Origin of the sequence: Rubrivivax gelatinosus IL144 (assembly GCF_000284255.1) — a bacterium.
In the GTDB taxonomy this organism is placed as follows: Bacteria; Pseudomonadota; Gammaproteobacteria; order Burkholderiales; family Burkholderiaceae_C; genus Rubrivivax; species Rubrivivax gelatinosus_A.
On the sequence record NC_017075.1, the window covers coordinates 3462188 to 3687964 of the forward strand.

Genomic DNA, 225777 nt, shown 5'->3' on the forward strand with positions numbered 1-225777 from the left:
ATCCACAACCACAACGAGAACGCCGTGTTCGAGGCCGTGCTGGCCGCGGCCCCGGCCCACCCGGGGCTGGCCGGCGACGGCGAACTGCTCGCCGACGTCGCTTGCTTCGCGCTGAACCGGCTGCAGCCGCGCTACATCCGCCACGCGGTCGACTTCTCGTTCTACCTCAGCGAGCGCGAACGCGAGGAGAGCGCCCGGCAGATCGCCGAGGCGGTGGACTTCGCCTTCGGCTTCGTCCAGGCCCGGGTGGCGATGCGCGCCCGCGGTTGATCTGACGCAGGCAGCGGCGCCGAAACGCCGCAAGCGCGCTTCAGTCGCGCAGCACTCGGTCGATATGAGGGTTAACCCGAAGTCCGACGGACTCTCCCTCATTCCGGACCGATGAAGTACCTTCGATCGGCCTCGCTGCGTGCGCGCCTCGTCGCGACGACGGCGGGCCTTGTCCTGGCCGGCCTGGCCGGCCTCACCGTCGTCAATGCGATCGGCGCCCGCCACGAGGCGCTGCAGCAGCTGGGCAGCCAGACCACGGCGCTGGCCCGCGCCCACGCCGCCGACATCGGCGGCTGGGTCGCCCAGCACCAGCAAGTCGTGCATTCGATGGCCGCCGGCGCCGCGGCCGCCGACCCGCTGCCGGCGCTGCGCCAGGCCGAAGCCGCCGGCGGCTTCGACACCACCTACGTCGGCCACGCCGACCGGCGCATCGAGTTCTCCAAACCGCAGGACCTGCCGCCGGGCTACGACCCGACCGCACGCCCCTGGTACCAACAGGCCGCGGCCGCCTCCGGCCAGCCGGTGCTGACCGCGCCCTATCTCGACGCGGCGACGAAGAAGCTGGTCGTCACCTTCGCCCAGGCCCTGGACGGCGGCCAGGCGGTCGTCGCCGGCGACGTCTTCATGGACGGCGTCGTCAAGGTCGTCGGCTCGATCCGGCCGACGCCGGGCACCAGCGCCTTCATCGTCTCGCGCGCCGGCCAGGTGGTCGTGCACGAAGACGCGGCGCGTGTGCTGAAGCCGGCGGCAGAGCTGTCGCCGGGGCTGGCGCCCGAGGCGCTGGCGGCGCTGGGCGGCCGCGAAGGCCTGGCCGAACTGGAGATCGCCGGCCAGCCGCGCCTGCTGCGCGCCGAGCCGATCGCCGGCACCGACTGGCTGCTGGTGCTGGCGCTGGACCGCGGCGAAGCGCTGGCCGGCGTCATGGCGATGGTCTGGCAGTCGGTCGCCGCCAGCCTGGTGGTGACCGTCGTCGCGGTGCTGCTGCTGGCCTGGACGCTGGGCCGCCAGCTGCGCCGCCTGAAGGCGCTGGACCACGCGATGGCCGAAGCCGCCTCGGGTGACGGCGACCTGGGCCAGCGCCTGCCCAGCGAGGGCGGCGACGAACTCGCCAGCATCGCGCGCCACTTCAACGCCTTCGTCGCCAAGATCGAGCTGGCGGTGCGCCAGATCCGCGACGCCAGCGACTCGGTGCACGTCGCCGCGGGCGAGATCGCCGGCGGCAACGCCGACCTGTCGGCACGCACCGAGCAGACCGCCGCCAGCCTGCAGCGCGCCGCCAGCGCGATGCAGCAGATCACCGGCACCGGCCGCGAGAGCGCCGACTCGGCGCGCATCGCGCACGACCTGGCGACCAGCGCCGCCGAGGTCGCCTCCCGCGGCGGCGAGGTGGTGCAGCGCGTCGTGACGACGATGGACGAGATCAACCAGGCCTCGCACCGCATCGCCGACATCACCGGCGTCATCGACGGCATCGCCTTCCAGACCAACATCCTGGCGCTCAACGCGGCAGTGGAAGCGGCGCGTGCCGGCGAGGAAGGCCGCGGCTTCGCCGTCGTCGCCAGCGAGGTGCGCGCGCTGGCACAGCGTTCGGCAGCGGCGGCACGCGAGATCAAGGGCCTGATCGGCGCCTCGGTCGACAAGGTCGAGAACGGCGCCGCACTGGTGGCCGAAGCCGGCCGCACGATGGAGGAACTGGTCGCCGGCGTGCAGCGTGTCAACGACACGATCGGCGAGATCACCGCCGCCGCGGCGGCCCAGCACGAGGAGATCGTGCAGGCCGACGCCGCCGTCGGCGAACTCGACCGCGCGACGCAGCAGAACGCGGCGCTGGTCGAGCAGTCGGCGGCCGCCGCGCAGTCGCTGCACGAGCAGGCCGAGCGCCTGGCCGGCGTCGTGCGGGGCTTTCGCCTCGGCTGATCAGCGCTTCGGGCTCTTGGCCGGGCGGATCAGCACGGTCGGGAAGCTGACCGGCAGCGTGTCCGGGAAGTCGCGGCTGAAGTGCAGGCCGCGGCTCTCGTGGCGGCGCAGCGCCGAGCGCACGATCAGCTCGGCGCAGCCGACGAGGTTGCGCAGCTCCAGCAGGTCGCGCGTGACGCGGAAGTTGGCGTAGTAGTCGTCGATCTCGTCGCGCAGCAGCTTGATGCGGTGCAGCGCGCGCTCCAGCCGGCGCGTGGTGCGCACGATGCCGACGTAGTTCCACATCAGCAGGCGCAGCTCGTCCCAGTTGTGGGCGATGACGACCTCCTCGTCGGCGTCCTCGACCTGGCTCTCGTCCCAGGGCGGCGGCAGCGCCGGCAGGTCGCCGGCGGTGGCCAGGATGCGTTCGGCGCAGGTGCGGCCCAGCACCGCGCACTCCAGCAGCGAGTTGCTCGCCAGACGGTTGGCGCCGTGCAGGCCGGTATAGGCGGTCTCGCCGATCGCGTACAGGCCCGGCAGGTCGCTGCGGCCGTCGAGGTCGGTGACGACGCCGCCGCAGCTGTAGTGCGCCGCCGGCACCACCGGGATCGGCTGGCGCGCGATGTCGATGCCGAGCTCCAGGCAGCGCGCGTGGATCGTCGGGAAGTGCGACTTCAGGAAGTCCTCGCCCAGGTGCGTGGCGTCCAGCCACACGTGGTCCAGGCCGTGTTTCTTCATCTCGAAGTCGATCGCGCGGGCGACGATGTCGCGCGGCGCGAGTTCGGCACGCTCGTCGTGCGCCGGCATGAAGCGCGTGCCGTCGGGCAGGCGCAGCAGGCCGCCTTCGCCGCGCAGCGCCTCGGTGATCAGGAAGCTGCGCTCCTGCGGGTGGTACAGGCAGGTCGGGTGGAACTGCACGAACTCCATGTTCGCGACGCGGCAGCCGGCGCGCCAGGCCATCGCGACGCCGTCGCCGGTGGCGGTGTCGGGGTTGCTGGTGTAGCGGTAGACCTTGCCCAGGCCGCCGGTGGCCAGCACCACGGCCGACGCGGCCAGCGTCTCGACGCGGCGCTTGTCCATGTCCAGCGCGTAGACGCCGTAGCAGCGCGGCGTCTCGTCGCGCTTGAGGTGGCGCGAGGTGATCAGGTCCACCGCCATCCAGCGCTCGCGCAGGCTGATGTTCGGGTGCGCGGCGGCGCGCGCCAGCAGCGCGTCGTGGATCGCGCGGCCGGTGGCGTCGGCGGCGTGGGCGATGCGGCGCACCGCGTGGCCACCTTCGCGCGTCAGATGCAGGCCCAGCGGGCCGTCTGGGTCGACCGAGAACGGCACGCCGGCGTCGACCAGCCAGGCGATCGCCGCGGCGCTGCGCTCGGCGATGAAACGTGCGGTGTTCTCGTCGACCAGGCCGGCGCCGGCCTCCTGCGTGTCGCGCACGTGCGACTCGATGCTGTCGTCCTGGCCCAGCACGCCGACGATGCCGCCTTGCGCCCAGGCGGTGGCGCCTTCGCCCAGCGCGCGCTTGGCGAGCACGATGACCGGCCGCGTGTCGGCGATGTTCAGCGCGACGACGAGTCCGGCCAGGCCGGCCCCGACGACGACGACGGGCGCGGTGCCCGGAGCAGTGGAATCCGTGGACATGGTGGCGCGGCGCGAGAGGCCGCTGGTTCCCGTGAGGAGAGGGGCATTCTACGAACGCGCCCTCCCCCGGCCCGCGCGCGATGTCAGCGCCCGCCGCGCAGCTTCTGCAGCTCGTGCTGGGTCTCGTTCCAGAGGTCCTGGCCGACCTGGGCGGCGACCGCGGCGTTGATCGCGCCCAGCTTGGAGCGCATGCGCGCCGTCTCCGCCGGCGGCAGCTCGACGACCTGCATGCCCTTGGCCTTGAGCTCGGCCAGCGCCTTGGCGGCTTCTGCGCGCGTGTCCTGGCGCTCGAAGTCGCGGCTCTTCACCGCGGCGTCCATCAGGATCTTCTTCTCGGTGGCCGAGAGCGAGTCCCACCAGCGCTTGCTGACGGTGACGATCCACGGGCTGTAGACGTGGTTGGTCACCGTGAGGTACTTCTGCACCTCGTAGAACTTGCTCGACAGGATGGTGTTGTACGGGTTCTCCTGGCCGTCGACGGCGCGCGTCTCCAGCGCGCTGAACAGCTCCGAGAACGGCAGCGGGATCGCGTTGGCGCCCAGGGTCTTGAAGGTGTCGAGGAACACCGGGTTCTGCATCACGCGCAGCTTGATGCCGGCGAGGTCCTCGAGCTTGGCCACCGGCCGCGTGCCGTTGGTCAGGTTGCGAAAGCCGTTCTCCCAGTAGACGAGGCCGACCAGTCCCTTGGGCTGCAGCGTCGCAATCACCTTCTGGCCCACCGGGCCGTCGAGCAGCGCGTCGGCTTCCTTGGCGTCGTTGACGAGGAAGGGCGTGTCCCACAGCGCCATCTCCTTGGAGATGCCGACCAGCGTCGCCGTCGAGCCGACCATCATCTCCTGCGCGCCGCCGATCAGCGCCTGCTGCATCTGCGTGTCCGGGCCCAGCGCGGCGGCGCCGATGGCACGCACCTTCATCTTGCCGCCGCTGGCCTTCTCGACCTCCTTGGCGAAGAGCATCACCGCGCGGCCCTGGTTGCTCTGCTCGTTGAGGCCGTAGCCGAAACGGATCAGGCGCGGCTTGATGTCCTGCGCGAACGCGGGGGCGACGGCGGCCGCGGCGAGCGCGGCGATGACGGTGCGGCGGAAGAGCTTCACTTCGTTGTCTCCTGTCTGGACGTGGGAGGGATCAGCGCAGCCACGCCAGCGGCGCGGTGACGATCTGCGGGAAGGCGACGAACAGCGCGAGGATCACGAGGTAGGTCGCGAGGAAGGGCGAGACGCCGCGCACCACCTGGTCCAGGCGCATGCGGCCGACGCCGGCGACGACGTTGAGCACCGTGCCCACCGGCGGCGTGATGAGCCCGATGGCGCCGTTGAGCACGAACATCAGGCCGAAGTAGACCGGGTCGATGCCGGCCTTGACGGCCACCGGCAGCATCACCGGCGCCAGGATCAGGATCGACGGCGTCAGGTCCAGCGCGGTGCCGACGGCGATCAGCGTGATCATCATCACCGCCATCAGCAGCTTGGGATGCTCGATCAGCGGCCCCAGCATGCCGGCCAGCGCCGCCGGCAGGTCGGCCAGCGTCACCATGTAGCTGGCCACCGAGGCGCCGGCGCAGAGGAACATCACGATGGCCGTGGTGCGCGCGGCGCGCACCAGCACGCCGTGCAGCTCGCGCCAGGACATCTCGCGGTGCACGAAGACCGCGACGACCAGCGCGTAGAAGGCGGCCACGACCGCGGCCTCGGTCGACGTGAACAGGCCGCTCTTCATGCCGCCGATGATGATCACCGGCATCAGCAAGGCCCAGAACGCGTCGACGGTGGCACGCCCGCGCGCGGCCAGCGGCAGCTTCTCGTCGCGCTGCACGTCGATGCCGCGCAGCACCAGCTTCCAGGCGATGACCAGGCCGACGCCCATGATGATCCCGGGCACGATGCCGGCCAGGAACAGCTGCGAGATCGAGGTGTTGGTCGTGACGCCGTAGATCACGAAGGGCATCGACGGCGGGATGATCGGCGCAATGATGCCGCCCGAGGCGATCAGCCCGGCCGAGGTGTTGGCCGGGTAGCCGTGGGCGCGCATCATCGGCAGCAGGATCGTCGCCAGCGCCGCGGTGTCGGCCAGCGCCGAGCCGCTCATGCTGGCCATCAGCACCGCCGCGCCGATCGTCACGAAGCCCAGCCCGCCGCGCACGTGGCCGACCCAGGCCTGGGCCATCGCGATGATGCGGCGGCTGATGCCGCCGGCGTTCATCAGCTCGCCGGCGAGGATGAAGAACGGCACCGCCAGCAGCGGGAAGCTGTCGATGCCGGCGACGAGGTTCTGCGCCAGCAGCTGGGTGTCGAAGAAGTCCAGCGCCCAGGCCATCGAGGCGCCGGTGAGCACGAGGGCGAAGGCCATCGGCATGCCCAGCGCCATCAGGCCGAGCATGGAACCGATGAAGAGCAGCGCGATGAGGGCGGTGTCCACGGGCGCTTCCTTCAGACGGCGTCGGCTTCGTCGGCGCCATGGCCGAGGTCCAGCAGCGTGCCGCGCACGAGCTGCGCCGCGGCCATCAGCGCGATCGCGCCGCAGGCCAGCAGCGCCGGCAGCGGCAGCAGCGCCGTCGGATAGCCGAGCACGACGCTGACGCTGTCCAGGCCGACTAAGACCTGCTGCCAGGCGCCCCAGCCGACCATGCCGGCGGCCAGCACCACCAGCGCGTGCACCAGCCGCGACAGCAGCGCGAACGCCAGCGGCCGGCCGCGCAGCAGGCGAACCAGCCCGGTGAAGGCCATGTGCTGGCCCGCCGGATAGGCGGCGGTGGCGCCGATGCACACCATCCAGACGAAGAGCAGGCGCGACAGCTCCTCGCTGGCCGCGATGCCGCTGCCGAAGCCGTAGCGCAGCACGACGTTGACGAAGACGGCGGCGGCCATCACCGCCAGGCACAAGGCCATCGCGGCTTCGGCGGCGCGCTGGAAGGATGCGGATTTCATGCGGTCTTCTCCTCGTCGCCGGCGGCCAGCCATTCGAGCGTCGTCGCGCGCAGCGCGGCCAGCGGCTGCATCGCGTCCAGGCTCAGCACGCCGGGCTCGTTTTCGGGCGACTCCAGCGCCGCGAACTGGCTGTCGACCAGGCTGGGCGGGAACGGGTGGCCGGGGCGGGCGGCGACACGCAGCCGCGCCGCCTCGGGCGTCAGCACCAGGTGGGCGAAGCGCAGGCCCGGGGCCGCGGCGCGCAGCGTGTCGCGGTAACGGCGCTTGAGCGCCGAGCAGGTCAGCACCGCGCCGCCCGGATGGCGCTGCAGCTGTTCGCCGAGCGCCGCCAGCCAGCAGGCGCGGTCGTCGTCGTCCAGCGGCCGGCCGGCGCGCATCTTCTCGATGTTGGCCGGCGGGTGGAAGTCGTCGCCCTCGATCAGCGGCCAGCCCAGCGCGTCGGCCAGCGCTGCGCCCAGGCTGGACTTGCCGCAGCCCCCGACACCCATGACGACGATCGATTGCATATTGGACAGCGCTATCTTTCGAGTTCGAGAACTGCAGCCGCAGGCGTCGAATCGACAGACCGACGGGGCCGCATTAAACGAGGGGAAAATCGGGAGGAAAGAAAGAGGAAGAAAAGCCGGACAGCGCTATCCTACTGTCACTCGCCCGAGCTTCCGACCTGGGGATTACCCGCAATGCCGCACGACGAAGAACGCCAACGCCGCTCCCGTGCCACCGGCCGCCTGACGCTGGCCGACGTCGCGCGCGAAGCCGGCGTGAGCCCGATCACCGCCTCTCGCGCGCTGCGCGGCACACGCGGCGTCGACCCGGCGCTGGTGCTGCGCGTGCAGGAAGCCGCCGCCCGGCTGCACTACGTGCCCGACCCGGCGGCACGGGCGCTGGCCTCGGCGCGCAGCGCGCACGTCGCGGTGCTGATCCCGCTGCTGTCCAACGCGCTGTTCGTCGACCTGCTCGACGCCGTGCAGCGCACGCTGATGCCGGCCGGCTACGTGACGCTGATCGGCGTCACCCACTACGACGCCGCCGAGGAGGAGGCGCTGCTGCGCAACTACCTCGCGCATCGCCCGTCGGGGCTGCTCGTCACCGGGCTGGACCGCACGCCGGACGCCGCGGCGCTGATCGCCGCCAGCGGCGTGCCCTGCGTGCATCTGATGGAGACCTCGGCCAGCGCCGGCCAGTACAGCGTCGGCCTGTCGCAGCAGGCCGCCGGCCGTGCGATCACCGAGCACCTGCTGGCCGCCAGCCGGCGCCGCATCGCCTTCGTCGGTGCCCAGCTGGACCCGCGCGTGCTGCAGCGCCTGGAGGGCTACCGCGAGGCGCTGCGCGCCGCCGGCGCACACGACCCCGGGCTGGAACTGCTGGAGCCCGCGCCGTCGAGCCTGGCGCTGGGCGCGCGCCTGCTCGAGCGGCTGCTGGCGCGCCGGCCCGACGTCGAGGCGGTGTTCTTCTGCAACGACGACCTCGCGCAAGGCGGCCTGCTCGCCGCGCTGCGCCTGGGCGTCGCGGTGCCCGGCCGCCTGGCGGTGGCCGGCTTCAACGACCTCGCCGGCAGCGATCAGATGCTGCCGCCGCTGACCACGGTGCGCACGCCGCGCGCCGAGATCGGCCGCGCCGCGGCGACGATGCTGCTGCGCCTGATGCGCGGCGAGGCCGTCGAGCCGGCGTCGCTGGATCTGGGCTACGAGCTCGTCGTGCGCGGCAGCACCTGAGCGCCCCCCTAGAGCCGATATCCTTGATCGGCCGGGGGAGTCGCTTTACCTATGATGACGCGAGCCGTCCGCCGGGCGGCCCCAGCCCCGCGCCATGCCCCGCTCCCAAGACGACCTGCCCTGGCCACCGCCGGCCTACCGCCCCAGCCGCAACGCCGAGCTGCTCGCGCCTGCGACGCAGATCGTGCGCGACCGCGAGGACTACCTGGGCCAGGGCCTGCGCGACGTCGGCCGGCGCATCGCCGACGACCAGGTCGAACTCTTCGTCAGCACCGACCCGGCGAGCGCGCTGCAGCAGCAGTTCGAGCGCCAGGCACCGCAGTTCATCACGCTGCACGACGTCGGCACCAAGGCCTCGCTGCACCTGCTGGGCGCGCTGGCCGGGGCCGCCGGTGCACGCGTGCAGCGGCTGACGATCCGCCGCCAGGGCCACGGCGTCGCGCTCGCCGTCGTGCAGTTTGTCGAGGTGCCGCTGGCCGACGGCAACCACGTGCGCATCTACTCGACCGACCTCACGGCCGATACCCAGACGCGCCAGGCGCTGGCGCTGGTGCTGCTGGGCCGCAGCCGGCTGGGCGTGCTGATGATCGGCGAGCTGCCGGCGCATGCGCTGCAGTCGCTGCTGCAGCCGCTGCAGGACGCGATCGCGCGTGCGCCCTGGCCCAACCGCGACCTGCTGCTGCTGCCGCTGGCCTCGGCCGGCACGCTGGCCGCGCAGGCCGCGCGCCTGGTGGGCACCAGCGGCATCGCGGTGCGCGTGACGCCACTGGCGGCACGGCCCAACGACGCCTGGTCCTTCATCAGCGGCACCTGGAACCGCATGAGCGGCCACGGCGCCGCGCAAACCGCGCTGAACACCGACATCGAACAGGCGCTGCCGACGCCTCCGGTGCCGCTGCCCGAGGCGCCGACGATGGCGATGGACCTGATGCCGGCCAGCAGCGCGATGTCGGGCTCGCGGCTGGCGGCGCCGTCGGCGCCGGCCCGGCCGGTGGCCGCGCCGGTGGCGGCGCTGTGGGCCGACTACGTGCAGCGCTGCGTCGGCGTGAAGAGCGCCGTCAGCGGCTGCATCTTCGACCTCGGATCGCAGCGCGCGCTGGCCCATGCCGGCAGCACGCCACCGCCCGAGCGCCTGGCCAGCCAGGGTGCGCTGCTGCTCGACGCGATGGCCGGCGCGGCGCGCACGCTGGGCCTGGCTTCGGCACCGCCGCAGGCGGCGATCAGCTACGACCAGCAGCACCTGCTGCTGTACCCGGTGCGTGGCCACCCCGGCGTCGTGCTGCACCTGGTGCTGCAAGGCACGGCCAACGCGCTGACGCTGGCGCGCATGCAGCTCGAGCGCATCACGCCGCCGCCCAGCGGGGCGGTCTGACGAAACAAAACGCCGCCCGAAGGCGGCGTCGTGTGCAGCGGCCCGTGATCAGTGCACGGTGCGCTCGAAGCCGAACTGCCCGTCGACCACGTCCACCGGGATCACGTCCTTGGGCCCGAAGCGGCCTTGCAGGATCAGCTTGCTGACCGGGTTCTCGATGCGCTGCTGGATCGCGCGCTTGAGCGGGCGTGCGCCGAACACCGGGTCGAAGCCGACCTTGGCCAGCTCGGCCAGCGCCGCCGGCGAGACCTCGAGCTTCATCTCCAGCTTCTCCAGCCGCGCTTCGAGCGCCTTCAGCTGGATGCGGGCGATGTTCTCGATGTGCTTTTCGTCGAGCGCATGGAAAACCACCGTCTCGTCGATGCGGTTCAGGAACTCGGGCCGGAAGTGGCTCTTCACCTCGGCCCAGACCGCCTCGCGCACGACCTCGTTGGGCTGGCCGCTCATCTGCATGATGAGGTGCGAACCCAGGTTGCTGGTCATCACGATGACGGTGTTCTTGAAGTCCACCGTGCGGCCCTGGCCGTCGGTCAGCCGGCCGTCGTCGAGCACCTGCAGCAGCACGTTGAAGACGTCCGGGTGAGCCTTCTCGACCTCGTCGAGCAGCAGCACGCTGTAGGGCTTGCGGCGCACGGCCTCGGTCAGCGCCCCGCCTTCGTCGTAGCCGACGTAGCCCGGGGGCGCGCCGATCAGCCGCGACACCGAGTGCTTCTCCATGTACTCGCTCATGTCGACGCGGATCATGTGGTCCTCGCTGTCGAACAGGAACGAGGCCAGCGCCTTGCACAGTTCGGTCTTGCCGACGCCGGTGGGGCCGAGGAACAGGAAGCTGCCCAGCGGCCGGTTCGGATCCGAGAGGCCGGCACGGCTGCGGCGGATCGCGTCGGCGACGGCCGAGATCGCCTCGTCCTGGCCGACGACACGCTCGTGCAGCTTGGCCTCCATCTGCAGCAGCTTGTCGCGCTCGCCCTGCATCAGCTTGCTGACCGGGATGCCGGTGGCGCGCGAGACGACCTCGGCGATCTCCTCGGCGCCGACCATCGTGCGCAGCAGCTGCGGGCCCTGGCCGCCCTTGGCCTTGCCGGCCTCCTTGGCCTGGGCTTCCTTCAGGCGCTTGTCCAGCTCCGGCAGCTTGCCGTACTGCAGCTCGGCGACGCGGTTGAAGTCGCCCTTGCGCTTGAGTTCCTCGATCTGGAACTTGATGCGGTCGATCTCTTCCTTGACCTGGGCGCTGCCCTGGGCCTGGGCCTTCTCGGCGGTCCAGATCTCCTCGAGGTCGTTGTACTCGCGCTGCAGCTTCAGCAGCTCGTCCTCGATCAGGCCGAGGCGGCGCTGAGAGGCTTCGTCCTGCTCCTTCTTGACCGCTTCGCGCTCGATCTTCAGCTGGATCATGCGGCGGTCCAGCCGGTCCATCGCCTCGGGCTTGGAGTCGATCTCGATCTTGATCTTGGCCGCGGCTTCGTCGATCAGGTCGATCGCCTTGTCGGGCAGGAAACGGTCGGTGATGTAGCGGTGGCTCAGCTCGGCCGCGGCGACGATCGCCGGGTCGGTGATCTCGACGCCGTGGTGCACCTCGTACTTCTCCTGCAACCCGCGCAGGATGGCGACGGTGGCCTCGACGCTGGGTTCGTCGACCAGCACCTTCTGGAAGCGGCGTTCGAGCGCGGCGTCCTTCTCGACGTACTTGCGGTACTCGTCGAGCGTGGTCGCGCCGATGCAGTGCAGCTCGCCGCGCGCCAGCGCGGGCTTCAACATGTTGCCGGCGTCGATCGCGCCTTCGGCCTTGCCGGCACCGACCATCGTGTGCAACTCGTCGATGAACAGGATGATGCGGCCCTCGTCGGCCGACACTTCCTTCAGCACCGCCTTCAGCCGCTCCTCGAACTCGCCACGGTACTTGGCACCGGCCAGCAGGCCGGCCATGTCCAGCGACAGCACGCGCTTGTCCTTCAGCGACTCGGGCACCTCGCCGTTGACGATGCGCTGCGCCAGACCCTCGACGATGGCCGTCTTGCCGACGCCCGGCTCGCCGATCAGCACCGGGTTGTTCTTGCTGCGCCGCTGCAGCACCTGGATCGCGCGGCGGATCTCGTCGTCGCGGCCGATGACCGGGTCGAGCTTGCCCTGGCGGGCGCGCTCGGTGAGGTCCAGCGTGTACTTCTTCAGCGCCTCGCGCTGGCCTTCGGCCTCGGGCGAGTCGACCTTCTGGCCGCCGCGCACGGCCTCGATGGCCGCTTCCAGCGACTTGCGCGTCAGGCCGTGGCCACGAACGATGCCGCCGAGGTCGGTCTTCGCGTCGGCCAGCGCCAGCAGGAACATCTCGCTGGCGATGAACTGGTCGCCGCGCTTGGTGGCTTCCTTGTCGGCGGTCTGCAGCAGCGCCATCAGGTCGCGCCCGGGCTGGACCGGCTGGCCGCCACCCTGCACCTGAGGCAGGTTGCGGATCGCGGTCTCCATCGCTGTGGTCAGCGCGCCGGTGTTGGCGCCGGCGCGTTCGAGCAGCGCCCGCGGCCCGTCGGGCTGCTGCAGCATCGCCGCGAGCAGGTGCGAGGGTTCGATGTAGGGGTTGTCGCGCGCCACGGCCAGGCTTTGCGCGTCGCCGAGCGCCTGCTGGAACGCCGTCGTCAGTTTGTCAGCACGCATGGAAATCCTCCGTTGCCCCGCAGTTCGGGCTGGACGGCGGCTTTTCAAGCCCGCCGCCGCGTGCCGACGCACGCGTCAGAGGGGGTCGCCGAGCCGGCGGTAGTGTCCGCCCTGGTAGAGCAGCGGCGCCACCGGGTCATCCGCCAGACGGCAGACCCGGCCGATGAAGAGCACGTGGTCGCCCGCGGCCTGGGAGGACACCGTCTCGCATTCGAAGACCGCGGCGCAGCCGGCCAGCACCGGGGCGCCGCCCTCGCCTTCGTGCCAGTCGCCTTCGCCGAACTTGTCGGGCACCGGCGAGGCGAAACGCCGCGACAGCCCGAGCTGGGCTTCGGACAGCACGTTGACGGCGAAGTGACCGGCCTGGCGGAAGGCCGGCAGGCTGGGGCTGGCCTCGCGCAGCGACCACAGCACCAGCGGCGGGTCCAGCGAGACGGCCTGGAAGGAGCTGACGGTCAGGCCGACCCGCTGGCCGTCGGCGTCGGTGCAGGTGACCAGCGTGACGCCGGTGGCGAAGTGGCCCAGCGCGCGGCGCAGCTGCTTGGGGTCGGAGGGGTCCAGGGCGTGCATCAGGCGTTCGCGGCGTTGTCCGAGTCCAGGCCCCAGCGGGCCAGCGCCGCGTCGTCGGCAGCACGTGCGTCGACCCAGCGCGAGCCCTCGGGCGTCGTTTCCTTCTTCCAGAAAGGCGCCTGGGTCTTCAGATAGTCCATCAGGAACTCGCAGCCTTCGAAGGCGGCCCGCCGGTGCGGGGCGGCGACGCCGACGAAGACGATGTTCTCGCCGGCCGCCAGGCGGCCGACACGGTGCACGACCCGCGCCGCGCGCAGCCCGAAGCGGCCTAGGGCCGCGTCGATCATGGCCTCGATGGCCCGCTCGGTCATGCCCGGGTAGTGTTCCAGTTCCAGCGCCTGCACGGCGTGACCGTCGTCACGGCCGCGCACGGTTCCGACGAAACCGACCACCGCACCGGTGCCGGCATCGGCCGCGTGCAGCGCCTGGAACAGGGAGCCGACGTCGAAGTCTTCGTGCTGGATCGCGACGCGCGACACGGTCAACCGCCGGTCACCGGCGGGAAGAACGCCACTTCGGCGCCGTCGCGCACGACCGCCGCCTCGTCGCTCATCACCTGGTTGAGTGCGCAACGCACCGCGCGGCCGCGGGCCAGCACGTCGGCATAGGCCCCGCCGCGCGCGACCAGGTCGTCGCGCAGCAGGCCGAGCGTCGAGACCTCGGGCAGCTCGACCGTCTCGCCGGGGCCGAGCGCCTCGCGCAGCGAGGCGAAGTAGCGCACTTGGATCTTCATCGGGCGATCAGTTCGGATAACGGCAGATAGCGTACCGTTTCGCCGGAAACGATGCGCTGGCCCGCCGGGATATCCACGAGGCCGTCTGCCCAGGCGGCAGAGGTCAGCACGCCCGATCCCTGGTTGGGGAAGAGGTCCAGCCCGCCCTGCTCGTTCAGGCGCACGCGCAGGAACTCGCGCCGTCGGTCGGGGCGCGGCCAGCCGAAATCGGCACGCAGCGGCAGCCCGGCCGGCAGCGTCGCCGGCGCGCCCTGCATCGCGCGCAGCACCGTCGTCACGCAGAGCAGGTAGGTGACGAAGCTCGACACCGGGTTGCCCGGCAGGCCGACGACCAGCGCCGAAGTGCCGTCGTCGCGGCGCACCGTGCCGAAGGCCAGCGGCCGGCCCGGCTTGATCGCCATCTGGAAGTGCTCCAGCGTGCCCCGGGCCTGGATCGCCGCCTTCAGGTGGTCTTCCTCGCCGACCGAGACGCCGCCGCTGGTGAGGATCAGGTCGTGGAAACGCGCCGCACGCTCCAGCGCCGTGCAGGTGGCGTCCAGGCGGTCGGGCACGATGCCCAGGTCGGTGACCTCGCAGCCGCCGGCCTGCAGCAAACCGCGCAGCGTGTAGCGGTTGGAGTTGTAGATCGCGCCGGGCTTCAGCGGCTCGCCGGGCATCACCAGCTCGTCGCCGGTGGAGAACAGCGCGACGCGCGGGCGGCGGCAGACGGCCAGCGTCGCCGCGCCGACCGAGGCCGCCAGGCCCAGGCCCTGCGGCGTCAGCCGGCTGCCCTTGTGCAGCACGATGGCGCCGTGCAGCACGTCCTCGCCGCGGCGGCGGATCCACTGGCCGAAGGCCGGCAGTTCGTCGATGCGCACCGCGCCCAGACCTTCGCCGGGGATCGCTTCGCAGCGCTCCTGCATGACGACGGCGTCGGCGCCGGCGGGGATCTGCGCGCCGGTGAAGATGCGCGCCGCGGTGCCGCGGCGCAGCGGCTGGCCGACGACGCCGGCCGGGATGCGCTGCGAGACCGGCAGCACGGTGCCGGCGGCCGGCACGTCGGCGGTGTTGACCGCCCAGCCGTCCATCGAGCTGTTGTCGCCCGGCGGCACGTCGAGCATCGACAGCACGTTGACCGCCAGCACGCGGCCCAGCGCGTCGACGGTGGGCACCGACTCGGTCTCGACGATGCGGTGCGGCGCGACGCCGGCCACGAGGCGCGCCAGCGCCTCGTCCAGCGAGATCAGCGGCTGCGGCGCGTTCATCCGGCGTGGGCCTCGATGAAGGCCTTGACCGCCGCCGCGTCGGGCGGCACGACGGTGAAGCGGCGCGGCAGCGCCTCGAGCCCGGCCAGCGCCGCCGGGCGCGGCGGCACCGGTGCGTCGGCGCCCAGCGCCTCGGTGATCGTCGCGGCGAACTTGGCCGGCAGCGCGGTCTCCAGCACGATCATCGGCACGCCGGCGTCGCGGTGCTCGCGTGCGACCTTCAGGCCGTCGGCGGTGTGGGTGTCGACGAGCACGCCGGTTTCGCGCCAGGTGGCGGCGATCGTCGCCAGGCGGTCGGCATGCGTGCTGCGGCCCGAGACGAAGCCGAAGCCGGCGCAGCGCGCGTGCTCCTCGGCAGTCAGCGTGAAGCCGCCCTGCTGCGAGACGCCGGCACCGAACAGTTCGCGCGTGCGCGCCGCGTCGCGGCCCAGCAGGTCGAAGACAAAACGCTCGAAGTTGCTCGCCTTGCTGATGTCCATCGACGGCGACGAGGTCTCGAAGGTCTCGGCGCTGCCACGCACGCGATAAGTCCCCGTGCGGAAGAACTCGTCGAGCACGTCGTTCTCGTTGGTCGCCAGCACCAGGCGGTGAATCGGCAGGCCCATCGAACGCGCGACGTGGCCGGCGCAGATATTGCCGAAGTTGCCCGAGGGCACGGCGAAGGACACGCGCTCGTCGTTCGTCTTCGTCGCCTGGAAATAACCGGCGAAGTAGTAGACGACCTGGGCCAGCAGCCGCGCCCAGTTGATCGAGTTGACGGTGCCGATCTTGTGGCGGCGCTTGAACTCGAGGTCGTTGCTGACGGCCTTGACGATGTCCTGGCAGTCGTCGAACACGCCTTCGACGGCCAAGTTGTGGATGTTGGCGTCCTGCAGGCTGAACATCTGCGCCTGCTGGAACGGGCTCATGCGGCCGTGGGGGCTCAGCATGAAGACGTTGACGCCCGTCTTGCCGCGCATCGCGTATTCGGCGGCGCTGCCGGTGTCGCCGGAGGTGGCGCCGAGGATGTTCAGCGTCTCGCCGCGGCGGCCCAGTTCGTACTCGAACAGGTTGCCCAGCAGCTGCATCGCCATGTCCTTGAAGGCCAGCGTCGGGCCGTTGGACAGGGCTTGCAGGGCGAGGCCATCGCCCAGCGGCTTCAGCGGCGTGATCTCGGGCGTGCCGAAGACGGCCTCGGTGTAGGTGGCGTGCACCAGCCGCTTCAGGTCGGCGGCCGGGATGTCGTCGATATAGAGCGACAGGATCTCGAACGCCAGGTCGGCATAGGACAGCCCGCGCCAGCGCGCGAGCGTCGCGGCGTCGACCTGCGGGTAGTGCGTCGGCAGGTACAGGCCGCCGTCGGGCGCCAGGCCTTCGAGCAGGATGTCGGAGAAGCCGCGCAGCGTGGCGTCGCCGCGGGTGCTGAGGTACTTCACTTCAGCTCCTCCTTGCGGATGCGCACGATGGGTGCGAGCACGGTGGGCAGCGCCTGCATCTGCGCGAGCGCGGCGCGCATGCGGCCTTCGACGGTGTCGTGCGTCAGGATGATCAGCTCGGTCTGCTTCTCGCCTTCCGCACTCTCGCGCTGCAGCACGGCGTCGATCGAGATCTCGTGCTCGGCCAGGATGCCGGTGATCTTGGCCAGCACGCCGGCCTGGTCGGCGACCTGTAGGCGCAGGTAGAACGAGGTGACGACCTCGTCGATCGGCAGGATCGGCGTGTCCTGCAGCGAACCCGGCTGGAAAGCCAGGTGCGGCACGCGGTGGTCGGGATCGGCGGTGTGCAGCCGGGTGATGTCCACCAGGTCGGCGACGACGGCGCTGGCCGTCGGCTCGGCGCCGGCGCCCTTGCCGTAGTACAGCGTGCTGCCGACCGCGTCGCCCTGCACGACGACGGCGTTCATCGCGCCTTCGACGTTGGCGATCAGGCGCTGCGAAGGCACCAGCGTCGGGTGCACACGCAGCTCGATGCCGTGCTGGCGGCGCTTGGTGATGCCCAGCAGCTTGATGCGGTAGCCGAGCTGCTCGGCGTAGCGGATGTCGGCCGCCTGCAGCGCGGTGATGCCCTCGACATAGGCCTTGTCGAACTGCACCGGCACGCCGAAGGCGATGGCGCTCATGATCGTCGCCTTGTGCGCGGCGTCGACGCCTTCGATGTCGAAGGTCGGGTCGGCCTCGGCGTAGCCCAGCGCCTGCGCCTGCTTGAGCACGGCGGCGAAGTCCAGCCCCTTGGAGCGCATCTCCGAGAGGATGAAGTTGGTCGTGCCGTTGATGATGCCGGCCACCCACTCGATGCGGTTGGCCGTCAGCCCTTCGCGCAGCGCCTTGATGATCGGGATGCCGCCGGCCACCGCAGCCTCGAAGGCGACCATCACGCCCCTCAGGCGCGCGGCCTCGAAGATCTCGGTGCCGTGCACCGCGAGCAGCGCCTTGTTCGCGGTGACGACGTGCTTGCCGGCGGCAATCGCTTCGAGCACCAGCGTCTTGGCGATGCCGTAGCCGCCGATCAGCTCGACGACGATGTCGATCTCGGGATTGGCGATGACCTCGCGGGCATCGGCGACGACGCGGGCACGGTCGCCGACGATGCCGCGTGCACGTTCGACGTCGAGGTCGGCGACCATCGAAATCTCGATGCCGCGTCCGGCACGGCGCCGGATCTCCTCCTGGTTGCGGTTGAGCACCGTGAAGGTGCCGCTGCCGACGGTGCCGATGCCGAGCAGGCCGACCTGGATGGGTTTCATGCGGGGTCTCTCCGGGAACGGGGGCCGACGCGGCGGCCCGGGTGGCTTAAAGGGAGTGGCGTTTGCGATAGCCGGCGAGGAAGCGCTCGATGCGCCCGATGGCCTCGGTCAGGTCGTCGAGGTTGGGCAGGAAGACGAGGCGGAAGTGGTCGGGGTCGGGCCAGTTGAAGCCGGTGCCCTGCACGATCAGCACACGCTCCTGCTCCAGCAGCTCGTAGGCGAACTGCTGGTCGTCGGCGATCGGGTAGACCTTGGGGTCCAGCCGCGGGAACATGTACAGCGCCGCCTTCGGCTTGACGACGCTGACGCCGGGGATCGCGTTCATCATCTCCCAGGCGAGGTCGCGCTGCTTGAGCAGCCGGCCGCCCGGGGCGACGAGGTCCTTGATGCTCTGGTAGCCGCCGAGCGCGGTCTGGATCGCCATCTGGCCGGGCGTGTTGGCGCACAGCCGCATCGAGGCCAGCATGTTCAGGCCCTCGATGTAGTCCTTGGCGTAGCGCTTCTCGCCGGAGACCACCATCCAGCCCGAGCGGTAGCCGCAGGAGCGGTAGTTCTTGGACAGGCCGTTGAAGGTGACGAAGAGCACGTCGTCGGCCAGCGAGGCGATGCTGGTGTGCTCGTTGCCGTCGTACAGCGTCTTGTCGTAGATCTCGTCGGCGAAGACGATCAGCTGGTGCTGGCGCGCGATCTCGACGATGTCCTTCAGCAGGTCCACCGGATAGAGCGCGCCCGTCGGGTTGTTCGGGTTGATGACGACGATGGCCTTGGTGTTGGCGCTCACCTTGGCGCGGATGTCGTCGAGGTCGGGCAGCCAGCCCGAGCCTTCGTCGCAGCGGTAGTGCACCGGCGTGCCGCCCGACAGCGACACCACCGCGGTGTGCAGCGGGTAGTCGGGCGAGGGAATCAGCACCTCGTCACCGGCGTCGAGCAAGGCGTTCATGCTCATCGCGATCAGCTCGGAGGCGCCGTTGCCCAGGTAGACATCGTCGACGGTCACGCCGGAGATGCGCTTTTCCTGGGTGTAGTGCACGACCGCCTTGCGCGGCGCGAACAGGCCCTTGCTGTCGGTGTAGCCGGCGGCCACCTGCGACGGCAGGTTGTGGATCATGTCCCGGACGATCTCGTCGGGGGGCATCAGGCCGAAGGCGGCGACGTTGCCGATGTTCAGCTTGATGATGCGCTGGCCCTCCTCCTCCATCTGCCGGGCCTTGTCGAGCACCGGACCGCGGATGTCGTAACCGACGTTGGCGAGCTTGCTGGACTTGGCGATGGGCTTCAAGGCAGGCGGCTTTCGTGAGGGAACCTAGAATTATCCACGCATGAAATTCCAGCCGGACAGCTTCAGCGGCAGCAACGTGATCACGCGTCACGACGCCGGCCAGGTGTGGGTGGGCACGACGGCCCATGTCCACAGCATCGTCGTGCCCTGGAAGGGCGCCGTGCTGCCCTGGGGCGCGCCGTCGCTGGACGCGCTGACCGCCGAGCACTTCGAGCGCATCGCCGCGCTGCGCCCCGAACTGGTGATCTTCGGCTCCGGCCGGCGCCTGCGCTTCATCTCGCCGGCGCTGCTGCGCCCGCTGATCGAGCGCCGCATCGGCGTCGAGACCATGGACACCGTCGCCGCGTGCCGTACCTACAACGTCCTGGCCGCGGAAGAACGCGAAGTCGTCGCGGCCCTCGTTTTGGAGGGCGATGGGGCGTAATGCCGGCGTTTTATAATCACGTGTTGAGCCGGCGACGGCTGCCTACGTTCCGAGAACACCATCCATGACGCCCGTTGTCAACAAGACCCTTCCGGAATTCGAAGCCTTCGCGACCGGCGGCGTGAAGTTCACGCCTTCTGCGAATCTCGGCCACGCCGTGGTCCTGTACTTCTACCCCAAGGACGCGACGCCCGGTTGCACGACCGAGGCTATGCAATTCCGTGACCACCACCAGGACTTCCTGGCGGCCGGCGCGGTGGTCTTCGGGGTCTCGCGCGACAACCTCGCGTCGCACGAGAAGTTCAAGCAGGCCCTGGAGTTGCCCTTCGAACTGATCGCGGACACCGAAGAGAAGCTCTGCCACATGTTCGGCGTGGTCAAGAACAAGATCATGTACGGCAAGAAGGTCAAGGGCATCGAGCGCAGCACCTTCCTCATCGACGCCGACGGCGTGATGCGTGCCGAGTGGCGCGGCATCAAGGTCGCGGGCCACGTCGACGAGGTCCTCAAGGCCGTGCAGGCCCTCAAGCAGGCTGCCTGAGATCGCCCGCCCGCGTGTCCGGCGCCGCCAACGCGGTGCCCTCCTCCCTCTCCCGCCGAAAGCCGCCCGGTCCGCCGTGCGGCTTTTTGCTTTTTGCTGAGCCCACCATGCCCCTGCCCAAGCCTCCGACGAAGAAAGCCGACCTGCTCGCCGCCGCCGACTACGAGTCGCAGGCCGCGCCGAAACCGCGCAAGCGAACGCTGAAAGCCGCCGCGCCCGAGGCGGCGCCGGCGGAAGCCCCGCTGGAACTGCACGACGGCGGCGCGGTGGTCTCCGCGCGCCGGCCGGCGCCGCAGCCCGCACCAGCCCCTGCCGCCCCGACGCCGGCTCCGGCGCCCGCGCCGCGCGCCCGCATGCGCTCGCCGCGCGGCACCGGCCCGGTCAAGCTCTTCGTGCTCGACACCAACGTGCTGATGCACGACCCGACCTGCCTGTTCCGCTTCGACGAGCACGACGTCTTCTTGCCGATGATCACGCTGGAGGAACTCGACGGTCACAAGAAGGGCATGAGCGAGGTCGCGCGCAACGCGCGCCAGGTCAGCCGCGAGCTCGACGCGCTGGCCACCTTCACCGGCGAGAACGGCGCCGTCGACTCGACCGCCGGCATCCCGCTGGCCAAGACCGGCCACCGTGAGGCCGGCGGCAAGCTGTTCTTCCAGACCATGCTGCTGGACGTGAAGCTGCCGGCCGGGCTGCCGCAGGGCAAGGCCGACAACCAGATCCTCGGCGTCGTGCAGGCGCTGCGCGAGCAGCGCAAGGACCGCGAGGTCGTGCTGGTGTCCAAGGACATCAACATGCGCGTCAAGGCGCGTGCGCTGGGGCTGCCGGCCGAGGACTACTTCAACGACAAGACGCTCGAAGACGGCGACCTGCTCTACACCGGCGTGCTGCCGCTGCCGTCCGACTTCTGGGAGCGCCACGGCAAGACGATGGAGAGCTGGCAGCAGGGTGGCAACACCTTCTACCGCATCAGCGGCCCGCTGGTGCCGGCGCTGCTGATCAACCAGTTCGTCTACCTCGAGACCCCGGGCGCGACGCCGCTGTACGCGCGAGTCTCCGAGATCACCGGCAAGACCGCGGTGCTGCGCACGCTGCGCGACTACACCCACGGCAAGAACGCCGTCTGGGGCGTCACCGCGCGCAACCGCGAGCAGAACTTCGCGCTGAACCTGCTGATGGATCCGGACTGCGACTTCGTCACGCTGACCGGCACCGCCGGCACCGGCAAGACGCTGATGACGCTGGCCGCGGGCCTGGCCCAGGTGCTCGACGAGCGCCGCTACAGCGAGATCATCGTCACCCGCGTGACGGTGCCGGTGGGCGACGACATCGGCTTCCTGCCCGGCAACGAGGAAGAGAAGATGGGCCCGTGGATGGGCGCGCTCGACGACAACCTCGAGGTGCTGGCGCGCAGCGATGCCAGCGCCGGCGAATGGGGCCGGGCGGCGACCAACGACCTGGTGCGCGCGAAGATCAAGATCAAGAGCCTGAACTTCATGCGCGGGCGCACCTTCCTGAACAAGTACGTGATCATCGACGAGGCGCAGAACCTGACGCCCAAGCAGATGAAGACGCTGATCACGCGTGCCGGCCCGGGCACCAAGATCGTCTGCCTGGGCAACCTGGCGCAGATCGACACGCCTTACCTGACCGAAGGCTCCAGCGGCCTGACCTACGCCGTCGACCGCTTCAAGGGCTGGCCGCACGGCGGCCACCTGACGCTGGCACGCGGCGAACGTTCGCGCCTGGCCGACTTCGCCAGCGAGGTGCTTTGAGGCCCGGGCTCAGAACTCGCGCACGCGCAGGAAGCTGGCGAACCGCGGCACACCGGCCGCGGTGCGGCCGCGGTAGCGGTAGCTGACGACCGTGCCGACGGGCGGCGGCGCCGCGCGTTCGGCGTCGCTGAAGCCGGTGCCGAGCAGGAACTCGGTGCCGTCGTCGGCGCGCACGCGCAAGGCGCCCATCCGGCCTTCGAGGCGGCCCTGGCCGCCGACGTGGCCGACGACCACCGCCTCGGCGTCCTGCTGCGGCTTGAGCTTGAGCAACGCGTCGCTGCGGCCGGGCTGCCATAGCGCGTCGGCGCGGTGCAGCACCAGGCCTTCGCCGCCACCGGTCACGACCTCGTCGAGCCAGACGTTCAGCGCGCCGGCCGACGCGACGCGGCGCTGCTCGACGGCGACGAAGGCGTTCGTGCCGCGCGCCAGGTCGGCCAGGCGGCGCGCCCGCTCGGCGAACGGCCCCGGAGCGCCGGGCAGGTCGAAGACGCAGTAACGCAGCGCGCGCCAGCGGCCATCGTCGGGCGACTCGCGCCGCACCAGGCCCGAGACGGCCTCGAAGGCGCCGCGCCCCAGCCAGAGTTCGCCGTCCAGCGCCACCGGCGGCAGCCGGGCGACGAAACCCGGCGGCGCGACGACGTCGCGGCCGCTGCGAAAGCGCAGGCGTCGCCCGTCCCAGAGCGCACGCACGCCGTCGAGCTTCTCGCTGACGAGAAAACCCGCCGGGTCCACGCCGAGCCGCGCTTCGCGCGCCAGCATCACGGCCGGCGGCGACCCGGCTTCGGCCGGGCGGCCCGGCAGGCTGCAGCAGGCGAGCGCGGCGGCCCAGAAATCGCGTCGAGTCAACAGCATTCGGCCCCCGTTGCGTCAGCGTCGGGGGCCGAGTCTGGCGGCGCGCACGCCGCCTTTCCATCGCTCCGCGGGGCGCCCTCCGCGGAGGGCGCAGCGGCTCAGGCGGCGGGCGTGATCAGGTCGCGGATCTGCTGCAGCGCGGTCGGGTCCTCGATCGTCGTCAGGTCGCCCGGGTCGCGGGCCTCGCAGACGGCCTGGATCGCCCGGCGCAGCAGCTTGCCCGAACGCGTCTTGGGCAGCGTGGCGACGAAGCGCACACGCGCCGGCCGCGCGACGGCGCCGAGCTGCTCGTCGACGAGCTTCATCACCTCGCCTTCGAGCTTCAGCGCATCGGCCTCGGTGGCGATCACCGACGGGTCCTTCAGCACCGCGAAAGCCATCGCGACCTGGCCCTTCAGGTTGTCGGCGACACCGACGACGGCGACTTCGGCGACCTTCGGGTGGCTGGAGATGCTTTCCTCGATCTCGCGCGTGCCCAGGCGGTGGCCGGCGACGTTGATGACGTCGTCGGTGCGGCCGAGGATGAAGAAGTAGCCGTCCTCGTCGCGGATGCCCCAGTCGAAGGTGCTGTAGACCAGCCGGCTGGGCACGCTGCTCCAGTAGGTGTTGACGAAGCGTTTGTCGTCACGCCAGACGGTCTGCATGCAGCCCGGCGGCAGCGGCCCTTCGATCGCGACGACGCCCTTCTGGCCGGCGCCCTTGAGCTCCTCGCCGCTGTGCTCGTCGAGCAGCTTGACGTCGTAGCCGTAGACCGCCTTGCCCGGCGAGCCGAACTTGCTCTTCGCGGCCTCGACGCCGTTGCACAGGCTGAGGATCGGCCAGCCGGTCTCGGTCTGCCAGTAGTTGTCGATGATCGGCTTGCCCAGGGCCTCGGCGATCCAGGTCGCCGTCGGTTCGTCCAGCGGCTCGCCGGCGAGGAACAGCGCGCGCAGGCTGGACAGGTCGTGTTTCTTCAGCGCCGCCGGGTCCTGCTTCTTCAGCACACGCACCGCGGTCGGCGCGCTGAACATCGAGGTCACCTTGTACTTCTCGACCAGGCTCCACCAGACGGCGGCGTCGGGGCGGATCGGCAGGCCTTCGTACATGATCGTCGCGCAGCCGCCGAGCAGCGGCGCGTAGATGATGTAGCTGTGGCCGACGACCCAGCCGATGTCGCTGGTCGAGAAGAAGGTCTCGCCCGGCTTGCAGAGGTAGATCTTCTCCATGCTGGCGGCCAGCGCCACGGCGTAGCCGCCGGTGTCGCGCTGCACGCCCTTGGGCTTGCCGGTGGTGCCGCTGGTGTAGAGCGTGTAGCTCGGATGCGTGGCCTCCACCCACTCGCAAGGCACCTCGGTCTTGAAGTGGCACTCGCGCCAGCTGGCGTAGTCTTCGTCGCGGCCTTCGACGCGGTCGAAGGCGACAAGGCCGCGGTCGACCATCAGCACCTTCTGCGGCTTGTGGTCGGCGAGGCGGATGGCCTCGTCGAGCAACGGCTTGTAAGGCACGACCTTGCCGCCGCGGCTGCCGGCGTCGGCGCTGACGATGACCGTCGGTTCGGCGTCGTCGATGCGCGTGGCCAGGCTGACGCTGGCGAAACCGCCGAAGACCACCGAGTGCAGCGCGCCGATGCGCGTGCAAGCGAGCATCGCGAACGCCGCCTCGGGGACCATCGGCATGTAGACCAGCACCCGGTCGCCCTTCTTCACGCCCAGGCTCTGCAGCGTCGCCGCCATGCGCTGCACTTCGGCGTGCAGCTCGCGGTAGCTGTAGATGCGCTCCTGGTTCGTCTCGGTGGAGACGTAGATCAGCGCGTTCTGGTCGGCGCGCGTCGCGAGGTGGCGGTCGACGGCGTTGTGGCAGAGATTGGTCTCGCCACCGACGAACCACTTCGCGAACGGCGGCCGGCTGTAGTCGCAGACCTGCTCGAAGGGCTTGTGCCAGTCGATCAGCTTGGCCTGTTCGGCCCAGAACGCGTCGCGATCCTGCAGCGATCGACGATGAAACTCGGCGTAATCGGTCATCGTTGTCTCCTCGTTATGGGCGCGGATTAAGAGACCGGGCGCTGACGAGCCGCTGACTCAGGAAGCGATGCGCACCACCACCCGCCCGGTCACCTTGCCTTCCATCAATTCGGCGGCCTTGGCGATCGCGAAATCCAGTGAAACCTCGCTCGCGATGCGCTCCAGCAGCGTCGCATCGAGGTCACGCGCCAGGCGCTGCCAAGCGGCTTCGCGGCGCGCTTTCGGCGCCATCACGCTGTCGATGCCGGCGAGCGTGACGCCGCGCAGGATGAAGGGCGCGACGCTGGCCGGCAGGTCCAGGCCTTGCGCCAGGCCGCAGGCCGCGACGACGCCGCCGTAGCGCGTCTGCGCCAGCGCATTGGCCAGCGTGTGGCTGCCGACGGCGTCGACGACGGCCGCCCAGCGCTCCTTCTGCAGCGGCTTGCCGGGCGCGGTGAACGCGGCGCGGTCGAGCACCTCGGCGGCGCCGAGCGACTTCAGGTAGTCGGCCGCATCGGGCTTGCCGCTGACGGCGACGACGCGGTGGCCCAGCTTGGCCAGCAGCGCGATCGCGACGCTGCCGACGCCGCCGCTGGCGCCGGTGACCAGCACCTCGCCGTCACCGGGCACGACGCCGTGCGATTCGAGCGCCAGCACACAGAGCATCGCCGTGTAGCCGGCGGTGCCGATGGCCATCGCCTGGCGCGGCGTGAAGGCCGCGGGCAGCTTGACCAGCCAGTCGCCCTTCAGGCGCGCACGTTCGGCCAGACAGCCCCAGTGCGTCTCGCCGACGCCCCAGCCGTTGAGCACGAAGCGGTCGCCGGGCTTCCAGTCCGGGTGCGCGCTCTCCAGCACGGTGCCGGCGCCGTCGATGCCCGGCACCATGGGCCAGGCACGCACGACCGGCGCACGGTTCGTGATCGCCAGCGCGTCCTTGTAGTTCAGCGTCGAGTACTCGGGCTGCACCAGCACGTCGGCCAGGTCGGCGCCCGGCAGTCGCGATTCGTCGATCTCCGCGAGGCGCGCGCCGAAGCCGCCCTCGCCCTTTTCCAACAGCAATCCACGGAACATCAGTTCCCTCCAAGACAGTGCGCCGGTTTGCGCGACCGCAACTTCGCGGCGTGCATCCGGCACGGCGAAGCATAGTGCCCATGTCGCCGACATTGACACTGCTCGGGTTGCCCCCTATCCTCGCCGGCCGATGCCCTTCCGTCCCCGCCTCCTCCGACTCTGCGTCGCCGGTCTTGCCGCTGCCGCAGTCTTCGGCGCCTCGGCGGCACCGGAAACACCCGCCAACCCGCCGCAAGCCGGCGACGCGGTGATGCAGCTGCTGCAGCAAAAAGGCTTCGTGCCTTCCGCCGCTTCGGTCTCGGGCACCACCCAAGGCATCGTCCAGCAGGTTCGCGACACCGCGTCCGAACTCGTGATGTCGGCGATGAACTTCCTCGGCGTGCCCTACCGCCGCGGCGGCAACAGCGCCGAAGAAGGCTTCGACTGCAGCGGCTTCACCCGCCACGTCTTCGAAAGCAGCTTGGGCATGGTGCTGCCGCGCCGTGCCGACCAGCAGGCCAAGGACGGCGCGCTGACCAAGGTCTCGCGCGACGAGCTGAAGCCCGGCGACCTCGTCTTCTTCAACACGATGCGGCGCGCTTTCTCGCACGTCGGCATCTACATCGGCGACGGCAAGTTCATCCACGCGCCGCGCACCGGCAGCGAAGTCCGCATCGAGGACATGCGCCAGTCCTACTGGATGAAGCGTTTCAACGGCGCGCGCCGCGCCGACCTCGACGACGCGGCCCAGGCCGAAAACGTCCAGCCCCGGAACTGACCGGGAGACCCCCGACACGCTTGCCGGACGTCAAACCGGCACAATCGCGGGATGGGCGAAAGCGTCATCCCTCTGGCCGATCTGCGTGTGGCTGCGGTACCGCTGGCGGTGCCTGCCGACCCGGCAGCGCCGAGCGGGCATCTCGTCGACCGCCTCGACCGCCCGCTGCGTGATCTGCGCATCTCGGTCACCGACCGCTGCAACTTCCGCTGCGGCTACTGCATGCCGCGCGAAGTCTTCGACACGCGCTACCGCTTCCTGCCGCACGAGGCGCTGCTGAGCTTCGAGGAGATCACGCGCGTCGCGCGGCTGTTCCTGGCCCATGGCGTGCGCAAGATCCGCCTGACCGGTGGCGAGCCGCTGCTGCGCAAGCAGCTGCCGACGCTGGTGGCGCAGCTCGCCGAGCTGCGCACCGTCGACGGCCGGCCGCCCGAGCTGACGCTGACGACCAACGGCACGCTGCTGACCCGCCTGGCACGGCCGCTGCGCGACGCCGGTCTGACGCGCGTGACGGTCAGCCTGGACGCGCTCGACGACGCCGTCTTCCGGCGCATGAACGACGTCGACTTCCCGGTCGCCGACGTGCTGCGCGGCGTCGACGCGGCGCTCGAAGCAGGCCTGGCGCCGGTCAAGCTGAACATGGTCGTGCGCCGCGGCATGAACGACGGCGAGATCCTGCCGCTGGCGCGCCACGTGCGCGACACCTGGGGGCCGGCGGTGCGGCTGCGTTTCATCGAGTACATGGACGTCGGTTCGAGCAACGGCTGGCGCCTGGACGAGGTGCTGCCGTCGGAGCAGTTGCGCCAGCGCCTGGACGCCGCCTTCGGCCTGGAACCGCTGCTGCCGGCTTCGGCCGACGAGACCGCCGAACGCTGGCGCTACCGCGACGGGCGCGGCGAGATCGGCCTGATCTCCAGCGTCACCAAGGCCTTCTGCGGCGACTGCAGCCGCGCCCGGCTGTCGACCGAAGGCAAGCTCTTCACCTGCCTGTTCGCCACGCGCGGCCACGACCTGCGCTCTCTGCTGCGCAGCGGCGCCAGCGACGCGCAGATCGCCGGCGCGATCGGCCTCGTCTGGGCGGCACGCGGCGACCGCTACTCCGAGCTGCGCGGTGAACAGACCGCCGCGCCCGGCGAGCGCCGCATCGAGATGCACTACATCGGCGGCTGATGGCGCCCGGGGCGATCTCGCGCGACGAGCTGACCGGCCTCGTGCTCGCCGGCGGCCTTGGCCGGCGCATGGGCGGCGCCGACAAGGGCCTCGTCGCCTGGCAAGGCCGGCCGCTGGCCCTGCACGCGCTCGAACGGCTGGCGCCGCAGGTCGGCGCGCTGGCCGTCAGCGCCAACCGCCATCTCGATACCTACGCCGGCTTCGGCGTGCCGGTGCTGGCCGACACGCTGCCCGGTTCGCTGGGGCCGCTGGCCGGGCTGCTGGCCGGCCTGCGCCATGCACGCACGCGCTGGCTGGCCGCCGTGCCCTGCGACGCGCCCTTCTTCCCCGTCGACCTCGTCGCGCGCCTGGCCGGCGGCCGCGGCGACGCGAAGATCGTCTACGCTCGCGCGGCGCGCACGCATCCGGTGTTCTGCCTCGTCGACACGGCGCTGGCCGATGCGCTGGAAGCCTCGCTCGCCGGCGGCGAACGCCGCGTCGAGCACTGGCTGCGCACGATGGGCGGTGTCGCCGTCGACTTCGACGACGAGACCGCGTTCGCCAACTTCAACACCCCGGAGACGCTGAACGATGGCTGAGGCCACGACGCCGATCGCCGCCATCGCCCAGGACCTGGCCTGCCACGGCGACGCCGACCTGCCGCTGGCCGCGGTGCAAGCCGCCCTCGCCCGCCTGGCGCTACCGGTCGCCGGCACCGAGACGCTGCCGCTGAAGGACGCGCTGGGCCGCGTGCTCGCCGCCGACCTGGTCTCGCCGCTGGACGTGCCGGCGCAGGACAACTCGGCGATGGACGGTTATTCGTTCGCCGGCGCCGCGCTGGCCGCCGACGGCGCGACGGTGCTGCCGGTCGCGGGCAAGGCGCTCGCCGGCCACGGCTTCGACGGCCCGGCGCCGGCCGACGCCTGCATCCGCATCATGACCGGCGCACCGCTGCCGGCCGGCCACGACAGCGTCGTGCCGCAGGAACTGGTGACCGTGGCCGAGGGCCGCGTGACGATCCCCGCCGGCGCGGTGCGTGCCGGCCAGCACTGCCGCCGCCGCGGCGAGGACCTGCGCCAGGGCGGCGTCGCCGTGCCGGCCGGGCGCCGGCTGCGCGCCTCGGACCTGGGCCTCGCCGCCTCGCTGGGCCAGCCCGTGCTCACCGTGCGCCGGCGGCCTCGCATCGCCTTCTTCAGCACCGGCGACGAACTGACGGCACCCGGCGAGCCGCTGCCGCCCGGCGGCATCTACGACAGCAACCACACGACGCTGGGCGCGCTGCTCGCCGGCCTGGGCGTCGACGCCGTCGACCTGGGCCGCGTGCGCGACGACCCGCAGGCCCTGGCCGCGGCGCTGCAGGCCGGCTCCGATTGCGACGCGCTGGTCAGCACCGGCGGCGTCAGCGTCGGCGACGCCGACCACACGCGGCGTGTGCTCGCCGCCGCCGGCGAGGTGCTGTTCTGGCGCATGGCGCTGCGCCCGGGGCGGCCGATGGCGATCGGCCGGCTGCACGGCGGCGCGCTGTACTTCGGCCTGCCGGGCAACCCGGTGGCGGCGGTGGTGTGTTTCCAGGTGCTGGTGCGCGACGCGCTGCTGCGCCTGGCCGGCGCGACGCCGCGGCCGCTGCCGACCGTCGTCGCACGCGCCGCGGTGGCGCTGAAGAAACGCCCGGGCCGCAGCGAGTTCCAGCGCGGCGTGCTCTCGCGCGCCGCCGACGGCGACTGGGAGGTCGCGCCGACCGGCGACCAGGGCTCGGGCATGCTCAGCAGCATGAGCCGCGCCGACGGCCTGATCGTGCTCGCGCACGAGCGTGGGCCGGTGGCCGCAGGCGAGCGGGTCGAGGTCCTGCCCTTCGACTCGCTCGGCTGACGGCGCTCAGGCCGCCGGCGCCGCCTCGGCTTCGGTGATCTCGCCCGGCACGCGTTCGCGCGCCAGCAGCGTGTAGACCGTCGGCACGACGAAGATCGTCAGCAGCGTACCCAGCGACATGCCACCGACGATGACCCAGCCGATCTGGTGCCGGCTCTCGGCGCCGGCACCGCTGGCCAGCGCCAGCGGCAGCGCGCCCAGCACCATCGCGCCGGTGGTCATCAGGATCGGCCGCAGGCGCAGGCTGGCCGCCTCGACGACCGCCTCGCGCATCGCCTTGCCCTGGCGGCGCAGCTGGTTGGAGAACTCGACGATCAGGATGCCGTGTTTGGTGATCAGCCCGACCAGCGTCACCAGCCCGATCTGCGAATAGACGTTCAGCGTGCCGCCCGAGAGCTTGAGCGCCAGCAGCGCGCCGACCATCGACAGCGGCACCGACAGCAGGATCACGAAGGGGTCGACGAAGCTCTCGAACTGCGCCGACAGCACGAGGAAGATGAACAGCAGCGCGAGCACGAAGACCAGCGCCAGCGCGCCCGAGGACGCGCGGAACTCGCGGCTGACGCCGTTGAGCTCGGTCGCGTAGCCGGCCGGCAGCGTGCGCGCCGCGGCCTCGTCCATGAAGGCCAGCGCCTCGCCGAGCGAATAACCCGGCGCCAGCGAGGCGGTGATGCTGACCGAACGCCGCTGGTTGAAGTGGTTCAGCTCGCGCGGGCTGACCGACTCGCGCAAGCTCACCAGCGAGGACAGCGGCACCATCGCGCCGCCGGCGCTGCGCACGAAGAGCTTCTCGATGTCCTGCGGCGTCGCCCGGCCGGTATCGCCGGTCTGCAGGATGACGTCGTACTGCTCGGCGTCGCGCTTGTAGCGCGTGACGTTGCGGCTGCCCAGCATCGTCTCGACGGTGCGCGCGACGGCGCCGACCGAGACGCCCATGTCGGCGGCGCGCTGGCGGTCGACGTCGAGGTAGATCTCGGGCTTGTTCAGCTCCAGGTCGCTGTCGACCTGCACCAACTGCGGGTTCTTCGCCATCTCGGCCATCAGCGCGCGTGTCGCGCGGGCCATGTTGTCGTAGGAGTCGCTGCTGACGACGACGAAGTTCAGCGGCCGCTCGCGGAAGCCCTGGCCCAGGCTGGGCGGCGTGATCGGGAAGACGTTGACGCCGGGCAGCTGGCGCACCTGGGGCAGCAGCGCCTGCGCCAGCTGCTGCGTCGTGCGCTCGCGTTCGGCCCAGTCGACGGTGCGCATCACCGCCGAGGCGGTGGAGACCTGGCCGCCGCCGACGAACATGAAGCGCCGGTCGAACTCGGGGAAGGTCGCGGCGATCGCGTCGAGCTCGTCGAGGTAGCGCGCGGTGTACTCCAGCGTCGAGCCGTCGGGCGCACGCACCGGCATGATGATGACGCCGCGGTCCTCGATCGGCGCCAGTTCGCTCTTGGCCGTCATGAACAGCCAGACGCTGGCCGTGCCGCAGGCCAGCATCACCGCGACGACCGCCCAGCGCAGGTTCAGCGCCGCGGCCAGCGCCCGGCCGTAGGCCGCCGACAGGCGCTCCAGGCCACGCTCCATCCAGCGGTCGAAGCGCGTCGGTTTCGTCTCGTGGCGCAGCAGCTTGCTGCACAGCATCGGAGTCAGCGTCAGCGCGACGAAGCCTGAGACCAGCACCGCGCCGGCCAGCGTCAGCGCGAACTCGCCGAACAGCCGCCCGGTGCGCCCCGGCGTGAAGGCCAGCGGCGCGAACACCGCGGCCAGCGTCAGCGTCATCGCGACCACGGCAAAGCTGATCTCGCGCACGCCCTTCAAGGCCGCCTGGAAGGGTTTCAACCCGTCCTCGATGTGGCGGAAGATGTTCTCGAGCACGACGATCGCGTCGTCGACGACGAGGCCGATCGCCAGCACCAGCGCCAGCAGCGTCAGCGTGTTGATCGAGAAGCCCGCCGCGGCGATCAGCGCGAAGCTGCCGATCAGGCTGACGGGAATCGTCACCAGCGGAATGAAGGACGCACGCAGCGTGCGCAGGAAGACGAAGACCACCAGCGCCACCAGCACCACCGCCTCGGCGATCGTGTGGTAGACGGCCTTGATCGAGCGGTCGATGAAGACCGAGTTGTCGTTGGCCAGCGTCGCGGTGACACCCGGCGGCAGCTCGCGCTGCAGCTCGGGCAGCAGCGCACGCACGCCGGCGGCGACGTCCAGCGGGTTGGCGGTGGCGTTGCGGATCACGCCGGTGCTGATCGACGGCACGCCGTTCAGGCGCACGCGCGAACGTTCGCTGGCAGCGCCTTCCTCGATGCGCGCGACGTCGCGCAGCCGCACCGTGTAGCCGGCGACGGTCTTCAGCGCCACCTGCTCGAACTGGGCGACGGTGTTCAGGTCGGTGCGCGCGGTGACGTTGAACTCGCGCTGGCGGCTCTCGATGCGGCCGGCCGGCACCTCCAGGTTCTGCGCCCGCAGCGCGTCCTCGACGTCCTGCACCGTCAGGCGGTAGGCGGCGAGGCGGTCGGGGTCCAGCCAGACGCGCATCGAGTACGAACGGTCGCCGCCGATCTGCACGTCGGCGACGCCGGGCACGGTCTGCAGCCGCGGCTTGATGACGCGGGTGATGACCTCGGTGAGCTGCAGCGGGTCGACGGCCTCGCCCGAGTAGGCGATCCAGATCGTCGGCGTGGCGTCGGCCTCGACCTTGGCGATCACCGGCTCGTCGACCGCGTCGGGCAGCCGGCCGCGCACGCGCGAGACGCGGTCGCGCACCTCGGCGGCGGCGGTGTCCGGGTCCTTCTCGAGCTTGAAGCGCACCGTGATCTGGCTGCGTTCGGTGCGCGAGATCGAGGTCATGATGTCGACGCCGTCGATGCCGGCGATCGAGTCCTCGAGCGGCTTGGTCACCTGGGTCTCGATGACCTCGGAGGCGGCGCCGACCAGCGTCGTCGACACCGTGACCACCGGCTCGTCGATCTTCGGGTACTCGCGCACCGTCAGCGCGCGGAACGACACCAGGCCGACCAGGATCAGCAGCAGCGACATCACCGTCGCCAGCACCGGGCGACGGATCGAGGTTTCCGACAGGCGCACGCGCGGCTCCCGTCAGGCCGCGGCCGATGCGGCGGCTGCCGGTACCGCGCCCGAGCGCAGTTGCACGACGCGCACCACCGGCTTGTCGCCGCGCAGCCTGGCGTGGCCGGCGGTCACCACCGCGTCGCCCTCGGCGACACCGCCGAGCAGCTCGACGACGCCCGGCCGGCGCAGGCCGATGCGCGCCTCGACGCGCTCCGCACGCGGCGTCGCGCCCTCGGCGCCGACGACCTTCCAGACGTACTGGCGGCCGCCGTCGGGCACCAGCGCCTCCTCGGGCACGACGAGCGCGTCCTCGCGCACCGCGAAGACGACCCGCGGCCGCGCGAACATGCCGGGCTTCAAGCGCGCCGCGGCGTTGGCCACGCGGGCACGCACCAGCACCGCACGGCCTTCGGCCTCGACCTGGGTGTCCAGCGCCTCGATGCGGCCTTCGAAAGACTGGCCGGGCAGCGCGTCCAGGTCCAGCGCCACCGCCTGGCCGGGCGCCAGCCGCGGCAGGTAGCGTTCGGGCAGCGTGAAGTCGACCGACAGCGCCGACAGGTCGTCCAGCGTGACGATGTCGGCGCCGGCCTGCACGAAGCCGCCGAGGTCGACGCGGCGGATGCCGGCGGTGCCGTCGAAGGGCGCGACCAGGCGCATGCGCTGCACCTCGGCGCGCGCCAGCGCGACCTGGGCCTCGGCGACGTCCAGCGTCGCGGCGTTCTGGTCGACCGCGCTCTGGCTGATGAAGCTCTGCGCCAGCAGCTCGCGGCTGCGGGCGAGGTTGGTGCGCGCGATCTGCGCCTGGGCCTGGGCTTCGCGCAGCCGCGCCTGCTGCAGCGTGTCGTCCAGCTGCACCAGCAACTGGCCCTGGCGCACGCGCTCGCCGTTGCGGAAACCGAAGCCGGCGATGCGGCCGGCGACCTCGGGGCGCAGCACGACGGTCTGCACGGCGCGCAGCGAGCCCACGGCCTGGGCCTCGTCGGCCAGGCGCGCACGGCGCACGCGGCCGATCTCGACGGCGACCGCGTCGGACGATGCGGCGGCCGGGCCGGGCGCCGCCGCCGCCGCCGTCGGCGCACGCTGCTGCCACCACCAGGCCAGGCCTCCGGCCAACGCGATGCCCAGCACCGCCACGATCGTGTGAACCCGCTTCAAGACCCCTGCACTCCGTCGAAAGGCGAACCGTCGAATGTAGCTTTACGTTGCGACAGGTGGGCAAGCGTTGCGCTCACGCCCGCCGGCAACGGGACATTCAGCGCCGTGCGGACTCGCAGCCGCGGTTGGCCAGCGCGTCGGCGCGTTCGTTGCCGGGGTCGCCGGCATGGCCCTTCACCCAGTGCCAGGAGGTGTCGTGGGACGAGGCGAGCGCTTCCAGCTGCTGCCAGAGCTCGGCGTTCTTCACCGGCTTCTTGTCGGCGGTGCGCCAGCCGCGCTGCTTCCAGCCGTGGATCCAGCTCGTGATGCCGTTGCGCACGTATTCGCTGTCGGTGTAGATCGCGACCTTGCAGCGGCGCTTGAGCGAGCCCAGCGCCTGGATCACCGCCATCAGCTCCATGCGGTTGTTGGTCGTCAGCGGCTCGCCGCCCCAGAGTTCCTTCTCGTGCTCGCCGCTGCGCAGCCAGGCGCCCCAGCCGCCCGGTCCCGGATTGCCCTTGCAGGCACCATCGGTGTAGATCACCACCTCGTTCATTCAGATATCCGCTTCCACCGGCTCGCGGTTCGCGACCGCAGCCGTCGCCGCCTTGACCCGGCGGCGTTCGTTCTTCAACAGGCCGACCAGGCGCATGCCACGCACGCGCTTGACGGCCACCAGGAAATACGCCGCGCCCAGCACCGGCCACCAGCGGTCGCCCACCGGGTCCATCCAGGCGAAGCGCTCCAGCCAGCGTTCCGACGCCAGCGGCGGACGGTAACAGCCGAAGCGCCCGCTCTCGATGTGAAAGCCGAGCAGGCGCAGCCAGTCGCGCAGCCGCCAGTAGCCGATGAACTCGCCGGCGCGCGGCAGGTAGCTCGGCTTGCCGCGGCCCAGGCCGATGCCGCGGCGCGCGTTGCCGGCGCGCTGGCGCAACGCCCACAGGCTCGCCGGGTTCAGCCCCGAGATCACGACGCGGCCTTCGGGTACCAGGATGCGCTCGACCTCACGCAGCAGCTGGTGCGGGTCGCTCGCCAACTCCAGCGCGTGCGGCAGCACGACCAGGTCGACGCTGTGCTGCGGAAACGGCAGCGCGTCGAACTCGCAGTACAGCGCCACCGGCGCCGGCTGGGTCGTGATCAGAGCGTCGCGCGGCGGCGGCAGGACGATGGGCTCGGGCGTGACCAGCGAGTCGCAGGCCACCCAGCGGTGCGGCATGCGGTTGGCCCGCAGGCCCTGGATCTCGGGCAGACCGAGTTGCAGCGCGTGAAAGCCGAAAGCGTCGGTCACCGCGCGATCGAGGCGATCCTGCTCCCACTCCAGCAGGTAGCGGCCGGCCGGGGATTGCAGCCAAACCCCCAACTCTATAATCGACTGGTCGCGCGTCATATGAATCTCGTCGCCATCCCCGCCTTTGCCGACAATGTCATCTGGATGCTGCACGACGGCCGCGACGCCGCGGTGGTCGATCCGGGGGACGCGGCGCCGGTGGCGTCCGAACTGGACGCCCGGGGCTTGCGCCTCGCCGCGATTCTAGTGACGCACCACCACCCGGATCACGTCGGCGGCATAGCCGCGCTGCGGCCCCGGCTGCAAGGCCCCGTGTGGGGACCGGCACGCGAGGCCATCCCGGCACCGTTCGTGCCGGTGAACGACGGCGACAGCGTCGAGGTGCTGGGCCACCGCTTCGAGGTTCTCGACGTGCCGGGCCACACCGCCGGCCACGTCGCCTACGCCGAACGCGGCGCCAGCCACGAGCCGCTGCTCTTCTGCGGCGACACGCTGTTCTCGGCCGGCTGCGGCCGGCTCTTCGAAGGCACGCCGGCGCAGATGGCGGCCTCGCTGGCCCGGCTGGCGGCGCTGCCCGACGACACGCGCATCTGCTGCGCGCACGAGTACACCCTCTCCAACCTGGCCTTCGCGGCCGCAGTCGAACCTGGCAACCCGCGGATCACGGCCTACACTGCGCTGTGTCAGGGTCTGCGCACGGCAGGCCGGCTCACACTCCCGGCGGTGCTCGGTACCGAGCGGGAGATCAATCCGTTCCTGCGTTGCCGCGTGGCCGCCGTCGTGGCCGCCGCACGTGCGCAGGGCGCCGCCTCCGAGCACGAAGTCGACGTGTTCGCCGCACTGCGAGACTGGAAGAACCGATACCGATGACTCCCCCGACGACTTCATTGCGGCGCTGCAGCGCCATCGCTGCCGCCGCATTGGCCGCCGTGCTCGCCGGCTGTGCCGGCACCCCCGTCGCCCAGAACGGCGAGGCCGGCCCGACCGTCGGCACGCCAGTGGCGACCGCTTCTTCCACGCTCGCCGCCACGCGCCGCGCCGCCGAAGGGCCGGTGCCCGGAGCGGTGATCCTGTCGCGCGACGGCAGCGCCCAGCCCGAGCTGGTGCCGGCGCCGCCGCTCGAGTCCGACCCGGCCACCGCGTCCGACGTGACCCACGCCGACGCCGCGGCTGCCGCCCAGGCCGACCTCTGGGCCCGCGTGCGCGGCGGCTTCTCGATGGCCGAGCTCGACGACGACTACGTGCACAAGTGGGAGCAGTGGTACGCCACGCGGCCCGACTACGTCGCCCGCATGACCGAACGCGGCGGCCGCTACCTGTTCCACGTGATGGAGGAAGTCGAGCGCCGCGGCCTGCCGACCGAACTCGCGCTGCTGCCCTTCGTCGAGAGCGCGTTCAACCCGCAGGCGCTGTCGACGGCGCGCGCCGCCGGCATGTGGCAGTTCATGCCGACCACCGGGCGCGACTTCGAGCTCAAGCAGAACCTCTTCCGCGACGACCGCCGCGACGTGCTGGCCTCGACGCGCGCCGCGCTCGACTACCTGCAGCGCCTGTACAGCCAGTTCGGCGACTGGCACCTGGCGCTGGCGGCCTACAACTGGGGCCAGGGCAACGTGCAGCGCGCCATCGCGCGCAACATGAAGGCCGGGCTGCCGACCGACTACGCCTCGCTGCGCATGCCGGTGGAGACGCGCAACTACGTGCCCAAGCTCCAGGCGGTCAAGAACCTGATCACGCATCCGGAAGCGTTCTCGATCTCGCTGCCGGCGCTGCAGAACCACCCGTTCTTCCTCAGCGTGCCGATCGACCGCGACCGCGACATCGACGTCGCGCTCGCCGCGCGCCTGGCGGGACTGAGCCTGGAGGAGTTCCAGGCGCTGAACCCGCAGATGAACAAGCCGGTGATCCTGGCTGCGGCGACGCCGCGTGTGCTGCTGCCCTACGACAACGCCAACGAGTTCGTGCAGCGCCTGAAGGAGCACCGCGGCCCGCTGGCCTCGTGGACGGCCTGGGTCGCGCCGCGCACGCTCAAGCCCGCCGAGGCCGCCAAGCAGGTCGGCATGCCCGAGGCGCAGCTGCGCGAAGTCAACCGCATCCCGCCGCGCATGCTGGTCAAGGTCGGCTCGACGCTGCTGGTGCTGCGCGCCGCGCACGCCACGCGCGACGTCGACGAACACGTCGCCGAGAACGCGATGATGGTGCTGGCCCCCGAAGCCAAGCCGATGCGCAAGCTGACGCTGAAGGCCGGCCGCGGCGACACCGTCGCCTCGGTGGCCAAGCGCTACAAGGTCAGCGCGGCCCAGGTCGCGCAGTGGAACGACGTCGGCCCGCGCGCGAGCTTCAAGCCGGGGCAGAAGGTCGTCGTGATGGTCGCTGCGGCGTCGCCGTCGTCGCGCAGCGCCAAGCCGGCGCCGTCCAAGCGGCCCGCGGCCAAGGCTGCGGCACCGGCCAAGGGCAAGACGGTGAGCGCCAAGGGCAAGGCCAGCGCGCCGAAGGCCCAGGCCACGGCCAAGAGCTCGAAGAAGACGGTCCGCTGAGCTCCCGCCCGCCCGGCCTCCCCAGGTCGGGCGAGCCCTCGCGCCGCAGGGATCGCCACGCCGCGTGCCGTCCGCCGCGACAATGCGGCCAATGCCCATGAACATCATCATCCTCGACGACTATCAGGACGCGGTCCGCAAGCTCAGGTGCGCGACGCGGCTCGAGCCGCTCAACGCGAAGGTGTTCACCAACACGGTCAAGGGCACCGGCCAGCTCTCGGTGCGGCTGCGCGACGCCGACGTGCTGGTGCTGATCCGCGAGCGCACGCACTTCCCGCGCGCGCTGCTGGAGAAGCTGCCGCGGCTGAAGCTGATCTCGCAGACCGGGCGCGTGGGCCCGCACATCGACGTCGAGGCCTGCACGCGGCTGGGCATCGCGGTGGCCGAAGGCGTGGGCTCGCCGGTGGCGCCGGCCGAGCTGACCTGGGCGCTGATCATGGCCTCGATGCGCCGCCTGCCGCAGTACATCGGCAACCTCAAGCACGGCGCCTGGCAGCAGGCGGGGCTGAAGTCGGCCTCGATGCCGCCCAACTTCGGCCTGGGCATGGTGCTGCACGGCAAGACGCTGGGCGTCTGGGGCTACGGTCGCATCGGCCGCATGGTCGCCGGCTACGGCCGCGCCTTCGGCATGAAGGTGCTGGTCTGGGGCAGCGAGGAGTCGCGCGAGCACGCCGTCGCCGACGGCTACGTCGCCGCCGAGAGCCGCGAGGCCTTCTTCGAGGAATGCGACGTGCTCAGCATGCACCTGCGGCTGGGCGAGACGACCCGCGGCATGGTCAAGCTCGACGACCTGGCGCGCATGAAGCCGACGGCGCTGTTCGTCAACACCTCGCGCGCCGAGATCGTCGAGGAGAACGCGCTGGTCTCCGCGCTCAACAAGGGCCGCCCCGGCATGGCCGCGGTGGACGTCTTCGAGAGCGAACCCATCCTCCAGGGCCACCCCCTGCTGCGCCTGGAAAACGCCGTCTGCACGCCGCACATCGGCTACGTCGAACAGGACAGCTACGAGATCTACTTCGGCGCCGCGTTCGACAACGTCATCAACTTCGTCAACAACACCCCGACGAATATCGTCAACCCGGACGCCTTGAAGGTGCTGCGCTAACGCGAACAGCGAGCAGGCTCGGAATTCGTCCCCTCGGGGACAGACCGCCGAAGGCGGTCAGGGGCAGCCAACAGCGAGCCCGCCTTCCCCTCGGGGACAGACCGCCGAAGGCGGTCAGGGGGAGCGGCGGTGTTAACGCGCCTGACCGGATCCGGGTCTCCCGGTCCGGTCAGGTTGCCCCCCTCGGGGGGGCGGCCGCCAGGCGGCCGGGGGCACCATCACTTCGTGCCGAAGATCTTGTCGCCGGCGTCGCCGAGGCCGGGGATGATGTAGCCGTTCTCGTCCAGGTGGCTGTCGATCGCCGCCGTCCAGCAGCGCACGTCGGGGTGGGCGGTGTCCAGCGCCTTGATGCCCTCGGGCGCCGCCACCAGCACCAGCGCGCGGATGTCGGTGCAGCCGCGGCGCTTGAGCAGGTCGACGGTGGCGATCATCGAGCCGGCCGTGGCCAGCATCGGGTCGACGATCAGCGCGGTACGTTCGTCAAGGTGGCCGACGAAACGCTCGAAGTAGTGCTCGGGCTGCAGCGTCTCGTGGTTGCGCGACAGGCCGACGACGCTGACCTTGGCGTTGGGCACCATGTCGAGCACACCGTCGAGCATGCCGATGCCGGCACGCAGGATCGGCACCACCGTCACCTTGCGCCCGGCGATCTGCTCGATCGTCGCCGGGCCGCTCCAGCAGTCGATCTGGATCGGCTCCAGCGGGAAGTCGGCCGTCGCCTCATAGGCCAGCAGGCGCGCGATCTCGTTGGTCAGCTCGCGGAACTTCTTCGTCGAGATGTCTTTCTCGCGCAGCAGGCCGACCTTGTGGCGCACCAGCGGATGACGGACTTCGATGACAGGCATGTTGAAACTCGGAATTCGGTGATCCTGCCAGTGTAGCCAGTGGCCGCCGCCGCGAGCTTGCGGCAGGTGCAGGTGCTCAGCGGGTGCTGGTGCGCTGGCGCAGCGCCTCGTACAGGCAGATGCCGGCGGCGACCGAGACGTTCAGGCTCTCGACCGCACCCTGCATCGGGATGCTCACCAACTCGTCGCAGGTCTTGCGCGTCAGCTGGCGCATGCCGTGGCCCTCGGCGCCCAGCACCAGCGCCACCGGGCCGGCGAGGTCGACGTCGTAGATCGTCTTCGTCGCGTCGTCGGAGGTGCCGATGATGCGCAGGTCGCGCTCCTTCATCTCGCCCAGCGAGCGCGCGAGGTTGGTCACCATCAGGTAGGGCACGGTCTCGGCGGCGCCGCTGGCGACCTTGGCCACCGTCGCGTTCAGGCCCACCGCGTGGTCCTTGGGCGCGACGACGGCGCAGGCGCCGGCACCGTCGGCCACGCGCAGGCAGGCGCCCAGGTTGTGCGGGTCGGTGACGCCGTCGAGCACCAGCACCAGCGGCGCGCCGGCGGCGGCGTCGAGCGCGTCGTCCAGCGAGTGGGTCGGCGCCAGCGGCGTCACGCGCGCCACGACGCCCTGGTGGCGGCCGCTGCCGGCGAGCTGGGTCAGGCGCTCGCCGTCGCTGTCGACCAGCTTGGCACCGGCGGCTTCGGCCCGTTCGACGAACTGGCGCATGCGCGCGTCGCGGCGCGTCGCATCGACGTGGATTTCCTTGACCGACTGCGGCGCGGTCTTCAGCCGCACCGTCACGGCGTGGAAGCCGAACAGGACCTTGTTGCTCACGGGGTTCACCTGGGAAAGCGCCCGCCGAAGGGACGGCGGGACGAAGGCGCGCATCGTAGCCGCTCGCCCGCCGGCGAACCCCCATCGGCCTCAGTTCGACGCGTCGGGGAAACGTGTCAGCGTCTTCACGCCCGGCACCGGCGCCGTGCGTACGGTGTTCATGATGCCGGCCAGGAAGGTGTAGTAGCCGACGACGCCGGCGGTGTCGAGCACACCCTGCTCGCCGAAGCGCTTGAGCGTCGCTTCGTAGGTCTTGTCGGAGACGCGGCGGTTGCGCAGCAGCTCGTCGGTGAAGTCGTAGATGATGGCCTGGTCAGGCGTCAGCTCGGTCGGGCGGCGGCCTTCGGCAATCGCGTCGATGACCTCGGGCTTGATGCCCTGCTTGGCGGCGATCGTCACGTGGTAGGTCCACTCGTAGTCCTGGCTCCACGAGCGCGCGACCATCAGGATCACCATCTCCGACAGCGGCATGCCGATCGAGGCGTTGTAACGCAGGTAGCTGCCCATCGTGTGGGCGTTGGTCATCAGCTTCGGGCTGCGGATCAGCACCGAGAACGGGCCGAAGACCGGGTACTTGCGCGTCGCGAGGAACTCCTCGGCGGCGGCACGCTGGGCGTCGTTGTAGTCCTCCACCTTCACCGGCGGCATGCGTTCGGCGGCCACGGCCGGCACGGCGAAGGACAGCGCCGTGCCGGCGACAAGAGCGGCGCCGGCGATGGCGGCGAGCTGGGTGGTGTTCTTCTTCATGGGGGTGACTCCAGGTCCTCAGACAGCCGAACAGTCGGCGCACCCCAAGCGCAAAGCTCGTGCCACGCAAGAACATCGTCTTCGGCGACGAAATCCTGCGTTTTTCGCTGCAAAGCGCGCAACACGCTTCGCGCTGCGCAAACCGCTGCGCAGCGGGACGCTCAGCGCCCGATCAGCCCCAGCGACAGCAGCGCCGTCAGCGCGCCGATGAACACCGGCTGGTGGACCATGTAGAACGACAGCGACCAGCGCCCCAGCAGCGCCAGCGGTGCCAGCACGCGCGGCAGTGCGCCGGTCAGCCAGCCGCGGCGGCGGGCGAGCGCCCACTGCCCCGCCGCCAGCCCCCAGAGCATCACGCCCCACCAGGGCAGCAGCGGCACGTAGTCCTCGGTGACCGGCTTGTGCGTCACCAGGCCGACCCAGTTCGTCCAGCGCGTGTCGAAGAACGCGTGCTGCCAGACGAAAGGCAGCACGATGGCCACGGCACCCAGCGGCCACAACCAGCGCCCGAGCGGTGCGGCCAGCCGGGAGAGGATCAGCATCAGCGCGATGCCGTGCAGCACGCCGAAGCTGATCCAGCTGTGCGGGAACATCGTCGCCGAGCCGGCGCTGACCAGCAGCGCGCAGCCCGCCACCTGCGCCCAGCGGCGCCAGAAACGCGGCCAGCCCTGGCCGGCGTCGAGTGCCGCGGCCTGGCCGAGCCCGGCGCAGAACAGGAACAGGCTGACGATCGCCGTGCGCTGCAGCGTCCAGAACGCATCGCCGTAGAAGTCCTGGCGCGGGTCGAGCAGCCGGAAGTGGTTCAGGTCGAACGAGAAGTGGTAGGCCGCCATCCAGACGATGGCCAGGCCGCGCAGCGCGTCCAGGCGGTCGAAGCGTTCAGCACCCCGGCTCATGCCGTCTTCTCGTAAACGTCGGCGAAGCCCTGCCCGTCCCAGGCGTACAGCAGGTGCGCGGCGTGCAGGCAGGGCCCGGCACCGCGCGGGCGGAACAGGCCGACGCACTCGCCGCCGGCGTGGCGCACGCTGCGGTAGACGACGCCGTGCGAGCCGGCGGCGCGCAGCGCGGCGGCCAGCGCGCGCGAGGCGCCGTAGTCGCTGGCGGCGTAGACCGCGTCGTCGACGGCGCCGGGCGGGCGCAGGTCGTGCAGCCGGGCGTCGATCGGCACGTGGTACAGCCGCATCGGCAAATGCATCGCCGGCTGGCGCGTCGCGGCGAGGAAACGGGCGTGGTGGTAACGCGTCTCGGCGATCGCGGTCTCGCGTTCGCGCGCGGCGTAGAACACGCCCCAGCGGCCGTCGGAGAAGCGGCTGCCGTCCGGGTTGACGTGGGTGAAGGCGGCCATCACCGGCCCGCTGCCCGGACCGAAGACACGCTCGGCGCGCGGCACGCGTTCGACGTGGCCCAGTTCCTCGCGCAGGCGTTCGTTGGTCAGCGCCTCCAGCGCGTACAGCGCGTCGAAGTCCTCGGCGTCGGCGACGCGGTCGAACAGCGTCACCGACGGATAACGCGTCGGCACGATGCGACAGGCCTGCGTCCAGCGGACGCGGCGGACGTCGGGTGTGTTCAGGACCAGCCGCCGCCGCGCACGCCGTCGAGGTAGCGGCGCACGAAGTTGAGGTCGCCGACGTTGCCGGCCAGCATGCGCTGCAGCGCGCTGCGGCCGCCGAAGGCCTCGGCGCTGTTGGGCCGGCGAACCCAGGCGTCGGCCGCGGCCGGCTCGGGCAGCAGGATCTGCAGCGACTTGTAGATGCCGAGCAGGTTGGACAGCCGCTCCAGCGTGTCGCGCGACAGCCGCGCCTTCTCGGGGTGCTGGCGCCAGGCGAAGAAGGTGGAGCGCGCCGGCTGGCCCAGCAGCACGAGCTGCTCGTCGACGCTCAGCCCCCAGGCCTCGGCGATGCGGGCAAACGCCCGCAGGCCGGCCGCGGCCATGCGTTCGTCGGAGACGTCGGCAAAAGCGGGAGCGGTTTCGGTGGCAACGAGGCGCATGACATCCAATCTCAGACCACGACCTCATCGTAGTCCAAAAATGGACACCGCGCCAGCACGCGGCCGGCGTTCAGCCGCCGTCGAGCTGCCGGCGCGCGGTCTCGTTGATCAGCCGCAGCTCGGCCAGCGTCGCATCCAGGCCGGCGCGTTTGGCTTCCAGCTCGCGGATCGCCAGGTCGGTGCGTTCGACGACGTAGGCCAGCTGCTGCGTGCGGCCCTCGCCGTTGTCGCCGTAGAGGTCCAGGTAGTGCTTGATCTCGGCCAGCGAGGCGCCGATGGCCTTGCTGCGCAGGATCAGCGCCAGCCGCGCGCGGTCGCGCCGGGTGTAGACGCGGGCGCCGTTGACGCGGCGCGGCGCCAGCAGGCCCTTGTCCTCGTAGAAGCGGATCGTGCGCAGCGTGATGCCGAACTCGCGGCACAGCTCGGTGATGCCGAACAGCTCGCCGGTGTCCGGATCCCGGTGCGACGCCACCACCGCCTGGGCGGCGGCGTCATCGGGTCGATCCGGGGTGTCGAGCATCGGCGGATGCTAGACGATGCGCTGAAGCTTCAGCGCGACGCTCATGTCGCCGCTGACCTTGATCTTGCCGGTCATGAACGCGGTCGCCGGCTGCAGTTCGCCCTTGATCATCGCGACCAGGTTGTCGTGCGTGATGCCGACGGTGCAGTCGGTGTCGCGGTCGACGTTGTCGACGGTGTTGGGCACGGCGCGGCCGTCGATGACGACGACGCCGTCGGCGCCGCAGTCGAACTTCAGCGTCGCGTTCAGGCCGCTGGCCTCGCCGACCTTGCGGCGCAGTTCTTCGGTGCAGGCTTGAAGGTCCATCGGATCGGGGCTCCTGTGTGCTGCGGCGCATCGTAGCCAGCGCACATGCCGCTGAGATCATGGAAATTACCAACCCGTCACCCTGTTGACGTTAACGTCACCCACCGCGCCTAATGCCGCCGCATCCACCCGAAGGCGAGGCGCGATGAACGAGTCCGGCTACCGCAGCGTGTTCCGTCCCGGCCTGTTCGCCGGGCAGCTGCACTGGGTCACCGGCGGCGGCAGCGGCATCGGCCGCTGCGTCGCGCACGAGCTGGCGGCGCTGGGCGCGACGGTCGTCATCAGCGGCCGCCAGGCCGACAATCTGGCACGTGTGGCCGCCGAGATCGCCGAGGACGGCGGACGCTGCGAAACCGTGGTGCTCGACATCCGCGACGAAGACGCGGTGAAGGCCGCCGTCGCCCGCGTCGTCGCCGAACACGGCGCCATCGCCGGCCTCGTCAACAACGCCGGCGGCCAGTTCCCGGCGCCGCTGATGGCGATCTCGAAGAAGGGCTTCGATGCCGTCGTCGCCAACAACCTGACCGGCGGCTTCCTGATGATGCGCGAGGTCTTCCTGCAGAGCATGCAGGACAGCGGCGGCGCCATCGTCAACATGACCGCCGACTTCCGCAACGGCATGCCTGGCATGGGCCACAGCGGCGCGGCGCGCGCCGGCATGGCCAACCTGACGATGACGGCGGCCTTCGAATGGGCGCACGCCGGCGTGCGCGTCAACGCCGTCGCGCCGGGCTGGATCGCCTCCAGTGGCCTGGACCGCTACGGCCCGGAGATGAAGCCGATCATCGCCTCGCTCGCCGGCCAGGTGCCGCTGCGCCGGCTGGGTGTCGAGGCCGAAGTGAGCGCGGCCATCGTCTTCCTGCTGTCGCCGGCGGCGGCCTTCGTCACCGGCGTCACCTTGCCGATCGACGGCGGCGCGCCGCTGGGCAACCAGAGCTTCCCAATGGGCCGGACGGCGCGGTCGACTCCGTTCGACGGCTTCCACCGCGCGACGACGCCCGAGGTGCTGCGCTGATGCCCGCGCTGGTCTCGCGGTTGGACCCGCGTTCGGCGGCTTTCGCCGCCAACGCGGCTCGCATGCACGAGCGCCTGGCCGAGGTGCGCGCGCTCGAAGCCAAGGTCGTCGCCGAATCGGCGAGCAAGGCCGAGAAGTTCGCCGCGCGCGGCCAGCTGCTGCCGCGGGAACGTGTCGCGCGCCTGCTCGACCGCGGCAGCGACTTCCTCGAGCTCTCGCCGCTGGCCGGCCTCGGGATGCACGACGACGACGGCCGCAAGAGCGTGCTCGGCGGCGGCTCCATCGTCGGCATCGGCAGCGTCGCCGGGCGGCGCGTGCTGGTCACCGCCAGCGACAGCGCCGTCAAGGGCGGCACCGTCGCGCCGATGGGGCTGAAGAAGGCGCTGCGGGCGCAGGAGCTGGCGCGCGAGAACAAGCTGCCGCTGGTGGCGCTGGTCGAGTCGGGTGGCGCCAACCTGATGTACCAGGCGGAGATCTTCGTCGACGGCGGGCGCAGCTTCGCCAACCAGGCGCGGCTGTCTGCTGCCGGCATTCCGCAGATCGCCGTCGTGCACGGCTCGTCCACCGCTGGCGGCGCCTACCTGCCGGGGCTGTCGGACTACGTCGTGCTGGTGCGCGGGCGTTCCAGCATCTACCTCGCCGGACCGCCGCTGGTGAAGGCCGCGATCGGCGAGGACGCCACCGACGAAGAGCTGGGCGGCGCCGAACTGCACGCCCAGGTCACCGGCCTGGGCGAGTACCTGGCCGAGGACGACGCGCACGCGATCGAACTCACGCGCGAACTGCTGGCCCGCCTGCCCTGGGACACGGTCTCTGCGCTGCCGCCCGCGCCCGAGCCGCTGTACCCGGCCGAGGAGCTGATGGGCGTCGTGCCGGCCGACGAACGCACACCCTACGACGTGCGCGAGGTGCTGGCGCGCCTCGTCGACGGCTCGGAGTTCCTCGAGTTCAAGGCCGGCTACGCGCCCGACACCGTCTGCGGCCACGCGCGGCTGATGGGCCACGACGTCGGCCTCGTCGGCAACAACGGCCCGATCCAGCCCGCCGGATCGACCAAGGCCGCGCAGTTCATGCAGCTGTGCGACCAGTCGGGCACGCCGCTGGTCTTCCTGCAGAACACCACCGGCTACATGGTCGGCCGCGAGGCCGAACGCGCCGGCGCGATCAAACACGGCAGCAAGATGATCCAGGCGGTGGCCAACGTGCGCGTGCCGAAGTTCACCGTCGTGCTCGGCGGCAGCTACGGCGCCGGCAACTACGGCATGTGCGGTCGCGGTTTCGACCCGCGTTTCATCTTCGCCTGGCCCAGCGCGCGCACCGCGGTGATGGGCGGCGCCCAGGCGGCGCAGGTGATGGATTTGCTGAACCGCCAGAAGCTGGAACGTTTGGGCCTGCCGGCCGACGAAGCGGCGCTGGCGGCGATGAGCGACGCGCTGCGCCGGCGCCTGGACGCCGAGAGCACGGCGCTGTTCGGCACCGCGCGGCTCTGGGACGACGGCATCGTCGACCCGCGCGACACGCGCCGCGTGCTGGGCCTGTGCCTGTCGATTGCCGAAGAGGCCGGGCGCCGCCAGCTGCGTCCGAACAGCTACGGCGTCGCCCGCTTCTGAGCCCACGAGAAACGAGGAGTCATCCGATGCAGTTCACGCCCGAACACCGCCAGATCGAGGACATCGTCACCCGCTTCGTCGACAAGGAGCTGAACCCGCATGTCGCCGCCTGGGAGGCGGCCGAGGAGTTCCCCAGCCACGAGGTCTTCAAGAAGCTCGGCGACCTGGGGCTGCTGGGCCTGAAGTACCCGACCGAGTACGGCGGCGCCGGGCTGGACTTCAGCTACTCGATGGTGATGGCCGAGGCGCTGGGCGCCTGCCACTGCGGCGGCGTGCCGATGGCCATCGGCGTGCACACCGACATGGCGACGCCGGCGCTGGCGCGTTTCGGCAGCGAGGAGCTCAAGCGCGAATTCCTCGTGCCGACGATCGCCGGCGACTACGTCGCCTGCCTGGGCGTCAGCGAGCCCGGCGGCGGCAGCGACGTCGCCGCGGTCAAGACGACGGCGCGCACCGAAGGCGGCGACTACGTCGTCAACGGCACGAAGATGTGGATCACCAACGGCCTGAAAGCCGACTGGTGCTGCCTGCTGGCCAACACCAGCGAAGGCCCGCCGCACCGCAACAAGAGCCTGATCGTCGTGCCGATGGACGCGCCCGGCATCACGCGGCAGAAGATCCGCAAGATCGGAATGCACGCCAGCGACACCGCGCAGCTCTTCTTCGACAACGTGCGCGTGCCGCGCCGGAACCTGATCGGCCAGGAAGGCATGGGCTTCACCTTCCAGATGCTGCAGTTCCAGGAGGAGCGGCTGTGGGGCGCGGCCTCGTCGCTGAAGAGCCTGGACCGGCTGATCGACCTGACGATCGACTACACCCGCCAGCGCCAGGCTTTCGGCAAGCCCATCCTCGACAACCAGGTCGTGCACTACCGCCTGGCCGAGCTGCGCACCGAGGTCGAGGCGCTGCGCGCGCTGACCTACCGCGCCGTCGAGCTCTATGTCGCCGGCCAGGACGTCACGCGGCTGGCGAGCATGGCCAAGCTCAAGTGCGGGCGGCTCTCGCGCGAAGTCACCGACAGCTGCCTGCAGTACTGGGGCGGCATGGGCTACACGCCGGAGAACCCGATCTCGCAGGCCTGGCGCGACTCGCGCCTGGTGTCGATCGGCGGCGGTGCCGACGAGGTGATGCTGGGCATCATCTGCAAGCTCGAGAACACGCTGCCGGGGCGTCGATGAGCACGCCGGTCGTCGTCCAGGAGGACACGCGCGGCGTGCTGACGCTGACGCTGTCGCGCCCCGAGGTGCGCAACGCGATGTCGCTGGAGATGGTGCTGGCGCTGCGCACCGCGCTGGCCGAGGCCGAAGCCGGCGGCCGCGTGCGTGTCGTCGTGCTGCGCGGCGCCGGCGGCCACTTCTGCGCCGGCGCCGACATCGCCGACATGGCCGCGGCGCGCGCCCGGCTGGCCGAGGACCCGAAGGCGATCGAGAAGGTGAGTGCCGCCTTCGGCGAGCTCTGCGCCGCTTTCGCCGCCACGGGGCTGGCCACGGTCGCCTTGCTCGAAGGCAGCGTGATGGGCGGCGGCCTCGGCCTGGCCTGCGTCGCCGACGTCGCCATCGCCGCCACCAGCGCGGTCTTCCGCCTGCCCGAGACCTCGCTCGGGCTGGTGCCGGCACAGATCGCGCCCTTCCTCGTCGAGCGCCTGGGGCCGTCGCAGGCGCGGCGGCTGGTGGTCTGCGGCGGCAAGCTCGACGCGCACGCGGCGCTGGCCGTCGGCCTGGTGCACGAGCTGCACGCCACCGGCGCGCTGGACCACGCGCTGGAGAAGGTGCTGCTGGACATCCTGCGCTGCGCGCCGGGCGCGGTGGCCGCCAGCAAGGCGCTGGTCGGCCAGGCGCGCTGGCAGCCCGCGGCAGGGCTGGTGGCGCACGCGGCGGAAGTGTTCTCGCGCGCCGCGCTGGGCCCCGAAGGCGTCGAGGGCACGACCGCCTTCCTCGAACGCCGCGCGGCGGCCTGGGCGCCCCGATGAGCCGGCGCTTCGAAACCGTGCTCGTCGCCAACCGCGGCGAGATCGCCTGCCGCGTGATGCGCACGGCGCGCCGCCTGGGTTACCGCACGGTGGCCGTCTACAGCGACGCCGACGCGGCGGCGCCGCACGTGCGCCAGGCCGACCTCGCCGTGCGCCTGGGGCCGGGGCCGGCGTCGGAGTCCTATCTGAACGTCGCCGCGGTGCTGGACGCCGCGGCGCGTGCCGGCGCCGACGCCGTGCACCCCGGCTACGGGTTCCTGTCCGAACGCGCCGATTTCGCCGCCGCGGTCGAGGCCGCCGGCTTGGTGTTCATCGGCCCGCCGGCCGAAGCCATCCGCGCGATGGGCGACAAGGCCGGCGCCAAGCGCCGCATGCTCGCCGCCGGCGTGCCCTGCGCGCCGGGTTACCTGGGCGACGAGCAGGACGAGGGGCGTCTGGCCGCCGAAGCCGAAGCCCTGGGCGTGCCGCTGCTGGTGAAAGCCGTGGCCGGCGGCGGCGGGCGCGGCATGCGCCTGGTGCGCCGCGCCGACGAGCTGGCCACGGCGCTGGCAGGCGCACGCCGCGAAGCCGAGAGCGCTTTCGGCGACGGCCGGCTGATGCTGGAACGGCTCATAGCCGGCGCACGCCACGTCGAGGTCCAGGTCTTCGCCGACGCGCACGGCCACGCCGTCCACCTGGGTGAACGCGACTGCACGGCGCAGCGGCGGCGGCAGAAGGTCGTCGAAGAGGCGCCGTCGCCGATCGTCGGCCCCGAGATGCGCGCCACGATGGGCCGCGACGCGGTGGCCGCGGCGCTGGCCGTCGGCTACCGCGGCGCCGGCACCGTCGAGTTCGTCGTCGACGCCGGGGGCCGGCATTTCTTCCTCGAGATGAACACGCGGCTGCAGGTCGAACATCCGGTCACCGAGGCGATCACCGGGCTGGACCTGGTCGAATGGCAGCTGCGCATCGCCGCCGGCGAGCCGCTGCCGCTGACGCAGGATCAGATCCGCTTCGACGGCCACGCGGTCGAAGCCCGGCTCTACACCGAAGACCCGTATGCCGGCTGGACGCCGCAGACCGGCCGTGTGCTGCACTGGCGGCCCGAAGACGCCGGGCTGCGCGTCGACCACGGCCTGGCCGAAGGCGGCGAAGTGCCGCCGTATTACGACGCGATGGTCGCCAAGTTCGTCGCCCACGGCCGCGACCGCACCGACGCCTTGCGCCGGCTGCGCCGCGCGCTGGCCGATGCGCCGCTGTTAGGCTTGCGCAGCAACGCCGGTTTCCTGCGTGCGCTGCTGGCGCACCCGGACTTCGTCGCCGCGCGTTTGACGACGACACGCCTGGACGAATGGGCCGAACACGGCGAGCCGCTGCTGCAGCGCCCTTGCCCGCCCGAGGCCGCGTGGGCGCTGGCCGCAGCGCTGCTCGCCACCGGCGCCGGCTGGCGGCCCGCCGGCCTGGCCACCAGCGAACTGACGCTGGCCCACGACGGCGAGCGCCGCACGCTGCGCGCGCCGCCGCCTGGCCTTCAGGTGCTCGAATGGGCCGCCGACGGCCGCGTGCGCTGGCAAGCCGACGGCCTGCAGCGCCACGCGCTGGCACGCCGCGACGGCGCCACGCTGCACCTGGCGCTGGACGGCGAGGTCTTCGTCTTCAGCGAGCCCATGGCCGGCGCACGCGACGTGGCCGAAGACGCCTCGCGCGCCTGCGCGCCGGTGGCCGGCGTCGTCGCCCAGGTGCTGGTGGCGCCGGGCGATCGGGTCGAAACCGGCCAGCGCCTGGCCTGCGTCGAGGCGATGAAGATGGAGATGTGGCTGCAAGCCGGCGCCGCCGGCGTCGTGCGCGCGGTGCACGCCGCTGCCAAGGACCCGGTGGCCGCCGGGGCGCTGCTGGTCGAACTGGAGCTGGATTCATGAGCCTGGAACCCGCGATCCTGACCTGCGCGCTGACCGGCGTGCTGACCAACCCCGACCAGCACCCGGTGCCGGTGACACCCGAGCAGATGGCGCGCGAGGCGCGCGCCGCCTTCGACGCCGGCGCCAGCGTGATGCACGTGCACCTGCGCGACCAGACGCCGGGCCGCGGTTTCATGCCGACGTGGGACCCGGAGGTCGCCGCCGCCGTCTGCGACGCGATCCGCGAGGCCTGCCCCGGCGTCATCCTCAACCTGACGACCGGCGTGCTCGGCCCCGACATAGCAGGCCCGGAGGCCTGCATCCGCCGCGTGCGCCCCGAGATCGCCGCCTGCAACGCCGGCAGCCTGAACTACCTGAAGCTGCGCGAGGACGGCCGCTGGGCCTGGCCGCCGATGGTCTTCGACAACCCGGTCGACAAGATCGAGCGTTTCGTCGCCGTGATGCGCGAATGCGGCACGCATCCGGAGTTCGAGTGTTTCGACGTCGGCATCGTGCGCAGCGTCGGCCTGTTCGCCAAGGCCGGCCTGGTCGACGGCACGCCCGAGCTGAACTTCGTGATGGGCGTGGCCAGCGGCATGCCTTGCGACGCCGCGCTGCTGGCGCTGCTGCCGGGTTACGCGCCGCCGGGCGCGGTGTGGCAGGCGACGCTGATCGGCCGCGCCGAGATCTGGCCGGTGCACCAGCGCGCCGCCGAGCTGGGCGGCATGCTGCGCACCGGGCTCGAAGACACCTTCTACCTGCCCGACGGCCGGCGCGCACGCGGCAACGGCGAGCTGATCGAGGCGCTGGCCGACTGCGCACGGCGCGCCGGGCGCGCCATCGCGACGCCGGCGCAGGCCCGCGCCCGGCTGGGGCTGGCGCCGTGACGACGCCCGCAGCACGCCGCAGCGCCGCCGAGCAGCAGCGGCTGGAAGCGGCCTTCACCGAGATGTTCGAGCAGCAGATCGTCTTCAACCGCGTGCTCGGGCTGAAGGTCGAGTCGCTGGCGCCCGGCGACGTGCGCCTGTCCTTCGAGATGCGGCCCGAGCTGATCGGCCACTTCCTGCACCAGCGCCTGCACGGCGGCGCGATCTCGGCGACGCTGGACGCCACCGGCGCGCTGGCGCTGATGGTCGCGATCGCCGAACGCCACCCGGCCGACGACGCCCAGCAGGTGCTGCAGCGTTTCGCGCGCATGGGCACGATCGACCTGCGCACCGACTTCCTGCGCCCCGGGCTGGCGCCGCGCTACGTCGCGCAGGCCGAGGTCACGCGCCTGGGCGGGCGTGTCGGCTCGACGCAGATGCGGCTGATCGACGACAGCGGCCAGCTGATCGCCACGGGTTCGGGCTCGTACATCGTCAGCTGAGAAAATCGGCGCCGACAAGGCCACGTGGGGGCCGCTTGGCCCCGCATCAACGATGAGACACACGCCGATCGCCCTCGCCTTCCTCCTCACCAGCCTGGCGCTGCCGCTGCAGGCGCGCACCGAAGCCGGCCCGCGGCCGATCACGCCGCGCGGCGCGCTGTCGGCCGAGGAGACGGCCAACATCGAACTCTTCCGCAAGGCCTCGCCGTCGGTCGTGCACATCACGACGCTGGCCGCGCGGCGCGACTTCTTCTCGCTCAACGTGCAGCAGGTGCCGGCCGGCACCGGCACCGGCTTCGTCTGGGACGAGGCCGGCCACATCGTCACCAACTTCCACGTCATCCAGGGCGGCAGCGGCGCGCAGGTGACGCTGGCCGACCAGACCAGCTACGAAGCCGAACTGGTCGGCGCCTTCCCCGACCGCGACCTCGCGGTGCTGCGCATCAAGGCGCCGCGCGAAAAGCTGCCGCCGATCGCCATCGGCGCCAGCCGCGAGCTGCGGGTCGGCCAGCGCGTCTACGCGATCGGCAACCCCTTCGGGCTGGACCAGACGCTGACCACCGGCATCGTCAGCGCGCTGGGCCGCGAGATCGAGTCCTTCAACAACCGCACGATCCGCGGCGTGATCCAGACCGACGCGGCGATCAACCCCGGCAACTCCGGCGGCCCGCTGCTCGACAGCGCCGGCCGGCTGATCGGCGTGAACACGCAGATCGCCAGCCCCAGCGGCGCCAGCGCCGGCATCGGCTTCGCGATCCCGGTCGACGAGGTCAACCGCATCGTGCCGCGGCTGATCCGCGACGGGCGTTTCCTGCGCCCGGCGATCGGCGTCACCGCGGGGCCCGAGAACCTCACGCGGGCCCTGGGCCTGCCACGCGGCGTGCCGCTGGTGCAGGTGCAGCCGGGCGGCCCGGCGGCCAAGGCGGGCCTCAAACCCTTCCAGCGCGGGCGCGGCTCGCAGATCGTCGCCGGCGACGTCATCACCGCGGTGGCTGGCGAGGCGGTCGACAGCCTGGACGACATCCTGTCGCTGCTGGAAACACGCCAGCCCGGCGACCGCGTGAACCTGACCGTCTGGCGCTCCGGCCAATCGCGCAGCGTGACGGTGACGCTGGGCAGCGCCGAATAGCTCAGGTCGGCAGGACGATCTCGACGTCGTCGTCGGGGCCGGACTTGGCGGACGGCGGCGAGGTGGCCTCGCCGGTCTGCGACAGCATGGTCTGCGGCAGCGGCTCGGCCGGTGCCGCCTCGGCGGGCGGCGCACCGAGCACCGGCAGCACCGGGGGTGGTTTCGGCGGCTCCGGCGGATGCGAGCGCGCCAGCGCTGCCGGCACGCTGCCAAAGGTCGGTTTCGGTTTGGGCGGCTTGGGCCGCGGCAGCGGCGGCAGCGGCAGGTCGCGCCAGCCGTCCCAGCCGGGCGGCAGCACGCCGGGTGGCGGCGGCGAGATCTCCTCGAGCACGTTGCCGGCGCTGTCGGTCACGGTGACCTGCTGGGCGACCGAGTTGGCCGCCAGCGCGCGGCCGAAACGCCGCGCCACCGACAGGTCGCTGTGCCAGATCTGGGCGTGCTTGACGAGCCGCCCGTCGCTGTCGCGCCCGACCTCGACGACACGGTACAGCGGACCCTCGGCGCGCCCTTGCTGGCGCGAGAGTTCGCGGCGTACCTTGTCCAGCAGTTCGGCGCCGGCCGGCTCCTGGCCGTCGGCCTTGCCCTCGGCCATCACGTTTCCATTGGTTGGTCCAGCCGGAAAGCATAGCGGCGGCGCGCCGCGCCACGCGCATCCGACATCCGCTGGGGGCTTGACGACCCTCCGGTCGTGGAGAAATCACGCTTGATGCGGCGGCGACGGCACGAGGCAGCGCTGCGCTAGCATCGCGCCCCATGCAAGTCGTCTGCCTCGACCTCGAAGGGGTGCTGGTCCCCGAGATCTGGATCGCGTTCTCGCAACGCACCGGCATCGCCGCCTTCTCGCGCACGACGCGCGACGAGCCCGACTACGACAAGCTGATGCGCTGGCGTCTGGCGATGCTGCGCGAGCACGGCCTGAAGCTGGCCGACATCCAGGAGGTCATCGCCGGCATGGCGCCGCTGCCCGGCGCGCGCGAGTTCCTTGACGACCTGCGCTCGCGCTACCAGGTGATCATCCTGTCGGACACCTTCTACGAGTTCGCCGACCCGCTGATGCGCCAGCTCGGCCGGCCGACGCTGTTCTGCCACCGGCTGGAGATCGAAGCCGAAGGCTACGTCGCCGACTACAAGCTGCGCCAGCCCGACCAGAAGCGCCACGCGGTCAACGCGCTGAAGTCGCTGAACTTCCAGGTCATCGCCGCCGGCGACTCTTACAACGACACCGGCATGCTCGGCGCCGCCGACGCCGGCTTCTTCATCCACCCGCCCGAGAGCATCGTCGCGCAGTTCCCGCAGTTCCCGGTGAACCGCCACTACGACGAGCTGAAGGCGTCGATCGACGGCGCTGCAGCGCGCCTGCGCGGCTGAACGGCCGCCGTCCCGCCGTGCGCGACACACTTGAACTGCTCGCGCCGGCGCGCGACGCCGACGTTGGCATCGAAGCCGTCAACCACGGCGCCGACGCCGTCTACATCGGCGGCCCGAGCTTCGGCGCGCGCGACAAGGCCGGCAATGCGCTGGCCGACATCGAACGCCTGGCGCGCCACGCGCACCGCTGGAACGCGCGCGTCTTCGTCACGCTGAACACCATCCTGCGCGACGACGAACTGGAAGACGCACGCCGCCTGGCCTGGGACGTCTGGCGCGCCGGAGCCGACGCGCTGATCGTCCAGGACATGGGCCTGCTGGAGCTGGACCTGCCGCCGATCCAGCTGCACGCCAGCACGCAGACCGACATCCGCACGCCGGAGAAAGCGCGTTTCCTGCAGGACGCCGGCTTCTCGCAGCTGGTGCTGGCGCGCGAGCTGACGCTGGCCGAGATCGAGGCCGTGGCCGCCGCGGCGCCCGGCGTCGTGCTGGAGTTCTTCGTGCACGGCGCGCTGTGCGTCGCCTACAGCGGCCAGTGCTACATCAGCCACGCGCACACCGGGCGCAGCGCCAACCGCGGTTCGTGCTCGCAGGAGTGCCGGCTGCCGTACACGGTGACCGACGCCCAGGGCCGCATCGTCGCGCACGAGAAGCACGTGCTCTCGCTGAAGGACAACGACCAGGGCGCCAACCTGCCGGCGCTGGTGGCCGCCGGCGTGCGCAGCTTCAAGATCGAGGGCCGCTACAAGGACATGGGCACGGTGAAGAACGTCACCGCGCACTACCGCCAGCTGCTGGACCGGCTGCTCGACGAGCGCCCCGAGCTGCGCGCCGCCTCCAGCGGCCGCTGCCGCTATACCTTCACGCCCGACCCGGCGCGCAGCTTCAACCGCGGCGCGACCGACTACTTCGTCAACGGCCGCCAGAGCGACATCGGCGCCTTCGACACGCCCAAACACGCCGGCATCGAGATCGGCCACGTCACGCGGGTCGGCAAGGACCACTTCGACCTCGTGCTCGCCGACGCCTCGGCGGCGCTGAACAACGGCGACGCGCTGACTTGGTGGGACCGCCAGGGCGAGCTGCAGGGCGTGCCGGTCAACGTCGCCACGCCGCTGGGCGGCCGCGCCTGGCGCGTGCAGCCCAACGCGGCTATCGAGACCCTGAAGGACCTGCGCCGCGACGCCGCCATCAGCCGCAACCGCGACATGGCCTGGGACCGGCTGCTGGAGAAGAAGTCGGCCGAGCGCCTGATCCCGGTCGACCTGCGTTTCGAGGCCACCGGCCAAGGCTTCGCGCTGCAGCTCGTCGACGCCGACGGCCATTACGCGCATGCCGAGGTCGTGCACGCGCACCAGCTGCCGAAGGACGCGGCGCGCAACGAATCGACGCTGCGCGAGAACCTGGCGCGCCTGGGCGGCACGATCTTCGAGGCACGCGGCGTCGACATCGTGGCGCCGTGGTTCGTGCCGGCGTCGGTCGCCAACGCCCTGCGCCGCGACGCCGTCGCGGCCCTGGAAGCGGCCCGCGCCGCAGCTTTCGAGCCGCTGCCGCGTGCGACGCCGAAAGACCCGCCGGCGCCGTACCCCGAGGACACGCTGAGCTATCTGGCCAACGTGCACAACACCAAGGCCGCGGCGTTCTACGCGCGCCACGGCGTCAAGGTCATCGAAGCGGCCTACGAGAGCCACGAGCGCAGCGACGAGGTCAGCCTGATGATCACGCGCCACTGCGTGCGCTGGTCGCTGTCGCTGTGCCCCAAGCAGGCCAAGGGCGTCATCGGCGTGCAGGGCACGGTGCGCGCCGAGCCGCTGACGCTGGTCTCCGGCGGCGAACGCCTGACGCTGCGCTTCGACTGCAAGCCCTGCGAGATGCACGTCGTCGGCCGCATCAGGAAGAGCGTGCTGCGCGAGGCGGCAGCGGTGCCGATGCAGTTCTACCGGACGAAACCGGCGGGCAAGCCGGCACGGCGGGCCGGCTGAGGCCGGTCAGCGTTCGCCGTCGGCGGCGGGCAGCGCGGTGGCCTGCGACCAGACGGCCTGCCAGACGTCGCCGCGCAACTCGTAGCTGTCGGTGTGCCAGCAGCGGAGCGTGCGGCCGGACGGAAAACCGAGTTCGGCTACGTAGCGCACCACCGCCATCGTCGTAGAACGCCGGACCCGCATCGGGCCGTGGTGCCAGGCGGCGTAAAACGGGCCGGCGGCGATCTCGGCCAGATAGCGCTCTCGCGAGAAGGCGCGGCCCGCAGGCGTGAGCAGTTCGTAATCCGGCGCGTGCAGGCGCTCGATCAACACGAGGTCGCGGTCGACGAGGGCGCGTGTGCGCCGCTGCTCGAGTCCCCGGAAAAAGTCGTCGTCGGGCTCGGACACGGCCTTGGCCCGTTCAGCGCCGGTCGACCAAGGCGTGGGCGATCGTGCCCAGGTCGACGTACTCGATTTCGCTGCCCGCCGGCACGCCGCGCGCCAGGCGCGTGACCTTCAGGCCGCGGGAACGCAGCGCCTGGGCCAGCGCGTGCGCGGTGACCTCGCCTTCGGCAGTGAAGCTGGTGGCGAGGATGACTTCCTGCACGGTGCCGTCGCTCGCGCGTTCGATCAGCTCGGCGGCGCCGATGTCGCCGGCGCCGATGCCGTCCAGCGGCGACAGCCGGCCCATCAGCACGAAGTACAGGCCGCGGTAGCCGCCGCTGCGTTCCAGCGCGTGCTGGTCGGCCGGCGTCTCGACGACGCACAGCAGCCGGGCGTCGCGCTCGGGGTCGCGGCAGACCGGGCAGACCTCGTCTTCGGTGAAGGTGTGGCAGCGCGCGCAGTGGTGCACACGCTCGGCCGCGACGTCCAGCGCGTGCGCCAGGCGGCGCGCGCCATCGCGGTCGTGCTGCAGCAGGTGGAAGGCGACGCGCTGCGCCGACTTCTGGCCGACGCCCGGCAGCCGCCGCAGCGCCTCGATCAGCGCGTCGAGCGCGGTGTCGGCCATCGGCAAGGCGTCAGAACGGGAACTTCATGCCCGGCGGCATCGGCATGCCGGCCGTCAGCTTGCCCATCTTCTCGGCGCTGATCTCGTCGGCACGGCGCACGGCATCGTTGAACGCGGCGGCGACCAGGTCTTCGAGCATGTCCTTGTCGTCGGCCAGCAGGCTGGGGTCGATGCTCAGGCGGCGCACGTCGTGCTTGCAGGTCATCACGACCTTCACCAGGCCGGCGCCCGACTGGCCCTCGACCTCCAGCTGCGCCAGCTCTTCCTGGGCGCGCTTCATGTTTTCCTGCATCGCCTGGGCCTGCTTCATCAGCCCGGCGAGTTGGCCCTTCATCATCGTCGTGTCCTTTCGTGGCGGCCTCGGGGCCGCCGAAAACGCGGGATTATCGTCGTGCGGCAGCGCCGCTCAGACCGGCTTGATCGAGTTCGGCACCAGGCGTGCCGTGGGGAACTGACGCATCAGCTCCAGCACCACCGGGTCGTGGCGGATCGTGTGCTCGGCCTCCTGCTGGCGGCGCGTGCGCTCCCAGGCGTCACGCTTGGCCGGCGTGTCCTCGGGCGAACCGGGTTCGAGCACCAGATCGACCGGCGCGCCGAGCTCCGCGGCCATCGCGGCCGCCAGCTTCTCGCGCAGCGCATTGGTGCGCAGCGACTCGCGTTCGACCTGCAGCCGCCAGCGCTGCGGCGCGGCGGCCTCGTCGACCTCGACCAGCCCGCCCTGCCAGGCGAGTTCACGCAGCAGCGCCGAGACGGCACCGCGCTCGGCCATCGCCTGGCACAGCGCATACCAGCGGTCGCCCAGCGGCGTGCGCGGCGGCGGCGCGGGCGGCTCGTCGCGGCGCACCGGGCGCGGGCGGCGTTCGACGGGAGGCGGTTCGTCGGGCACGGCGTCGACCGGAGCGGGCTCGAAGCGCTCGGGCTCCGGATCCGGCACTGCAGCCGGCCTGCGCGACGGCGCCGGAACGGCGTGTCGGTACTCGCCTTCGGGCGGCGGCTCGTCGTCACGGCCCCAGGGCGGCTCGTCGTCAGGCGGTGCCGAGCGCGTTTCGATGCGTTCAGGAGCCGCCTGCGGCGCCGGCGCAGGAGGTTCGCGGCGGCGTTCGGCAACAGGCGCGGACGCGGGTGCCGCAGGCTGCGGCGCGACCACCGGCGCCACCGGCACAGGCCGCGGCGGCGGCGAGGCCGGGACGACCGGCGCAGCAGCCTTGGCCACCGGCATCGTCATCGCCGGCGGCGATGGCGCGCGCAGCGGCGCCGAACGCGGCGCTTCGCGCGGCGGCACCGGCGCGGCACCGGCCGGCGGGAAGGCCAGCAGGCGCAGCAGCACCATCGTCAGCGCGCCGTACTCGTCGCTCATCAGCGCCAGCTCGGCGCGGCCGTGCAGCGCGATGCTGTAGAGCAGCTGCGTCTCGTCGGGTGGCAGCACGCTGGCCAGCGCACGCGCGTCCTCGGTGTCGGGGTCCTGCGCATCCAGCGCGCCGGGAACGGCCTGCTCGACGGCCATCTGCTGCAGCAGCGAGGCCAGTTCCTCCAGCGTCGCCGAGGCCGACAGGCCCATCGCGCGCAGCGCGTCGACGGTGGCCAGCACCGCGGCGCCGTCGCGTGCGGCCAGCGCCTCGACGAGCCGGCGTGCATGGCCGCGGTCGACGCTGCCCAGCATGCCGCGCACGACGGCCTCGTCGACCCGGCCGCCACCGTAGGCGATGGCCTGGTCGGTCAGCGACAGCGCGTCGCGCATCGATCCGCGCGCGGCACGCGAGAGCAGGCGCAGCGAGGCCTCGTCGTGCGGCACGTGCTCGGCGGCCAGCACCTCCTGCAGGTGCTCGTGCACCGTCTGCGGCGCCATCGGCCGCAGGTTGAACTGCAGGCAGCGCGACAGCACCGTCGGCAGCATCTTCTCCGGGTCGGTCGTCGCGAGCACGAACTTCAGGTACTCGGGCGGCTCCTCCAGCGTCTTCAGCAGCGCGTTGAAGGCGTCCTTGGTCAGCTGATGCGCCTCGTCGATCATGAAGACCTTGAAGCGGCCGATGCCGGGCTTGTAGGCGGCACGCTCGATCAGGTCGCGGATCTCGTCGATGCTGCGGTTGCTGGCCGCGTCGAGCTCGATGTAGTCGATGTAGCGGTCGCCGTCGATCTCGGTACAGGCGCTGCAGACGCCGCAGGGATGCGCGGTGATGCCGCCGGTGCCATCGGGCCCGGTGCAGTTCAGGCTCTTGGCCAGGATGCGCGAGACGGTGGTCTTGCCAATCCCGCGCGTGCCGGTGAAGAGGTAGGCGTGGTGCAGCCGCTGCTGCTCCAGCGCGTTGCTCAGCGCACGGACGACGTGCTCCTGGCCGACCATCTGGTCGAAGCTGCGGGGACGGTATTTGCGCGCGAGGACGACGTAGCTCACCGGGCCATTCTACGGGCGGGGGGCGATAATCCCGGCCCATGCAAGCACCCGCCAACACTCCGCTGAGCTACGAGCAGTCCGGCGTCGTCTACGACCTGATCGACCCGCTCAAAGTGGCCGCGCAGCGCGCCGCCGCCGCCACCGCCCCGCATCTCGCGGGCCACGGCTTCACCGAGGTGAAGGCCTCGCGCGGCGAATCCGCCTACGTCGTCGACGTCGGCCCGTTCTACCTCGCCAGCATCGTCGAATGCCTGGGCAGCAAGGCCCTGGTCGCCGACGAGATGCAAAAGCTCACCGGCCGCAGCTACTACTCGGCAATAGCGCAGGACACGATCGCGATGGCGGTCAACGACCTGATCACCGTCGGCGCCACGCCGCTGGTCGTGCAGGCCTACTGGGCCGCCGGCGGCAGCGACTGGTTCGGCGACGCCGAGCGCGCGCAGGCGCTGGTGGCCGGCTGGAAGGCCGCCTGCGACACCTGCCGCGTCGCCTGGGGCGGCGGCGAGACGCCGGCGCTGGCCGGCATCGTCGAGAGCGGCCGCATCGACCTGGCCGCCTCGTGCACTGGCATCGTCAACCCGAAGCAGCGCCTGTCGCTGGGCGACGAGCTCGCCGCCGGCGACGCGATCGTGCTGCTGGCCTCCAGCGGCATCCACGCCAACGGCCTGAGCCTGGCGCGCAAGCTGGTCGAGCGCCTGCCCGAGGGCTACCTGACCGAGGTCGAGCCGGGCCTCGCCTACGGCGACGCGCTGCTCGCGCCGACGACGCTGTATTCGCCGGTCACCGAGGCGCTGGCCGCCGCCGGCGTGCGCGTGCACTACGCCGCCAACGTCACCGGCCACGGCTGGCGCAAGCTGCTGCGCCACCCGGGCACCTTCACCTACCGCATCACCGCGGTGCCCAAGGTGCCGCCGGTGCTGGCCTTCATCCAGCGCCACGCCGGCCAGGACGACGCCGAGGCCTACGGCACGCTGAACATGGGCGCCGGCTTCGCGCTCTACGTCGCCGCCGCGGACGCCGAGCGCACCGTCGAGATCGCGCGCGCCCAGGGCATCGAGGCCATCGTCGCCGGCCGCGTCGAAGCCGGTCCCAAGCGCCTCGTCGTCGAGCCGCTGGGCATCGAGTGGGGCGACGACGCGCTGCAGCTGCGCTGAGAGCCGATGGCCCGCGGTGCCACCTGGGCACCGGCGGGCCCGCCGCGCACTGCGGCTAGAATGCGCCGTGACGGGCCTCCCCGCATGGAAGCGCGCCCAACCGGGTCAGGTGGGGAACCAAGCAGCCCTAAGCGTTGCAACCAGTGCCGGGGGTAAGGCTCGTCACCCTCCCCTCCCCCTCTTCCCCACGCCGTCCGGCAAGCCTTCGGGCAAACGCGACCGGATCCGGCATCACGAACTCCATTGCCTCTGATCCGGCGCAAACCGCGCTGAACCGCATGTCGGCATTCGCCGACTCCGCGTTGACGGTCATTGCACGCATCGGCAATTCTGTCGCCCGCATGCCATTCGGCCATGCGATGACCAACCGACAGGGAAACGATGAAGAAGATCGCAATGATCGCCGCCGCCGTTCTGGCCTGCGGCGCCGCCCAAGCGCAAACGAATGCCTCGCCGATTTACGCCGAGATCGGTTATTCACTGCTGCACGCCGACGTCGGCTCCAATGGCCTCGACATCGGGGCCGTGCGCGGCATCGTCGGTTACGAGCTGCACCCGTACCTCGCCCTCGAAGCGATGCTCGCCGTCGGCGTAACCGACGACAGGACCAAGGCGCTCTTCCTCGAGCGCGTCAAGCTGAAGATGGAACACGCCTACGGGCTGTACATCAAGCCGAAACTCCAGGTCACCGACAGCCTGCAACTGTTCGGCCGCGTCGGTTATGCCGAGAGCAAGTTCAAGGCGACTCGCGAAGGCTACGGCAGCGACAGCGACAGCGACCACGACGTCTCGTTCGGCATCGGTCTGAACTACGCTTTCTCGAAGGCCATGTACGGCACCCTCGATTACACGCGCTATTACGACAAGGACGACTTCAAGGTGAACGGCTTGACCTTCGGCGTCGGCTACAAGTTCTGATCAGAGATCCATATCGATAGCAATGGCCCGCCTCGGCGGGCCATTTTTCTGAGGCCATCGACAAATACCGGCACGCGGGCCGCAGTGCAGCATAATAGCCAGAACCCGAAACGACTGACCGATGATTCGCATCGCCATTTGCGACGACCAACCGGACGACCTGCAGCGCCTCGTCGCACAGGCCGATCGATACTTCAGCCACCAGGGAATCGACGCCGAAGTCACCGGTTTCGCCGACGCCGCCCCCTTGCTCGGCGCGATGGCGACGAAGAACTTCCATCTCTACCTGCTGGACATCGTCATGCCGATGGTCAGCGGCCTGGAACTCGGCCAGGAGATCCGGCGCCTCGACCGCGAGGCCCAGATCGTCTACACGACGACCGAACCGCAGTTCGCGCTGCGCGCCTATGCCGTGCAGCCGCTGGCTTACCTCGTCAAGCCGGTCGTCGAAACGCAGCTATTCGACACGCTGGCGCTGGCGGTCGCCAAGGCCGACGTCGACGACGAGAGAACCTTCGCGGTGAAGACCGCCGACGGCCTGCGCGTGATCCGGCTGGCCGACATCGCCTGCTGCGAATACCACAAGCACGCCGCCGTCTTCGACCTGAGGGGCGGCGAGAAGATCACCAGCCGCAGCTTCCGCGAGAGCTTCGCCGACTACTGCGCGCCGGCCTTGCACGAGCCGCGTTTCGTGCAGTGCCATGCCGCCTTCGTCGTCAACATGCGGCACGTCGAGCGCTTCGGCAAGGACAGCTTCACGCTGTGCAGCGGCAAGGTGGTGCCGATCGCCGAGAAACGCTATGCGGCGGTGCGCGACGCCTACCTCGATTACCTGGTGGCGCGGCCGTGAGCGGACACTTCCCCGACCTGCTGCGGGCGTTCATCAGCGACGTCATGCTGATACTTCTGCTGTGCACGATGGCCATGCCGAAGTATCGCGACAAACGGATCTACGTCGCCGCGACGGCCATCATCCTGGCGGCGAATCTCGGCGCGAACTATTATTTCTATCGCCTCGAGGACTATACCTCGGTCTTTTACGTCGACCTCGCGATGCTGCTCGTGATCGGCATCGCGCTGAAGCCGTTATTTGCCGACAGCGTCATGCAGTGGTGTTTCAGCTACATCACCATGATAAATATCTACGCGGCCGTCGTCTTCCTCAGTTATTACCTCCGGCCGCTGTTTCCCGACCCGCACTACGGCAACATCTTCCTGCGCCTGATCCTGTTCACGGCCGTCATCCTGGCTTTCCGCCGCTGGGTCTCGCGGCTGTATCGCCAGGTACTCGACTACTGGCACATCTACATCCTGCCGGCGTCGGCGCTGCTGCTGTGTTTTCTCGGCCACTTCTTCGGCGGCGACATCCAGCAGATGCTGACGGCGCACGACTCGCCGCTGCTGTCGCTGACGCTGCTCGGCCTGTCGATCTACGTCGCCATCGTGCACTCGCTGCGCACGCTCACCCGGCAGTACCGCTTGCGCGAACAGAACCTCGTCATCGGGGCCGAGCGCGAATACCTGCAGCTGGCGACGACCGGCATGGCCGCACGGCTGCAGTTGATGGAGACGGTGGCGACGCAGAACAGCCGCGCCGCGCACGACCGGCGGCACTTCAACCACGTCCTGCTCGGGCTGCTCGAACGTGGCCAGACCGCCGAGGCGGCCAGCCTGCTGCGCCGCGACGACGGCGCCAGCCCCGGAGTCGCCAGAACCTACTGCGAGAACCCGGCGCTCAATGCGGCGGTGAGCCATTACGCCGGGCTCGCGCAGCAGGCCGGCATCCACACCGAGATCTCGCTGGACGTTCCGGCCGAGCTGAAGATCGACGCGCTGGAACTGTCGATGGTGGTGTCGAACCTGCTGGAAAACGCAGTGCAGGCCTGCACCCGTCTGCCCGAAGGACGGAAGCCCTCCCTGCGCTTCGTCTGCCGCAACGCCGGGCGGCTGCTGCTCGAGATGGAGAACGCCTGCGGCGACGAGACCGCGCTCGACGCGGACGGCCAGCCGGTCGTGCAGGCCGAGGGGCACGGCATCGGCAGCAAGAGCGTCGCGGCCTTCGCCAAGAAGCACGACGCGGAGCTGATGTACCGCGTCGAGAACGGTTCGTTCCGGGTGCGGCTGCTGATCTAGCGAGCGCCACCGCGATTTGCCCCAGCGCAAATCGACACGACTTGCGGACCCAGCCGCGGGAGCGGCGCGAATTATTCCCGGGGAGAAACTCGGCAGCGGCGAGGCGACGAGATAAGCACCGCCGCGGAAACTCATCCGCCGGACGACACTCCGACGTTTCCGAGCGCAAAAACGCGGCGATTGAGTGCAATGTAAAATTCGATGACGTCGGGAGATAGCATTCGGAGCAAATCTTTACAAGACGACAAGCCAGTTGTCGGAGGCCCGAATGTCCATCTCCCGCAGAAACTTCATGAGAACCCTGGGCGCCGGCGCCGGCGCCTGTTTCGCGACACTGAATCTCTCCGGCTGCGGGGGCGACGGCTCGGACCCCGCACCCGACGCCGCGCCGCTGTGGGCCGCCAACGGCAACCGCAACAAGATCGTCGTCATCAGCGACCTGCACCTGGGCATCGACGACCGGTATACCGAGACGCTGGCCAACCGGCCGCTGCTGATCAAGTTCCTGCAATGCCTGCGCAACACCAGCGACGTGCGCGAACTGGTCATCGCCGGCGACTTCCTCGACGAGTGGTTCCTGCCGGTCCACTACCCCGTCTACACCGACCAGGCCCAGTTCTACCGGGGCGTCATCGCGAACAACCTGGAGGTCTTCCAGGAACTCAACCGCGTCGTCTCGCGCGGCATCAAGCTGGTCTACGTGCCGGGCAACCACGACCTGACGCTCGAAGCCGAGGTCCTGCAGGCGGCCATTCCGGGCCTGGTGCAGGTGCGCGACGTCCGCGGGCTGGGCGCCTACTACACCGGCGACCGCAAAGAGATCGTCATCGAGCACGGCCATCGCTACGACCTGTTCTCGGCACCGGACACGCTGACCAATGCCGCGCTCTGCGGCAACGGCGACAGCTTCCTGCCCGCCGGCTATTTCTATGCCCGTTACGCCGCGACCTGGGTGCTGGAAGGCAAGCCGAGCGTGCCGAAGAACCTGCCGCCGGTGACCAACGTTCCCGACCCGTCGAACGTGGACCAGTACGGGGCCTACCTCTATCACTCGGTCCTGAAGAAGATCTCCACGCGCATGACGCCCTACGAGGGCCTCGAGGACAAGATCTTCGACATGCACATCTGCGGCTTCAACGACAGCTACAGCTACCTGGACTTCTATCCGACGCAGCAGGCCGACGGCACGATCAGCGCGCCGGTGCTGTTCCGCAACATCCAGCGCACCTGGGCCGATCGCCAGGCGCTCAACCGGGTGAAAGTGCCCAGCAGCTTCGCCACCGCGGTGACCGGCGACTACGAGTCCTTCTATACCCAGGCGCGGGCGCAGTATCTCGAGAACCCGGACGAGAACGTCGACGTCGTCGTCTTCGGCCACACCCACGTGCCTTCGTACCGCAGCCTGGGCAACGGCAAGCGCTACCTCAACTCGGGCACCTGGATCGACGACAACGTCGACTACGAGGACGCGCCCCGGACCTTTGCCGTGCTCACCACCGGCGCCGGCACGACGGGCGCGGTCTACACCTTCATCGGCGAAGGCATGGCCAACGACATCACCCACAAGGTCAGCCAGGGCGCCTAGCCGACGACGGCGCCGCCCGCAGCGGCGGCGCCCTCAGCTGCGCTGGCGGAAGGCCATCACCGCCTGGTTGCGCAGCGTGCGCAGCAGCGACAGCTCCTTCTCGCCCAGCCCCGGCGTGCCGGGCTGGGCCTTGTCGGCGTAGATCAGCGCGAAGGTGGCGCTCTTCAGCGTCATCGGCAGCAGCAGGAACGACGGCGCGGCCACCTGCTCGCGATACCAGGCCGGCAGCCGGGCGACGATGTTCGCCGCGGTGGCGTCGGCGATCAGCGTGTCCATGCCCTTGGCGCAGACGGCGGCGAACAGGTCCGGCGCGCCGGTGGGCTTCAGCGGCACGCGGAAGGCGCGGCTGACGGCCTCGACCCCGTCGCCCAGGCCGAAGCGGCCGGTCAGCGTCTCGGTCTTCGGGTCGCGCAGGCAGAAGACGACGCGGCGGAACTCCAGCGCGCGGTACATCGTCTCCAGCACCATGCGCAGCACCTCGTTGAGCCGGAAGTCGTCGGCCACCATCGAGTTCGTGATGTCCTGGATGCCGGCGGCGAGCACGTCGGCCATCGCCGGCGGCGGCGGCGCGATGCGGCCGTTGGTGTCCTGGGCGACGGCCACGGTCTGGTTGTCGAGCTGCAGCGCGGTCAGCGTGTCGACCTCGGCGGCGGGCGTCTGCGCATGCAGCAGGCGGCGCACGCGGGCGCCGCGCGCGGTCTGCACGCCCATCGCCGGCGCCAGCTCGGCCAGGCGCTGGCGCGCCGCTTCGGCGGCCTTGGCGATCTCGCGCGGCGCGACGCCCAGCGTCGGCGCGTAGCGCGCGCCCAGTTCGGCCAGGCGCTCGGGCAGCGCCTCGGGCTCGAGGAACAGCATCGCGTCGGCCATCTCGTTGCCCAGCCGCCCCACCCAGCGCTGGCGCTCGACGCCGCGTTCGACGGCACGCCCGGGCGCGTCGCCGGTCGGCGAACGCATCGTGCGCAGCAGCGTGTCGGGCAGGCCCCAGGAGCGCGCGATGCCGATGCCCAGCTCCTCGAAGCCGATGCCGAGCACGCGCGCGGCGGCGGCCTCGTGCGCCGCGGCCGGCGCGTCGGGGCCGTCGAGCAGGCCGCGGATCTGCTCGGCCTCCTCGGGGAAGTAGTACTCGGTCAGCAGGCGGCCGAGGTTCTGGAACATCGAGCCGAGAAAGGTCTCCTCGCCGTCGCGCGAGCCCGCGCTCAGCTCGTCGGCCAGCGTGCCGGCCATCAGCGCGCGCAGGAACTCTTCCTTCAGCTGGTTGGCGTGCGCCTTGTCGCGCATGTGCTCCAGCAGCACCAGCGACAGCGCCATGTCGCGCACGGTGGCGAAGCCGACCAGCGCGACGGCACGCGAGACCGTGCTGACGGCGCCACCGGCGGAGCTGAAGTGCGCCGTGTTGACGACGCGCAGCAGCTTGTTGGTCAGCGCGACGTCCTTCAGGATCTCCGAGGACAGGCGGTTCAGGCTCTCGGTCTCGGAGGTGGCGACCCGCTGGATGCGCACCACCGACTCCGACAGCGCCGGGAAGTCGCCCTTGTGGCGCATGCGGCGCAGCAGGAAGTCCAGCGTGCCGTGGCCGGCGGGCGCGGCCGGCTCGGCCTCGACCTCGGGGTCGAGCCAGCGCGTCAGCGCCGCGTGCAGCTCCTGCACCGAGGGGTAGCGCAGGCTGGCGTCGCGCGCCAGCGCCCGCTGCACGACGGTGCGCAGCGTCTCCTCGACGGTGGCCTCGGCCGGGATCGCCAGGTCTTCGCGCTGCACGCGCTCGATCGCGCGGCGCACGTCGCGCTCGGGCAGCAGCCGGGTGCCGCCCAGCATCTCGCCGAGCACGACGCCGGCGGAGAACACGTCCAGCGCCGGCGTCGGCGGCTCGCCGCGCGCCGCCTCGGGCGACAGGTAGCCGGGCGTGCCGACGATGACGCCGCGGTGGGCGCTGCCGGCGTCGACGCGGGTGGCGATGCCGAAGTCCATCACGCGCGGCCGGCCGTCGGCACCGAGCAGCACGTTGGACGGCTTCAGGTCGCGGTGCACGATGCCCTGGGCGTGGGCGGCGGCCAGCGCGTCCAGGATGCCCAGCATCAGCGTCACCGCCTCGCGCGCCGGCAGCGCACCGCGCTCGCGCAGCGTCTCGGCCAGCGTGCGCCCGGGCACGTACTCGAAGACGAAATAGGGCTGGCCGCCGTGGCGGTCGGCCTCGAAGACCGGGACGACGTTCGGATGCGTCAGCCGGGCGACGCTGCGCGCCTCGTGCAGCCAGGCGTCGACGTCGGAGCTGCCGACGCTGTCGTTGAGCAGCTTGAGCGCGACGTCGCGGTCCAACCGCGGGTCGTGCGCCAGCCAGACGCTGGCCTGGGCACCGCGACCGAGTTCGCGGCGCAGTTCGAAGCGGCCGACCTGGCCGCCGGCACCCAGGCTCACGACATCGCTCCCGAGGCTCCGGCGACGCTGGCGCGGCGCTCCGCGGGCTCGGCGGCGCCGGCGGGCCGCATCGAGGCCGCGACGGCCTCCTGCAGCTCCTTGACCGACAGGCCCAGCGCGCGGCCGTAGCGCTGCGCGATGCGCTGCAGCGCCGGCCCGGGCGCGGCGCCGGTCGTCGCATAGGCATCGACGATCTCGTTGCCGGCGCTGGCCACCTGGCGCAGCAGCTCGGTGTCGCCGTCGGCATGGCGCACCGGTGTCTCCAGCGGCAGGCGGCGGATCATGTGCAGCACGCCGTCGTCCAGACCCCAGTGGCGCGCGACGGCGTGTCCCAACGCCTCGACGTCGATGCCGAGCACGGCAAAGGACGCGGCCTGCTCGCCCATGCCGGGGTCTTCGCGCTCGCTGCCGGGGGCCGGCTGCATCAGGCGGCGGATCTGCTGCGCCTCGTCGGGGAAGTGGTACTGCAGCACCAGGCGGCCGAGGTTCTGCAGCATCGCGAGCAAGGTCACGACCTCGGCGTCGTAGCCGGCGGGCCGCAAGGCCGCGGCCACGCGACCGGCACGCTTGACGCGCGCGATGAGCTGCAGCAGCTCGGCCGCGGCGTCCTCGGACAAGGGGCCGGGCCAGGGCCGCAGCGCGGTGGCGGCGCGGCGCACGCCGTCGATGCCGAGCATCGCGATCGCGCGGCGCAGCGTCAGGATCGGGCCGCTACCCGAGACCTGTGCACCGCGCACCTGGGCGGTGTTGACGGCGCGCAGCAGCTCGAAAGCCAGCGCCAGGTCCTGCAGCGCGACCTCGGCGATCTCGTTGGTGCGCTGGCGCTCCATCGCGCCCAGGCGGTTCAGGCGCCCGGCGGCGCCGGGCTGGGCGGGCAGCACGCCGGCGGCGCGCAGCCGGTCGGACAGCAGCGACAGCGCGCCGTTGCCGCCGGACTCGGCCTGGATCCAGCCTTCGAGCGCACGTGCCAGCGTGCGCGCGCTGCGGTAGCGCTGGCGCTCCTGGCGGTCGGTGGCGCGGTTGACGATGGCGCGCAGCGGCTCGGGCACGAGGTGGGCCGTCGCCCAGGGCAGGCGCACGATCTCGCGGCCCAGCGGCGGCATGCGCTCGACGACGCGCCCGGTGTCGGGCTCGTCCAGCGCGTGCTGGCCGGCCAGCGCGTGGTGCAGCAGCAGGCCGGCAGCCATCACGTCGCGCTGCGCGGCAGCCCGCTGCGCGGCCAGCGACGGCGCCTCGCCCTGCGGCGTGGCGACTTCCAGGCCGGCCAGACGCAGCCGGCCGTGGTCGTCGACGAGCACGACGAAACCTTGCAGGTCCTGGTGCGCGACGCCGGACTGGTGCGCGAACGCGAGGCCGGCGAGCAGCTGCACGAAGATCCCGGCGCACTCGGGCGGCGCCAGGCCTTGCGAGCCGACCCGCTCGGCCAGCGGCGCGGCGTCGTCCAGGTCGTAGGCGACGTAGGGCCAGCCGTCCTGCACGCCGATGTCCACGGCGACGGCGAGGTTCGGGTGCTGCAGCCGCGCGGCGCGCTGCACGGTCTCGGTCCAGCGCTCGAGCGCGGCGAGCTCGGCCGGCTGCACGCGCGGCAGCACGAGCAGCAGGTCGCGGCCGGCGCGCGCGTCGGCCACCAGCCAGGCCATCGTGCGCTCGCTCTTGCCGACGAGCCGCAGCAGCTGATAGGCGCCGAAGTGGCGCACCGCAGCGGAACGCGGCGCAGCCTCCGTGGCGGTTACGGGGTTGGACATGGTCCAGATTGGAAACCGGCGGGGCACATGCCGAAACCCCGATCTGGCGTCGTTTTCGGTTGCAGTTCGCGCGCCCGGCGCTATCGCGGTGATAGCCGCAGCCCAATCAGCCGAACAGGCCCTTTGTGCAAGAATCCGCCCGACGCATTCGCGTACCCTTCCCGGTTTACCGACCCATCCTGCGCCCGCCCGTGACGGCGACCGCGGCGCCCGGAGTTCACCCCCATGAGCAGCGAACTGATCAAGCACGTGACCGACGCGTCGTTCCAAAGCGACGTCCTGCAGGCCGACAAGCCCGTCCTCGTCGACTACTGGGCCGAGTGGTGCGGCCCCTGCAAGATGATCGCGCCGGTGCTCGACGAACTCGCGCCGGCCTACGACGGCCGTCTGCAGATCGCCAAGATGAACGTCGACGAGAACCGCGAAGTGCCGGCCAAGTTCGGCATCCGCGGCATCCCGACGCTGATGATCTTCAAGGGCGGCCAGCTCGCCGCGACCAAGGTCGGCGCGCTTTCCAAGGCACAACTGTCGGCCTTCATCGACAGCCATCTATAATGCGGCCGATCGGCGCCTGAGCATCACGCTCGCGGCGCCGACGGTACGCCCCCGCCCCGCTGCCCGCCGGCCTCCTCGCCGGCACACGAACAGGCAGCGGCACGCGGACCAGGCTCCCCTCCCACAGCCTCTCTCTACGCCTCGGCGGGCACCCTTGACGGGCGCTGGCCCGGCGTGACCAGGGTCTCGACCCATGCATCTGTCCGAACTGAAAGCGCAGCACGTCTCCGAGCTCATCAAGATGGGCGAAGCGCTGGAAATCGAGAACGTCGCCCGCCTGCGCAAGCAGGAGCTGATGTTCGCGATCATGAAAAAGCGCGCGAAGGCCGGTGAACAGGTCTTCGGCGACGGCGTGCTCGAAGTCCTGCCCGACGGCTTCGGCTTCCTGCGCTCGATCGAAGCCAGCTACATGGCTTCGACCGACGACATCTACCTGTCGCCGAGCCAGATCCGCCGCTTCAACCTGCACACCGGCGACATGGTCGAAGGCGAAGTGCGGGTGCCCAAGGACGGCGAGCGCTACTTCGCCCTCGTGAAGGTCGACCGTGTGAACGGCGTGACCCCGGAGGAGAGCAAGCACAAGATCATGTTCGAGAACTTGACGCCGCTCTTCCCGAAAGAGCAGTTCAAGCTCGAGCGCGACAACCTCAAGGCCGAGGAGAACATCACCGGCCGCATCATCGACCTCATCGCCCCGATCGGCAAAGGCCAGCGCGCGCTGCTCGTCGCCCAGCCCAAGACCGGCAAGACGGTGATGATGCAGCACCTGGCGCACGCGATCGTCGCCAACCACCCCGAGGTGCACCTGATCGTGCTGCTCGTCGACGAGCGACCCGAGGAAGTGACCGAGATGCTGCGCACCGTGCGCGGCGAGGTCATCAGCTCGACCTTCGACGAGCCCGCCGCGCGCCACGTGCAGGTCGCCGAGATGGTGATCGAGCGCGCCAAGCGCCTGGTCGAGCTGAAGAAGGACGTCGTGATCCTGCTCGACTCGATCACCCGCCTGGCCCGCGCCTACAACAACGTCCTGCCCTCGTCGGGCAAGGTGCTGACCGGCGGCGTCGACGCCAACGCGCTGCAGCGCCCGAAGCGCTTCTTCGGCGCCGCGCGCAACGTCGAGGAAGGCGGCTCGCTGACGATCATCGGCACCGCGCTGATCGACACCGGCAGCCGCATGGACGAGGTGATCTACGAAGAGTTCAAGGGCACCGGCAACTGCGAGATCCACCTGGATCGCCGCATGGCCGAGAAGCGCGTCTACCCGTCGATCCTGATCAACAAGTCGGGCACCCGCCGCGAGGAGTTGCTGCTCAAGCCGGAGATCCTGCAAAAGACCTGGATCCTGCGCAAGCTGCTCTATCCGATGGACGAGATCGAGGCGATGGAGTTCATCCTCGACAAGATGAAGGCGACGAAGAACAACCTGGACTTCTTCGACATGATGCGACGCGGCGGGTGATTCCGCGGTCGATCACGCCTTGCGCGCACTCGATGCGCGCACACGGGGCCCTACGGGGCCCCGTTTCACGCTAGAATCAGCGGTTTTTCCGCCACCGGGCAAGTGCGCCGACGTTTCGGCGTGGCTGCCACACCTGCACTCGAGAGGCACCATGAAAGAAGGCATCCACCCGAACTACCGCGAGGTCTGCTTCCAGGACCTGTCCAACGGCTTCAAGTTCGTGACGCGTTCGTGCGTTCAGACCAAGGAAACGATCAAGCTGGACGATGGCCGCGAGCTGCCGCTGGTGAAGCTCGAAACCACGAGCGAGACGCACCCGTTCTACACCGGTACGCAAAAGAGCGTGGACAACCTGGGCGGCCGCGTCGAGAAGTTCCGCAACAAGTTCGCGCGGGTCGGCCTCAAGAAGTGAGGCGTGCCCGCCGGGGCCCGCGCGCGGCCCCCGCTGGACAAGGCAGCCTCGGCTGCCTTTTCTTTTTTCCGCCGTCTTCACGCATCATCGTCCTCCGGTGAGCAGTCCCAATCCCGCCCTCGTCACCCAGCGCGGCGCGCGCTCCCTGCCGCGGCTGGCGCTGCTGGTGTTCTGTGCCGCGTACGTGCTGCCCGGCGTCTTCCACCGCGACCCCTGGCGCAACGCCGACCTCGTCGCCTACGGGCTGATGTCGGCGATCGCCGAAGGCCGGACGTCCTGGCTGTCGCCGACGCTGGGCGGGGTGCCGGCCGACGCCGCGCTGCTGCCGCACTGGCTGGGCGCGCTGGCGATCCAGTGGCTGGGCCCGCTGTTCGGCGACGGCGCCTTCGCCGCGCGCGTCCCGTTCGCGCTGCTGCTGGCGCTGGCGATGGTGCTGGTCTGGTACACGACCTACTACCTCGCGCGCACCCAGGCCGCGCAGCCGGTGGCCTTCGCCTTCGGCGGCGAGGCCGACCCCGTGGACTACGCGCGAGCGATCGCCGACGGCGCGCTGCTGGCGCTGATCGCGACGCTGGGCCTGCTGCAGCTGGGCCACGAGACGACGCCCGAACTCGGCCAGCTGGTCGGCGTGGGCCTGTTCATGCTGGCGCTGGCGATCGCGCCGTTTCGCCGCTGGCAGCCGCGCGTGGCCATCGTCGCCGCACTGCTGGTGCTGGCCGGCAGCGGCGCGCCGGCCACGGCGCTGGGCATCGGCCTGGGCGGCGTGCTGGTCTGCATGCGCTCGGCCTACGACACGGTGCGCCGCTTCGCGCCCTGGGTGGCCGCGGCGACGCTGGCCTCGGCGGCGCTGGCCGCCTGGCTGGGCGCCTGGCAGTGGCGCGCCTCCTGGCCCGACGCCGACGACGCCGTGACGCTGGCGCGCCAGTGGGCCTGGTTCCTGTGGCCGGCCTGGCCGCTGGTGCTGTGGACGCTGTGGCAGTGGCGCCGCCATCTGACGCACCGGCACATCTCGGTGCCGCTGGTGACCGTCGTCGTGGCGATGGTCGGGGCGATCGCGACAAACATGAACGAGCGCCTGCTGATGCTCGCCATCCCCGGGCTGGCGGTGCTGGCGGCGTTCGCGCTGCCGACGCTCAAGCGCACCAGTTCGGCGGCGATCGACTGGTTCTCGATGTTCTTCTTCACCTTCGGCGCGATCGCGATCTGGTTCTTCTACGTCGCGATGCAGACCGGGGTGCCGGCCAAGCCGGCGGCCAACGCGCTGCGCCTGGTGCCGGGCTACGTCGTGCGCTTCGAGCCGGTGGAACTGGCCTTCGCGCTGGCCGGCACGCTGGCCTGGTTATGGCTGCTGCGCTGGCGCACCGGGCGCCACCGCGAGGCGCTGTGGAAGAGCATGGTGATCCCGGCCGGCGGCGTCGCGCTGTGCTGGCTGCTGCTGATGACGCTGTGGCGCGCGCCGCTGGACTACGCGCGCAGCTCGCGCCCTGAAGTCGAACATCTGCGCGCCTATGTCGCCAGCGGCGGCTGCATCGCCGCGCCGGGCGCACCGTCGGTCGCGGTGGCGGCGCTCGAGGTCTTCGGCCGCTACCAGATCGACGCCAGCCCCGATGCCGTGAACGGCCGCTGCGACAACCTGCTGTACCGGGTGCGCGGCGTGAAGCCGCCGCCGGCGCCGCCGGGCTGGGTGCACGTGGCGACGCTGCAGCGCATGCAGGACCGCGGCGAGCGCTTCGCGCTCTACCGCCGTCAGGCCGCGCCGGCGGCCGCCGTCGAAGCGCCCGAGGCCGCGGCGCGCTGACGCAGCCGCGCCGCCGGGAACACGAGGCGGAAACGCGAGCCCCGGCCGGGCTCGCTGGCGACGTCGATCTCGCCGCCGTGGCGCTGCACGACGTGCTTGACGATCGACAGCCCCAGCCCGGTGCCGCCGGTCTCGCGCGAGCGGCTGCTGTCGACGCGGTAGAAACGTTCGGTCAGCCGCGGCAGGTGCTCGCGCGCGATGCCGACGCCGGTGTCGGCGACCTCGATCTCGGCGCTGCCGTCGTCGCGGGTACGGAAACGCAGGTCGATGCGCCCGCCTTCGGGCGTGTAGCGCACGGCGTTGCCGACGAGGTTGCCGATGGCGCTGAGCAGTTCGGTGTCGCTGCCGGCGATCTCGCAGTCCTCGCCCCCGGCGGCGCTGATCTCGTGGCGCCCGGCCGACAGCGCGCGGCCGTCGGCTTCGGCGCGGCGCAGCAGCGTCGCCACCGGCCACCAGCGGTCCGGCGGCGGCCGCGGGCTGCCTTCGAGCTGCGCCAGCGTCAGCAGGTCGGCGACCAGCGCCTGCATGCGGTTGGTCTGCTGCTCCATCAGTTTGAGCACACGCTCGCGCTCGACCGGCGTCAGCGGCAGCGAGGCCATGGTCTCGACGAAGCCGGCGAGCACCGTCAGCGGCGTGCGGATCTCGTGCGAGACGTTGGCGACGAAGTCGCGGCGCATCGCGTCGGCGCGCTCGCGCTCGGTGACGTCCAGCGACAGCACCAGGCGCAGGCCTTCGCCGTACTCGCGCACGATGACCGAGAAGCTGCGCCGGCCCAGCGGGTCGACCAGCATCAGCGGCTGGCTGAAGTCGCCGACCTGCAGGAACTGCACGAAAGCCGGCTGGCGCACGAGGTTGGTCACGCGCTGGCGACGGTCGCGCACCGGGTCCAGGCCGAAGTGGTCGGCGGCCTCCGAGTTGCACCACTCGATCTGGCCGCTGGCGTCGAGCATCATGACGCCGTTGGGCGAAGCCTCGATGGCCGACAGGAACTGCTCCAGGCGCTGGCGCTCGCGTTCGATCTGCGTCTCGCGCTGGCGAAAGCCCCGCTCCACGCGGTAGCCGAGTTCGCCCCAGAAGCCGGTGTCGCGCGGCGCGCCACGCGTCTGGTCGCCACGCAGCCAGTTCAACAGCCGGCGCGCGCGCCAGCCTTCGACGGCGGCCGCCAGCGCGGCGAAGAAGGCGGCGCCCAGCGGCGCGCCGATGCCGGGCTGGCCGACGGAGCGGCCGACGACGTCGCCGACCAGCGCGCCGAGCGCGCCGGCCAGCATCGCCCAGATGGCGCGCGACAGCAGTGCACCCATGAGGGGATCAGGCGGCGACGCTGCCCAGTTGCTGCGTCATGCGGTAGCCGGCGCCGCGCACGGTCTCGATCAGCGCCGAGCACTGCACCGGCGCCAGCGCCTCGCGCAGGCGCTTGACGTGCACGTCGACCGTGCGTTCCTCGATGAACACATGGTCGCCCCAGACGCGGTCGAGCAGCTGGGCGCGGCTGTGCACGCGCTCGGGGTGCGTCATCAGGAAGTGCAGCAGGCGGAACTCGGTGGGCCCCATCTTCACTTCGCGCAGCTCGTCGTCGACGCGGCGCGTGACGCGGCGCGTCGCCGGGTCAAGCTTGAGCCCGGCGACCTCGACCGGGCTGTCCAGCGCCTCGGGCGCCTTGCGGCGCAGCACGGCGCGCATGCGCGCCAGCAGTTCCTTCGGCGAGAACGGCTTGGTCAGGTAGTCGTCGGCGCCGGCGTCGAGGCCGGCGATCTTGTCGGCCTCCTCGTTGCGCGCCGTCAGCATGATGATCGGGATCTCGCGCGTGCGCGCCTCGCCACGCCAGCGGCGCGCGAGCTGCAGGCCGCTCTGGCCGGGCAGCATCCAGTCGACCAGCACCAGATCGGGCAGCACGCGGTCGACGGCGGCCTGGGCCTGGTCGGCCGTGGCGGCGATCGTCACCTCGTAGCCGGCGTGGCGCAGGTTGATCGAGATGAGTTCGGCGATCGCCGACTCGTCTTCGACGACGAGGACATGGCTCATCGTGCCTCCTGTTTCCTCAGCGCACGACGTTCTCGACCGCCTCGACCGAGGCGTGCCGCACGTCCGTGCCCTTGACGACGTAGATGATGGCCTCGGCGAGGTTCTTGGCGTGGTCGCCCACCCGCTCGATGGCCTTGGCGACGAAGACCAGGTCGATGCTCGAGGAGATCGTGCGCGGGTCTTCCATCATGTAGGTGATCAGCTTGCGCAGCAGGCCGTCGAACTCCTGGTCGATCTGGTCGTCCTGCTTGAGCACCTCGAGCGCACGCGCGGTGTCCAGCCGGGCGAAGGCGTCGAGCGCCTTGCGCAGCTGGGCCAGCGCCAGGTTGGCCTCGAAGTCCAGGTCGGCCACCGGCAGGCGCAGGCGGCTGGAGACGCCGGTGTTGATCAGGCGCTGCACGGTGCGCGCGATGCGTGCCGCCTCGTCGCCGACGCGCTCGAGGTTGCCGATCGTGCGGCTGACGGCGATCAGCAGGCGCAGGTCGCGCGCGGTGGGCTGGCGGCGGGCGATGATGGCCGACAGGTCGCGGTCGATCTCGACCTCGAACTGGTTGACGCGCTCCTCCTGCTGCAGCACTTGCGAGGCGGTCTCGCCGCTGAACTGGGTCAGCGCGTACAGCGCCTGCGCAACCTGGGCCTCGACGAGGCCGCCCATCTCCAGCACGCGGTTGGAGATGCCGCTCAGCTCGGCGTCGAATTGCGTCGAAAGGTGTTTGTCGGTCATGGGTGGGTCCTCGACGCGAAGGGCATCAACCGAAGCGGCCGGTGATGTAGTCCTCGGTGTCCTTCTTCTTCGGCTTCATGAAGATGTCGGTCGTGGCGCCGAACTCGACCAGGTCGCCCAGGTACATGTAGGCGGTGTAGTCGGAGCAGCGCGCCGCCTGCTGCATGTTGTGGGTGACGATCAGCACCGTGTAGTCGCTCTTGAGCTCGTGGATCAGCTCCTCGATCTTGCCGGTGGAGATCGGATCCAGCGCCGAGCAGGGTTCGTCGAGCAGCAGCACCTCGGGCTTGATGGCGATGCCGCGCGCGATGCACAGGCGCTGCTGCTGGCCGCCGGACAGGCCCGCGCCGCTCTGGCCCAGCTTGTCCTTGACCTCGTTCCACAGCGCCGCCTTCTTCAGCGCCCACTCGACACGCTCGTCCATCTCGACGCGCGGCAGCGACTCGAACAGCCGCACGCCGAAGGCGATGTTGTCGTAGATCGACATCGGGAACGGCGTCGGCTTCTGGAAGACCATGCCGACCTTGGCCCGGATCAGCGAGACGTCGGTGCGGCTGTTCAGGATGTTCTCGCCGTCGAGCAGGATCTCGCCTTCGGCGCGCTGCTCCGGGTAGAGCTCGAACATGCGGTTGAAGGTGCGCAGCAGCGTGCTCTTGCCGCAGCCCGACGGGCCGATGAAGGCCGTGACCTTGCGCTCGGGGATGTCGAGGTTGATGCGCTTCAACGCATGGAAGCTGCCGTAATAGAAGTTCAGGTCTCGGACCGAGATCTTGACCTTCTCGGTCGTCGGAATGTCCACGGGACGATCCATCGCGAGTCGCCTTATTGCTTGTTGCGGAACAGCACGCGGGCGAGGATGTTCAGCCCGAGCACGCCCAGCGTGATGAGGAAGACGCCGGCCCACGCGAGCTTCTGCCAGTTCTCGTAGGGGCTCATCGCGAACTTGAAGATCGTCACCGGCAGGCTGGCCATCGGCTGGCTGATGTCCAGCGTGAAGAACTGGTTGGACAGCGCGGTGAACAGCAGCGGCGCGGTCTCGCCCGAGATGCGCGCCAGCGCCAGCAGCACGCCGGTGATGACGCCGGCCAGCGAGGCCTTGAGCGTCACCGCCGAGATGACCTTCCACTTCGGCGTGCCCAGCGCGTAGGCCGCCTCGCGCAGCGAGTTCGGGATCAGGCCGAGCATCGTCGCCGTCGTACGGACGACGACCGGGATGACGATCAGCGCCAGCGCCAGCACGCCGGCGAAGGCGGAGAAGCTCTTCGTGTGTGCCACCACCGCCGAGTAGACGAACAGGCCGACGACGATCGACGGCGCCGACAGCAGGATGTCGTTGATGAACTCGGTGGTGCGGCCCAGCCAGGTGCGCTGGCCGTATTCGGCGAGGTAGATGCCGGCGAGCACGCCGATCGGCGTGCCGACGAAGGTCGCCAGGCCGACCATCACCAGCGAGCCGACGATGGCGTTGGCCAGGCCGCCGATCTCGGCCTGCGGCGGCGGCGTCGACGCGGTGAAGACCTGCAGCGTCAGCCCGGCGTAGCCCAGGCGCACGGTCTCGACGAGGATCCAGACCAGCCAGAAGACGCCGAAGGCCATCGCGCCCAGGGCCAGCGTCAGCGCGATGACGTTGACGCGCTTGCGCCGCGAATGCATCGCCAGGCGGGCGGCGCCGAAGGAGTCGGTGAGGCTCACGCGCGGCTCCCTTCGCCCTTGCGCAGGCGAACCAGCAGCAGACGCGACAGCGCGAGGACGACGAAGGTGATGAGGAAGAGCACGAGGCCCAGATAGATCAGCGAGGCCTGGTGCAGGCCGGCCTCGGCCTCGGCGAACTCGTTGGCCAGCGCCGAGGTGATGCTGTTGGCGGCTTCGAACAGCGACAGCGAGTCGAGCTGGTTGAAGTTGCCGATGACGAAGGTGACGGCCATCGTCTCGCCGAGCGCGCGGCCCAGGCCGAGCATGATGCCGCCGACGACACCGGTCTTGGTGTAGGGCAGCACGACCTTCCAGACGACCTCCCAGGTCGTCGCGCCGAGGCCGTAGGCCGATTCCTTCAACATCGGCGGCGTGACGTCGAAGACGTCGCGCATCGTCGCGGCGATGAAGGGGATGACCATGATCGCGAGGATGATCCCCGCCGACAGGATGCCGATGCCCACCGGCGGGCCGCTGAACAGCGCGCCGAGCACCGGCACCTCGCCGAACACGGTCTGCAGCGGCGCCTGCACGAAGCTGGCAAGGATGGGGCCGAAGACCAGCAGGCCCCACATGCCGTAGACGATGGACGGCACCGCGGCGAGCAGCTCGATGGCGATGCCCAGCGGCCGCTTCAGCCACTTGGGCGCCAGCTCGGTGAGAAACAGCGCGATGCCGAAGCTCACCGGCACCGCGATCAGCAGCGCGATCAGCGAGGTCGCGACCGTGCCGTAGATCATCACCAGGCCGCCGAACTTCTGCTGCACCGGATCCCAGTCCTTGGACCAGAGGAAGCCGATGCCGAATTCGTGGATCGCCGGTGCGGCGCCGATCAGCAGCGAGATGATGATGCCGGCCAGCAGGGCCAGCGTGAGAAGCGCGGCGCCGTGGGCCAGCGCCGAGAACAGCGCGTCGGCCCAGGGACCGTCCCGCCGCTTGCGCGGCGGCTGGCCCTTCGGGGCCGCTCGTGCCATGTCGCGATCCTGCTCGTAAGGGGTCGCGGGGAGTGTAGCGGCCAAGAGGAGCTCCGGTTCCCTGGTGACGTGTCGATCGGATGGCCGATTACTTGAAGGCGATCGCCTTGCCGGCGCCGTCCTTCAGTTCAGCCGCCCACTGCTTGCGGATCAGATCCTTGACCGCGGCCGGCAGCGGCACGTAGTCCAGCTCTTCGGCCATCTTGTCGCCGTTGCCGTAGGCCCAGTCGAAGAACTTCAGCGAGGCCGAGGCGCTGGCCGGCTTGTCCTGCGCCTTGTGCATCATGATGAAGGTGGCGCCGGTGATCGGCCAGCTGTCCTTGCCGGGCTGCTCGGTCAGCACCTGGTAGAAGCTCTTGGCCCACTCGGCACCGGCGGCGGCGGCCTTGAAGGCACTGTCGTCCGGCGCGACGAAGTTGCCGGCATGGTTCTTCAGCAGCACGTAGGCCATCTTGTTCTGCTTGGCGTAGGCGTACTCGACGTAGCCGATCGAGTTCGGCAGGCGCTGCACGAAGGCCGAGACGCCTTCGTTGCCCTTGCCGCCGGCGCCGGTCGGCCAGTTGACGGCCGTGCCTTCACCGACCTTGGCCTTCCACTCGGCGTTCACCTTCGACAGGTAGTTGGTGAACAAGAAGCTGGTGCCGGAGCCGTCGGCGCGGCGCACCGGGGCGATCTTCGAGTCGGGCAGTGCGACGCCCGGGTTCAGCGCGGCGATCGCCGGGTCGTTCCACTTCTGGACCTTGCCCAGGTAGATGTCGCCCAGCACCTGGCCGGTGAGCTTGAGCTGGCCCGGCTTGATGCCCGGCACGTTGACCACCGGCACGACGCCGCCAATCACCGTCGGGAACTGGATCAGGCCGTCCTTGGCCAGTTCGGCATCGGTCAGCGGCGCGTCGCTGGCGCCGAAGTCGACCGTCTTGCCGCGGATCTGGCGCAGGCCGGCACCCGAACCGACCGACTGGTAGTTGATGCGCACGCCGCTGGCCTTGTTGTAGGCATCGGCCCACTTGGCATAGATGGGAGCGGGGAAAGAGGCGCCGGCACCGGTCACGTCCTGGGCCCAGGCCAGGGAGCTGCCGAGCGCCATCGTGGCGGCCAGCGCGATACCGCGGGAGAGATTCAAAGTCATCGAATGCACCTTGGGGTGGATGAACGAAGGGGTCCTCGTGCTTCGGGTTGCACTCTAGAAAGCCTTCGTGACGGCCATGTGACACCCCGGGGCCCGGCTGTCATCGACGCACAGCCGTCATGCCGCGGTCACGGGAACGTCACGAACGCTGCCTAGCCTTGCGCCCGACGATTTCCCTTCAGACCGGAGACCCTTAGATGACCCGCACTCCCCGCCTCTTCCTCGGCGCCCTGGCCGTCACGGCCGCGGCCTGGCTCGCCGGCTGCGCGACGACGCCGGCCCCGGCGTCGATCGCCGACACGGCCGCGCGCACGCCCGAACTGTCGACGCTGAACCGCCTGATCCAGGAAGCCGGCATGGCCGACACGCTGCGCGCCGCCGGTCCGTACACCGTCTTCGCGCCCAGCAACGAAGCCTTCAAGGCCGTGCCTGCCAAGACGATGGCCGAACTGGAAGGCAACAAGGAGCTGCTGAAGTCGGTGCTCGGCTACCACGTGCTGCAAGGCAAGGTCGCGTCGGCCGACGTCAAGGACGGCCAGGTCGCGACGCTGCAAGGCGCCAAGGTCGCGGTGTCGCACGCCGGCGACTTCGTCACCGTCGACGACGCGCTGGTGCAGAAGGCCGACGTGCCGGCGACCAACGGCGTGATCCACGTCGTCGACCGCGTGCTGATGCCGCCGAAGAAGTAATTGAAAAGGCCGCTCGCGGCGGCCTTTGGCGTGAAGACGAGCCGCCCGGCCTCCCGGCCCGCGGCTCGTCGGCGTTTTCAGCCGCGCGCGGCGGCCGCCGCCAGGCGCTCGGCGCAGCGGCGGCCGAGTTCGCCGTCGCGGGCCTCGACCATCACGCGCAGCACCGGCTCGGTGCCCGACGCGCGGATCAGCACCCGGCCGCCGTCGCCCAGTTCGCGCTCGACGGTCTCGCGCGCATCCTGCAGCGCGGTGTTGCGCGTCCAGTCGCTGCCGTCGGGCAGGCGCACGTTGAGCAGCGTCTGCGGGAAGAGCTGCACGCCTTCGAGCAGCGCGGCCAGCGGCTGGCCGGCGCGGCGCACCGCCTGCAGCACCTGCAGCGCGCTGACGATGCCGTCGCCGGTGGTGTGGCGGTCCAGCGCCAGCAGATGACCCGAGCCTTCGCCGCCGAGCTGCCAGCCGCGCGCCACCAGCTCCTCGAGCACGTAGCGGTCGCCGACCTTGGCACGCACCATCTGCACGCCGCGGCGCTGCAGCGCCTGCTCGACGGCGATGTTGGTCATCAGCGTGCCGACGACGCCCGGCACCGGCCGGCCCTGGGCCAGGCGGTCGTGGGCCAGCACGTACAGCAGCTCGTCGCCGTTGTAGAGCCGACCCTCGGCGTCGACGATCAGCAAGCGGTCGGCGTCGCCGTCGAGCGCGATGCCGTAGTCGGCGCGGTGCTGGGCCACCGCCGCCACCAGCGCCTTCGGCGCCGTCGCGCCGACACCGGCGTTGATGTTCAGGCCGTCGGGCTCGCAGCCGATCTTCACCACCGTGGCGCCGAGCTCGTGGAAGACGTCCGGCGCGACGTGGTAGGCGGCGCCGTGGGCGGCGTCGACGACGATCTTCAGGCCGCGCAGCGACAGGTTGTGCGGCACCGTGCTCTTGCAGAACTCGATGTAGCGGCCACTGGCGTCAGCGAGGCGGCGGGCCTTGCCCAGGCCCGCGGAGTCGACCCACTGCGCCGGCTCCTCCAGCACCGCCTCGACGTCGCGCTCCCATTCGTCGGGCAGCTTCTCGCCGGCAGCGGAGAAGAACTTGACGCCGTTGTCGGCGAACGGGTTGTGCGAGGCGCTGATGACGACACCCAGGTCCAGCCGCAGCGCGCGCGTCAGGTAGGCGACGCCCGGCGTCGGCAGCGGGCCGCTCAGCAGCACGTCGACGCCTGCCGAGGCGAAGCCGGCTTCGAGCGCCGACTCGATCATGTAGCCCGAGATGCGTGTGTCCTTGCCGACCAGCACGGTCGGGCGGGCGCTGCTGCGGCGCAGCACGCGGCCGACGGCGTGGCCCAGCCGCAGCATGAAGTCCGGCGTGATCGGGGCGCGGCCGACGGTGCCACGGATGCCGTCGGTGCCGAAGTGGTTTCTGCTCATGGAGGGATTGTCGCGTTTGGCGGCGCCGTCCGGCGCCCCCGAGACCGTGGAGTTGAGCCGCCTCAGACGGACGGGCGGGAAGCGGCGACCGCCGCCCAGAGCTTGAGCGCGTCGACGGTGGCGCCGACGTCGTGCACGCGCACGATGCGCGCACCGCGTTCGACGGCCATCAGCGCCGCCGCGACGCTGGCGACCAGGCGCTCGTCGACCGGACGGCCGGTGACCTTGCCCAGCGTCGACTTGCGCGACCAGCCCAGCAGCAGCGGCAGGCCTTCGGCAAGCAACTCGTGCTGGCGCGCCATCAGCTCGAGGTTCTGCTCGGAGGTCTTGGCGAAACCGATGCCCGGGTCTAGCGTGATGCGCTCGCGCGCGACGCCGGCGGCTTCGAGCACGGCGACCCGCTCGCGCAGGAAGGCGGCGACCTCGGCGACGACGTCGCCGTACTCGGTCAGGGCCTGCATCGTGCCGGGCTCGCCGCGCATGTGCATCAGGCAGACGCCGGCCGTCGTATGCGCGGCCAGCGCGTCGACGGCGCCGGGCCGGGCGAGCGAGCGCACGTCGTTGACGATGTCGGCACCGGCGTCGAGCACGGCGCGCATCAGCTCCGGCGTGCTGGTGTCCACCGACACCGGCACACCCAGCGTCACCGCGTGGCGCACCAGCGGCAGCACACGCGCCGTCTCCTCGGCGAGCTCGGGCGTGCGCGAGCCCGGGCGTGTCGACTCGCCGCCGATGTCCAGGATGTCGACGCCCTCTTCCAGCAGCCGCTCGCAGCGCGCCTTGGCGGCGTCGAGCTCGGCGTAGCGGCCGCCGTCGGAGAACGAGTCGGGCGTGACGTTGACGATGCCCATGACCTGCGGACGCGACAGGTCGATGCGGAAACGGGCGGTCTGCCAGACGGCAGCGGGGCGGTCGTTCATCGGAACCTCGGTTTCAGGGCCACCAACGAAAACGCGGGGCCGAAGCCCCGCGCGTGATGCGATGCCGGTCGTCAGACCGTGGCCGGCGTGCCGTCCGGACGCGCCGGCGGCGTGTTGCCGCCACCGCTCTTGTTGGCCGACGGCGTCCAGTCCTTGGGCGGCCGCGGCGGCTTGCCGGACATGATGTCGTCGATCTGCTCGCTGTCGATCGTCTCCCACTCGAGCAGCGCTTGCGCCATCGAGTGCATCTTGTCCTTGTGGTCCTCGATCAGCTTGCGCGCGACGACGTAGCGTTCGTCGATGATGCGGCGGATGACCTCGTCGACCTTGCGCATGGTCTCCTCGGACATCGTCGTCGTCTTCGTCACCGAGCGGCCGAGGAAGACCTCGCCCTCGTTCTCGGCATAGACCATCGGGCCCAGCTCGTCGGTCATGCCATAGCGCGTGACCATGTCGCGGGCGATCTGGGTCGCACGCTCGAAGTCGTTGCTGGCGCCGGTGGTCATCTGGTTCATGAACACCTCTTCGGCGATGCGGCCGCCGAACAGCACCGAGATCGTCGACAGCATGCGCTCCTTGTCCATGCTGTAGCGGTCGCCTTCGGGCAGCTGCATCGTCACGCCCAGCGCACGGCCGCGCGGGATGATCGTCACCTTGTGCACCGGGTCGGTCTTGGGCAGCAGGCGCGCCACTAGCGCGTGGCCGGCCTCGTGGTAGGCCGTGTTCTTGCGCTCTTCCTCGGGCATGACCATGGACTTGCGCTCGGGGCCCATCATGATCTTGTCCTTGGCGCGCTCGAAATCGACCATCTCGACGACGCGGCCGTTGCGGCGAGCGGCGAACAGGGCAGCCTCGTTGACGAGGTTGGCCAGATCGGCACCCGAGAAGCCCGGCGTGCCGCGTGCCAGGATGTCGGCGCGGATGTCCTGACCGACCGGCACCTTGCGCATGTGCACGTTCAGGATCTGCTCGCGGCCGCGCACGTCGGGCAGCGTCACGTAGACCTGGCGGTCGAAGCGGCCCGGACGCAGCAGCGCCGGGTCGAGGATGTCGGGCCGGTTGGTGGCCGCCATCACGATGACGCCGAGGTTGGTCTCGAAGCCGTCCATCTCGACGAGCATCTGGTTGAGCGTCTGCTCGCGCTCGTCGTTGCCGCCGCCCAGGCCGGCACCGCGGTGGCGGCCGACGGCGTCGATTTCGTCGATGAAGATGATGCAGGGCGCGCTCTTCTTCGCCTGCTCGAACATGTCGCGCACACGCGCCGCGCCGACGCCGACGAACATCTCGACGAAGTCGGAACCCGAGATGCTGAAGAACGGCACCTTGGCCTCGCCGGCGATGGCCTTGGCCAGCAGCGTCTTGCCGGTGCCCGGAGGGCCGACCAGCAGCACGCCGCGCGGGATGCGGCCGCCCAGCTTCTGGAACTTCTGCGGGTCCTTCAGGAAGTCGACGAGTTCCTTGACCTCCTCCTTGGCCTCGTCGCAACCGGCGACGTCGGCGAAGGTGGTCGAGTTGTTGGCCTCGTCGAGCATGCGCGCCTTGCTCTTGCCGAAGCTGAAGGCGCCGCCCTTGCCGCCGCCCTGCATCTGGCGCATGAAGTACACCCAGACGCCGATCAGCAGCAGCATCGGGCCCCAGCTGACGAGGATGCTCATCAGCACCGAGGGCTCCTCGCGCGGCTTGACGTCGAACTTGATGCCGTTGTTGATCAGGTCGCCGACGAGGCCACGGTCGAGGTAGGTCGCCGTGCTGCGCAGGCGCTTGTCGTCCGTCGTCGTCGCGATGATCTCGGTGCCACCGCCGGGGTTCTCCTGCAGCGTGACCGACTTGATGCGCTTGCTGCGGACCTCCTCGAGGAAGTCGGAGTAGCCGATCTGGTTACCCGCCGTCGCACCTCTGTCGAACTGCTTGAAGACGGTGAAGAGCACGAGGGCGATCACCAGCCAGACAGCGACCTTGGAAAACCACTGATTGTTCACCGCGGCTCCTTCTCCAGTTCAACGGCGCGGAAGGCCACCACGCGGGCCAACCGAATTCCACGGTAGGTGGGGATCATTCTATTCGACACAAGGGTATGGGCCGGGGCGAGAAAAGCTGGGTGAAACGGACGGATTGATGTCATTTTCCGCTCTCGGCGACGCCCTTGCCGCTCTTGGGGCCGATGCCGACCAGAAAAGTCTCGGCCGACTTGTCGCGCGAAGCCTTGGGCTTGATCGGCTTGACGATGCGAAAGCTGTCCTTGAAGAGCTTGACGAGCTGGCTGTAGCCGCTGCCGTGGAAGGCCTTGCAGACCAGCGCGCCCTCGGGCTTGAGGTGCTGGAGCGCGAACTCGACGGCGAGTTCCACCAGGTGCGCGACACGCGCCGCGTCGGACACCGGGATGCCCGACAGGTTGGGTGCCATGTCCGAGACGACGATGTCGACCGGCCGGCCGGCCAGTTCGGCCGCCAGGCGGGCGGCGACCTCGTCTTCGCGGAAGTCGCCCTGCAGGAAGGTGACGCCTTCGATCGGCTCGAAGTCGAGGATGTCCAGCGCGATGATCGTGCCGTCGAGCGCGCCCGCCGCGGCGCCTTCGGGCGCGAAGCGGCGACGCAGGTACTGGCTCCAGGCGCCGGGCGTGGCGCCGAGGTCGACGGCGACCTGGCCGGGCCTGATCAGCGCGAAGGCCTCGTCGATCTCCTTGAGCTTGTAGGCGGCACGCGAGCGATAGCCCTCGCGCTGCGCCGCTTTCACGTACGGATCGGTCAGGTGATCGTGCAGCCAGGCGCGATTGACGCGTTTGCTCTTCGATGATTTCATTCGTCAGTCGATAATACGGCGATGCCCGCCATTGAACTCACGCCTGCCGAGCGCAAGCAACACCGCGCCGATGCCCACCACCTCGACCCCGTCGTCCTGATCGGGGCCGACGGCCTGACCCCTGCGGTGGTCAAGGAGACCGACGCGGCGCTCAAGGCCCACGGGCTGATCAAGGTCCGCATCTTCTCCGACGACCGCAACGCGCGCGCGGCGATGATGGCCCAGTTGGCCGGCGAGCTGAACGCCGCGCCGGTGCAGCAGATCGGCAAGCTGCTGGTGCTGTGGCGCCCGATCCCGGCCAAGGAGAAGACCGAACGCGAGGACCGCAAGCCGGGGCCGCGCGTCGTCAAGCTGGTCAAGTTCTCCAAGAGCGGCAACCACCGCGCGACCGTCACCAAGGTCAAGGTCTACGGCAACCAGCGCGTCACCGCCGGCGGCCAGATCAAGCGCGTGAAGCCGCGCGCCACCAGCGTCAAGAAGAAGGCGAGCGACTGAACGTCGCGCGCCAGGCCAAGGTCAGCACCAGCACGCACTTCAGCGCATAGATCGAGCTGCTGATCGCGTGCAGGGCGCCGAAGGACAGCGCCCCCTGCCCCAGGCGCGCCGCCGGCATCATCGGCTGGATGACGAAGTAGCCGAAGACGGTGCAGAAGATTGCACCCAGGGCCAGGCCCAAACCCCAGGAGAACTGCGGGCCGCCGTCGCGCCGTGCGGCAGCGCGTTCGAGCAGCACCATCACGATGCCCAGCGCCAAGCTGGTGTAGGCCTCCTGGGCCAGCATGCGCGCGGCCAGGCGGCCGGCGTCGGCCTGCGGCAGCAGCGCGAAGCCGGCCGGCGTCGCCAGCAGCGCGACACACAGCAACCAGCCGGCCCACAAGCCGGGCAGCAGGCGGCGCCAGCGCTCCTGCGCCATCGTCAGAGGTACTTCACCTCGACGATTTCCCAGTGCTTGAGGCCGCCCGGCGCCTGCACTTCGGCGACGTCGCCGGCTTCCTTGCCGATCAGCGCACGCGCGATCGGGCTGCTGATCGAGATGCGGCCTTCCTTCAGGTCGGCTTCGTCGTCGCCGACGATCTGGTAGGTGACTTCGGCCCCGGTGTCCTCGTCGGCGAGATCGACCGTGGCACCGAAGACGACCTTGCCGCCGGCGTCCAGCGCCGACGGGTCGATGACCTGGGCCGCCGCGAGCTTGCCCTCGAGTTCCTTGATCCGGCCTTCGATGAAGCCCTGCTTGTCCTTGGCCGCGTCGTACTCGGCGTTCTCGGACAGGTCGCCCTGGGCGCGCGCCTCGGCGATCGCCTGGATGACCGCATGGCGCTCGACGGTCTTCAGGCGTTGCAGTTCTTCCTTCAGCTTTTCGGCGCCGCGCCGGGTCAGGGGGATGGTGGCCATGGTGAGCGTCTTGTGTGCGGACAAAGTGAATCCGCCGCAGGGGCCCCCTCGGGCGCCTGCGGCGGATCAGCGAAGGCCCGGAGTCTAATTCAGTTCCGCGTGCAATTCCTGGAGCGAAACCACTTCGAGGTCATCCTGATGCTTCAATGCCTCGGTGGCGGCCTCGCTGCCGGCCATGGTCGTGTAATAGGTGACCCGATTGGCCAGCGCCGCGGTACGGATATAGCGTGAATCGGCAATCGCCGTACGCGTTTCGTCCACCGTAGTGAAGACCAGCTGCACTTCGCCGGCCTTCACCTTGTCGGCGATGTGCGGGCGCCCGTCCTTGACCTTGTTGACCAGCTTGACCGGCACGCCGGCATCGGCAATCGCCTGCGCCGTGCCCTTGGTGGCGAGCACCTCGTAGCCCAGCGCGACGAGTTCGGCGGCCACCTTCACGGCGCGCGGCTTGTCGCTGTTCTTCACGGTGATCACGACCGTGCCCTTCTCGGGCAGGCGCGAGCCGGCGCCGAGCTGGCTCTTCAGCATCGCCTCGCCGAAGGTCTTGCCGACGCCCATCACCTCGCCGGTGGAGCGCATCTCGGGGCCCAGGATCGGGTCGACGCCAGGGAACTTGTTGAACGGGAAGACCGCCTCCTTGACGCTGAAGAACGGCGGCACGATCTCGGCGCCGATGCCCTGCTGCTTCAGCGACTGCCCGGCCATGCAGCGCGCAGCGATCTTGGCCAGCGGGCGGCCGGTGGCCTTGCTGACGAAAGGCACGGTGCGCGAGGCACGCGGATTCACTTCGAGCACGTAGACGACGGCGTCCTCGCCTTCGCCCTGGACGGCGAACTGGGTGTTCATCAGCCCGACGACGCCCAGCGCCTTGGCCATCGCCGCAGCCTGGCGGCGCATCTCGTCCTGCAGCGCGGCCGACAGCGTGTACGGCGGCAGCGAGCAGGCCGAGTCGCCGCTGTGGATGCCGGCGGCCTCGACGTGTTCCATGATGCCGCCGATCAGCACCTCGCCGGCGGCGTCGGCGATGCAGTCGACGTCGACCTCGACGGCGTCGTCGAGGAAGCGGTCCAGCAGCACCGGGCTCTTGTCGCTGACCTTGACCGCCTCGCGCATGTAGCGCTCGAGGTCCTTGTCGCCGTGCACGATCTCCATCGCGCGGCCGCCGAGCACGTAGCTCGGGCGCACGACCAGCGGATAGCCGATCTCGTGCGCCAGCGCCAGGGCCTGTTCCTCGGTGCGCGCGGTGCGGTTGGGCGGCTGCTTCAGGCCGAGTTCGTGCAGCAGCTTCTGGAAGCGCTCCCGGTCCTCGGCGATGTCGATCGAGTCGGGCGTCGTGCCGATGATCGGCACGCCGGCGCGCTCGAGGTCCAGCGCCAGCTTCAGCGGCGTCTGGCCGCCGTACTGGACGATGACGCCGACCGGCTTTTCCTTGTCGACGATCTCGAGCACGTCTTCCAGCGTCACCGGCTCGAAATACAGACGGTCGCTGGTGTCGTAGTCGGTCGACACGGTTTCCGGGTTGCAGTTGACCATGATGGTCTCGTACCCGTCCTCGCGCATCGCCAGCGCCGCGTGCACGCAGCAGTAGTCGAACTCGATGCCCTGGCCGATGCGGTTGGGGCCGCCGCCGAGCACCATGATCTTCTTCTTGTCGGTCGGCTCGGCCTCGCACTCCTCGTCGTACGTGGAGTACATGTAGGCCGTCTGCGTCGCGAACTCGGCGGCGCAGGTGTCCACGCGCTTATAGACCGGGCGCACGCCCAGCTCGTGGCGGCGCGCGCGCACCGCGTGCTGGTTGGTGCCCAGCAGCTTGGCCAGACGCTTGTCGGAGAAGCCCTTGGCCTTCAGCCAGCGCAGTTCGGCGGCCGACAGCGCGGCCAGATTGGCACGCGCGGCGACCTGCTGCTCGGTGGCGACGAGGTCCTGGATCTGGGCCAGGAACCAGGGGTCGACCGCGGTCTCCTCGAAAACCTCGTCGAGCGTCATGCCGATGCGGAAGGCGTCGGCCAGGAACAGGATGCGCTCGGGGCCGACGTTGCCGATCTCGTCGACGATCTCGTCGCGGTCGGTGCTGCGTTCGGTCAGGCCGTCGATGCCGGTCTCCAGGCCGCGCAGCGCCTTCTGGAAGCTTTCCTGGAAGCTGCGGCCCATCGCCATCACCTCGCCGACGGACTTCATCTGCGTCGTCAGGTGCGGGTCGGCGGCCGGGAACTTCTCGAACGCGAAGCGCGGGATCTTGGTGACGACGTAGTCGATCGAGGGCTCGAAGCTCGCCGGCGTCGCGCCGCCGGTGATGTCGTTGCGCAGCTCGTCGAGCGTGTAGCCGACGGCCAGCTTGGCCGCGACCTTGGCGATCGGGAAGCCGGTGGCCTTGGACGCCAGCGCCGACGAACGCGACACGCGCGGGTTCATCTCGATGACGATCAGGCGGCCGTTGTCCGGGTTCACCGAGAACTGGACGTTGGAGCCGCCGGTGTCGACGCCGATCTCGCGCAGGATCGCGATCGACGCGTTGCGCATCAGCTGGTATTCCTTGTCGGTCAGCGTCTGCGCGGGCGCCACGGTGATCGAGTCACCGGTGTGGATGCCCATCGGGTCGAGGTTCTCGATGGAGCAGACGATGATGCAGTTGTCCGCGCGGTCGCGGACGACTTCCATCTCGTACTCCTTCCAGCCGATCAGCGACTCCTCGATCAGCAGTTCCTTGGTCGGCGACAGGTCGAGGCCGCGCTTGCAGATCTCCTCGAACTCCTCCGGGTTGTAGGCGATGCCGCCGCCGGTGCCGCCCATCGTGAAGCTCGGGCGGATGACCATCGGGAAGCCCGTGCCGCCGATCTCGGACTGGATGCGCCGCTGCACCGCGAGCGCTTCTTCCATGCTGTGCGCGATGCCGCTCTTGGCCGATTCCAGCCCGATGGCCGTCATCGCGTCCTTGAACTTCATGCGGTCTTCGGCCTTCTCGATCGCGTGCTCGTTGGCGCCGATCATCTCGACGCCGTACTTGGCGAGCACGCCGTGGCGGTGCAGGTCCAGCGCGCAGTTCAGCGCTGTCTGGCCGCCCATCGTCGGCAGGATCGCGTCGGGGCGCTCCTTGGCGATGATCTTCTCGACGACCTGCCAGGTGATGGGCTCGATGTAGGTGACATCGGCCATCTCCGGGTCGGTCATGATCGTCGCCGGGTTGCTGTTGACGAGGATGACCTTGTAGCCCTCCTCGCGCAGCGCCTTGCAGGCCTGGGCGCCGGAATAGTCGAACTCGCAGGCCTGGCCGATGATGATCGGGCCGGCGCCGATGATGAGGATCTTGTGGATGTCGGTGCGCTTGGGCATGGGTCAGGCTCTCTCTTGCATCAGCGCCACGAAGCGGTCGAACAGGTAGCCGATGTCGTGCGGGCCGGGGCTGGCCTCGGGGTGTCCCTGGAAGCAGAAGGCCGGGCGGTCGGTGCGCGCCAGGCCCTGCAGCGTGCCGTCGAACAGGCTGACGTGGGTGGGGCGCAGGTTGGCGCCGAGCGTCTTCTCGTCGACCGCGAAGCCGTGGTTCTGGCTGGTGATGCTGACGCGGCCGCTGTCCAGGTCCTTCACCGGGTGGTTGGCACCGTGGTGGCCGAACTTCATCTTGAAGGTCTTCGCGCCCGAGGCCAGGGCCATGATCTGGTGGCCCAGGCAGATGCCGAAGGTCGGCACGCCGGCGTCGATGATCTCGCGGGCGGCGGCGATGGCGTAGTCGCAGGGTTCCGGGTCACCCGGGCCGTTGCTGAGGAAGACGCCGTCGGGTTTCAGCTTGAACACCTCGGCGGCCGGCGTCCTGGCCGGCACGACGGTGACGCGGCAGCCGCGGTCGGCCAGCAGGCGAAGGATGTTGCGCTTGACGCCGAAGTCGTAGGCGACGACGTGGAACTCCGCGTCGGCCAGCGTGCCGTGGCCGCGGCCGAGCTGCCAGGAGGTCTCGGTCCACTCGTAGGGCGCGTCGGCCGACACGACCTGGGCCAGGTCCAGCCCGGCCATCGACGGCGCGGCCTTGGCGGCGGCGACGGCCGCGGCGATCTCGGCTTCACCGACGACGGTGCCAGGCGCGAAGCTGACGATGCAGCCGTTCTGCGCGCCGGTGGTGCGCAGCACGCGCGTCAGGCGGCGGGTGTCGATGCCGGCGATGGCCACCGTGCCCTCGCGCTCGAGGTACTGCGACAGCGGCATCGCAGCACGGAAGTTGGAGACGCGCAGCGGCAGGTCTTTGATGACCAGGCCGGCGGCATGGACCTTCGCGGCCTCGACGTCTTCCTCGTTGACCCCGACGTTGCCGATGTGCGGATACGTCAGCGTGACGATCTGCCGGCAATAGCTGGGGTCGGTGAGGATTTCCTGGTAGCCGGTGAGCGCGGTGTTGAACACCACCTCGCCAACGGTCCGACCGGGCGCGCCGATCGAGGTACCGAGGAAGGTCGTGCCGTCTGCGAGTGCGAGGAGTGCGGGGGGCAGGACGGGCAGCAAGAGAAAAGCTCCGGGATTCGCGCGCCCAGCGCCACCCGGTGAGGGGTGGATCCGAGGGGAAACCGACGACGGAGTTTCGCTAGGGCTGCGGTGATGGCGGGTAAACCTACGGAGTATAGCGCGGAACAAGCGCCACCCCTGAAAAAGGCGCTTGCCGTGCCGACGCCAATGCGGCGATGAAGTGCCGCAGCGCCATGTCAACCGCGAGCCAGAACCCGGGATGGCGCAGGGCCATTCGGCGATTCACGGAACCTACAATCGGTTTCCGACTCCAAGAGTCGTCTTTGTCACAACCCCCTTCGGAGGTCTGATGGATCGCACTTCGCCCACCTACGGCGGTTTCGCAGGCGGCGGCGTTCTGACCGCGCAGCGCAACCGCGTCCTGCGCAACACGTATGCGCTGCTCGCGCTGTCTCTCGTCCCGACCGTGCTCGGCGCCTGGATCGGCGTCGCCACCGGCATCACCGCCAGCCTCGGCATGGGGATGAGTGCGCTGGTGTTTCTCGGCGGCGCGTTCGCATTCATGTTCGCGATCGAGAAGACCAAGAACTCGGCGGCCGGCGTCGGCGTGCTGCTCGGCTTCACGTTCTTCATGGGCCTGATGCTGTCGCGCATGCTGGCGGCCATCCTCGGCTTCTCGAACGGCGCCTCCCTGATCATGATCGCCTTCGGCGGCACTGCGGCGGTCTTCGCCTCGATGGCCACGCTGGCGACCGTCGTCAAGCGCGACCTGTCGGGCCTGTCGAAGTTCCTGTTCGTCGGCGCGATCCTGCTGCTGGTGGTCGGGGTCATCAACATCTTCGTGCAGTCCAGCGCGCTGATGCTGACGATGTCGGTCGCCGCGATCGGCATCTTCTCGGCCTTCATGCTGGTCGACGTCAAGCGCGTCATCGACGGCGGCGAGACCAACTACATCACGGCCACGCTGGCGATCTACCTGGACCTGTACAACGTGTTCCAGAGCCTGCTGATGCTGCTGGGCGTGTTCGGCGGCGAACGCGACTGACGCTCGATCGCACAACGAAAACGGGGCCCTCGGGCCCCGTTTTTCTTGGTGCACGCGGTTTCAGGCCACAGCGTCCGGCGCCGGCTCAGCGGCGAGTTCCGGCGCCGCCTCGCCTACGGGACGTGGGCTCAGTGCCGCCTCGCTGCGCTCGAACACCGCGATGCTCTCGACGTGCGCGGTGTGCGGGAACATGTTGACGACGCCCGCCGCGACGCAGCGGAAGCCCGCCAGGTGCACGATCAGCCCGGCGTCACGCGCCAGCGTCGCCGGGTTGCAGCTGACGTAGACGATGCGCCGCGGCGGCGTCCAGCCTTCGCGGCCGCGCAGCTCAGCCAGCGACTTGGCGAGCGCGAACGCACCCTCGCGCGGCGGGTCGACGAGCCAGGCGTCGGCCGCGCCGCTGGTCATCAGCTCGTCGGCGCTCATCTCGAACAGGTTGCGCGCCGCGAAGCTGGTGTTGGCCGCAAGGCCGTTGGCGGCGGCGTTCTCGCGTGCGCGCTGCACCAGCGTCTCGCTGCCTTCGATGCCGTGCACCGCGGCCGCGCGCCGCGCCAGCGGCAGCGTGAAGTTGCCCAGGCCGCAGAACCAGTCGACGATGCGCTCGTGCGGCTGGGGCGCCAGCAGCCGTACGGCGCGGTCGACCAGCACGCGATTGATCTGCGGGTTCACCTGGGTGAAGTCGGTCGGCTTGAACGGCATCGTCACGCCGTACTCGGGCAGCGAGTAGGCGAGCTGCGGCCCGCCCTCGTCGAGGCGGTGCACGGTCTCCGGCCCCTTGGGCTGCAGCCACCACTGCACGCCGTGCTCGGCACCGAAGGCGCGCAGCCTGGCCGCGTCGCCCGCCGACAGCGGCTCCAGGTGGCGCAGCACCAGCGCGATGACCTCGTCGCCGGCCGCCAGCTCGATCTGCGGCAGGCGGTCGCGCTGCTCCATCGCGCCGATCAGCTCACGCAGCGCCGGCAGCATCGCGCTGACCTTCGCCGGCAGCACCGGGCACTCCAGCATGTCGGCGACGTAGCGCGACTTGCGTTCGTGGAAGCCGACGAGGACGACGCCCTTCTTCGGCACGTAGCGCACCGACAGCCGCGCGCGCCAGCGGTAGCCCCAGGCCGGGCCGTGGATCGGCCGCAGCAGCCGCTCGGGCTTGACCTTGCCGAGGTGCCAGAGGTTGTCCTCCAGCACGCGCTGCTTGACGGCCACCTGGGCCGCCGGATGCAGGTGCTGCATCTTGCAGCCGCCGCAGGCGCCGGCGTGCAGCCCGAAATGCGGGCAGCCCGGACGCACGCGCTGCGAGCTTTCGCGCGCCAGCGCCGACAGCACGCCCTGCTCCCACTGGTTCTTGCGCCGCGAGACCTGCACCTGCACGGTCTCGCCCGGCAGCGCGCCCTCGATGAACACCACCTTGCCGTCGGCGCGGTGCGCGACGCCCTGGGCCTCGAGGTCGAGCGACTCGACCTGCAGCCAATCCATACCTGAACTCATGCCCGGATTATCCCGGGCCGGCGCACCCGTTCAGAACAGCGCGTCGCGATCGACGCCACGCCGCACCATGCGGCGCTTGAGCTTGAGCAGCGCTTCCTGCTGGATCTGGCGGATGCGCTCGCGCGTCAGACCCAGGCGCGCGGCCAGTTCCTCCAGCGTCTCGGGCTCGCGGTCGCGCAGGCCGAAGCGGCCGGCGAGCACCTCGCGCTCGCGCTCGTTGAGTTCGGCCAGGCCGTTGTCCAGCAGGTGCACGGCCTCGCGGCTGAGCGTCAGGCCGAGCGGGTCGATGGCGTCTTCGTCGGCCACCGTGTCGAGCATCGACTCGCCGCTCTCGCGCTCCAGCGGCATGTCCAGCGAGGTCGGCTGCTCGGCCAGCTTCAGCAGCTCGGCGACCTCCTCGACCGGGCGCTGCAGCGCCGCGGCGACCTCGTCGACCGAGACCGGCCGCTCGGCCTCGCCGCGGCGCGCGGACTCCAGCGCGCGGCGCGCCTTGAGCACCTGGTTGAGCTCGCGCACGACGTGCACCGGCAGCCGGATCAGCCGCGCCTGATGCATGATCGCCCGCTCGATGCTCTGGCGGATCCACCACGAGGCGTAGGTCGAGAAGCGGAAGCCGCGTTCGGGCTCGAACTTGCCCGTGGCGTGCATCAGGCCCAGGTTGCCTTCCTCGATCAGGTCGATCATCGGCATGCCGCGGCCGACGTAGTGCTTGGCGATGCTGACGACGAGGCGCAGGTTGCGCTCGATCATCGCCTGGCGGGCGGCGAAGTCGCCGGCACGGGCACGCACCGCGGTCGCATGCTCTTCCTCGGCGCTCATCAGCGGCGCGCGGCGGATGTCGCGCAGATAGCTCTGCAGCGTGTTGCCGTGCTCGCCTTCGCCGTCGGCCGGCACCTGGGCCGGCGCCTCGGCGGCCTCGGGCACCTCAGGCGAGGCCCCGGGCTCGAACGTGTCGGAGCCTTCGGCGGGGCCGTCGTGCGCATCGCGCCTCGTGACCATCCGCCGGGCTCCGTCGCCGCTACCGCGAGGGCAGCAGTTTCGCCGGATCGACCGGCTTGCCCTGACGCCGGATCTCGAAGTGCAGCTGCACCCTGTCGGCGTCGCTGGCGCCCATCTCGGCGATCTTCTGGCCGCGGCGGACCGCCTGGTCCTCCTTGACCAGCAGGGTCTGGTTGTGCGCGTACGCCGACAGGAAGGTGGCGTTGTGCTTGACGATGATGAGGTTGCCGTAGCCGCGCAGGCCGGAGCCGGCGTAGACCACGCGGCCGTCGGCCGCGGCGTAGACCGGATCACCGGCCTTGCCGGCGATCGACAGGCCCTTGCTGCGCACCTCGTCGAAGCCGGCGACGACGCTGCCGGCGGCCGGCCAGGTCCAGTTGACGTCGTCGTCGCCGTCGCGCGCGGCAGGTACCGACGACGAGGACGAGGAGCCCGAAGCCGGGCTGGCGCTGGCGGTGCTGGCCGCTGCGGGCGCGGTGGCCGCGGGTGCCGGAGCGGATGCACCGGAGGCCGAGCCGCTCGCCGGACGGGACTCGGCGCGCGCGGCCGGTGCCACCGGGCGCACGACGACGCCGTTGGGGTCGGCACCGGGCGGCACGACGCGCACGACCTGGCCGACTTCGATGCGGTCCGGGTTCTCGAGGTTGTTCCAGCGCGCGATGTCGCGCCAGTTCTGGCCGTTCTCCAGGCCGATGCGGATCAGCGTGTCGCCGGGCTTGACGGCGTAGTAGCCGGGCTTGCCCAGGTTTTCCTGGCCGGGCGGCGGCTTGGGCGCGGTCTCCGGCGCGGCCGAGGCCGGGCTGGAAGCGACCGGACGGCCGCTGCGGTCTTCGACCGGGGCGCGGTGCGAGGGGTTGGCGCAGCCAGCCAGCACCGCGGCGGCCACCGCCATCAGCAGCAGGGAAGGCGCCGGGCGAAGCCGGGTGCCGGGACGGGAGTTCTCGAACGTTGCGTCGTATGTCATGCCGTGCCGGATTTTAGGGGGACGAAATGGACGGCATCGTGAACCTGACGGCGCAGGCCTTCGGGACGCCGGTCGATGACGACGAGCACCTGCCCGCCGGCGGCCGGGTCGTGCATCGGCGCGACCAGGCGCCCGCCTTCGGCGAGCTGGTCCAGCCAGGCTTGCGGGATGTCTTCGCCGCCGGCGGCGGCGACGATGCTGTCGTACGGCGCCAGCGGCGCATGGCCCAGGCGTCCGTCGCCATAGAGCAGGCGCAGGTCGCCGGGATGGCGCGACGCGGCCAGGTTGTCGCGCGCCTTGTCGTGCAGCGGCTTGAGCCGTTCGATCGAGACGACGCGCTTGGAGATCTGCGCCAGCAGCGCCGCCTGGTAGCCGCAGCCGGTGCCGATCTCGAGCACGCGGCCGAGGTGGCCGGCAGCCGCGGCACGTTCGCCGCCGAACAGCAGCGCCAGCATGCGGCCGACGACCGAGGGCTTGGAGATCGTCTGGCCGAGACCGATCGGCAGGCTGGTGTCCTCGTAGGCCTGGGTCGCCAGCGCGCTGTCGACGAAATGGTGGCGCGGCACCGCGGCGAAGGCGCGCAGCACCGGCTCGCAGCGCAGGCCGTCGGCGTGCAGCCGGGCGACCATGCGCTCGCGCACCGCGGGCGAGTCCAGCCCCAGGCCGCTGGGCGCGACGCGGCGCGCGGCGTCGCGTGCGGCTTCGTGCAGCGGCCGCTGCGGGCGCAGGACGTCGGTGGCCGGGCGCGCCGGCGAGCGCGGCTGCACGTGCTGCAGCCCGAGCGGGAACCGCGGCGGCTTACCGCTCATGCGAGCGGAACGCCCAGCCGCGACGCCCAGGCGCCGCGCATCGCGTGGTCGGTGAGGTCCACCTGCAGCGGCGTGATCGACACCGCGCCGTGCGCGACGGCGTGGAAGTCGGTGCCTTCGCCGGCGTCGCGCGCGTCGCCGGCCGGGCCGATCCAGTAGATCGGCTCGCCGCGCGGGTTGGTCTGGCGGATCACCGGCTCGCTGGCGTGGCGGCGGCCCAGGCGCGTCACCAGGCGCGGCAGCGACGCGGCATCGGCCCGGTTGGGGATGTTCACGTTGAGCAGCCAGGGCCCGGTGGGCGGGCCGCCGGCGAGCACCTGCTCGACGATGGCGCGCGCCGTGGCCGCGGCGGCGTCCAGGTGCGTCCAGCCCTTCTCGGCCTGCGAGAAGGCGATCGCCGGGACGCCGAACAGATAGCCTTCCATCGCCGCGGCGACGGTGCCCGAGTACAGCGTGTCGTCGCCCATGTTCGCGCCCTGGTTGATGCCCGAGAGCACCAGGTCGGGCTTGTGCGGCAAGAGGCCGGTCAGCGCGACGTGCACCGAGTCGGACGGCGTGCCGTTGACGACGCGGAAGCCCTGCACCGGCTCGCCACGCGCCTCGAAGACCGACAGCGGCCGGTTCAGCGTCAGCGCGTTGGAGGTGCCGCTGGCGTTCTGCTCCGGGGCGATGACGTCGATCGTGCCCAGGCCCTCGCAGGCCTTGACCAGCGCGGCGATGCCGGGGGCGAGGTAACCGTCGTCGTTGGCGATCAGGATGCGCATCGGGGCATTGTAGGGAGTCGGCCGGGCGTCGCCTGCGCGACGGCCGTGGCCCGCGGCGCTGCCTAAGATGCCGCCCACCCCCGAGAGGAGAAGACGATGAAGGCCTGGCTCTGCGAATCGCTGGACGGCGTCGCCGGCATGCACTGGCGCGAGCTGCCGACGCCCGAGCCGGCGCCCGGCGAGGTGCGTGTGGCGATCCGCGCCGCGAGCCTGAACTTCCCCGACCTGCTGATCGTCGAGGGCAAGTACCAGGCGCGCCCGCCGCTGCCCTTCGTGCCCGGCGCCGAGTTCGCCGGCGTCGTCGAGGCGCTGGGCGAAGGCGTGACGACGCTGGCCGTCGGCCAGCCGGTGGCGGTCATCGGCACCCACGGCGGCTTCGCCACCCACGCCTGCGTCGATGCCGGCCGCGCGATCGCGTTGCCGCCGGGCTTCGCGCTCGAGGACGCGGCGGCCTTCGCCTTCACCTACGGCACCTCGCAGCATGCGCTGCTCGACCGCGGCGCGCTGCGCCCCGGCGAGACGGTGCTGGTGCTGGGCGCCGCGGGCGGCGTCGGCACCGCGGCGCTGCAGATCGCCAAGGCGGTCGGAGCGCATGTCATCGCCGCGGCCTCCGGCGCCGAGAAGTGCGCGCTGTGCCGCGAGCTGGGCGCCGATGCCGTCATCGACTATTCGGTGGAGAACCTGCGCGATGCGCTGAAGGCCTTGACCGGCGGCCGCGGGCCCGACCTCGTCTACGACCCCGTCGGCGGCGAGCTGGCCGAGCCGGCGCTGCGCTCGATCGCCTGGCGCGGGCGCTACCTGGTCGTCGGCTTCGCCAGCGGGGCGATCCCGGCCCTGCCCTGGAACCTGGCGCTGCTCAAGGGCGCGTCCATCGTCGGCGTCTTCTGGGGCGAGTTCGTGCGCCGCGAGCCGCAGGCCAGCGCTGCGGCCATCGGCCAGCTCGCGCGCTGGTACGCCGAAGGCCGCATCAAGCCCGTCGTCGGCGCCCGTTTCGCGCTCGAAGACTTGCCCCAGGCTTACGAGCGCATGGCCTCGCGCCGCGCCCTGGGCAAGCTGATCGTCGTTTGTGGCAACTGAGGCAGGGGGTCCACCTTTCCGGGCGCGAAACGAACGCGCTAGGATGGCGCACGATCGAATACGGGGAGGTCGGCTATGGCCGTAAAGGTGCTGATCCTGGAAGACAACCCGGTGGCGCGAAGTTTCCTCTGCCGGGTCGTTCGTGAGAGCTTCAGCGACGCGAATCACATCACCGAGGCCGGGGACCTCGAAACGGCGCGCCGCCACATCACGCTGGCGGGCGGCGCGACCGGCCTGCACGGTGTCGACCCCTTCAAGCTGATCCTGATCGACCTGGAGCTGCCGGACGGCAACGGCATGGAGCTGCTGGCCGAACTCGCGCACTACCCGGCGACGAAGATCGTCACGACGCTGTACTCAGACGACGAGCACCTGAGCCCTGCAGCACGGTGCCGACGGCTACCTGCTGAAGGAGGACCGCTTCGAGGTCCTCGTCGAGGAGTTGCAGAAGATCGTGCGCGGCCAGCCGCCGCTGTCGCCGGCGATCGCACGCCGGCTGCTGACCCACTTCCGTCAGGGCGCCGGCCCCGACGTCGCGCCCGACAGCGGCTTCGTCAACACCACCGGCTTCACGACCAGCCGGCCGGTGCCGATGGAGAAGGCGCTGCCCGAGCACGAACGCCTGACGCCGCGCGAGAGCGAGGTGCTCACCTACCTCAGCAAGGGCTTCACGATCAAGGAGATCGCGAGCCTGATGGGCATCAAGTGGTTCACCGTCAACGACCACATCAAGTCCATCTACAAGAAGCTGAACGTCTCGAGCCGGGCCGAGGCCGCGGTGCTCGCGAGCAAGCAAGGACTGGTCTGAGCGCCCGGCGGCCCGCCGCCGCCCCCATCATCGCCATGACGGAACGCCCCGCCGTCCCCGGCGATTCGAGCTTCGCGAACTCGGCGCTGGAGCCCACGCTCGGCACCGACCTGCCCCAGCACTGGACCGGCTGGCGACGCCAGCTCCTCGTCGTGCTGACGGTGCTCGGCTGCCTCGGGCTGCTGGCGCTGACACGCTGGCTGGCGGCCAGCCCGGCGCTCGACGTGGTGCTGCTCGGCGCCACCGGCGCTCCGCCGACGGTGTTGTCGACCTCGGTCCCGGCGCTGGAGCCCATGGTCGGGCGGGCCCCGATCGCGCTGCGCAACGCCGACGGCCGCGAGGTCCGGGTCGACGCGCTGCTCAACGAACACTCGCCGCGCTGGCAGGTCGACGACGCGGTGCGCGAGCGCGTCGTCGCGCAGCAGGAGGCGCTGGCCGAGGTGCTGGAAGGCCGGGAGGTCTTCGTCGAGTTCCGCAACGGCATCGAGCTCCCGGTGCTGGCGCGGCCGCGCGGATTCGACGGCCTGGGCCTGCTGTACTGGCCGCTGACGGCGCTGGCGCTGGCGGTCTACCTCGTCGGCGCGATCGTGCTGCTGGCACGCCCGCAGGGCCGCAACGTCGTCTACCTGTTCGTGATGCTGAGCCAGGCGGCGACGCTGCTGTTCATCGCCGTCGGCTCGATGCGCGGCCTGGGGCTGCCCGCCGGCTTCGCGACCGTCGAGCCGCTGGCGCGCATGGTGCTGGACCTGGCCGTCGGTGCCGCCGTGCTGCACGCCTTCACGCAGCACCCGCGGCTGCTGCCGCACCGCCAGGCGATCGCCGCGGCCGGCTGGCTGCCGGTCTTCGTGCTGCCGGTGCTGGCGCACAGCGGCGCGCTGAGCCACGTCTGGTGGTGGACGCAGGGCGCGCTGCTGGCCCAGGGCGCGGCGGCGCTGGCGACGATCTCCTGGTCCTACCGCATCGAGGCCAACCCCTTCGCCGCGGTGCTGCGCCGCCTGGGCGTCTTCACCCTGGCTGCATTCGCGCTGGTGACGCTGGGCATGGCCGCCGCCGCCGGGACGACGGGCAGGCCGGGCACCGTGGCCGCCGCCGGCTCGCTGGTCTGGACGCTGTTCTTCACCTCGCTGCTGCTGCTGGTGCCCTTTCTGTCGCGCTCGCGCATGGCGCTGCGCGAACTGGCGATGCTGGCCGGCATCAGCACGATCGCGGTCTCGCTGGACCTGCTGTTCGTCGCCCTCTTCTCGCTCGGCCCGTTCACATCGCTGACGCTGGCGGTGTTCCTGGCGCTGGGCGCCTACGCCGGGGCGCGGCAGTGGATCCTCAACCAGACGATAGGCTCGGAGGTGCTGACCACCGAGCGCACCTTCGAGCAGCTCTACCGCGTCGCCCGCGAGTTGCAGAAGCAGCCCTCGCGCTATTCGACGCTGGTCGCCGAACTGCTGCGCGAGCTGTTCGAGCCGCTTGAGGTGCTGCGGCTGGAGCGCGACTCGCCGCGCGCCTCGGTGGTCGGCGGCGGCGCGGCGCTGGTCGTGCCGGTGCGCAGCAGCCGCGGCGGTGGCCGGCCGCTGTCGCTGGTGCTGCGTTTCGCGCGCCGCGGCCAGCGCCTGTTCTCGCGCGACGACGCCCGGCTGGCCGAGCGTGTCGTCGACCAGCTCAAGCGCGCCGTCGCCTACGACCAGGCGGTCGAGCGCGGGCGCAACGAGGAGCGGCTGCGCATCGCCCAGGACCTGCACGACGACATCGGCGCCCGCCTGCTGACGCTGATGTACCAGGCGCAGACCCCTGAGATGGAGGACTACATCCGCCACACGCTGCTCGACCTGAAGACGCTGACGCGCGGGCTGGCGGCGGCCAACCACCGCCTGTCGCACGCTTCGGCCGAGTGGAAGGCCGACCTGACCCAGCGCCTGACGGCCGCCCAGGTGCAGCTCGGCTGGTCGGTCGAGTTCGACCGCGACGTGCGGCTGACGGTGGTGCAGTGGTCGGCGCTGACGCGCGTGATCCGCGAGTTGGTGACGAACTCGCTCTACCACGGCCACGCGTCGCGCGTGGACCTGCAGATGGCGCTGCACGGCACGCGGCTGACGCTGGCGGTCAGCGACGACGGCGACGGCCGCGCACCCGAGGGCTGGGCCCACGGCCTGGGGCTGGGCGGCGTGCGCAAGCGCGTCAAGCTGCTGGGCGGCGAGGTGCGCTGGCGCGAGAACGGCCCGCGCGGCATCGTCTGCGAGGTGCTGGTGCCCGACTTCCAGACGCCGGACGAGGACGGCTGAGCCGCCGCAGCGTGATCGGCGTGAACGGCGTCAGCGGCGCCAGCGCCGCCGCAGGTCCAGCAGGTGGGCGACACCCGCGGCCGCCAGCCCGGCGGCCACCCAGGTCCAGGCGGCGCCGGCCAGCGCCGCACGCACCGCCAGCATCAGCGCCAGGCCGGCGCAGAGGTTGGCGACGAAGTCACGCGGCGCCAGGCCGCGCCCGGTGCGCGCGTGCCAGATCCAGAGGACCAGGGCCTCCAGCAGCGTGACGGCGATGACGAGGTCGACGAGCGCCACGCGCCGTGTCAGACCCGCGCCAGGCCCAGCAGGTGCGCGATGTCCTTGAAGAAGATGCGCACGTGGGCCATCGGCTTGCGCCGCGTCAGCCGCTTGTTCATGTACGAGTCGAAGGTCAGCTGCTGCACGTCCTTGTCCTTGCAGATGCTGACGAAACGCTCGCGGCGCTTGTCGCTGGAGTACCAGAAGCGCTGCAGGATGCCGAGGATCCAGAACACGCGGCCGTGCTCGCGCATGAAGTTGCGGCGCGCGCCGGCCAGCGCCTTGGCGTCGCCGGTGCGCAGCATCTCCAGCACCGCCTCGGCGGCGAAGCGGCCGCCGGCCAGCGCGTAGTAGATGCCCTCGCCCGAGGCCGGCGCGACGACGCCCGAGGCGTCGCCGGCGAGCACGACGTCGCGGCCGTTGTCCCAGCAGCGCAGCGGCTTCAGCGGGATCGGCGCGCCTTCGCGGCGGATCGTCTTGCAGTTCGCCAGGCCGGCGTCCTCGCGCAGCTTGGCCGTCGCGTTGCGCAGCGAGAAGCCCTTGTCGGCGCTGCCGGTGCCCACGCTCATCGTCTTGCCGTGCGGGAAGACCCAGCCGTAGAAGTCCGGCGAGATCGTGCCGCGGTAGTAGACGTCGCAACGCGAGGGGTCGTAGTCGGGGTGGCCGGGTTCCGGCGCCTCGATGATCTCGTGGTAGGCGAAGACGTACTCGACCTCGTGCGCGCACGAGATCTGCTGGCGTGCCACCTCGGAGCGTGCGCCGTCGGCGCCGATGATCGCCCGGGCGCGCACCGCGGCCTCCTGGCCTTCGCCGCGTTCGCCCTTCTCGTGCGGGCGGTAGCGCACGATGGCGCAGCCGTCGGCGTCGCGGTCGATGCGCTCGAAGGTGCCGGTGCGGCGCACCGCGCCGCACTGGCGCGCACGCTCGCGCAGCCATTCGTCGAACTGCTCGCGGTCGACGAGGCCGACGTAGCCGTTCTCGATGTGGATGTCGACCTTGACGTCGGTCGGCGAGATCATCCGGGCGCACAGCGCCTTGGCGACGATCAGCTCGTCGGGAATGCCGAAGTCGCGGATCGCACGCGGCGGGATCGCGCCGCCGCAGGGTTTGATGCGGCCGGCACGGTCGAGCAGCAGCACGCTGCGGCCCTGCCGCGCGATCTCCGTGGCCGCCGTGGCGCCAGCCGGACCGCCGCCGACGACGACGACATCGAAGGTCTCCAGTTGCATCTCACTCCACCTTTGCCACCGCGGGTTCGACAAACAGGCGCGGCGTCGCGGTGGCGCGGGGCCGGGCATCGATCTTGGCCGCCAGGAAGGCGGACACCACGAAAAGCAGCGCCTCGGCTGCGAAGACGCTGGAATAGGCGACCGAGGACTCGCCCAGCAGCCAGTGAGCGAGGTCGCTGGCGCCGGTGCCGACGACACCGCCCAGGCCGAAGGCCACGGCCTGCGCCGCGCCCCACAAGCCCATGCGCACGCCTTCGCGGCCCTGCCGGCCTTCGCCGGCCAGACGCATCATCGAGCCGACGGCGGCGATCGAGAACGCGCCGTTGGCGACACCGAGCAGGAACACCGTCGCCTTGAACGGCCAGCCCGGGCCGACGATGCCGGCGCCGACCAGCGAGGCCAGGCACAGCGCCGACGCGAGGCAGCCACCCACCGACCAGGCGCGCAGCGAACCCAGGCGCTGGCCGGCCAGCGCGACCAGGATCATCCCGGTCAGCACGCCGCCGTGCTGCATGCCCGACAGCGAGGTCGACTCGCCCGGCGTGAAGCCGAAGACGGTGCCGGCGAAAGGCTCGAGGATCAGGTCCTGCGCGCTGAAGGCGAGCATCGAGACGAAGATGAAGACCGTGAAGCGGCGCGCGTCGCCGTCGGCCCAGACCTCGGCCAGCGCCTGACGGAAGTCGGGCTTGGCTTCGCTGTCGGCCGCCGGCGGCCGGCCCGCGCCTTCGACGCGGTACAGCGCGAGGTTCGCCAGCACGAAGGCCAGCACGGCGACGCCGGTCATCACCGTCATCAGTCGCGCCGGCGAATACGGGTCCAGCAGCTTGCCGGCGACGCCGGCGGTCACCGCCAGGCCGAGGATCATCATCATCCAGACGATGGTCGCGGCCGGCGCGCGGCGCTGTTCGGCCACACGCTGCGCCAGCAGCACCAGCAGCGAGGTGCCGGCGGCACCGACGCCCAGGCCGATGACGACGAAGGACACGAAGGCCGCGACGATGCCCGGCACGCGCGCCACCGGGATCAGCGCCACCGAGGCCGCGGCGCCGATGGCGCCGAGGCCCAGCACCGCCAGCCCGCCGATGATCCAGGGCGTGCGCCGGCCGCCGACGTCGGAGCCGAAGCCCATGCGCGGGCGCAGCATCTGCACCATGTAGTGCACCGCCACCAGCAGCCCGGGCAGCAGCGCCGGCAGCGCCAGCTCGACGACCATGATGCGGTTCAGCGTCGAGGTCGTCAGCACGACCATCGCGCCGATGCAGGCCTGCACCAGGCCCAGGCGGAAGACGGTGAACCAGCCGAAGTGCGCGAGCGGCGCACTCATGCCACGCCCCCGGTGGCGCGCAGCGCGAAGGCGCTGACCATCATGCCGCTGACGAACAGCGGCACGCCGAAGCCGCTGTAGAACAGCGCGCGCTTGACCGGGTCCTTCATGAACCAGACCATCAGCACGCCTTGCGCGACGAGCAGCGCGCCGATCGCCGTGGCGTGCCAGACGGCGCCCCACTGCACCAGCATGCCGATGACGATGATCTGCGGCACGGCCATCACGAGGCAGGCGGTGCGCGCGGCGCCGTCGACGCCCAGACGCACCGGCAGCGAGCCGACGCCCATCTTCTTGTCGCCTTCGATGGCCTTGAAGTCGTTGAGCGTCATGATCCCGTGCGCGCCCAGGCTGTAGAGCAGCGCCAGCGCCAGCGAGTGCGAGGCCGGCATCGCGCCGCCGGCCATCACCGCCGCACCGGTCACCCAGGCCAGGCCTTCGTAGGAGATGCCGCAGGCGGCGTTGCCCCACCAGCCGTTCTGCTTCAGGCGCACCGGCGGCGCGCTGTAGGCCCAGGCCAGGATCAGGCCCAGCACCGCGGCGCCGAAGCCCCAGGGGCCGAGCTGCGTGGCGACGAGCAGCGACAGCGCCGTCCAGCCGATCGCGATGTACAGGCCCCAGCGGCCGGGGATGCGGCCCGAGGGGATCGGACGGTTGGGTTCGTTGATCGCGTCGACGTGGCGGTCGAACCAGTCGTTGACCGCCTGGCTGGTCGCGCAGACCAGCGGCCCGGCGAGCAGCACGCCGAGGAAGACGAGAAACCAGTTCGCCGTGATCGGCTGTCCCGATGCGACGACGCCGCACGAGAAGGCCCACATCGGAGGGAACCAGGTGATCGGTTTGAGCAACTCCGCTACAGCGGACAACGCGGGCCTTGCCATGGGGCTGAATCTTGCGCTTGACAAAACAGAGCGTCAATTGTCGTTGACACAATCCCTGCCTTAGGACAAGCTCGACGGATGCTGATGAAGTCGGATGCCGCAGCCCCGCGCGCGGCCGGAAAGCAGGATCCCCAGGCGCCGGTGGCGCTGGTCGTGGGAAGCGGGTTCGGCGGCATGGCCGCTGCGGTGCGGCTGGCCGCCAAGGGCTACCGCGTCACGGTTCTCGAGAAGCTCGACGCCCCCGGTGGCCGGGCCTACGTGCACCGCCGCGAAGGCCACGTCTTCGACGCCGGGCCCACCATCGTCACCGTACCCTATCTCTTCGACGAGCTGTGGGCGCTGGCCGGGCGCAAGTTCAGCGACGACATCGAACTGAAGTCGCTCGACCCGTTCTACCGCATCCGTTTCGACGACGGCGACCATTTCGATTACAGCGGCGACCCGGCGCGCATGCGTGCCGAGGTGCGGCGCATCAGCCCGTCGGACGCCGAGGGCTTCGAGCGCTTCATGCGCGAGGCCGACCAGTGCTACGAGCTGGGCTTCCGCACGCTGGGCGACAAGGCTTTCGACACCGTCGGCGACCTGATCAAGGCCGCGCCGCTGATCGTCAAGCTGCGCGGCTGGCGCAGCCTTCACCAGATGGTGTCCAGCCATCTGAAGCACCCGAAGCTGCGCATCGCGATGAGCCTGCAGTCGCTGCTCATCGGCGGCAACCCGTTCTCGGTGACGAGCATGTACGCGCTCGTCAACGCGCTCGAGCGCCAATGGGGCGTGCACTGGGCGATGGGCGGCACCGGCGAGCTGATCCGCGGCCTGGTCGACGTCTTCGAGGGCATGGGCGGCACGATGCGGCTGAAGGCCGAGGTCAAGCGCATCGAGGTCGACAACGGCGTCGCCACCGGCGTCACGCTGGCCGACGGCGAGCGCATCCCGGCGGACATCGTCGTCTGCAACGGCGACACCGGCTACCTCTACAAGAACCTCGTCGACGCCCGCTGGCGCAAGCACTGGACCGACGCCCGCATCGAACGCGGCCACTATTCGATGGGCCTGTTCGTCTGGTACTTCGGCACCGACCGCCGCTACGAGGACGTGCCGCACCACATGATGGTGCTGGGCCCGCGCTACCGCGAACTGCTGGACGACATCTTCCGCAAGAAGAAGCTGGCCAGCGACTTCAGCATCTACCTGCACCGCCCGACCGCCACCGACCCGTCGATGGCGCCGGCCGGCTGCGACACCTTCTACGCGCTGATGCCGGTGCCGCACCTGGGCAGCGGCACCGACTGGACGACGCAGGCCGAGCCCTATCGCCAGTCGGTCCAGGAGGCGCTGGAGCGCACCGTGCTGCCCGGCCTGGGCCAGCACCTGCGCGTGTCGTTCTGCACCACGCCGCTGGACTTCCAGCACCGCCTGCTGTCGTACAAGGGCGCCGGCTTCGGCCTGGAGCCGCTGCTGCTGCAGAGCGCCTACTTCCGCCCGCACAACCGCAGCGAGGACGTGAAGAACCTGTTCATGGTCGGCGCGAGCACGCACCCCGGCGCCGGCGTGCCCGGCGTCATCATGTCGGCCAAGGCGCTGGAGTCGGTGCTGCCCGACCCGGCGACGTTCCGCCGCTGAAGCGATCGAAGACGGCCGGCCTTGCCGGCCGCTCTACTTCTCGGCTTCGGCCGGCGTGCCGCTGCCCAGGTCGCCCAGGCCGTAGCGGCGCAGCTTGACGTACAGGCTCTGGCGCGACAGGCCGAGCATTTCGGCCGCCGACGCGCGGTTGTCGCGCGTCAGCTCGAGCGCGGCCTCGATGCACAACTGCTCGATCAGATCGGTGGTCTCGCCGACGATGTCCTTCAGCGGCACGCGGCCGACCAGCTCGGTGAGCTGACCGACCGAACGCGGCAGTTCACGCGTCGTGCGCGCGTCGTGGCCCGCCAGGCGGCGGCCGACGTCGCGGATCGTGAAGCCGAGGAAGGGCCGATCGCCCTGCGCGACCATCGTCGCCGAGATCTCGACGTCGGTGACGGCGCCGTACTCGCCGCGCAGCGTCGTCGCGAACAGCCGCACCTGGCCACGCTGGCGCAGGTTGGAGATCATCACGCTCAGGTCGACGCCGGTGCGGCCGAGCCAGCGGTCCAGCGTCTCGCCCCGCACCTGCTCCTCGGTCGTCAGCTGGGCCAGCTCGACGAAAGCCGAGTTGGCCGAGATCACGCGCCCTTCGAGGTCGGTGACGACCAGGCAGTCGGGCGCGTTCTGCACCAGCTTGAGCAGCATCGAGCCGCTCGTCGGCGTCATCTCGGCGGCGGCCTGGGCCTGCACGCGCGACAGCCGCACGAGGAAGTGCGAGACGAGGTCCTGGCGATAGGTCGACACCGCGACCGTGACCTCGCCGCGGCCGTCGGCCAGTTCGGCCCGACCCTCGTCGGCGCGGCCCGTGGCGCGCACGCCGGCCAGCAGCAGGTTCAGCTGCTCGGCGCCGCGCGCCTCGACGCCGGTCGGGAAGGTCAGGCCGACGAGGCTGCCGGAGCCGCCGTCGGCCAGCAGCCGCGCGGCGGCCGGGTTGGCCTCGAGGATCTTCTGCGTCGTCGCGTCGACGACCAGCACGGCCTCCGACGCGACCTGGAACAGGTGGCGATAGCGCGTCTCGGCGTGGCGGAACTTCCAGTAGTCGCGCTCCATCGCCTGCTGCGCCTCGACCAGGCGCTGCTGCAGCGCGGCGACGGCGCGCAGGTCGCGGCCGAAAGCGAGCACGTGGCCGGGCTTGCCGTCGCCGCCGCCCAGCCGCACGGCGACGAACAGCAGCGGCACCTCGCGGTCGCCGGGCAGCACGAAGTTCAGGTGGCGCCAGCGGATCGCACCGACGGCGTCGGGCGCAGCCTCGCGCAGCAGGGCCTCCACCTTGTCGCGGCTCTCGGGCGTGACGATGTCCACCCAGCGCTTGTCGATCCATTCGGCGCCGGCCTCGCGGGCGAAGTCGTCACCGCCGCAGGCGAGGTCGCGCACGACGCCGTGGGCGTCGATGACCAACGTAATGTCGTTCGCAACCGACAGCAGCGACCCGGCCGTCGCGGCGGTCACGCCGCCGAACGTCTTCTCCGGTGCTCCAAACGGTCTCATTCGGAGACCCGCCTTTCAGCTCATAAAAACTGCGTTGATCGAAACAGCAGCACTTTGTTCATGCGGCAGCTTCCCGAAATCCGGACATCGGCGTCGTGTCTTCATCGCCGTCCCGCTTTCGCTGCCACCAGCCGCGAAGCCAGCTCCGGCGCCTCGCGCGCGTCGCGCGCGGTGCCGTCGGCGCCCGCTTCGGCGGCGCGTTCGGGATGGAGGGCAAAGACCGGGCCCCCGACCAGCACCGCCAGCCCGCGGTTGCGGGAAGCGCGGCGCATCATCGTGACGCCCTCACGAAGCCAATCCAGGCGCGCGTCGACACCGACGGACACCCCGACGACGTCGAACCATTCCCGGCGCACCCGGCGCACGGGATCTATCGATCGGCTGTCAAGTTCGCAGACCACCTCCCAGCCGGCGTGACGGAAGAATTCCGCCACCATCGACAGACCGAAGGTGTGCTGCTCACCGGGGGCCGGCAGCAGCAGTGCGCGGCGGCCCTCGACCGGGACATGCAGGTCATGGCCCAGCGAGGGACTCAGCCCTCGCATGATACGGTGCAGGCGTCCGAGCGCGACCGTCACGTCGCTGAACATCACGAGGTCTTGTTCCCACATCTCGCCCAGACGGCGCGCCGCCGGGGCCAGCAGATCTAGATAGATAAGCTCGACGGGAACGCCGCGCTCGCGCAACTGGCCGACCATCTCGAGCCAGCCGGCATCGCCGGGCGCGAGCGTGAACTCGATGAAGCGGTCGAGGTCGTCGGGCTGCAGCGCGGCGTCGGGATCGACACGGGTTCCGCGCGCCAGCAACGGCACGACCTCGCCTTCGATGCTGCGCACCAGGCGGGCCAGGTGCTGCGGCAGATGACTTTCGCAGAGGGCGACCTGATCGCCTTCGACGGTCGACAGCCGATCGACCCTCGCGGCGCAGGCAGCCGGACTCACGACCGGACTCCGGGAGACGGCGCGCAGGCTTCGCGGCGACCTTCGCGCACGCCCGACGCCCCGCGCGCGCAGCGCGTCAGCGAACCGGGTGTTCCGGCGTCGGTCATGCGTACAACTCCCAAGCGCGGGCGAACGGTACCCGCACGACTCAAGGGTAGTGTCAGGTTCGCATGACGTCAACCCCTGTTGACATCAGGGGTGTCCCCGTCTAGATTCTGTGCCATGGGTCACAAGACCAACCTCGATCGCGGACCCACGGCGCCGCGCGTGCCTCCGCTGTACACGCCCGAAGAGCGCATTCGGCGCGACCGCTCGCCCTGGACCATCGTGCAGGGTGTGCTGGCGCCGCTGCAGTTCCTCGTCTTCCTCGTCAGCCTCGTGCTCGTCGTGCGCTACCTGATGACAGGTCAAGGCCACGACGCCGCGACGATCTCGATCGTCGTCAAGACGGTGGTGCTCTACACCATCATGATCACCGGCGCGATCTGGGAGAAGGACGTCTTCGGCGTCTACCTCTTCGCCCCCGCCTTCTACTGGGAAGACGTGTTCAGCATGCTCGTACTGGCACTGCACACGGCCTACCTCGTCGCGCTTACGACTGGCTGGCTTGATGACCGTCAACAAATGTGGCTGGCACTCGCAGCCTACGCGACCTACGTCATTAACGCCGGACAGTTCATCCTTAAGCTGCGGGCCGCGCGATTGAGCGCCCAGTCGGAAGCCTACGCATGAATGCCGTCATCGACATCGCCCCTGCCCCGATGCAGCAGGGCTGTGGCGACGCCCCTGTCCTGCACGAACGCGGGCAGCGTGAGGTGTTCTGCGGTCTCGCGGGCATCGTCTGGCTGCACCGCAAGATCCAGGACGCCTTTTTCCTCGTCGTCGGGTCGCGCACCTGCGCCCACCTGCTGCAGTCGGCTGCCGGCGTGATGATCTTCGCCGAGCCGCGTTTCGCGACGGCGATCATCGACGACCGCGACCTCGCCGGCCTGGCCGACGCCAACGCCGAGCTCGACCGCGTCGTCACGCGCCTGCTCGAACGCCGCCCCGACATCAAGATGCTGTTCCTGGTGGGCTCGTGCCCGTCGGAAGTCATCAAGCTCGACCTGTCGCGTGCCGCCGAGCGCCTGTCGCGCAACTTCTCGCCGCGCGTGCGCATCCTGTCCTATACCGGCAGCGGCATCGACACCACCTTCACGCAAGGCGAGGACACCTGCCTGGCCGCGCTGGTGCCCGAGCTGCCGGCCAGCGAGCAGCGCGCGCTGATGGTCGTCGGCTCGATCGCCGACATCGTCGAGGACCAGTTCCGCCGCGTCTTCGACGGCCTGGGCATCGGCCCGGTGCATTTCTTCCCCGCACGCCACGCCGGCGACATGCCGCCGGTCGGCCCGGGCACGCGCTTCGTGCTCGCCCAGCCCTTCCTGGCCGACACCGCACGGGCGCTCGAGGCGCGCGGCGCACGACGCCTGGCTGCGCCCTTCCCGTTCGGCGCCGAAGGCACCACGCTGTGGCTGCAAGCCATCGCGCGCGAGTTCAACGTCGAGGCGACGAAGTTCGTCTCGGTCGTCGGCCCGCGCCGCGAGCGCGCGGCACGCGCGCTGGCCCGCCACCGCACGCAGCTCGAAGGCCGCAAGGTCTTCTTCTTCCCCGATTCGCAGCTTGAGGTGCCGCTGGCCCGCTTCCTCGCGCGCGAAATGGGCATGGTGCCAGTCGAGGTCGGCACGCCCTACCTGCACCGCCAGCTGGTGGCGTCCGAACTGGCGCTGCTGCCCGCGGGCACCCCGCTGTCCGAAGGCCAGGACCTGGAGCGCCAGCTCGACCGCTGCCGCGCCGCGCGCCCGGACATCGTCGTCTGCGGCCTGGGCCTGGCCAATCCGCTGGAAGCCGAAGGGCTCACGACCAAGTGGTCGATCGAGCTCGTGTTCACGCCGGTGCACGGCTTCGACCAGGCCGCCGACCTGGCCGAACTGTTCACGCGCCCGCTGGAACGGCGCACGAGACTGGTCGCTTGACATGCAGTTGACGCTCTGGACCTACGAAGGCCCGCCGCACGTCGGCGCGATGCGCGTCGCCACCGCGCTGGACGACGTGCACTACGTGCTGCACGCGCCGCAGGGCGACACCTACGCCGACCTGCTGTTCACGATGATCGAGCGGCTGCCGCGCCGCCCGCCGGTCACCTACACCACCTTCCAGGCCCGTGACCTCGGCGGCGACACCGCGGAGCTGTTCAAGACCGCCTGCTCCCAGGCCTTCGAGCGTTTCCGCCCGAACGCGATGCTGGTCGGCGCTTCGTGCACGGCCGAGCTGATCCAGGACGACCCGGGCGGCCTGGCGCGCGCGCTGGCGCTGCCGATTCCGGTCGTGCCGCTCGAGCTGCCCTCGTACCAGCGCAAGGAGAACTGGGGCGCGTCGGAGACCTTCTATCAGGTCGTGCGCACGCTGGCCGGCCCGCGTGCGCCGGCCCCCGGCACGCCGCGTCCGGCGCGCGAGCCCGGTGCCAAGCCCTGCTGCAACCTGCTCGGCCCGACGGCGCTCGGCTTCCGCCACCGCGACGACGTGCGCGAGATCACCGGCCTGCTGAACGAGCTCGGCATCGAGGTGCGCACCGTCGCGCCGCTGGGTGCCTCGGCCGACGACATCGCGCGCCTGGGCGAAGCCGATTTCAACGTCGTGCTCTACCCCGAGACCGCGCAGCAGGCCGCCGGCTGGCTGCAGCGTTTCTTCGGCCAGCCGTTCACGAAGACGATCCCGATCGGCGTCAAGGCGACCAAGGCCTTCATCGCCGAGGTGCTGCAACTCGCCGGCCTGCCGGCGGACACGCCGCTGCCCGACGCGCTGTCGCGCTCGCCCTGGTACTCGCGTTCGGTCGACTCTACCTATCTCACCGGCAAGCGTGTCTTCATCTTCGGCGACGCCACGCACGCCATCGCCGCGGCGCGTGTCGCGACCGAGGAGATGGGTTTCACCGTCGTCGGCCTGGGCACCTACAGCCGCGAGTTCGCACGCGACGTGCGCGACGCGGCCAAGCACTACGGCGTCGAGGCGCTGATCACCGACGACTATCTGGAAGTCGAGGCCAAGGTCGCCGAACTGCACCCCGAGCTGGTGCTGGGCACGCAGATGGAACGCCACATCGCCAAGCGCCTGGGCGTGCCCTGCGCGGTGATCTCGGCGCCGGTGCACGTGCAGGACTTCCCGGCGCGCTACTCGCCCCAGATGGGCTTCGAGGGCGCCAACGTGCTGTTCGACAGCTGGGTCCACCCGTTGATGATGGGCCTGGAAGAGCACCTGCTGACGATGTTCCGCGGCGACTTCGAGTTCCACGATGGCGCCGCCGCCTCTCATCTGGGACGCGCCGCCGTGCCGCCGCCGGCCGCTGCGCCTGCGCCCGCCGCCGAATCGTCGGACGTCCCCGCGGTCGCCGAGACCGCAACCGCTGCGGCCACCGTGGCCGCGCCTGCCGCCTCCGCTCCGATCACCGTCGCCCAGTGGGCACCCGACGCGCAGAAGGAGCTGCAGAAGATCCCCTTCTTCGTGCGCGGCAAGGCCCGTCGCAACACCGAGCGATTCGCCGCCGAGCGCGGCCTCGCGACCATCACCGTGGAAACGTTGTATGACGCCAAGGCGCACTTCGGGCGTTGACGCGACGCCCATCCGGGTCGTCATCGTCACGATGGACACCCACCTCGCGAGCGCTGCAGAGCGCGCGCGGGTGAACCTCCGCCGCGAACTTCCGGGGCTGGAGCTGACGCTGCACGCCGCTTCCGAGTGGGCCAACGAGCCCGAGGGACTGCAGCGCTGCATCGAGGACATCAAGCACGGCGACATCATCGTCGTGACGATGCTCTTCCTCGAGGACCACTTCATGCCGCTGATGCCGGTGCTCCAGGAGCGCCGCATGCAGTGCGACGCGATGGTCTGCGCGATGTCGGCCGCCGAAGTCGTCAAGCTGACGCGCCTGGGCGGCTTCGACATGGACAAGCCGGCCTCGGGGCCGCTGGCGCTGTTGAAGCGCCTGCGCGGCAACAAGGACAAGGCCGCCACCGGCGGCGCCGCGCAGATGAAGATGCTGCGCCGCGTGCCGCAGCTGCTGCGCTTCATCCCCGGCACGGCGCAGGACGTGCGCGCCTATTTCCTGTCGCTGCAGTACTGGCTGGGCGGCTCGGAAGAGAACGTCTTCAACATGGTGCGTTTCCTCGTCGACCGCTACGCGGCCGGCGAACGCGCCGCGCTGCGCGGCCGCGGCAAACCCGCGGCGCCGGTCGAGTACCCGGACATCGGCGTCTACCACCCGCGCATGAAGGGCCGCATCGGCGAGGACGCCGCGGCGCTGCCCAAGGTCGTCAAGGACGGCGAGAGCCAGGGCCGTGTCGGCCTGCTGCTGCTGCGCTCGTACCTGCTGGCCGGCAACTCGGCGCACTACGACGGCGTCATCGCGGCGCTCGAGGTCCAGGGCTTGCAGGTCGTGCCGGCCTTCGCCTCGGGCCTGGACTCGCGCCCGGCGATCGAACGCTTCTTCATGAAGGACGGCAAGCCGACGGTCGACGCCGTCGTCTCGCTGTCGGGCTTCTCGCTGGTCGGCGGCCCGGCCTACAACGACGCGCGTGCCGCCGAGGAGATCCTCGCCCAGCTCGACGTGCCCTACATCGCCGCGCATCCGGTCGAGTTCCAGACGCTGGGCGACTGGGGCGCCTCCGACCGCGGCCTGCTGCCGGTGGAAAGCACCATCATGGTGGCGATCCCCGAGCTCGACGGCGCGACCAGCCCGACGATCTTCGGCGGCCGCTGCGGCGCAGCCGGCACGACCTGCGCCGGCTGCGACAAGGGCTGCCAGTTCAGCAGCAGCGACAACTCGCAGGACATGCGCAGCTGCTCGGAACGCACCGCGACGCTGGCCGCGCGTGTCGCCCGCCTCGTGTCGCTGCGCCGCGCCCAGCGCGCCGAGCGCAAGGTCGCGGTCGTCATCTTCAACTTCCCGCCCAACGCCGGGAACATCGGCACCGCGGCCTACCTGTCGGTCTTCGAGAGCCTGTACGAGACGCTCAAGGGCATGAAGGCCCAGGGCTACAGCGTCGAGCTGCCGGAAAGCGTCGACGCGCTGCGTGACGCGGTGCTGAAGGGCAACGCGCAGACCTACGGCGCCGACGCCAACGTGCACGCCTTCATCCCGGTCGACGACCACGTCCGCCGCGAGCGCTGGCTGAAGCAGATCGAAGCCCAGTGGGGCCCGGCGCCGGGCCGCCAGCTGACCGACGGCCGCTCGATCTTCGTGCTCGGCGCGCAGTTCGGCAACGCGCTGGTCGCGATCCAGCCGAGCATGGGCTACGAAGGCGACCCGATGCGCCTGCTGTTCGAGCACGGCTTCGCGCCGACGCACGCGTTCTCGGCCTTCTACCGCTACCTGCGCGACGACTTCAAGGCCGACGCGGTGCTGCACTTCGGCACCCACGGCTCGCTGGAGTTCATGCCCGGCAAGCAGACCGGCATGTCGGGCATGTGCTGGCCCGACCGCCTGATCTCGGACCTGCCGAACTTCTACCTCTACGCCTCGAACAACCCGTCCGAAGGCGCGATCGCCAAGCGCCGCGCCGCCGCGACGCTGATCAGCTACCTGACGCCGCCGGTGGCCCAGGCCGGCCTGTACCGCGGCCTGCTCGAGCTGAAGGCGTCGCTGGAACGTTGGCGCGCGCTCGATCCGGCAGCCGCCGAACGCGCCGAGTACGTGTCGGTGATCCAGGCCCAGGCCGCCGAGCTCGAACTCGCCACCGCCGAACCCGACTGGACGCAGGATCAGGCCGAAGCCGAGGTCCAGCGCCTGACGGCGGCCGTGCTCGAACTCGAGTACACGCTGATCCCGCACGGCCTGCACGTCGTCGGCAAGCCGCTGACCGAAAGCCAGCGTGTCGACATGCTGATGTCGATGGCCGGCGACACGCCGCCGGAGCGTTCGGTGGTCGAGGCCATCGTCGCCGGCAAGGCCGTCAGCGGCCACGACGATCTGGTGCGCGCCAACAAGCTGCTGGCCCAGGACACCGAGGTGCCGGGCATTCTGCGTGCGCTCGACGGCCGCTTCGTGCCGCCGGCGCCGGGTGGCGACCTGCTGCGCACGCCGGAAGTGCTGCCGACCGGGCGCAACCTGCACGGTTTCGATCCGTTCCGCATTCCCAGCGCCTTCGCCGTCAAGGACGGCACGCGCCTGGCGCAACTGCTGCTGGACCGCCACGTCGCCGACGGCAACGCGCTGCCCGAATCGGTCGCGCTCGTGCTCTGGGGCACCGACAACCTGAAGACCGAAGGCGGCCCGATCGGCCAGGCCCTGGCGCTGATGGGCGCGACGCCGCGCTTCGACAGCTACGGCCGCCTCGCCGGCGCGACGCTGATCCCGCTGGAGCAGCTCGGCCGTCCGCGTGTCGACGTCGTCATCACGCTGTCGGGCATCTTCCGCGACCTGCTGCCGCTGCAGATCAAGCTGCTGGCCGAAGCCGCCTACCTGGCCGCCACCGCCGACGAGCCGGTCGAGCAGAACTTCGTGCGCAAGCACGCCCTGGCCTACCAGCAGCAGCACGGCTGCGACATGGAGACCGCGGCGCTGCGCGTCTTCGGCAACGCCGACGGCACCTACGGCTCCAACGTCAACAACCTGGTCGAGAACGGCCGCTGGGACGACGAGGACGAGCTCGCCGAGACCTACAGCCGCCGCAAGGGCTTCGCCTACGGCCGCGCCGGCAAGCCGATGCAGAAGGCCGAGCTGCTGCAGAGCGTGCTCGCCGACGTCGACCTCGCCTACCAGAACCTCGACTCGGTCGAGCTGGGCGTGACGACGATCGACACCTACTTCGACACGCTGGGCGGCATCAGCCGCGCGGTGCGCCGCGCCAAGGGCGGCACCGCGACGCCGGTCTACATCGGTGACCAGACCAAGGGTGACGGCACCGTGCGCACGCTGTCCGAGCAGGTCGCGCTGGAGACCCGCACGCGCATGCTCAACCCGAAGTGGTACGAAGGCATGCTGGAGCACGGCTACGAAGGCGTGCGCCAGATCGAGGTCCACGTGACGAACACGATGGGCTGGTCGGCGACGACCGGCCAGGTGCAGCCCTGGGTCTACCAGCAGCTCACCGAGACCTTCATGCTCGACCCCGAGATGCGCGAGCGCCTCGCGCGTCTGAACCCGGCCGCCTCCGCCAAGGTGGCCAACCGCCTGATCGAAGCGTCCGAGCGCCAGTACTGGAGCCCGGACCCTGAAGTGCTCGAAGCCCTGCGCCGCGCCGGCGAAGAGCTGGAAGACCGCCTCGAAGGTGTATACGAAGGAACTCCAGCATGACGATGACCCGGGGGCAGTACGCCCGGATGACGGAGACGCAGGCATGAGCACGGCCACGATCTCCCCCAGCCAGATCGGCCGCGGCGCACGCCCGGACGGCGAAGGCAGCGTTCAGGTGCAGATGGAAACCGGAGCCAAGATCGGCAACGCCAAGGTGTTCGCGATCTACGGCAAGGGCGGCATCGGCAAAAGCACGACGTCGAGCAACCTGTCGGTGGCCTTCAGCAAGCTCGGCAAGCGCGTGCTGCAGATCGGCTGCGACCCTAAGCACGACTCCACCTTCACGCTGACCAAGCGCATGGTGCCCACCGTCATCGACGTGCTCGAGACGGTGAACTTCCACCCCGAGGAACTGCGTGTCGAGGACTTCGTCTTCGAAGGCACCAACGGCGTGATGTGTGTCGAGGCCGGCGGCCCGCCCGCGGGCACCGGCTGCGGCGGCTACGTCGTCGGCCAGACCGTCAAGCTGCTCAAGGAGCACCACCTGCTCGAGGAAACCGACGTCGTCGTCTTCGACGTGCTCGGCGACGTGGTCTGCGGCGGTTTCGCCGCCCCGCTGCAGCACGCCGACCGCGCGCTGATCGTCACCGCCAACGACTTCGACTCGATCTTCGCCGCCAACCGCATCGTCCAGGCGATCGGCGCCAAGGCGAAGAACTACAACGTGCGCCTGGGCGGCATCATCGCCAACCGCTCCGACGCCACCGACCAGATCGACAAGTTCAACGAGCGCATCGGCATGCGCTCGCTGGCGCGCATCCCGGCGCTGGACGTCATCCGCAAGAGCCGGCTGAAGAAGGCCACGCTGTTCGAGATGGAAGAAAGCCCCGAGGTGCTGGCGGTGCAGGCCGAGTACCTGCAGCTCGCCCAGCGCCTGTGGGACGGCGTCGACCCGCTGTACTGCGAGCCGCTGAAGGATCGCGACATCTTCGACCTGCTGGGCTACGACTGATCGCCATGGAGAACACCAGCTATCAGAACCGCCGCGGCGAGGTCGAGCACTACTTCGACCGCACCGCCGCCCAGACCTGGGCGCGGCTGACTTCCGACGCCCCGGTCAGCGGCGTGCGCGCCACCGTGCGCGCCGGCCGCGACCGCATGCGCACCACGCTGCTGTCGTGGCTGCCGCAGGACCTGCGCGGCCGGCGCGTGCTCGACGCCGGCTGCGGCACCGGCGCGGCCTCGATCGAACTCGCGCGCCGCGGCGCCGAGGTCGTCGCGATCGACCTGTCGCCGACGCTCGTCGGCTACGCCCGCGAGCGCCTGCCCGAGTCGCTGGGCCCGGGCTCGATCGACTTCCGCAGCGGCGACATGCTCGACCCGGCGCTCGGCCGCTTCGACCACGTCATCGCGATGGACTCGGTGATCCACTACGACGCACCCGACGCCGTCGCCGCGCTGTCCCGGCTCGCCGAGCGCACCTCGACCTCGATGGTCTTCACCTTCGCGCCGCGCACCGCGCTGCTGTCGCTGATGTGGACCGTCGGCAAGCTGTTCCCGCGTGGCGACCGTTCGCCGGCCATCGTGCCGGTGGCGCCCGAGCAGCTGCGTTCGCTGATGGCGGCGCACCCCGGCCTGCAAGGCTGGCAGTGGGGCCGCAGCGAACGCATCTCCAGCGGCTTCTACACCTCGCAGGCCACGGAGTGGAAACGCACGTGAAGGCCGCCCCGGCCCTGCCCGAACCGCTGCGCGAATGGCTGCGGCGCGTCGTGCCGCGCCTGATGCCGTTCGCCGACGCGGCCAGCCCCGGGCTGCCGCTGCCGCGCCTGCTGCGCCTGGCCCTGTTCCAGGTCTCGGTCGGTCTGGCCAGCGCGCTGCTGGTCGGCACGCTCAACCGCGTGATGATCGTCGAGCTCGGCGTGCACGCCTGGGTGGTGTCGATGATGGTCGCGCTGCCGATGCTGGCCGCCCCGTTCCGCGCCTTCATCGGCTTTCGCTCCGACGTCCACGCCTCGGTGATCGGCTGGCGCCGCGTGCCCTACATCTGGCTGGGCACGCTGATGCAGTTCGGCGGCCTGGCGATCATGCCGTTCGCGCTGCTGGTGCTCACCGGCCAGGGCCAGCTCGGCCTGGGCTGGGTCGGCCAGATCTTCGCCGGCATCTCGTTCCTGCTGGTCGGTGCCGGCCTTCAGACGACGCAGACCACCGGCCTGGCGCTGGCCACCGACCTGGCGAGCGAGGAATCGCGCCCGCGCGTCGTGGCGCTGATGTACGTGATGCTGCTCGTCGGCCTGGTCGGCGGCGGCATGACCTGCTCGGCGCTGCTGTCGGACTTCTCCGAGCAGCGTCTGGTGCAGGTGGTGCAGGGCGCAGCGGTGCTGACGATCGCGCTGAACCTCTTCGCCGTCTGGAAGCAGGAAGCGCGCGACCCGAACCGCCGCCGCAGCAAGGACGAACCGGCGCCGGAGTTCCGCACGATGTGGCGCGGCTTCATCGAGCAGCCGCAGGCGCGGCGCTTCCTCTGGATGGTCGGCCTGGGCACGGCGGCCTTCAACATGCAGGACATCGTGCTCGAGCCCTACGGCGGCGAGATCCTGAAGCTGAGTGTCGCGGCCACCAGCACGCTGACCGCGCTGCTGGCCGGTGGCGCGCTGGTCGCGTTCGCGCTGGCTGCGCGCATGCTGGCGCGCGGCTGGGATCCGCTGCGGGTCGCCGCGCTGGGCGCGGTCTGCGGCCTGCCGGCGTTCGCGCTGGTCGTCTTCGCCGCACCGCTCGACTCACCGGCGATGTTCCGCATCGGCACGGTGATGATCGGTTTCGGCGGCGGTCTGTTCTCGGTCGGCACGCTGACGGCGGCGATGGGAATGGAGCGCAAGGAGCACGTCGGTCTGGCCCTCGGCGCCTGGGGCGCCGTGCAGGCCACGGCGGCCGGCGGTGCAATTGCAGCCGGCGGCGCGGTGCGCGACCTCGTGTCGAGCATGGCGACGCAGGGCCTGCTGGGCCAGGTGCTGGTCAGCCCCGTGACCGGCTACAGCGTCGTCTATCACTTCGAGATGATTCTGCTGTTCGCGGCGCTGATCGCCATCGGCCCGCTGGTGCGTCGCGCGGGGCGGCGACAGCAGCCTGAGCAAAACCAATTCGGACTGGCCGATTTCCCCGGCTAGCGAGATTCGCGAGAAGGAGAACCCCATGGGAACCGGTGCCATCACATCCTACGTCGACGTTGCGCAGCTCGTGCTGTACGCCTTTTGGGCGTTCTTTGCGGGCCTTTGCTACTACCTGATCCGCGAGAACCATCGCGAGGGCTACCCTGAAATGGACAGCGGCACGGGCCGCGGCGTCATCACCGGCTGGCCGGTGCCCGAAGCCAAGACCTTCAAGCTGGCCGACGGCCACGAGCACATCGTGCCGAAGGCCGAAGCGCCGCAGGACAACCTGGCGGCCGAACCGGCCCACGGCTGGATCGGCGCGCCGCTGGTTCCGACCGGCAACCCGCTGCTGGCCGGCGTCGGCCCGGGCGCCTGGACCGAGCGCGCCGATCGTCCCGACGTGGACGTCGACGGCAACGTCCGCATCCTGCCGCTGCGCCTGGTCGAAGGTTTCGACGTGGCCAAGCAGGACAGCGATCCGCGCGGCAAGCCGGTCTACGGTGCCGACGGCGCCCAAGCCGGTACCGTGACCGACCTGTGGGTCGACACGCCGGAAAACCTGTTCCGTTACTTCGAGGTCGAACTCGCCGAAGGCGGCCGCAAGGTCCTGCTGCCGGTGAACTTCGCGATCCTCAAGCGTGACGCGGTCAAGGTCACGGCGCTGCTGGGCCACCAGTTCGCCGACGTCCCGGCGACCAAGCATCCCGAGCAGGTCACGATGCTCGAGGAAGAGAAGATCTGCGCCTACTACGGCGCCGGCACGCTGTACGCCGAGCCCTCGCGGCAGGAGCCCCTGCTGTGACACACGGCCACCGGCACACCACCGGGCACGAGCACGATTACGAGCCCGTGCACGGACTGCCGGAGGTCCTCCCTGCCGAGGAGCACATCCTCTGGCAGGGCAGTCCCGATTGGCGCGCCCTCGCACGGCGCGCCTTTCACGTGCCTGCGCTGGTGCTGTATTTCGCCGCCGTCCTGGCGGCCCGTGCCGGTTACGTGCTGAGCCAGGGCGGCAGCGCCGGCGATGCACTGCGCGCGCTCGTCGTACTGCTGCCTCTGGTCTTCTTCGCGCTCGTGCTGATCACCGGGCTCGCCTGGCTGACCGCGCGTGGCGCCGTGTACACCATCACCGACCGGCGCGTCGTCATGCGCATCGGCATCGTGCTGACGGTGACCTTCAACATCCCGTTCAAGCGCATCGCGGCCGCCGGCCTGCGCCGTCACCGTGACGGCAGCGGCGACATCCCGATCACGCTCGTCGGTGGCGACCGCATCGCCTACCTCCACCTGTGGCCGCACGCCCGTCCGTGGCGCTACGCCAAGCCGGAGCCGATGCTGCGCTGCGTTCCCGATGCCGAGGCGGTGGCCCGGCAGCTGTCGGAGGCCTGGTCGCGGGCCACCGAGCTGCCCGCCGTGCCCGCCTCCGCGGCCGACGGCAAGCCCGCCGCCGGAACGTTTGCCGGACACGGTGCCGCTGCATGAGCGACAACGCGTCCCGCTCCCAGGATCTGCCGCGTGCAGCGCTGATCGCCATCGGCGTGCTGCTCGCTGCCGTCATCGTCGGCGTCGCCGCGGTGCGCATGAGCGGGCAGACCATTCGCGCGCCCGACGGCGATGCCGTCGCGACGCGTGCCCTCCGATTCGAGGATCGACCCGACGGCAGCATCGCCGTCATCGATGGACGCGACGGCGTCCAGCTCGATTCGGTGCAGGGCGAGGCCGGGTTCCTCCGTGGGGCCCTGCGTGCACTCGCCCGCGAACGCATGAAGCGGGGTCTCGGCCCCGAACAGCCGTTCGAACTCGTCGCCCGGAACGACGGTCGACTGACGCTGATGGACCCGGCGACGGGCCAGCGCATCGACCTGGAGTCCTTCGGCCCGACCAACGCTGGCGTGTTCGCACGCCTGCTGAAGGTCGACCCCCAGCAGGCCCCGGCCCGCTGACACACCACGGAGACCCTCATGCTCGCGACCCCGACGATCGAATCACCCGAAGAGGCCGCCCGCCGGGCCAAGGAGAGCACGCTCCTGAGCCCGCGCTTCTACACCACGGACTACGCCGCGATGAACGCGATCGACGTCTCGTCGATCCGCGCGGAGTGGGACGCGATGCTGGCCGAGTACGAGGGCGACAACAACCACGACCACTTCCAGCGCACGCCCGAGTTCCCGCAGGAAGTGGCCGAACGTTTTTCGCAGGTGTCGCCGGAGCTGCGCCAGGAGTTCCTGGACTTCCTGGTGTCGTCGGTGACGTCCGAGTTCTCCGGCTGCGTTCTCTACAACGAGATCCAGAAGAACGTCGAGAACCCCGACGTCAAGGCGCTGATGCGCTACATGGCGCGCGACGAGTCGCGCCACGCCGGGTTCATCAACCAGGCGCTGCGCGACTTCGGCCTGGGCATCGACCTGGGCGGCCTGAAGCGAACCAAGGCCTACACCTACTTCAAGCCGAAGTACATCTTCTACGCGACCTACCTGTCCGAGAAGATCGGCTACGCGCGCTACATCACGATCTACCGCCAGCTCGAACGCCACCCCGACAAGCGTTTCCACCCGATCTTTCGCTGGTTCGAACGCTGGTGCAACGACGAATTCCGCCACGGCGAGTCGTTCGCGCTGATCCTGCGTGCGCATCCGCACCTGATCACGGGCCCGAACCTGCTGTGGGTGCGGTTCTTCCTGCTGGCCGTGTACGCGACGATGTACGTGCGCGACCACATGCGGCCCCTGCTGCACGAGGCGATGGGGCTCGAGTCGACCGATTACGACTACCGCGTCTTCCAGATCACCAACGAGATCTCCAAGCAGGTCTTCCCGATCTCGCTGGACATCGACCATCCGGCGTTCCGCGCCGGCATGGAGCGCCTGGTGCACGTGAAGACCAAGGTGGATGCCGCCAAGGCGCGCGGCGGCCTCGTCGGCCGCCTGCAGCAGGCGGCGTGGGCCGCGGCCGGTGCCGCGACCTTCGCCCGCATGTACCTGATCCCGGTGCGCCGTCACGCGCTGCCGGCCCAGGTGCGCATGGCCCCGGCATGGTGAAAGCGAGGACAGGATGCTGAGCGTGGCGATCCCGGTGCTGTTTGCGGTGTTCGTCTGGTGGTTCAGCACCGGGCTGATCCTGTTGCTGGACGGGCTGCCGCGGAAGACCTTCCGCTGGAGCCTGGTCATCTCGACGGCGCTCGCCGCGACGGCGTTCGCCGCGCTGGTGCACACCGCGGGCAACACGACGCCGGCGGACGCCTACTGCGCCTTCACCTGCGCGCTGCTGGTCTGGGGCTGGCACGAGCTGGCCTTCCTGACCGGCTGGATCACCGGCCCGCGCAAGACCGCCACGCCGGCCGGCGCCAGCACCTGGACACGCTTCGTGCACGCCATCCAGGCCATCCTGTGGCACGAGATCGCCATCATCAGCGTCGGTGTCGCCATCGTCGCCGTCACCTGGGGGGAGCCCAACCAGGTCGGCACCTGGACCTACATCGTGCTCTGGACGATGCGCGCCAGCGCCAAGCTCAACCTGTTCCTGGGCGTGCGCAACCTGAGCGAGGAGTTCCTGCCGGAGCACCTGAAGTACCTCGTCAGCTTCTTCCGCCGCCGGGCGATGAACCTGCTGTTCCCGATCTCGGTGACGGTGCCGACGATCGTCGCCGGCCTGATGGTCAACGAAGCGCTGCTGCCGGGCACCGCGCCGGCGATGCACGTCGGCCTGCTGCTCGTCGCGACGATGCTCGGCATGGCCGTGATCGAACACTGGATGATGGTCCTGCCGCTGCCGGTCGCCGCGCTGTGGCGCTGGGCCCTGCGTTCGCGCGAGCCGGGGGAGCCGCACGATCCCCCGCCGTTGCTCGTGCCCCCTTCCGACAACAACCTGCTCCATGCCCGCTGACCTGCGCGTCTCGTCCGAGTTGCAGGCCTGCCGCGAACTGATGCGCGGCGGCTCGAAGTCCTTCTTCGCCGCGTCGCTGCTGCTGCCGCAGCGCGTGCGCACGCCGGCCACGGCGCTGTACGCGTTCTGCCGCGTCGCCGACGACGCCGTCGACCTGAGCGGCGACCCGCACGCCGCGATGGACGAGCTGCGCACGCGGCTGGACGCGGTCTACGCCGGCACGCCGGCGCCGATCGCCGCCGACCGCGCGCTGGCCAGCACCGTGCACCGCTACGGCGTGCCGCGCGTGCTGCTCGACGCGCTGCTCGAAGGTTTCCTCTGGGACGCCGACGGCCGGCGCTACGACACCATCGCCGACGTCGAGGCCTACGGTGCCCGCGTCGCCGGCACCGTCGGCGCGGCGATGGCGCTGATCATGGGCGTGCGCTCGCCGCAGGCCCTGGCGCGCGCCTGCGAGCTCGGCGTCGCGATGCAGTTCACCAACATCGCGCGCGACGTCGGCGAGGACGCGCGCAACGGCCGCCTGTACCTGCCGCGCGAATGGCTGGTCGAAGCCGGCCTGGACGTCGACGCCTGGCTGCAGAACCCGGTGCACTGCCCCGAGGTCGCGCAGACCGTGCGCCGGCTGCTGCGCGCCGCCGACGAGCTGTACGAACGTTCGGAGCACGGCATCGCCGCCCTGCCCCGCGACTGCCGCCCGGCGATCCGCGCCGCGCGCCTGGTCTACGCCGAGATCGGCCGCATGCTGGAGCGCCAGGGCCTGGACTCGGTGAACCACCGCGTCGTCGTGCCGGCGCGCCGCAAGGCCGCGCTGATGGCCCGTGCCGCGTCGGCCGCCTTCAACACGCCCGGGCGCGCCTACATCTCGATGCCGCCGCTGCCGGCGATCCAGTACCTGGTCGACGCCTCGGTTGCGGCGCCTGCACCCACCGTGCCGCACCGCCCGCCGCAGCGTTCCTTCGACGAACGCATCGGCTGGGTCATCGAGCTGATGGAGCGCCAGGCCGCCCGCCGCGGCGTCTGACAGCGCGCGTCCGGCGCGCGACGTTCTCGGGATTCGGCTTGATTTCCATCAATCCACCCTCGGGCGGCGCCAACAAGTGGCGCGACGGCGGACGCGAAGCGCGCTAGATTCTCGCCATGGTCGAGAAGGTCTTCGCTGCGATCGGGCTGGCTGTCTGCGTCGCCCTGCTGCTGGGCATGCTGATGGGCCGTGGCCGCATCGCGCAGATGCTGCAGCGCACGCGCAGCGCCTGGCGCTGGAGCCGGCAGCGCCGCAGCGCCCAGCGCGAAGCCGTCGAGGTCATCGAACGCGCACGCCGCGGTGCGCCGAACGTCAGGCGCGAAGGCAACGTCTACCGCCCGAGTTCGTTCAACGGCCGCCGCGCCGACGATCACCAAGAGTGAGCCGGCGCTCCGCCGGCTCCGCCCTCAGCTGCGGCGCGGCATGCGCCAGGGCAGCATCAGCCGCACCGGCAGCGTGATCACACGCGGCAGCAGCATCGTCTCGTGCACCGAGGTCACGACCTCACCGAGCAGCCCCGAACGCACCATCGAACGCGCATAGAACGGCGTGTCCTCGAGCGTCTGCTCGACGAACGCCGGCACGCCGGGTTCGGTGCGCATCGTGCGGTCGATGCGCCACAGCGTCGTCGGCAGCGGCTGGCGCGGCGGCGCCTCGAAGCTCTCGGTGCTGCCGTCGAGCAGGAAACGCTCGGCGATCACGCGGTCGCCGTCGCGCTTCTGGCGCACGTCGTAGATCACCGCGGTGCTGCCGTCGGCCATCGTCGCGCGCGACCAGTCCCACTCGCGGAACGGGCGGTCGATCGGCTCGTCGCCTTCGTTGGAATCGACGTAGGCATGGCCGCTCCAGCGCGCGTTCGGGCTGTCGAGCTCGACCTCGATGCGGCTGCAGGGCGCGATCGGCCCCCAGCGGTGGCGTCCGCCGCTGTCCAGCGAGGTGACGAAGCGGCACAGCGCCTTCGGCCAGACGCGCACCCGGCCCTTCACGCGGCGCGGGATCGGCACGCCGATTTCGTCGAACTCGACGAGCAGCGACTCGCCGTCCCAGTGCAGCCGGCTCGGGCCGATGACGAACTCGTCGCGGCTGCGGCGCATCCAGCGGCGGCCGCGTTCGGTCATCGTCCAGCGCTTGCCGGCGTCGCCGTACAGCGCGATGTTCAGCGCGCAGTGGTTCTCGGGGTCGGCCCGGTCGGCGTTCGGGCCGCCGGCCCAGGCGTAATACGGGGAGAAGACGCTGCCGACGAAGGCGATGAAGGTCAGGCCATGCCGCCCGTCGTCGCTGACCGCGTCGACATACCACCAGAGATAACCACCCGGCGGGACCGGCTGGTCGAATCGAGGTGCGCCATCAGCGTCTCGGCCGCCAGCCGGCCGGACATCGCCGCCATCGGCACGCCCGGCCCCGGGTGCACGCTGCCGCCCGCCAGGTACAGGCCCGGCAGCCGGCTCGTCGACGAGGCCCGGTGGAACGAGGACATCCAGCCGTGCGTCGCCGGGCCGTACAGCGCTCCCCCCGTCGCCGGGAACAGGCGCTCGAAGTTCGCCGGCGTCACCAGCCGGTGCGTCTGCGGGCTCCAATCGATCGTCAGGCCGCACTCGCGCATCAGCGCCAGACTCCGCTGCTCGCATGGGTCGGTCTCCGAATGGTCGAAGGGCCGTCGGTCCCCGTCGGCCGGTGCGTTCACCAGGCACAGCAGGCGCTCGGGAGCGTCCGACCCGATTCCTTCGTCGGTGCGGTCCTGCGCACAGACGTAGACGGTGCCGCGCCGCGGAAGCTGGCGCTGGCGGAAGATGTCGTCGAACTCGGACGCGTAGTCCTCGTCGAAGAATACGTTGTGGCGTACCAGCGGGAAGCCGCTGGTGCGGGCGTTGACCAGCCAGGTCAGCGCCGAGAGCGATCGCCTGGCCGGTGCCACCGCGGCCGTCGCGCGGCGCGGCGGGTCGCCCAGCAGGCCCTGGGCGAGCGCGTTGACGTCGCCGTTGAAGACCACCGAGTCGGCGGTGATCTCTTCGCCGCCGGCCAGGCGCACGCCGACCGCACGGCCGTCGCGCACGAGGATCTGCTCGCAGCCGCAGCCGTAGCGCGTCTTCACGCCGCGGGCCTCGGCCAGCGCCGAGAAGGCCTTGGCGACGGCGTGCATGCCGCCTTCGACGGCCCAGACGCCATCGAGCTCGACCTGGGCGACCAGCATCAGCGTCGCCGGCGCCATCCACGGCGAGGCGCCGCAGTAAGTGGCGTAGCGCGCGAACAGCTGCTGCAGCTTCGGATCGCGGAAGTGCCGCGACAGCGAGCGCCAGAGGTTGGAGAACGGGCCGATCTGCATCAGCGCCATCAGGCCGCGCGGCCCGAGGTCGCCGACCATGCTGCCGAGCGTCGGGCGCTCGGAGCGGATGTACGGGCCTTCGAGGTGGTCGTAGAGCTGGCGTGCCTGGCGGCAGAAGCCGAGGAAACGCTGCGCCTCCTGCGGGCCGCTGAACTCGCCGATCGCCTCGGCCGAGCGCCGGATGTCGGCGAACAGGTCCAGCCGCGGCTCGTGGCCGCGCCAGGCGTGGCGCGCGAGCACGCCCAGCGGCTGCAGCTTCAGGTGCTCCTCGACCGTCGCGCCGGCGGCGGCGAAGATCTGGTCGAAGACCCAGCGCATCGTGAAGACCGTCGGGCCGGCGTCGACCGGTGCGCCGTCGACCATCACCTGGCGCATCTTGCCGCCCGGCGTGGCCGCCTTGTCGACCAGCGTCACGTCCAGGCCGCGCGCGGCCAGCAGCAGCGCGCTCGTCAGCCCGGCGATGCCGGCGCCGACGACGACGACGCGGTGCGTGCGCAAGGGCTCAGCCATAGCGCCGGCCCTTCCATTCGCCTTCGATGGACAGCGGCACGAAGCGCACGAACATCGACTCGGAGAAGAAGTCGCGCGAGGCGACGATCGCGCGCTGGTGCGCGCCGCTGCGCGCATAGGCGTCCATCGCGGCGACGCTGTCCCAGACGCTGAAGGTGGCCTGGCGCAGGAACGGCGCCTCGCCCAGGCCGACCGCCAGGCGGCAACCCTGAGCCTGTTCGAGCGAGTCCTGCGACGGCCCGGCGTTGGGCCAGAAGCGGTGGGCCTGCGACGGGCGGATCGAAGCCCGCGTCAGCGCCGCCACCGGGCCGTCGACGGGCGCCGGCGAGCCGACACGCACCTTCTGGCCGTCCCAGCTGCCGCGTGCGCTGTACGGCCGTGCCTTGACGATGCACAGCTCGCGCGCGTTGCGGCGATAGGTCTGGACGAGGTCGGAGCGGCCGATGAAGGCGTCGGCCGCGGCCTCGTCCTCGAAGAGCACGAACAGGCCCTGCCGCGTGCCGCTCGGGCGCAGGCCGAAACCGCCTTCGTAGCCGGTTCCGAGCTGCTTGACGAAACGCGCGCCGGGCTCGGCCAGCGCCGGCGCGGTGCCGGCGACGAAACGGCCGTAACCCCACAGGCGCGCGGCCGGGGCCACGTCGATCAGCAACAGGACGAGCACGTCGCCGCCGGCGGTGGACCGGGGCGACGTTGCGGCGGAAAAAGAAGAAGCCGCCGGGCCCTGTTGCGAGGCGCCGGCGGCGTTGCTGAGTTCGTTCGTCATTCGGAACGGCCGCGGCGGTGGCCGCGGCCGCCGTTCAACACGTTACTTCGCGGCGGTGGCCACCGTGGCGACCGGAGCAGCCGACGCGGCGGCGTCGACCGGAGCGGCTTCCACGGCAGAGGCGGCGGCAGCCGCCGGTGCCGGCTTCAGGCCCGGATAGTCCTTGGCCATCTGCGCGCCGTACAGCGGCTTGTAGGCACCCTGGTGGCACGTGGAGCAGTTGATCTTCGCCACGTCGCCCGTCGGGCCCAGCCGATGTGCGGGGAAGGTCTTGGTCAGGCCTTCCATGAAGTTGTTGTTGAGGTCACGCGCCATGCGGATGCCGTACCAGGCCGTCGCGCGTTGCGGCGCGGCGTTGTCCCAACTGCCGAAGCCGTTGGTGTTGTGGCAGTACGTGCAGTTCACGCCGAGCGCACCCGAGAAGTGCATCATCAGGCCGTAGGTCTTCTCGGCCTGCTTGATGTCGGCCTTCGAAGTACCCGTGGGCAGCGCCGTCGTGCCGTAGACCCGGACGTTCGTCTCTTCCTTCAGGAAGGTCGTGAACGGATCGTAGGGCAGCGAGGTCAGCCCGACGACCTTGGCGGCCTGGTTCTGGCCGTCGAGGTTGCCGATGAAGTCAGCACGCTTGTTCTGCGGCACCGCGGTGAACCAGATCTCCTTGGGGACCGGGTTGCCACGGTGGCAGGTGTAGCAGGTGACGCCGGTGGCGGCGACGTGCTGCGTCCACTGCGTGTTGACCTTCTGCGTCATCTCGAGCATCCGGCGGGAGACGACCTTCTGGTACTTCGAGTCGTCGGCCAGGTTCTCGGTATGGCAGTAGTTGCAGCCCTCGGTCGGCGCCACCCATTCGGTGATCGCCGCCATCTGCCGCGTGAACTCCGCGACCGACAGATGGCCCAGAACCTTGACGTTCTGGAACACCTGGTTGGCGCGCGGGCCCGAGTTGTCGGCCACCGGCGTGGCCACCGGGGCCTGCTGCGTCGGGATCTGTTCGGCCAGCGTGCGCGGGTTGACGATGTGCTGCATGCCCGTGCCACGGTAACCACGCTGCACGGCATCGACCGGCGGACGCTCGCATCCCGCGAGCAGGGCCGCCGCGGTCACGGCGACGGTAAGGGTCGAAATGCGAACCGCGAGTGCCATCACTTGACTCCCTGCAGGGTGGCGGGGTCGATCGTGGGCGCGAACACCGCCGGGTAGGACGGTGCCACGCCGTGCTTCACGGCCCACAGATACCAGTTGTCGACGACGGTACCCGACAGCAGGATGCCGATGCCACCGCACAGCGGGCACAGCACGGCGAACCACCACGCCCAGCGGTGGATCGACTCGGTCGTCGCGTTGAAGCCCATCGTCCAGCGCCAGAACAGCTGGGCGCGTTCCGAGGCGGTGCCGCGGTCGGCGATCTGCTCCAGTTCACGCTCGCCACCGAAGCGGCTGACGGCCAGGATCGTCGCACCGTGCATCGCGAACAGCAGCGTCGCGCCGTACAGGAAGGCGATCGAGAGCGCGTGGAACGGGTTGTAGAACAGGTTGCCGTAGCGCAGCGAGAACGCGGCGGTCCAGTCCAGGTGGGGGAAGATGCCGAACGGCACGGCCTCCGACCAGCTGCCCATCAGCACCGGGCGGATGAAGCCCAGCACCAGATACAGCCAGATCGCGGCGGCGAACGCCCAGGCCACGTGCGTGCCCATGCCCAGAGCGCGAGCGCGGGTGTACATGCGGACCCACCACAGCAGGATCGAGATCGTCAGGAACAGACCTGCCATCAGCCACCAGCCACCGTCGTTCAGCGGCGGCAGCTTCAGGCCGTACTTCGGAGACGGCGGCTCGAGCGCCAGCCAGAAGAACTGGCGGAAGAACTCGATCGGGTTCCAGCCGACCGAAGCCAGCATGTTGAAGCCGATGATCATGATCGCCAGGCTGCCGAAGACGATCGACAGGATGCCCAGCGGACCCAGGTAGATCGGCCCGATCTGCGCCATGCCCAGACGACCCAGCAGGTGGATCTGCCAAGGCTTCTTGCCGGTGCGCGGGCTGTCCTGTTCGGGCAGCGGCACACCCATGTGCGCCGGCCCTGCGACCTGCACACGCGTGAAGATGTTTTGATACTCAGCCATTGGGTTTCTCCTGCGGGCTCACTTGAGCGGCCACTGACTCCAGATCGGCAGATTCAGCCACCAGCCCCACCACTCCGGCCAGCCACGCGTCCAGAACGGACCGCTGATCACGATGCAGACCGCGCTCCAGAAGGCCGCCGACAGCGCCAGGAAAAGACCCAGGCGGTGGATACCGAGCGAACCGATCGAATAGCCGACCGCGTCGCGGAAGAACGTGTCTTCGTGATCCGTCGTCTTCATCGGCTCACCCTTCTTGGGGTTGGCCGCGGACAGGATCAGGCCCCCGTGCATGGACATGGCGAGCGTCGTCGTGAAGAAGAACGTGATCGCCAGCATGTGCGCCGGGTTGTAGTGGAAGTGCAGGTACTGGTAACCGACGTTCGACACCCAGTCGAGGTGACTGAAGATGCCGTAAGGGAAACCATGGCCCCAAGCGCCCATCAGGATCGGGCGGATGACGACCAGCGTGACGTAGGCCAGGATCGCGAAACTGAACGCGATCGGCACGTGGTATTGCATGCCGAGCTTGCGGCAGATCTCGACTTCACGCAGCGCCCAGGACACGAAGGCCCCGATCGCGCACACCGTGATGATCTGCCAGAGCCCGCCTTCCATCAGCGGTGCAACGCCCAGCCCGTACTTCAGATCCGGGGGCGCAATACTGATCTGCCAAAGATTCCACGTCGGCCCCTGCGAAGCGCCCCAGATGATCAACGCGGTTCCCAGGACCGAGAAGAAGAGCGTCGTCACGCCGAAGAAGCCGACGTAGAACGGTCCGACCCAGAAGTCGAAGAGATCGCCCCCGACCAGCGTGCCGCCGCGCACCCGGTATTTCTTCTCGAAACTCAGCATTGCCATATTGATTCCTCCGACCGACGGGTCGCCACCGACAACCCGAACGGCGAGTTTGTAGTTGCAGCGGGCCGAAACCGGTCAAGACCGGTCTCGCCCGCATGCACTGGCGTGGCGCTTCTTACTTCGCCTGCGCCAGGGACGTCACTTCGGCAGGAACCGGAGCGACAGCCGTCGCCACCGGCGCCTTCTTCGCGCCGTCCAGCCAGTTGTACTTGTTCGTGCCCAGCAGCATCAGGTGAATCAGAACGGCGAGACCGAGAAGGAACACCGCCTGGGCCACCATGGCGCGCATCGGATCGAACAGACGCCAAATTCTCCACATAATCCAAGCTCCTATAGCAAATGCGACATGAAGGTATAAACCGCTGCCTTGACGCCGCCAAAAATAGATTTCACACCTTCAGCACCCGGCAACCAGGAACGCCAGTGCCAACCGAGCAATTGCCCGATGAGGGCAATGATCAGAAACGCCACATAGCTGAGCGCGAAGATGATCCAGAAACTTCTGGAGTCACCCGCCGCGACCGGCCGGGGCATTGCAGATTCGATATGGGCCATAACGCTCCCCTGTGACGGGTTACTACCAGGTACTTAGAGCCAGGGACGCCAGACCCAGACCAGGAAGTGGGCGACGACGGCGACCGCCGTGAAACCCACGAAACCTTGGACCCAGAACTTGTGGAACTCCTGGGCTTCGTCGTCGGTGAGCCCGGAGATCGAGCCCTTTCTTTCAGCCATGAGGAAACTCCTTCATAAGCGGCCAAGCGGCCGCGTGCGCACAGAACCCGCGCACGGTGGGCAGCCGCGGCAGAGTGCCACGACATCCGGTACGTCCACTGATCGCGGACAGGAAACTGTGAATGGAACCCCTGTTCATGCGGGCTCCTTCTGGCCGAGCAGCTGGCGCACGCGGCTCGCGGTGACGCGTTCCTCGCCGGCGGCGCCGGCTTCGCGTTCGGCGCGGTCGCGCAGCTGCTTGGCAGCGGAAATCTGGACCAGCACCGGCTGGCGGGCGACGTAGTCGCGCAGCACCTGCTGGGCTTCGTCGTCCCAGGGCCGGGAGTCGCCGCGGCGCGACGGCGTCGCGTCGATGCGGTCGAGCTCGGTGCCCAGCGGCAGGATGTTGAACAGCGCGTCGAACAACGCGTTGCAGAACTCCTGCACCAGGTAGGTCGCGCCGGCATAGCCCATGAAGGGCGTGCCGGTGTGGCGGCGGATGATGGCACCGGGGAACGAGGCCGGGATGTAGGCCGGCTTCGGACCATGGCCCGACGTCGTCTCCGCCAGGTACATGCGTTCGTTGTAGCTGCCGAAGAGCACCAGCGGCGTCTTCGTGTGCACCAGCTCGCGCACGCTCTCGTTGTCGGTCTTCTCGCCGGCCTTGCGGGCGACGGCGAAGTTGCACGGCAGACCCAGTTCGTCTTCGAGGAAGTGGCGCACGCCGCGCGCGTAGGTCTCGCCGGCGACAATGCCGAAGTTGGCGGTGCCGAAGAAGTCCTGCGTCACCGAGCGCCAAAGATCCCAGATGGGCTTGAGCGTGGTGTGCTTCTCGCGCTCGATGAAGGGCTCGGGGTCCAGGTTCAGCAAGCGGCCGAGCTCGCGCAGGAACGCGGTCGTGCTGTGCATGCCGATCGGGGCCTGCAGGTACGGGCGCTCCAGCGCCTCGCACAGCATGCGACCGAACTCGCGGTACATGCAGACGTTGACGTCGGCGTCGACGAGCTTCTGCACGTCGGCCAGGTGGCTGCCGAGCGGGAACACCATGTTCACCTCGGCGCCGATGCCTTCGACCAGGCGGCGGATCTCGGCCAGGTCGCTGGGCATGTTGAAGGTGCCGTAGCTCGGGCCGATGATGTTCACGCGCGGCTTTTCGCCGGCCGGGCGTTGCTCGAACGGGGTGCGCTGCGGGATCTTGCGCAGGCCGTACTCGCTCCAGAGCCAGAACATCGCGCGGTTCGCGCATTGCCACTGGTCTTCGTCGATCGTGCGCGGCAGGAAGCGCTGGATCGTCGTGCCTTCGGGCGTCACGCCGCCGCCGATCATCTCGGCGATCGAGCCGGTGACGACGACGGCCGGCAGGTCGGGGTCGAGCACCGAATGGGCACGCTTCATCGCGCCTTCGGTGCCTTCGCGCCCCAGTTCCTCTTCGCCGAGACCGGTGACGACGATCGGCAGCTCGTGCGGCGGCAGCGCGTCGGTGTAGTGCAGCACGGCGGTGGCCGGCAGGTTCTCGCAGCCCACCGGACCGTCGATGACGACCTGCAGCCCCTTGATCGCGGTGAACACGTACACCGCGCCCCAATAACCGCCCGCGCGGTCGTGGTCGATCACGTACATCAGATCATCTCCTCGGCCTTGCGGCGCTTCTGGAGCTTGATGACCTGACGGCGCGTCTCGGCCCGGAACTCGGGACGAAGGCGGGGCACGTCTTCCCAGACCCCGGCCTGGTCGCCGGAGCCGACCTCGCCGAAGAACTCGCGCATCTGCTGGAAGCGCGACTTGTTGGCGATGGCCGCGTTGATGACCTGGGCCAGCGAACCGGCACCGGCCGGGCCCATCAGCGGGCGGGCGGAGATCAGGTTCGTGAAGTACAGGGCGGGGATCGTCGCCTGCTTGGCGGCCTGCACGACCGGGGTCGTGCCGATCGCCAGGTCGGGGCGGCATTCGCGCACCGCGGCGATGTCCTGCTCGAGCGAAGCGCGGTACTGCACGTGCACGCCGCGCGCCTGCAGCCATTCCAGGTCGGGCGCGCTCCAGGGCGTCTTCGGGCAGGCGGTGCCGACGTAAGGCACCTCGGCGCCGCTCTCGACGAGCAGGCGCGCGACCAGCAGTTCGGAACCTTCGTAGCCGGAGACGACGACACGGCCCTTGATCGGCGTGGCGGCCAGCGCGCCCTTGATGGCACGCAGCCACTTGTTCTTCGACGCGTCGATCATCGCCTGCGGCACGTTGCAGGCGCGGCCGACGGCCTGCAGCCAGGCTTCGGTGCCGTCGTGGCCGACCGGCGCGGAGGCCACGATCGGGCGACCGGCGGTCTCGAACTCGCGCACGCTGGCGGTGTAGAACGGGTGGATCGCGGCGACGGCGGCGCAGTCCAGCGCGGCATACAGCTCGCGCCATTCACGCGTCGGCACCACCGGACCGGCGGCCAGGCCCATCGGCTCGAGCATCATGCCGATGCCCACCGGGTCGGCCGGGAACATCTCGCCGAGCAGCGTGACGGTCGGCTTCTCGCTGACGCCGCCCCGCGGCGCAGCCACCGGGCCGGCTTCGGCTTCGCCGCGCGCCACGCGCAGCATCGCGCCGGCGAGCACGTCCTTGGCCTCGGCATGCGTCGGCACGCCGAAACCCGGCACGTCGATGCCGATGATGCGCACGCCGTCGATTTCCTTGGGCAGCAGGCGCAGCGGCACGCCCGAGGCGCTGGGCACGCAGAGGTTGATGACAACGACGGCGTCGTACTGCTTCGGGTCGGCGAGCTTGTGGACGGCCTCGCGGATGTCCTCGAACAGCTTGCCGGTGACCAGCGTCTCGCTGCTGAACGGCACGTAGCCGATCGAGCGGCGCGCGCCGTAGAAGTGGGCCGTGAAGCTCAGGCCGTAGACGCAGCAGGCCGAACCCGACAGCACGGTCGCGGTGCGGCGCATGCGCAGGCCGACACGCAGCGAGCCGAAGGCCGGGCACATGCTCTGCGGCTGGTCGTGCGGGCCGGTGCCTTCGGGCATCGGGTAGTCGCGGGCGTACTGCTGCAGCATCTCGCCGTTGCCCGAAGCGGCGGCTGCGGCCAGCATCTGTTCCCGACCCGCGTGACAACCCAGGCCGTCGTCGGCCACGGGCGCACCAGGATTGGAGACGTGTTGCTCGCTCATCGCGGGGCTCAGGCGGCGTCGTAGACGACTTCGAGCGTCGGGCGGACGATCTCGTCCTTGCCGAGCATGTCCTGCACGGTCGCCGGCTCGAGCACGACGTCGCGGCCGGTGCTCTCCGAGGAGAACAGGCCCAGCAGCTCATCCTGCGACAGCGGCTTCGGGCGCATCGGCGGCGCTTCGGCGACGTTGGTCGCCAGCTGCTCGAACAGCGGGCCCCAGGTCGTGCCCGGACGGGCGACGATGTCGTAGGCGGCGCTCTTGCGGCGGATCTCTTCGTTGGCCGGGATGGCGGCCAGCACCGGAATGCCGGCGTGGGCGGCGAAGGCCTGGGCCTCGCCTGTGCCGTCGTCCTTGTTGATCACCATGCCCGCGACGCCGACGTTGCCGCCGAGCTTGCGGAAGTACTCGACCGCGTTGCAGACGTTGTTGGCCACGTACAGCGACTGCAGGTCGTTGCTGCCGACGACGATGACCTTCTGGCACATGTCGCGTGCGATCGGCAGGCCGAAGCCGCCGCAGACCACGTCGCCGAGGAAGTCGAGCAGCACGTAGTCGAAGCCCCAGTCGTGGAAGCCGAGCTTCTCCAGGGTCTCGAAGCCGTGGATGATCCCGCGCCCGCCGCAGCCGCGGCCGACCTCGGGACCGCCGAGTTCCATCGCGAAGACGCCGTCGCGCTTGAAGCAGACGTCGCCGATCTGCACCGCCTCGCCGGCCAGCTTCTTCTTGGCGCTGGTCTCGATGATCGTCGGCGTGGCCTTGCCGCCGAAGAGCAGGCTCGTGGTGTCGCTCTTCGGGTCGCAACCGATCAGCAGGACCTTCTTGCCCTGCTGCGCCATCATGTAGCTCAGGTTGGCGAGCGTGAAGCTCTTGCCGATGCCGCCCTTGCCGTAGATCGCGATGATCTGCGTGGTCTTGGTCACCGGGGCCGTGGATACCGCATCCGGTTCGATCGCTGCCTCGTTCTTCAGGCGCTCGTCGCGCATGAGGATGACGGGCGAGGTGGTCTGACTCATCGTGTACTGCTCCAGTCGAGGACCATCTTCAGGCAGTCCGGATCGCCGAAAGCCGTGCGGTAGGCGGCGGCGGCGTCGGACGGGCTGGCGTGATGGGTGATCAGGCCATCGAGCGACAGGCGCCCGGTTTCGGCCAGTTCCTTCACTGCCAGCAGGTCGGGGCGCTGCCATTCGGCGGCGCACCGGATTTGCGCTTCGCGCATGAACGCGGGCGCGAAATTGAAGTGCAGCGGCTCGGTGTAGAAGCCGGCGAGCACGATCTCGCCGCCCTTGGCCAGGCGCTCGACGAGACGATCGAGGATGGCCGAGTCGCCGCTGACGTCGAAGATCGCGCGGTAGTCGCGGCGCGGGTCTTCGTCGGGATGCAGGACGGCGTAGCCGGTGGCGCCCTGGGCGCGCGTCGGGTTGGTTTCCCAGACGGTCGGCGCGGGGAAGCCGGCGACGACGGTCATGCGCGCCAGCAGGCGGCCGAGCACGCCGTGGCCGACGATCAGGTCGGGCGGCACGATCGGGGTGCGCTTGCCGCCGCCGGCCACCGAGTGATAGGCGGTCGCGGCCAGCGCCAGCAGCACGGCTTGTTCGCCGAGCGAGTCGGAGACGTTGCAGACGCGCGAGCCGGCGACGACGACACGCGAGGCGGCGCCGCCGAACAGGCCACGCACCTCACCGTAGCAGCGCGCGCCGGGCACGAAGACCCGTTCGCCGACCTTGTGGTGCGCGTTGGCGCCGGCCTGCACGACGCGGCCGACCGATTCGTAGCCCGGCACCAGCGGGTAGCCCATGCCGGGGAAGGCCGGCATGCGCCCGCTCCACAGCAGTTTTTCGGTGCCGGTGGAAATCCCGCTGTACTCGATGTCGACGACCAGATCTTCGTCGGTCGGCGGCGTCAGCTCGAGTTCACGCAGGACGAGGTGCTCGGGCTGCTCGAGCACGATGGCTTGAGTCTTCATGCAGCCCTCCATGCCGACAGCGGACGGGGCGTCTGCGGCATCACGGGCCGCGTCTGCGAACGGTGCTTCATCGGCTTCAACATCACGACGTCATCTTAAGCTGACAGTTCAGTGTGTCAAGGTGGCTGGACATGCCTTAGATCAGGAAACCTTAAGCAGTGCAGCGAGCCACCAGGACACCCGCCTGCAACGGCATGTGCGTGGACAACGGGCGAACGCTCGCGAACCCGGCCTCGTGCAGCATCTGCGTCAGGCGAGCCGCCGAACGCGGCCGGCCGCGGCCCATCGCGAGCAGGTAGAAACCGAAGTACGCGTCACCGATCGGCTCGACGCCCGGAACCTCGGCCATCGCTTCCGCGAGCACGAGGGTGCCGTTGTCGGGCAAGGCGCGACGCACGTTCTTGAACAGCGTCAACACCCGTTCATCAGGGTGGTCGAAGGCCACGCGGACAAGGGAGATGACGTCGGCGCCACGCGGCAGCTCGTCGGCGAAGAAGTCGCCGCCGAAAGCCTGGGCGCGCCCGGCCAGACCCCAGCGCTGGAAGTTCTCGTTGGCACGCTCGGCGACCGCCGGCAGATCGAAGACCCGCAGCTCGACGCCCGGAACCTCGGCGGCCACGCAGCGCACGAAAGCGCCCTCGCCGCCGCCGACGTCCATCAGCACCTTGTGGCGGCCGAAGCGGTAGGCGGCGATGACCTCGCGCGCCACCAGCGGCTGCGACGCGGTCATCAGCTTGGAGTACTCGGCGACCTTCTCGGTGGCCAGCGTCGCCGGCTGGCCGGGGCCGGCTTCGGCAGCCGCGGCGTAGGGCCAGTAGCCGGCCATCGCCGGGCGGCCCTGGCCGCGCAGCAGCGCCACCGGGTCGGTGAGGTCGCTGTACAGCGTCGCGTGGTGCTCGACCATCGCCGTGATCGCCTCGTTGGCGACCAGCGGCGCACCCAGGCGACCCAGCGTCACGAGGTCGCCGCTCTGCAGGTCCAGCAGTTCCAGCGAGTCGGCGGCGGCCACCAGACGGCGCGCGGCTTCCAGACTCAAACCGCAGCGTTCGGCGACGGTGGCCAGCGGCAGCGGGCCGTCGGCCAGCATCTTGAAGACGCCCAGACGCACGCAGGCCAGCAGGATCTGCGAATAGACGAAGCCGGCCAGCAGGTCGAAGAGCTCACGCGCATGCTTGCGCGCCACCGGACGCGTCAGCGGAAAGGCCGCAGCCCATTTCTGGAACCCGGGGCGGGCGATCGTGCGGTGTTTCCAGTCGCGAAAGCGCTCGGCCAGCGTCGGAGAACGGCGCGGCCCGGCCTCCGGCCTCGTCTCGGCTCGGTCCATGGGAGAAACAGTCAAGCGGTCTGGGTCGGAGCGGCGGACCGCTCGGCGGCACGAACCGCGGCGCGCTCGGCGAGCGCTTCGATGTTGGCGCACCAGGCCTTGGGCACGAGACGCTCGGCCTCCATGCGCACGATCTGGCGCAGCATGCCGGCGCCCTTGCAGTCCGGGATGACGTCGATCGCGCCCTGCACCAGGCGTTCGAAATGTTCGACGGCGCCGACCAGGCCGTGCTGGATCGCCGCGCTCGGGCGGCCGAGCGCGACGTCGCGGCCGACCGGCTTGCCGAGTTGTTCGGGGTCGGCGAGCGCGTCACGCACGTCGTCGGCCACTTGATAGGCTTCGCCCAGCCAGTCGCCGAGCGCACGCCAGGTCTCGCCGTCACCGCCCGAGGCCTGCGCGCCGGCGGCCGTGGCCGCGGCGAACAGCGCCCCGGTCTTGGCACGCTGGTAGTCGGACAGCGCGACGCGCGGTTCGCACTCCCAGGCCTGGCCGGCGATGATGCCCAGCGGCGTGCCGACGCCGCGTGCCACGGTCTGCAGCACGTGCGCCATGCGCTCGGGGTGGCGGCCACCGGCGGCGCCGAGAGTCTGGAAGGCGGTGACGATCAGCGCGTCGCCGGCCAGCACGGCCAGGCGTTCGCCGTAGGCCTTGTGCACCGAGGGCTGGCCGCGGCGCGTCGGCGCGTCGTCGAAACACGGCAGGTCGTCGTGCACCAGCGAAGCGCAGTGGATCAGTTCGATCGCCGACGCGGCGGCATCGGCCAGGGCCGGGTCGGTGTCGCCGTTGGCCATCGCGACGGCGATGCACAGCTGCGGCCGGATGCGGGCACCGCCGGGGAAGACGGCGTGGCGGATCGCCGCGGCCAGCTTCGGGGGACAACCGGCGCCTTCGTTGGCGACAAGGGCCGCCTCCAGCGCCTGTTCGATGCGAGTCATCGTGTTCATCGAGTTCCTCCGGCGACCCGGCACCGGATGGCGCACCGCTGTAAGGTCGTCATGTCACCCCAAAGTGTCAACTGATTTTGACACGCGACAGACCTCTGTCAAGAAAGCGGAACTGATGCGGCTCAAGTCCCTATCACGGACCCTTTGGCCGAATGGACCTCATGAACCGCACTGTTTCCCGCCTCGCTCTCGCCGCCGGCCTCGTGTTCGGCGCTGCCGCCACCCACGCCGCCACGCCGGCCGAACTGGCCACCAAGGCCGGCTGCGCCGTCTGCCACCAGCCGGCCGCCAAGGGCCTGGGCCCGAGCTATCAGGAGATCGCCAAGAAGTACAAGGGCCAGGCCGGCGCCCCGGCGACGATGGCCGAACGCGTGCGCAAGGGCAGCGTCGGCGTCTTCGGCAAGGTGCCGATGACGCCCACGCCGCCGGCGCGCATCAGCGACGCCGACCTGAAGACCGTCATCGACTGGATCCTCAAGACGCCTTGAGGTCTGCCGCCGGCCGCGCCCGCGCGCGGCCGGTCTCGATCGCCAGCGCAGCCTTGGCCAGCAGCGTGAAGACCAGCGCGCCGCAGGCCCAGATGCCGGCCGACACCAGCCACTCGCGCCAAGTCGGCGCGTATTCGAAGATCTCGCCCAGCGGCGTCGGGATGTAGCCGGGCACCACCAGGCCCATGCCCTTCTCGATCCAGATGCCGAGGAAGACCAGGCCGCAGGCCAGCACCAGCAGCCGCGGCGTGCGCCGCAGCGGGTGGATCGACAGGATGACCACCGCCACGACGTTGAGCGCCAGCGCGGTCCAGATCCAGGGCTGCAGCTTGCCGGCCCCGGCCAGCCCGAAGAACAGGTAGCGCATCGAGGCCGCGTGCGTGGTCTCGTTGTAGAAGTCGGTGAAGAGCTCGACGCCGACGAAGAACAGGCTGATCTGCAGCGCCACCGTCATGACGACGGCCAGCAGGTCGATCACCGTCTGCTTCACGGCCAGCCCGCCCCAGCGGCGCAGCGCCAGCAGCGCGACGATGATCAGCGCCGGCCCCGACGCGAAGGCCGAGGCGATGAAGCGCGGCGCCAGCAGCGCGCTGTGCCACAGCGGCCGCCCGGCGTTGGCCGAGAACAGGAAGGCGGTGACGGTGTGGATCGAGACTGCCCAGAAGATCGCGACGATCACCACTGGGAAGTAGCGCGCCGTCACCGGCTCCTCGCCGCGCCAGCGCGCGTGCAGCACGTAGGCCGGCAGCCCGAGGTTGAGCAGCAGGTAGCCGACGAGCACGACGACGTCCCAGGCCAGCATCGACAGCGGCCAGTTGAAGCGTCCGACGACGGGCAGCATGTGCCAGATGCGCTCCGGCCTGCCGATGTCGACGGTGACGAAGAGCATCGCCGCGACGACCGCCGCGACCGCCAGCGCCTCGCCGAAGATGACGACCTGCTTGACGTCGCCGCGGTGGAACAGATAGGCCGGGATGACCAGCAGCACCGCTGCCGCCGCGATGCCGACGAGGAAGGCGAAGTTGGCGATGTAGAAGCCCCAGGAGACCTGGTCGCTCATGCCGGTGACGACCATGCCCTGCTGCAGCTGGCCGGCGTAGGCGAACAGCCCCGCGGCGACGACCGCGGCCAGCGCACCGAGCCAGCGCCAGTAGGCCGCACCGCCGGACGCCATCGCCCGCAGGCCGTCGAGCCCGAATCGCACGAGGTTCATGCCCGACTCACCCGGTCGTCGCTGAAGTACCAGAACTTCGGCTCGGTGCCGAGGTCCTCCTTCAGCCGGAAGACGTTCTTGTTCTCGAGCACCCAGCGGATCTCGCTTTTCGGGTCGAGCAGGTTGCCGAAGACGCGTGCGCCGGTCGGGCAGGCTTCCTGGCAGGCGGGCTGGCGGCCCTTGCGCGCGCGCTGGCTGCAGAAGTGGCACTTCTCGACGACGCCCTTGGGGCGCGGCCGGTTGCCCAGGTAGTTGAGGTTCGGGTTGAACTCGGCCGCCGGGATCTGCGGCTCGGTCCAGTTGAAGTGGCGCGCCCAGTACGGGCAGGCCGTCATGCAGTAGCGGCAGCCGATGCACCAGTCGTAGTCGACGACGACGATGCCGTCGGGCTCCTTCCAGGTGGCTTTCGTCGGGCAGGCCTTCACGCAGGGCGGGTTGTCGCACTGCATGCACTGCACCGGCAGGTACCAGTGGCCGGGCACCGGGACCTGCTTGGCGTCGTAGTAGTGCTCGGCCTTCTCCAGGTCCATCGTGCCGTCGGGCATCTGCAGCACGCGGATGTACTGCATCTGCGAGTCGCGGCCGAGGTTGTTCTCCTTGACGCAGGCCTCGACGCAGTCGCGGTAGCCCTTGCACTTGCTGATGTTCAGCGCGTAGCCGAAGACGGTGTTCGGCAGCGGCGGCAGGTCCTCGCAGCGCGCGTCGACACCGTAGCGGCGGCGGGCGTTGCGCTCGATGCGTTCCAGCGCGGCGTGGATCTCGTCCTTCGTCATGCGCTGGTAGTGGTCCTGCAGCAGGCTGCCCATCGCGTCCTGCAGCGTCTGGCCGCCCCAGGCGCCGGTGGCGTGGGCGGTGACGACGGCGCCGCCGGCGGTGGCGACGCCGGCGAGGAAACGGCGGCGGAAGGTGTTGAAACCTTGGCCGTCGCGATCCGGCGGATCGGAATCGGGCTGGCGGCTCATCATCGGGCTCCGGAAGCCGCGCGCTGCCAGGGCTGCGCGGCGTGCGCCGGCGTCAGCGCCGGGCGTTCGAGGCCGGCGCGCACCGGCGGCGGCGGCGCGGGTTCACGCGGCGGGATCTTGGGGTCGTGCGCGTCGTGGCAGTGGGTGCAGGCGTAGATCTGGCGCTCGCCCTGCCAGTTGGCGGCACGTTTGCCGTGCGCGCCGAAGGCCCAGTCGCGGTGGCGCGGGCCGTGGCACTGGCCGCAGACGAGCTGCGACTGGTCGAAGTCGACACGCCGGCCGTCGAGCGTGCGCAGCCAGTCGCGGTCTTCGGCGACGTGGCAGTCCAGACACCACATGCGGCCGCGGCCGTGCGGCAGCGAGGCGACGTGCGGTGCGGCGACCAGCGCACGCGGCTGCTTGTTCAGCGGCAGCACCTTGTGGCACTGGCTGCAGGGATAGAGCCCCAGATGCGGCTTGCGCGGCACGACGCTGAAGGCCGGCGCGTCCAGGTAGCCGCCGAAGATCAGCGGCTCCTGCGGGTTCGGCGCCTGCGGCGGCAGGTTGTCGCGCAGCGGGCGGTGCGTCGGCGCGGCCTCGCTGGCCGGGGCCACCGGCGCGGCGCCGGGTGCCATGACGGGGGCCGGCGCGGCGGAGGCCGCATCGGCATCGGACGGAGCGAGCGCTGGAAGCCCCAGCGCGAAGGCAAGGCCCACGGCCGCGGCGAAGGACGCCGTGGCCGTGCGCCAGTTCAGCAACCGCACCGGGCGGACCTCCCTTCCGGCTGCGCGCCGGGTTCGTCGAGATCGGTGCACAGCGCGTGCAGCGCGTGGCGTCCAGCCTCGGTGACGACGATGCGGTCGTCGAGCACACGCACCAGGCCCTCGGCCTCGCGCGCGGCCAGGCGGCCGTAACCGTCTTCCAGGCCGACGGCATCGGCCGCGGCCAGCTCCAGCGTGCACAGCAGGCGTTCGACCGCGGCCCGGCGCTGCACGCTCTCGGGCGTCGCCGGCCGGGCCTGCGAGACCGGCAGGTGCAGGTGGCGCAGCGCGTTGCGCCACGCGGCCTGCGAGCCGTCGTTCCAGAACATCGCGCCGTCGATCTCGCCGACCGCGCCGACGCCCAGGCCGATCATCGGCGTGGCCGGCGCGGCGGTGTAGGAGATCAGGCTGCGGCGCAGGCGGCCGTCGTCCATCGCACGCGAGAGCTCGTCGTGTTCGAGCACGAACTGGTCGGCGCCGATCCAGCGGTAGCCGGCGTTGCGCAGCATCTCGGCGCTGGCGCGCGCCAGCTCGGCCATCAGCGCCGGCGACGGCAGCGACTCGGTGTCGATCGCCACCTGCGCCGGCGCGTGCCAGGGCTGGTGGCGGTAGCGCGCCAGGCGGATGCGCTCGGGGCCCATCGCGATCAGGCGGTCGACCGTGGCGCACCAGCTGGCCATCGTCTGGCGCGGCAGGCCGATCATCAGGTCGAGGTTGATGTACTCGATGCCGGCCGAACGCGCGAGTTCGCAGACGTCGTCGATCAGCGCCGCCGACTGGCGCCGGCCGATGGCCTGCTGCACGTTCGGGTCGAGGTCGAGCACGCCCAGCGAGACGCGGCGGAAGCCCAGCCCGCGCAGCACCTCGAACATCGTCTGGCTGACGCGGCGAGGGTCGCATTCGCAGGACATGTCGATGTCCGCCGGCATGCGCCACTGCGACTGCATCGCCTGCACCAGGCGCGCGAGCTGCGAGCCGGTGAGTTCGCTGGCGGTGCCGCCGCCGAGGTGGAACTGCAGCAGTTCGCGACGCCCGCCCAGCACCTGGGCGACCTCGCGGATCTCCTCGACCAGGCCGGCGACGTAGTCGTCGATGACCTCGTCGGGCTGGGCGGCGCGGATGTCGCGGTCGCAGCAGAAGCAGTGCGCGGCGCAGAACGGCACGCGCGCCGAGACCGCCAGCGGTTCGTCGGGACGATCGGCCAGGCCGCGCAGCGCGGCCTCGTAGAGCGCACGCGCCGAAGGATTGCCACCGAGCGGCATGCCCTGCACGAGCGGGTTGGAGGCCGGGGACGGCTGCCAGCACATCGAGGCGCCGGCGTCGAGGTTCGCGATCTTCAGCACGCTGGGCGAGGGACGATCGCCATGGGGGTCGTCTGTGGGAGAGGGCGTTCTCATGAAGGACGTCTCGAACGCCGGACGCGTTCGAGCCTGACGTTGGGCGAACCTTAGTCGCTGACCCGACCCGCCGGTTGACACAGGTCAACGGGATGGACCGCATGCGACGCGCTTTCGGCGAGCCAGTTAAAGTGTCGAGTCAGCCTGACACTCTCCTCGACGAACGCCTGCCCAGACCGATGAACGAACCCACGCCGCTGTCGCGCAGTTTTGGCTATCAGAGCGTGGACGAGCGCGAGCGCGAACAGCGCATCCGCCGCGTCTTCAGCGCCGTGGCCGCCCGCTACGACCTGATGAACGACCTGATGAGCTTCGGCATCCACCGGCTCTGGAAGCGTCGTTTCGTGCGCATGGCCGCGCCGCAGGCCGGACAGCACATCGTCGACCTCGCCGGCGGCACCGGCGACGTCGCCGCACTGATGGCCGCGGCCGACCGCCGCGTGACCGTCGTCGACCCCAGCGCCGAGATGATGGCCGTGGGCCAGGCGCGTGGCCACGCCCACGTCGACTGGCAGGTCGGCAGCGCCGAGCAGCTGCCGCTGGCCGACGCCTCGGTGGACACGCTGACGATCTCCTTCGGCATCCGCAACGCGACGCGCATCGATGTTGCGCTGCGCGAGATCCACCGCGTGCTCAAGCCCGGCGGCCGTTTCCTGTGCCTGGAGTTCTCGACCCCGGCGTGGTGGCTGCGGCCGTTCTACAACCTGTTCTCGTTCACCGTGATCCCACGCCTGGGCGCGTGGATCGCCAACTCTCCCGAGGCCTACACCTACCTGGTCGAGTCGATCCGGCGCTTTCCGGATCAGCGCGGCTTCGCGGCGATGATCAGCGCCGCCGGCTTCGAGAGCGTGCGCTGGCACGACCTGAGCTTCGGCATCGCCTGCGTGCACGTCGGCACGCGTGCCGCGGCGGCGACGCCGGCCGGCACCGCTTGATGTTGCACAAGCAACGCGTCGCACGCCGACGCGGACAATCGAACCCTCGCCCACAACTGCCCGCACGGAGACCGCGTACATGCCCGGAGAAAGAGCCACGGTGAACAGCCCGCGCGCGGTCCGCACCGGATCGATGGAGGCGTGGGCCGTCGCCGTGCGGCCGCGCACGCTGCCGGTGGCGGTGAGCCCGGTGCTCGTCGGCGCGACGCTGGGCTTCGATCGCACCGGCGCGATCGACATGATCGCCGCGCTGCTGGTGCTCGGTGCCGCCCTGCTGATGCAGGTCATCACCAACATGCAGAACGACGTCGGCTACACGGTGCGCGGCGGCGAGAGCACCGGCACGCGCACCGGGCTGCCGCGCGCCACGGCCAACGGCTGGCTCAGCGTGCGCCATGTGCGCGCCGGCATCGTCGTCGCGGCGCTGCTGGCCGCGGCGCTGGGCGTCGCGCTGGTGGCCTACCGCGGCTGGCCGGTGCTGGCCATCGGCATCGCCTCGCTGCTGGCCGCGCTGGCCTACATGGGCGGCCCCAAGCCGATCGCCTACACGCCCTTCGGCGAGCTGACGGTCTTCGTCTTCTTCGGCCTGATCGCCGTCGTCGGCACCGACTGGGTGCTGACCGGCAGCTTCGGCCTGGTCACCTTGCTCGCCTCGGTGGCGCTGGGCTGCGTCGCCGCCGCGGCCCTGGCGGTGAACAACCACCGCGACATCGCGCACGACCGGCTGGTCGGCCGCCGCACCTTCGCCGTGACCTTCGGCGAATCGGGCTCGGTGGCGCTGTACACGGTGCTGCTGCTGCTGCCCTTCGGCCTGCTCGTGCCGATGGCGCTGCTGGCGCAGTCCTGGACGCTGCTGCTGCCGCTGGCGCTGCTGCCCTCGACGCTGCAGCTGCGCCGCGACTTCGTGCACTGCCCGCGCGGCATCGCCTTCAACGAGATCCTGTTCCGCACCTTCCGCCTGGAGCTGTGGTTCGCCGCGCTGCTGTCCGCCGGCGCCCTGCTCGGCTCGATGATCGCCCGATGACGGGCGCTCGCACCGCGAGGGCCTAGGGCGTGCAGGTCCGCCGCAGCGCCTTGGTGGCCCGCCCGGCCAGCCACCTCTTCGACCTGATCGAAGGCGCCGAGCACTACCCGGCCTTTCTGCCCTGGTGCGCCGGCGCGACCATCCTCGTGCGCGACGACAGCGTGGTGTCGGCCGACATCAGCATCCGCTTCAAGGGCATGGGCTTCGAGATCCGCACGCGCAACCCCAAGCGCCGGCCGGAGTTCATGGCCATCTACCTCGAGCGCGGGCCGTTCCGGCGCTTCTACGGCGAGTGGCAGCTCAAGGTGCTGGCCGAGGACGCCTGCAAGGTCAACTTCCTGCTCGACTACGAGTTCGACAGCGCGGTGATGACGCGCATGGCCGGCCCGGTGTTCGACAAGATCGCCGACAAGCTGGTCGACGCCTTCGTGCAGCGCGCGATCGACGTGCCGCCGCCGGTGCTGGCGCCGACCGCGCCGGCCGAAGCGCCGCGTGCGCCCGACGCGGACTGGCCGCCGCCGTGAAACGGGCTCGGCCCTGAATCAGCCCACGCCGTGCTCGGCGAACCAGGCCAGCGCGCGTTTCCAGCCGTCCTGTGCGGCGTCGGCGCGGTAGCTGGGCCGATAGTCGGCGTTGAAGGCGTGGCCGGCCTCGGGATAGACGACGAAACGCGACTGCTTGGCGGCGACGCTGCCGGCGGCCAGCGCGGTCTTCATGCGCTCGACGCTGTCCAGCGGGATGCCGCTGTCCTGGCCGCCATACAGCCCCAGCACCGGCGCGCGCAGCTGTGATGCCAGTTCCACCGGCTGCATCGGTTGCAGCGCGGTCTTGTCGCCGACCAGCCGCCCGTACCAGGCGACGCCGGCCTTCATCTGCGGGCTGTGCGCGGCATACAGCCAGGTGATGCGCCCGCCCCAGCAGAAGCCGGTGATGCCGGCCTTGACCGTGTCGGCGCCCTGCCCGCCCGCCCAGGCGACGGTCGCGTCGAGGTCGCGCATCACCTGCTCGTCGGGCACCTTGGAGACCACCTCGCTCATCAGCCGCGGGATCTCGGTGTAGGCGGCGGCGTCGCCCTGGCGCACGAAGAGCTGCGGTGCGACGGCGAAGTAGCCGGCCTTGGCCAGGCGCCGCGCGACGTCGGCGATGTGCGCGTGCACGCCGAAGATCTCGCTGACGACCAGCACCAGCGGCGCGTTCGGGCGGTTGGCCGGCGCGGCGCGGTAGGCCGGCATGCGGAAGTCGCCGACGGGGATCGTGACCTCGCCGACGACGAGGCCGGCGCTGTCGGTGGTGATGAGGGTCTGCGCCGCCACCGGCAGCACCGCGGCGGCGAAACTGCCGCCGACGGCGGTGCGCACGAAGTCGCGCCGGTTGGGGTCGCGCGGCGACACCAGGGAATCGAACTCGGCTTGCTGCACGTCCGCCTCCTTGATCTTTCACAAGTCGAGCCGATTCTAGGAACGTGGTCACGGTGCCGTGAGAGCCCTCTTGCACAATCGGCCCATGGCCGACATCACCACGCCCGAACTGCCGCTGGCCGCGGTCGACATGGGCTCCAACAGCTTCCGGCTCGAGATCGCGCAGATCCAGCGCGGCCGCTATCGCCGCAGCGAGTACTACAAGGACATGGTCCGCCTCGGCGCGGGCCTCGACGACCAGGGCCTGCTGACCGAAGAAGCCGTGCAGCGCGGGCTGGAGTGCCTGCGGCGCTTCGCCGCGCGCCTGGTCGGCTTCGCGCCGGCGCAGGTGCGCGCGGTGGCGACGCAGACGCTGCGCGAAGCGCGCAACCGCGACGCCTTCCTGCTGCGCGCCCAGGAGGCGCTGGGCCACACGATCGAGGTCATCTCCGGGCGTGAAGAAGCGCGGCTGATCTACGCCGGCGTCGCCCAGCTGCAGCCGGCCGACGAGCCGCGCCTGGTCGTCGACATCGGCGGGCGCTCGACCGAGCTGATCCTCGGCCGCGGCCGCACGCCGGTGCGCGCCGAGTCCTTCGCCGTGGGCTGCGTCAGCCTGTCGCTGCGTTTCTTCGGTGACGGCCGCATCGACGCCGAAGCCTTCCGCGCCGCGCGCGTGGCCGCCGGCGCCGAGCTCGAAGAGGCGATGGAGCCCTTCTCGTCGCGCCACTGGCAGCAGGCGCTGGGCTCTTCGGGCACCGCCGGCGCGGTGTCGCAGATCCTCGCCGCCGCCGGCGTCAGCGACGGCCGCATCACGCCCGAGGGGCTGGCTTGGCTGGAGCAGCGCTGCATCGCCGCCGGCCACGTCGACCGGCTCGACCTGCCCGGGCTCAAGCCCGAGCGCCGCGCCGTCATCCCCGGCGGCCTGGCGATCCTGCAGACGCTGGCCGAGAACTTCGGCATCGCGACGCTGGCGCCGGCCAAGGGCGCGCTGCGCCAGGGCGTCATCGTCGACCTGCACGAACGCCTCGTGGCGCTCAAGCGCACGCGCCCCAGCGACATGCGCGACGCCTCGGTGCACGAGCTGCAGCGCCGCTTCGACGTCGACGTCAAGCAGGCGCGCCGTGTCGCCACCGTCGCGCTGGCGCTGTTCGACGGCGTCATGCCGCAGGCGGATGCCGAGGCCCGGCGCGAGCTCGGCTGGGCCTGCGACCTGCACGAGATCGGGCTGATGGTCTCGCACCACGACCACCACCGCCACAGCGCCTACCTGCTGGCGCACGTCGACGCCCCGGGCTTCTCGCAGAGCCAGCAGCGGCGCATCGGCCAGCTCGTGCTGGGCCAGCGCGGCGGCCTGCGCAAGATCGAGGACGCGCTGGCCAGCGAGCTGCTGGGCTGGCAGGTGATGTGTCTGCGGCTGGCGGCGATCAAGTGCCACGCCCGCACCGACGTCGACGAGCAGGCGCTGACGCTGCGCCTGCGCGGCCGAGACGCCGTGCTGGGCTACGACGCCACCTGGGCCAAGGCCCACCCGCGCACCGTCTTCCTGCTGGAGGAAGAAGCCCAGACCTGGGCCCGCTCGGGCCCGCGCAAGCTGCTGCTGCCGCGCTGAGCGCGGCGCCGGGGCCTAAAGCGCCTCGGGCCCGACGACGGCGTGCAGCACGACCTGCATCGTGTCGCCGCGTTCGCGCGAGCGCAGCCACCAGACGCCGGCCTTGCGCACCGCCCAGGGCTGGATCTCGCCGGACAGCAGCAGCGCCGCGGTCAGGCCGAGGATGGGCTGGTGACCGACGACCAGCACCGGCTCGCGCGCCTCGGGCCAGCGCGTGACGTGCAGCAAGGCCTCGACCGAGGCGTCGGGTGCCAGCGCCGGCACCGTCTTCACGCGCCGCTCCAGCGCCGCCGCGGTCTGCTGCGCGCGCCGCGCCGGGCTGGCGAGCACACGCGCGCCGGCCGGCAGCTGGCGGTTGAGCCATTCGGCGACGCGCCGCGCCTGGCGTTCGCCCTTGGGCGTCAGCTCGCGGTCCAGGTCGTCCTGGCCTTCGCGCGCGTCGAAGGCTTCGGCGTGGCGCCAGAGGATCAGGTCCATCAGCGGTAGCGCCTCATCAGCGCCTGCTGGGCGCTGAGGCCGGCCTCGGCGGCACGCCGGTACTCGCCGTCGGCGTCCAGCGTCCAGGCGTCGAGCTCGTCGTGCAGATAAGGCACCAGGGCCTCGTCGACGATGCGCTGGCGCAGCGCCGCGTCGCGCACCGGCCAGGCCAGCTCGATGCGGCGGAACATGTTGCGGCTCATCCAGTCGGCGCTGGACAGGTAGAGGATCTCGTCGTCGTCGCTCTCGCCCCAGCGGAAGTACAGCACGCGGGTGTGTTCGAGGAAGCGGCCGACGACCGAGCGCACGCGGATCGTGTCGGTGTGGCCCGGCACGCCCGGCGGCAGCATGCAGGCGCCGCGCACGACCAGGTCGATCTTCGCGCCGGCCCGGCCAGCGTCCATCAGCGCGGCGATCAGCCCCGGGTCGGTCAGCGCGTTGACCTTGGCGACGATGCGCGCCGGGCGGCCGGCGCGTGCGGCCTCGGCGACCTGGGCGATGTGGCGGATCAGCGTGCGGTGCAGCACGAACGGCGCGGTCAGCATGCGCCGCATGCGCATGCGGCCCTGGCTGGCGAGCTGCTGGAAGACGGCGTCGGCGTCGGCGGTGAGGTCCGGGTCGGCGCTGAGGTAGCCGAGGTCGGTGTACAGGCGCGCGGTCTTCGGGTTGTAGTTGCCGGTCGACAGGTGCACGTAGCGCCGCAGCCGGCCGTGCTCGCGCCGGGTCACCAGCATCAGCTTGGCGTGGGTCTTCAGGCCGACGACGCCGTAGACCACCTGCGCGCCGACGGCCTCCAGCCGCTCGGCCAGTTGATGTTGGCCTCTTCGTCGAAGCGTGCGGTCAGCTCGACGACGGCCATCACCTCCTTGCCGCGGCGCGCCGCCTCGATCAGCAGGTCCATCAGCACGCTCTGGCTGCCGGTGCGGTAGATCGTCTGCTTGATCGCCAGCACGTCAGGGTCTTCCACCGCCTCGCGCAGGAACTGCACGACCGGCTCGAAGCTCTCGAACGGGTGGTGCAGCACGACGTCTCCGTCGTGCAGGCGATCGAAGATCGAGCGCCCCGGCGGCAGGTCGGCCGAGGGCCAGACCGGCTCGTAGCGCGGGAAACGCAAATCGTCGCTGCCGGCCTGGTCGATCAGCTCGGTCAGCCGCGCCAGGTTGACCGGGCCGTTGACCTTGTACAGCGCGTACTCGGGCAGCTGCAGCTGGCGCAGCAGGAAGTCGTGCAGCTCCGGCGGGCAGCTGTGCACCACCTCGAGCCGGATCGCCAGGCCGAAATGGCGCTTGCTGAGGTTGCTGCGCAGCGCCTGGCGCAGGTTGGTCACGTCCTCGGCGTCGTACTCCAGCTCGGAGTCGCGGGTGACGCGGAACTGCGAGAAGGACTCGACGCTGCGCCCCGGGAACAGCTCTTCCAGATGGGCGCGGATGACGCTGGTCAGCAGCACGAAGGCCTGGCGGCCGCCGCTCACCGCCGCCGGCATGCGGATCACGCGCGGCAGCACGCGCGGCACCTTGACGATGGCGATCGAGTTCTCGCGCCCGAAGGCGTCGCGGCCGCCGAGCCGGGCGATGAAGTTCAGCGACTTGTTGGCCACCAGCGGGAACGGGTGGCTGGGGTCCAGCACCAGCGGCACCAGCAGCGGCCGCACCTCGCGCTCGAAGAAGCGGCGCACCCAGCGGCGCTGGGCCTCGTCGCGGTCGGCGTGGTTGACGACGACGATGCCGTGGCGCTGCAGCTCGGGCACGACCTCGCCGTTGAGCATCGCGTACTGCTCGTCGATCAGCTGGTGCGCGGCGGTGGCCACCGCGGCCAGGTCGTCGCGCGTGACGCCGCTGCCGGGCCGGCGCGAGGCTTCGGCCAGGTCGGCGAAACGCACCTCGAAGAACTCGTCGATGTTGGACGAGACGATGGTGACGTAGCGCAGCCGCTCCAGCAGCGGCACGTCGGGCCGGCGCGCCTGGGCGAGCACGCGGCGGTTGAACTGGAGGATGGAGCTTTCGCGGTTGAGCAGCGTCGGGGATGGCGAGGCGGCCGGCGTCACCAGCAAGGCCTCGCCGACGCTCGTGTCGTCGGCCATGACAGCAGTTTATGAACGCCGCGCGACAGAACCGTGACAAGGTCACCGGGACTTTCACGCATGCTCGGTCCAAGGAAGGAGCATCGTGCCAAGCAACGTCGAAAGAACGATGTCAGCGAGCGCGCGCGGCCGAGAAGGCGTGCGCGATCAAGCTTCCCGCCACGGCCCGGCTTTGCCGGGCCGTCGGCGGACGGCCCCCTTGGGGGGTAGCGAGCGCTAGCGAGCTTGGGGGCTCACTCAGTGGGCTTCGTCCCAGTTGGCGCCGATGCCGACTTCGGCGACCAGCGGCACCTTCAGCGCCGCGACGCCGGCCATCAGGCGCGGGATCGCGTCCTTCGCCCAGTCGAGCTCGGCCTCGGGCACCTCGAGCACCAGTTCGTCGTGCACCTGCATGACCATGCGCGTCGCGCGGCGCTCGGCGTCCAGCGCCTGCTGCACGGCGATCATCGCCAGCTTGATCAGGTCGGCGGCCGTGCCCTGCATCGGCGCGTTGATCGCCTGGCGCTCGGCGCCGCTGCGCCGCGGGCCGTTGCCGGAGTTGATCTCCGGCAGCCAGAGCCGGCGGCCGAAGACCGTCTCGACGAAACCCTTCTCCTTGGCCCGCACCCGGGTCTCGTCCATGTAGCGCTTGACGCCGGCGAAACGCGCGAAGTAGCGGTCGATGTAGTCCTTGGCCGCCTTCTGCTCGATGCCGAGGTTGCTCGCCAGGCCGAAGGCGCCCATGCCGTAGATGAGGCCGAAGTTGATGACCTTGGCGTAGCGGCGCTGCTCGCTCGTCACCTCCTCCAGCGGCACGCCGAAGACCTCGCCGGCGGTCGCGCGGTGCACGTCGACGCCTTCGGAGAAGGCGCGCAGCAGGCCTTCGTCCTCGCTGATGTGGGCCATGATGCGCAGCTCGATCTGCGAGTAGTCGGCGCTCAGGATCACGTGCCCCGGCGGCGCGACGAAGGCGCGGCGCACGCGCCGGCCCTCGGGCGTGCGGATCGGGATGTTCTGCAGGTTGGGCTCGTTGCTCGCCAGCCGGCCGGTCACGGCCACCGCCTGCGCGTAGTTGGTGTGCACGCGGCCGGTGGCCGGGTTGACCATCAGCGGCAGCTTGTCGGTGTAGGTGCCCTTCAGCTTGGCCAGGCTGCGGTGCTCGAGGATGCGCGCCGGCAGCGGGTAGTCGGCGGCGAGTTCGGTCAGCACGTCCTCGTCGGTGCTCGGCGCGCCGCTGGCGGTGCGTTTCTTCACCGGCAGGCCCAGGTTGCCGAACAGGATCTCGCCGATCTGCTTGGGGCTGCCCAGGTTGAAGGGCTGCTCGGCGATCGCATAGACCTCCTGCTCCAGCGCGACCATGCGCTCGGCCAGATCGCGGCTCTGGCGCGCCAGCTCCTGCGGGTCGACGAGCACGCCGTGGCGCTCGATGCGCGCCAGCACCTCGGCCACCGGCATCTCGATGGCCTCGTAGACGTGGCGCAGCCCGGCGTCGGCCTCGATCTCGGGCCACAGCACCTGGTGCACGTGCAGCGCCATCTCGCTGTCCTCGGCCGAGTACTCGGTGGCGCGCGCGACGTCGACCTGGGCGAACGGGATCTGGTTCACGCCCTTGCCGCACAAGTCCTCGTAGGACAGGCCCTTGCGGCCGAGGTGGCGCTCGGCCAGGCTTTCGAGGCTGTGCGGCTTGTGCGCCTCGAGCACGTAGCTCTCGAGCATCGTGTCGTGGCGCACGCCGGCGAGCGCGATGCCGGTGTTGGCGAAGACGTGGCGGTCGTACTTCAGGTTCTGGCCGAGCTTGGCGCGCGAGGCGTCCTCCAGCCAGGGCTTCAGGCGCGCCAGCACGGCGTCCAGCGGCAGCTGCTCGGGCGCGTCGGGGCCGGCGTGCGCCAGTGGCACGTAGGCGCCGCGGCCGGGTTCGACGGCGAAGCTGATGCCGACGATGCGCGCCTTCATCGGCTCCAGCGAGTCGGTCTCGGTGTCGATCGCCACCAGCTCGGCGGCCTGCAGGCGCTCCAGCCAGGCGTCCAGGCGCTCCCAGCTGGCGATCGTCTCGTACTCGCGGGCGATCTCGACGGCCGGGGCGGCCGGCGCGGCGCCGGTCGAGGCCGCCGCGGCGGGCGCGTCGCCGCCCAGCCGGCCCTCCAGCTCGCGGCCCCAGGTTTTGAAGCCGTAACGGCGGTAGAAGTCCAGCAGCCCGGCCTCGTCGGCGGCGCGCAGCGCCAGCGCGTCCAGCGCCGGCCAGCCGGCGACGTGGGCCGCCAGATCGCAGTCGCAGGCCACGGTGACCAGGCGCCGGCCCTGCGGCAGCCAGTCCAGCGCACGGCGCAGGTTCTCGCCGGCCACGCCCTTGATCGTCGCCGCGGCGGCCATCACGCCGTCGAGCGAGCCGTGTTCGGCGATCCACTTCACGGCCGTCTTCGGGCCGACCTTCTCGACGCCCGGGATGTTGTCGACGGCGTCGCCGACCAGCGTCAGGTAGTCGACGATCTTCTCCGGCGGCACGCCGAACTTGGCCAGCACGCCGGCCGGGTCCAGCGTCTCGTTGCTCATCGTGTTGATCAGCGTGACGTGCTCGTCGACGAGCTGGGCCAGGTCCTTGTCGCCGGTGGAGACGACGACGCGGTGGCCGGCTCGCTTGGCGACACAGGCCAGCGTGCCGATCGCGTCGTCGGCCTCGATGCCGGGCACTTCCAGCACCGGCCAGCCGAGCAGGCGCACGACCTCGTGGATCGGCGCGATCTGCTGCACCAGCGGTTCGGGCATCGGCGCGCGCTGCGCCTTGTAGTCGGCGTACCAGTCGTCGCGGAAGGTCGGGCCCTTGGCGTCGAAGACGCAGACGGCGTGCTCGGCGGGCACCTGCTCGCGCAGGCGTTTCATCATCGCGACCATGCCGTGCAAGGCGCCGGTGGGGAAACCGTCGGGCGAACGCAGGTCGGGCAGCGCGTGGTAGGCGCGGTAGAGGTAGCTGGAGCCGTCGACCAGCAGCAGCGTGGGGCGGGAATCGTCCATTGCCCCATTGTCGGCCAGGCGAGCCGGCGGGCCCTGGCGGGCCGCCTAGAATCACGCCATGGCGCGACCGTCCCGTTTCCTCCTGCCGGCCCTGGCTCTCCTGGCCGTGGCCACCGGCGCTCCGGCGCAGACGGCGCTGCCGCCCGACGCTTCGGCCTCGGCCCCCGCGTCACGCGTGCCCGAAGCGGCCGTGCAGCGCCAGGTGTCCGAGGACGACAACGTGCGCATCGAGGAACTCAAGGTGCGCGGCCAGACGCAGAGCATCACCGTGCGCAGCAAGGTGCCGGGCGTGAAGCCCTACGAGATCGTGCCGTCCAGCGGCGCGCGCGATCCGTCGCAGCCCGGCGACCTGTCGGGCCAGCGCCTCTGGCACATGCTCTCGTTCTGACCGTGGGCACCGTGACGCACGCCGGCGCAGCAGCCGGCCACGCGGGAGCCTGAAGTGGCCGTCTACACCGAAGTCGGCTTCGCCGAAGCCGATGCCCTGCTCCGCCGCCTGGGCCTGGACGCGCTGACCGACCTGCGCGGCATCCGCTCGGGCATCGAGAACACCAACTACTACGCGACGACGGCGCGCGGCCAGTGGGTCGTGACGCTGTTCGAGCGCCTGTCGCGCGACGAGCTGCCCTACTACCTGGCGCTGATGCAGCACCTGGCGCAGCACGGCATCCCGGTGCCGGCGCCGCAGGCCGACGCCGACGGCGGCCTGCTGCACACGCTGGCCGGCAAGCCGGCGGCGGTGGTGACGCGGCTGCCGGGCAGCCACCGGCTCTCGCCCGAGGCGCCGCACTGCGCCCAGGTCGGCGAGATGCTGGCCCGCGCCCACCTCGCCGTCGCCGACCTGCCGGTCGAGCAGCCGCATCTGCGCGGCCTGGACTGGTGGGCGGCCACGGTGCCCGAGGTGCTGCCCTTTGTCGACGCCGCGCAGGCCGCGCTGCTGCAGGACGAACTCGCCTTCCAGCAACAGCTCGCGGCCTCGGCCGCCGGACGCTCGCTGCCGCGCGGCGCGATCCACGCCGACCTGTTCCGCGACAACGTGATGTTCGACGAGACCGCCGGCGAGGACCGCCTGTGCGGCTTCTTCGACTATTACTTCGCCGGCACCGACACGCTGCTGTTCGACATCGCCGTCTGCCTCAACGACTGGTGCGCCGACCTGACGACCGCCAGCCTCGACGAGGAACGTGCGCTCGCCTTCATGGCCGCCTACCAGGCGGTGCGCCCGCTCACGCACGCCGAGATCCGGCTGATGCCGGGCCTGCTGCGCGCCGCGGCCTTGCGCTTCTGGCTGTCGCGGCTGCGCGACTGGCACCTGCCGCGGGACGCCGCGCTGCTGCAGCCCAAGGACCCGGCGCATTTCGAACGCCTGCTGCGCGACCGCATCGACAACCCGTGGCACCCGCCGGCCACGCCCAGCCCCTGAGTCCCCCAGCATGCCGCTGCAACTGAAGACGGTGGAACCGGCGCGCGGCGCGCGCTGGCTGCGCGACGCCTTCGCGCTCTACGCCCGCCGCCCGCTGGCCTTCACGGCGCTGTTCGCCGTGTTCCTGTTCGCCGCGCTCGCGGTGTCGCTGGTGCCCATCCTCGGCGGCGTGCTGCAGATGATGTCGCTGCCGATGCTGTCGCTGGGCTTCATGGTCGCGTCGCAGTCGGCGCTGCTCGGCGGGCCGGTGACGCCGGCGCAGTTCATCGAGCCGCTGAAGGGCGACGCCAAGCGCCGCACCTCGCTGCTGGTGCTGTGCGCGCTGTACGGGCTGTGCGCGATCGGCATCCTCGTCGCCTGCGACCTGGTCTCCGGCGGCGCGATGCAGCGCCTGCAGGCGCTGATGGCCCAGGGCAACGTGCCGCAGGAGGAACTGGACGCGCTGATGGACGAACCCGGCGTCACCGCCGCGGCCTTCCTCGGCCTGGTGCTGGGCTCGCTGCTGTCGGTGCCGTTCTGGCACGCGCCGGCACTGGTGCACTGGGGCCGCCAGGGCGTCGCGCAGTCGCTGTTCTCCAGCACGCTGGCGGTCTGGCGCTGCAAGGGCGCGTTCCTCGTCTACGGCCTGGCCTGGTTCGTCGTCGCGACGGTCTTCGGCATCGTCGCGGCGCTGGTCTTCTCGCTGCTCGGCGCGCACAGCGCGGCCTCGATGCTGGCGCTGCCGGCCGGCCTGCTGTTCTCGACCGTGTTCTACGTCTCGCTGCTGTTCACCTTCAACGACAGCTTCGGCGGCGCCGACGCGGTGCGGCCGCCGGTCGAGCCGGTCTGAGACCGCCCCGCCGGCACCCTGCCGGTCACTCGATCGGCGTCAGCTTGGCCATCGCCAGCAGCAGCCACTTGACGCCGTGGCGGCCGAAGCGCACCTGGGCGCGGGCGTCCTCGCCGCTGCCTTCGAGCGTGACGACCACGCCCTCGCCGAACTTGGTGTGGAACACCGCCTGGCCGGTGCGCAGCGGCGCCTGGCCGGCCGGCGCGGGCGGCGCCTTGGGCGTGAACGGCACCGGCTGCTGCCAGGGCTCGGCGCGCTCGACGCGCCCGGCGCCGACGATGCCCGACAGCCCCTGGCCGCGGTCCCAGGCCTGGCGGTACTCGCGCGCGTAGCCCGAGCCGAAGCCCTGCTGGCGCGGCGTCAGCCACTTCAGCGCGCCTTCGGGCAGCTCGTCGAAGAAGCGGCTCTTGACGTTGTAGCGCGTCTGGCCGTGCAGCATGCGCGTCTGGCTGAAGCTCAGGTACAGGCGCTTCCTGGCGCGCGTGATCGCGACGTACATCAGCCGCCGCTCCTCCTCGACGCCGTCGGCGTCGGACAGCGACTGCTCGTGCGGGAACAGGCCTTCCTCGATGCCGGTGATGAACACGGCGTCGAACTCCAGCCCCTTGGCCGAGTGCACCGTCATCAGCTGCACGGCGTCGGTGCCGGCCTGGGCCTGGTTGTCGCCGGCCTCCAGCGAGGCGTGCGTCAGGAAGGCCGCCAGCGGCGAGACGATCTCGCCGGTCTCGGCGTCGGGCGCGGGCAGCGGCGCCTCGCCGCCGCCGGCCAGCGTGCCGGGGCCGTGCTCGTCCAGCGGCAGCGCCACCGCGTCCTTGCCGAAACCTTCCTGGGTCACGAAGCTCTCGGCGGCGTTGACCAGTTCCTGCAGGTTCTCGATGCGGTCCTGGCCTTCCTTCTCGGTGCGGTAGAAGTCCAGCAGCCCGCTCTCGTGCACGACGTGCTCGATGATCTCGCGCAGCGTCAGCCCCTGGGTGGCGCTGCGCATCGCGTCGAGCTTGTGCACGAAGCCCTGCAGGTTGATGCCGGCCTTGCCCGGCACCGCGCCGACGCTCTGCGCCAGGCTGCGGCCGCTGGCGCGCGCCGCGTCCTGCAGCTGCTCGATCGAACGCGCGCCGATGCCGCGCGCCGGGAAGTTCACGACGCGCAGGAAGCTGGTGTCGTCGTCGAGGTTCTCCAGCAGCCGCAGATAGGCCAGCGCGTGCTTGACCTCGGCGCGCTCGAAGAAGCGCAGGCCGCCGTAGACGCGGTACGGAATGCCGGCGTTGAACAGCGCGCTCTCGATGACCCGGCTCTGCGCGTTGCTGCGGTAGAGCACGGCGATCTCGCTGCGCGCCAGGCCGCCGCGGTGCAGCTCGCGCGCTTCCTCCAGCAGCCACTGGGCCTCGGCGTAGTCGCTGGGCGCCTCCTGCACGCGGATCGGCTCGCCGGGGCCGGCGTCGGTGCGCAGGTTCTTGCCCAGGCGCTGCGAGTTGTGCGCGATCAGCGCGTTGGCGGCGTCGAGGATGTTGCCGAACGAGCGGTAGTTCTGCTCGAGCTTGATGACGCTCTTGACGCGGTACTCGCGCTCGAAGTCGGCCATGTTGCCGACGCGCGCGCCGCGGAAGGCGTAGATGCTCTGGTCGTCGTCGCCGACGGCGAACACGCCCTGGCCCTGGGCGCCCGGCGGCGCGAACATCTTCAGCCAGGCGTACTGCAGCCGGTTGGTGTCCTGGAACTCGTCGACGAGCACATGGCCGAAGCGGCGGCGGTAGTGCTCGCGCAGCGCGTCGTCGTCGCGCAGCAGCTCGTAGCTGCGCAGCATCAGCTCGGCGAAATCGACCACGCCTTCACGCCGGCACTGCTCCTCGTAGGCCTCGTAGACCTGCACGAGCTTGCGCGTGTGCTCGTCGAAGGCCTCGACGGCGGCCGGCCGGCGGCCCTCTTCCTTCTGCCCGGCGATGAACCACGCCACCTGCTTGGGCACGAAGCGCTCCTCGTCGAGGTTCATCGCCTTGACGACACGCTTGACGGCCGAGAGCTGGTCGGCGCTGTCGAGGATCTGGAAGCTCTGCGGCAGCCCTGCGGCCTTCCAGTGCGCGCGCAGCAGGCGGTTGCACAGGCCGTGGAAGGTGCCGATCCACATGCCGCGCACGGCAAACGGCAGCATCGTGCCCAGCCGCGTCAGCATCTCCTTGGCGGCCTTGTTGGTGAAGGTGACGGCGAGCACGCCGCCCGGCGAGACCTGGTTGGTGGCCAGCAGCCAGGCGATGCGCGTGGTCAGCACGCGCGTCTTGCCGGAGCCGGCACCGGCAAGGATCAGCGCCGGTTCGGCCGGCAGCGTGACGGCGGCGAGCTGTTCGGGATTCAGGTTGCGCAGCAGCTGCGCGTCTTGGAGATGCATCCCGGGATTCTAGGAGCCGCCCCCTTCGGCCAGCACCGCGGCCAGCGCCGGCGCCAGGCGTTCGTAGGCGTCCTCCTTGGGCACGACGACGCGCACGCCGACCGCCGCGGCCTGGGCGTGCAGCGCGTCGTCGACGAAACCCGAGCACAGCAGCACCGGCAGCCGCGGCGCCGCCTCGGCGATGCGGCGCGCCAGCTCGATGCCCGAGGTGTCGGGCATGTTGTGGTCGGTGACGACGGCGTCGAAGGCGGTCGGCGAGCGCTCCAGCAGCGCCAGCGCCTCGCGGCCCGAGTCGCAGACCTGCACCCGGTATCCGGCGCGGCGCAGCAGCTGGCCGTGCACCGCGGCGACGATCGGGTCGTCGTCGACGAGCAGCACGTGCGCGCCCGACGCCACCGGCCGCGGTGCCGCCGTCTCGCCGGCCGCCGGCGGTGGTGCCGGCTCGGGCGCCTCGGGCGACGGCAGGTAGACGTGGAAGGTGCTGCCCTGGCCGGGCCGGCTGTCGACGCGGATCGCGCCGCCATGCGCCTGCACGATGCCGTGCACCACCGACAGGCCCAGCCCGGTGCCCTTGCCCACCGGCTTGGTCGTGTAGAAGGGCTCGAAGATGCGCGACATGACCTCGGGCGCGATGCCGTGGCCGTCGTCGCGCACCCAGAGGTGGGCGACAGGCCCCTCGGCCAGCGCCGGCTCGCCCAGCGCCCGCACCTGCGTGGCATCGAGGCGCTCGAGCCCGACTTCCACGCGGCCGCCGGTCACCGGCAGCGCGTGCCAGGCGTTGGTCGCCAGGTTCAGCAGCACCTGCTGCAGCTGGGTGCCGTCGACGCGCACGGCGACCGGTTCGGCCGGCAGCACGGCCAGCAGCTGCACGCCCGGCGGCACCATCGCGCGCAGCATGCCCAGCGTCTCCTCGACCACCGGCGCCGCCGGCTGGGTCGTCATCGCGCCGGTCTCGCCGCGGCTGAACTCGAGGATCTTGCGCACCAGCGCCACCGCGCGCAGGCCGGCCTGCATCGCCTGGTCCAGGTGCTCGTGCACCGGGCGCGAGGCGGCCGCGTCCTCGCGCGCCAGCGTCAGCCGGCCGAGGATGCCGGCGAGGATGTTGTTGAAGTCGTGCGCGATGCCGCCGGCCAGCGTGCCGATGGCCTCCATCTTCTGCGTGTCGCGCAGCCGGCGCTCCAGGCGCTCGGCCTCGCGCCGCGCGGTGATGTCGGCGAAGGCGACGACGATCGACTCGAGCCGGCCGTCGCCGTCGTGCAGCGGCACGGCGTTGCACAGCGCCCAGAGCTGGCGGCCGTCGGGGCGGCGCAGGCCGAGCACGATGTCGGCGATGCGCCGTCCGCCGCGCCGCGCGCGCATCGCCGGCAGCTCGTCCTGGGCCAGCGGCTGGCCGTGTTCGTCGACGACCTCCCAGTCCTCGGCGCTGCGTGCCAGCAGGGCCTGCAGGTTCGCGGCGCCGAGCATCTGCAGCGCCGCGGCGTTGGCTTCGCGCACCGACAGGTCGGGCTCGTGCACGACGACCCCGGTCATCAGGTTGTCCAGCAGCACGCGCAGGCGGCGCTCGCTGGCGCGCAGCGCCTCCTCGGTGCGCTTGAGCTCGCCGATGTCGAAGGTGACCGCGAAATGGCCGACGACGCGGCCCTCGGCGTCGCGGTCGGGCAGCAGCGTCACGAAGGCGTGGCGCTGCACGCCGTCGGTGGTCTTCAGCGGCAGGTCGAAACGCACGACCTCGCCGTTGCGCACGCGGCGCAGATACGGCAGGCCGAGCTGGTGCAGCGGCTCGCCCAGCACCTCGCTGATCGTGCGCCCGACGACGGTCGCAGGGTCCAGCCCGAACCACTCGCGGTAGGCGGCGCTGGCGAAGCGGTAGCGCCCTTGCAGGTCCAGCCGGGCCACCGGGCCCGGCAAGGCGTCGGTGATGCCGGCCAGCAGCCGCTCGCGCTCGCGCAGCGCCTGGCGCGCGACGTAGCGCTCGGTGACGTCGCTGAAGACCAGCACGACGCCGGCGATGTCGCCGTCGTCGCCCGGGATCGGCGCGGCGCTGTCCTCGATGAACAGGCGCCGGCCGTCGCGCGCCAGCAGCGCGGTGTCGTTGGCCAGCTCGACGATGCGGCCGGTGGCGATGACCTGCTCGGCCGGGTTGGGCACCGTCTCGCCGCTGCGCTGGTTGACGATGCGAAAGACCTCGACGAGCGGCCGGCCCAGCGCCTGCACCTCGGGCCAGCCGGTCAGGCGTTCGGCGGTCGTGTTCATGCGCGTGACGCGGGCTTCGCGGTCGGTGACGATGACGCCGTCGCCGATCGAACGCAGCGTGATCGCCAGCCGGCGCTCGCTGGCCGCCAGCGCCTGCTGCTCGCGCATGCGCTTGTCGATGTCCAGCAGCGTCCCGCTCATGCGCAGCGGCCGGCCGTCGGGGGCGCGCTGCAGCACCTTGCCACGATCGAGCACCCAGATCCAGCGGCCGTCGGCATGGCGCAGGCGGTAGATCACCTCGTAGGCCGGGCTGCGGCCGTCCAGGTGGCGCTGCTCGGCGGCGATGACGGTGTCGCGGTCGTCGGGGTGCAGGCGCTCCAGCCAGACGGCGCGCATGTCGCGGCCGTCGGGCGGCGGCAGGCCGAGGATCTCGCACCAGCGGGTGTTGACCGTGCCGTGGTCCAGGCGCCAGTCGTTGTCCCACAGCCCCAGGTCGGCGCCGCGCAGCGCCAGCTCCAGCCGTTCGCTCTCGACACGCAGGCGGTCCATCGCCTCGCGCTGGCGGCGCTGCATCAGCGCCAGGCCGAAGGCGGCGACCAGCGACACCGCGAGGAAGCCGGCCACCACCAGCAGCGTCTGCGTGCGCCAGGGTTCGAGCACCGCGTCGACGTTGCGGCTGGTGGCGAACTCGATGTTGCCGTCCAGCGGCAGCCGCGGCGCGCCCAGCGTGGCCAGCGCGAACAGGCGGTCGTCGGTCGACAGCGCGCTGTGGGCGCGCTGCACGCTGGTGTCGCGCCCGCTGCGCCGATGGGCGACGAAAGCCGGGCTGCTGCGCGTCAGGTCGACCGAGGCCGGATCGGCGACCGGCGGCTCCGACAGCAGCAGCCGGCCGCTGCCGTGAGCCAGCGCGACGCGCATGTCCGAGGCGTAGCGCACGGCACCGAAGACGGCGCGCGCGTGCGCCGTGTCCAGCTCGGTCGCCAGCCAGCCGCCGTCGGGCATGGCCAGCAGCATCAGCAGCCGGCGGCGGCCGAGTTCGTCCTGGTCGGGCGGACGCAGGTACAGCAGTTCCGGCCGCTGCGTGTCCGGCAGCGGGCCGATGCGGCTGCCGGGCGGCATCGCGCGGCTGGCGGCGACGACGCGGCCGCCGGCATCCAGCCGCAGCACGTCGCCGATGACCGGCGTCGAGCCGGCGAAGGCACGCAGGCGCTCGGATCCCCCGCCGGGCGAGGCGACGAGCGAGCTGCGCAGCGTGTCCAGCGCCAGGCGTGCGGCGTCGACCTGCAGCGCCAGCACCTGGCGCACCGCGACCGCCTGATCGGCCAGGCGGTCGCCTTCCGCGGCCAGGGCATCGTCGCGCGCGCGCAGCCTCGCCCAGCCGAGCGCCAGGGCCACGGCCAGCAAGAGCAGTGCGAGTGCGAGACGCTCCTGTCGCAGCCGCTGGTTCAGCGCGTCGAGGGCGTTGTTCATGTGCAATCCGACCCGTCCCCGGCCGGTCGCTCTGTGACGTCGCAGCGTAACACGGGGTGACCGCGCCGGGCGGCCGGCCAAGTCCAGCCGACGCGCTTGCCGGGCGCCGCTGCGTACAATCGGTCACCGGACTCGATTTCTTGCGTCCGGCACACCGGCCGCCATTCCAGGACGCGCCCGCCGCCGGCGCCCTGCAGCCGGGTCCATCGCCTCTCACGGATCACGGAGCCCGGCCATGGAAATCTTCGACTACGACAACATCCTGCTGCTGCCGCGCAAATGCCGCGTCGAAAGCCGCAGCGAATGCGACCCCTCGATCGTCTTCGGCGGACGCCGTTTCAATCTGCCGGTGGTGCCGGCGAACATGAAGACGGTGCTCGACGAGACGATCGCCGAGATGCTCGCCGCGTCCGGCCACTTCTACGTCATGCACCGCTTCGACCTCGACAGCGTCGAGTTCGCGCGCCGCATGCGCGACAAGGGCCTGTTCGTGTCGATCAGCTCGGGCGTCAAGCCGCACGACCACGAGACCATCGACCGCCTGGCGGCCGACGGCGTCGGCGCCGACTACATCACGATCGACATCGCCCACGGCCACGCCGAAAGCGTGCGCAAGACGATCGAGCACATCAAGACGCGGCTGCCGCAGGCCTTCGTCATCGCCGGCAACGTCGCCACGCCCGAGGCCGTCATCGACCTCGAGAACTGGGGCGCCGACGCGACCAAGGTCGGCGTCGGCCCGGGCAAGGTCTGCATCACCAAGCTGAAGACCGGCTTCGGCACCGGCGGCTGGCAGCTGTCGGCGCTGAAGTGGTGCGCGCGCGTGGCGACCAAGCCCATCATCGCCGACGGCGGCATCCGCCACCACGGCGACATCGCCAAGAGTGTGCGCTTCGGCGCGACGATGGTGATGATCGGCTCGCTGTTCGCCGGCCACGAGGAGAGCCCGGGCCAGACCGTCGAGGTCGACGGCAAGCTCTACAAGGAGTACTACGGCTCGGCCAGCGACTTCAACAAGGGCGAGTACAAGCACGTCGAGGGCAAGCGCATCCTCGAGCCGATCAAGGGCCGCCTGGCCGACACGCTGCGCGAGATGCGCGAGGACCTGCAGAGCTCGATCAGCTACGCCGGCGGGCGCGCACTGGCCGACCTGAAGAAGGTCAACTACGTGATCCTCGGCGGCGAGAACGCCGGCGAACACCTGTTCATGTGACGTGAACACCCCGGCCGCCCAGGACAGCCCCGAAGCGGCCGCCCGCGAGGCCGGCGCGCTGCTCGCGGAGGCCGAGAAGCTCTACTACACCCAGCCGGCGCAGACGCTGCGCCTGGCCGACGAAGCGCTGGCGCTGTCGGCGGCGCTGCCGATGGCGACGCTGGCCACGGCGCGGCGCGTGCGCGGCCTGGGGCTCAGTTTCCTCGGCCGCCACGCCGAGGCGCTGGACGAGCTGCAGGCCGCGCGCGGCCTCGTGCCCGCCGGCGAACTGCTGCTCGAATGCCAGGTGCTGCGCGCGCTGTCCATCGCCTGCGACGAGGCCGGCGTGCTCGACGCGGCGCTGGACTGGGGCACGCAGGCGGCCGCGGTCGCGCGCACGCTGGCCGACCCGCTGCAGCTCGCCGGCACGCTGCTGAGCATCGGCGTCGTGCTGTCCAAGGGCGGCGATCCGGAAGCCGGCCTAGTGCAGTACCGCGAAGCGCTGGCGCTCTACGAGAGGGCCGGCGACCCCGCGCGCAGCGTGCACGTGCTCAACAACATGGGCATCAACTGCAAGAACCTCGGCCGGCACGAAGAGGCCTTGCAGCACCTGCAGCACGCCATCGAGATCGACGGCCGCCAGCCCGCGCCCGGCGGCGCCCAGGTCATCGCCCGGCTCAACACCGTCGAGCCGCTGCTCGCGCTGGCCCGCCGCGACGAGGCGCGTGCCGCGCTGGCCGAGGTGGTGCCGCGCGCCCAGGCCGTCGGCTACCCGAACGCCGAGTGTTTCGCGCTCGTGCTGCAGGGCGAGCTGCTGGCCGCCGACGGCGACGATGCCGGCGCCTGCCGCTCGCTGGAGCGGGCGGTCGCGATCGCGCTCGAACGCGGCAGCCGCCAGCACGTCGCACGCGCGCACAAGGCCTTGTGGGGGCTGCACAAGGCCGCCGGCCGCTACGAAGCCGCGCTGCGGCACCACGAGGCTCTGCACGAAGCCGAGCGGGCGCAGTTCAACGAGGAGTCGGACCGCAAGCTGCGCGCGCTGCAGGTGCAGTACGACCTGGCCCGCGCGCGCCACGACGCGGCGATGGCGCGGCTGGAGAGCGCGCGCCTGGCCGAGCAGACGCGCACCGACCCGCTGACCGGCGTCGCCAACCGCCGCCAGCTCGACGAACGCCTGCGCGACGAGTACGCACGCGCGGCACGCCACGGCCACGCGCTGGCTGTGGCGATGATCGACATCGACGACTTCAAGCGCATCAACGACCGCCACGGCCACGCCGCCGGCGACGCCGTGCTGCGCGAGATCGCGACGCTGCTGCGCGCGCACTGCCGCGACATCGACCTCGTCGCCCGCTACGGCGGCGAGGAGTTCTGCGTCGTCTTCGTCGAGGCGTCGGCCAAGGACGCGCTGCGCGCCTGCGAGGCGATGCGCGCGGCCGTCGAGGCCCACGACTGGCCGGCCGTGGCCGCCGACCTGCAGCGCGTGACGCTGTCGATGGGCCTGGCCGAACGCGAGGAGGCCGACGGCCGCCAGGCGCTGCTGGCCGCCGCCGACGCCCGGCTCTACGAAGCCAAACGGAACGGCAAGAACCGCGTCGTGCCCGAGCTGCAGGCGACGGCCTGAAAGCGCGTCAGCGCCCGATCATCCCGCGGCGCTCGTCGGGCTCGGGCGCATGCCAGCCGCCGCGGCGCAGCGACTGCACGCGCGCCGTGGCGCTGGCCGGGCAGCCGCCGGTGTCGGCGTAGGTGGCCGCCGCCGCCAGCAGCGGCTCGCCGGCACCGCCCAGCGCCCGCGTGAAGTCCTCGGCCACCGCGCAGGTCGGCGCGAAGCCGTCGAAGTAGCGGCCTTCGTTGCGCGCGTTGACCGACTCGAAGTTGACGACGCTGTAGACGCTGCCGCAGCCGTCGTCCTGGGGCAGGAAACCGACCGGCTTGCCGCAGGTCGTGTCGCCGATCGCGACGACGTCGATGCCGACGCCGCGCAGGCCGTTGATGACCTGCTCGCTGGCCGAGCAGGTGCGCGGCCCGACGAGCACGAAGACGCGCGAGACGCCCGCCGCCGACGCCGGGCTCTGGAACTTGAAGCTCTCGTTCTGGTCCTGGTGGCGGTCGTTGTAGAGCAGCCTGGCGTAGGTCTGCCCCGACTTGGCGGCCCCGGCGACGTAGGACGCGACCGTGGTGCCCACCGACACCAGGCCGCCGCCGTTGTAGCGCAGGTCGAGCACGACGTCGTTCACGCCGGCCGCGGCGAAGGACGCGAAGGCCTGCGCCAGCGGCGTGTTGACCTGCGAGATCATGTCCTTGACGACGACGTAGCCCAGCTTGCGCCCGCCGGTGGTGGTCAGCGTCGTCGTCACCGGCACCGGCGTCAGCGCGTACTCGGTGGCCTTGACGCTGACGTTGCGCGTCGCGCCGTCGCGGCGCAGCACCAGCGCCAGCGTGTCGCCGACGGCGTTGGCCGTCAGCACCGAGAAGCTGCCGTCGCTGATCAGCGATGCGGCACTGATGCCGTTGATCGAGACGATCTCGTCGCCGCGCACGACGCCCTGCGCCGCGGCATCCGAGCCGGCCTCGACGGCACGCACGTACAGCGGCCGGTCGGGCTGGCCGTCGACCTCGAGGCCGGCGACCGACAGGCCGTAGCCCATCGTGCGGCCCTCGCCCCAGAAGCGGTTGAAGTCCTCGGTGCTGTCGTCATAGCTCCAGCGGTCGGCCGGGAAGTCGGCGCTGGTGCCGGTGTACAGCAGCGCGTCGAAGTAGCTCTGCACCGTCGTGTAGCCGGCCGGGTCGGGGCGCGGCGAGAGCTGGTACCAGAAGTACCAGTCGGCCATGTAGTCGCGCAGCCAGACCTGGCGCGAGCGCACGCTGCAGTCCAGGGCCCCGCCATCGTCGGAGCCACCGCTGCCGCCGCAGGCGGCGAGCACCGCCGGCAGCAGCGCCAGCGCGGCGCGGCGAAGGACCGAAGACAGCGGACGGGCGGCATGGCTCATGGGCGGGATCTCCTGCGAGGGCGGCAACCTACAATCCCGATCTTCCCCCAATCGTCCGCCCGCGTGCGCGCTGCCGTGCGCGCCGCGGCGTCCTTCCGCCGACGAGCCCCATGCCCGAACTCGCCAAGTCGTTCGAACCCGCTGCCATCGAAGCCCGCTGGGCCCCGATCTGGGAGGCCAGCGGCGCGCACGCGCCCACGCTGGACCCGTCCAAGCCCTCGTTCTGCATCCAGTTGCCGCCGCCCAACGTCACCGGCACGCTGCACATGGGGCACGCGTTCAACCAGACGATCATGGACTCGCTGACGCGCTACCACCGGATGCGCGGCGACAACACGCTCTGGGTGCCCGGCACCGACCACGCCGGCATCGCCACGCAGATCGTCGTCGAGCGCCAGCTGCAGGAAGCCGGCCAGTCGCGCCACGAACTGGGCCGCAAGAACTTCGTCGCCCGCGTCTGGGACTGGAAGAACAGCTCGGGCGCGACGATCACGCGCCAGATGCGCCGCCTGGGCGACAGCGTCAGCTGGGACCACGAGTACTTCACGATGGACGACAAGCTCTCGCGCGTCGTCACCGAGACCTTCGTGCGCCTCTATGACGAAGGCCTGATCTACCGCGGCCAGCGCCTGGTGAGCTGGGACCCGGTGCTGCAGTCGGCGGTCTCCGACCTGGAGGTCGCCAGCGAAGAGGAAGACGGTTTCCTCTGGCACATCCGCTACCCGCTGGAAGACGGCTCGGGCAGCCTGGTCGTCGCGACGACGCGGCCCGAGACCATGCTCGGCGACACCGCGGTGATGGTGCACCCCGAGGACGAGCGCTACACGGCGCTGATCGGCAAGCGCGTCAAGCTGCCGCTGACCGAACGCACGATCCCGGTCATCGCCGACGCTTATGTCGACCGCGAGTTCGGCACCGGCGTCGTCAAGGTGACGCCGGCGCACGACGCCAACGACTGGGCCGTCGGCCAGCGCCACGGCCTGCCGTCGATCGGCGTGCTGACGCTCAAGGCGACGATCAACGACAACGCGCCCGAGGCCTACCGCGGCCTGGACCGCTTCGAGGCGCGCAAGCGCGTCGTCGCCGACCTCGACGCGCTCGGCCTGCTGGTCGAGACCAAGAAGCACCGCCTGATGGTGCCGCGCTGCGAACGCACCGGCCAGATCGTCGAGCCGATGCTGACCGACCAGTGGTTCGTCGCCGTCAACAAGCCCGGCGCCGACGGCAAGAGCATCGCTGCCAAGGCGATCGACGCCGTGTCCTCGGGCCAGGTGCGCTTCGTTCCGGAACAGTGGGTCAACACCTACAACCACTGGATGAACAACATCCAGGACTGGTGCATCAGCCGCCAGCTCTGGTGGGGCCACCAGATCCCGGCCTGGTACGGCACGGGCGGCGAGCTGTTCGTCGCGCGCAGCGAGGAAGAAGCACGCGAGCGCGCCGTGGCCGCCGGCTACACCGGTGAGCTCAAGCGCGACGAGGACGTGCTCGACACCTGGTACTCGTCGGCGCTGGTGCCGTTCTCGACGCTGGGCTGGCCCGAGAAGACCGTCGAGCAGGACCTGTTCCTGCCGTCGTCGGTGCTCGTGACCGGTTTCGACATCATCTTCTTCTGGGTCGCCCGGATGATCATGATGACGACGCACTTCACCGGCAAGGTGCCGTTCCGCGACGTCTACATCCACGGCCTGGTGCGCGACGCGCAAGGCAAGAAGATGAGCAAGAGCGAAGGCAACGTGCTCGACCCGGTCGACCTGATCGACGGCATCGAGCTGCCGGCGCTGCTGGACAAACGCACCACCGGTCTGCGCCGCCCCGAGACCGCGCCGCGCGTGCGCAAGGAGACCGAGAAGGAGTTCCCGGCCGGCATCCCCGGCTTCGGCGCCGACGCGCTGCGCTTCACGATGGCGAGCTACGCCAGCCTGGGGCGCAACATCAACTTCGACTCCAAGCGCTGCGAGGGCTACCGCAACTTCTGCAACAAGCTCTGGAACGCCACGCGTTTCGTGCTGATGAACTGCGAAGGCCAGGACTGCGGCATCGGCGAGCAGGCCGACGCGGCCTGCGCCAGCGGCAGCTGCAGCGAGTACATGACGTTCTCGCCGGCCGACCGCTGGATCGTCGGCGAGCTGCAGCGTGTCGAGCAGGCGGTGGCCCAGGGCTTCGCCGAGTACCGCCTGGACAACGTCGCCAACGCGATCTACGCCTTCGTCTGGGACGAGTACTGCGACTGGTACCTCGAGATCGCCAAGGTGCAGATCGCCAACGGCGCCGCCGCCGCCCAGCGCGCGACGCGGCGCACGCTGATCCGCGTGCTCGAGACCGTGCTGCGCCTGATGCACCCGATCGCGCCCTTCATCACCGCCGAGCTGTGGGACACCGTGGCGCCGGTCGCCGGCCGCAAGGTGGCCGACTCGGTCGCCGGCGCGCCCTACCCGGTCGCCCAGCCGGAGAAGATCGACGCCGCGGCCGACGAATGGGTCGCGCGGCTGAAGGCCATCGTCGGCGTGACGCGCAACCTGCGCAGCGAGATGAACCTCTCGCCCGGCGAGCGCGTGCCGCTGGTGGCCTATGGCGACGCAGGCTTCGTCGAGGCCGCCGCGCCGCTGCTGAAGGCGCTGGCCCGCCTGGCCGAGGTGCGCGTGCCGGCCGACGAAGCGGCGTTCGCCGCCGCGACGCAGACCGCGCCGGTGGCGCTGGCCGGCGGCCTGCGCCTGGCGCTGCACGTCGAGATCGACGTCGAGGCCGAACTCGCCCGCCTGGGCAAGGAGATCACGCGCCTCGAAGGCGAAGTGACCAAGGCTCGCGCCAAGCTGGCCAACGAGAGCTTCGTCGCGCGCGCGCCGGCGGCCGTGGTCGAGCAGGAGAAGGCGCGCCTGGACGGCTTCACGCAGGCTCTGGACCGCCTGCAAGCCCAACGAGCGAGGCTGGCACCGTCTCGGTGAACGCCACCTGGGGGTCCGAGACCCCCAGCAGCGCGTCCAGCCGCCGCACCAGCGCCCAGGCCCCGCGCGCACGCGCCTCGCGTGTCGACGGGGCCAGGCGCGGCGTCACGTGCAGCGTGTCGACGTTCCACAGCGGCCGCCCGGGCTCCAGCCAGTCAGGTTCCAGGCGATCGAACCAGGCCGCGGCCATGCGGCCGGTCTTGAGCGTCGCGGCCAGCGCCGCCTCGTCGAACACCGCGGCCGGCGACAGGCACACGAGCACCTGATCGGGCTTGCAGCCTTCGAGCAGCCGCTCGCCGAGCAGGCCGTGGTAGCGCGAGTAATACGCCAGCAGCACCACCACGACGTCGCAGGTCTCGAACAGCTCGGCCAGCGGCACCGGGCGGATGCCGGCCTGGCGCCAGGCGATGTCCGAGGCATGCAGCGCCGGGTCGTAACCGACGACGCGCGCGCCGAAGTTGCCCGCCAGCTGCGACAGCAGCCGCGCCGTCGGCGACATGCCGACGATGCCCACCGTCGACGACGACAGCTCGCGCCCGACGTAGACGCCGTGGCCTTCGTGCACCGGGATGCGCCGCAGCAGCTGCAGGATGGCGGCGGTGGCGAACTCGGCCTCGGCCACCGAGCCGGCACCCGCCGGCTGCACGACGGCGATGCCGGCACTCTCGCAGGCCACGAGGTCGATCGTGCCGGGCCCGCCGTCGAGACGACCGACGGCGCGCAGCGAGGGCGCGCCCAGCAGCGTGCGCGCATCCATCCGCATCGTGCCCGGCACGACGACGGCTCGCGTTTCGGCCAGCCGTTCCTCGAAGCGGCGAGGGTCGGTCACGAGCGAAGGTTCGACGTGAACCGCACGCCGCTTGCCCAGCCAGTCGAGCGCCCGCTGCTCCAGCGGCTCGACGATCAGCACGTCCATGCAGGAAACAGGCACTGACATGGGCCTGTTTCGGCGCATGGAGTCGCGTGCCAGAATGAAATCGAATCAACTCATTCTATGTAACAAAATGTTGGTCAAGAAGGCAATATTCCCGGTCGCCGGTCTCGGCACGCGGTTCCTGCCCGCGACCAAGGCGCAGCCCAAGGAAATGCTGCCGGTCGTCGACAAGCCGCTGATCCAGTACGCCGTCGAGGAGGCTTACGCCGCCGGCGTGCGCGAGATGATCTTCGTCACCGGCCGCCACAAGCGCCCGATCGAAGACCACTTCGACATGACCTTCGAGCTCGAGGTCGCGCTCGAGCAGGCGAACAAGAAGGAACTGCTGGACGTCGTGCACAGCGTCAAGCCCGACGACATGGAGTGCATCTACGTGCGCCAGGCGCAGGCGCTGGGCCTGGGCCACGCGGTGCTGTGCGGACGGCGGCTGGTCGGCAACGAACCCTTCGCGGTGCTGCTGGCCGACGACCTGATGGTCGGCGAGCCGCCGGTGCTCAAGCAGATGGTGCAGCAGTTCGACGAGTGGCGCGCCTCGATCCTCGCGGTGCAGGAAGTGCCGCAGGAGCAGACGCGGCGCTACGGCATCGTCGACGGCACGCCGGTCAACGACCGCCTCATGGACGTCACGCGCATCGTCGAGAAGCCGGCGCCGGCCGAGGCGCCGTCGCGGCTGGGCGTGGCCGGGCGCTACATCCTGACGCCGGGCGTGTTCCACGAGATCATGAGCCAGCCGCGCGGCGTCGGCGGCGAGATCCAGCTCACCGACGGCATCGCCAGCCTGCTGCGGCGCGAGAAGGTCTTCGCCTACCGCTACGAAGGCAAGCGTTTCGACTGCGGCAGCAAGGAAGGTTTCCTGCAGGCCAACGTCGAACTCGCGCTGGCGCACCCGGAGCTGGGCCCCGGCTTCCGCGAATACCTGCGCGGACTGGAACTCTGAGCTCACGCGGCCGCTGCGGCGGCCGCATCGCGCGCGCCTAGCGGCGGCGCAGCCAGTGCACGAACTCGGCGCCCTCGGCGTGCTGGTCGACGAGTTCGTTGCCGGTCTGGCGCGAGAAGGCCTGGAAGTCGCGCAGCGAGCCCGGGTCGGTGGCGACGACCTTCAGCACCTCGCCGCTGGTCATCGTGGCCAGCATCTTCTTGGCCTTGAGGATGGGCAGCGGGCAGCTGAGCCCGCGGGTGTCGAGTTCCTTGTCGAAAGGCAGGGCATCCATCGCGCCGGATTCTAGGCCGCCGGGGCCGCGGCATCGCGCGGCGGCCAGTCGATGAACACCGGCTCGTGACCGCGCGAGCGCAGCCAGTCGGCCAGCGCGTAGCCGGTGCCGGCCGGCCAGCAGCGCACCTCGGACGGCTCGAACAGCCGGTATTCGGCGAGTTCGGGCGACAGGCGGATCTCGCCGCGCGCCGTCGCATGCCAGGCGATGATCACCTGGTTCATGCGCTGGAAGTCGTAGACGCCGACCAGGTCCAGCGTCTCGACGACGAGCCCGGTCTCCTCGGCGACCTCGCGGCGGATGCCTTCCTGGGCGCTTTCGCCGGCCTCCATGAAGCCGGTGATCAGCGCGAACATGCGCCCCGACCAGGCGGCGTTGCGCGCCAGCAGCAGCCGGCCGCCGCGGTCGGCGCATTCGACGATCGCCGCCAGCACCGGCGTCGGGTTGTTCCAGTGGGTCCAGCCGCAGGCCGGGCAGCGCAGCCGGGCCTTGGGGCCGCCGTCTTCGTCCAGCGTGATCCAGTCCAGCGCCGTGCCGCAGCGCAGGCAGAAGCGGGCCTCCTCGTCCACGGCGGCTCAGGCGGGGAAAACGCCGGTGGACAGGTAGCGGTCGCCGCGGTCGCAGACGACGAAGACGATCGTCGCGTTCTCGACCGTACGCGCGAGCTGCAGCGCGACCCAGCAGGCACCGGCCGCCGAGATGCCGCCGAACAGCCCTTCCTCACGCGCCAGGCGGCGCGCCATGTCCTCGGCGTCGGCCTGGCTGACGAGCACCGTCTCGTCGACCGCCGCCGGGTCGTAGATCTTCGGCAGGTAAGCCTCGGGCCATTTGCGGATGCCGGGGATGCGCGAACCCTCGGCCGGCTGGGCGCCGACGATGCGCACCGCCGGGTTGCGCTCCTTCAGGTAGCGCGAGACGCCGGTGATCGTGCCGGTGGTGCCCATCGCGCTGACGAAGTGCGTGATGCGCCCGCCGGTCTGCTCCCAGAGCTCGGGGCCGGTGCTCTCGTAGTGCACGCGCGGGTTGTCGGCGTTGGCGAACTGGTCGAGCACACGCCCCTTGCCGTCGCGCTGCATGCGCTCGGCGAGGTCGCGGGCGTACTCCATGCCGCCGGAACGCGGCGTCAGGATGAGTTCGGCACCGAAGGCCTTCATCGTCTGCGCGCGTTCGATCGACAGGTCCTCCGGCATGATCAGCACCAGCCGGTAGCCGCGGATCGCCGCGGCCATCGCCAGCGCGATGCCCGTGTTGCCCGAGGTCGCCTCGATCAGCGTGTCGCCGGGCTTGATCTCGCCGCGCTCCTCGGCGCGCCGGATCATGCTGATCGCCGGACGGTCCTTGACCGAACCGGCCGGGTTGTTGCCTTCCAGCTTGCCGAGGATCAGGTTGCCGCGGGCGGCGTTCTCGGCGCCGGGCAGGCGCTGCAGGCGCACGAGCGGCGTGCGGCCGATCGCTTCTTCCAGGGTCGGGTAGGCCGGGGCGGCCGTTGAGTCCATCGTCATCGCTCCTCGTGCGGCATTGTGGCAGCGCGGCGCCAAGGCGTCGGAACCCTGCATGACATAATCGTTCGAACCGGGTGCGCCGACGGCTGCCCCGACCGCCCGCGTGACGAAATCGGTAGACGTAGCGGATTCAAAATCCGCCGCCGCAAGGCGTGCCAGTTCGAGTCTGGCCGCGGGCACCATCCGACCCCCGACCTCCCCGCCGGGCGCCCCGTCCGGCCTGATCCATGCCGCCGCTTCCCCCGGTCACCAAGACGCTGATCCTGATCTGCACGGCGGTGTTCTGCCTGCAGACCTTCGTGCCGCAGACCCTGACGATGTGGCTGGCGCTGTGGCCGGTCGGCAGCGGCCTGTTCGGTCCCTGGCAGGTCGTGACCTACGCCTTCCTGCACGGCGGGCTGTTCCACCTGTTCTTCAACATGCTGGGCCTGTGGATGTTCGGCTCGGAGCTCGAACGTGTCTGGGGCCAGAAGCGCTACCTGCAGTTCCTGCTCGCCGGCGCGCTGGCCGCCGCCGGGGCGCAGATGGCGGTGACGGCGATGACCGGCTCGCACAACCCGACGATCGGTGCCTCGGGCGCGCTGTTCGCGCTGCTGCTGGCCTTCGGCATGCTGTTCCCGAACCGCCAGGTGATGCTGCTGATCCCGCCGATTCCGATGAAGGCCCGCACCTTCGTCGTCGTCTTCGGCGCGCTGGAGCTGCTTTTGGGTTTCCTGGACCGCGGCGACATCGCGCACTTCGCCCACCTGGGCGGCATGGTCGGCGGCTTCCTGATGATCCGCTACTGGCGGCGCCAGCCGCCTTTCGGCGGCCGCCGGCGCTAGAAGCCGGGCGGCTCGCCGTCCGGCTTCTAGCGCGCTGCTGAATGTTGGGCTCCCCCGAGCCCCCTCCAGGAGGGTGCTCCAGTTCGTTCAAGACCACCCTCCAGCCTCCCTCCGGGAGGGAGGCTCCAGATGGTTTGACGAAGTCTTGTAGGGCTCAGCCGTCGCGCGTGCAATCGCGCTCGGGGCCTTCGGCAGGCGCAGAACACATTCCGGCGTCCTGCGTCCAGCCTCAGCCCTCGCGCGTGAAATCGAGCTCGGGCCTTCGGCAGGCGCAGAACGCCTTCCGGCGTCCTGCGCCCAGCCTCAGCCCTTGGAGGCCAAGCCTTCCACGACCGTCGGGTAGCGCAGCGCGACGCGCAGCTCGCGCTTGAGCCGCGTGTTGTCCAGCCGGCGCGACTCGCCCATGAAGCTCAGCGTCATCGCGCCCAGCGTGCGCCGGGCTTCGTCCAGCGACACGCGGCGCGGCGCCGGCAGGCCGGCGATGCGGGCGACGAGCTCGTAGTACGCGCCCATCGTGAACTCGCCGTCGTCGCTGGCGTGATAGACGCGCTGCGGGGCGGCACGCAGCAGCGCGGCGACACAGATGCGCGCCAGGTCGTCGGCGTGCACGTGGTTGGTGTACGGGTCGTGCGGCGGCAGCAGCAGCGGCGCGCCGCGGCGCACGCGGTCGCGCGGGTCGCCGCCTTCGCGGTCGGGTGCATAGATGCCGGGCACACGCAGCACCGCGACCCGCACGCCGTGGCGGCGGCCGAAACGCCGCACCTGTTCCTCGGCGTCGACGCGCCGCCGGGCGCGCGGCGTGGCCGGCGCGACGGCGCGTGTCTCGTCGAAGCGTGCGCCGCCGGCGTCGCCGTAGACGCCGGTGGTGCTGGCATAGACCAGCGAGCGCACACGGCCGGCGCGCGCCAGCGCCTGCAGCAGCGCGCGCGTGCGCGGGTCGCCCTCGCCTTCGCCGGGCGGTGGTGCCAGGTGCAGCACGTGGTCGGCCAGCCCGGCCAGGCGGCCGAGCGTCGCCGGGCGGTCCAGGTCGCCGACCAGCGGCACGGCGCCCAGCGCGCGCAGCGCCGGCACGCGTTCGGGCGAGGAGGTGAGCGCCAGCAGGCGCCAGCGGCCGGCCAGAAGCTTCAGGACGCGGCAGCCGACGTCGCCGCAGCCGACGATGAGCAAGGTGGGACGGGGCACAATGACGGGTTAGTTTACGTGTGCCGCCTGCCATGAGTTTTCGAGTCAAGGTCGAGCCCGCCGGGGTCGAGTTCGAGGTCCAGCGCGACGAGACGATGCTCGCCGCCGCCATCCGCCAGGGCGTGGGCCTGCCCTATGGCTGCCGCGACGGCGCCTGCGGCTCGTGCAAGTGCCGCCTGGTCGACGGCCGCGTCACGCACGGCGCGCACCAGCGCAAGGCGCTGACGCCCGAGGAGGAGGCCGCCGGCCAGATCCTCAGCTGCTGCGCGGTGCCGCTGACCGACTGCGCCGTCGAGGCGCGCGGCGTGCCCGCCGCCGGCCAGTTCCCGGTGCTGAAGATGCCGGTGCGCGTGCTGGCGATCGAACGCGCCGCGGCCGACGTCGCGGTGCTGAAGCTGCAGCTGCCGGCCAACCAGAACCTGCAGTACCGCGCCGGCCAGTACGTGGAGTTCATCCTGCGCGACGGCGCGCGCCGCGCCTACAGCGTGGCCAACGCGCCGCAGCAGCTGGGCGAGCCGCCGGCCATCGAGCTGCACATCCGCCACATGCCGGGCGGCAAGTTCACCGACCACGTCTTCGGCGCGATGAAGGAACGCGAGATCCTGCGTTTGGAAGGCCCGCTGGGCAGCTTCTTCCTGCGCACCGACAGCGCCAAGCCCGTCGTGCTGCTGGCCAGCGGCACCGGCTTCGCGCCGGTGAAGGCGATCCTCGAGCAGATGCGGCTGGAGAAGATCGATCGCCCGGTCGTGCTGTACTGGGGCTGCCGCCGCCGCGCCGACCTGTACCGCCACGACTGGTGCGTCGAAGCCGCGGCCGCGATGCCGAACCTGCGCTACGTGCCGGTGCTCTCCGAGCCCACGGCCGACGACGCCTGGGACGGCCGCACCGGCTTCGTCCACCAGGCCGTGATGGCCGACTGGCCCGACCTGTCGGGCCACCAGGTCTACGCCTGCGGCACGCCGGCGATGGTCGAAGCCGCGCAGCGCGACTTCATCGCCCGCTGCGGCCTGCCGGCCGACGAGTTCTACGCCGATTCCTTCACCTCGGAGGCCGACAAGCACGGCCCGACCGCCTGATGATCTCCCGTCGCCATCTGCTCGCGGCCGGCGCGCTGGCCGCCACCGGCGCCCCGGCCTTCGCCGCCGACAACCGCCCGATCCGCCTCGTCGTGCCCTACCCGCCCGGCGGCCCGCTGGACACCGTCGCGCGGGCGCTCGCCGAACGGGTCAAGGACAGCCTCGGGCTGGTCGTCATCGAGAACAAGCCGGGCGCCGGCGGCAACCTTGGCGCCGACATCGTCGCCAAGAGCGCGCCGGACGGGCACACGATCGTGATGGGCGCGGTCGCGACGCACGCGATCAACCCCTGGCTGTTCGCCAGGCTGCCCTACGACCCGGTGCGCGACTTCACGCCGATCACGCTCGTGGCCCAGGTGCCCAACGTGCTGGTGATGAACGCCGAGACCGCGGCGCGCCTGAAGATCGCCACGCTGGCCGACTTCCTGGCCTATGCCCGGCGCAACCCCGGCAAGCTGAACTACGGTTCGGGCGGCAACGGCAGCGCCGGCCATCTGGCCGGCGAGATGCTGAAGTCGCTGGCGCACATCTACACCGTGCACATCCCCTATGGCGGCGCGGCGCCGGCGCAACTCGCGCTGCTGGGCGGCCAGGTCGACTTCAACATCGACAACCTGGCCGCGGCCTCGGCCAACATCCGCAACGGCAAGCTGAAGGCGCTGGCGGTGACGACGGCGCGCCGCGCGAGCGCGATGCCCGAGCTGCCGACGGCCATCGAGGCCGGCCTGCCGGGCTTCGACATCAGCACCTGGTTCGGCCTGTTCGGCCCGGCCAACCTGCCGCGCGAGACGACGCTGCGGCTGAACAAGGCCTTCACCGACGCGCTGGCGACGCCGGAGCTGAAGTCGCGCATGGCGACGCTGATGATCGAGCCGGCGCCGTCGACGCCCGAGCAGTTCGCGGCCTTCGTCAAGACCGAACTGGCCAAGTACCAGAAGGTCGTCAAGCTGTCGGGCGCCAAGGTCGACTGAGCGGCACAAACGACGAGGCCGCCCTCAGGCGGCCTCGTTCATGCCGTGGCGCCGCTGGGCGCCGAAGCCTCACTCGCCCAGATAGGCGGCGCGCACCTTCGGGTCGTTGAGCAGCGCCTTGGCCTCGCCGGCCATCGTGATCTCGCCGGAGTCCATCACGTAGCCGCGGTTGGCCAGGCCCAGCGCGCGGCTGGCGTTCTGCTCGACCAGCAGCACCGTCGTGCCGCGCTGGTGGATCTCGTTGACCACCTCGAAGATCTTGTCGACCATGATCGGCGACAGGCCCATCGACGGTTCGTCGAGCAGCAGCACCTTGGGACGCGCCATCAGCGCGCGGCCCATCGCGAGCATCTGCTGCTCGCCGCCGGACATCGTGCCGGCGAGCTGGTTGCGGCGTTCCTTCAGGCGCGGGAACTTGCCGAAGACCATCTCGATGTCGTCTTCGATCTCGTTGTCGTTGCGGATGAAGGCGCCCATCTGCAGGTTCTCGACGATCGTCATGCGGGTGAAGGTGCCGCGGCCTTCGGGCACCATCACCAGGCCCTGCTTGACCAGGTCCCACGGCCCCTGGCCGCGGATGTTGCGGCCCAGGTACTCGATCGTGCCTTCGGCCACCGGCTGGGTGCCGGTCACCGCCTTCAGCGTCGTCGTCTTGCCGGCGCCGTTGGCGCCGATCAGGCTCACCAGCTCGCCCTGGTGGACCTCGAAGTTCACGCCCTTGACGGCCTGGATGCCGCCGTAGGCCACCTTCAGGCCGGTGACCTTCAACATCGTCGTGGTGCTCATGCTCAGTGTCCGCCCGCGCCCAGGTAGGCCTCGATGACCTTCTCGTTCTTCTGCACGTCCGCCGGGGTTCCCTCGGCGATCTGCTTGCCGTAGTCGAGCACGGTGACGCGGTCGCACAGCCCCATGACGAGCTTCACGTCGTGCTCGATGAGCAGGATCGTGCGGCCGTCGCGGCGGATGCGGTCGATCAGTTCGCGCAGCACGACCTTCTCGGTCGCGTTCATGCCCGCGGCGGGCTCGTCCAGCGCGATCAGCTTCGGATCGGTGGCCAGCGCGCGCGCGATCTCCAGGCGGCGCTGGTCGCCGTAGGACAGCGTGCGCGCCTTGTACTCGGCGTACTTGCCGATGCCGACGTAGTCCAGCAGCTCCTTGGCGCGCGCGGCGATCTCCTGCTCCTCGCGCTTGAAGCCGCCGGTGCGGAACACCGCACCGCCCAGGCCCGAACGCGTGCGCACATGGCGCCCGACCATCACGTTCTCCAGCGCCGTCATCTCGGCGAAGAGGCGGATGTTCTGGAAGGTGCGTGCGATGCCCGCCTTGGCGACGAGGTGCACCGCGCTGGGCTTGTAGGGCTCGCCGCCGAGCTCGAACGAGCCCGCGTCGGGGATGTACAGGCCGGTGATGACGTTGAAGAACGTCGTCTTGCCGGCGCCGTTGGGGCCGATGAGGCCGTAGACCTGGCCCTTGCGGATCTCGATGCCGACGTCCGACAGGGCCTGCAGCCCGCCGAAGCGCTTGGAGACACCCTGAACCTTGAGAATCGTTTCCGACATGTCGCTTCGCGTCCCTTCTCAGCGCATCAGCTTGGTGACCGGCCGCGGTGCGGCCTTGCCGTGTTCGGGCGAGGGCCACAGGCCGCGCGGACGCAGCAACATGATGGAGATCATCGCCAGCGCGATCAGCAGCTGGCGCAGGATGGCGGCATCCAGCCGCCCGCCGGTCATCTCCTGCAGCGGGCCGGCGACGTAGCGCAGCACCTCGGGCAGCGCCGCCAGCAGCACCGCGCCCAGGATGACGCCGGGGATGTGGCCCAGGCCGCCGAGCACGATCATCGCCACGATCATCACGCTCTCCTGCAGCGAGAACGACTCCGGCGAGACGAAGCCCTGGAAGGCCGCGAACATCGAGCCCGAGACGCCGCCGAAGGTGGCGCCCATGCCGAAGGCCAGCAGCTTCATGTTGCGGGTGTTGATGCCCATCGCCTTGGCGGCGATCTCGTCCTCGCGGATCGCCATCCAGGCGCGGCCGATGCGCGAGCGCTCGAGGCGGTAGCAGATCAGCACGCTGAAGATCACCAGCGCGAGGAACAGGTAGTAGTACAGCGTGACCGAGGGGATCGCGAACTCGCCGATGTACTTCGTCTTGCCGAAGTCGAAGCCGAACAGGTTCATCGCGTCGATGCGGTCCAGACCGCGCGGCCCGTTGGTGATGTTCAGCGGGTACTCCAGGTTGTTCATGAACACCCGGATGATTTCGCCGAAGCCCAGCGTGACGATCGCCAGGTAGTCACCGCGCAGCTTGAGCACCGGCGTGCCGAGCAGCACGCCGGCCAGCGCCGCCAATCCCGCGGCCAACGGTATGACCAGCCAGATCGGTGTGTGCAGGCCGTTGGGGAAGGCGTTGGCGATCCACTCGAAGTTCTCCGTCAGGTGCGGAGACGCGAGCAGCGCATACATGTAGGCCCCGACGGCGTAGAACGCGACGTAGCCCAGGTCGAGCAGGCCGGCGTAGCCGACGACGATGTTCAGGCCCAGCGCGAGCAGCACGTACAGCAGCGCCAGCGCCAGGATGCGCACCCAGCCCTGGCCGAACTGCTGCGCGAACAGCGGCAGCGCCAGCAGCGCCAGGGCGGCGATGATGAATAGGAAGAGCTTGTTCTTCATGGAAGGCAACCCGGCAACTCAGGCGCGGTCGGCGACGCGTTCGCCGAGCAGGCCGGCGGGACGCAGCGTGAGCACGAGGATCAGCGCGACGAAGGCGAAGATGTCGGCGTAATGGCTGCCGAGCACGCCCCCGGTGAGGTCACCGAGGTAGCCGGCGCCGATCGCCTCGACGAGGCCGAGCAGCAGGCCGCCGACCACGGCACCGGCCAGGTTGCCGATGCCGCCGAGCACCGCCGCGGTGAAGGCCTTCAGGCCGGGCAGGAAGCCCATCGAGTGCTGCACGGTGCCGTAGTTGGCCGCCCACATCACGCCGGCGACCGCGGCCAGCGTGGCGCCGATGACGAAGGTCGCCGAGATCACCATGTCCGGGCGCACGCCCATCAGCGTGGCCACGCGCGGGTTCTCGGCGGTGGCGCGCATCGCGCGGCCGAGCTTGGTGCGGTTGACCAGGTACATCAGCGCCGAGAGCATGGCGACCGTGATGCCCAGGATCAGGCACTGGGTGACGGTGATGACCGGGCCGCCGAGGTCGATCGGGTCGGTCGGCAGCAGCAGCGGATAGGGTTTGGGGTTGGGCTTCCAGATGATCATCGCGACCGTCTGCAGCAGCAGGCTCATGCCCATCGCGGTGATCAGCGGGGCCAGGCGCGGCGCGCTGCGCAGCGGCTTGTAGGCCAGTTTCTCGATCGTGAAGTTCAGTGCCGAACAGACCACGATCGCCACGGGCAGCGAGATCAGCATCATCGCCCAGCCCGGCAGGCCCGAGTCGGCCAGCAGGGTGACGACGGTCCAGCTCGTCAGCGCGCCCACCATCAACACTTCGCCGTGCGCGAAGTTGATCAGATTGATGATGCCGTAGACCATCGTGTAGCCCAGTGCGACCAGCGCGTACATGCTGCCGAGCACCAGACCGTTGATGATCTGCTGGAAGAATGTTTCCATCGAAAGGGAGTCTCCGGGGTGATCCGCGCGGCTTCCCGCGCGCCGTGTCGGGTCTAGCAAGAACCCGGCCGGACCATCTCAATTTGTATGTAAAGCGAGGCCTTACCCACCCCTCGACGCCGGCCGGACGTCGCGCAAGGGCGCGATTCTCGCTCGAAAAATCGCGTCAGCCGGAAGTAGTCGCCGCATCGTCGAGCGCACGAAGTTCTGCTAGGCGATCGGCGATGCGCGCCTCCAGCCCGCGCGCGACGGGCTGGTAGAAGCGCCGCCCGACGAGGCCGTCGGGCAGGTAGCGTTCGCCGGCGGCGTAGCCTTCGGGCTCGTCGTGGGCGTAGCGGTAGTCGCGGCCGTGGCCCAGCGACTTCATCAGCTTGGTCGGCGCATTGCGCAGATGGTCGGGCACCGGCCGGCTGACGTCGCTGCGCACCAGCGCGCGCACCTCGTTCCAGGCCTTGTAGACGGCGTTGGACTTGGGTGCGATGGCCAGGTAGACCACGGCTTCGGCCAGCGCCAGCTCGCCTTCGGGCGAACCCAGGCGCTCGTAGACCTCGGCGGCGTCCAGCGCCAGGCGCAGCGCACGCGGGTCGGCCAGGCCGACGTCCTCGGCGGCCATGCGCACGATGCGCCGCGCGGCGTAGCGCGGGTCGGCGCCGCCGTCGAGCAGCCGCGCCAGCCAGTAGATCGCGCCGTCGGGGTCGGAGCCGCGCACCGACTTGTGCAGCGCCGAGATCGTGTCGTAGAACTGGTCGCCGCCCTTGTCGTAGCGGCGCAGCAGTTCGCCCAGCGCGCGCTCGAGCGCCGCGTCGTCGAGTTCGGCCACGTCACCGGCGGTGGCGACGAGGTTGTCGTAGGCGTTGAGCAGCCGGCGCGCGTCGCCGTCGGCGTGGGCGACAAGGCGCGTGCGCGCGGCCTCGGTGAGCGGCGGCGCGGCCAGCAGCGTGCGGGCGCGGTCCAGCAGCGTGCCCAGATCCTCGTCGGCCAGGGGCTTGAGCACGTGCACCGTGGCCCGCGACAGCAGCGCCGAGTTGACCTCGAACGACGGGTTCTCGGTCGTCGCGCCGATGAAGGTGAACAGGCCAGACTCGACGTGCGGCAGGAAGGCGTCCTGCTGCGCCTTGTTGAAGCGGTGCACCTCGTCGACGAAGACCACGGTGCCCTGGCCGCGGCGGCGCGCGTCCTTGGCGAGCTCGACCGCGTCGCGGATGTCCTTGACGCCGGCGAGCACCGCCGACAGCACGAGGAACTGGGCGTCGACCGAACCGGCGACCAGCCGCGCCAGCGTCGTCTTGCCGACGCCCGGCGGGCCCCAGAGGATCATCGACGGGATGCGGCCGCTCTCGAAGGCCACGCGCAGCGGCCGGCCGGGGCCGAGCAGGTGCTGCTGGCCGATGACCTCGGCCAGCGTGTGCGGGCGCAGCCGCTCGGCCAGCGGCGCGCCGGGTTCGGCGACCGGCGCCGCGGCCGGGCGCGGCGGCGGTTCGTCAGCGAACAGGGAGTCCTGGGCGTCCATGGCCGATTGTCGCCGAGCCCGAAATGAGGCCCGCCGGCGCCGCTTATCCCCGCATTCGAGCCGCGGCAGCTGCGCAGAATCGCCGCCGCGGCCGCGCTGCCGAGCCGCGACAGCACAAGACTTCCCGAAGGAGCCCGCATGAGCACCACCCTCGATCGCCCGGCCGCGACGGCGGCCGACCCCCAGGACACGGCGGCCGCCCAGGCCGCGCGCGAGTACCTGTCGTTCAAGCTCGGTGCCGAGGAATACGGCATCGACATCCTGAAGGTGCAGGAGATCCGCGGCTACGAGCCGCCGACGCGCATCGCCAACGCGCCGGTGTTCATCAAGGGCGTGGTGAACCTGCGCGGCGTCATCGTGCCGATCGTCGACATGCGCGTGCGCTTTGGTCTGGCCGACGTCGAATACAACAGCTTCACCGTCGTCATCATCCTGAACATCGCCGGGCGCACCGTCGGCATGGTCGTCGACTCGGTCAGCGACGTGCTGGAGCTGCGCGGCGAGCAGATCAAGCCGGCGCCCGAGTTCAGCGCCGCGATCGACGCCAGCTACATCACCGGCCTGGGCACGCTGAAGACCGGCGAGCTCGAACGCATGCTGATCCTGCTGGACATCGAGGCCCTGGTGCGCAGCCCCGACATGGGGCTGATGGACGGCGCCGGCGACTGAACCGGCGCCGGCGGCCTCACTGCTGGAGCACGTCGGCGCCCGCCGGCACCGTGAAGTGGAAGCGATCGGCCGGCAGCGCGACGCCGGCCTCGAAGCCCTTGAAGTCCAGCCGCGAGCGCTGGCCGAAGCTGTCGACGATCTCGACGGCCGCCAGCTCGGCGCCGCGGAAGCCCACCTTCATCGACTTGAACGGTCCGTCGGGCGTGCGCGGCGTCGCCTGCGCCCATTCGAGCCCGCCCTGGCTGCCGCCGTTGGACAGCACGAAGTCGGACTCCAGCGAGCCGCCGGCCAGCAGCGCCGCCGGCGTCGCGCCCAGCGCCTGCGACAGCCGGCGCGAGCTGACCTGGTTCAGGTCAGGGTCGTAGATCCAGACCTTCTGGCCGTCGGCGACGATGGTCTGCTGGAACGGCTTCTCGTAGCCGAAGCGGAAGCGGTCGGGGCGCGAGAACTCGAAGCGCCCCGAGGACGTCTTCTTGCGCGCGCCGTCCGGCGAGGTGACGGTCTGGGTGAACTCGGCACGGCCGGTCTTCACGTCGCGCACGAAGGCGCGCAGCGTCTGCACGGCGTCGGCGTGCGCAGCGACGGTGGCGGCGGCCAGCGCCGCGGCGATCAGGAGTTTCTTCATTCTTCGCGTTTGGGCACCAGCAGATCGCGGTTCCCGTTGTGTCCCATGGCCGACACGAGGCCGGACTTCTCCATCTGTTCGAGCAGCCGCGCGGCGCGGTTGTAGCCGATGCGCAGATGGCGCTGGACGAGCGAGATCGACGCCCGCCGGTGCTGCAGCACGACCTGCACCGCCTGGTCGTACATCGAGTCGTCCTCGCCGCCGCCGCTGGGGCCGCCTTCGGGCATCGCGTCGGCATCGCCTTCGAGCGTGCCGCCTTCGAGGATGCCTTCGACGTAGTTGGCCTCGCCCTGGGTCTTGAGGTACTCGACGACGCGGTGCACCTCGTCGTCGCTGACGAAGGCGCCGTGCACACGCACCGGCATGCCGCTGCCCGGCGGCAGGTAGAGCATGTCGCCCTGCCCCAGCAGCGCCTCGGCGCCCATCTGGTCGAGGATGGTGCGGCTGTCGATCTTGCTCGACACCTGGAACGACAGCCGGGTCGGGATGTTGGCCTTGATCAGGCCGGTGATGACGTCGACGCTGGGCCGCTGCGTCGCCAGGATCAGGTGGATGCCGGCGGCACGCGCCTTCTGCGCCAGGCGCGCGATCAGCTCCTCGATCTTCTTGCCGACGACCATCATCAGGTCGGCGAGTTCGTCGATGACGACGACGACGTGCGGCAGCCGCTCCAGCGGCTCGGGCTCCTCGGGCGTCAGGCTGAAGGGGTTGCCGATCTTCTCGCCCTTGGCCTGGGCGTCGGCGATCTTCTTGTTGTAGCCGGCGAGGTTGCGCACGCCCAGCTTGCTCATCAGCTTGTAGCGCCGCTCCATCTCGCCGACGCACCAGTTCAGCGCGTTGGCCGCCTGCTTCATGTCGGTAACGACCGGCGCCAGCAGATGCGGGATGCCCTCGTAGACGCTCATCTCGAGCATCTTCGGGTCGATCAGGATGAGCCGCACGTCGCGCGCCTCGGCCTTGTAGAGCAGGCTGAGGATCATCGCGTTGATGCCCACCGACTTGCCCGAGCCGGTGGTGCCGGCGACCAGGCAGTGCGGCATCTTCGCCAGGTCGGCGACGACCGGGTTGCCGACGATGTCCTTGCCCAGGCCCATCGTCAGCAGCGAGCTGGCCTCGTGGTAGATCTGCGAGCCGAGGATCTCGGCCAGGCGGATCGTCTGCCGGCGCGCGTTGGGCAGCTCCAGCGCCATGTAGTTCTTGCCCGGGATGACCTCGACGACGCGGATCGAGATCAGCGACAGCGAACGCGCCAGATCCTTGGCGAGGTTGACGATCTGCGCGCCCTTGACGCCGGTGGCCGGCTCGATCTCGTAGCGCGTGATCACCGGGCCGGGCGAGGCGGCGACGACGCGCACCTCGACGCCGAAGTCCTTGAGCTTCTTCTCGATCAGCCGGCTGGTCATCTCCAGCGACTCGGGCGTCACGCTCTCCTGGCGGCCCGGCGCGGCGTCGAGCAGGTCGACCTGCGGCAGCTTGGTGTCGGTGAGCTCGACGAACAGCGGCTTCTGGCGCTCCTTGGCGACACGCTCGGACTTGGGCACCTCGACGATGGTCGGCTCGATGACGATCGGCACGTGCTCCTCGACGATCTGGCGCTCGACCTCGACGACGTGCTCGCGCTCGCGCGTGGCCTGCTCGCCGATGCGGCGGTCTTCTTCCTGTTCACGCACCTCGGCGCGGCGCTCGCGCAGGCCGTCGAAACGCTCGCCGATCGCGTCGGCCAGCTTCAGCCACGAGAAGCGCAGCGCCAGCGACAGGCCCAGCACCAGCACGACGATCCACAGCACGCCCGAGCCGGCGAAACCCAGCCAGCGCATCGACAGCGGCCCCAGCGTGTAGCCGAGCACGCCGCCGGAATGCCCCGGCAGCAGCGACTCCAGCCGGTACAGCCGGGTCCATTCGAGCGCGGTGGCGGCCATCATCAGCAGCACCAGGCCGACCCAGAACAGCGCCTTGGGATGGGCCGGCGAATCGGCCGGCGCGTCGTCGCCGCTGCGCAGCGTCTGCGCCAGCAGCGACAGCCAGGCGCGCAGGCCCACCGGCACCAGCCACCAGGCCGAGAAGCCGAACAGGAAGTAGGCGAGATCGGCGACCCAGGCGCCGAGCAGGCCGGCGCGGTTGTGCACCGGCTCGCCGGTGCCGGAGGTGGTGAACGCGGGGTCGGCGGGATGGTGGGTGGCCAGCGCCAGCACCAGCAGCAGCCAGGCCACCGCGCCGGCGGCCAGCAGCGCCTGCTGGCGCCAGCGCACCGGGGCCGGGACCGGCCGTGGCGCCTTCGCCGCGGCGGCGCCGGCGCCCAGGGATCCGAGCGGGAACGTCATGCGGCGATTGTGGCCGATCGCCCCGGCAGACGACGTTTCAGTCGGTCTGCAGCCGTTCCTTGATGATCACCGAGCCGTTCTCCTGGGTCTCGATGACGCCGCGGTCCTCCAGGTCCTTCATGACCCGGCTGACCATCTCGCGCGAGGCGCCCACGACCTTGGCCATGTCCTGACGCGAGACCTTGTGGCGGATGATCTTCGTGCCCTTGTCGTCCTCGGCCATGTCCAGCAGCGTGCGGGCGACGCGGCCGTAGACGTCCAGCAGCGCCAGCGACTCGATCTGCCGGTCGGCGTTGCGCAGCCGGCGCACCAGGCCGCGCAGGATGGCGTAGGACAGCGTCGAGCCCTCGGGCAGGCAGCGCGCGAAGTCGGCGCGCTGCAGCACCAGCATGTCGGTCTGGATCTCGGCGCGCACGGTGGCCGAGTGCGGCTCGCCGTCGATCAGGCTCATCTCGCCGACGTAGTCGCCGGACTCCAGCACCGCCAGGATGACTTCGCGGCCGCGCGAGTCGGAGGTCAGCACGCGCGCCCGGCCGTTGAGCAGGATGAACAGCGCATTGCTCTTGCGCCCCTGCTCGACGACAAGTTCGCCACGGCGGAAGCGGCGCTTGACGACGCTGTCGGCGATCGACTGGGCCTGTTCGGCCGTCAGCATCGAGAACAGCGGCACGCGCCGGATCAGATCCAGGTTCGAGAGCATCGACACGACGGGGACCTCCTCTTGGTTCTGTCCGCTTCCGACCACCGGCCGAGACGCGGAAAGTTATTCCCTATTGTGCCCATTGAGCGCACCGGGCTGCCGCCGCGTCTCGTGGGCGGTATCCTCGCACGTCGGATCGGCGCGACGCCCGACGCCGTCGCGCGCCCCTCGCGGCCCGCCCGCCGGACCTTTTCTCGAGCTTCCATGACCCAGAACACCACCCACGCCCGCGTCCTGATCCTCGGTTCCGGCCCGGCCGGCTACACCGCCGCGATCTACGCCGCGCGCGCCAACCTCGAGCCGTTGCTCGTCACCGGCATCGCCCAGGGCGGCCAGCTGATGACGACCACCGAAGTCGACAACTGGCCCGCCGACGTCAACGGCGTGATGGGCCCGGACCTGATGCAGCGCTTCCAGCAGCACGCCGAGCGCTTCAACACGAAGATGGTCTTCGACCACGTCAACGCCGTCGACTTCTCGCAGCGGCCCTTCGTGCTGACCGGCGACTCGGGCCGGTACACCTGCGACACGCTGATCGTCGCCACCGGCGCCAGCGCCAAGTACCTGGGCCTGCCCAGCGAACAGGCTTTCATGGGCCGCGGCGTCAGCGGCTGCGCCACCTGCGACGGCTTCTTCTACCGCGACCAGGCGGTCTGCGTCGTCGGCGGCGGCAACACCGCCGTCGAGGAGGCGCTGTACCTGTCGAACATCGCCAGCACCGTGCACCTGATCCACCGCCGCGACAAGTTCCGCGCCGAGCCGATCATGGTCGACAAGCTGATGGACAAGGTGAAGGCCGGCAAGATCGTGCTTCACCTGTGGGCCACGCTCGACGAGGTGCTCGGCGACGCCAGCGGCGTGACCGGCGTGCGACTGAAGTCGGTGAACGACGGCACGACCGAAGAACTCAAGGTCAACGGCTGCTTCATCGCCATCGGCCACCAGCCCAACACCGAGATCTTCAAGGGCCAGCTCGAGATGAAGGACGGCTACGTCCTGACCAAGGGCGGCTCCGAGGGTTTCGCGACGATGACCAGCGTGCCCGGCGTCTTCGCCGCCGGCGATGTCCAGGACCACGTTTACCGTCAGGCGATCACCAGCGCAGGCACCGGTTGCATGGCTGCGCTCGATGCCCAACGGTACCTCGAACAATCTGGGCTATAATTTTCGGCTTTGCTGCCTTTGATGGCCCGGCTCCGCTGGGAGCTCGGTATCTTTCGCAGGCGGCCATCACCCTCGAACCTTTCGGAGAAGCGTCATGGCACGCGTCTGTCAAGTCACGGGCAAGCGCCCGATGGTGGGGAACAATGTCTCCCACGCCAACAACAAAACGAAGCGCCGCTTCCTGCCCAACCTGCAATACCGCCGGTTCTGGATGGAGAGCGAGAACCGCTGGGTGCGCCTTCGCGTGTCCAACGCGGCCCTGCGCCTGATCGACAAGGTGGGCATCGAGAAGGTCGTCGCCGACCTGCGTGCCCGCGGCGAAATCTGACAGACCGTTAGGAGAGCGACATGGCCAGCAAAGGCGGACGCGAAAAAATCAAGCTGGAGTCCACCGCGGGCACCGGCCACTTCTACACCACGAGCAAGAACAAGAAGACGACGCCTGAAAAGCTCGAATTCCTGAAGTTCGACCCGAAGGCTCGCAAGCACGTCCTGTACAAGGAAGTGAAGCTGAAGTGATCGGCCGGCCACCACGAGGTGGCCACGGACCGAGACGACGGGGCCTGCGGGCCCCGTTTGCATGGGCGCTTCCGCCCGCCATGCGGCGCGGAGCAGCCCAACAAAAAGGGGCCGCGAGGCCCCTTTTTCATGCCCGGCGCCCTGCCCTCAGGCGCGCGCCGAACGCAGCTTCAGCGAGAACTCCTGCAGCGCGGCGATGCCGCTGTCCTCGGCCTTGCGGCACCAGGCCTGCAGGTCGGCGACGAGCTGCTCGGCCGAGACGTTGGTGCGCGTCCACAGCGCACGCAGCTCCTCGCGCATCGCGACCAGCTTGGCCAGACTCGGGTTGTCGCCCAGCGCCTGCGTCAGGCGCGGCCGCACGCCGTGCGGGATCTTGTCTTCGTCGCGGTGCAGCCAGGTCTTGGCGAGCACCAGATCGCGCCAGTGCGCACTGTTTTGGGCGCCCTGCGCTTTCAGATGCGCCAGTTCGGCGCGCACCGCACGCCGCATTTCCTTGGCATAACCCGCCATCACCTCGTAGCGGTTGGCGATCAGCGCGTCCAGCGTCTGGCCGTCGGCCACCGGCTTGGCTTCGCCCAGCGCCAGCCGCGGCGGCGTCTTGCGCACCTTTGCCAGCCCCAGCGCCTGCATGCCGCGGATGTAGGCCCAGCCGATGTCGAACTCGTAGCGCTTGACCGAGAACTTCGCCGAGGTCGGGTAGGTGTGGTGGTTGTTGTGCAGTTCCTCGCCACCGATCAGCACGCCCCAGGGCGAGATGTTGGTCGAGGCGTCGGCCGCCTCGAAGTTGCGGTAGCCCCAGAAGTGGCCCAGGCCGTTGATGATGCCGGCGGCGTGGATCGGGATCCAGATCATCTGCACCGCCCAGACGGTCGCGCCCAGCGCGCCGAAGAGCAGCATGTCGACGATCAGCATCAGCGCCACGCCCTGCCAGGTGAAGCGGCTGTAGAGATGGCGCTCGATCCAGTCGTCCGGCGTGCCGTGGCCGTACTTGGACAGCGTCTCGCCGACCTTGGCCTCGGCGCGGTAGAGCTCGCTGCCGGTCAGCAGCACGGTCTTGATGCCGCGCGTCACCGGGCTGTGCGGGTCTTCCTCGGTCTCGCACTTCGCGTGGTGTTTGCGGTGGATCGCGACCCACTCCTTGGTCACCATGCCGGTGGTCAGCCAGAGCCAGAAGCGGAGGAAGTGCGAGACGATCGGGTGCAGGTCGAGCGCACGATGCGCCTGAGAGCGATGCAGGAAGATCGTCACCGCCGCGATCGTCACGTGCGTCACCGCCAGCGTGAAAAGCACGACCTGCCACCACGACGCGCCGAGCAGCCCGTAGGCGAGCCAATCGACGAGGGCGTCGTGGAGGGTCAACAACTGGGTCATCGCGTTCTTTCGCCTTGCGTTAGCTCAAACCAGGCATTGTACGAGCCTGGTTTCGCAAGGTGATTTGCGATTTCGCCTGGCTTTCAGGCGCAACTCATGGCATGCGCGACCGGGCCGCGCCGGGCGCTCAGCGCCGCTGCCAGACGGCGGCGAAGAAGCCGTCGGTGCGATGGCGGTGCGGCCACAGGCGCAGGCACCGGTCCTGCAGCAGCTCGTCGGCACGCTCGACGCCCTGCTCGCGCAGCAGCTCGGCAGCGTCCAGGCGCACGAAGTCGCGGCCGTGTTCGGCGTCGAACGCGGCGACGATCTCCTCGTTCTCGGCCGTCAGCAGGCTGCAGGTGGCGTAGACCAGGCGGCCGCCGGACTTGGGCAGGCGCGAGGCGCTGGCCAGGATGGACTGCTGCTTGGCCTGCAGCTCCTGCACCGCCTTGGGCGACTGGCGCCACTTCAGGTCGGGGTTGCGGCGCAGCGTGCCCAGGCCCGAGCACGGCGCGTCGATCAGCACGCGGTCGATCTTGCCGGCCAGGCGCTTGACGCGCTCGTCGCGCTCGTGCGCGATCTGCGCCGGGTAGACGTTGGACAGGCCGCTGCGCGCCAGCCGCGGCTTCAGGTTGTCCAGGCGGTGGCCCGAGACGTCGAAGGCGTAGAGCCGGCCGGTGTTGCGCATCATCGCGCCCAGCGCCAGCGTCTTGCCGCCGGCGCCAGCGCAGAAGTCGACGACCATCTCGCCGCGCTTGGCGCCGGTCAGCAGCGCCAGCAGCTGGCTGCCTTCGTCCTGCACCTCGACGCTGCCGTTGGTGAAGAGCTCGAGCTTGTTCAGCGCCGGCTTGCCGTCGATGCGCAGGCCCCAGGGCGAGAACGGCGTCGGCTCGGCGGCGATGCCGGCGGCGGCCAGGGCCTTGGCGGCTTCGTCGCGCTTGGTCTTCAGCAGGTTGCTGCGCAGATCCAGCGGCGCGGCGGCGTCCATCGCCTGCACCAGCGGCCAGAACTCCTCGCCGAGCTGCGTCTGCAGCGCGCCGGCCAGCCAGTCGGGCAGGTTGTGGCGCAGCTTGTCGCCCAGCGTCGTGCGGTCGACGCTCTTCACCTGGGCCAGCCACTGCTGCTCGTGCGGGCCGAGCGCGCCGCGCAGGAAGTTGTCGCCGCCCTGCCAGCCGAGGATCGCCAGCCGACGCTCGAGCGCGCCGCTGCCGCTTTGCGCCAGGTGCGCGAGCAGCAGGCGCTGGCGCAGCACGGTGTAGGCGGTCTCCGCGAGCGCGTGGCGGTCACGCGCGCCGAGCGCGCGGTGCTGGCGGAAGAACGCGGAGACGACGGCGTCGGCCGGCTGGTCAAGGCGCAGCACGCTGCGCAGCAGATCGGTGGCGAGGTCGAGCAGGGCGTTCGGATGCATAGGGGCGCGATTATCCCGTGAGCGCGGCCGGCGCCCCGGATCGGGGCGCGACGGCCGCCGCCGCGGGCGGCTCAGACGAGCAGTTGTGCCTGACCGTCGCGCTGGCGCACGACGCCGTCGGCGACGCTGAGCGCCCCTTCGACGAACCAGCGCACGGCCTGCGGATAGATGACGTGTTCGGCGGCGAGCACCCGATCGGCGAGCGCCGCCTCGTCGTCGCCCGGCAGCACCGGCACGACGGCCTGCATGACGATCGGCCCGTGGTCGAGCTCGGGCGTCACGAAGTGCACGGTGGCGCCGGCGGCCTTGCAGCCGGCCTCGATCGCGCGGCGGTGGGTGTGCAAGCCCGGGAAGGCCGGCAGCAGCGACGGGTGCACGTTGAGCATTCGCCCGGCGTAGCGGCGCACGAAGGCGTCGCCCAGGATGCGCATGAAGCCGGCGAGCACGACGAGGTCGGGCTCGTGGCGGTCGATCTCGGCGGCCAGCGCGGCGTCGAAGGCCTCGCGGTCGCCGGCGAAGCCGCGGTGGTCGACGACCGCCGTCGGCACGCCGTGGGCGGCGGCGAAGGCCAGCCCCGAGGCATCGGGCCGGTTCGAGACGACGGCCGCGATGCGCGCCGGCCAGCCCTCGGCGCTGCAGCGTTGAACGATCGCCTCCATGTTCGAACCGCGGCCGGAGATCAGGATGACGATGCGCTTCATGGGGCGCGCAGTGTAGCGAGCAGGCCACCGCGACCTGAGACAATCGACGTTTTCCTTGTCCCGGCAAAACTCCATGCGACCCCGCGTTCTCTCGGGCATGCGCCCGACCGGCTCCCTGCACCTCGGCCACTACCACGGCGCCCTCAAGAACTGGGTGCGGCTGCAGGACCAGTACGACTGCTTCTTTTTCGTCGCCGACTGGCACGCGCTGACCACCCACTACGAAGAGCGCGACGTCATCGAGAAGAACGTCTACGAGATGGTGATCGACTGGCTCGCCGCGGGCCTCGACCCGGAGAAGAGCACGATCTTCATCCAGAGCCGCCTGCCCGAGCACGCCGAGCTGTTCACGCTGCTGGCGATGGGCACGCCGCTGGGCTGGCTCGAACGCGTGCCGACCTACAAGGACCAGATCGACAAGCTGAAGGACCGCGACCTCGCGACCTACGGCTTCCTCGGCTACCCGCTGCTGCAGGCCGCCGACATCCTGATCTACAAGGCCTCGTACGTGCCGGTCGGCGAAGACCAGGCCTCTCACGTCGAGCTGACGCGCGAATGCGCCCGGCGCTTCAACAGCCTCTACGGCCGCGCGCCCGATTTCGCCGAACAGGTGGCGGCGACGCTGGCCAAACTCTCCAAGGACGACCAGCGCTACTTCGAGAAGCAGCGCAAGGCCTTCGGAGAGACCGGTGCCGCCGAGGCGCTGGCCAAGGGCGAAGGCATCCTGAAGAAGGCCGCGGCCCAGGTCGAAGGCTGGACGGCGCACGACAGCGAACTGCTGGCCGGCCATCTGAAGGGCAGCGGCAAGAGCATCCTCGTCGAGCCGCAGGCGCTGTACACCGAGAACGCCCGCCTGCCCGGCCTGGACGGCGCGAAGATGAGCAAGAGCTACGGCAACGCCGTGCTGATGCGCGACGACCCGGACACCGTGGCCAAGAAGATCCGCGGCATGGTCACCGACCCGGCGCGTGTGCGCCGCACCGACCCGGGCACGCCGGAGAAGTGCCCGGTCTGGGCCCTCCACAAGGTCTACAGCGACGAGGCGACCCAGGAATGGGCCTGCAAGGGCTGCACGACGGCCGGCATCGGCTGCCTGGAGTGCAAGCAGCCGGTCATCGACGCGATCGTCAAGGAACAGCAACCCTGGCGCGAACGCGCCGCGGCCTTCACCGCCAACCCCAAGCAGGTGCACTGGATCGTCGAGATGGGCACCGAGCGTGCGCGCACGGTGGCCCGCCAGACGATGAAGGACGTGCGCGAGGCGATGGGCATTTCGTACTGACGCCCACCCCCGTAGCGGCTGACGCCGCTCCCCCTCAAGGGGGCGACGCCAGTGGACCGGCGAAGCCGGATCCACGGCGTCTGCTGGGTGCGCCGTGTGCGTTCGCCCGCTGAGGCGCGCCCCGTGACATGAGGACCGAGCAAGGAGACCCGATGGCGCTGCAGACGATCGAACTCGACCCGGGCGTGACGCCGGCGGCCACGGTCATCGTGCTGCACGGGCTCGGTGCCGACGGCACAGACTTCCTGCCGATGGCCGACGAGCTGCGGCTGGAGGCGCTGGGGCCCGTGCGCTGGGTGCTGCCGCGGGCGCCGGAACGGGCGGTGACGGTCAACGGCGGCTACCGCATGCGCGCCTGGTACGACATCCTCGGGCCCGACGCGCCGCGCCGGGAGGACGAGGCCGGGCTGCGCGAGTCCTTCGCCGCGGTGCAGGCGCTGGTCGAGCGCGAGATCGCGCGCGGCGTGCCGGCGGCGCGCATCGTGCTCGCCGGCTTCTCGCAAGGCTGCGCGATCACACTGGGCGGCGGGCTGCGCCTGCCGCACCGGCTGGCGGGCCTGGCCGGGTTGTCGGGCTACCTGCCGCTGCCCGAGACGCTGGCCGCCGAGCGCCACCCGGCGAGCAGCGGCACGCCGGTCTTCCTCGCCCACGGGCGCGAGGACGGCGTGGTGCCGCTGGTGCGCGGCCAGGCGGCGCGCGAGGCGCTGCGCCGCGAGGGTTTCGAAGTCGAGTGGCACGACTACCCGATGGAACACTCGGTCTGCCTGGAAGAGCTGCAGGCGCTGCAGCGCTGGCTGCTGAAGGTGCTGGCCTGAGCCGGCTTCGTCAGCCGAACCAGCCCTGCAGGTACCAGCCGCCGGCCGCGTCGTCGGCCGGCAGGCGTTCGCGGTAGACCCAGACCAGCGCGCCGTCCTCGGCCTGGGCGACGAAGTAGTCGCGCACCGCCAGGCCGCCGTCCCACCAGCCCGACTCGATGCGCTCGGGCCCGGCCAGCACACGCAGCGGGCGGCCTTGCCATTGCGGGCGCTCGTGGCGTTCGGGCAGCGGCTGCGCCGCGTCCAGCAGCCACACCGGGCGGTGCAGCGCGGCCCGGCGGCGGCGTGCGGCCTCGGGCACGACCGGCGCGGCCCGCGCCAGCAACGAGGCGATCAGCGCCTGCGCCGGGTCGGTCTCCGGGACCGGCGGCGCGGCGCTCGGCTCCGGCGGCGGCGGGGCTGACGGGGCACGCCGGCTGCGTCGGCCGGCCGGCACCGGACGGGCCGGCGCAGAACCCAGCGGCAACAGCCGCGTGCCGCATTCCGGGCGATGGTCGGGCTGCGGCGCCAGGCGCAGCACCTGCTCGTCGCCCAGGCGCGCGCGCAGCCGCTCCAACAGGCGCAGCAGGCCTTGCGCCTGGCCCTGGCGCGACGGGAACAGCTCGGCATTCGGCGCCGGCGCGTGCACCGTCTCGCGGCATTCGAGTTCCAGCTCCAGCGTCGGCGCCACCAGTTCCAGCCGGCCCAGGCGCTCGCGCAGCAGCAGCTGCAGGTGCCCGGAGTCGAGCGAAGGCTCGGCCAGCTCCAGGCGCAGCCGCGTGGCCGGCGGCGCGTCGCCGCGGTGGCGGTCGTGGCGCATGCCCAGCGTGAAGGCGGCGATGCGCACCTGGCGCGCCTGCGCCCAGGCCACCAGCCGCGCCAGCAGCACGAGGGCACCGTGCAGCACCTGGGCCGTGGTGTCGGCACGTGCGAACAGCTCCAGCCGGCTCTCGAAGACCGCCGGCGGCACGATGGGCTCGCGCGGGTCGGCCCGCCGGCCCAGCAGCTGATCGAGTTCGTCCAGCAGCGGGCTGCCGAAGCGGCGGGCGACGCCATCACGCGGCAGCGACTGCAGCTCGCCCAACGTGCGCACGCCCATGCCCTGCAGCGCCGCGGCGGGCTCGCGCCCAGCGTCCAGCAAAGCCAGCGGCGCGCCGGCAAGCAGCGCCTGCAGCGCCACCAGCCGGTCGCCCGGCACGAGCATGAAGCCGGCCTGATCCCCCCGCCAGCGCGCCAGCAGCGAAGCGCCACGGGCGGTGGGCGCACTGGCGATGCCCAGCGTGTGCCCCAGCGGCTCGACGGCGGCCTGCAGACGCTGCAGCAGCCGGGGCCCGCCGCCGAAGCAGCGCAGGCTGGCCGCCACCTCCAGCAGCACGGTGGCCGGCGGCTCGGGCACGACCATCGGCGTGAACGCCAGCGCGGCATGCGCCAGCGCCGTCAGCGCGGCGGCGTCGCGCACCGGATCGGCCTCGCCGTGCACCAGATCGGGCGCCAGCGCCAGCGCGGTGCCGCGCCGCATGCCGGGCTGCACGCCGCGTTCGGCGGCCAGGCGGTCGACGACGGCGATGCGGTGCGCGGCCACCAGCGCCAGCGGCCGCTCCTGTTCGGCCGGGCCCAGCGTCGCGCGCCAGGACTCCAGCGACAGCCGCGGGGCGTGCAGCGCGATCCAGAACATGGCCGAAACAGGGCACGAGCCAGCCGGCCGGGCAACGGCCGGGGCCGAGCCGCAGGACGCAGCGCAGGCGCCCCGCCGCGTCGGCGGCCCGGCGCCCGGCCACCGGCTTCAGCCGCCCTCGCCTTCCGTGTCGTCGATCGGCTCGGCCAGGTGGGCGCGGTTCGGCGGCGCCGCGTACGGCTCGGGCCAGAACTCGACCAGGCGGCGCACGCGGCCGGCGGCGAGGTCGCAGTCGAAGAACGAGATCACACGCGCCTGCTGCACGCCGTCGGTGACGACGACGTCGGACACCGCGTCGTGCGCGCCGCCGACGACGCGGTGCACACGAAAGCGCCAGGGCCCGTTCGCCGGGTACTCCTGGTTCATGCGCACGAAACGTTCGGCACCACGGAAACGTTCGCCGGACTGGGGCCAGTCGAGCACGAAGTCCTCGGCCAGCAGCTCGCCGACCGAAACGAAGTCGTTGCTCGCCATGCGGCGCCAGAACTCGTTCACCAGCAGGGTGGTGTCGGCCGCCGGGGCGGCGGCCGAAGCGGCGGGGGTGTTCATCGCGGCAGGTCCTCCAGCGTGTAGTCCAGGGCGTAGACATGGCGGCCGTCGGGCTCGATGCGGATGTCCAGCCGCCCGGCCAGGCCGGCGAGCGCACCGGTGCCCGAATCGGGCACGACGAGCACCTCCAGCCGCGGCTGGCCGCGTTCCATCACGCCATGGTGCTGCAGCACGAAGCTGCCTTCGCGGCCGTCGAGCCTGCCGACGACACGCTCGATCGCGACGTAGCCGGCCGAGCCCGGCACCGGGCTCACGAAGCTCAGCATCCGCCCCTCGCCGACGGCGTCGAGCGGGCCGTGGTAGCGCTTGTCCAGCCGCCGGGCGAGCGGGAACTCGCCGGGCTCGGGCGTCAGCCTGACATCGAAGACGCCGGATGCGTGGTTCATCACAAGACCTCCTGGGCGAACGTGGGGCGGAGCACCGGCGCCGCCGCACGGGCGCGGGCCGCGGCCGGCAGCACCGGGGGCAAGGCCAGCGCCAGCGGCTGGGCCAGCGGCGGGCCGCGGCGCTTGAGCAGGTGCACACGCAGCGCGTCGGCCCCGGCGGCGCAGAGCCACAGCCGCAGCGGCGCGACACTGGGCCGGGTGCGCGCGGCGTCGTCGCGCAGCACGAAAGCCGGGCCTTCGTGCGTCTGGGCCGCGAGCTGCAGCCGGCGCAGCGCGTCGGCCGGCAGCCGCGCCGGCAGCCAGGCGAGCACGGCACCGACCTGGCCCGAACGCAGCGCCTGCTCCAGCGCCCAGAGCACGTCGGCGGCGGGCAGCGGCCCACGCGCCCGGCCACGCTGCGCCTGGCGGCTGCGCACGACGAACAACCGCGCCAGATCGAGCCCGCATTCGGCCAGCGCCCAGCCGAAAGGCAGCGCCGGCGGGTCGAACAGCATCACGCAGCGTTCGTCGCGCTGCACCGCGGCCAGCGCCGGCGCCAGCAAGCGCATCTCGCCCAGGCCGGCACGCGGCAGCAGCAGCTCGGTGAGCACGCGCGAGGGCCAGCCACCGCCGGGCAGCACCGCGTCGAGCGCGGCGAAACCGCTGGGCCAGGTGGTCTCGTGCTGGCGGCCGAGCTGGTGCGCACGCCACAGCGCCGGGTGCAGGTCTTCCAGCGCCGCGGGCCGCGAAGGCACGGCCGGCGCAGGCGGCGCCACCGCAGCAGCCGGCACGGCCAGCACAGGCGCCGCCGGGGCCGGCACAGGCCACACCCGCCGCGCACGCCGCCCCTCCACCGGCACGGCAGCCGGCGGCGACGGGGCGAACAGGGGCAGTGTCTCCATGAAGGAGACTGTATGCCCATACAGTGCTCGCCGCAAGCACCCGGCGCCGCGCCTGGCGGCATCCGGTCACGGTCAGCCGGGCCCCGCCTCCAGCGACAACAGCGCCGGCCGTCCCGGCACGAAGCCCACGCTCAGCACCGGCACCGGCTGGCGTGCAACGAGCGCCGCCTGCGTCGCCGCCCGCCCGGCCTCGTCGGCGACGAAGAGGCCGACCAGCTCGCCGGCGGCCAGCGCCTGCGCCGCGCGGTCCACGGCCTCGGCATGCGCCGCAGCGTCCTCGTGCGCGGGCACCCAGGCGACGGCGCCGGCGCGGCGCAGCAGCGCGCCCAGACCCGGCCCGGCGAGCCGCTGCCGGTCGACGACCCAGCGCAGCGGCCGCGGCCCGGCGGCCGCCGGCAGCAGCAGGTCGGCTCCGCCCGGGGCCGCGCCGACGAGCAGCGCGGCGCCGTCGGCCGGCGGCTGCAGCCCGGCCACACGCAGCCGGCGCAGCAGCCGGCCGTGCAGCAGCGCCAGGCAGCGCAGCAGGTACTCGGGCACGAACCAGAACACCGCGCCGGCGACGACGGCGTTGACGACGCCGGCGACGAGGAACACGCCTGGAATCGACAGCCCCGCGCCGAGCAGCGCCCCGGCGCCCAACGCGCTGGCGATCATGAACAGCGCGTTGAGGATGTTGTTGGCGGCGATGATGCGGGCGCGGTGCGTCGCCGGGCTGCGCAGCTGGATCAGCGCGTACATCGGCACGCTGTAGACGCCGGCGGCCAGCGCCAGCAGCACCAGATCGGCCATCACGCGCCAGTGCGCCGGCTGGGCGACGAAGGCGGCCACCGGCATCAGCGCCGAGGCCGGCAGAGCGTGCGCGGCGAAATACAGGTCGACGGCGAAGACGCTCATGCCGGCTGCGCCCAGCGGCACCAGACCGATCTCGACGTGGCGCCGCGACAGCGTCTCGCACAGCAGCGCGCCGACGCCCACACCGACCGAGAACAGCACCAGCAGCAGCGAGGCCACCTGCTCGTCGCCGTGCAGCACGTCCTTGGCGAAGGCCGGGAACTGCGACAGGAAGACCGCGCCGAAGGCCCACATCCACGAGATGCCCAGCAGCGAGCGGAAGACCACCGGGTCCTCGCGCGACAGCCGCAGGTTGCGCCAGGTCTCGCTGAACGGGTTCCAGTTGATGACCAGGTCGGGCTGCGGCGCCGGCGAACGCGGCACCGCCTGGGCCACCAGCCGGCCGAGCATCGCCACGCCCAGGCAGGCGACAGCCACCAGGCGCGCGCCGGCCTCGGGCACCGCCATCAGCAGGCCGCCTGCCAGGTTGCCCAGCAGGATGGCGACGAAGGTGCCCATCTCGACCAGGCCGTTGCCGCCGGTCAGCTCGCGCTCGTCCAGGTGCTGCGGCAGGTAGGCGTACTTCACCGGGCCGAACAGCGTCGAATGCAGCCCCATGCCGAAGACGCAGGCCAGCAGCACGACGGCGTCGGCGCGCACAAAGCCCCAGCCGGCGGCGGCCATGATCGCGATCTCCAGCGACTTGACCCAGCGCGCCAGCAGCGCCTTGTCGTACTTGTCGGCCAGCTGCCCGGCGGTGGCCGAGAACAGCACGAAGGGCAGGATGAAGACCGCGCCGATCACCAGCCCGGCCAGCGAAGGCGGCATCCAGTGGAGCTGCAGCTCGTAGGTCGCCATCACGGTGAAGGCGAACTTGAACAGGTTGTCGTTGCCAGCGCCGAGGAACTGCACGGCGAAGAACGGCGCGAAGCGGCGCTGGGCGAGCAGCGCGAACTGGTTCGGGTGGCCGCCGCTCATCGGCGCCCCCGCGGCAACAGGCGGCGCACCGTCAGGCCGCCACCGGCGCGAGCGCCTCGCGCAGGAAGCCGCCGGCCAGCGCGAGCGCGGTGTGGGCTTCGTCGAGCACGCGGCCCATCGTCACGAAGCCGTGGATCTGGCGCTCGAAGCCGACGTATTGCACGCGGTTGCCGGCGGCAGACAGCGCGTCGGCGTACTGCAGACCCTCGTCGCGCAGCGGGTCGTAGCCGGCGGTGATGACCAGCGCCCGCGGCAGCCGGCTCAGGTCGGGCGCCAGCAGCGGCGAGGCGCGCCAGTCGGTCCACGAGGCCTCGTCGGGCACGTAGTGGCTGCGGAACCAGGCGATGCTGTCGTTCGTCAGCAGATAGCCCTGGCCGTTGGTGGCGTGCGAGGGCGCGACGGCGCGCATGTCGGTCACCGGGTAGATCAGCAACTGCGCGGCCAGCGGGTCGTGCGCGTCGCGTGCGGCGATCGCCGCGACGGCGGCCAGGTTGCCGCCGGCGCTGTCGCCGCCGACGGCCACCCGCGCCGGGTCGACGCCGAGTGCGACGGCTTCGCGCCGCGCCCAGCGCACGGCGGCGACGGCGTCGTCGACGGCGGCCGGGAAACGGTGCTCGGGCGCCAGGCGGTAGTCCACCGACAGCACGGCGCAGCCCGAGGCCAGCGCCAGCGTGCGGCAGACGACGTCGTGCGTGTCCAGGTCGCCGATCGTCCAGCCGCCACCGTGGAAGTAGACGAGCAGCGCCAGCACACCCTCGCCCGGACGGTACAGGCGCAGCGCCAGGCCGGTGTCGGTGACCAGGTCGCGCACCTCGGCCACCGCCGGAGGCTCGGGCTGGGTGAAGGCACGGCGCTCGGCATAGAAGCGCCGGGCTTCGGCCGGCTGCAGCGTGTGCACCGGCGGCACGCGCTTGTCGATCATCAGGTCCAGCAGCGCGCGGGCTTGGGGGTCGAGCATCGGGAGTTCCTGGCGGGACGGTGGCGTGCACGCGACGCGTGCGCGAGCCGGCTGCGCCCGAGTGTAGCCAGCGCATCCCGGCTGCACGGCCGGCGCCGTATGCTCGCGCCGCCCGAGGACCAGACGATGACCCCCTGCCCCTGCGGCCTGAAGGCCGACTACGACGACTGCTGCGGCCGCTGGCATGCCGGCGCCGCGGCACCGACCGCCGAGGCGCTGATGCGCTCGCGTTACAGCGCCTACGTGCTGGCGCTGGAGCCCTACCTGCTGGCCACCTGGCACGCCAGCACGCGGCCGGAGAGCGTCGAGTTCGAGCCCGGCCTGAAGTGGCTGGGCCTGGAGGTCCGCCGCGCCCGCGAAGACGGCGACACCGCGACGGTCGAGTTCGTCGCCCGCAGCAAGCTCGCCGGCCGCGCCTTCCGGCTGCACGAGACCAGCCGCTTCGTGCGCGAGGACGGCCGCTGGTACTACGTCGACGGCGAGATGCGCTAACCGAAACGCACGGCGTGGATCGGCGGCAAGGTCGTCGCCACCGTGTGCCACTGCTCGCCGCCGTCGACGCTGGCCCACAGCCCGCCGGTCGTGCTGCCCAGCAGCAGGCTCGTGCCGTCGGCGGCCACGTCCAGCGCGTGGCGGTAGACGAGTTCGTAGCAGTCGCGCTGCGGCAGCCCGGCGCGCAGCGTCTCGAAGCTGGCGCCGCCGTCGCGCGTGCGGTTGACGGCCAGCGCGGCACCCACCGGCACGCGGCACTCGTCCTTCACCGCCGGCACGAACCAGGCGGTGCCGGGGTCGCGCGGGTGCACCGCGACGGCGAAGCCGAACGAGGACAGCGGCGCCTGCACGCGCTGCCAGGAGCGCGCGCCGTCGGTGGAGCGCCAGATGCCGTTGTGGTGCTGGCACCAGAGCACCTCGGGCGCCGCGGCGCAGCGCACGATGCGGTGCGGGTCCTGCACCGCCGGGTCGTCGGCGCGTTCGGGCGGCATGTAGTCGGCGCGCATGCCGCTCGCCGCCAGCGCCCAGCTCGCGCCGTCGTCCTCGCTCGCCCAGGCGCCGCCGCAGGACACGCCGACCAGCAGCGCGCCCGGCCGCGACGGGTCGGGGCAGACCGAGTGCAGCCCCGGCACCTCGTAGCCGCCGCCGAACCACTCGGCGCGGCCGGGCGCGTGCCACAAAGCCTCGACCAGGCGCCACGAGGCGCCGAAGTCCTCGCTGCGGAACAGCCCGCCGGGCAAGGTGCCGGCCCAGACGGTGCCGCGGTCGCGCTCCAGCGTCCAGACCTGCACCAGCGTCCAGGCCGGCCCGGGCGCGCCTTCGGGCTGAGGCGGATAAACGGGGGCGGCGACTTCGCGCCAGCTCGCGCCGCCGTCGTCGCTGGCGTGCAGCTTGACGCCGAAGTGCCCCAGGTTCAGCGCCGCGAGCATGCGGCCGTCGGCGTCGGGCGGCAGCAGCGCCGACACCGGCTCGCCGAGAAAGGAGACGCCGGCCACGCGCCAGGCACCGGCGCCGTCGTGGCGCAGTTCGAACAGGCCTTTGCGCGTCGCGGCCCAGGCGCGGTCGTGGTCCATCTTGGCCCCCTTTCAGCCTCCGGACAGCGCCTGCAGCACGTGCACGGTGCTGGCGGGCGCGAGCGTGTCGGCCAGCGCCGTGCGGCGCTGGCCGTCGACGAAGACGGCGACGTTGGCGCGCAGCGCGCCCTGGTCGTCGAGCACGTAGCCTCTCAGCCGCGGATGGTGCTCGAACGCGGCGGCGAGCGCCTCGCCCAGCGTGCCCGCGTCGGCCTGCACCGCGTCGACGGGGCCGACGAAGCGGGCGAGCTGCGGGGTGAAGACGACACGCGGCACCGCCGCATCATGCGGCGCTGAAGCCACCGCGCCGAACGCGAGACCGCGCCGGCGTCAGGGGATCAGGGGAGCACCCTTCGGCCTGGCGGCCGGTCCCGCCAAGCGGGAGTGAGCACCGGACAAGTCCTGAGGTCTCAGGCGACCTCGTGGCCCATGCTCGCCTGCCAGACGCGGTACCAGGCTTCGGCCGGCAGGCGCAGCGCGAGCGCCGCGGTCGCCTCGGCCAGCGCCTCGATGCGCGACGAGCCGGTGATCGGCACCGGCCGCGACGGGTGGCGCAGGATCCAGGCGTAGGCGACGGTGGCCGCCGAGACGCCGTGTTCGGCGCCCAGCGCCTCGAGCACCGCGCGCACGCGCCGCGCCTGCTCGTCGTCGCCGCGGAACAGCCGGCCGCCGGCCAGCGGCGACCAGATCATCGGCGGCAGCCCCAGGTCCAGCGCCTGCTCCAGCGTGCCGTCGGCCAGCGCCTGCATCTGCAAGGGCGAGAGCTCGAGCTGGTTGGTGACGAGCGGGATACGCCGGTGCAGCAGCGCGAACTGCGAGGGCGTGTGGTTGGAAACGCCGAAATGCAGCACCTTGCCGGCGCGGCGCAGGTCGTCGAAGGTGGCGGCGATCTCGTCGGGGTCGGCCAGCAGGTCGGGCCGGTGCAGCAGCAGCAGGTCCAGCCGGTCGGTGCGCAGCGCGCGCAGCGAGGCCTCGACCGAGGCGACGACGTGCTCGCGCGAGCCGTCGTAGGACTTGATCGCATGCGCCGGGCGGGCGTCGCAGACGAGCTTGATGCCGCACTTGCTGACCAGCCGCAGCCTCTCGCGCAGCCCCGGCGCGGCGGCCAGCGCCTCGCCGAACAGCGCCTCGACGCGGTAGCCGCCGTAGATGTCGGCGTGGTCGAAGGTGATGATGCCGAGCTCGAGCGCCTGCTCGATCCAGCGCACGCGCGCCGCGACGTCGAAGCCCCATTCGTGCAGCCGCCAGCAGCCGGCGACGACGGGCGACAGCAGGCCGTCGTGCGGCGGGTGCGAGGTGTTCCGGTCCATGCGGCGACGATAGCGCCACGGGCGCGCGAACGCGTCGCGCGCAGCGACTTGATGACAAGCCCGTTTTTGGTGCTATACTGCTAGCTGTTTCGGGGGCGTAGCTCAGCTGGGAGAGCGTCGCGTTCGCAATGCGAAGGTCAGGAGTTCGATCCTCCTCGTCTCCACCAAAACAACGAAGCCGCTGATCGCAAGATCAGCGGCTTTTTCGTTTCCGGCTCGCCGCAAGAGCCGCCGCCAGGCGGCCCGCGGCGCGGGGATCAGGCGAGCGCTCGTGCCGCCGCGGCGTCGAGCTTGAAGATCGACACCACGCGCGCCAGCTGCTGCGCCTGCACCTTCAGGCTCTCGGCCGCGGCCGCGCTTTCTTCGACCAGCGCCGCGTTCTGCTGCGTCACCTGGTCCATCTGGCCGACGGCGTCGCCAACCTGCTGGATGCCGGTGCTCTGCTCCGACGTCGCCGAGCTGATCTCACCGACGATGTCGCTGACGCGCCGGATCGAGCCGACGATCTCGTCCATCGTCTGGCCGGCCCGGTCGACCAGCGACGAGCCCTGCTCGACCTGCTCGACGTTGCGCGTGATCAGCGCCTTGATCTCGCGCGCCGCCTCGGCGCTGCGCTGGGCAAGCGTGCGCACCTCGCCGGCCACCACGGCGAAACCGCGGCCCTGCTCGCCGGCCCGCGCCGCTTCGACCGCGGCGTTGAGCGCCAGGATGTTGGTCTGGAAGGCGATGCCGTCGATGACGCCGATGATGTCGCCGATCTTGCGGCTGGAGTCGCTGATGCCCTCCATCGTCGTCACCACCTGGCCGACGACCTCGCCGCCCTGCGCCGCGACCTGCGCCGCGGCCCGGGCGAGCTGGTCGGCCTGGCGGGCGTTGTCGGCGTTGTTGCGCACCGTGCTGCTCAGCTCGTCCATCGTCGCCGCGGTCTGCTGCAGCGCGCTGGCCTGCTCCTCGGTGCGGCTGGAGAGGTCGTGGTTGCCGTGCGCGATCTGCGTCGACGCGGTGACCACGCTGTCGCTGCTGGAGCGCACCGTGCCGACGATCTGCGACAGCTCCTCCTTCATCGTGCGCAGCGCGGCCAGCAACTGGCCGATCTCGTCCTGGGACGTGGCCTCGACCTGCACGCCGAGGTCGCCGGCGGCCACGGCCCGCAGCGCGACGACCGCCCGGTCGACCGGGCGCGTGATCGAGCGCGTGATCAGCAGCCCGCCGGCGGCAGCCAGCAGCATCGACAGCACGGTGGCGCCAGCGACGATGGCGATGGTCCAGGCGTAGGTGCGTGCCGCCGCGTCGACGTCGTCCTTGGCGGCGTGCAACTGCAGCTCGATGAGCTCGGCGATCTTGGCGCTGATCGGGTCGACGGTGTCGTACATCGCGCCGTTGAACTGCGCGAGCTGGCCGGCCACCGGCCCCGACAGCGGCTGCAGCGTCTTCTTCACGCGCTCGATGTCGGCGTCCGCCGGGCCGAACAGCCGCTCGGCGTCCTCGGCCAGCCGCGCTTCGGCGGGCGTCATCGTCGTGCTCTTGTAGTCGCGCCAGGACTTCGCGATGAGCTCCTGCGCGCCTCCCAGCGCCTGGAGCGCGTCCTGCGCCGGCAGACGCCCGGCGTTGGCCTTGTTGACGGTGTCGATCACCTTGACCGCGTAGGCGTCGGCGATCAGCTTGAGCTGCTGCAGCGGCACGACGCGGTCGCCGTAGATCGACTCCAGCCGCGCCTGGGTGTTCTGCAGGCTTCGCAGACCGACGGCGCCGGTGATGGCGAGCAGCAGGACGAGGCCGAAAAAGGCCACGCCTAGACGAACCCCGATGCGGGCATCACGCAAGAACTTCATGAATCGACTCGACGGCTTTGGCGTTGTGGGGGGGGTGTCCGCCGGGGCTCGGGGCGATTCCCCAGCGGTCGTCCTTGCCATCGGTCTTCTGCATCCGGTTCTTGAACCGCGAACCGGTTTCATTTCACGCTCGGCCGGATTGGAGCGCCCCCGCGCCCGTCGCCCGGAGGGCGCGGGGCGTCGGGGCCCGGGTCACGCGGCGCCGCCGCCGACCATCGTGCGCAGCCGCCGGCGCAGCTCGCGCTCGCGGCGCTGTTCGGCCAGCCAGTCCTCGCGCACCGCACGCCACAGCGCCACGGCCATCAGCACGATGACCAGCGTGAACGGCAGCGCGAAGACGATGGTCGCCGTCTGCACCGCCTTGATGCCCCCCGACAGCAGCAGGCTCGCGGCGATGCCGGCCACCAGCAGGCCCCAGACGAGCTTCACGCGCGCCTTCGGGTCGGGGGCGCCCTTGGAACTCATGATGCCCAGCACCAGCGTCGCCGAATCGCCCGAGGTGACGAAGAAGACCAGCACGAGCAGCGTCGCGACGACCGACATCAGGCCGCCCAGCGGCAAGGCCTGGAGCATCGCGAACAGCGCCGTCGAGACGTCGGCCTGCACCGCCGCGGCGATCGGCGCGCGGCCGAAGATCTCCAGGTTCAGCGCCGTGCCGCCGAAGACCGCGAACCAGGCGATGCCGGCCAGCGTCGGCGCGAACACCGTGCCGAGCACGAACTCGCGGATCGTGCGGCCGCGCGAGACGCGCGCTATGAACAGGCCGACGAACGGCGACCACGCGATCCACCAGGCCCAGTAGAAGACGGTCCAGCTGCCGATCCAGCTGCTGTCGCGGAACGGCGTCATGCGCAGGCTCATGCGCACGAACTCGCTGACGTAGGCGCCCAGCGTCGTCGTGAAGGTGTCGATGATCGCCACCGTCGGCCCGACGAGGAACACGACCAGCGCCAGTGCCGCGGCGAGCAGCAGGTTGGCGACGGACAGCCACTTGATGCCGCGCGTCACGCCGCTGAGCGCCGAGCCGATGAACAGCGCCGTCGTCACGGCGATGATCGCCATCTGCGGTCCGATGCCCACCGGCAGACCGAAGACGGCGTTCAGGCCGCTGTTGATCTGCAGCGCGCCGATGCCCAGCGACGCGGCGACGCCGAAGGCGGTGGCGATGACGGCCAGCACGTTGACCAGCGGCGACAGCAGCCGCGCGCCGCGCCAGGGCAGCGCCTCGGTGGCCGAGCTGATCAGCGGCGCGCTGCCGCGGCGGAAGGTGAAGAACGCGATCGCCAGCGCGACGACGCTGTACACCGCCCACGGGTGCAGCCCCCAGTGGAAGAAGGCGTAGCGCATCGCGGCGCTGGCGGCTTCGGGCGAGCGTGGCGCCACGCCCGGCGGCGGCGACAGGTAATGCGACAAGGGCTCGGCGACGCCCCAAAAGACGAGCCCGATGCCCATGCCGGCGGCGAACAGCATCGCGAACCAGGTCGGGCGCGAGAACTCGGGCTCCTCGTCGTCGGCGCCCAGCTTGAGGCTGCCGTAGCGCCCGAAGGCGAGCAGCGCGCAGACGACGACGAGGCCGAGCACGACCCACAGGTACAGCCAGCCGAAATGGACGGTGATGTAGGCCAGCGCGCGGTCGAAGACCACGCCCAGCGAGGCCGGGGCGACCAGCCCCCAGGCGACGATCGCGGCGATCAGGCCGGCGGACACGAACAACTGCATCGGATGGGTTCCTCCTCTCGGTGTCGGCCGCGTGCTGCCGCGCACGGGCTCCGGACAGAGGAACGATGCAGGACGGAAGACGACGCAGCCGGGGCCGTGGCGCAGCGCTGGCGCGCCGCGCGGCCCGGTTTGGAAACGGGATGTGTCCTGAAGGAGTCGGAAAGCGGCGCCCGAGTTCCGTGGCGCCGCTGCCGCCGCGGCTCAGGCGCCGGCGACCTGGAATCGCGCGACCTGGCCCGACAGCTGCGCGGACTGGTCCTCCAGCGCCTTCGACGCGGCGCTGGACTGCTCGACGAGCGCCGCGTTCTGCTGCGTCATGCGGTCCAGCGCGGCCACCGCGACGTTGACCTGCTCCAGGCCGTCGCTCTGCTCGCCGGCGGCCGCGCTGATGCGGCCGACGAGTTCGGCGACGCGCCCGACCTGGCCGACGATGTCGTGCATCGTCGTGCCGGCGTCGGCCACCAGACGCGAGCCGGCCTCGACCCGGTCGACCGAGGCGCCGATCAGCGACTTGATCTCGGTGGCCGCCTGAGCGCTGCGCTGCGCCAGCGCGCGCACCTCGCCGGCGACGACGGCGAAGCCGCGGCCCGATTCCCCGGCACGCGCTGCCTCCACCGCGGCATTGAGCGCCAGGATGTTGGTCTGGAACGCGATGCCGTCGATGACACCGATGATCTCGGCGATGCGCGTCGAGCTGGTGTGGATGGCCTGCATCGTCGTCACCACTTCCTGCACCAGCTCGCCGCCACGGGCGGCGACGCCGGCGGCCTCGGCGGCGCAGGCATCGGCCTCGTGCGCCGCCTGCGCCGACTGGCGCACCGTGCCGGTGAGCTGCTCCATCGACGCCGCCGTCTGCTGCAGGTTGGCGGCCGACTCCTCGGTGCGCTGCGACAGGTCGCGGCTGGCCGCGGCGATCTCGCGGCTGGCGCCGAGGATGCCTTCGGTGCCCGTGTGCACCGCGCCGACGACGCTGCTCAGCGACTGGCGCATCGCCTCCAGCGTGCGCAGCAGGTCGCCGAACTCGTCGCCGCGCATCGACGGCACCGGGCGCGTCAGGTCGCCCGAGGCGATCGTGTTCGCGACGCCCATCGCCTCGAGCAGCGGGACCTGGATCGAGCGGCGCAGCGCGATCGTGCCGAGCACCGCCGCGCCGATGACGGCGGCGATCAGCGCGCCGGCCACGCCGACGATCCGGAGCCGCTCTGCGAGCACGCGCTCGCGCACCGCGTCGGCGTTCGCACGCTGGCTGGCGATGAACTCGCGCACCGAAGGGATGAAGATGTCCATGGCCGGCAGGAAGCGCGTCTCCAGCACGGCACGCGCGCCGGCGTTGTCACCGCGGTGCTTGAAGTCCGAGATCGCCAGGGCCGCGGCGCGCGCGGCGGCGTGCTTGACGTCGATCGACTTGAGCATCGTCCTCTCGGCCTCGGTCGTCGCCAGAGCGTTGATCTGCGGCTTGATGTCGGTCTTCATCTTCTCGACGTTGGCTTCGTTGAGCGGCAGGATGGCCGCGTGCACGGCGGGCTCGGTGCTCAGGGCTGCGGCGTACTCGCGCCCGATGTTCACCTCGACCAGGTGCAGCCAGGCGTTGGCGAGTTCGACCTTGCGCTGGGCAACCGAGATCGACTGCTCGGCCTCGATTTCCGACATGTACAACCATCGGCCGGCAATGCCGACGACGGTCACGACGAGGAGCGCGAATGTGCCGACGAACAGCCACAGGCGCTGGCCGACACGCAGGGAGTTGAGCTTCATGTGCTGTGCTTTCCGATGGGCGACGCTCCAGTCGCCGCGGGCGTGCTGAGGGAAACACCCGCACAAGCCGCCCGCTGGTGCCGCGTCGCTGAACGACAGCTTCGACGGCACGCCCGAGCGCCTTGAGATGCGCAGCACCGGCAATGTCAACGCTTGACATTTGACGCCGACTTTTGCGGCCGCCGAGGCCCTGCTCGAAACGCAAGGAAGCAAGCGCGCGGAACGCGCATCCCGAGGCCCGGCGCCCCGTTAGGATGCTGGCCCCGAACTTGCAACGGGCTACCGGAGCGCAAACCAGCGACTCGGAGCCAGGGCAAGCCCCCGGCCGGGGTCGCTTGACTTTCGCGCTATAGTCCCGCGCTTCGCGGTCGACCAGGCCGCCTGCGGTCCACGAGGCCGCGTGAGAAGTTGGTCGCGGGTTCCGGCTCCGAATGGCGGAGCGGGAACTCCTGGAGGATTCTGAGTGGATTACGCCCAGCAACAACGAAACCCGGGCAAGCACGCCGTTGGGATCGGCATCGTTCTAGCCCTGCACCTGCTGCTCGGCTGGGCCCTGATCTCGGGTCTCGCGCAACGCATGGTCGAGGTCATCAAGGCCCCGATCGAGACCAAGATCATCGAGGAGGTGAAACCGCCGGAGCCCCCGCCGCCGGAAAACCTCCCGCCGCCGCCGAAGTTCGCGCCGCCGCCGCCGTCGTTCGTGCCGCCGCCCGAAGTCAACGTGAACCCGCCGCCGACCCCGGCGCCGACGATCACGACGACCACGGTCGCCCCGCCGCCGCAGGCCGTCACGGTCCAGCGCGCCGTCGAGGCGCCGCCGGCGCCGCGCAACGCCCGGCCGACGATCATCAGCGCCCGTTCCTGCGCCCCGACTCGCGAGGACTATCCGCCCGCGGCCGTGCGTGTCGAGGCCACGGGCACGACGAAGGTCCGGTTCAGCGTGGACGCGAACGGTCGCGTCTCCGGCTCCGAACTGGTCCGCTCCGCCGGTCCGTCGCGTGAGCACAAGCTGCTCGACCGCGTCGCGATCAGCAAGCTCAGCCAGTGCCAGTTCAAGCCTGGCACCGACGAGCACGGCAACCCCGTCGGCGGGCAAGCCGAAGTCGAATACGTCTGGAACCTCGAGTAGCGAGGCAACCTGTTGTTGCGTCTCGCCGCGTGCGCGCGGCGGCGCTCTTACCCACGTGCGGCGGTGCGCCGGCGTTCTTTCCCCTTGGAGGCACGATGTCCTTGATGAAACTGATGCGATCGTCGCTCGTGGCGATGATGGTCGCGCTGGTCGCCGCGTTCGGCACCCAACCCGCCCTCGCCCAGGCCGACACCGCCGCGCAACCGGCCGCGACGGCGCCGGCCGCGGCCGCAGCCACCGAACATGAATCGGTGGACAACCCCTACGGCCTGCAGGCCCTGTGGCAGCAAGGCGACTTCGTCGCCAAGGGCACGCTGATCATCCTCGTGATCATGTCGATGGGCAGCTGGTACATCATCTTCACGAAGCTCTACGAGCAACGTTCGATGATGAAGAGCGCGCGCCAGTCGGCCGACGCGTTCTGGAAGGCCGGCTCGGTCAAGACCGGCCTCACCGCGCTGGAAGAAGGCTCGGCCTTCCGCTACATCGCCGAGTCGGGCATCAAGGCCAGCGATCATCACGAAGGCACGATGGTCGAGACCATCGACAAGCACACCTGGGTGACGATGAGCGTCGACCGCGCCGTCGGCAACATCCAGAGCCGCCTGACCGACGGCCTGGCCTTCCTGGCGACCGTCGGCTCGACCGCTCCGTTCGTCGGCCTGTTCGGTACCGTCTGGGGCATCTACAACGCCCTGGTGCGCATCGGCATCAGCGGCCAGGCCTCGATCGACAAGGTCGCCGGCCCGGTCGGTGAAGCGCTGATCATGACCGCCATCGGTCTGGCCGTCGCCGTGCCGGCGGTCATGGGCTACAACTGGCTGATCCGCCGCAACAAGGCCGTTCTGGATCAGGTCCGCAGCTTCAGCGCCGACCTGCACAACGTGCTGATCGCCGGCAAGCGCTGACGTGATGCCGACCGGCTGCCGCCGCCGTGACAGCCGTGCCCCCGGGCACGGCCGCGCACGCGGGGCACGGCAGCCGTCGTCCTCCAGGAGATCGCGATGGCGATGCAAGTAGGCCCTGCCGACAACGGCGGGGAGGAGCAGCTCAACAGCTCGATCAACACCACGCCGCTGGTCGACGTGATGCTGGTGCTGCTGATCATCTTCCTGATCACGATTCCCGTGGTCACCCAGTCGATCAAGCTCGAGCTGCCCAAGGAACGCAACATCCCGCTGCAGACCAAGCCGGAGAACATCGTCATCGCGGTCAACCGCGACGGCGAGATGTTCTGGGGCATCGAGCGCCTTCCGGACATCGAGACGCTCGTGAACCGGTTGAAGGTCGAATCGGTCAAGGAACCGCAGCCCGAGGTGCACATCCGCGGCGACGGTGACGTGCGCTACGAATCGGTCGGCCGCGTCGTCGTGGCCTGCCAGCGCGCCGGCATCTTCAAGGTCGGCTTCATCACCGAGCCGCCGGCTGGCGTCGCGGCGCGCTGAGGAGAACAACCATGGCCATGCAAGTAGGTTCCGCCGCCGAAGACGACGTGATGGTGGACATCAACACCACGCCGCTGATCGACGTGATGCTGGTGCTGCTGATCATGTTCATCATCACCATCCCGATCCAGACGCACGCGGTGAAGATGAACATGCCGACGCCGAACAACGCGGCGCCGCCGCCGCAGCCGCCGGAGATCATCCGCATCGACGTCGACTTCGACGGCACGATCGCGTGGAACGGCGAGATCGTGCCCGACCGCGGTGCGCTCGAAGGCAAGCTGGCGACGGTCGCCGCCGCGGCCGACCAGCCCGAGGTGCACCTGCGCCCGAACAAGCTCGTGACCTACAAGGTCGTCGCGATGATCATGGCCAGCGCCCAGCGCCTGGGCGTGACCAAGATCGGCATCGTCGGCAACGAGCAGTTCCTGAATTGATCCACCCCCGCAGCGGCTGCGAGGTCCCGTTCGTCCGGGACGGCGCGCCGCTGTTTTTCATCGGGCGTGCCGTTTGCTGGACGGGCCACGCCGAGGAATCCAAGAGATGAAGACCAAGCTGCGTACCGTTGCCCTGTGCCTCGTCGCTGCCGGCTGGCTGTCCGTCGCCGGGGCCCAGGGGCTGCGTGCCGAGATCGGAAAGCCGCTGCAACAAGCGGGTGAGCTGCTGAAGGCCGGCAAGGCGCGCGAGGCGCTGGCCAAGGTTCGCGAAGCCGAGAGCGTCGGTGGCCGCACCGCCGCCGAGCAGCAGACCATCGACCGCATGAAGGCCGCCGCCGCCCAGCGTGCCGGCGACTACGCCGCCGCCGCCCAGGCGCTGGAAGCGCTGGCCGCCAAGGCCAGCGGCAACGAACTCGGTCAGCTCGCCGAACAGCTCGCCGCTGCCTACGCCCAGCTGCGCAACAACGCCAAGGCCACCGAGTGGCTGAACAAGGCGGTGGCCGCCGGCAACAACAGCGCCACGGTCAAGCAGCTCCAGGGCTATCTGCAGTCGGCCAGCGGCGACTACAGCGCGATCGCCCGCGACGCCGGTGCCGCCGTCGCCGCCGCCGAATCGGCCGGCCGCAAGCCCGAGGAGAGCGACCTGCTGCGCCTGGCCGACGCCCAGCAGCGCACCGGCAACACCAACGGCTACGTCGGCACGCTCGAGAAGCTGGTCACCTACTACCCGAAGAAGGACTACTGGACGGCCTACCTCGGCCGCCTGCAGCGCCGCAGCGGGTTCGCCGACCGTTTCGCGCTCGACGTGATGCGCCTGAAGCTGGCCACCGGCACGCTGGGCAAGACCGACGAGTACATGGAGATGGCCCAGCTGGCGCTGCAGGCCGGGCTGCCCAACGAGGCCGTGCGCATCGTCGAGCAGGGCTACAAGACCGGCGCCCTGGGCACCGGCGCCGAAGCCTCGCGCCACCAGCGCCTGCGTGACCTGGCGCAGAAGCAGGCGGCGCAGCAGAAGGCGGACATCGCCGGTCAGGCCGACGCGGCGAACGCCGAGAAGACCGGCGACGACCTGGTCAAGGTCGGCTTCGCATACGCCTCGATGGGCGACGCCGCGAAGGGTGCGACGCTGATCCAGAAGGGCATCGCCAAGGGCGGCCTGCGCCGCCCCGAGGACGCCAAGCTGCGCCTGGGCCAGGCCCAGGCCCAGGCCGGCCAGAAGGCCGCTGCCGCGCAGACGCTGCACGGCGTGAAGGGCAACGACGGCGCCGCGGACATCGCGCGCCTCTGGCTGGCGGCGCACTGAGGCCGCTGCGGCCCGCCGAAGACGGGCCGCCACCACGGCTTCCCGCGCTGCGGGGAGCGGCCGCGCCGACAATCGGCGCATGACCGCTCCCGCCCTCCCCTCCTTCGTCGAGCCCTGCGGGCACGACGTCTACGCCGTCGACACCGGCTTCCACCGCCCGCGTTTCGACGCCGCCTACCTCGTGCTGCACGCCGGCCGCGCGGCCGTCGTCGACGCCGGTACCAACCACGCGGTGCCGCGCATCCTCGAGGCGCTGGCGGCGCTGGGCCTGGCCCGCGACGCCGTCGACTGGGTCATCCCGACCCACATCCACCTCGACCACGCCGGCGGCGTCGGCCTGCTGATGCAGGAGCTGCCCGCAGCGCGCGTGATGGCCCACCCACGCGCCGCACGCCACCTCGTCGACCCCTCGCAGATCTGGGCCGGCGCCACCGCGGTCTACGGCGAAGCCGAGATGCAGCGCAACTACGGCACGCTGGTTCCGGTGCCGGCCGAACGCGTGGACACCAGCGGCGACGGCCTGCGGCTCTCGCTGGCCGGGCGCACGCTGGAGTTCGCCGACACCCCGGGGCACGCCCGCCACCACCACTGCATCTGGGACGAGGCCTCCCAGGGCTGGTTCACCGGCGACACCTTCGGCCTGTCGTACCGCGAGTTCGACACCGCGCACGGCGCATGGCTGCTGCCGACCTCGACGCCGGTGCAGTTCGAGCCCGAGGCCTTGCGCGCTTCGGTCGAACGGCTGCTCGCCCGCACGCCGCGCGCGATGTACCTGACGCACTACGGCCGCGTCGACGAGGTGCCGCGCCTGGGCGCGCTGCTGCTGGCGCTGCTCGACGAGATGGTGGCGCTGGGCCGCCGCGTCGCCGGCCTCGGCGAGGCCCGCCATGCCGCGCTGTGCGAGGGGCTGGCCGCGATCTACCGCGACAGCCTGGCCCGGCACGGCTGCACGCTGGCCCCGACGGCCGTGCAGCAGTTGCTGGCCCTGGACGTCGAACTCAACGCCCAAGGCATGGCGATCTGGCTCGACCGCGAAGCCGGCACGAAGCGGTAAGAAACCGCAACAAGGCTCAAGCCCGGGGGCCTTTGGCCGACCCCCGGGCCGCAATTGACGGCACCGGTGAAATCGCCAAAATCAAGCCGCGATTCGCACACTTTTTCGCGCACGTATCAGTCATCGCATCTTTATCGTAGCGATTCTGGACCGATTCCAGAAACCATACTGATGACCAGCGGAGGCCCCGATGCGCGTGAACCTGCCTGTGAGCGACCAGGAGTATCCGTTCCCGGCGGGTGAGACCCTCGTCTCGACGACCGACCTGAAGGGCCGGATCGTCTACTGCAACCCGGCCTTCATCTCGGTGAGCGGCTACGTCAAGGACGAGCTGCTGGGCCAGCCGCACAACCTGATCCGCCACCCCGACATGCCGGAGGAAGCCTTCCGCGACATGTGGGCCAGCATCGGCGCCGGCCAGCCCTGGTCGGCGCCGGTGAAGAACCGGCGCAAGGACGGCCGCTACTACTGGGTCATGGCCAACGTGACGCCGCTGATGCGCGACGGCCACCCGGTGGGCTACATGTCGGTGCGCACCGAACCGACGCGTGAGGAAGTGCGGGCCGCCGAGTCCTTGTACGCCCGGATGCGCGCCGAGAAGGCCGCCGGCCGCGTCACGCTGCGCCTGGAGGCCGGCACGCCCTATCGGTCGACGCCGATGGGCCGGATCAAGCGCCTGGCGCGCCTGCGCCGCCACCTGCCGCTGGTGCTGGCCACGGCGCTGCTGGCCGGCGGCAGCGCGCTGGTCGGCCATTTCCTTGGCTGGTACGCCGTGCTCGGCTGCGTACTGCTGGGCAGCACGGCCGGGGCGGCGCTGCTCGCCCGCCTGGTACTCGCGCCGCTGGCGCCGCTGCTGGGCTTTGCCAACCGCATGGCCGCCGGCGACCTGACCGAACGCCTGCCGGCCGGCGGCGACGACGGCTTCGGCCGCCTGTCCAAAGCCCTGAACCAGCTCAACGTGAACCTGCGCTCGATCGTGCGCGACGCCCGCAACGAGATCGACCACATGCGCGGCGCCACCTGCGAGATAGCCAGCGGCAACCAGGACCTCTCGAGCCGCACCGAGTCGCAGGCCGCCAACGTGCAGCAGACCGCCTCGTCGATGGAGGAGATCACGAGCACCGTGCGCCAGAGCGCCACTGCGGCGTCCGAAGCCGCCAAGCTCGCCGCCGAGGCCGCCGGCGTCACGCGCCGCGGCAGCGAGGCCGTCGAGGAGGTCACGCGCACGATGCAGGTCATCAGCGAGTCTTCGCGGCGCATCGGCGAGATCATCAACGTCATCGACGGCATCGCCTTCCAGACCAACATCCTGGCGCTCAACGCCGCCGTCGAGGCGGCGCGTGCCGGCGAGTCGGGGCGCGGCTTCGCCGTCGTCGCCGGCGAGGTGCGTGCGCTGGCCCAGCGCTCGGCCACCGCGGCACGCGAGATCAAGCACCTGATCGTCGACTCCACCGAGAAGGTCGACGCCGGCAACCGCCTGAGCAGCGCCGCCCGGGCGACGATCGCCGAGGCCGTGGAAACCGTCGAACGGGTCGGCGGCGTCGTCGCCGGCATCAGCCACGGCGCCGACGAACAGCTGCAAGGCATTTCGCAGATCAACACCGCGGTCTCGCAGCTCGACGGCATCACGCAGCAGAACGCCGCGCTGGTCGAGCAGATCGCCGCCGCCGCGCTGCAGCTGCGCGCCAAGGCGAACACCGTGACCGAGGCGGTGCAGCTGTTCCACCTCGACGCCGGCGGCGGTGCATCGGCCCAGCCGGTCGATGCCGTCGCGCTGCGCCGCGCCGCGCGCGGGCACTCGCACGCCGCGAAGGTCGCAGAAGAAGTCTGCGCCGGCTGAGAGCCGCCGCCACCGCGGCCGCAGGGGTCGTCGCGCTGCGGCCCGGGAGGCGTGCTTACACTGCGGGCCCGTCGAACCCGCCGCGGCCCGGCCGCCCGTCCCCATGCAGCAAGGCGTTCATTACGGCCTCGATGGCCGCGTCGTCGTCATCACCGGCGCCTCGCAAGGCATCGGCGAAGCCTGTGCCCGCCGCCTCGTGCGCGACGGCGCCGCGGTCGCGCTCTGGGACGTGGCCGATGCGGCCGGCGAGCGCCTGGCCGACGAGCTGACGGCCGCCGGCCACCGCGCCGTCTACGCCCACTGCGACGTCTCGAAGAAGGCCGAGGTCGACGCCGCGCTGGCGGCGACGCTGACGGCCTTCGGCCGTGTCGACGGCCTGGTCAACAACGCGGGCATCTTCAAGGCCGCCGACTTCCTGGAGGTCAGCGAAGCCGACTGGGACGCGGTCATCGCCGTCAACCTGAAGGGTTCGTTCCTCGTCGGTCAGGCGGTGGCGCGTGAACTGGTCAAGGCCGGCGGCGGCGCGATCGTCAACATGAGCTCGGTCAACGGCCGCCTGACGATCCCGTCGATCGCCAGCTACAACGCCAGCAAGGGCGCGATCGACCAGCTGACGCGCGTGATGGCCTTGTCGCTCGCCGACCGCGGCGTGCGCGTCAACGCGGTGGCCCCGGGCACCATCGCCACCGAGCTGGCGAAGAACGCGGTGCTGACCAGCGACGAGGCCAAGGCGCGCATCATGAGCCGCACGCCGATGAAGCGCCTGGGCGAGCCGGCCGAGGTCGCCGACGTCTGCGCCTGGCTGCTGTCGGACGCCGCCAGCTACGTCACCGGCGAGATCGTCGTCGTCGACGGCGGCCGCATGACGCTGAACTACACCGTGCCCGTCTAAGGGCGGCCCGGCTGCGGGAAAATCGCCCGCATGAGACTGCTCCACACGATGCTGCGCGTCGGCGACCTGCAACGGTCGATCGACTTCTACACGAAGGTCATGGGCATGACGCTGCTGCGCACCAGCGAGAACGCCGCCCACGGCTATTCGCTCGCCTTCCTCGGCTACGGCTCGAATCCCGAGCACGCCGAGATCGAGCTCACCTACAACCACGGCGTGTCGTCGTACGACCTGGGCACGGCCTACGGCCACATCGCGATCGGCGTGCCCGATGCCTACGCGGCCTGCGACAAGATCCGCGCCGCCGGCGGCAACATCACGCGCGAGCCCGGCCCGGTCAAGGGCGGCACGACGGTGATCGCCTTCATCACCGACCCGGACGGCTACAAGGTCGAGCTGATCCAGCGCGCCGAGACGGCTGCGCCCGAGGACTCGCTGCGCGCCTGACGCGCGCACCGGCGGCCGCCAGGCCGCCGGGTCGATCTCAGCTCTCGCGCAGCGCCTGCGCGGCGCGCGCCAGCCGGGTGATCTGCGCCCAGTCGCCGGCGTCGATCGTCGCCTGCGGCGACAGCCACGAGCCGCCGCAGACCTTCACGTTCGGCAGCGACAGGTACTGGCGCGCGTTTTCCGGCGTCAGGCCGCCGGTCGGGCAGAAGCCGATGTCCGGGAACGGCCCGGCCAGGGCCTTCAGCATCGGGATGCCGCCGGCCGCGGCGGCCGGGAAGAACTTCAGGAAGTCGTAGCCGTCGGCCATCGCCGCCAGCACCTCGCTGGGCGTGGCCACGCCGGGCAGCAGCGGCAGCTCGATCTGGCGGCAGGCGCGGCCGATCTCGCTGGTGTAGCCGGGGCTGACGGCGAACCGCGCGCCGGCCTCGCGCGCCGCCTGGGCGTCGGCGACGCTGCGCACCGTGCCGGCGCCGACCAGCGCCTCGGGCAGCTCGCGCGCGATGCGGCGGATCGCTTCCAGCCCGGCCGGCGTGCGCAGCGTGACCTCGAGCACCCGCACGCCACCGGCCAGCAGCGCTTCGGCCAGCGGCAGCGCGTCCTCGACACGCTGGATGACGATGACCGGGATGACGGGTCCCGGGGCGGCGAGTTCGATCGGTTTCAGAGCCATGTGACGGCGCCCTCCTCGGCGCTGCGGGCGTTGCGTCGCATGCCCGCGAACAGTTCGCGGCCCAGGTTGTGGCCGTTGGCCGCCGCCTGGTCCGGGGTGATGGTGGCCGGCGTGCGCGCGGCCCATTCGGCCGGGTCGACCAGCGCTTGCAGGGTGCCGGCGTCGGCGTCGACACGCAGCAGGTCGCCGTCGCGCACCTTGGCCAGCGGCCCGCCGGCCAGCGCCTCGGGGCTGACGTGGATCGCCGCGGGCACCTTGCCCGAGGCGCCGCTCATGCGCCCGTCGGTGACCAGCGCGACGCGGTAACCCTTGCCCTGCAGCACCGCCAGCGGCGGCGTCAGCTTGTGCAGCTCGGGCATGCCGTTGGCGTGCGGCCCCTGGAAACGCACGACGGCGACGAGGTCGCGGTCGAGTTCACCGGCCTTGAACGCGGTCTGCAGCGATTCCTGGTCGTCGAAGACCCGCGCCGGCGCCTCGACGACGTGGCGATCGGCCGGCACCGCCGAAACCTTGATGACCGCGCGGCCCAGGTTGCCCTGCAGCAGCTTCAAGCCGCCGGTCGGCGAGAACGGCGCGTCGGCCGGACGCAGGATCGCGGCGTCGCCGCTGGCGCCCACCGGCGTCCAGGTGACAGCGCCGGCCTCGGTGGCGGCCGGCCGCGTCGCGTAGCGCTCCAGGCCGGGGCCGGCGATGGTCGCCACGTCCGGGTGCAGGCAGCCGGCGCGCAGCAGTTCGCCGATCACGTAGCCCGGGCCGCCAGCGGCCTGGAACTGGTTCACGTCGGCGGCGCCGTTGGGATAGACACGCGCCAGCAGCGGCACCTCGGCCGACAGCGCGGCGAAGTCGCTCCAGTCGATCGTGATGCCGGCCGAACGCGCCACCGCCACCCAGTGGATCAGGTGGTTGGTGCTGCCGCCGGTGGCCAGCAGCGCGGCCATCGCGTTGACGATCGCACGCTCGTCGACGAGGCGGCCGATCGGCATGAAGTCGGCGCCCGGGCCGAGCGCCAGCACGCGGCGCACGGCCTCGCGCGTCAGCGCCTCGCGCAGGCCCTCGTGCGGGTGCACGAAGGCGGCGCCCGGCACGTGCAGGCCCATCGCCTCCATCAGCATCTGGTTGCTGTTGGCGGTGCCGTAGAAGGTGCAGGTGCCCGGGCCGTGGTAGGCGGCGGACTCGGCGGCCAGTAGCGCGTCGCGGCCGACCAGGCCTTGCGCGTACTGCTCACGCACCTTGGCCTTGTCCTCGTTGGCCAGCCCGGTGCTCATCGGCCCGGCGGGCACGAAGACCGTCGGCAGGTGGCCGAAGTGCAGCGCGCCGATCAGCAGCCCCGGCACGATCTTGTCGCAGATGCCCAGCATCAGCGCGCCGTCGAAGACGTCGTGCGACAGCGCGATCGCCGTGCCCATCGCGATCGTGTCGCGCGAGAACAGGCTCAGCTCCATGCCCGGCAGGCCTTGCGTGACGCCGTCGCACATCGCCGGCACGCCGCCGGCCACCTGGGCGCTGGCGCCGTGGCGCCGGGCCTCGTCGCGGATCACCGCCGGGAAGCCCTCGAACGGCTGGTGCGCCGACAGCATGTCGTTGTAGGCGGTGACGATCGCGACGTTGGGCGCGCGTTCGGCGACGACCCGCAGCTTGGCGTCGCCCGGCAGCGCCGCGAAGGCGTGCGCGACGTTGGCACAGCCCATGCGTTCGGCCCCGCGCGGTCGGCGCGCGAGGCGGTCCACGCGTTGAAGATAAGCCGCACGGGTGTCCGCGCTGCGTTCCCGGATGCGATCGGTGATGGCTTGGATGGCGGGCTTCATGCTGACCTCCGTCCGTAACCATAGCACCGAAAATGGGGTAACCCGGTTACATCGCGATTTCGTGAAGGGCTTCCCGGGGACATCGCCGAAAGGCCCGCGGCATCGTTATTGCAAGTCTTCGGCTGCCGACAATGAAGTCCATGATCCGGCTCTCGCGCCCAGCGGCGCGCTCGCACCCGTGAGCGATTGCCCGCACGACCCCGCCGCCCGGCTGGCGCTGCTGCGCGCGCAGTGGGGCGGGCGCGGCGACCTGTGGGTCTTCGGCTACGCCTCGCTGATCTGGCGCCCCGAGTTCGAGGCCGCCGAGCACCGCCCGGCGCTGGTGCGCGGCTGGCACCGCGCCTTGCGCATGCGCTCGCAGATCAACCGCGGCACGCCGCAGCAGCCGGGCCTCGTCTTCGCGCTGATGGCCGGCGGCGCCTGCCGCGGCTTCGTCTACCGCATGCGGCCCGAAACGGCCGAAGCCGAGCTGGAGCGCCTGTGGGACCGTGAGATGGTCGGCGGCGGCATCTACGACCCGCGTTTCCTGCCCTGCCAGACGCCGCAAGGCACGGTGCCGGCGCTGGCCTTCACGCTCAGCCGGCGCAGCGAGCACTACACGGGCCGGCTCTGCGACGAGGAGGTGCTCGCCATCCTGCGCCACGCGCGCGGCCGCTACGGCACGACGCTGCAGTACCTGGCCGAAACCGCCTGCGCGCTGCGCGAGCGCGGCGTGCGCGACCGCGAGATCGAACGCCTGATGCGCGTGGCCGTGAACGCCGGCCTCGTGCGGCCGGGCGATCAGCCGGCCGCGGCGCGGCGCAGCGGCCGGCGCAGCGAGTCCAGGTCGTCCTCGGTGTCGACGTCGACCAGCACGCCGTCGTCGTCGACCTCGACGCCCACCGCCGGATAACGCGCCAGCAGCCGGCGCGCGCCTTCGTCGCCTTGCAGCGACGCCAGCTCCGAATACAGCTCGGCGGCGAAACCGACCGGATGCCCGCGCCGTCCGCCGTGTTGGGCATAGGCCACCGCGTGCAGCGCGACCGACTGCGCGACCGCGGCCATCGTCTGCGGCCGCACACGCGGCATGTCGCCGGGCAGCACCAGCCAGCCGCCGGAATCGGGGCTGTCGCGCACGCCGGCGGCGATCGAATGGCCCATGCCGCGCTGGGCGTTGGCCTCGTCGAGCACCAGCAGGTCGCGCAGGCCGAGCTGCGGCAGCACCAGCGGCACCAGGCGCCCGGTGGTCACGACCAGCACGCGCAGCCCGGTCTGCAGCGCGTGCGCGACGGTGGTGCCGAGCACGGTCGAACCGTCGAGCGGCTGCTCCAGCTTGTGCCGCGTCGGGTGGAAGCGTGTCCCCTGCCCGGCAGCCAGCACGACGATCGTCGGGCTCGTGTTCATGGCGCTCGCCTTCCTCGTCGGCTCCCCGTGGCGCCAAGAATGGCTGCCGCGACGGGCGGCCGGCAGTGGGACGATCACCTACGGCGTTCCACGTAAGGGAAGCACCGCCTGGGCGGCGGCGGTGCCGGGCGCCGCGGGCCGCTTCCTATACTCGGTGCATGGATCTGGCTGCCCTCCGCAAGAGTTACGAGCGCGACGCGCTCGACGAAACCGCTTCCGACGCCGACCCGCTGCGTCAGTTCGAACGCTGGATGACGCAGGCGATCGACGCCCAGGTGCCCGAGCCGAACGCGATGACCGTGGCCACCGTCGGCGCCGACGGCCGGCCGTCGACGCGCGTCGTGCTGATCAAGGGCTTCGACGCGCGCGGCATCGTCTGGTACACGAACTACGACAGCCGCAAAGGCCGCGAACTCGCCGTCAACCCCTACGCCGCGCTGCAGTTCCACTGGATCGAGCTGGAGCGGGTCGTGCGCATCGAAGGCCGGGTCGAGAAGACCGAACCGGAGCTGTCGGACGCCTATTTCGCGTCGCGGCCGCTGGACTCGCGCATCGGCGCCTGGGCCTCGCCGCAGAGCCAGGTGATCCCGTCGCGGGCGACGCTGGTCGCCAACGCCGCCAAGTACGCCGCGAGCTTCGCGCTGTCGCCGCCGCGGCCGCCGCACTGGGGCGGCTACCGCCTCGTCCCGGACACCTGGGAGTTCTGGCAAGGCCGCAAGAGCCGGCTGCACGACCGGCTGCGCTACCGCCTGGACGGCGGCGCGTGGGTGCGGGAGCGGCTGGCGCCGTAAGCGCCAACGCTGCGCGGGGCTCGGCGCTCGCGCGTGAAAACAGCGCTCGGGCCTGAGTCCGGCGTGCAAGGCCTTCCGGCCTTGCACGCCGGACTCAGTCCTTGCCGTAGTTGGGGGAGCGGGGGCCGTAGAGCAGGCCGTTGGGCTTGTGCGGCGTGAGCAGGCGCGCGTCGGCCGTGCCGGCGTACTGGAAGCTGGAGTCCGACACCGTGTGCACGATCTGCTTGACCACCGCCTCGACCAGCACGCCGATCAAGCCGGCCTGGTTGCTGCTGTTCTGCTCGGCCGACGAGGCCTGGGCCTTGCCTTCCCACAGCACGCGGCCGCTGCGCAGGTCGACGATGCGGCCTTCGACTGCGACCGTCGTGTCGCTGCTGAGCACCTTGTAGGTCGTGCCGTACTGCGTCACCTTCAGGTAGACCGCGGCGTCGGCGCCGAAGATCTCGCGCAGCTTCTCGGTCGACACCTGCTGGATGTCGGCCGCCTGGGTCAGGCCGTTCTGCTTGAAGGTCTCGTCGACCAGGCCGACCGGCAGCACGTAATAGCCGGCCTCGGCCAGAGGCTGGGTGGCCTGGGCGAGCACGCCGTTGGTGGCCTTGACCTCGTTGGTGTTGTTCAGCGGCGGCAGGATCAGCATCGACGCCGGCCGGCTTTCCTTGAACGCGCTGTAGTCGTACGGCGCCGTCGTGGCGCAACCGCCGAGGGCCGCGGCAGCCAAAGCCGCGAGGGCCAGCCGCAGCGGACGTGCGGCAGGCAACAGGGACATCGTCATCGGGTCACCTCGGCAGGAGCGGCTTGTGCAGCCTTGGCAGGCTGCATGCGGCGCAACAGGAAGTTCATGTAGGCGGTCGACTCGGGGAAGGCCTGCTTCTCGGCTTCGAACTGCGCGGCGGCATCCGCGTCGCGCCCCAGGCGCAGCATCAGCAGACCGACGTGGGCCCGGAAGCCCGGGGGCAGCGCCGCCCCCTTTGCGCGGGCCTTCTCGGCCTGCTGTTCCAGCTGCTGCAGCTGTTCCTGCGGCCCGGTGTCGTCGGCATTCAGCGACTGGTACACCTGACGCTGGTAATCGCCCCAGTGATAGAGCTGCGGCGGCGCCGTGGCGCAGCCGGCCAGCGTGGCGGCCAGCGCGACGCCAGCCGCGGCAAGGAGACGACACTTCATCGGCGGGCTCCCGTGCGGCCCCACTGACCGGCGTCGACGCCGCTGACCAGGCGTTCCACCGCTTCGCGGATGGCCAGGTCCAGCACCTTGCCGTTGAGCGTGGCGTCATAGCTCGAGGTGCCGCCGAAACCGACGACCTCGCGCGTCGAGAGCTGGTACTCGCCGGCGCCCTGGGCCGAATACACGACCTCCGAAGTCGCGCTGTCGACGACGTTGATCGTCACCTTCGCGTAGGCGACCTGCGACTTGCCCTTGCCGAGCAGGCCGAAGAGCTGCTGGTCGCCCACTTCCTTGCGGCCGAACTCGGTGATGTCGCCGGTCAGCACGTAGTCGGCACCGCGGATCGTCTGCGATTGCGACTTGAACTGCGCCTCCTGGCGCGTTTCGTTCAGGTTCTCGCGATCGAGCACGTTGAAGCGCTGCGACTGCTGCAGGTGCGAGATCAGCGTCGTCTTGGCCTGGCTGCCCAAGCGATCGACGTTGTCGGTGAAGACACCGCGCATGAAGTTGGAGCGGTTGTCGAACTTGCCGATCGACACCGGCAGGCGCACGCCGACGTACGGCGCGGCGGCGGTGGACACCTTCGCGACCTCGACCGTGCGCGAAGACTCGGTCGCACAGCCGGCCAGCATGAACGCGGCGGCCAGCGCCGCCCATTGAATACGTGATGACATCGGTTCTCCCTCAGATGAACGGTTCTCGGACCGTCCGATCGAGTGTAACCAGCGGTCACCGTGGCGCCTTGATACGGCCCCGCAGCGCGCTCAAGCGTTGCCGTTCATCGCTCCGAGCGTGCATTTCGTCGCACTCCCGAGGCGCCGCACCCTCTCGCCACGCGACCATGCGCCATGGACAGCGCGGAAACCCTGTCGCGGACACTCCCGAGGCGCGGCCCCTGGCGCACGACGCAGAATCCGGCGTCCGCCGCCACCGGGGGGGTCCGCGGCATGAGTTTCGCCCGCACCAAGATCCAGCCGCCGCGGCCGCGCGCCGGTACCGCCGGCACCTGGATCGATCGCCCGGCGCTCGACGCCCGTCTTCTGGACGCCTTGCTCGGCCAGCGGCTGGTGCTCGTCTGCGCGGCGGCCGGCTACGGCAAGACGACGGCGCTGGCGCGCCAGCTCGCGCGGCTGCCGGCGGGCACCGCCGTCGCCTGGGTCTCGGCCGATGCCGACGACGACCTGCACCGCCTGCTCGAATGCTGGGTCGCCGCGCTCGAACCCTATGACCTGCCCTGGCGCACCGCGCCCGAGGCGCTGCTGGCGCGTGTCGACGACCCGCGCGGCCGCGCCCGGCTGGCCGCCGAGCTGCTCGACGCGCTCGAATCCTGCGAAGTCGAGCACGGCGTCATCGTCTTCGACGACCTGCACCGCGTCGCCGACGCCGCGTTCTTCGAACTGCTCGACGGCGTGCTCGAACGCCTGGGCCCGCGCTGGACGGTGGCCGTCGCGACGCGTGAAGACCCGCCGCTGTCGCTGGCCCGCTGGCGCGCCGCCGGCGAGCTGGCCGAGTTCCGCCGCCACGAGCTGCAGTTCGCCGCCGAGGAGGCCGAGGCCCTGGCCGGCGCGCTGGAAGCCGAGGGCCCGGGCGCGACCGCGCTGGTGGCGCGCACGCGCGGCTGGCCGGCCGGGCTGCGCCTGGCGCTGGCCCACGGGGCGCGCACGGCCGCGGCCGGCGAGCGCGCGATCCGCGACTTCCTCGCCGAGGAGGTGGTCGCGCCGCTCGCCGAGGACCTGCGCGCCTTCCTGCTGCGCAGCGCCGTGCTGCCCGAGCTGACCGCCGCCCGCGCCGCGGCCGTGACCGGTGACGCCCGCGCCGCGGCGCAGATCGAGCGCATCGAGCGCCTGGGCCTGTTCGTCAGCAGCCTGGAGGCCGCCGAGCCGACGCTGCGGCTGCACGACCTGTTCCGCGAGACCCTGCTCGAACGCCTGCGCCTCGAACACCCCGACGAATGGCCGGCGCTGTGGCGGCGCGCGGCCGCCGGCGAAAGCGACCCTGCGCGCCAGCTGCCGATGCTGCTGCACGCCGGCGACGTCGACGGCGCCGCTGCGGCCCTGCTCGCCCAGGCGCCGACGCTGCTGACCGAAGGCGCGCTGGCCA

208 protein-coding genes, 2 tRNA genes, 1 other RNA gene and 1 pseudogene (2 of these 212 only partly in view) are annotated in these 225777 nt (G+C 70.9%); 91 read left to right on the forward strand and 121 right to left on the reverse strand.

Annotated features, from left to right (window positions below):
* Positions 1–270, forward strand: the 3' portion of a protein-coding gene (locus RGE_RS15790) for a late competence development ComFB family protein (RefSeq protein ID WP_014429444.1). It extends 21 nt beyond the left edge of the window; 270 of the gene's 291 nt are visible here — the last part of the coding sequence; its start codon lies off the left edge, out of view; its stop codon occupies positions 268–270.
* A gap of 111 nt (positions 271–381) precedes the next feature.
* Positions 382–2187: a methyl-accepting chemotaxis protein gene (locus RGE_RS15795; RefSeq protein WP_014429445.1), complete on the forward strand. Its 1806-nt coding sequence runs from the start codon at positions 382–384 to the stop codon at positions 2185–2187.
* On the opposite strand, the gene nadB is transcribed toward RGE_RS15795, so the two are convergent.
* From nadB to RGE_RS15820, 5 genes are all read right to left on the reverse strand, one after another.
* Complete coding sequence (gene nadB, locus RGE_RS15800) at positions 2188–3804, reverse strand: L-aspartate oxidase (RefSeq protein ID WP_014429446.1); 1617 nt, start codon at positions 3802–3804, stop codon at positions 2188–2190.
* 83 nt (positions 3805–3887) lie between these two features.
* On the reverse strand, positions 3888–4898 hold the full coding sequence (locus RGE_RS15805; protein WP_014429447.1) for a TRAP transporter substrate-binding protein: 1011 nt from the start codon (positions 4896–4898) through the stop codon (positions 3888–3890).
* Positions 4899–4929: 31 nt separating this feature from the next.
* Positions 4930–6180 (reverse strand): TRAP transporter large permease, encoded by a 1251-nt coding sequence (locus tag RGE_RS15810; RefSeq protein ID WP_043785573.1) that lies wholly within the window; start codon positions 6178–6180, stop codon positions 4930–4932.
* Between the two features lie 50 nt (positions 6181–6230).
* A complete protein-coding gene (locus tag RGE_RS15815; RefSeq protein WP_014429449.1) occupies positions 6231–6728 on the reverse strand; it encodes a TRAP transporter small permease subunit in 498 nt (165 codons plus the stop codon).
* Positions 6725–7234 (reverse strand): gluconokinase, encoded by a 510-nt coding sequence (locus tag RGE_RS15820; RefSeq protein ID WP_014429450.1) that lies wholly within the window; start codon positions 7232–7234, stop codon positions 6725–6727. Before RGE_RS15820 ends, RGE_RS15815 begins: the two co-directional genes overlap by 4 nt.
* A 174-nt stretch (positions 7235–7408) precedes the next feature.
* Between RGE_RS15820 and gntR the strand changes: the two genes are divergently transcribed.
* Both gntR and RGE_RS15830 read left to right on the forward strand, forming a co-directional pair.
* A complete protein-coding gene (gntR, locus tag RGE_RS15825) occupies positions 7409–8443 on the forward strand; it encodes an HTH-type transcriptional regulator GntR (protein ID WP_014429451.1) in 1035 nt (344 codons plus the stop codon).
* Between the two features lie 94 nt (positions 8444–8537).
* The gene (locus tag RGE_RS15830) at positions 8538–9815 is read left to right on the forward strand and encodes a hypothetical protein (protein WP_014429452.1); all 1278 of its coding nucleotides are present in this window, start codon (positions 8538–8540) and stop codon (positions 9813–9815) included.
* A 48-nt stretch (positions 9816–9863) separates the two neighbouring features.
* Here RGE_RS15830 and clpB read toward each other — a convergent pair whose 3' ends face one another.
* The 8 genes from clpB to RGE_RS15870 form a co-directional block, all read right to left on the reverse strand.
* Entirely contained in the window at positions 9864–12458 is a 2595-nt protein-coding gene (gene clpB, locus RGE_RS15835; RefSeq protein WP_014429453.1) for an ATP-dependent chaperone ClpB, read from the reverse strand.
* A gap of 75 nt (positions 12459–12533) precedes the next feature.
* Positions 12534–13028, reverse strand: a complete 495-nt coding sequence (locus RGE_RS15840; RefSeq protein WP_014429454.1) for a flavin reductase family protein — start codon at positions 13026–13028, stop codon at positions 12534–12536.
* Positions 13028–13507, reverse strand: coding sequence for a molybdopterin synthase catalytic subunit MoaE (moaE, locus tag RGE_RS15845; protein WP_014429455.1), 480 nt, complete (start codon positions 13505–13507; stop codon positions 13028–13030). Before moaE ends, RGE_RS15840 begins: the two co-directional genes overlap by 1 nt.
* A 2-nt stretch (positions 13508–13509) precedes the next feature.
* Positions 13510–13761 carry a MoaD/ThiS family protein gene (locus RGE_RS15850; protein ID WP_014429456.1) on the reverse strand — a complete coding sequence of 84 codons (252 nt, stop codon included), beginning with the start codon at positions 13759–13761 and terminating at the stop codon, positions 13510–13512.
* Positions 13758–15005: a molybdopterin molybdotransferase MoeA gene (locus tag RGE_RS15855; protein WP_014429457.1), complete on the reverse strand. Its 1248-nt coding sequence runs from the start codon at positions 15003–15005 to the stop codon at positions 13758–13760. The genes RGE_RS15850 and RGE_RS15855 overlap by 4 nt, the downstream gene beginning before the upstream one ends.
* The gene (gene thrC / locus RGE_RS15860) at positions 15002–16420 is read right to left on the reverse strand and encodes a threonine synthase (RefSeq protein ID WP_014429458.1); all 1419 of its coding nucleotides are present in this window, start codon (positions 16418–16420) and stop codon (positions 15002–15004) included. Before thrC ends, RGE_RS15855 begins: the two co-directional genes overlap by 4 nt.
* On the reverse strand, positions 16417–17727 hold the full coding sequence (locus RGE_RS15865; protein ID WP_014429459.1) for a homoserine dehydrogenase: 1311 nt from the start codon (positions 17725–17727) through the stop codon (positions 16417–16419). The genes thrC and RGE_RS15865 overlap by 4 nt, the downstream gene beginning before the upstream one ends.
* Positions 17728–17773: 46 nt before the next feature.
* A complete protein-coding gene (locus tag RGE_RS15870) occupies positions 17774–19006 on the reverse strand; it encodes a pyridoxal phosphate-dependent aminotransferase (protein WP_014429460.1) in 1233 nt (410 codons plus the stop codon).
* A 40-nt stretch (positions 19007–19046) separates the two neighbouring features.
* On the opposite strand from RGE_RS15870, the gene RGE_RS15875 reads away from it, so the two are divergent.
* From RGE_RS15875 to RGE_RS15885, 3 genes are all read left to right on the forward strand, one after another.
* Entirely contained in the window at positions 19047–19430 is a 384-nt protein-coding gene (locus tag RGE_RS15875) for an Mth938-like domain-containing protein (protein WP_014429461.1), read from the forward strand.
* Positions 19431–19494: 64 nt separating this feature from the next.
* The gene (locus RGE_RS15880; protein WP_014429462.1) at positions 19495–19971 is read left to right on the forward strand and encodes a peroxiredoxin; all 477 of its coding nucleotides are present in this window, start codon (positions 19495–19497) and stop codon (positions 19969–19971) included.
* Positions 19972–20078: 107 nt separating this feature from the next.
* Entirely contained in the window at positions 20079–21746 is a 1668-nt protein-coding gene (locus RGE_RS15885; RefSeq protein WP_014429463.1) for a PhoH family protein, read from the forward strand.
* Positions 21747–21755: 9 nt separating this feature from the next.
* Here the strand turns inward: RGE_RS15885 and RGE_RS15890 are convergent, their stop codons facing one another.
* From RGE_RS15890 to acuI, 3 genes are all read right to left on the reverse strand, one after another.
* Positions 21756–22598, reverse strand: a complete 843-nt coding sequence (locus tag RGE_RS15890) for a DNA ligase (RefSeq protein WP_014429464.1) — start codon at positions 22596–22598, stop codon at positions 21756–21758.
* Positions 22599–22696: 98 nt separating this feature from the next.
* Positions 22697–24625 (reverse strand): propionate--CoA ligase, encoded by a 1929-nt coding sequence (locus RGE_RS15895; protein WP_259376281.1) that lies wholly within the window; start codon positions 24623–24625, stop codon positions 22697–22699.
* 30 nt (positions 24626–24655) lie between these two features.
* On the reverse strand, positions 24656–25648 hold the full coding sequence (gene acuI, locus RGE_RS15900) for an acrylyl-CoA reductase (NADPH) (protein ID WP_014429466.1): 993 nt from the start codon (positions 25646–25648) through the stop codon (positions 24656–24658).
* 130 nt (positions 25649–25778) lie between these two features.
* Here acuI and RGE_RS15905 point away from each other — a divergent pair, with 130 nt between their 5' ends.
* From RGE_RS15905 to moeA, 4 genes are read left to right on the forward strand one after another with little or no spacing between them, the layout of a single operon-like run.
* The gene (locus RGE_RS15905; RefSeq protein WP_014429467.1) at positions 25779–26405 is read left to right on the forward strand and encodes a C40 family peptidase; all 627 of its coding nucleotides are present in this window, start codon (positions 25779–25781) and stop codon (positions 26403–26405) included.
* Between the two features lie 51 nt (positions 26406–26456).
* Positions 26457–27575 (forward strand): GTP 3',8-cyclase MoaA, encoded by a 1119-nt coding sequence (gene moaA, locus RGE_RS15910; RefSeq protein ID WP_014429468.1) that lies wholly within the window; start codon positions 26457–26459, stop codon positions 27573–27575.
* Complete coding sequence (gene mobA / locus RGE_RS15915; protein WP_014429469.1) at positions 27575–28153, forward strand: molybdenum cofactor guanylyltransferase MobA; 579 nt, start codon at positions 27575–27577, stop codon at positions 28151–28153. Before moaA ends, mobA begins: the two co-directional genes overlap by 1 nt.
* Positions 28146–29423 carry a molybdopterin molybdotransferase MoeA gene (gene moeA, locus RGE_RS15920; RefSeq protein WP_014429470.1) on the forward strand — a complete coding sequence of 426 codons (1278 nt, stop codon included), beginning with the start codon at positions 28146–28148 and terminating at the stop codon, positions 29421–29423. The genes mobA and moeA overlap by 8 nt, the downstream gene beginning before the upstream one ends.
* A gap of 6 nt (positions 29424–29429) precedes the next feature.
* On the opposite strand, the gene RGE_RS15925 is transcribed toward moeA, so the two are convergent.
* The 4 genes from RGE_RS15925 to RGE_RS15940 all read right to left on the reverse strand — a co-directional run bounded on the left by RGE_RS15925 (position 29430) and on the right by RGE_RS15940 (position 35001).
* A complete protein-coding gene (locus tag RGE_RS15925; protein ID WP_014429471.1) occupies positions 29430–32495 on the reverse strand; it encodes an efflux RND transporter permease subunit in 3066 nt (1021 codons plus the stop codon).
* A 12-nt stretch (positions 32496–32507) separates the two neighbouring features.
* Positions 32508–33635 (reverse strand): efflux RND transporter periplasmic adaptor subunit, encoded by a 1128-nt coding sequence (locus tag RGE_RS15930; protein ID WP_232504941.1) that lies wholly within the window; start codon positions 33633–33635, stop codon positions 32508–32510.
* Positions 33636–33732: 97 nt separating this feature from the next.
* Entirely contained in the window at positions 33733–34170 is a 438-nt protein-coding gene (gene rnhA / locus RGE_RS15935; RefSeq protein ID WP_014429473.1) for a ribonuclease HI, read from the reverse strand.
* Positions 34171–35001: a class I SAM-dependent methyltransferase gene (locus RGE_RS15940; RefSeq protein WP_014429474.1), complete on the reverse strand. Its 831-nt coding sequence runs from the start codon at positions 34999–35001 to the stop codon at positions 34171–34173. It lies immediately after the preceding gene.
* Between RGE_RS15940 and gloB the strand changes: the two genes are divergently transcribed.
* From gloB to RGE_RS15955, 3 genes are all read left to right on the forward strand, one after another.
* Entirely contained in the window at positions 35002–35772 is a 771-nt protein-coding gene (gene gloB / locus RGE_RS15945; protein ID WP_014429475.1) for a hydroxyacylglutathione hydrolase, read from the forward strand.
* Positions 35769–37439: a transglycosylase SLT domain-containing protein gene (locus tag RGE_RS15950; RefSeq protein ID WP_052311014.1), complete on the forward strand. Its 1671-nt coding sequence runs from the start codon at positions 35769–35771 to the stop codon at positions 37437–37439. The genes gloB and RGE_RS15950 overlap by 4 nt, the downstream gene beginning before the upstream one ends.
* 97 nt (positions 37440–37536) lie before the next feature.
* Positions 37537–38544 (forward strand): D-2-hydroxyacid dehydrogenase family protein, encoded by a 1008-nt coding sequence (locus tag RGE_RS15955; RefSeq protein ID WP_014429477.1) that lies wholly within the window; start codon positions 37537–37539, stop codon positions 38542–38544.
* A gap of 218 nt (positions 38545–38762) precedes the next feature.
* On the opposite strand, the gene upp is transcribed toward RGE_RS15955, so the two are convergent.
* The 8 genes from upp to RGE_RS15995 all read right to left on the reverse strand — a co-directional run bounded on the left by upp (position 38763) and on the right by RGE_RS15995 (position 43768).
* Positions 38763–39389 carry a uracil phosphoribosyltransferase gene (gene upp, locus RGE_RS15960; RefSeq protein ID WP_014429478.1) on the reverse strand — a complete coding sequence of 209 codons (627 nt, stop codon included), beginning with the start codon at positions 39387–39389 and terminating at the stop codon, positions 38763–38765.
* A 76-nt stretch (positions 39390–39465) separates the two neighbouring features.
* Entirely contained in the window at positions 39466–40260 is a 795-nt protein-coding gene (rlmB, locus tag RGE_RS15965) for a 23S rRNA (guanosine(2251)-2'-O)-methyltransferase RlmB (RefSeq protein WP_052311015.1), read from the reverse strand.
* A gap of 36 nt (positions 40261–40296) precedes the next feature.
* Entirely contained in the window at positions 40297–40953 is a 657-nt protein-coding gene (locus RGE_RS15970) for a carboxymuconolactone decarboxylase family protein (protein WP_014429480.1), read from the reverse strand.
* Between the two features lie 161 nt (positions 40954–41114).
* Positions 41115–41849 (reverse strand): DUF1624 domain-containing protein, encoded by a 735-nt coding sequence (locus RGE_RS15975; protein ID WP_014429481.1) that lies wholly within the window; start codon positions 41847–41849, stop codon positions 41115–41117.
* The gene (locus tag RGE_RS15980; protein ID WP_014429482.1) at positions 41846–42472 is read right to left on the reverse strand and encodes an RES family NAD+ phosphorylase; all 627 of its coding nucleotides are present in this window, start codon (positions 42470–42472) and stop codon (positions 41846–41848) included. The genes RGE_RS15975 and RGE_RS15980 overlap by 4 nt, the downstream gene beginning before the upstream one ends.
* Positions 42473–42519: 47 nt before the next feature.
* The gene (locus tag RGE_RS15985) at positions 42520–42942 is read right to left on the reverse strand and encodes an MbcA/ParS/Xre antitoxin family protein (RefSeq protein WP_014429483.1); all 423 of its coding nucleotides are present in this window, start codon (positions 42940–42942) and stop codon (positions 42520–42522) included.
* A gap of 70 nt (positions 42943–43012) precedes the next feature.
* The gene (locus RGE_RS15990; RefSeq protein ID WP_014429484.1) at positions 43013–43462 is read right to left on the reverse strand and encodes a MerR family transcriptional regulator; all 450 of its coding nucleotides are present in this window, start codon (positions 43460–43462) and stop codon (positions 43013–43015) included.
* A 9-nt stretch (positions 43463–43471) separates the two neighbouring features.
* On the reverse strand, positions 43472–43768 hold the full coding sequence (locus RGE_RS15995) for an SCP2 sterol-binding domain-containing protein (protein WP_014429485.1): 297 nt from the start codon (positions 43766–43768) through the stop codon (positions 43472–43474).
* A gap of 145 nt (positions 43769–43913) precedes the next feature.
* On the opposite strand from RGE_RS15995, the gene RGE_RS16000 reads away from it, so the two are divergent.
* From RGE_RS16000 to RGE_RS16035, 8 genes are read left to right on the forward strand one after another with little or no spacing between them, the layout of a single operon-like run.
* Positions 43914–44783, forward strand: a complete 870-nt coding sequence (locus RGE_RS16000; RefSeq protein WP_014429486.1) for an SDR family oxidoreductase — start codon at positions 43914–43916, stop codon at positions 44781–44783.
* Positions 44783–46393, forward strand: a complete 1611-nt coding sequence (locus RGE_RS16005; protein ID WP_014429487.1) for an acyl-CoA carboxylase subunit beta — start codon at positions 44783–44785, stop codon at positions 46391–46393. The genes RGE_RS16000 and RGE_RS16005 overlap by 1 nt, the downstream gene beginning before the upstream one ends.
* A 26-nt stretch (positions 46394–46419) precedes the next feature.
* Complete coding sequence (locus tag RGE_RS16010) at positions 46420–47571, forward strand: acyl-CoA dehydrogenase family protein (protein WP_014429488.1); 1152 nt, start codon at positions 46420–46422, stop codon at positions 47569–47571.
* A complete protein-coding gene (locus tag RGE_RS16015) occupies positions 47568–48362 on the forward strand; it encodes an enoyl-CoA hydratase/isomerase family protein (protein WP_014429489.1) in 795 nt (264 codons plus the stop codon). Before RGE_RS16010 ends, RGE_RS16015 begins: the two co-directional genes overlap by 4 nt.
* Positions 48359–50260, forward strand: a complete 1902-nt coding sequence (locus tag RGE_RS16020) for an acetyl/propionyl/methylcrotonyl-CoA carboxylase subunit alpha (protein WP_014429490.1) — start codon at positions 48359–48361, stop codon at positions 50258–50260. Before RGE_RS16015 ends, RGE_RS16020 begins: the two co-directional genes overlap by 4 nt.
* Positions 50257–51126, forward strand: a complete 870-nt coding sequence (locus tag RGE_RS16025; RefSeq protein WP_014429491.1) for a BKACE family enzyme — start codon at positions 50257–50259, stop codon at positions 51124–51126. The genes RGE_RS16020 and RGE_RS16025 overlap by 4 nt, the downstream gene beginning before the upstream one ends.
* On the forward strand, positions 51123–51608 hold the full coding sequence (locus RGE_RS16030; protein WP_014429492.1) for a thioesterase family protein: 486 nt from the start codon (positions 51123–51125) through the stop codon (positions 51606–51608). The genes RGE_RS16025 and RGE_RS16030 overlap by 4 nt, the downstream gene beginning before the upstream one ends.
* A 52-nt stretch (positions 51609–51660) precedes the next feature.
* Positions 51661–52737: a S1C family serine protease gene (locus RGE_RS16035; protein ID WP_014429493.1), complete on the forward strand. Its 1077-nt coding sequence runs from the start codon at positions 51661–51663 to the stop codon at positions 52735–52737.
* A gap of 1 nt (position 52738) precedes the next feature.
* Here RGE_RS16035 and RGE_RS16040 read toward each other — a convergent pair whose 3' ends face one another.
* Entirely contained in the window at positions 52739–53329 is a 591-nt protein-coding gene (locus RGE_RS16040; RefSeq protein WP_014429494.1) for a hypothetical protein, read from the reverse strand.
* A gap of 161 nt (positions 53330–53490) precedes the next feature.
* Here RGE_RS16040 and thrH point away from each other — a divergent pair, with 161 nt between their 5' ends.
* On the forward strand, positions 53491–54105 hold the full coding sequence (gene thrH / locus RGE_RS16045) for a bifunctional phosphoserine phosphatase/homoserine phosphotransferase ThrH (protein WP_014429495.1): 615 nt from the start codon (positions 53491–53493) through the stop codon (positions 54103–54105).
* 17 nt (positions 54106–54122) lie between these two features.
* On the forward strand, positions 54123–56087 hold the full coding sequence (locus tag RGE_RS16050) for a peptidase U32 family protein (RefSeq protein ID WP_014429496.1): 1965 nt from the start codon (positions 54123–54125) through the stop codon (positions 56085–56087).
* 6 nt (positions 56088–56093) lie between these two features.
* Here the strand turns inward: RGE_RS16050 and RGE_RS16055 are convergent, their stop codons facing one another.
* From RGE_RS16055 to dnaX, 4 genes are all read right to left on the reverse strand, one after another.
* A complete protein-coding gene (locus tag RGE_RS16055; protein WP_014429497.1) occupies positions 56094–56474 on the reverse strand; it encodes a nuclear transport factor 2 family protein in 381 nt (126 codons plus the stop codon).
* 13 nt (positions 56475–56487) lie between these two features.
* The gene (recR, locus tag RGE_RS16060; protein ID WP_014429498.1) at positions 56488–57075 is read right to left on the reverse strand and encodes a recombination mediator RecR; all 588 of its coding nucleotides are present in this window, start codon (positions 57073–57075) and stop codon (positions 56488–56490) included.
* A gap of 10 nt (positions 57076–57085) precedes the next feature.
* Positions 57086–57412, reverse strand: a complete 327-nt coding sequence (locus RGE_RS16065; RefSeq protein ID WP_014429499.1) for a YbaB/EbfC family nucleoid-associated protein — start codon at positions 57410–57412, stop codon at positions 57086–57088.
* 69 nt (positions 57413–57481) lie between these two features.
* Complete coding sequence (dnaX, locus tag RGE_RS16070) at positions 57482–59467, reverse strand: DNA polymerase III subunit gamma/tau (RefSeq protein ID WP_014429500.1); 1986 nt, start codon at positions 59465–59467, stop codon at positions 57482–57484.
* A gap of 38 nt (positions 59468–59505) precedes the next feature.
* On the opposite strand from dnaX, the gene RGE_RS16075 reads away from it, so the two are divergent.
* The 6 genes from RGE_RS16075 (at position 59506) to RGE_RS16095 (ending at position 65257) form a co-directional block, all read left to right on the forward strand.
* On the forward strand, positions 59506–60621 hold the full coding sequence (locus tag RGE_RS16075) for an AIR synthase-related protein (RefSeq protein WP_014429501.1): 1116 nt from the start codon (positions 59506–59508) through the stop codon (positions 60619–60621).
* Between the two features lie 69 nt (positions 60622–60690).
* Positions 60691–60788: signal recognition particle sRNA small type (gene ffs, locus RGE_RS23445), an RNA gene on the forward strand.
* 214 nt (positions 60789–61002) lie between these two features.
* Complete coding sequence (locus RGE_RS16080; protein ID WP_014429502.1) at positions 61003–61539, forward strand: porin family protein; 537 nt, start codon at positions 61003–61005, stop codon at positions 61537–61539.
* A gap of 121 nt (positions 61540–61660) precedes the next feature.
* The gene (locus RGE_RS16085; RefSeq protein WP_014429503.1) at positions 61661–62389 is read left to right on the forward strand and encodes a LytR/AlgR family response regulator transcription factor; all 729 of its coding nucleotides are present in this window, start codon (positions 61661–61663) and stop codon (positions 62387–62389) included.
* Positions 62386–63672, forward strand: a complete 1287-nt coding sequence (locus RGE_RS16090; RefSeq protein ID WP_014429504.1) for a GHKL domain-containing protein — start codon at positions 62386–62388, stop codon at positions 63670–63672. Before RGE_RS16085 ends, RGE_RS16090 begins: the two co-directional genes overlap by 4 nt.
* Positions 63673–63964: 292 nt before the next feature.
* Positions 63965–65257 (forward strand): metallophosphoesterase, encoded by a 1293-nt coding sequence (locus tag RGE_RS16095; protein ID WP_014429505.1) that lies wholly within the window; start codon positions 63965–63967, stop codon positions 65255–65257.
* 33 nt (positions 65258–65290) lie between these two features.
* On the opposite strand, the gene RGE_RS16100 is transcribed toward RGE_RS16095, so the two are convergent.
* Complete coding sequence (locus RGE_RS16100; protein WP_014429506.1) at positions 65291–67669, reverse strand: serine/threonine protein kinase; 2379 nt, start codon at positions 67667–67669, stop codon at positions 65291–65293.
* Positions 67666–69414 carry a serine/threonine protein kinase gene (locus RGE_RS16105; protein WP_148280211.1) on the reverse strand — a complete coding sequence of 583 codons (1749 nt, stop codon included), beginning with the start codon at positions 69412–69414 and terminating at the stop codon, positions 67666–67668. Before RGE_RS16105 ends, RGE_RS16100 begins: the two co-directional genes overlap by 4 nt.
* Positions 69415–69639: 225 nt before the next feature.
* Between RGE_RS16105 and trxA the strand changes: the two genes are divergently transcribed.
* The 4 genes from trxA to RGE_RS16125 all read left to right on the forward strand — a co-directional run bounded on the left by trxA (position 69640) and on the right by RGE_RS16125 (position 73638).
* Positions 69640–69969, forward strand: a complete 330-nt coding sequence (gene trxA / locus RGE_RS16110) for a thioredoxin TrxA (RefSeq protein WP_014429509.1) — start codon at positions 69640–69642, stop codon at positions 69967–69969.
* A gap of 193 nt (positions 69970–70162) precedes the next feature.
* Positions 70163–71428 (forward strand): transcription termination factor Rho, encoded by a 1266-nt coding sequence (gene rho / locus RGE_RS16115; RefSeq protein WP_014429510.1) that lies wholly within the window; start codon positions 70163–70165, stop codon positions 71426–71428.
* A 151-nt stretch (positions 71429–71579) separates the two neighbouring features.
* Positions 71580–71840 carry a type B 50S ribosomal protein L31 gene (locus RGE_RS16120; protein ID WP_014429511.1) on the forward strand — a complete coding sequence of 87 codons (261 nt, stop codon included), beginning with the start codon at positions 71580–71582 and terminating at the stop codon, positions 71838–71840.
* A gap of 97 nt (positions 71841–71937) precedes the next feature.
* Complete coding sequence (locus RGE_RS16125; protein WP_014429512.1) at positions 71938–73638, forward strand: hypothetical protein; 1701 nt, start codon at positions 71938–71940, stop codon at positions 73636–73638.
* Here the strand turns inward: RGE_RS16125 and phoR are convergent.
* The 7 genes from phoR to pstS form a co-directional block, all read right to left on the reverse strand.
* Positions 73587–74939, reverse strand: coding sequence for a phosphate regulon sensor histidine kinase PhoR (gene phoR, locus RGE_RS16130; protein ID WP_014429513.1), 1353 nt, complete (start codon positions 74937–74939; stop codon positions 73587–73589). The two genes, RGE_RS16125 and phoR, sit on opposite strands and share 52 nt — an antisense overlap.
* A gap of 7 nt (positions 74940–74946) precedes the next feature.
* Complete coding sequence (gene phoB / locus RGE_RS16135) at positions 74947–75660, reverse strand: phosphate regulon transcriptional regulator PhoB (protein ID WP_014429514.1); 714 nt, start codon at positions 75658–75660, stop codon at positions 74947–74949.
* Between the two features lie 16 nt (positions 75661–75676).
* On the reverse strand, positions 75677–76384 hold the full coding sequence (gene phoU / locus RGE_RS16140; RefSeq protein ID WP_014429515.1) for a phosphate signaling complex protein PhoU: 708 nt from the start codon (positions 76382–76384) through the stop codon (positions 75677–75679).
* A 25-nt stretch (positions 76385–76409) separates the two neighbouring features.
* The gene (gene pstB, locus RGE_RS16145) at positions 76410–77195 is read right to left on the reverse strand and encodes a phosphate ABC transporter ATP-binding protein PstB (RefSeq protein ID WP_043784190.1); all 786 of its coding nucleotides are present in this window, start codon (positions 77193–77195) and stop codon (positions 76410–76412) included.
* Between the two features lie 11 nt (positions 77196–77206).
* On the reverse strand, positions 77207–78076 hold the full coding sequence (gene pstA / locus RGE_RS16150) for a phosphate ABC transporter permease PstA (protein ID WP_014429517.1): 870 nt from the start codon (positions 78074–78076) through the stop codon (positions 77207–77209).
* Positions 78073–79050 (reverse strand): phosphate ABC transporter permease PstC, encoded by a 978-nt coding sequence (gene pstC / locus RGE_RS16155; protein WP_014429518.1) that lies wholly within the window; start codon positions 79048–79050, stop codon positions 78073–78075. The genes pstA and pstC overlap by 4 nt, the downstream gene beginning before the upstream one ends.
* An 88-nt stretch (positions 79051–79138) precedes the next feature.
* Positions 79139–80179 carry a phosphate ABC transporter substrate-binding protein PstS gene (gene pstS / locus RGE_RS16160; protein ID WP_014429519.1) on the reverse strand — a complete coding sequence of 347 codons (1041 nt, stop codon included), beginning with the start codon at positions 80177–80179 and terminating at the stop codon, positions 79139–79141.
* 197 nt (positions 80180–80376) lie between these two features.
* On the opposite strand from pstS, the gene RGE_RS16165 reads away from it, so the two are divergent.
* On the forward strand, positions 80377–80868 hold the full coding sequence (locus RGE_RS16165) for a fasciclin domain-containing protein (protein ID WP_014429520.1): 492 nt from the start codon (positions 80377–80379) through the stop codon (positions 80866–80868).
* A gap of 77 nt (positions 80869–80945) precedes the next feature.
* Here the strand turns inward: RGE_RS16165 and glmM are convergent, their stop codons facing one another.
* The 4 genes from glmM to RGE_RS16185 form a co-directional block, all read right to left on the reverse strand.
* Positions 80946–82280 (reverse strand): phosphoglucosamine mutase, encoded by a 1335-nt coding sequence (gene glmM, locus RGE_RS16170; protein WP_014429521.1) that lies wholly within the window; start codon positions 82278–82280, stop codon positions 80946–80948.
* 62 nt (positions 82281–82342) lie between these two features.
* Positions 82343–83200 (reverse strand): dihydropteroate synthase, encoded by an 858-nt coding sequence (gene folP, locus RGE_RS16175; RefSeq protein WP_014429522.1) that lies wholly within the window; start codon positions 83198–83200, stop codon positions 82343–82345.
* Positions 83201–83271: 71 nt separating this feature from the next.
* Entirely contained in the window at positions 83272–85179 is a 1908-nt protein-coding gene (gene ftsH / locus RGE_RS16180) for an ATP-dependent zinc metalloprotease FtsH (RefSeq protein ID WP_014429523.1), read from the reverse strand.
* A 139-nt stretch (positions 85180–85318) separates the two neighbouring features.
* Complete coding sequence (locus RGE_RS16185; protein WP_014429525.1) at positions 85319–85999, reverse strand: RlmE family RNA methyltransferase; 681 nt, start codon at positions 85997–85999, stop codon at positions 85319–85321.
* 21 nt (positions 86000–86020) lie between these two features.
* Between RGE_RS16185 and RGE_RS16190 the strand changes: the two genes are divergently transcribed.
* Positions 86021–86494 carry a YhbY family RNA-binding protein gene (locus RGE_RS16190; RefSeq protein WP_014429526.1) on the forward strand — a complete coding sequence of 158 codons (474 nt, stop codon included), beginning with the start codon at positions 86021–86023 and terminating at the stop codon, positions 86492–86494.
* Here the strand turns inward: RGE_RS16190 and RGE_RS16195 are convergent.
* The 4 genes from RGE_RS16195 to carA all read right to left on the reverse strand — a co-directional run bounded on the left by RGE_RS16195 (position 86472) and on the right by carA (position 91879).
* Positions 86472–86912, reverse strand: coding sequence for a DUF4149 domain-containing protein (locus RGE_RS16195; protein WP_014429527.1), 441 nt, complete (start codon positions 86910–86912; stop codon positions 86472–86474). The genes RGE_RS16190 and RGE_RS16195 overlap by 23 nt on opposite strands.
* Positions 86913–86914: 2 nt before the next feature.
* Positions 86915–87391, reverse strand: coding sequence for a transcription elongation factor GreA (greA, locus tag RGE_RS16200; RefSeq protein WP_014429528.1), 477 nt, complete (start codon positions 87389–87391; stop codon positions 86915–86917).
* An 84-nt stretch (positions 87392–87475) separates the two neighbouring features.
* On the reverse strand, positions 87476–90721 hold the full coding sequence (carB, locus tag RGE_RS16205; RefSeq protein ID WP_014429529.1) for a carbamoyl-phosphate synthase large subunit: 3246 nt from the start codon (positions 90719–90721) through the stop codon (positions 87476–87478).
* A gap of 3 nt (positions 90722–90724) precedes the next feature.
* Positions 90725–91879, reverse strand: a complete 1155-nt coding sequence (carA, locus tag RGE_RS16210; RefSeq protein WP_014429530.1) for a glutamine-hydrolyzing carbamoyl-phosphate synthase small subunit — start codon at positions 91877–91879, stop codon at positions 90725–90727.
* Positions 91880–92189: 310 nt separating this feature from the next.
* Here carA and RGE_RS16215 point away from each other — a divergent pair, with 310 nt between their 5' ends.
* Complete coding sequence (locus RGE_RS16215) at positions 92190–92885, forward strand: Bax inhibitor-1 family protein (RefSeq protein ID WP_014429531.1); 696 nt, start codon at positions 92190–92192, stop codon at positions 92883–92885.
* 60 nt (positions 92886–92945) lie between these two features.
* On the opposite strand, the gene rlmD is transcribed toward RGE_RS16215, so the two are convergent.
* The 5 genes from rlmD to surE all read right to left on the reverse strand — a co-directional run bounded on the left by rlmD (position 92946) and on the right by surE (position 97903).
* On the reverse strand, positions 92946–94367 hold the full coding sequence (gene rlmD / locus RGE_RS16220; RefSeq protein ID WP_014429532.1) for a 23S rRNA (uracil(1939)-C(5))-methyltransferase RlmD: 1422 nt from the start codon (positions 94365–94367) through the stop codon (positions 92946–92948).
* Between the two features lie 30 nt (positions 94368–94397).
* Positions 94398–95366, reverse strand: a complete 969-nt coding sequence (gene rpoS / locus RGE_RS16225; protein ID WP_014429533.1) for an RNA polymerase sigma factor RpoS — start codon at positions 95364–95366, stop codon at positions 94398–94400.
* 19 nt (positions 95367–95385) lie between these two features.
* Positions 95386–96258, reverse strand: a complete 873-nt coding sequence (locus tag RGE_RS16230; protein ID WP_052311070.1) for a peptidoglycan DD-metalloendopeptidase family protein — start codon at positions 96256–96258, stop codon at positions 95386–95388.
* Positions 96259–96326: 68 nt separating this feature from the next.
* Positions 96327–97139: a protein-L-isoaspartate(D-aspartate) O-methyltransferase gene (locus tag RGE_RS16235; RefSeq protein WP_014429535.1), complete on the reverse strand. Its 813-nt coding sequence runs from the start codon at positions 97137–97139 to the stop codon at positions 96327–96329.
* Entirely contained in the window at positions 97136–97903 is a 768-nt protein-coding gene (gene surE / locus RGE_RS16240; protein WP_014429536.1) for a 5'/3'-nucleotidase SurE, read from the reverse strand. The genes RGE_RS16235 and surE overlap by 4 nt, the downstream gene beginning before the upstream one ends.
* Before the next feature lie 96 nt (positions 97904–97999).
* On the opposite strand from surE, the gene RGE_RS16245 reads away from it, so the two are divergent.
* The 3 genes from RGE_RS16245 to RGE_RS16255 all read left to right on the forward strand — a co-directional run bounded on the left by RGE_RS16245 (position 98000) and on the right by RGE_RS16255 (position 102061).
* Positions 98000–98980: an NADPH:quinone oxidoreductase family protein gene (locus tag RGE_RS16245; protein ID WP_014429537.1), complete on the forward strand. Its 981-nt coding sequence runs from the start codon at positions 98000–98002 to the stop codon at positions 98978–98980.
* A 442-nt stretch (positions 98981–99422) separates the two neighbouring features.
* Entirely contained in the window at positions 99423–99788 is a 366-nt protein-coding gene (locus RGE_RS24675) for a helix-turn-helix transcriptional regulator (protein ID WP_232504942.1), read from the forward strand.
* Positions 99789–99823: 35 nt separating this feature from the next.
* A complete protein-coding gene (locus tag RGE_RS16255) occupies positions 99824–102061 on the forward strand; it encodes a sensor histidine kinase (protein ID WP_043784196.1) in 2238 nt (745 codons plus the stop codon).
* 30 nt (positions 102062–102091) lie between these two features.
* On the opposite strand, the gene RGE_RS16260 is transcribed toward RGE_RS16255, so the two are convergent.
* Genes RGE_RS16260 through chlG form a run of 4 tightly spaced genes read right to left on the reverse strand, consistent with a single transcriptional unit; the run spans position 102092 to position 105753 of the window.
* Positions 102092–102337 carry a hypothetical protein gene (locus RGE_RS16260; protein WP_081528260.1) on the reverse strand — a complete coding sequence of 82 codons (246 nt, stop codon included), beginning with the start codon at positions 102335–102337 and terminating at the stop codon, positions 102092–102094.
* An 8-nt stretch (positions 102338–102345) separates the two neighbouring features.
* Positions 102346–103548, reverse strand: a complete 1203-nt coding sequence (locus RGE_RS16265; RefSeq protein WP_014429539.1) for a geranylgeranyl diphosphate reductase — start codon at positions 103546–103548, stop codon at positions 102346–102348.
* A gap of 1 nt (position 103549) precedes the next feature.
* Positions 103550–104872 (reverse strand): BCD family MFS transporter, encoded by a 1323-nt coding sequence (locus RGE_RS16270; RefSeq protein WP_014429540.1) that lies wholly within the window; start codon positions 104870–104872, stop codon positions 103550–103552.
* On the reverse strand, positions 104869–105753 hold the full coding sequence (gene chlG, locus RGE_RS16275; protein ID WP_014429541.1) for a chlorophyll synthase ChlG: 885 nt from the start codon (positions 105751–105753) through the stop codon (positions 104869–104871). Before chlG ends, RGE_RS16270 begins: the two co-directional genes overlap by 4 nt.
* A gap of 78 nt (positions 105754–105831) precedes the next feature.
* Between chlG and RGE_RS16280 the strand changes: the two genes are divergently transcribed.
* Positions 105832–107373: a phytoene desaturase gene (locus tag RGE_RS16280; protein ID WP_014429542.1), complete on the forward strand. Its 1542-nt coding sequence runs from the start codon at positions 105832–105834 to the stop codon at positions 107371–107373.
* Positions 107374–107406: 33 nt separating this feature from the next.
* Here RGE_RS16280 and ppsR read toward each other — a convergent pair whose 3' ends face one another.
* Entirely contained in the window at positions 107407–108822 is a 1416-nt protein-coding gene (ppsR, locus tag RGE_RS16285; RefSeq protein ID WP_148280212.1) for a transcriptional regulator PpsR, read from the reverse strand.
* Positions 108823–108962: 140 nt separating this feature from the next.
* Positions 108963–109802, reverse strand: a complete 840-nt coding sequence (locus tag RGE_RS16290; RefSeq protein ID WP_014429544.1) for a cobalamin B12-binding domain-containing protein — start codon at positions 109800–109802, stop codon at positions 108963–108965.
* A 222-nt stretch (positions 109803–110024) separates the two neighbouring features.
* On the opposite strand from RGE_RS16290, the gene bchF reads away from it, so the two are divergent.
* The 14 genes from bchF (at position 110025) to RGE_RS16360 (ending at position 125507) form a co-directional block, all read left to right on the forward strand.
* Positions 110025–110534, forward strand: a complete 510-nt coding sequence (bchF, locus tag RGE_RS16295) for a 2-vinyl bacteriochlorophyllide hydratase (protein ID WP_014429545.1) — start codon at positions 110025–110027, stop codon at positions 110532–110534.
* Positions 110531–111814: a ferredoxin:protochlorophyllide reductase (ATP-dependent) subunit N gene (locus tag RGE_RS16300; protein ID WP_014429546.1), complete on the forward strand. Its 1284-nt coding sequence runs from the start codon at positions 110531–110533 to the stop codon at positions 111812–111814. Before bchF ends, RGE_RS16300 begins: the two co-directional genes overlap by 4 nt.
* A gap of 1 nt (position 111815) precedes the next feature.
* On the forward strand, positions 111816–113447 hold the full coding sequence (gene bchB, locus RGE_RS16305) for a ferredoxin:protochlorophyllide reductase (ATP-dependent) subunit B (protein ID WP_014429547.1): 1632 nt from the start codon (positions 111816–111818) through the stop codon (positions 113445–113447).
* Positions 113419–117129 (forward strand): magnesium chelatase subunit H, encoded by a 3711-nt coding sequence (locus RGE_RS16310; protein WP_014429548.1) that lies wholly within the window; start codon positions 113419–113421, stop codon positions 117127–117129. The genes bchB and RGE_RS16310 overlap by 29 nt, the downstream gene beginning before the upstream one ends.
* A gap of 43 nt (positions 117130–117172) precedes the next feature.
* The gene (gene bchL, locus RGE_RS16315) at positions 117173–118081 is read left to right on the forward strand and encodes a ferredoxin:protochlorophyllide reductase (ATP-dependent) iron-sulfur ATP-binding protein (RefSeq protein ID WP_014429549.1); all 909 of its coding nucleotides are present in this window, start codon (positions 117173–117175) and stop codon (positions 118079–118081) included.
* 5 nt (positions 118082–118086) lie between these two features.
* Positions 118087–118788, forward strand: a complete 702-nt coding sequence (bchM, locus tag RGE_RS16320; protein ID WP_014429550.1) for a magnesium protoporphyrin IX methyltransferase — start codon at positions 118087–118089, stop codon at positions 118786–118788.
* Complete coding sequence (locus RGE_RS16325; protein ID WP_014429551.1) at positions 118785–120233, forward strand: BCD family MFS transporter; 1449 nt, start codon at positions 118785–118787, stop codon at positions 120231–120233. Before bchM ends, RGE_RS16325 begins: the two co-directional genes overlap by 4 nt.
* 25 nt (positions 120234–120258) lie before the next feature.
* Positions 120259–121020 carry a photosynthetic reaction center subunit H gene (gene puhA / locus RGE_RS16330; RefSeq protein ID WP_014429552.1) on the forward strand — a complete coding sequence of 254 codons (762 nt, stop codon included), beginning with the start codon at positions 120259–120261 and terminating at the stop codon, positions 121018–121020.
* Positions 121017–121700, forward strand: coding sequence for a photosynthetic complex putative assembly protein PuhB (puhB, locus tag RGE_RS16335; RefSeq protein ID WP_014429553.1), 684 nt, complete (start codon positions 121017–121019; stop codon positions 121698–121700). Before puhA ends, puhB begins: the two co-directional genes overlap by 4 nt.
* Complete coding sequence (gene puhC, locus RGE_RS16340; RefSeq protein WP_014429554.1) at positions 121697–122161, forward strand: photosynthetic complex assembly protein PuhC; 465 nt, start codon at positions 121697–121699, stop codon at positions 122159–122161. Before puhB ends, puhC begins: the two co-directional genes overlap by 4 nt.
* A gap of 18 nt (positions 122162–122179) precedes the next feature.
* Entirely contained in the window at positions 122180–123256 is a 1077-nt protein-coding gene (acsF, locus tag RGE_RS16345) for a magnesium-protoporphyrin IX monomethyl ester (oxidative) cyclase (RefSeq protein WP_014429555.1), read from the forward strand.
* Between the two features lie 13 nt (positions 123257–123269).
* Entirely contained in the window at positions 123270–124100 is an 831-nt protein-coding gene (gene puhE / locus RGE_RS16350) for a putative photosynthetic complex assembly protein PuhE (RefSeq protein WP_014429556.1), read from the forward strand.
* Positions 124090–125124 carry a phytoene/squalene synthase family protein gene (locus RGE_RS16355; protein WP_014429557.1) on the forward strand — a complete coding sequence of 345 codons (1035 nt, stop codon included), beginning with the start codon at positions 124090–124092 and terminating at the stop codon, positions 125122–125124. The genes puhE and RGE_RS16355 overlap by 11 nt, the downstream gene beginning before the upstream one ends.
* A gap of 116 nt (positions 125125–125240) precedes the next feature.
* On the forward strand, positions 125241–125507 hold the full coding sequence (locus RGE_RS16360) for a hypothetical protein (protein WP_043784206.1): 267 nt from the start codon (positions 125241–125243) through the stop codon (positions 125505–125507).
* 24 nt (positions 125508–125531) lie between these two features.
* Here the strand turns inward: RGE_RS16360 and RGE_RS16365 are convergent, their stop codons facing one another.
* The 15 genes from RGE_RS16365 to RGE_RS16435 form a co-directional block, all read right to left on the reverse strand.
* Complete coding sequence (locus RGE_RS16365; protein ID WP_173391625.1) at positions 125532–126242, reverse strand: carotenoid 1,2-hydratase; 711 nt, start codon at positions 126240–126242, stop codon at positions 125532–125534.
* A gap of 137 nt (positions 126243–126379) precedes the next feature.
* On the reverse strand, positions 126380–127957 hold the full coding sequence (gene crtD, locus RGE_RS16370) for a 1-hydroxycarotenoid 3,4-desaturase CrtD (protein WP_014429559.1): 1578 nt from the start codon (positions 127955–127957) through the stop codon (positions 126380–126382).
* Positions 127950–128720, reverse strand: a complete 771-nt coding sequence (locus RGE_RS16375; RefSeq protein WP_014429560.1) for a hypothetical protein — start codon at positions 128718–128720, stop codon at positions 127950–127952. The genes crtD and RGE_RS16375 overlap by 8 nt, the downstream gene beginning before the upstream one ends.
* Before the next feature lie 42 nt (positions 128721–128762).
* Positions 128763–129863 carry a photosynthetic reaction center cytochrome PufC gene (gene pufC, locus RGE_RS16380; RefSeq protein WP_014429561.1) on the reverse strand — a complete coding sequence of 367 codons (1101 nt, stop codon included), beginning with the start codon at positions 129861–129863 and terminating at the stop codon, positions 128763–128765.
* The gene (pufM, locus tag RGE_RS16385) at positions 129863–130840 is read right to left on the reverse strand and encodes a photosynthetic reaction center subunit M (RefSeq protein ID WP_014429562.1); all 978 of its coding nucleotides are present in this window, start codon (positions 130838–130840) and stop codon (positions 129863–129865) included. The genes pufC and pufM overlap by 1 nt, the downstream gene beginning before the upstream one ends.
* A gap of 18 nt (positions 130841–130858) precedes the next feature.
* Entirely contained in the window at positions 130859–131692 is an 834-nt protein-coding gene (gene pufL, locus RGE_RS16390; protein ID WP_231384552.1) for a photosynthetic reaction center subunit L, read from the reverse strand.
* 121 nt (positions 131693–131813) lie between these two features.
* Complete coding sequence (pufA, locus tag RGE_RS16395) at positions 131814–132017, reverse strand: light-harvesting antenna LH1, alpha subunit (protein WP_014429564.1); 204 nt, start codon at positions 132015–132017, stop codon at positions 131814–131816.
* A gap of 11 nt (positions 132018–132028) precedes the next feature.
* The gene (locus RGE_RS16400; protein ID WP_231384554.1) at positions 132029–132253 is read right to left on the reverse strand and encodes a hypothetical protein; all 225 of its coding nucleotides are present in this window, start codon (positions 132251–132253) and stop codon (positions 132029–132031) included.
* 33 nt (positions 132254–132286) lie between these two features.
* The gene (pufB, locus tag RGE_RS16405; RefSeq protein ID WP_009857107.1) at positions 132287–132433 is read right to left on the reverse strand and encodes a light-harvesting antenna LH1, beta subunit; all 147 of its coding nucleotides are present in this window, start codon (positions 132431–132433) and stop codon (positions 132287–132289) included.
* A 135-nt stretch (positions 132434–132568) separates the two neighbouring features.
* Entirely contained in the window at positions 132569–134032 is a 1464-nt protein-coding gene (gene bchZ, locus RGE_RS16410) for a chlorophyllide a reductase subunit Z (RefSeq protein ID WP_014429567.1), read from the reverse strand.
* Positions 134032–135564, reverse strand: a complete 1533-nt coding sequence (gene bchY, locus RGE_RS16415; protein ID WP_014429568.1) for a chlorophyllide a reductase subunit Y — start codon at positions 135562–135564, stop codon at positions 134032–134034. The genes bchZ and bchY overlap by 1 nt, the downstream gene beginning before the upstream one ends.
* Before the next feature lie 8 nt (positions 135565–135572).
* A complete protein-coding gene (locus tag RGE_RS16420) occupies positions 135573–136577 on the reverse strand; it encodes a chlorophyllide a reductase iron protein subunit X (RefSeq protein ID WP_014429569.1) in 1005 nt (334 codons plus the stop codon).
* Positions 136574–137527 (reverse strand): chlorophyll synthesis pathway protein BchC, encoded by a 954-nt coding sequence (bchC, locus tag RGE_RS16425; RefSeq protein WP_014429570.1) that lies wholly within the window; start codon positions 137525–137527, stop codon positions 136574–136576. The genes RGE_RS16420 and bchC overlap by 4 nt, the downstream gene beginning before the upstream one ends.
* 151 nt (positions 137528–137678) lie before the next feature.
* Entirely contained in the window at positions 137679–138851 is a 1173-nt protein-coding gene (locus RGE_RS16430; protein ID WP_014429571.1) for a methyltransferase, read from the reverse strand.
* A gap of 11 nt (positions 138852–138862) precedes the next feature.
* Positions 138863–139795 carry a polyprenyl synthetase family protein gene (locus RGE_RS16435; RefSeq protein WP_014429572.1) on the reverse strand — a complete coding sequence of 311 codons (933 nt, stop codon included), beginning with the start codon at positions 139793–139795 and terminating at the stop codon, positions 138863–138865.
* Positions 139796–139956: 161 nt separating this feature from the next.
* Between RGE_RS16435 and RGE_RS16440 the strand changes: the two genes are divergently transcribed.
* A complete protein-coding gene (locus tag RGE_RS16440; RefSeq protein ID WP_043784222.1) occupies positions 139957–140283 on the forward strand; it encodes a c-type cytochrome in 327 nt (108 codons plus the stop codon).
* Here the strand turns inward: RGE_RS16440 and dsrP are convergent.
* The 4 genes from dsrP to RGE_RS16460 form a co-directional block, all read right to left on the reverse strand.
* A complete protein-coding gene (gene dsrP, locus RGE_RS16445; protein WP_014429574.1) occupies positions 140270–141496 on the reverse strand; it encodes a sulfate reduction electron transfer complex DsrMKJOP subunit DsrP in 1227 nt (408 codons plus the stop codon). The genes RGE_RS16440 and dsrP overlap by 14 nt on opposite strands.
* Positions 141493–142458: a 4Fe-4S dicluster domain-containing protein gene (locus RGE_RS16450; RefSeq protein WP_148280214.1), complete on the reverse strand. Its 966-nt coding sequence runs from the start codon at positions 142456–142458 to the stop codon at positions 141493–141495. Before RGE_RS16450 ends, dsrP begins: the two co-directional genes overlap by 4 nt.
* Complete coding sequence (locus tag RGE_RS16455; protein WP_231384555.1) at positions 142458–143072, reverse strand: cytochrome C; 615 nt, start codon at positions 143070–143072, stop codon at positions 142458–142460. The genes RGE_RS16450 and RGE_RS16455 overlap by 1 nt, the downstream gene beginning before the upstream one ends.
* A 116-nt stretch (positions 143073–143188) precedes the next feature.
* Complete coding sequence (locus tag RGE_RS16460; RefSeq protein WP_050985355.1) at positions 143189–144541, reverse strand: coproporphyrinogen-III oxidase family protein; 1353 nt, start codon at positions 144539–144541, stop codon at positions 143189–143191.
* A gap of 233 nt (positions 144542–144774) precedes the next feature.
* On the opposite strand from RGE_RS16460, the gene ubiE reads away from it, so the two are divergent.
* From ubiE to RGE_RS16475, 3 genes are all read left to right on the forward strand, one after another.
* A complete protein-coding gene (ubiE, locus tag RGE_RS16465; RefSeq protein ID WP_014429578.1) occupies positions 144775–145530 on the forward strand; it encodes a bifunctional demethylmenaquinone methyltransferase/2-methoxy-6-polyprenyl-1,4-benzoquinol methylase UbiE in 756 nt (251 codons plus the stop codon).
* A 100-nt stretch (positions 145531–145630) separates the two neighbouring features.
* On the forward strand, positions 145631–146554 hold the full coding sequence (menA, locus tag RGE_RS16470; protein WP_100226708.1) for a 1,4-dihydroxy-2-naphthoate octaprenyltransferase: 924 nt from the start codon (positions 145631–145633) through the stop codon (positions 146552–146554).
* A 29-nt stretch (positions 146555–146583) separates the two neighbouring features.
* Positions 146584–147078, forward strand: coding sequence for a type II toxin-antitoxin system RatA family toxin (locus tag RGE_RS16475; protein ID WP_014429580.1), 495 nt, complete (start codon positions 146584–146586; stop codon positions 147076–147078).
* An 18-nt stretch (positions 147079–147096) separates the two neighbouring features.
* Here RGE_RS16475 and RGE_RS16480 read toward each other — a convergent pair whose 3' ends face one another.
* Positions 147097–147972, reverse strand: a complete 876-nt coding sequence (locus tag RGE_RS16480) for a dienelactone hydrolase family protein (RefSeq protein WP_014429581.1) — start codon at positions 147970–147972, stop codon at positions 147097–147099.
* A gap of 85 nt (positions 147973–148057) precedes the next feature.
* Between RGE_RS16480 and ppx the strand changes: the two genes are divergently transcribed.
* Positions 148058–149560, forward strand: coding sequence for an exopolyphosphatase (ppx, locus tag RGE_RS16485; protein WP_014429582.1), 1503 nt, complete (start codon positions 148058–148060; stop codon positions 149558–149560).
* A gap of 15 nt (positions 149561–149575) precedes the next feature.
* Here the strand turns inward: ppx and RGE_RS16490 are convergent, their stop codons facing one another.
* The 3 genes and pseudogenes from RGE_RS16490 to polA all read right to left on the reverse strand — a co-directional run bounded on the left by RGE_RS16490 (position 149576) and on the right by polA (position 155105).
* Complete coding sequence (locus RGE_RS16490; protein WP_014429583.1) at positions 149576–150037, reverse strand: SixA phosphatase family protein; 462 nt, start codon at positions 150035–150037, stop codon at positions 149576–149578.
* Positions 150037–152117 (reverse strand): annotated as a pseudogene (gene ppk1 / locus RGE_RS16495) (polyphosphate kinase 1). The gene RGE_RS16490 and the pseudogene ppk1 overlap by 1 nt, the downstream one beginning before the upstream one ends.
* Positions 152118–152354: 237 nt before the next feature.
* Positions 152355–155105, reverse strand: coding sequence for a DNA polymerase I (polA, locus tag RGE_RS16500; protein WP_014429586.1), 2751 nt, complete (start codon positions 155103–155105; stop codon positions 152355–152357).
* A 58-nt stretch (positions 155106–155163) separates the two neighbouring features.
* Here polA and RGE_RS16505 point away from each other — a divergent pair, with 58 nt between their 5' ends.
* From RGE_RS16505 to RGE_RS16515, 3 genes are read left to right on the forward strand one after another with little or no spacing between them, the layout of a single operon-like run.
* Positions 155164–155493: a hypothetical protein gene (locus tag RGE_RS16505; RefSeq protein WP_050985644.1), complete on the forward strand. Its 330-nt coding sequence runs from the start codon at positions 155164–155166 to the stop codon at positions 155491–155493.
* 54 nt (positions 155494–155547) lie between these two features.
* The gene (locus RGE_RS16510; RefSeq protein WP_014429588.1) at positions 155548–156528 is read left to right on the forward strand and encodes a homoserine kinase; all 981 of its coding nucleotides are present in this window, start codon (positions 155548–155550) and stop codon (positions 156526–156528) included.
* Between the two features lie 10 nt (positions 156529–156538).
* The gene (locus RGE_RS16515) at positions 156539–157357 is read left to right on the forward strand and encodes a BPSS1780 family membrane protein (RefSeq protein WP_014429589.1); all 819 of its coding nucleotides are present in this window, start codon (positions 156539–156541) and stop codon (positions 157355–157357) included.
* Between the two features lie 25 nt (positions 157358–157382).
* Here the strand turns inward: RGE_RS16515 and RGE_RS16520 are convergent, their stop codons facing one another.
* Together RGE_RS16520 and RGE_RS16525 are read right to left on the reverse strand one after the other, a co-directional pair.
* Positions 157383–159737 carry a UvrD-helicase domain-containing protein gene (locus RGE_RS16520; RefSeq protein WP_014429590.1) on the reverse strand — a complete coding sequence of 785 codons (2355 nt, stop codon included), beginning with the start codon at positions 159735–159737 and terminating at the stop codon, positions 157383–157385.
* 9 nt (positions 159738–159746) lie between these two features.
* Entirely contained in the window at positions 159747–163400 is a 3654-nt protein-coding gene (locus tag RGE_RS16525) for a PAS domain-containing protein (RefSeq protein WP_014429591.1), read from the reverse strand.
* Between the two features lie 235 nt (positions 163401–163635).
* Here RGE_RS16525 and RGE_RS16530 point away from each other — a divergent pair, with 235 nt between their 5' ends.
* Positions 163636–164613 carry a GMP reductase gene (locus tag RGE_RS16530; protein ID WP_014429592.1) on the forward strand — a complete coding sequence of 326 codons (978 nt, stop codon included), beginning with the start codon at positions 163636–163638 and terminating at the stop codon, positions 164611–164613.
* A 1-nt stretch (position 164614) separates the two neighbouring features.
* On the forward strand, positions 164615–166216 hold the full coding sequence (locus tag RGE_RS16535; protein ID WP_014429593.1) for a GGDEF domain-containing protein: 1602 nt from the start codon (positions 164615–164617) through the stop codon (positions 166214–166216).
* Positions 166217–166223: 7 nt separating this feature from the next.
* On the opposite strand, the gene RGE_RS16540 is transcribed toward RGE_RS16535, so the two are convergent.
* Positions 166224–167582: a S41 family peptidase gene (locus RGE_RS16540; RefSeq protein ID WP_014429594.1), complete on the reverse strand. Its 1359-nt coding sequence runs from the start codon at positions 167580–167582 to the stop codon at positions 166224–166226.
* Between the two features lie 110 nt (positions 167583–167692).
* Between RGE_RS16540 and RGE_RS16545 the strand changes: the two genes are divergently transcribed.
* Complete coding sequence (locus tag RGE_RS16545) at positions 167693–170527, forward strand: valine--tRNA ligase (RefSeq protein WP_014429595.1); 2835 nt, start codon at positions 167693–167695, stop codon at positions 170525–170527.
* Here RGE_RS16545 and RGE_RS16550 read toward each other — a convergent pair.
* Complete coding sequence (locus RGE_RS16550; protein WP_014429596.1) at positions 170469–171464, reverse strand: NAD(P)-dependent oxidoreductase; 996 nt, start codon at positions 171462–171464, stop codon at positions 170469–170471. The two genes, RGE_RS16545 and RGE_RS16550, sit on opposite strands and share 59 nt — an antisense overlap.
* Positions 171465–171531: 67 nt before the next feature.
* On the opposite strand from RGE_RS16550, the gene galU reads away from it, so the two are divergent.
* Complete coding sequence (gene galU / locus RGE_RS16555) at positions 171532–172398, forward strand: UTP--glucose-1-phosphate uridylyltransferase GalU (RefSeq protein WP_043784226.1); 867 nt, start codon at positions 171532–171534, stop codon at positions 172396–172398.
* A 37-nt stretch (positions 172399–172435) separates the two neighbouring features.
* Here galU and RGE_RS16560 read toward each other — a convergent pair whose 3' ends face one another.
* Genes RGE_RS16560 through cysM form a run of 3 tightly spaced genes read right to left on the reverse strand, consistent with a single transcriptional unit; the run spans position 172436 to position 174168 of the window.
* Positions 172436–172672 (reverse strand): sulfurtransferase TusA family protein, encoded by a 237-nt coding sequence (locus RGE_RS16560; RefSeq protein WP_014429598.1) that lies wholly within the window; start codon positions 172670–172672, stop codon positions 172436–172438.
* Positions 172673–172683: 11 nt separating this feature from the next.
* On the reverse strand, positions 172684–173241 hold the full coding sequence (locus tag RGE_RS16565) for an NUDIX domain-containing protein (protein WP_014429599.1): 558 nt from the start codon (positions 173239–173241) through the stop codon (positions 172684–172686).
* Positions 173242–173247: 6 nt separating this feature from the next.
* Positions 173248–174168 carry a cysteine synthase CysM gene (gene cysM / locus RGE_RS16570; protein WP_014429600.1) on the reverse strand — a complete coding sequence of 307 codons (921 nt, stop codon included), beginning with the start codon at positions 174166–174168 and terminating at the stop codon, positions 173248–173250.
* Positions 174169–174271: 103 nt separating this feature from the next.
* Here cysM and RGE_RS16575 point away from each other — a divergent pair.
* Positions 174272–174356: transfer RNA gene (locus tag RGE_RS16575), tRNA-Leu, on the forward strand.
* A gap of 45 nt (positions 174357–174401) precedes the next feature.
* On the forward strand, positions 174402–174998 hold the full coding sequence (locus RGE_RS16580) for a rhomboid family intramembrane serine protease (protein WP_014429601.1): 597 nt from the start codon (positions 174402–174404) through the stop codon (positions 174996–174998).
* 303 nt (positions 174999–175301) lie between these two features.
* Here RGE_RS16580 and RGE_RS16585 read toward each other — a convergent pair whose 3' ends face one another.
* Positions 175302–176180, reverse strand: a complete 879-nt coding sequence (locus tag RGE_RS16585; RefSeq protein ID WP_014429602.1) for an SDR family oxidoreductase — start codon at positions 176178–176180, stop codon at positions 175302–175304.
* 32 nt (positions 176181–176212) lie between these two features.
* On the opposite strand from RGE_RS16585, the gene RGE_RS16590 reads away from it, so the two are divergent.
* Positions 176213–177256 (forward strand): CDP-6-deoxy-delta-3,4-glucoseen reductase, encoded by a 1044-nt coding sequence (locus RGE_RS16590; RefSeq protein ID WP_014429603.1) that lies wholly within the window; start codon positions 176213–176215, stop codon positions 177254–177256.
* Entirely contained in the window at positions 177256–178227 is a 972-nt protein-coding gene (locus tag RGE_RS16595) for a Bug family tripartite tricarboxylate transporter substrate binding protein (protein ID WP_014429604.1), read from the forward strand. Before RGE_RS16590 ends, RGE_RS16595 begins: the two co-directional genes overlap by 1 nt.
* 69 nt (positions 178228–178296) lie before the next feature.
* Here the strand turns inward: RGE_RS16595 and RGE_RS16600 are convergent, their stop codons facing one another.
* The 5 genes from RGE_RS16600 to RGE_RS16620 form a co-directional block, all read right to left on the reverse strand.
* Positions 178297–178998 carry an ABC transporter ATP-binding protein gene (locus tag RGE_RS16600; protein WP_014429605.1) on the reverse strand — a complete coding sequence of 234 codons (702 nt, stop codon included), beginning with the start codon at positions 178996–178998 and terminating at the stop codon, positions 178297–178299.
* A gap of 17 nt (positions 178999–179015) precedes the next feature.
* Positions 179016–179786 carry an ABC transporter ATP-binding protein gene (locus tag RGE_RS16605; RefSeq protein ID WP_014429606.1) on the reverse strand — a complete coding sequence of 257 codons (771 nt, stop codon included), beginning with the start codon at positions 179784–179786 and terminating at the stop codon, positions 179016–179018.
* An 18-nt stretch (positions 179787–179804) separates the two neighbouring features.
* Positions 179805–180896, reverse strand: coding sequence for a branched-chain amino acid ABC transporter permease (locus RGE_RS16610; protein ID WP_014429607.1), 1092 nt, complete (start codon positions 180894–180896; stop codon positions 179805–179807).
* A gap of 18 nt (positions 180897–180914) precedes the next feature.
* Positions 180915–181838: a branched-chain amino acid ABC transporter permease gene (locus RGE_RS16615; RefSeq protein WP_014429608.1), complete on the reverse strand. Its 924-nt coding sequence runs from the start codon at positions 181836–181838 to the stop codon at positions 180915–180917.
* Positions 181839–182004: 166 nt separating this feature from the next.
* On the reverse strand, positions 182005–183348 hold the full coding sequence (locus RGE_RS16620; RefSeq protein WP_014429609.1) for a replication-associated recombination protein A: 1344 nt from the start codon (positions 183346–183348) through the stop codon (positions 182005–182007).
* Between the two features lie 138 nt (positions 183349–183486).
* On the opposite strand from RGE_RS16620, the gene RGE_RS16625 reads away from it, so the two are divergent.
* The gene (locus RGE_RS16625; RefSeq protein ID WP_014429610.1) at positions 183487–184017 is read left to right on the forward strand and encodes a chemotaxis protein CheW; all 531 of its coding nucleotides are present in this window, start codon (positions 183487–183489) and stop codon (positions 184015–184017) included.
* A 16-nt stretch (positions 184018–184033) separates the two neighbouring features.
* Here the strand turns inward: RGE_RS16625 and lolA are convergent, their stop codons facing one another.
* Genes lolA through RGE_RS16640 form a run of 3 tightly spaced genes read right to left on the reverse strand, consistent with a single transcriptional unit; the run spans position 184034 to position 187669 of the window.
* The gene (gene lolA, locus RGE_RS16630; RefSeq protein WP_014429611.1) at positions 184034–184642 is read right to left on the reverse strand and encodes an outer membrane lipoprotein chaperone LolA; all 609 of its coding nucleotides are present in this window, start codon (positions 184640–184642) and stop codon (positions 184034–184036) included.
* A complete protein-coding gene (locus RGE_RS16635; RefSeq protein WP_014429612.1) occupies positions 184639–186963 on the reverse strand; it encodes a DNA translocase FtsK in 2325 nt (774 codons plus the stop codon). The genes lolA and RGE_RS16635 overlap by 4 nt, the downstream gene beginning before the upstream one ends.
* 37 nt (positions 186964–187000) lie before the next feature.
* Positions 187001–187669: a Crp/Fnr family transcriptional regulator gene (locus tag RGE_RS16640; protein ID WP_014429613.1), complete on the reverse strand. Its 669-nt coding sequence runs from the start codon at positions 187667–187669 to the stop codon at positions 187001–187003.
* A 198-nt stretch (positions 187670–187867) separates the two neighbouring features.
* On the opposite strand from RGE_RS16640, the gene trxB reads away from it, so the two are divergent.
* The 3 genes from trxB (at position 187868) to rpmG (ending at position 189346) form a co-directional block, all read left to right on the forward strand.
* On the forward strand, positions 187868–188827 hold the full coding sequence (gene trxB, locus RGE_RS16645) for a thioredoxin-disulfide reductase (RefSeq protein ID WP_014429614.1): 960 nt from the start codon (positions 187868–187870) through the stop codon (positions 188825–188827).
* Between the two features lie 94 nt (positions 188828–188921).
* Positions 188922–189155: a 50S ribosomal protein L28 gene (rpmB, locus tag RGE_RS16650; RefSeq protein WP_009857055.1), complete on the forward strand. Its 234-nt coding sequence runs from the start codon at positions 188922–188924 to the stop codon at positions 189153–189155.
* Between the two features lie 20 nt (positions 189156–189175).
* Complete coding sequence (gene rpmG / locus RGE_RS16655) at positions 189176–189346, forward strand: 50S ribosomal protein L33 (RefSeq protein ID WP_009857054.1); 171 nt, start codon at positions 189176–189178, stop codon at positions 189344–189346.
* A gap of 147 nt (positions 189347–189493) precedes the next feature.
* On the opposite strand, the gene RGE_RS16660 is transcribed toward rpmG, so the two are convergent.
* The 3 genes from RGE_RS16660 to purN form a co-directional block, all read right to left on the reverse strand.
* On the reverse strand, positions 189494–190717 hold the full coding sequence (locus tag RGE_RS16660) for a DesA family fatty acid desaturase (protein WP_014429615.1): 1224 nt from the start codon (positions 190715–190717) through the stop codon (positions 189494–189496).
* A 127-nt stretch (positions 190718–190844) separates the two neighbouring features.
* Positions 190845–192104: an RsmB/NOP family class I SAM-dependent RNA methyltransferase gene (locus RGE_RS16665; RefSeq protein WP_014429616.1), complete on the reverse strand. Its 1260-nt coding sequence runs from the start codon at positions 192102–192104 to the stop codon at positions 190845–190847.
* Positions 192105–192175: 71 nt separating this feature from the next.
* A complete protein-coding gene (gene purN, locus RGE_RS16670) occupies positions 192176–192805 on the reverse strand; it encodes a phosphoribosylglycinamide formyltransferase (protein ID WP_014429617.1) in 630 nt (209 codons plus the stop codon).
* A gap of 73 nt (positions 192806–192878) precedes the next feature.
* Here purN and RGE_RS16675 point away from each other — a divergent pair, with 73 nt between their 5' ends.
* Positions 192879–194087, forward strand: coding sequence for a tryptophan--tRNA ligase (locus RGE_RS16675; RefSeq protein ID WP_014429618.1), 1209 nt, complete (start codon positions 192879–192881; stop codon positions 194085–194087).
* 152 nt (positions 194088–194239) lie between these two features.
* The gene (locus RGE_RS16680; RefSeq protein ID WP_014429619.1) at positions 194240–194902 is read left to right on the forward strand and encodes an alpha/beta hydrolase; all 663 of its coding nucleotides are present in this window, start codon (positions 194240–194242) and stop codon (positions 194900–194902) included.
* A 10-nt stretch (positions 194903–194912) separates the two neighbouring features.
* Here RGE_RS16680 and RGE_RS16685 read toward each other — a convergent pair whose 3' ends face one another.
* The 6 genes from RGE_RS16685 to RGE_RS16710 form a co-directional block, all read right to left on the reverse strand.
* A complete protein-coding gene (locus RGE_RS16685) occupies positions 194913–196556 on the reverse strand; it encodes a Y-family DNA polymerase (RefSeq protein ID WP_014429620.1) in 1644 nt (547 codons plus the stop codon).
* A 108-nt stretch (positions 196557–196664) separates the two neighbouring features.
* Positions 196665–197105, reverse strand: coding sequence for a nuclear transport factor 2 family protein (locus RGE_RS16690; RefSeq protein ID WP_014429621.1), 441 nt, complete (start codon positions 197103–197105; stop codon positions 196665–196667).
* A complete protein-coding gene (locus RGE_RS16695; RefSeq protein ID WP_014429622.1) occupies positions 197102–197491 on the reverse strand; it encodes a DUF3224 domain-containing protein in 390 nt (129 codons plus the stop codon). The genes RGE_RS16690 and RGE_RS16695 overlap by 4 nt, the downstream gene beginning before the upstream one ends.
* On the reverse strand, positions 197491–198225 hold the full coding sequence (imuA, locus tag RGE_RS16700) for a translesion DNA synthesis-associated protein ImuA (RefSeq protein ID WP_232504945.1): 735 nt from the start codon (positions 198223–198225) through the stop codon (positions 197491–197493). Before imuA ends, RGE_RS16695 begins: the two co-directional genes overlap by 1 nt.
* Positions 198226–198444: 219 nt before the next feature.
* On the reverse strand, positions 198445–200181 hold the full coding sequence (locus tag RGE_RS16705; RefSeq protein ID WP_014429624.1) for an MFS transporter: 1737 nt from the start codon (positions 200179–200181) through the stop codon (positions 198445–198447).
* A gap of 31 nt (positions 200182–200212) precedes the next feature.
* Positions 200213–201139 (reverse strand): alpha/beta hydrolase, encoded by a 927-nt coding sequence (locus RGE_RS16710; protein WP_014429625.1) that lies wholly within the window; start codon positions 201137–201139, stop codon positions 200213–200215.
* A gap of 99 nt (positions 201140–201238) precedes the next feature.
* On the opposite strand from RGE_RS16710, the gene RGE_RS16715 reads away from it, so the two are divergent.
* Complete coding sequence (locus RGE_RS16715; protein WP_014429626.1) at positions 201239–201631, forward strand: YchJ family protein; 393 nt, start codon at positions 201239–201241, stop codon at positions 201629–201631.
* Here RGE_RS16715 and RGE_RS16720 read toward each other — a convergent pair.
* From RGE_RS16720 to RGE_RS16730, 3 genes are all read right to left on the reverse strand, one after another.
* Positions 201628–202704, reverse strand: a complete 1077-nt coding sequence (locus RGE_RS16720; protein WP_014429627.1) for a WD40/YVTN/BNR-like repeat-containing protein — start codon at positions 202702–202704, stop codon at positions 201628–201630. The two genes, RGE_RS16715 and RGE_RS16720, sit on opposite strands and share 4 nt — an antisense overlap.
* Positions 202705–202716: 12 nt before the next feature.
* Positions 202717–202980 (reverse strand): ubiquitin family protein, encoded by a 264-nt coding sequence (locus RGE_RS16725; protein WP_014429628.1) that lies wholly within the window; start codon positions 202978–202980, stop codon positions 202717–202719.
* A 134-nt stretch (positions 202981–203114) separates the two neighbouring features.
* A complete protein-coding gene (locus tag RGE_RS16730; protein ID WP_014429629.1) occupies positions 203115–204014 on the reverse strand; it encodes an aldo/keto reductase in 900 nt (299 codons plus the stop codon).
* Positions 204015–204105: 91 nt separating this feature from the next.
* Between RGE_RS16730 and RGE_RS16735 the strand changes: the two genes are divergently transcribed.
* Positions 204106–204181: transfer RNA gene (locus tag RGE_RS16735), tRNA-Ala, on the forward strand.
* A gap of 90 nt (positions 204182–204271) precedes the next feature.
* On the opposite strand, the gene RGE_RS16740 is transcribed toward RGE_RS16735, so the two are convergent.
* The 3 genes from RGE_RS16740 to RGE_RS16750 all read right to left on the reverse strand — a co-directional run bounded on the left by RGE_RS16740 (position 204272) and on the right by RGE_RS16750 (position 209320).
* Complete coding sequence (locus tag RGE_RS16740) at positions 204272–205846, reverse strand: methyl-accepting chemotaxis protein (protein ID WP_014429630.1); 1575 nt, start codon at positions 205844–205846, stop codon at positions 204272–204274.
* A 192-nt stretch (positions 205847–206038) separates the two neighbouring features.
* Entirely contained in the window at positions 206039–207565 is a 1527-nt protein-coding gene (locus RGE_RS16745) for a BCCT family transporter (protein WP_014429631.1), read from the reverse strand.
* Between the two features lie 201 nt (positions 207566–207766).
* The gene (locus tag RGE_RS16750; RefSeq protein WP_014429632.1) at positions 207767–209320 is read right to left on the reverse strand and encodes a methyl-accepting chemotaxis protein; all 1554 of its coding nucleotides are present in this window, start codon (positions 209318–209320) and stop codon (positions 207767–207769) included.
* A gap of 463 nt (positions 209321–209783) precedes the next feature.
* Between RGE_RS16750 and RGE_RS24935 the strand changes: the two genes are divergently transcribed.
* The 9 genes from RGE_RS24935 to gloA all read left to right on the forward strand — a co-directional run bounded on the left by RGE_RS24935 (position 209784) and on the right by gloA (position 217867).
* Positions 209784–210449, forward strand: coding sequence for a TonB family protein (locus RGE_RS24935; RefSeq protein WP_043784227.1), 666 nt, complete (start codon positions 209784–209786; stop codon positions 210447–210449).
* A gap of 95 nt (positions 210450–210544) precedes the next feature.
* Positions 210545–211357, forward strand: a complete 813-nt coding sequence (locus tag RGE_RS16760) for a MotA/TolQ/ExbB proton channel family protein (protein WP_014429635.1) — start codon at positions 210545–210547, stop codon at positions 211355–211357.
* Between the two features lie 96 nt (positions 211358–211453).
* Complete coding sequence (locus RGE_RS16765) at positions 211454–211894, forward strand: ExbD/TolR family protein (RefSeq protein ID WP_014429636.1); 441 nt, start codon at positions 211454–211456, stop codon at positions 211892–211894.
* Between the two features lie 11 nt (positions 211895–211905).
* Positions 211906–212331 (forward strand): ExbD/TolR family protein, encoded by a 426-nt coding sequence (locus tag RGE_RS16770; RefSeq protein ID WP_014429637.1) that lies wholly within the window; start codon positions 211906–211908, stop codon positions 212329–212331.
* Positions 212332–212437: 106 nt separating this feature from the next.
* Positions 212438–213634 (forward strand): hypothetical protein, encoded by a 1197-nt coding sequence (locus tag RGE_RS16775; RefSeq protein ID WP_014429638.1) that lies wholly within the window; start codon positions 212438–212440, stop codon positions 213632–213634.
* 79 nt (positions 213635–213713) lie between these two features.
* Complete coding sequence (locus RGE_RS16780) at positions 213714–214688, forward strand: MBL fold metallo-hydrolase (RefSeq protein ID WP_014429639.1); 975 nt, start codon at positions 213714–213716, stop codon at positions 214686–214688.
* Positions 214689–214878: 190 nt separating this feature from the next.
* Complete coding sequence (locus RGE_RS16785) at positions 214879–216528, forward strand: methyl-accepting chemotaxis protein (protein WP_014429640.1); 1650 nt, start codon at positions 214879–214881, stop codon at positions 216526–216528.
* A gap of 103 nt (positions 216529–216631) precedes the next feature.
* On the forward strand, positions 216632–217420 hold the full coding sequence (locus RGE_RS16790) for an SDR family NAD(P)-dependent oxidoreductase (protein ID WP_014429641.1): 789 nt from the start codon (positions 216632–216634) through the stop codon (positions 217418–217420).
* 30 nt (positions 217421–217450) lie between these two features.
* Positions 217451–217867, forward strand: a complete 417-nt coding sequence (gene gloA / locus RGE_RS16795) for a lactoylglutathione lyase (protein ID WP_014429642.1) — start codon at positions 217451–217453, stop codon at positions 217865–217867.
* A gap of 37 nt (positions 217868–217904) precedes the next feature.
* On the opposite strand, the gene RGE_RS16800 is transcribed toward gloA, so the two are convergent.
* Positions 217905–218537: a bifunctional 4-hydroxy-2-oxoglutarate aldolase/2-dehydro-3-deoxy-phosphogluconate aldolase gene (locus RGE_RS16800; RefSeq protein WP_014429643.1), complete on the reverse strand. Its 633-nt coding sequence runs from the start codon at positions 218535–218537 to the stop codon at positions 217905–217907.
* Positions 218528–220342 (reverse strand): phosphogluconate dehydratase, encoded by a 1815-nt coding sequence (gene edd / locus RGE_RS16805; RefSeq protein ID WP_014429644.1) that lies wholly within the window; start codon positions 220340–220342, stop codon positions 218528–218530. The genes RGE_RS16800 and edd overlap by 10 nt, the downstream gene beginning before the upstream one ends.
* 178 nt (positions 220343–220520) lie before the next feature.
* On the opposite strand from edd, the gene RGE_RS16810 reads away from it, so the two are divergent.
* Positions 220521–221234, forward strand: a complete 714-nt coding sequence (locus tag RGE_RS16810; RefSeq protein ID WP_014429645.1) for a gamma-glutamylcyclotransferase — start codon at positions 220521–220523, stop codon at positions 221232–221234.
* On the opposite strand, the gene RGE_RS16815 is transcribed toward RGE_RS16810, so the two are convergent.
* Positions 221123–221725, reverse strand: coding sequence for a nucleotidyltransferase family protein (locus RGE_RS16815; protein WP_014429646.1), 603 nt, complete (start codon positions 221723–221725; stop codon positions 221123–221125). The two genes, RGE_RS16810 and RGE_RS16815, sit on opposite strands and share 112 nt — an antisense overlap.
* 158 nt (positions 221726–221883) lie before the next feature.
* Here RGE_RS16815 and pdxH point away from each other — a divergent pair, with 158 nt between their 5' ends.
* Positions 221884–222516 (forward strand): pyridoxamine 5'-phosphate oxidase, encoded by a 633-nt coding sequence (gene pdxH / locus RGE_RS16820; protein WP_014429647.1) that lies wholly within the window; start codon positions 221884–221886, stop codon positions 222514–222516.
* A 94-nt stretch (positions 222517–222610) separates the two neighbouring features.
* On the opposite strand, the gene RGE_RS16825 is transcribed toward pdxH, so the two are convergent.
* From RGE_RS16825 to RGE_RS16835, 3 genes are read right to left on the reverse strand one after another with little or no spacing between them, the layout of a single operon-like run.
* A complete protein-coding gene (locus tag RGE_RS16825; RefSeq protein ID WP_014429648.1) occupies positions 222611–223288 on the reverse strand; it encodes a DUF799 domain-containing protein in 678 nt (225 codons plus the stop codon).
* Positions 223285–223677 (reverse strand): DUF4810 domain-containing protein, encoded by a 393-nt coding sequence (locus RGE_RS16830; protein ID WP_014429649.1) that lies wholly within the window; start codon positions 223675–223677, stop codon positions 223285–223287. The genes RGE_RS16825 and RGE_RS16830 overlap by 4 nt, the downstream gene beginning before the upstream one ends.
* The gene (locus tag RGE_RS16835) at positions 223674–224351 is read right to left on the reverse strand and encodes a CsgG/HfaB family protein (RefSeq protein WP_014429650.1); all 678 of its coding nucleotides are present in this window, start codon (positions 224349–224351) and stop codon (positions 223674–223676) included. The genes RGE_RS16830 and RGE_RS16835 overlap by 4 nt, the downstream gene beginning before the upstream one ends.
* Before the next feature lie 273 nt (positions 224352–224624).
* Here RGE_RS16835 and RGE_RS16840 point away from each other — a divergent pair, with 273 nt between their 5' ends.
* A protein-coding gene (locus RGE_RS16840) for a LuxR C-terminal-related transcriptional regulator (RefSeq protein ID WP_014429651.1) crosses the window boundary here: on the forward strand, positions 224625–225777 show its 5' portion. Its footprint extends 1454 nt past the window's final position; 1153 of the gene's 2607 nt are visible here — the first part of the coding sequence; its start codon is at positions 224625–224627; the stop codon falls past the right edge of the window.

Coding starts and splice junctions, on each gene's coding strand:
- RGE_RS15795 (WP_014429445.1), top strand. CDS start 382: ATGAAGTACCTTCGATCGGCCTCGCTGCGTGCGCGCCTCGTCGCGACG.
- nadB (WP_014429446.1), bottom strand. CDS start 3,804: ATGTCCACGGATTCCACTGCTCCGGGCACCGCGCCCGTCGTCGTCGTC.
- RGE_RS15810 (WP_043785573.1), bottom strand. CDS start 6,180: ATGCTCGGCCTGATGGCGCTGGGCATGCCGATGGCCTTCGCCCTCGTG.
- RGE_RS15815 (WP_014429449.1), bottom strand. CDS start 6,728: ATGAAATCCGCATCCTTCCAGCGCGCCGCCGAAGCCGCGATGGCCTTG.
- RGE_RS15820 (WP_014429450.1), bottom strand. CDS start 7,234: ATGCAATCGATCGTCGTCATGGGTGTCGGGGGCTGCGGCAAGTCCAGC.
- gntR (WP_014429451.1), top strand. CDS start 7,409: ATGCCGCACGACGAAGAACGCCAACGCCGCTCCCGTGCCACCGGCCGC.
- RGE_RS15830 (WP_014429452.1), top strand. CDS start 8,538: ATGCCCCGCTCCCAAGACGACCTGCCCTGGCCACCGCCGGCCTACCGC.
- clpB (WP_014429453.1), bottom strand. CDS start 12,458: ATGCGTGCTGACAAACTGACGACGGCGTTCCAGCAGGCGCTCGGCGAC.
- RGE_RS15840 (WP_014429454.1), bottom strand. CDS start 13,028: ATGCACGCCCTGGACCCCTCCGACCCCAAGCAGCTGCGCCGCGCGCTG.
- RGE_RS15850 (WP_014429456.1), bottom strand. CDS start 13,761: ATGAAGATCCAAGTGCGCTACTTCGCCTCGCTGCGCGAGGCGCTCGGC.
- RGE_RS15855 (WP_014429457.1), bottom strand. CDS start 15,005: ATGAACGCGCCGCAGCCGCTGATCTCGCTGGACGAGGCGCTGGCGCGC.
- RGE_RS15865 (WP_014429459.1), bottom strand. CDS start 17,727: ATGAAACCCATCCAGGTCGGCCTGCTCGGCATCGGCACCGTCGGCAGC.
- RGE_RS15875 (WP_014429461.1), top strand. CDS start 19,047: ATGAAATTCCAGCCGGACAGCTTCAGCGGCAGCAACGTGATCACGCGT.
- RGE_RS15880 (WP_014429462.1), top strand. CDS start 19,495: ATGACGCCCGTTGTCAACAAGACCCTTCCGGAATTCGAAGCCTTCGCG.
- RGE_RS15885 (WP_014429463.1), top strand. CDS start 20,079: ATGCCCCTGCCCAAGCCTCCGACGAAGAAAGCCGACCTGCTCGCCGCC.
- RGE_RS15890 (WP_014429464.1), bottom strand. CDS start 22,598: ATGCTGTTGACTCGACGCGATTTCTGGGCCGCCGCGCTCGCCTGCTGC.
- acuI (WP_014429466.1), bottom strand. CDS start 25,648: ATGTTCCGTGGATTGCTGTTGGAAAAGGGCGAGGGCGGCTTCGGCGCG.
- RGE_RS15905 (WP_014429467.1), top strand. CDS start 25,779: ATGCCCTTCCGTCCCCGCCTCCTCCGACTCTGCGTCGCCGGTCTTGCC.
- moaA (WP_014429468.1), top strand. CDS start 26,457: ATGGGCGAAAGCGTCATCCCTCTGGCCGATCTGCGTGTGGCTGCGGTA.
- mobA (WP_014429469.1), top strand. CDS start 27,575: ATGGCGCCCGGGGCGATCTCGCGCGACGAGCTGACCGGCCTCGTGCTC.
- moeA (WP_014429470.1), top strand. CDS start 28,146: ATGGCTGAGGCCACGACGCCGATCGCCGCCATCGCCCAGGACCTGGCC.
- rnhA (WP_014429473.1), bottom strand. CDS start 34,170: ATGAACGAGGTGGTGATCTACACCGATGGTGCCTGCAAGGGCAATCCG.
- RGE_RS15940 (WP_014429474.1), bottom strand. CDS start 35,001: ATGACGCGCGACCAGTCGATTATAGAGTTGGGGGTTTGGCTGCAATCC.
- gloB (WP_014429475.1), top strand. CDS start 35,002: ATGAATCTCGTCGCCATCCCCGCCTTTGCCGACAATGTCATCTGGATG.
- RGE_RS15950 (WP_052311014.1), top strand. CDS start 35,769: ATGACTCCCCCGACGACTTCATTGCGGCGCTGCAGCGCCATCGCTGCC.
- RGE_RS15955 (WP_014429477.1), top strand. CDS start 37,537: ATGAACATCATCATCCTCGACGACTATCAGGACGCGGTCCGCAAGCTC.
- upp (WP_014429478.1), bottom strand. CDS start 39,389: ATGCCTGTCATCGAAGTCCGTCATCCGCTGGTGCGCCACAAGGTCGGC.
- rlmB (WP_052311015.1), bottom strand. CDS start 40,260: ATGCGCGCCTTCGTCCCGCCGTCCCTTCGGCGGGCGCTTTCCCAGGTG.
- RGE_RS15970 (WP_014429480.1), bottom strand. CDS start 40,953: ATGAAGAAGAACACCACCCAGCTCGCCGCCATCGCCGGCGCCGCTCTT.
- RGE_RS15975 (WP_014429481.1), bottom strand. CDS start 41,849: ATGAGCCGGGGTGCTGAACGCTTCGACCGCCTGGACGCGCTGCGCGGC.
- RGE_RS15985 (WP_014429483.1), bottom strand. CDS start 42,942: ATGCGCCTCGTTGCCACCGAAACCGCTCCCGCTTTTGCCGACGTCTCC.
- RGE_RS15990 (WP_014429484.1), bottom strand. CDS start 43,462: ATGCTCGACACCCCGGATCGACCCGATGACGCCGCCGCCCAGGCGGTG.
- RGE_RS15995 (WP_014429485.1), bottom strand. CDS start 43,768: ATGGACCTTCAAGCCTGCACCGAAGAACTGCGCCGCAAGGTCGGCGAG.
- RGE_RS16000 (WP_014429486.1), top strand. CDS start 43,914: ATGAACGAGTCCGGCTACCGCAGCGTGTTCCGTCCCGGCCTGTTCGCC.
- RGE_RS16005 (WP_014429487.1), top strand. CDS start 44,783: ATGCCCGCGCTGGTCTCGCGGTTGGACCCGCGTTCGGCGGCTTTCGCC.
- RGE_RS16010 (WP_014429488.1), top strand. CDS start 46,420: ATGCAGTTCACGCCCGAACACCGCCAGATCGAGGACATCGTCACCCGC.
- RGE_RS16015 (WP_014429489.1), top strand. CDS start 47,568: ATGAGCACGCCGGTCGTCGTCCAGGAGGACACGCGCGGCGTGCTGACG.
- RGE_RS16020 (WP_014429490.1), top strand. CDS start 48,359: ATGAGCCGGCGCTTCGAAACCGTGCTCGTCGCCAACCGCGGCGAGATC.
- RGE_RS16025 (WP_014429491.1), top strand. CDS start 50,257: ATGAGCCTGGAACCCGCGATCCTGACCTGCGCGCTGACCGGCGTGCTG.
- RGE_RS16035 (WP_014429493.1), top strand. CDS start 51,661: ATGAGACACACGCCGATCGCCCTCGCCTTCCTCCTCACCAGCCTGGCG.
- RGE_RS16040 (WP_014429494.1), bottom strand. CDS start 53,329: ATGGCCGAGGGCAAGGCCGACGGCCAGGAGCCGGCCGGCGCCGAACTG.
- thrH (WP_014429495.1), top strand. CDS start 53,491: ATGCAAGTCGTCTGCCTCGACCTCGAAGGGGTGCTGGTCCCCGAGATC.
- recR (WP_014429498.1), bottom strand. CDS start 57,075: ATGGCCGACACCGCGCTCGACGCGCTGATCGAGGCGCTGCGGCGGCTG.
- RGE_RS16065 (WP_014429499.1), bottom strand. CDS start 57,412: ATGATGAAGGGCCAACTCGCCGGGCTGATGAAGCAGGCCCAGGCGATG.
- RGE_RS16075 (WP_014429501.1), top strand. CDS start 59,506: ATGCAAGCACCCGCCAACACTCCGCTGAGCTACGAGCAGTCCGGCGTC.
- RGE_RS16080 (WP_014429502.1), top strand. CDS start 61,003: ATGAAGAAGATCGCAATGATCGCCGCCGCCGTTCTGGCCTGCGGCGCC.
- RGE_RS16085 (WP_014429503.1), top strand. CDS start 61,661: ATGATTCGCATCGCCATTTGCGACGACCAACCGGACGACCTGCAGCGC.
- RGE_RS16095 (WP_014429505.1), top strand. CDS start 63,965: ATGAGAACCCTGGGCGCCGGCGCCGGCGCCTGTTTCGCGACACTGAAT.
- RGE_RS16105 (WP_148280211.1), bottom strand. CDS start 69,414: ATGTCCAACCCCGTAACCGCCACGGAGGCTGCGCCGCGTTCCGCTGCG.
- trxA (WP_014429509.1), top strand. CDS start 69,640: ATGAGCAGCGAACTGATCAAGCACGTGACCGACGCGTCGTTCCAAAGC.
- rho (WP_014429510.1), top strand. CDS start 70,163: ATGCATCTGTCCGAACTGAAAGCGCAGCACGTCTCCGAGCTCATCAAG.
- RGE_RS16120 (WP_014429511.1), top strand. CDS start 71,580: ATGAAAGAAGGCATCCACCCGAACTACCGCGAGGTCTGCTTCCAGGAC.
- phoR (WP_014429513.1), bottom strand. CDS start 74,939: ATGGGTGCACTGCTGTCGCGCGCCATCTGGGCGATGCTGGCCGGCGCG.
- phoB (WP_014429514.1), bottom strand. CDS start 75,660: ATGAGCCATGTCCTCGTCGTCGAAGACGAGTCGGCGATCGCCGAACTC.
- phoU (WP_014429515.1), bottom strand. CDS start 76,384: ATGACCGACAAACACCTTTCGACGCAATTCGACGCCGAGCTGAGCGGC.
- pstB (WP_043784190.1), bottom strand. CDS start 77,195: ATGGATCGTCCCGTGGACATTCCGACGACCGAGAAGGTCAAGATCTCG.
- pstC (WP_014429518.1), bottom strand. CDS start 79,050: ATGGCACGAGCGGCCCCGAAGGGCCAGCCGCCGCGCAAGCGGCGGGAC.
- pstS (WP_014429519.1), bottom strand. CDS start 80,179: ATGACTTTGAATCTCTCCCGCGGTATCGCGCTGGCCGCCACGATGGCG.
- RGE_RS16165 (WP_014429520.1), top strand. CDS start 80,377: ATGACCCGCACTCCCCGCCTCTTCCTCGGCGCCCTGGCCGTCACGGCC.
- glmM (WP_014429521.1), bottom strand. CDS start 82,280: ATGAGCAGAAACCACTTCGGCACCGACGGCATCCGTGGCACCGTCGGC.
- folP (WP_014429522.1), bottom strand. CDS start 83,200: ATGAACGACCGCCCCGCTGCCGTCTGGCAGACCGCCCGTTTCCGCATC.
- RGE_RS16185 (WP_014429525.1), bottom strand. CDS start 85,999: ATGAAATCATCGAAGAGCAAACGCGTCAATCGCGCCTGGCTGCACGAT.
- RGE_RS16190 (WP_014429526.1), top strand. CDS start 86,021: ATGCCCGCCATTGAACTCACGCCTGCCGAGCGCAAGCAACACCGCGCC.
- RGE_RS16195 (WP_014429527.1), bottom strand. CDS start 86,912: ATGGCGCAGGAGCGCTGGCGCCGCCTGCTGCCCGGCTTGTGGGCCGGC.
- greA (WP_014429528.1), bottom strand. CDS start 87,391: ATGGCCACCATCCCCCTGACCCGGCGCGGCGCCGAAAAGCTGAAGGAA.
- carB (WP_014429529.1), bottom strand. CDS start 90,721: ATGCCCAAGCGCACCGACATCCACAAGATCCTCATCATCGGCGCCGGC.
- RGE_RS16215 (WP_014429531.1), top strand. CDS start 92,190: ATGGATCGCACTTCGCCCACCTACGGCGGTTTCGCAGGCGGCGGCGTT.
- rlmD (WP_014429532.1), bottom strand. CDS start 94,367: ATGAGTTCAGGTATGGATTGGCTGCAGGTCGAGTCGCTCGACCTCGAG.
- rpoS (WP_014429533.1), bottom strand. CDS start 95,366: ATGGTCACGAGGCGCGATGCGCACGACGGCCCCGCCGAAGGCTCCGAC.
- RGE_RS16230 (WP_052311070.1), bottom strand. CDS start 96,258: ATGGCGGTGGCCGCCGCGGTGCTGGCTGGCTGCGCCAACCCCTCGCAC.
- RGE_RS16235 (WP_014429535.1), bottom strand. CDS start 97,139: ATGAGCGGTAAGCCGCCGCGGTTCCCGCTCGGGCTGCAGCACGTGCAG.
- surE (WP_014429536.1), bottom strand. CDS start 97,903: ATGCGCATCCTGATCGCCAACGACGACGGTTACCTCGCCCCCGGCATC.
- RGE_RS16245 (WP_014429537.1), top strand. CDS start 98,000: ATGAAGGCCTGGCTCTGCGAATCGCTGGACGGCGTCGCCGGCATGCAC.
- RGE_RS16255 (WP_043784196.1), top strand. CDS start 99,824: ATGACGGAACGCCCCGCCGTCCCCGGCGATTCGAGCTTCGCGAACTCG.
- RGE_RS16265 (WP_014429539.1), bottom strand. CDS start 103,548: ATGCAACTGGAGACCTTCGATGTCGTCGTCGTCGGCGGCGGTCCGGCT.
- RGE_RS16270 (WP_014429540.1), bottom strand. CDS start 104,872: ATGAGTGCGCCGCTCGCGCACTTCGGCTGGTTCACCGTCTTCCGCCTG.
- chlG (WP_014429541.1), bottom strand. CDS start 105,753: ATGGCAAGGCCCGCGTTGTCCGCTGTAGCGGAGTTGCTCAAACCGATC.
- RGE_RS16280 (WP_014429542.1), top strand. CDS start 105,832: ATGCTGATGAAGTCGGATGCCGCAGCCCCGCGCGCGGCCGGAAAGCAG.
- bchF (WP_014429545.1), top strand. CDS start 110,025: ATGGGTCACAAGACCAACCTCGATCGCGGACCCACGGCGCCGCGCGTG.
- RGE_RS16300 (WP_014429546.1), top strand. CDS start 110,531: ATGAATGCCGTCATCGACATCGCCCCTGCCCCGATGCAGCAGGGCTGT.
- bchB (WP_014429547.1), top strand. CDS start 111,816: ATGCAGTTGACGCTCTGGACCTACGAAGGCCCGCCGCACGTCGGCGCG.
- RGE_RS16310 (WP_014429548.1), top strand. CDS start 113,419: ATGACGCCAAGGCGCACTTCGGGCGTTGACGCGACGCCCATCCGGGTC.
- bchL (WP_014429549.1), top strand. CDS start 117,173: ATGAGCACGGCCACGATCTCCCCCAGCCAGATCGGCCGCGGCGCACGC.
- bchM (WP_014429550.1), top strand. CDS start 118,087: ATGGAGAACACCAGCTATCAGAACCGCCGCGGCGAGGTCGAGCACTAC.
- puhA (WP_014429552.1), top strand. CDS start 120,259: ATGGGAACCGGTGCCATCACATCCTACGTCGACGTTGCGCAGCTCGTG.
- puhC (WP_014429554.1), top strand. CDS start 121,697: ATGAGCGACAACGCGTCCCGCTCCCAGGATCTGCCGCGTGCAGCGCTG.
- acsF (WP_014429555.1), top strand. CDS start 122,180: ATGCTCGCGACCCCGACGATCGAATCACCCGAAGAGGCCGCCCGCCGG.
- puhE (WP_014429556.1), top strand. CDS start 123,270: ATGCTGAGCGTGGCGATCCCGGTGCTGTTTGCGGTGTTCGTCTGGTGG.
- RGE_RS16355 (WP_014429557.1), top strand. CDS start 124,090: ATGCCCGCTGACCTGCGCGTCTCGTCCGAGTTGCAGGCCTGCCGCGAA.
- RGE_RS16360 (WP_043784206.1), top strand. CDS start 125,241: ATGGTCGAGAAGGTCTTCGCTGCGATCGGGCTGGCTGTCTGCGTCGCC.
- RGE_RS16365 (WP_173391625.1), bottom strand. CDS start 126,242: ATGACCGAACGCGGCCGCCGCTGGATGCGCCGCAGCCGCGACGAGTTC.
- crtD (WP_014429559.1), bottom strand. CDS start 127,957: ATGGCTGAGCCCTTGCGCACGCACCGCGTCGTCGTCGTCGGCGCCGGC.
- RGE_RS16375 (WP_014429560.1), bottom strand. CDS start 128,720: ATGACGAACGAACTCAGCAACGCCGCCGGCGCCTCGCAACAGGGCCCG.
- pufC (WP_014429561.1), bottom strand. CDS start 129,863: ATGGCACTCGCGGTTCGCATTTCGACCCTTACCGTCGCCGTGACCGCG.
- pufM (WP_014429562.1), bottom strand. CDS start 130,840: ATGGCTGAGTATCAAAACATCTTCACGCGTGTGCAGGTCGCAGGGCCG.
- pufL (WP_231384552.1), bottom strand. CDS start 131,692: ATGCTGAGTTTCGAGAAGAAATACCGGGTGCGCGGCGGCACGCTGGTC.
- pufA (WP_014429564.1), bottom strand. CDS start 132,017: ATGTGGAGAATTTGGCGTCTGTTCGATCCGATGCGCGCCATGGTGGCC.
- RGE_RS16400 (WP_231384554.1), bottom strand. CDS start 132,253: ATGGCCCATATCGAATCTGCAATGCCCCGGCCGGTCGCGGCGGGTGAC.
- pufB (WP_009857107.1), bottom strand. CDS start 132,433: ATGGCTGAAAGAAAGGGCTCGATCTCCGGGCTCACCGACGACGAAGCC.
- bchZ (WP_014429567.1), bottom strand. CDS start 134,032: ATGTACGTGATCGACCACGACCGCGCGGGCGGTTATTGGGGCGCGGTG.
- bchY (WP_014429568.1), bottom strand. CDS start 135,564: ATGAGCGAGCAACACGTCTCCAATCCTGGTGCGCCCGTGGCCGACGAC.
- RGE_RS16420 (WP_014429569.1), bottom strand. CDS start 136,577: ATGAGTCAGACCACCTCGCCCGTCATCCTCATGCGCGACGAGCGCCTG.
- bchC (WP_014429570.1), bottom strand. CDS start 137,527: ATGAAGACTCAAGCCATCGTGCTCGAGCAGCCCGAGCACCTCGTCCTG.
- RGE_RS16430 (WP_014429571.1), bottom strand. CDS start 138,851: ATGGACCGAGCCGAGACGAGGCCGGAGGCCGGGCCGCGCCGTTCTCCG.
- RGE_RS16435 (WP_014429572.1), bottom strand. CDS start 139,795: ATGAACACGATGACTCGCATCGAACAGGCGCTGGAGGCGGCCCTTGTC.
- RGE_RS16440 (WP_043784222.1), top strand. CDS start 139,957: ATGAACCGCACTGTTTCCCGCCTCGCTCTCGCCGCCGGCCTCGTGTTC.
- dsrP (WP_014429574.1), bottom strand. CDS start 141,496: ATGAACCTCGTGCGATTCGGGCTCGACGGCCTGCGGGCGATGGCGTCC.
- RGE_RS16450 (WP_148280214.1), bottom strand. CDS start 142,458: ATGAGCCGCCAGCCCGATTCCGATCCGCCGGATCGCGACGGCCAAGGT.
- RGE_RS16455 (WP_231384555.1), bottom strand. CDS start 143,072: ATGGCACCCGGCGCCGCGCCGGTGGCCCCGGCCAGCGAGGCCGCGCCG.
- ubiE (WP_014429578.1), top strand. CDS start 144,775: ATGAACGAACCCACGCCGCTGTCGCGCAGTTTTGGCTATCAGAGCGTG.
- ppx (WP_014429582.1), top strand. CDS start 148,058: ATGGCCGACATCACCACGCCCGAACTGCCGCTGGCCGCGGTCGACATG.
- RGE_RS16490 (WP_014429583.1), bottom strand. CDS start 150,037: ATGGACCTGATCCTCTGGCGCCACGCCGAAGCCTTCGACGCGCGCGAA.
- polA (WP_014429586.1), bottom strand. CDS start 155,105: ATGGACGATTCCCGCCCCACGCTGCTGCTGGTCGACGGCTCCAGCTAC.
- RGE_RS16505 (WP_050985644.1), top strand. CDS start 155,164: ATGGCGCGACCGTCCCGTTTCCTCCTGCCGGCCCTGGCTCTCCTGGCC.
- RGE_RS16515 (WP_014429589.1), top strand. CDS start 156,539: ATGCCGCTGCAACTGAAGACGGTGGAACCGGCGCGCGGCGCGCGCTGG.
- RGE_RS16520 (WP_014429590.1), bottom strand. CDS start 159,737: ATGCATCTCCAAGACGCGCAGCTGCTGCGCAACCTGAATCCCGAACAG.
- RGE_RS16525 (WP_014429591.1), bottom strand. CDS start 163,400: ATGAACAACGCCCTCGACGCGCTGAACCAGCGGCTGCGACAGGAGCGT.
- RGE_RS16530 (WP_014429592.1), top strand. CDS start 163,636: ATGGAAATCTTCGACTACGACAACATCCTGCTGCTGCCGCGCAAATGC.
- RGE_RS16540 (WP_014429594.1), bottom strand. CDS start 167,582: ATGAGCCATGCCGCCCGTCCGCTGTCTTCGGTCCTTCGCCGCGCCGCG.
- RGE_RS16545 (WP_014429595.1), top strand. CDS start 167,693: ATGCCCGAACTCGCCAAGTCGTTCGAACCCGCTGCCATCGAAGCCCGC.
- RGE_RS16550 (WP_014429596.1), bottom strand. CDS start 171,464: ATGTCAGTGCCTGTTTCCTGCATGGACGTGCTGATCGTCGAGCCGCTG.
- galU (WP_043784226.1), top strand. CDS start 171,532: ATGTTGGTCAAGAAGGCAATATTCCCGGTCGCCGGTCTCGGCACGCGG.
- RGE_RS16560 (WP_014429598.1), bottom strand. CDS start 172,672: ATGGATGCCCTGCCTTTCGACAAGGAACTCGACACCCGCGGGCTCAGC.
- cysM (WP_014429600.1), bottom strand. CDS start 174,168: ATGGACTCAACGGCCGCCCCGGCCTACCCGACCCTGGAAGAAGCGATC.
- RGE_RS16580 (WP_014429601.1), top strand. CDS start 174,402: ATGCCGCCGCTTCCCCCGGTCACCAAGACGCTGATCCTGATCTGCACG.
- RGE_RS16590 (WP_014429603.1), top strand. CDS start 176,213: ATGAGTTTTCGAGTCAAGGTCGAGCCCGCCGGGGTCGAGTTCGAGGTC.
- RGE_RS16595 (WP_014429604.1), top strand. CDS start 177,256: ATGATCTCCCGTCGCCATCTGCTCGCGGCCGGCGCGCTGGCCGCCACC.
- RGE_RS16600 (WP_014429605.1), bottom strand. CDS start 178,998: ATGTTGAAGGTCACCGGCCTGAAGGTGGCCTACGGCGGCATCCAGGCC.
- RGE_RS16605 (WP_014429606.1), bottom strand. CDS start 179,786: ATGTCGGAAACGATTCTCAAGGTTCAGGGTGTCTCCAAGCGCTTCGGC.
- RGE_RS16610 (WP_014429607.1), bottom strand. CDS start 180,896: ATGAAGAACAAGCTCTTCCTATTCATCATCGCCGCCCTGGCGCTGCTG.
- RGE_RS16615 (WP_014429608.1), bottom strand. CDS start 181,838: ATGGAAACATTCTTCCAGCAGATCATCAACGGTCTGGTGCTCGGCAGC.
- RGE_RS16620 (WP_014429609.1), bottom strand. CDS start 183,348: ATGGACGCCCAGGACTCCCTGTTCGCTGACGAACCGCCGCCGCGCCCG.
- RGE_RS16625 (WP_014429610.1), top strand. CDS start 183,487: ATGAGCACCACCCTCGATCGCCCGGCCGCGACGGCGGCCGACCCCCAG.
- lolA (WP_014429611.1), bottom strand. CDS start 184,642: ATGAAGAAACTCCTGATCGCCGCGGCGCTGGCCGCCGCCACCGTCGCT.
- RGE_RS16635 (WP_014429612.1), bottom strand. CDS start 186,963: ATGACGTTCCCGCTCGGATCCCTGGGCGCCGGCGCCGCCGCGGCGAAG.
- trxB (WP_014429614.1), top strand. CDS start 187,868: ATGACCCAGAACACCACCCACGCCCGCGTCCTGATCCTCGGTTCCGGC.
- rpmB (WP_009857055.1), top strand. CDS start 188,922: ATGGCACGCGTCTGTCAAGTCACGGGCAAGCGCCCGATGGTGGGGAAC.
- rpmG (WP_009857054.1), top strand. CDS start 189,176: ATGGCCAGCAAAGGCGGACGCGAAAAAATCAAGCTGGAGTCCACCGCG.
- RGE_RS16660 (WP_014429615.1), bottom strand. CDS start 190,717: ATGACCCAGTTGTTGACCCTCCACGACGCCCTCGTCGATTGGCTCGCC.
- RGE_RS16665 (WP_014429616.1), bottom strand. CDS start 192,104: ATGCATCCGAACGCCCTGCTCGACCTCGCCACCGATCTGCTGCGCAGC.
- purN (WP_014429617.1), bottom strand. CDS start 192,805: ATGAAGCGCATCGTCATCCTGATCTCCGGCCGCGGTTCGAACATGGAG.
- RGE_RS16675 (WP_014429618.1), top strand. CDS start 192,879: ATGCGACCCCGCGTTCTCTCGGGCATGCGCCCGACCGGCTCCCTGCAC.
- RGE_RS16680 (WP_014429619.1), top strand. CDS start 194,240: ATGGCGCTGCAGACGATCGAACTCGACCCGGGCGTGACGCCGGCGGCC.
- RGE_RS16685 (WP_014429620.1), bottom strand. CDS start 196,556: ATGTTCTGGATCGCGCTGCACGCCCCGCGGCTGTCGCTGGAGTCCTGG.
- RGE_RS16690 (WP_014429621.1), bottom strand. CDS start 197,105: ATGAACACCCCCGCCGCTTCGGCCGCCGCCCCGGCGGCCGACACCACC.
- RGE_RS16695 (WP_014429622.1), bottom strand. CDS start 197,491: ATGAACCACGCATCCGGCGTCTTCGATGTCAGGCTGACGCCCGAGCCC.
- RGE_RS16705 (WP_014429624.1), bottom strand. CDS start 200,181: ATGAGCGGCGGCCACCCGAACCAGTTCGCGCTGCTCGCCCAGCGCCGC.
- RGE_RS16710 (WP_014429625.1), bottom strand. CDS start 201,139: ATGCTCGACCCCCAAGCCCGCGCGCTGCTGGACCTGATGATCGACAAG.
- RGE_RS16715 (WP_014429626.1), top strand. CDS start 201,239: ATGCTCGCGCCGCCCGAGGACCAGACGATGACCCCCTGCCCCTGCGGC.
- RGE_RS16720 (WP_014429627.1), bottom strand. CDS start 202,704: ATGGACCACGACCGCGCCTGGGCCGCGACGCGCAAAGGCCTGTTCGAA.
- RGE_RS16730 (WP_014429629.1), bottom strand. CDS start 204,014: ATGGACCGGAACACCTCGCACCCGCCGCACGACGGCCTGCTGTCGCCC.
- RGE_RS16740 (WP_014429630.1), bottom strand. CDS start 205,846: ATGAAGTTCTTGCGTGATGCCCGCATCGGGGTTCGTCTAGGCGTGGCC.
- RGE_RS16745 (WP_014429631.1), bottom strand. CDS start 207,565: ATGCAGTTGTTCGTGTCCGCCGGCCTGATCGCCGCGATCGTCGCCTGG.
- RGE_RS16750 (WP_014429632.1), bottom strand. CDS start 209,320: ATGAAGCTCAACTCCCTGCGTGTCGGCCAGCGCCTGTGGCTGTTCGTC.
- RGE_RS16760 (WP_014429635.1), top strand. CDS start 210,545: ATGTCCTTGATGAAACTGATGCGATCGTCGCTCGTGGCGATGATGGTC.
- RGE_RS16765 (WP_014429636.1), top strand. CDS start 211,454: ATGGCGATGCAAGTAGGCCCTGCCGACAACGGCGGGGAGGAGCAGCTC.
- RGE_RS16770 (WP_014429637.1), top strand. CDS start 211,906: ATGGCCATGCAAGTAGGTTCCGCCGCCGAAGACGACGTGATGGTGGAC.
- RGE_RS16775 (WP_014429638.1), top strand. CDS start 212,438: ATGAAGACCAAGCTGCGTACCGTTGCCCTGTGCCTCGTCGCTGCCGGC.
- RGE_RS16780 (WP_014429639.1), top strand. CDS start 213,714: ATGACCGCTCCCGCCCTCCCCTCCTTCGTCGAGCCCTGCGGGCACGAC.
- RGE_RS16785 (WP_014429640.1), top strand. CDS start 214,879: ATGCGCGTGAACCTGCCTGTGAGCGACCAGGAGTATCCGTTCCCGGCG.
- RGE_RS16790 (WP_014429641.1), top strand. CDS start 216,632: ATGCAGCAAGGCGTTCATTACGGCCTCGATGGCCGCGTCGTCGTCATC.
- gloA (WP_014429642.1), top strand. CDS start 217,451: ATGAGACTGCTCCACACGATGCTGCGCGTCGGCGACCTGCAACGGTCG.
- RGE_RS16800 (WP_014429643.1), bottom strand. CDS start 218,537: ATGGCTCTGAAACCGATCGAACTCGCCGCCCCGGGACCCGTCATCCCG.
- edd (WP_014429644.1), bottom strand. CDS start 220,342: ATGAAGCCCGCCATCCAAGCCATCACCGATCGCATCCGGGAACGCAGC.
- RGE_RS16815 (WP_014429646.1), bottom strand. CDS start 221,725: ATGAACACGAGCCCGACGATCGTCGTGCTGGCTGCCGGGCAGGGGACA.
- pdxH (WP_014429647.1), top strand. CDS start 221,884: ATGGATCTGGCTGCCCTCCGCAAGAGTTACGAGCGCGACGCGCTCGAC.
- RGE_RS16825 (WP_014429648.1), bottom strand. CDS start 223,288: ATGACGATGTCCCTGTTGCCTGCCGCACGTCCGCTGCGGCTGGCCCTC.
- RGE_RS16830 (WP_014429649.1), bottom strand. CDS start 223,677: ATGAAGTGTCGTCTCCTTGCCGCGGCTGGCGTCGCGCTGGCCGCCACG.
- RGE_RS16835 (WP_014429650.1), bottom strand. CDS start 224,351: ATGTCATCACGTATTCAATGGGCGGCGCTGGCCGCCGCGTTCATGCTG.